Source organism: Oxalobacteraceae bacterium OTU3CAMAD1, assembly GCA_024123915.1.
GTDB lineage: Bacteria > Pseudomonadota > Gammaproteobacteria > Burkholderiales > Burkholderiaceae_D > Rugamonas.
The window spans coordinates 4,892,115-5,122,800 of the sequence record CP099650.1; the positions used below are offsets into that span (position 1 = coordinate 4,892,115).

Here is a 230,686-nt window from a genome sequence, read left to right on the forward strand (position 1 = left end):
CGCACGAGATCGTAGACCCGCGCCAGATGCTCGTAGCCCACGTCCTCGCAGCGCATCGCCGGGTTGATATGGTAGTGCGAGTTGATCACGCTGGCCGGCTCGCGCAGCATGAAGATATGGGTGGCGTCGCGCAGGTAGCTGGCGCCATCGAGCATGTCTCGGTAATCGTACTCGCAGGTGTCCTTGACGAAGACCGGGCCATCGTCCAGCAAGCGCTCGATGTGCTCGAACAGGGCCGGCGCGCTGTCGAGCCGGCGCGGCTCGGCGCCGGCCCGCCGGTGCATGAAGTGGCCGCACGCAGCCAGATCGCACAACGGCTCGTGCAGGATGGTAAAGTCGCCGCGCGCGGCCATCACGCGGACGAAAGCGGTCGATAGCGAGCGCGGTGGCGCCCACATCACAAACAGTCGGTGTGCAGTGGAGGTCATGGTCGAGGTCATGGTCAACTCTCCGGCGCTCAGGCCACCGCTTCGGTGATCCACTTCTGGCCGCCGTGGGCAAAACGGAACTGCTGCGCGGTGAAACGCGACTTGGCGTAGTCGTGCACGCGGTCGACCGTGTAGCTGCCTTTGAAGCAGATCATGTCAACCACGCCGCTGGCGTTGGCGGTCAGGTCCTCGGCGCTGTTGATGGCGGTCTGTGTGGCCGGATCGTACAGGCGACCGGCGTAGGTCTGGCGCGCGATGAACGGCGACAGGAAGCGCATCAACTCCCAGCCATCCTTGTCGACGGTGGCCTGGAATAGATGGCGCGCGGCGGTGCCCAGCAGGTCCAGCCCCGGGGACTCGTACAAGCCACGGCCCTTGGTGCCGTTCATGCGGTTCTCCAGCACGTTCTTGAGCAGCACGCCATTGCGGCCGGCGATCTGGTTGGCCATGGCGATGGCGCCGTGGGCGCTCAGCTCGACGTCGTTGATGGCCACCGGCAGGCCGTTCCTGAAGGTGATCGAGCAGCGCTCCGGCTGGTCCGGGGCGTCGGCGACGCGCACGCCCATGATCGGCGTCACCGAGTCGGTCGGGTTGGACAGCAGCTCGACCTCGCGGTTCTCGTGCGAGACGCCGCCCAGGTTGGCGTCGACCGAGTGGTGCGCCTTACCGAGCATCAGGGTCTGATCGGCGTCGGCGACGAAATCGCTCATCGCCACGCGGCTGCGGAAGCGCTCCGCCGTGGTCGGGTCTTCCCACGGCGAGAACGGCAGGATCTCGGGCGCGAACATCTTCAAGTAGTACGTAAAGCGGAATTCGTCGTTGCCGCCGTGGACCGCGCCGTGCGCCAGCACATTGCACTGCTGCTCGCGCAGCGCCGCGACCAAGCCCTTGACCGTCACCGCGCGGGCGATGCCGGTGGTGTTCCAATAGCCGCCGTCGTATTGGGCCTGCGCCCGCACCGCCTGCAGGAACACCTGCGCGATCTCCTCTTTCAGGTCGATCACCTTTGTGTCCTGCATCAGGTCGATATTGCCGGCGCAGTAGTCGTGCCCCTCCTCGCCCGGCTGCCCGATATCGACCGTGAACTGGTCGTAAGCCACGCCCTCTTCCTTCAGCCGCTGCGTGATGAACAAGCTAACCAGTCCGCCCGAAGCGCAGATACCGATCTTTTTACCTTTGAGTTCCGAGAATTTCACGATGATGTCCTAGAGGGTTGCGGTTGACGGCAAGGGCGCCGGAAAGATGAAGCGGGAATCTGGATACAGGGCTATTGCGACCACCACGTCGGCGCGCGGTCCCAGCGATGCCGGCGCAGCATGTCCAGGATGCGCGGGTCCAGCGGCACGGCGCCGGAACAGGCCAGGTTGGCGTCCACGTGGGCCACCGAGCGCATGCCGGGGATCACCGTGGCCACCGTATCGTTGGCGAGGATGAAGCGCAGCGCGATGCGCGCCATGTCGGCGTCGGCCGGCAGCGCGGTGCGCAGCGCCTCGACCCGCGCCACCGTCGGCGCCAGGTTCTCGGGGACGAAGTAGCTGGCGCGCCAGTCGCCCTCCGGCCAGGTGGTGGTCTCGCGCAGCATGCCGGTCAGCGAACCCTCGTCGAACGGCACGCGGGCGATGACGCCGATATCGAGTTCGCGGCACAGCGGGAACAGCTGGTCTTCCGGCGCCTGGTCGAAGATGTTGTAGATGACCTGCACCGAATCGATCAATCCCGTGCACAGGGTGTCGAGCACATTGGCCGGCTCCCAGCGATTGACGCTGATGCCGACGCCACCGATCATGCCTTGGCGTTTCAGGTCCTCGACCGCGCGCTGCCAGGATTCCTCGCCGGCCCAGGCGTCTTCCCAGACATGGAACTGCAGCAGGTCGATCGAGTCGGTGCCCAGGCACTCCAGGCTGCGGCCGACGTATTCATGGATGTGGGCCGCCGGGAAGATGTCCTCGATACGGTCGCCGCGCCGCGACGGCCACTCGCGGTTTTTCGGCGGCACCTTGGTGGCCACGTACAGCTTCTTTTCGGGATGGTCGCGCAGCGCGCTGCCCAACATGCGCTCACTTTCGCCACGCCCGTAGATCCAGGCCGTGTCGAAAAAATTGCAACCGTTGGCGATCGCGTGGTGCAGCGCCTCCATGCCGGCGCTGGCGCTCGATCCCGTCCATCCACCCTCGCCGCCGGCCACGCCCCACATGCCGTAGCCGACGTCGGAAACCTTCCAGGCCAGCCGGCCAAAACGACGATATCTCATAAGTTGATCCGCTTTCCGTTGAAAATTCCAGTGCGTTCAGTATGAAAGTTTTAGCAACAAAAACATAATATCAATATGTTCACATCCTATTCATTCCTGATATAGTTCAGTGATCTGAATTCAAGCGGGGATGCCATGGGCTTTACTTTTCGCCACGTTGAGGTGTTTTGGGCGGTGATGACGTCGGGTAGCACGACCGGCGCGGCCGAGATCCTGCACACCTCGCAGCCGACCATCAGCCGGGAATTGAACCGTTTCGAGAAGCTGTCGCAGCTGACGTTGTTCAAGCGCAGCGGCGGCAAATTGGTGCCGACCGAGCATGGTTTGATGCTGTTCGACGAGGTCCAGCGCAGCTATCTGGGGCTGGAGCGGATCGGCAACGCGATCGAGGCGCTGCGCCATTTCCGCCAGGGGCAGATCGCCGTGGCCTGCCTGCCGGCTTTTTCAAGCACGCTGCTGCCGCGCGCCAGCCAGCACTTTTGCAGCAAGTTCCCTGGGGTGAGTTTGAATGTGACGCCGCTCGAGAGCCCGGCCTTGCAGGAGTCGCTGACCAGCCAGCGCTATCACCTCGGGCTGACCGAGGAACCGGGTATTCCGCCGGGGACCAAGATGGAAGCGCTGCTGACAATGGATGTGGTGTGCGTGCTGCCGCCGCGCCATCGCCTGTGCGAGAAGCGCACGCTGACGCCGCAGGATTTTGCTGGCATCGACTTCGTGTATCTGGCGGCCGGCGACCCGTATCGGAAGATGGTCGACAACACCTTCCGCGAGCATGGTGTGGAGCGCAGGATGGTGGTCGAGACGCACAGCGCGGCGGCGGTGTGCGCCACGGTGAGTTTGGGCGTCGGCGTGGCGATCGTCAATCCGCTGACGGCGCTGGAGTATGCCAGGAGCGGGTTGCAGATCCGGCGCTTCTCGCATCCGGTGCCGTATTCGGTGAATCTGGTCACGCCGCTGTTCCGGCCCGATTCGGAGAGCGTCAACCGATTCATCGACGCGCTGCACCACAGCTGCCGGCAAATCAGCGTGGAGCTGGAGAAGATCACCGCAAGCTGACGCCTTGAACATACCTCGGAGACACGTAGGGCGGATTAGCGTAGCGTAATCGGCCATGCATGCGCCGCCGTCGACGCGTGCATTGGCCGATTACGGCGTGCCGCCTAATCCGCCCTACGTGTTTCCGAGATCGTCAAGCCTCCTGCAACTTCTTCATCCGGTACGACAACTGCGGGCGCGTGAGGCCCAACATCCGCGCGGCGGCCGACAGATTGCCGTCAGCGCGCTTGACCGCCGCCAGTATCAGCGTGCTTTCCAGCGCGTCCAGCGACCACGCCTGCGCCTTGCCGTCGGCCGCCTCGCCCAGCATCGACGGCAACACATCCAACAGCTCCGCGCTGACCGTCGCGGCGGGTGCCGCCGCAGCGCCCTGGCTGGTCAACCTGCCCGTCTGCGCCAGCGAAAAATACGACGCCTGCGACTCCTCACCGCTGGTGAACAGATGCGGCAAATCGATCGGACCATCTTCGTTGGCGTAGATCACCCCGCGCTCCACCAAATTCTGCAGCTCCCGTATATTCCCCGGGAAGTGATAGTTAAGCAGCGCGTCGACCGCGCGCGCCGTGAACCCCGTCAACCGGCGCTGGTGCTTCTGCCCATAATGCCGCATGAAGTAGCCCATTAAAAGCGGAATGTCGTCGCGGCGGTCGCGCAGCGGCGGCAAGTGGATCGGGAACACATTCAGACGGAAGAACAAATCCTCGCGGAAGCGCCCCTGCCGGATCTCCTCGCGCAGATCGACATTGGTGGCCGCCACCACCCGCACATCGACCTTCACGCTGCGCACACCTCCAACCCGCTCGACCTCTCCCTCCTGCAAAGCGCGCAGCAACTTGCCCTGCGCGACCAGGCTCAAAGTCGCGATCTCGTCGAGGAACAAGGTGCCCCCGCTGGCGCGCTCGAAGCGCCCGGGCCGCGACTGCGTCGCCCCGGTGAAGGCGCCGCGCTCGACGCCGAACAACTCCGATTCGATCAGCGTCTCCGGTATCGCCGCGCAGTTGACGGCGACGAAGGGCTGCTCCTTGCGCTTGCCGATCTGGTGCAGCATGTATGCGAACAGCTCCTTGCCGACGCCGGATTCACCGGTGAACAGCACCGTGGCCGCCGTCGGCGCCACCCGCTTGAGCATATGGCAGGCCGCGTTGAAGGCCGACGACACGCCCACCATCTCCTTGTCCGCGTAGGGCCGCTCGTCATCGCCCGCCAATATCGCGGCCTTCTGGTGCGCGAGCGGTTCGCTGTAGGCCGTGGTGCTGACGAAGGCCTCGGCGTTCAGGAAGCGCAAATCCTCTTCGACGTTGTCCCATTCGTCGGCCGGCTTGCCGATCAGGCGGCAGTGCTTGTGCCCCATCGACATGCACTCGATCTCGCGATAAATCGTCAAACGCCCGATCATCGCGCTGGTGTAGCCGATCGCATAGCCGGTCTGCATCCAGCACGCCGGCTCGGTGCCGATGCCGAAATCGGCGGTGTGCACCTCGTCCTCGCCGGAGTGGTGCCAAAGGAATTCACCGCGATAGGTCCCCAGTTCCACGTCGAATTCGAAGTGCAGCGCCTCGACCTTGACCGCGCCCTCGAGCGAATGCATGCGCGGGCCGGCCGAAAACAGCGCAGCCGGATCGGCGTCCGGCCAGCGTTCGCGCAGCAGCTGGGCGTCGCGCGCGCCGGCCGAATAACCGACCCGCGTGAGCAGGCCGCGCGTGCGTTCCGCACCTATGCTCTCCAGCAGTTCGCGCCGCAGCGAGCCGAGTGAGGTCATATGCACCAGCTGCATGCGCTGGCCGTTCAACCATATGCGGCCATCGCCCGGCGAAAAATGCAGGCTCTGGGTGATGTCGTCCAAGGTCGGCGCCGCGCCTTCGTTCAAATGGGCGCTGTCGCCCCGGTTCAGCATCTTGCCGGTGGCCTGCGATACCTCCGCCAGCGAAACGCGCTCACGCTTGCTCATGTCTCCGCTTTCGTCATTTTTTATCAAATCATACATCGGTAGTTCTCCTGGTTGATCATTTGATCAAGCGGCGGGGTCGCCACATTTTTGCTGCGACGCGCAACCGCGCGCTTCGAATTCGTCCCGCAAGCCCGGTGTATCGGTCATGGTGCGCCGCATTAAAGCAAAACCACACATCGCTGGCACGCAACTTGTAATAGCTAAGGAAAGAGCGGCAAGCGAACCTTATGCAACTAGCGTGCTAAGGGACGAAAGTGCCCCACCCAGTCAACCAAGGAGACAGACATGAGCGACATCCCCGGCGCCGGCGGCGCCTTCCTCAGCCCCGCCATCTGGCGCGACCGCATCTTCAACGGCGAATGGATCGCCTCCCAGGGCGGCACCCACGTATTCACCGAACCGGCCACCGGCGAGCAGCTGGGCCGCGTCGGCCTGGCCAACGCCGCCGACATCCTGGCCGCCGGCGTCCAGGCGCGCACCGCGCAAAAAGCCTGGGCCAAATCGGACTACAAGGAGCGCGCCGCCATCTTCCGCCGCGCCGCCGCGTTGATCGCGCAGCACCACGACGAGCTGTCGACCTGGATCGTGCGCGAAACGGGCGCCATCCGTCCCAAGGCGGATCTCGAACTGCGCGAAGCCATCGCCCACCTGCAGGAAGCGGCGGCCATGCTGACGCAACCCAAGGGCCAGTTGCTGGCCTCCGCCACCGGCACCATGAGCATCGCGCGCCGCGTGCCGCACGGCGTGGTCGGCGTGATCTCGCCGTTCAACTTCCCGCTGATCCTGTCGATCCGCTCGATCGCGCCGGCGCTCGCCACCGGCAATGCGGTGGTCCACAAGCCGGACCTGCAAACCCCGATCAGCGGCGGCGTGCTGATCGCCCGCATCTTCGAGGCGGCAGGCCTGCCCAAAGGCCTGCTGCACGTGCTGCCGGGCGGCGCCGACGCCGGCCAGGCGATGTGCAGCCACCCGGACATCGGCATGATCGCCTTCACCGGATCGACGGCGGCGGGCCACAGCGTCGGCGAGCTGGCCGGCCGCCACCTGAAGAAAATGTCGCTGGAACTGGGCGGCAAAAACTCGCTGATCATCCTTGACGACGCCGATCCGGACGTCGCCGCCTCCAACGTGGCCTGGGCCACCTTCCTGCACCAGGGGCAAATCTGCATGTGCGCCGGCCGCATCCTGCTCCAGCGGGGCATCGCCGACGCCGTGATCGAACGCCTGACCCACAAGGCGCGCCACCTGCCGGTCGGCGATCCGATGGGCGGCGACGTCGCGCTTGGACCGCTGATCAGCGCGCGCCAGGTCCAGCGCCTGCATGCCATCGTCGAGGACAGCGTCGCCGACGGCGCGACGCTGCTGGCCGGCGGCACCTTCGACCGCCAGTTCTACAAACCGACGGTGCTGACCGGCGCGCGCGCCGGCATGCGCTGCTTCGAGGAGGAGCTGTTCGGCCCTGTGGCGTCCATCACCGTGTTCGACACCGACGAGGAGGCCGTCGCACTGGCCTCCGCCACCACCGGCTGCCTGGCGCTGGGCGTGATCACGCCGAATCTGACTCGCGCGATGCGCATCGCCGACAGCGTGCCGTCCGGCCATGTGCACATCAACGACCAGACCGTGGTGGCCGAGGCGCACGCGCCGTTCGGCGGCGGCGGCACCTCGGGCAACGGCGGCCGCCACGGCGGCACCGTCGATTGGGACGAATTCACGCAACTGCAATGGCTCACGATCAAAACCGAAGCACCGCGCTACCCGTTCTAAAAATCCAATAATCACAAAGGAGACAGCATGAAGTTACGTAACAAGACCATCGTCGTCACCGGCGCCGCGTCGGGCATCGGCGCCGAAGTGGCGCGGCTGGCGCGCTTCGAGGGCGCCACCGTCATCGGCATGGACCGCAACGATCCAGGCCTCACGCTGGACGGCTTTGTGTCGGTGGACCTGGCCAGCACCGGCAGCATCGACGACGCCATCGCCAAACTGCCGCAGCGCGTGGACGCGTTGTGCAATATCGCCGGCGTGCCCGGCACCGCCAATCCGGCGCTGCTGGCCAAGGTCAATTACCTCGGCCTGCGCTACCTGACCTCCGGCCTGCTGCCGCGCATGCCGGCCGGCGCCTCCATCGTCAACGTCGCCTCCATCCTCGGCGCCGAGTGGCCGGCCCGCCTCGACCTGCACAAAGAGCTGGCGGCCACCGAAGGCTACGCGGCCGGCCAGGCATGGCTGGACAAGCATCCGGTGCCGGACGAGACCTGCTACCAGTATTTCAAGGAGGCGCTGATCGTCTGGACCTACGCCCAATCGCAGAAATGGTTCCTGGAGCACTCGGTGCGCATGAACAGCGTGGCGCCGGGACCGGTGTTCACGCCCATCCTCGGCGACTTCGTCTCCATGCTGGGCGAGGAGCGCGTGCAGCGCGACGCCCACCGCATGAAGCGTCCGGCCTACGCCGACGAAATAGCCTCCGTCGTCAGCTTCCTGTGCAGCGACGAATCGCGCTGGATCAGCGGCGTCAACATCCCCGTCGATGGAGGGCTGGCCTCGACCTTTATCTGACATCCAAAGCCAACGTACTAGAACCTGCAACTAGAACCACACATAAAACTAAAACCAGGAGACAGCAATGCATACCAAAAAAAGCCTGAGCCGGAGCATACTGGCCATGGCGGTGACGGCGGCCCTTCCCGCCGCCCACGCCTACGATTTCGAAACGTCCAATCCGGAACTGAAGATCAGCTGGAACAACACCTTCAAGTACAGCGGCGCCTATCGCCTCCAGGACGCCGATTCGCGCCTGCTGGCCGGCGGCTATCCGTCGGCGGGTCCCGGCGACTTCACCGGCTATAACCTCGACGACGGCAACCAGAACTTCCGCAACAAGGGCATCGTCTCGAGCCGGATCGACTGGCTGTCCGAATTCGACCTCGGCACCCGCACGCTGGGCATGCGCATCAGCGCCGCCGGCTGGTACGACGACGCCTATATGGGCACCAACGACAACGGCTCGTCCGCCAGCAACGCCGTCACCCTGAACGGCCAAAGCGGCAACCGCTTCGCCAAGGGCACCAAGGTGCTCCACGGCCGCAACGCCGAACTGCTGGACGCCTTCGTCTTCGCCAAGGGCACGCTGGGCGAGCTGCCCGGCACCATCCGCGTCGGCCGCCACACGCTGCAATACGGCGAGAGCCTGTTCTTCGGCGCCAACGGCATCGCCAATGCGCAAGGACCGGTCGACCTGGTCAAGCTGCTCAGCGTACCGGGCGCGCAGTTCAAGGAGATCCTGCGTCCCGTCAACCAGGTCTCGGGCCAGTTGCAGGTGGCGCCGACCGTTTCCATCGGCGGCTACTACCAGTTCGAATGGCGGCCGACCTTGATCCCGGGCGCCGGCAGCTACCTCAGTTCCTACGACGCCGCCGGCGCGGGCGCCACCGCCTTCCTGGTCGCGCCGACCAACAGCGGCGCGCCGGCCTTCATCACCCAGCCGGACATGAAGGCCAAGAACTCCGGCCAGGGCGGCGTGCAGCTCAAATGGGCGCCGTCGGACTCGGACGTCGAATACGGCTTCTACGCGGCCCGCTACCACGACAAGTCGCCCTACTTCTACCTGGGCTTCGCGCCGTCCTTCCCGCCCGGCGCGCCGTCCACCGTGCAAGCCGTCTACGCGGAGAACATCCGCACCTTCGGCGTCAGCGCCAGCACCGTGATGCTGGGCGTGAACGTCGCCGCCGAGGCCTCGATCCGCCGCAACACGCCGCTGGTCAGCGACCCGACGCCAAATTTCCTGTCGCGGAACGGGATCGGCACCATCGCCAACAACAGCGGCAATCCGGGTTACGCCGTCGGCAACACGGCGCACATCAACCTGTCGGCGATCTATGTCATGCCGACCAACCCGTTCTTCCAGGGCGCCTCGCTGCTCGGCGAAATCGCATGGAACCGGGCCACCAGCGTCGATTTCCAGGGTTCGCTCGATCCGAACACCACCCGCGACGCCACGGCCGCCCGCGTCATCTTCGAGCCGGCCTACTACCAGGTCATCGATGGACTGGACCTGACGATCCCGATCGGCATCGGATACAACATCGACGGCCGCTCGCGCGCCATCTTCAACTTCAACGGCGGCTCGGAGCACGGCGGCGACTTCAATATCGGCATCAACGCCACCTACCACCAGGACTGGAAGTTCGGCATCAGCTACGTCAAATTCCTCGGCGGGACCGGCACCTTCCTGAAGAACAACCCGGCCACCAACACGCCGATCCTGAGCTACGCCCAGTCATTGAAGGACCGCGACTACATCTCCTTCAACATCAAACGCTCTTTCTAAGGACATAACTAAAATGAAGACATCCCTGAAACTGGTCGCCGCCTCCCTGACCCTGGCCGCCGCGCTGCCGATGCACGCCGGCGCCGCCGTCACCGCCGACGAAGCGGCCAAACTGCAAACCACCCTGACGCCGCTGGGCGCCGAAAAAGCCGGCAACAAGGACGGCTCGATTCCCGCCTGGGAAGGCGCCTACGCCAAGGTGCCGGCGGGCTTCAAGCCGGGCGACTTCCGCGCCGATCCGTTCGCCGCCGAAAAGCCGGTGCTCGCCATCACAGGCAAGAACGTCGACCAATACGCGGCCAAGCTGTCCGCCGCCACGGTGGCGATGCTGAAAAAGTACCCGAACTACCGTCTCGACATCTACCCTACCCACCGCACCGGCGGCGCCCCTGCCTGGGTCTATGAAAACACCTACAAGAACGCCACCCGCGCCAAGTCGGTCGACGGCGGCTACGGCGCCGAAGGCGCTTACGGCGGCATCCCGTTCCCGATCCCCAAAACCGGCTACGAGGCGATCATGAACCACCGCCTGGCATGGACCGGCGAGGCGGCGATCATGCCGCTGCGGACCGTCATCGTCACCCCCGACGGCAAGCGCGCCACCGCCACCGAAGCCGAACAGACCTTCATGCGCCCGTACTACTTCAAGGACGGCAGCCTGGATAAATTCGACGGCCTGTATCAATTCGGCCGCCTGATCACGCGCGCACCGGCCTCCAAGGCGGGCGAAGGCATCCTGGTCCACGACGGCATCAACGAAGCCAAGCCGCGCGCCATCTGGCAGTACCTGGTGGGCCAGCGCCGCGTGCGCCGCGCGCCGTCGGTGTCGTACGACACGCCGGATTCGGTCACCTCCGGCATCGGCTTGTTCGATGAAGCGTTCATGCTGTTCGGGCCTATCGACCACCACGAGCTGAAACTGGTCGGCAAAAAAGAGATGTACATCCCGTACAACAACAACCGCGCAGGCAGCGCCAAGATCGCCGATCTGGTCGGCCAGCAGTTCCTCAATCCGGACCTGGTGCGCTGGGAGCTGCACCGCGTGTGGGAAGTCGAAGCGACGCTCATCCCCGGCAAACGCCACGTGGTGACCAAGCGCCGCTACTACCTCGACGAGGATACCTGGCAAATCATCCTGGTGGACGGCTACGACGCCCAAGGCCAGATCTGGCGCGGCAACTACACCCTGACCCTGATGGCGCCGGACATCCCTGCGGTGCTGGGCAACGTCATGTGGGGCACGTACAACGTGCAGACCGGCGCCTATCTGCTGAACGAGGCATCCAATGAAATGCCGACGCAGTACAAAGTCATTCCGCGCCTGCCGGCCAGCTACTTCGGCCCCGAAGAGTTGGCAAATCAAGGTTCGCGCTAAGCCTTAGACCACTGAAAGGTAAATGATGGTCAGATCGAATCCACTCTTCACACGCTTCCGCGCCGCGCCGCTGGCTGCGGCCATGACCTTGGCGTTGGCCGCGAGCGCTGTCCACGCCAACACCGGCGACAAGGTGGCGGTGCCGGCGGCCCTGGTCCAGCCGGCGCTGGTCACGCCCAAGGCGCTGCACGCGGCGATGCTGGCGGTCGGCGGCGCCGGCACGCGGCTGGTGGCGGCCGGCGAACGGGGCATCATCCTGTACTCCGACGACGCCGGCAAGTCCTGGCGCCAGGCGGCGGTGCCGGTCAGCGTCAGCCTCACGGCGCTGCAGTTCGTCGACAGCAAGAACGGGTGGGCGGTCGGCCATCAGGGCGTGGTGCTGCGCACCAGGGACGGTGGCGCCACATGGCAAAAACAGCTCGATGGCATCCAGGCCGCCGCGCTGGTGCTGAGCGACGCCACCGCCTCCTTCGGCCCGGAACGCGACAAGGCGGTGGCGGACGCCCAGCGCCTGGTCGACGACGGTCCGGACAAGCCTTTCCTCGATCTGTACTTCGATAGCCCCACCAGCGGCTATGTGCTGGGCGCCTACAACATGATGTTCCGCACCGTCGATGGCGGCGCCACCTGGCAACCGTGGCAAAGCCGCGTCGCCAATCCCAAGGGGCTGCACCTGTACGGCATGCGCGGCACCGCCAGCGCCATCTACCTGGCCGGGGAACAGGGCCTGCTGCTGCGCTCCACCGACAAGGGCGCCAGTTTCAGCGCCTTGCCGACGCCGTACAAGGGCAGCTATTTCGGGCTGCTCTCCGCGCGCGGCGGCGTGCTGCTGGCGTACGGCTTGCGCGGCAACGCGTTCCGCTCCACCGACCAGGGCATGACCTGGAGCCAGGTCACGACCGGGGTCCAGGCCTCGCTGGCGGCCGGCACGGTGATGGCCGACGGCACCGTGGTGCTGGTCAGCCAGGGCGGCGACCTGCTGGTCAGCCGCGACGACGGCCGCACCTTCGCCCCGCAAGCCGGCACCGCATTGCCGCTGGCAGCGGTCGCGCAGGCGGGCGACGGCACGCTGGTAGTGGCCGGATTACGCGGCGTGCGCCGAATCGCGGAGACACGTAGGGCGGATTAGCGCAGCGTAATCGGCCATGCATGAGCCGACAGGACGCACGCATGGCCGATTACGGCGTTCCGCCTAATCCGCCCTACGTGTATCCCGTGTCACTCCCCTCTTTCATACCAACATGGTTGGAGCATCATGAACACAGATAACGACTTGGAACAACAGCCGGTCATACGGCGGCTCGAGGACTTCGACACCGCCTCCGGCAATCTCGGCGAACGCGCGCTATTCAATTACCGCCCGCTGGTGATCTTCCTCTGCCTGCTGGCGACGATCGTGCTGGGCTTCCAGGCCACGCGCATCAAACTCAATGCCAGCTTCGAGAAGATGATCCCCAGCGCCCACCCCTACGTGGTGAACTACCTGGCCAACAAGAGCGATCTCAATGGCCTGGGCAACTCGGTGCGCATCGCGGTGGAAGCGAAGAACGGCACCATCTACGACCGCGCCTACCTCGACACCCTGCAACGCCTCAACGACGAGTTGTTCCTGTTGCCAGGCGTCGACCGGCCGTTCATGAAATCGCTGTGGACCCCGAGCACGCGCTGGGCCGCCGTGACCGAGGACGGCCTCGACGGCGGCACCGTCATCCCGGACGGCTACGACGGTTCCGCCGGCAGCCTTGAACAACTGCGCGCGAACGTCGCCCGCTCAGGCGAAATCGGCCAACTGGTGGCCTCCAACTTCAAATCCAGCATCGTCTTCGTGCCGCTGATGGACAAGGTGCCGCAAACCGGCGAGGCGCTGGACTACCGCGTGCTGTCCGAAAGCTTGGAGAAGATCCGCGCCAAGTATGAAAAGGAAGGCGTCAGCATCCACATCACCGGCTTCGCCAAGATCGTCGGCGACCTGATAGAGGGCCTGCAGCAGGTACTGCTGTTCTTCGTGCTGGCGATCGCCATCTGCGGCGGTGTACTGTACTGGTACACACGCTGCTGGCGCAGCACCACGCTGGTGGTGGTGTGCTCGCTGGTGGCGGTGCTGTGGCAATGCGGCCTGCTGGCCACCCTGCACTACGAGCTCGATCCCTACTCGATCCTGGTACCGTTCCTGGTATTCGCCATCGGCATGAGCCACGGCGCCCAGAAAATGAACGGCATCATGCAGGACGTCGGACGCGGCACCCACCGCGTGGTCGCCGCGCGCTACACCTTCCGCCGCCTGTTCGCCGCCGGCCTGACCGCGCTGCTGTGCGACGCCGTCGGCTTCCTGGTGCTGGTCAGCATCCAGATCAAGGTAATCCAGGATCTCGCCGTCATCGCCAGCATCGGCGTGGCGGTGCTGATCTTCACCAACCTGGTGCTGCTGCCGGTGCTGCTGTCGTATACCGGCGTCAGCGCCAAGGCGGCGCAACGCACCCTCCAGGCCGACAGTGGCGGCGACAAGAAGCAGCCATGGCTGTGGACCTTCCTCGACCGCTTCACCCAGCGCCGCTGGGCGACGGTCACCGTGGCCGCCAGCGTGCTGCTGGGCGGCCTGGGTTTCGCTTACAGCCTCAATCTCAAGGTCGGCGATCTCGATCCCGGCGCGCCCGAGCTGCGCGCGGACTCGCGCTACAACCGAGACAACGGCTACCTGGTCTCCAACTACGCCGCCAGCTCGGACATCTTCGTCGTCATGATCAAGACGCCGCCGGACCAGTGCACGCAATACGCCACCTTGTCCAAGGTGGACGAACTGGCGTGGCAACTGGAACAGCTGCCCGGCGTCGACTCGACCAATTCGATGGCAGCGCTGAGCAAGCTGGCCACCACCGGCTACAACGAGGGCAACTTCAAATGGTTCGACCTGATCCCCAACGCCGGCGCGCTGGGCGCGGTGCAAACCCGCGCGCCACGTGAACTGTTCAACCAAAGCTGCTCGCTGCTGTCGCTGTACGTCTACCTGAAGGACCACAAGGCCGAAACGCTCACCCGCGTGGTGGACGCGGTCGAAGCCTTCGCCGCCGCCAACAACACGCCGGACGTGCAGTTCCAGCTGGCGGCAGGCAGCGCGGGGATCGAGGCGGCCACCAACATCGTCGTCAAGAAGGCCATGCGCGACATGCTGTTCTGGGTGTATGGCGCGGTGATCCTGCTGTGCTACGCCACCTTCCGCTCATGGCGCGCGGTGCTGGTGGCGGTGCTGCCGCTGGTGCTCACGTCGATCCTGTGCGAGGTGTTGATGGTGGTGCTGGGCATGGGCGTCAAAGTGGCGACCTTGCCGGTGATCGCGCTGGGCGTCGGCATCGGCGTCGACTACGCGCTGTATGTGCTCAGCGTGATGTTGAGCCGCATGCGCGCCGGCGACAGCCTGTCGGCGGCCTATCTGCACGCGCTGCAGTTCACCGGCCGCGTGGTCATCCTGACCGGCGTGACCTTGGCGGTGGCGGTGGCGACCTGGCTGTTCTCGTCGATCAAATTCCAGGCCGATATGGGCATCCTGCTGGCCTTCATGTTCTTGTGGAATATGGTCGGCGCCCTGGTGCTGGTGCCCGCGCTGGCGCACTTCCTGATGCCGGGGAAGACAGCACGCCAGCCGTCGCCTCCGGGCGCCAAGGCCGATCCTGCGACACTGGCCACGCCCGCCCCCGAGTCGCTGCGCCAGACCGAGACGGGCGCAGTGGTCGGCCGCGAGGACCTGCACGACACCCACGCCTGGCTTGGCCTGCCGTACGCGCAACCGCCAATTGGACCGCTGCGCTGGAAGGCGCCCCGCCCCGCGCTGCCGTGGGGCGGCGTGCGCCAGGCGACCGTCTGCGGACCAGCGGCGATGCAGCCGGGTGGCGTCTCGCTGGAGCTGCCGCCGGACCGGTGGGGCTTGCCGGCCGGCGCCGAGGACTGCCTGTCGCTCAACATCTTCGCGCCGCGACGCGTCGCCGAGGCCTTGCCGGTGATGTTCTGGATACACGGGGGCGCCAACTCCTCCGGCACCGCCGCCACCTACACCACGCTGCGCAACCTGGCGGGGCAAGACCAGGTGATCGTCGTGTCGGCCAACTACCGCCTCGGCATCTTCGGCTGGTTCAGTCTCGAGGAGCTGGCGAGGGAGGACGACACGCCGGCCGACCGCTCCGGCAATTTCGGCACGCTGGACCTGATCGCGGCCCTGGAATGGGTACAGCGGAATATCGCGTCGTTCGGCGGCGATCCGGGCAACGTCACCATCTTCGGCGAATCGGCCGGCGGGTGGAATGTCTACTCGCTGCTCGCCAGTCCGCTGGCGGCGGGCCTGTTCCACAAGGCGATCGCCCAATCGCCGATCACGGCCAGCCATACGCTTGCGCACGCCCGCAACTACACCGACGACGCCGAGCCCGGCCACGCCGTCAGCTCGCGCGAGCTGCTGTGCGAATGGCTGCAACGGGATGGCCGGGCCGCCGACCGCGCCGCCGCCAAGGCGCTGATCGCGTCGATGACGGCGGACGACATCGAGGCGTTCGCGCGCGGCCTGACGCCGCAAGCGATGCTGGCGCCGATCAAACAGGGCGCCCTGAACTTCTACGACTCGCCCACCGTCATGCAGGACGGCTACGTGCTGCCGGCCGGGCCGCTGGCCGAAGTGTTCTCGGACCGCAGCCGCTATCACGCGGTGCCGCTCATCGTCGGCACCAACCGCGACGAGTACAAGACCTTCATGTCCAATAATCCCGATTATGTGCGCATGTTGTTCGGGAAGCTGCCTGTGATGCGCAACCGCGCCCGCTACCAGCGCCACGCGGCCTACATGTCCAACCTGTGGCAGTCCAAATGCGCGCTCGACCCGGCTAGCGCGATGATCGCCTCGGGCCACAAGGATGTCTGGGTCTATCGCTTCGATTGGGACGAGCAGCCGGCGATACCGCTGATCCAGCCGCAGATTTTGCTGGGCGCGGCGCACGTGCTGGAAATGGCGTTTGTGTTCCGCGATCTGGATGGCGAGTTCGATCCGTTCCGCTCCTTCACTCCGGCCAATCGGCCGGGACGCAAGGAGGTATCGGACGCGATGGCCGGGTACTGGACGCACTTCGCCCGCCATGGGGAGCCTGGCGGCGCCGCGCTGCCGGAATGGCGCCGCTGGAGTGCCAACACCTCGCAACCGCGCCTGATGGTGTTCGACACCAGCAAGGACGGCGGCACGCGCATGGTGGCGCATGACGGCAGCGTGGCCGCGCTGAAAACCTCACTGGCGCAGGACGCGTCGATGCAAAACGATCCGCGCGAGCGCAGCGAGCTCTATGGGCGCATGTTCGTGTGGTCGATCTTCGGCGGGCACGAGGCCCCGCCGGTGCTGGCGGCATTCGCGCGCAAGCACGGTTATACGGGGCAGGCGGAGATGTTAAAGCCGACGTACTGGCCTTAGCATAACCACTAAACCACGTAGGGCGGATTAGGCGGAACGCCGTAATCGGCCATCTAAAAGTCGCCGGCGGCGCATGCATTGGCCGATTACGCTTCGCTAATCAGCCCTACGTGGATCCGTTATGTGCATGTGACAACGATCCCAGCGGATTGCCCCGATGCTGCGACGCAATATTATTTTTGTAGTTATGTCATGTCCCGATTGAATAAGCACGCTTTCTTATGCTACTCTTTCAGCACAAATACCAGCACAGCCCCGTAAATCCGGGCATTGGTGGCGGTATGACGCAGACGCGAGGTTGTCTTGTGCAGCGCGACAAGCAGGCTGAAAAACCAGTGTTTCTTTGAAGCGAGGGTACATATGGCTGAGTCAAGTTCATTCGCACGCGATGGTCACTACATAGTCTGTACGCCGGTAAAATCCGAGGATGGCAAGTACCGGCCGCGTTTCCGTATTTATCGCGGCACCACGTCGGCCTGCGAGATGGTCCATGAACAGACCTATCCGTCGGAGGAATTCGGTTCGCCTCCGGACGCCAACCGCTACGCGGCCCAATTGGCCACCTACTGGCTCGATCAATGGCCGATCAAGGGTTCCTACATCCGCGCTACCGACGGACGGACGTTTTCGTACCTGGGAACATACAGCGTCGGCCATGGCGCCGACTGGAACGCGCGCGTCTATTGCGACGGCGATTTGAAGGGAACGCCGAGCGGCGTCTTCATCTACAACTTTTTCCGCCACGAGAACATCACGCACGCGGCGGAAAACATGATCGTCGAATCGATCAACCACGGTATCGGCATCAGGGACTGACGCCGATACCGCAGGTCTTCAGAACTTCGCGCGCACGCCGAACACCACGTTACGGCCCGGCAGCGGAGAGATATCCTTCAATACCGATGTCGATACGCGGATCTCTTCGTTGGTCAGGTTCTTCGCCAGCAGGAACCACGTCAAATCATACCCGCCGACCTTCTGCATGTACGACACATTGGCGTTGACCTGGTTGTAGCCCGGCGTATCGGTGTTCTCGAACGTCGCCAGACGATCCTGCGACTGCGCGTGCACCAGCGACAGGCCGGCGCGCCATTGCCCCATCTTGTAGCCAGTGCTCGCGCCGATCCGGTTGGCCGGCTGCAGCGGCAGGCTGCCGCCCCGATCCAGCTTGCCGCGCGTGGTATCGGCAAACACGCGGCCCGACCAGCCGGCGCCGTGCGGGTTGTACTCCAGTTCCGCCTCGGCGCCCTGGATGGTGGCATCTTCCTGGAGGAAAATGCGCTGACGCAGTTCGTCGCCCGGATTGCCCTCTTCGTCCACCAACTGACCGGTGATCTGGCCGTAAATGAAATCGCTCACCTTGTTGCGGTACACATTGGCCTTCCAGCGCACCAGGCCCGTGGTCTTCTGCAGCGACAGCTCGATATTGCGCGAGGTCTCCTTCTTGAAATCGGCGTTACCGATGTCGAAGGTGACGGTGGCGTCGTGCGGACCGGCCGAATACAGTTCCTCGGTGGCCGGTGCGCGCTGCGCATACGACAGCGTCGCGCCCAGGCCGTAGCCGGGCACGAACGGCCACATGCCGCCTACCGACGCCGACTTCAGATCGAACGAGCGATCGACGCCGGTGACCGGCTTGCGCTTGACGCGCTCCACGCGCGCGCCGGCGTTCACGCGCACCACGCCGACCTCGGTCTCCTCGACCAGGAAGGCGGCGGTCGACGTCGAATGCGTGACCGGCACGGTATCGGCGCCGCCTTCAGCGCTCAGCGCCGAAAAGTGCGTGTTCTCGGTCTGCACGCCGAAGGTGCCATGCCAGCCGGCGACCGGCTTGTGCGTCAATTCGGCGCGCGTTTCCAGCGAACGGTTCTTGAAGATCACCTCCGGCTGGTTCTCGTCGTTGAGCTCCGCGTGTTCGTAGTCGGTGTAGCCGGCCTTGAACTTGAACGATTCGAATCCCGGCAACGGCGCCTTCACCAGGCTGTCGAAGTCGTAGCGGGTCTGCTTCTGATCGATCTTCGAACCTTCGTCGCTCGGGATGCCATACAGGTTGGTCAGGTGCGACACCGACGCGCCGACGAAGCCCCAGCTGTCGATATACGACGAGCCGACGCCGGCGTTGCGCTGGCGCGTCTCCGAATGCGGCAGGCGGCCGGACGCCGAATCGGGATCGTTGAGCACGCGGTTGCCGGGGATTTTGTAATCGTCGGTGTTGCGCGCGTTGCCGTCCACGTGCCATGCCATCTTGCCGACCGAGCCGTCCAACGTGCCGGACGCGTTGCGGCCGTCGTCGACGGTGCTGCCGCGCACTTCCAGTTGACCGGTGAGCTTCGGTTCCAGCACGGTTGGAATACGTTCGTTGACGACGTTAACCAGGCCGCCGATGGCGCCCGAGCCGTACAACAGCGCCGCCGGGCCGCGCAGGATCTCGATCTGCTGCGCCACCGCGCCTTCGCCGGCCACCGCGTGGTCGTTCGACAGGCCGGAGACGTCGGAGACGGCCATGCCGTTCTCCAGCATCTTGACGCGCGCGCCTTCCAGGCCGCGAATGATGGGACGCGAGGCGCCGGCGCCGAAGGCCGATGCCGACACGCCCAGTTCCTGCGACAGCGTCTCGCCGAGCGAGCTGCCTACCTTGTCGCGCAACTCATCGCCGGACAGCACCTTGGCCGGGGTAAGAATCTGGTCGCTGTCGGAATCGCCGAAAGGCGTGGCGGTGACAATCACGCGCGGGACGGTGCCATCGGTGGACTTGGCGGCGGTGGACTGCGCGTGCGCCAGGGTGGACAGGGCGGACAGGATCGCGCTGGCCAGCAGCGTGCGTGGGATATTCATGGGTAAACCTCTAGCTAAAAAACATGACAGGTCGCACCGTGGATAGCCGAAGCCGGACCACGGTGACGCAAAATTCAGGACGGATTTCGGGTGTCAGGCCAGAGGGGGAGCGCGGGACTGGAAGACGCAAACGGTGCATTCGCAGGCCGCAAGGGTGGCGGGTGTGGCGATCACGCCGCCGCCGATGGCGACGACGGCGATCGTCATCGGCTGGGAAGTCAGCGTCGCCGCCACCTGGGCGACCGTGACGCATTCGGCGCAGACCTTGTGCACCGCGATGCGTTTGCGCTGTTCGGCCTGTTCCTCGCTGCTGAACCCCGCGTCCGACTGGGTTATGTCGACCCAGTGCGAATAGACGTGCGCCGCCCCGATCTGCTGCGTGAACAGCAGCAGAAACGCGAGAAACACATGAATGATCGGACGGCGATGCATCGGTCGGAGTTGGCCGGTGGGGTAACAAAGGCATTATTCTAACCGCAACGCACAAAAAAGGGGGCCGACAAAAGGGGCAGCCTACGAGCCAGGGGCATCAGTCCTACATGCAAGCCGCTTGCACGCCGACAGCCGGCGGGCTCAGCAGTAGTTACGATGCGCTACACCCATCTATAAGGACAAAACATGAAAAAGCTAACTACTCCGGCCAAATTCGCCCTCGCATTGATACTCACGGCAGCCGCCGTCAGCGGCTGCAAGAAGCAGGACGTCGATCCGGTCACGCCGGAAACGAAGATCGGCGCCACGCCGGACGCCGGCAACATCACTCCGCCAGTGCCGGGCAATGAACTGCCACCTCCGGCAGCGCCCGCACCGGCCCCGATGCCTATGCCGGCAGCCGATACCCCCGCATCGCGTTAAACCAGGCGGACGATGCCCTGGCCGCGACCGGAATTACGCGGCCTCGGCCTGTCCCAACACACCCGCCTCGTCCCGCTTCCGGCGCGACAAATTGCCACGCTGGTTCTCCGGCGCCGCGCTCAACACCTTATAAACGATATGTCGCGGCACGCCATGGCTCATGGCGTACTCTGCTGCGGGCTGCAAACCTTCCAGCGGAAGGAGTTCCAACGCTTCGTCCATGATGGCGGCGGTAGCGGTGGGTTTTCGGCGGTCTGATAAGGGCATTTTTCAATTCCACTAAAAATATTTAACAGAATTCAGTTTACTCCTGTCAACGTCATCCGTATGTTCGCCAGTTCACCCCGCCGCCTGCGCCGGGCCGATCCGTATGGCGATCGACTTGGCGGCCGGCACCATGCTCTCCAGCGCATGATGTTCCAAAGCCATCAACGGATTGCACTCGGGGAAATATCCGGCCACACACCCCGGCGGCACGTCGTACGCCACCAGCCGCAGCGCCGACACGCTACGCGCGATACCGTCGCCGGTCACGGCGCTGGCATCGACCAGAGCGCCCTCCTTCAGCCCCAGCCGCGCGATATCGGCCTCATTGATCAGCAGCACCCGCCGGCCGCCATGAATGCCGCGAAAACTATCGTTCTCGTTGTAGATCGTGGTGTTGAACTGGCTGTCGCTGCGCACGGTGAACAAGCGCAGCACGTCCCCCTGCGGCAGCAACTGGTCGGGATCGGCATCCAGCACCGTCGGCGCGATGAAATTGGCGCGCCCGTTCGGCGTCTTCCACTTGCGCTCGGCGGCGGGAACCGGCCGGGGAAATCCGCCCGGCGTCCACATGCGCGCGTTGAAATCGTGGAAGATCTCCGGATAGGTCTCGGCGATGGCGTCGCGGACGGAGGCATAGTCGGCCACCCAAGCATCCCAATCGACGGCGGGATTCGCCGGCAACGTCGCCTTCGCCAGCCCGGCGATGATCGCCGGCTCCGAGCGCAATAATTCGCCTGCAGGCTCCGCCCTGCCCTTGGAACCGTGCATGCGGCCGGTGCTGTCCTCCACCGACACCGCCTGCTCGCCGCCAGCCTGCCGGTCCACCTCCAGCCGTCCCAGGCAAGGCAGAATGTACGACACGGCCCCATGCACCAGATGACTGCGGTTCAGTTTGGTCGCCACTTGCACGGTCAGCCGCAGCCGCGACCAGGCCGCCTCCACGCGAGCGGTGTCGGGCACGGCCCGGACGAAATTGCCGCCCAGCCCGATAAACGCCCGCACCGAGCCGTCGAGCACGCCCTCGCAGGTCTCGACGGTGTTCAGCCCCTTGTCGCGCGGCGGCTCGAAGCCATACTGTTTCGCCAGCTGATCGAGCGGCGCCAGTTCCGGCTTTTCCGTGATGCCCACGGTGCGCTGGCCCTGCACATTGGAATGCCCGCGCACCGGACAGATGCCGGCGCCGGGCTTGCCGATATTGCCGCGCAATAGCAGCAGATTCGACAGCATCTCAACGTTCTGCACGCCCAGCCGATGCTGCGTCAGGCCCATGCCGAACACGCCGATCACCTTGCTCGCGCTGGCATACACCGCCGCCACCTCTTCCAGGTCGCGGCGGGCCAGACCGGAGTGGCGCTCGATCTCGCTCCAGCTTTCTTCGCGCGCGCGTTCGACCAGCGACTCCAGCCCGGCCGTATGCTCGGCGATAAACCCGGTATCGAGCACGCGCGGGGTGCCGAGCGCGACCGCCGCGTCGTCGGCCGCGATCAGCGCCTTGCACAAGCCCAGCATGGCCGCACTGTCGCCACCGGCCCGCACCTGCAGGTAGCGCGTGCTGATGGTGGTCTCGGCGCCGGTCAGCATCTCGGCCGGCGACTGCGGATTGGCGAAGTGCAGCAGACCGGTCTCGCGCAGCGGATTGAAAGTAATGATGGGAACGCCCCGGCGGCGCGCCTCCTGCAACTGATGCAACATCCTGGGGCTATTGGTGCCGACGTTCTGTCCGAAGAACAGGATGCAGTCGGTCTGCTCGAAATCCTCCAGCGACACGGTGCCGATCGGCACGCCGATGGTCTTGGGCAGCGCCACCGAGGTACTCTCGTGGCACATATTGGAGCTGTCCGGCAGGTTGTTGCAGCCATAGAGGCGCGCCAGCAGCTGGTACATATACGACGATTCCAGCGAGGCGCGGCCGGAGCAGTAGAACACGGTGCTTTTCGGCTCCAGCGCCTTCAGCTCGCGGCCGATCTCGGCGAAGGCGCTGTCCCAGTCGACCGGCACATAGCGGTCGCTGGCGGCGTCCCAGCGCAACGGCGTCGTCAAGCGCCCCACGGCTTCCAGTTGATGATCGCTCCAGCCCAATAGCTCGCCGACCGTGTGCTCCTCGAAGAAGCCGGTGTCGCAGCGCTTGCCCGTGACTTCCCAGGCGGTGGCCTTGGCGCCGCTCTCGCAAAACTCGAAGGGATGGGGATTGGCCGGCTTGGCCCACGCGCAGCTCACGCAGGCGACACCGTCGGTCTTGTTCAAGTGGATCAGCAGCTTGCTGCCCTCGAACGGCACATGCTCGGTCAGCAGTGCCGTGGCGACCTTCTTCACCGAACCCCATCCGCCGGCGGGATGTGGATAGGGTTCGGGTGTGGTGGATTTCATGGACCGTCCTTGATAAAAGTATCGGCCCATTCTAGGTCCCGGGGCGGCCGGCCTCTGTATGTCAACGCACGAAGCCGATGAGATCGAGGCGGCTGTCCCGGGTCAACTTAGAACATGTAGGTCAGACTGAACCGCAAAGTCCGTCCGAACAACGGCCTGGCCACACCACGGTTGCGCGAACCGTCCGGCGACAGCAAGTCGTTGAACAGCGGGTCGCCTTCCGTGAACGACAGCTGGTTGGTCAGGTTGGCCACGTGCAGGTGGGCGCTCAGACGCTCGGTGATCTGGTACTGCGCGCCCGCGTTAATGATGTGATACGACGGGAACAAGGTCACGTTGCTGTCGGACGCCTCGGAGAAGCGCGAGCCGTAGTGCTGGTACTGCGCGTAGACGCTGACCGGAATGTCGGTCAGCGGCTTGAGGTCGAACGAAGGCATGAAGTTGAACATCACCTTAGGCAGACGGCGCGGGCGACGTCCATCCTCGCTGACTTGCACGTAGTGATAACCGGTGATGACGCCCTGCGCGTCCTTGTCCTCCTGCGTGGTGGTGTAATTGGCGCCTTTGACCTTCGGATTCTGCATCACCATATTACCCTTCAATTCCAGGCCCTGGATGGCGGCCGGACGCCAGGACAACTCGACTTCCGCGCCGACGTTCTGGATGCCGCGCTGATAGAGCTGCGCCACGTCCGGGCAGGAATTGATCTGCGTGACGCCGCCGGCGCTGGTGCATTGCGACGACTGGATGTCCTTGTAGATGTTGACCGCGCTGCGCGGCGAGAACTTGTTGTAGAACGCGGCCACCGACGCGCCGAAGCCACGGGTCAGGTAGCGCAAGCCCATTTCGTACTGGCGGATATGCTCCACCGCGCTCACTTCCACCGTCCTGCCATTGACGACGGTGGCCGTCGCCGTGGTCAGGTTGTTGATGTCCTCAAGGCTGGGCAGGCGGAAGGAGTCGGACGCCAGGCCATACACGGCGAAGGCTTTGCTGAAGCTGTAGTTACCGCCCAGCGACCAGCCGAAGCCGTGATAGGTTTTGTTCAAGGTCTGTGGGGCACCCGGCAGGCTTATTTCATTGTCCGCCGTCGTATCCTGGGTCGAGCCGACAACCACATTGGCCGGCGTCATATCCGTGATGACGTTGCGGTCGCGCCGAACGCCGTCCGCCTTCAGGTTCTGCCAGCGCACGCCGGCATCGATCTTCAGCTTCTTGTCCATGGTTTCCCAGTGGTCGAGCAGATAGGCGGCGTTGCCGTCGCCCCGGATATCGCTGACAAAACCGCCCCATCCCGGCAGAATAGCCCCGCCCTGCGTCAGGCTCGGGCCGACCTGGTTGCCCTGCGCGTCCACCGCGATCAGATCGACCGGACGCGATTCATTCGCCACGTCGCTGACCAACAGCGCCTGCTGGAAGTTGGGCTTGTAGCTGTAGCGGCTCTTGTACACGCCAAAGGTCAGATCGTGCGTACCTTTGAGCTCGAAGGATTTTTGCGTCTTGAGGTCGAGCGAGGTGCTGGAGGCGTCGACGTCGGCGACGAACGGAATCATGAAGTTCAGGTTCGCCGACGCGGGAACCGCCGTGCCGTCGTTCAGATAGCGTCCCGCGACGCCGGTGGCTTTGGCATAGCGCCGGATGAAATCCTCGCGACTGATATTGGCGAAGGCGCCGCAGGCCTGGCTGCTCGGCACATTGAAGAACCCAATCAGCTTGGCGTTATTCAGGTTGCAGCCCAGCGCCGCGCCGTGCGCCGGCGAGATCACGTCGTTCTGATAGCGGGCGTTGAGGAAGTTGGTCGACGTGGCCGTGTCGTTACCGGTAAAGACGGCGTTGAAGCCGTTGCTGCCGGTGGTGTGCCGCAGCCCGGCCGACAGCTTCCAGCCGTCCTTCAACTCGTGCGAGCCGCTCAGCGTGAAGATCTTGAAGTTCGGATGGATGCCGTCGGCCTGGTCGATCGTGCGCGTGCCGTACTCGCCGATCATGTTGAACTTGCGGTTGTACGGCGAGGCCGTGGTGCCGTGCGCGAAGTCGATGCCCAGCGGCTCGATGGTGTCCTGGTTGATCTTGGTCGGATTGGCCGGCGTGCCGGCGTTGGCAAAACGCGGCACCGAAATCGGCAGGTTCTGATAGAACGCGGTACGGTCGTTGATCACCAGCGCGTCGCCGCGCAAGGTGGTCCTGCGGTCGTCGCTGGTGTAAACCAGATTGCCGCGTACCTGGCCGCCACGGTCGGCGGTGTAGCCGGTGTCGCGCACGCCGTCGCTGCGGCGATAGAAGCCACCGACGGCGCCGGTCAGGTTGGGGCTCAGCGGACCGGAGACAAAGGCGTCCTGGCGGATGAAGCCATAGTCGGCGTACTCGATCTTATAGCCGCCCGCGAGTTTGTCGCCGCCGGTGCGGGTGACGTGGTTGACGGTCGCGCCCAGGCCATTCGAGTACAGGATGCCGCCCGGCCCGCCCTTGACCAGCTCCACGCTCTCGGTCATCAGGTCGTCGCGGATGAAGACGTCGTTGTTCATGAACGGCGCTTCCGGCTCCTCGAAGGCCGGCAGGCCGTCGATCAGCTGCGGCGCGAAGCGGTAACCGCCGGTGACGGGCAAGCCGCGCACCGTGATGTTGTTACTGGCCTCGCCGGCGCTGCCGCCTTCCGTGTAAATGCCCGGGAAGTTGGCCAGCATCTCGGCGGTGCTCATTGGCGCCAGGCGCTGGATCTCCTCGGCCGTCAGCGTGTTGATCGAGAACGTCGCGTTTTTCTTCGTGGTCGATTTGGTCACGCCGGTGACGATCACCACCGCCGACGGATCGGCGCCGTTGGCGTCTGGGCCCTGCTGGCCGCTGACGGTGGTGGTGGTGATGGTCGTGGCGGTGGCTGTGCTGTTCTGCTGCGCGAACACCAGCGCGGGCGCCAGGCAGATCGCCAGCGCCGCCGAACGAGCGATGTAACGGTTGTAACGATTGATCGAGTAGGTCATTTCGCATCTCCTTTTATGATTATCAGCCGCGCTGCGACGGCCTGTGTAAGTTTTAGTTGTCCAACGTTGTCATGGCAGTTACAGGAACTTTATCGGTGGTCGCGCACCTCCTCCAGCCGTGGCATATCGGCGCCGCGCCGGGAACAGGTGATGGCGGCGGCCCGGCCGGCGAAGGCCAGCGCCGCTTTCAGCGCCGGCGCGTCCAGCTTCTTCAAAGCGGCGCGCGTCAGCAGGCCTTGCTCGCCCAGGTGCGACAGCAGCGCAGCCTGAAAGGTATCGCCGGCGCCGACGGTATCGACCACGTCGATCTTCAGGGCCGGCAGTTCCAGCGCCAGCGTCGGCGTCGCGGCCAGAACGCCCTCGCCGCCGCGCGTGACCACCACCAGCGCCACGCCGCCATCGAGCGCCATGTCGATGAAGGCGCGCGGCGACAGGCCCGGATACAGGTGGCCAATATCCTCGTCGCTGATCTTCAGCAGATCCGTATTTGGCAGCATCCACGCGATGGCGTTGGTCCAGACCTGGCGGTCCGGCTGTATCGTCAGCCGCACGTTGGGATCGAAGGCGATCAGGCTGCGGCCGTGCTGGCGCGTGACCAGGGCGCGCAAGGTCGACGCCACCGGTTCGACGGCCATGCAATAAGAGCCGACGTGGATCACCGCCGCATCCAGCGGCACGCGGCCGATGTCCGCGACGGTCACGGAACGCTCGGCGGTCTGGCTGCCATACAGGGTGTAAGCCGGCACGCCATTGGCGTCGACGTCGATGGTGACCAGCGCCGTCGCCGCCTCCGGCCTTGGCGCGCAGGAGGTGTCGACGCCTTCGCGCGCCAGCGTATCGGCCAGCTTGCGGCCGAACAGGTCCGCCGACAGCCCGCCGAAAAACATGGGCCTCCGGCCCAGCCGCGCCAACCCGATCGCCAGGTTGAAGGGCGACCCGCCCACCCGCGCCGACAACGCGAAACCGGTGTCGGTATCGCCGTCGGAAAACACATCAAACAAAGCCTCGCCACATACGATGATCATGCCGCCTCCGTTGCGCCGGCCACGCCGGCCACCATGTTGTTTACATTCCCTGGCTCGATGCGCAGGCCGCCTTGGTCGAAAACATGCACCCTGCCCGTTGTTGGGCTCACGCGCCACGCCGCGTTGGCCGCCGGCGGCTCCCCTTTAACCACCACCATCAAGGGTTTCGCCAGGCCGGCCACCGCCAGGTGCACATAGGATTCGGCGCCCAGTCTTTCGACCAGGATTACCTCTCCCTGTATCGCGCCCTGCGGATCGGCCACCAGATGTTCCGGCCGGATGCCGACGGTCACAGCACCCGTCTGCGCACCGGCCGGTGCCGGCCAGGCCAGCCCCGCGCCGCCGATCCGCAAACGTCCGTCCGCATCCAGGGAGCCGGCCACCAGATTCATTTTCGGACTGCCGATAAAGCCGGCGACGAACACATTGGCCGGATGGTCGTACAGGTGCATCGGCGCGCCGATCTGCTGCACGCCGGCGGGGCCCAGCACGACGATGCGGTCGGCCAGTGTCATCGCCTCCACTTGGTCGTGCGTCACGTAGACCATGGTCGCGGCCAGTTGCTTGTGCAGGCGGGCGATTTCCACCCGCATGTCGGCGCGCAGTGCGGCATCCAGATTGGACAACGGCTCGTCGAACAGAAACGCGCGCGGCTTGCGCACGATGGCGCGGCCGATGGCCACACGCTGCCGCTGGCCGCCGGACAGCTGCGGCGGACGGCGATCGAGCAGGTGCTCCATTTGCAGCATCTTCGCAACCGCGTGCACCGCGACCTTGATCTCCGCCTTGGGCACGCGCGCCAGGCGCAGGCCGAAGGCGATGTTCTCGAACACGCTCATATGCGCATACAAGGCATAGCTCTGGAAAACCATTGACAGCCCGCGCTTGGCCGGCGGCGTGTCGTTGACCGTCACGCCGTCGATGCGGATCTCGCCGGCGCTGATTTCCTCCAACCCCGCGATCATGCGCAGCAAGGTCGATTTGCCGCAGCCCGAAGGACCGACCAGCACCACGAATTCACCGTCCTCTATCGTGAAGTCGACGCCGCGCAGAATGTACTGCGACTCTTTACCGGGGTAGGTCTTGCCAACCCCTTGCAATGCGATTGTGGCCATCTCAGTTTCCTTTCACGGTGGCGCCCATCGCCCACACCTTGAGCGATACGACGCGGTCGCCGGGTGCCGCCAGCAACGCCAACCCGTCGGCGTCAACGCGGGTTGGATAAGTGCGGCTGGTGAGGCTCTTGCGCTCGTTGACATAGGCCTCAACCATCGAACGGTCCAGGAACACACGCATGCGCAGATTTTCCGATCCCAGCTCAAAAGCGCCGCCCTGCACGCCGTACGACTTGCCGATGGTGGTAAGAGTGCGGTCGATTTCCAGACGGCGCGCGGCGCCGTCGACGTACAAATCGGTCGCCTCCGCCCGGCCGGGAGCCACCCGCACACTCAGACCACGCTTGGCAGCCTGCGGCGAAGGGGCCAACTCAAGTTCGACTTCGAGTCCGTCGCCGCGCAGCGCCGCCAGCGCCTTGGCCGCGTCGTCCACGCCAACGTCGCGCAAGTCCACCAATTGCCGGCGGCGCAGGCTGGCCAACTCGCCGATAGGCGCCAACCGCAAATCGCCGTCCGCGCCCAGCGACAGCGCGATGGGCAGGCCGCCGTTGTGCGCCCAGCCGGCGTCCCACTCGTCTTGCAGCGCGCGTTCGCCCTGGGCGATGGAAAAGACGATCGAGCGGCCGGTCTTGGGATCGACAAACCCGCTCGGGCCGGAAAAGTGGCCCTGGCCGACATCGAACACGCGCGGCGCCTCGCTATCGGGCTTGAAGCGCGCCTCGCCGGCGTCGAACACGCCGATCCAATAATAGGCCTGGCCGCGCACGTCGTTCAGGAACACATGTCGCTCGCGGCCATCGGCGCCTTTACCGATCGGCAGCAACACCGGCAGCTCCCAGGTTTTCTCCATGTTGGGGAAAGGCTTGGCGTCGATCGAGAACAATGGACCGCGCGGTTTCCAGTTGATCAAGTCCGAAGATTCGTACACCAGCGCCGTGCCGCTGCGTCGCGGCAAAGCCGAGCCGACCAACTGGAACCAGCGCTGCCGGTCGCCGTCGCGGAACACGAAGGGATCGCGGAACTCGCCAAAAAGGCCCATGCCCTGCTTCTGCACCGTGACGGGCGCCGGATATTTTTTCCAGCATGCCAGGTCCGGGTCGCGCGCATCGCAAGGTATCGCCAGGCCGGTGCGCTGGTTGGGGCGCGCCTTATCGTTACCGGCGGTGAAGAACAACACGGGCGTGCCGTCGGCCGCGAGGGTGGCGCTGCCGGACCAGATGCCATCGGTCGCCAGGTCGTCATCTTCCGGCGCCAAAGCGATGGGCAACTCGCGCCAGTGGACCATGTCCGCGCTGGCCCAGTGCCCCCAATGAATCTGATGCCAGAACGGGCCGAATGGATTCTTTTGGAAGAACAGGTGGTACTGGCCTTGATAGTAAAACGGCGCGTGCGGCTCGTTCATCCAGCCGGCATCGGGCATGACGTGGTACTGTGGCCGGTGGCGGTCGCCGTCGAAGGTGCTCGCCGGGATGTTCATATCGGCGGAGGAGAGCTTCGGCGCCTTGCCCGCGCGCGGCGCCAGATCGGCGGCGACGATGCGTGCCACCGCAGCGGCGTCGGACGGGCCGGCGCCGATACGCACCTCGTCCATCAGGCCGAGGAAGGTATTCAGTTTGAAGACGCCGCCGATATGCTCCGGCTGCGAGTAGCGGCCTATCGTCAGCGGCAGCTCCGGCATGGCGAACCGTTCAGCCGAAGGCATCACCTTCTCGGCGACCAGTTCACCGTTCAAAAACAGGGCCATCCGCCGCGAGGCCGGGTCGTAGCTCGCCGCCACATGCGACCAGGTATCGCGCGGCAGCTTGCGATCGGCGACGCGCACATCGGCGACGGTTCCGCCCAAGCCCATCTTGATGCCCCAGGTGCCGAAGCGGTAGACGCCAAAGGAAAAACCCTGCCTGGCCTTGGCGTCGAACTGGCTGACGAAGGCGGAATAGTGCCCGCCATCGCCCCATTCGAAGGCGTGCGGCGCAACCCAGGCGCTCAGCGTGAAGCCGCCTTGCAATTGGACGCTGGTCAGCGAAGGCGCCGTCACATCGGTCGAATAGCCGTCGAACAGCAAGCAGCCTTGCTGGATGCAGGTGGCCGCCGGCCGCCACAACGGCGCCGAGTCGGGCTTGAAGCGCGCGCGGTTGAACACATAGTTCACCTGGTCGCGGCGTCCGGACACCTGCTCGACGGTCTGGTTGCCGCCCTGCTCGTCCAGCCCCCAACGGGCCAGCGGCGGCGTGTCGGCGGCCGCCACGGCCTGCGTAGCGGCCATCGAAGCCGCCAGCAGCAGGCCGGCGATGGCGTGGTGATGATTCATCTTGTCTCCTCCAGCTTTTTAATTTTTATGAGCGGCTGTCTATCGTTGTCATTTCCGTGCCAAGTAATCGTCGATCGCATACAGGCCGTTCTCCATGCGCAGCGGAATCGGATCGGAGATCTGGCCGACAAACTGGCCGTCGGCGCCGGTGTCCTCAAAAGCCATCAGGCAGTCGGCGCCGGTCACCGGATCGCGCAGGATTTTTCCCGCGTAGCGGCGGCACGGAATATCGCCATCGAGGAAGCCTGGCGCCGGCTGCCATGGTCCGAGCGGATTGTCCGCCACCAGGTAGTGCGTGCCGGAGACGCCGCCCTTGTGCTGCGCGCGCATCTCTTCGGTCCAATGGGCGGCGATGTTACAGAACACGCAGTACCAGCGGCCATCCCGCTCGAATATCTGCGGCACCTCCAGCTGGCCATAGTGGCCGCCCGCGTAGACGGGCTCCGTCGCCGTCCAGTTCACGAGATCCGGCGACACGGCGTGGCCGATCACGCCGCGCGCATACAGCGGACCGTCGTTGCGGCGCGCGGTGTAGAACATGTGATACTGGCCGTCGATTTTATCGGCCAGCACCCAGGGGTCGCGCAAGGCCCGGTCGTGCCAGCGCCCTTCCTCGTGTTCCTCATAAAAGCGCTCGTCCAGATCCAGCGCCAGGCCGCTGCCGACGCGCTCCCACGGGCCGTCCAGGCTATCCGACGTGGCATGACCGATGCGCTGGCGCATGCCGTTTTCAGCGCGGCAGGTGCCGGTGTAGAACAGGTGATAGCGCCCTTCGGCCTTGATCACGGAGCCGGTCCATGTGGTGAAATCGTCCCACGCCGGCGAAGCCGAAGGAGCGAAAGCGGTACCGAGCGAGGTCCAGTTGCGCAGGTCTTGCGACACCGCGTGGCCGACCGAGACGTTCCAGTGGCGCAGGTCCGGGTTGCCGATGGAGCGGTTGGCCTGCAGGAAGAAGAGGTGCTGCTCCCCCGCCTCCTCGAAGTGCCAGAAATCCCAGATGAATTTATCGTTCAGTTTAAGTGTCATGTATAGTCCAAAGTTATGCCGCGTTAGCCCAAGTTATCCTTTGATGCCGGTCCCGGCGACCGAGGCGACGAACTGTCGCTGGAACGCCAGGAACACCGCGAGCACGGGTAAAGTAATCACCGATGCGTAGGCCATGATCTGCCCCCACGAATTGGTGCGTCCGAAGAATTGCTGTATGCCCGGCTGGACCGGCCGGAACGCCTCGCCCTGTATCACCATGATCGGCCACAGATACTGGTTCCAGGCGGAGATGAACAGCACGATGGCGGCGGTGGCGATCACCGGGCCGCTGTTGGGCATGATGATCCTGGCGTACACGGTCCACGGACCGGCGCCGTCCATCTTCGCCGCCTCATCCAGCTCCGGCGGGATATCGCGGAAGAACTGGTAGAACAGGAAGACGCAGAACGCGTTCGCCAGGAACGGGATCACCTGTACATGCAGGCTGTTGAACCAGCCGTAGTGCATCACCAATTGGCCATGCTCGATGGCCGGCCAGGGCAGCTTGGCCACCAGCGACAGCAGCGGAATGGCGATCACCTCGAACGGCACGATCACCATCGCGACGACCAGCGCCAGCACCAGATTACGTCCGCGCCAGCGCATGCGCGCGATTGAAAACGCCAGCATGCTGTTGATGATGATGCCGCCGACGACCACCAGCGCGGCGATCAAGGTGGAGTTGAGCAGGAAGGATGGCAGGTCGCTCTTTTCGAACACCGACGTGTAGTTCCGCATCGACCATTCGGCCGACGGCAGGTAGGCGGACAATTTGTTCAGATCGGCGAAGATCGCGTTATCGTTCTTGAACGAGGATACGAACATGAACAGCAGCGGCGCGATGAACACAATGCCGATGGCGCTCATGCCGATGAACAGCGCGATATCGCGCAAGGTCCGGCTCATTTTCACGTTCATTTCCCATCCCCCTTCACCAGCATCCGCTGCAACGCCGACAGCGCCAGCACGATGACAAAGAACACCAGCGTGATCGTCGAGCCGTAGCCGACGTCCTGCTCCTTGAAGCCGCTGCGCACCGCGTGATACACCACCGTCGTCGTGGAATCGAGCGGACCGCCGGAGGTCATCACATCCACTTGAGTGAACAGGCCGAACGCCAGCAAGGTGGTCGACACCAGCACGAAGATGATGGTGTTGCGCAGGCCGGGCAAGGTCACGTGAACGAAGCGCTGCCACGCGTTGGCGCCCATCAGCGTGGCCGCCTCGTACAACTCGTGGGAGATCGACTGCAGGCCGGCAAGGAACACCAGCATCTGGAAACCGGCTCCCTGCCAGGCCGACATCAGCGCGATCGCCGGCAAGGCGTAGCGGCTGTCGCCCAGCCAGTCCGGTCCCGCGTCGGGGTCGTGCAGCAGGCCGCGCAACAGCTCATTGAGCATGCCCCGGTCGGTATTGAGCATGAACGCCCACACGATGGACGCCACCACCATCGACGTCACCACCGGCGCGAAGTACACGGTACGGAAAAACACCCTCCCGCGTATCTTCTGGTTGACCAGGATCGCCAGGCCCAACGCCGCTCCGCACTGCAGCGGCAGCACCAGCGCGGCGAACAGGAAGGTGTTGATCAGCGACCGGTAGAACAAGGGATCGGTGGCCGCCAGCACGATGCGCGATTCGCCGATATCGATCTGGAACGCGGGACGATAGCCTTCCAGCTCCGGCTTGTCCTTGCGGACCTGCCGCCACGTCGGGTAACGCACGCCCTCCTCGTCACGCACGGCGGCGCCCTGCGCATCGCGCACCGGATCGACGACGGCGACATTCAGCGCCAGCAGGCGCCGGTAATTGTCCAGGCCAATGTACTGGGTCGGCTCGGGCGACATCAGGCGGTGATTGGTCATGGTGGCGCCGGCTGCGAGCAGCATCGGCAGCACGACGAACAGCGCGAACAATAGCAATGCCGGCGAGGCGAAGGCCGCCACCGCGAACGGATTTTCCCGGCCAAGTTTGGTTTTCATAAGCCGCCCCCCGTTTTGCGCACGGCGAAACCGTAACCGTTGTTGCGCGAGATATTGTGTTCCATCGCCTCGACCGCCTCGTCGAACGCCTCGGTGGCGTCCTTGCCACTGCGGATATCGGCCATCGCCTTTTCGAACGCCGACGACATCGCCGGATACGCCGGACTGGCCGGCCGCGACACCGCATAGCGCTTGGCGAACTCGAAATAGATACGCCAGTCGCCGCCCGGACGATAATGCTCGGTGAGCGCCGCCCCCTCCGCGCTCACCGGCACAAGCCCGGTATCGCGCGACGCGGCGGCGATTTCCGCCGGCGAGATGAGATGCGCCAGGAAGGCCGCAGCGCCTTCGGGCTGGCGGCAGCTGCGCGTGATGCCCCACTGCCAGGAAGCCGCGCCGATCTTGGGACCATGGCCGAAGTCCGGCGGCGGCATCACCACCAGATCGTCGCCGAATTGTTCGCTGTACTTGCGCGCCTTCCACGAGCCGGTGTAATGGAACAGCGAGCGGCCTTGTTCGAAGGCCTTGTCGTCCGCCGGAATCCGCTCGACCAGTTTGTCCTTGAACAGGCGGCCGTAATAGCGGCCGACAGCGACCGCCGCATCGCTGTTCAGTACACCGTCGACGCGCACGTAGCCATCACGGTCTATCAGGTCGGTGCCGGCGCTTTGCAGCCAGGGTGAGAACGCATAGCTGTACCACTCGCCCTTGAAACGGCCGTTCAAATCCAGCGGGAAGCGATAGCGCCCGCTCTTCTTCACCTTCGCCAGCACGTCATGGAACTCGGCGGCGGTATAAGGTTGATCCATCGTCGCCACGCGCACACCCAGGGCGTCCAATCGGGAGCGGCGCGAAAACAGCGCCAGCGCCACGTCGAACTGGCCGACGCTATACAGCTGGCCCTTGTAGGTTCCGCGTCCGCCTTCCAGCAGCTTGTCCACCGCATCGGCCGGCAGCAGCCCGTCGAGCGCGCGCACATGTCCGGCCCAGGCGAAGTTCGGCACGGTCGGCTGGTCCATGGCGATGATGCACGGCAGTTGACCGACCAGCGAGGCGGCGGTGATCGACTCGGTGTACGAGCCTTGCGGAATCGACTCGACCACGACCTTCCACTGCTGCTGCGAACGGTTGAACCGATCCACGGCCGCCCTGCCCGACGCCATTTCGGCGTCGCCGGTATCGTGGCGCCATAGTTTGATCTGCACCGGCGCGGCCAGCACCGGTAGCGCGGTCGTGACCAGCAGCGCCGCCAACAATCCGCGCCTCATCGCTTGGCCTTCATCGCCCGCAGGGCCTTGACCGCGCTGGCCGATGGCGCGGCGACGGTGCCGCGCATGACCGGCACGCAGGGCACGCGGATGGTGGCGGCCGGCGACGACGCCTGCTCCAGCACATGGCGGCCGGACAGCTCGCCGATTTCGCGGTACGGCAGCGCGACCGTGGTCAAGCCAGGGTCCAGCGCCTCGGAGATCAATCGGAAATCGTCGAAGCCGACGATCGACACGTCGGCCGGCACGCGCAAGCCGCGCCGCTGCAAGATGAAGATGACGCGCATGGCCATCTTGTCGTTACCGCACAGGATGGCGGTGGGCCGATTGTCGCTGGCGAAGAGGCGGTCGACGGCGTCGGCAAGATGCGAGAACTCGTCCGCGTCGCCCGCCTCCGCGCCGTGGATCAGCCAATCGGGATTGGGCGTGACGCCATGCTCGCGCATCGCGCGCTCGAAACCGCGCAGACGCAATCCGGTCGCCACCATGCCCGGTATCAGTTGAAGGAAAGCGATCTCGCGGTGTCCTGCCTGCAGCACGATTTGCGCCGCAGCATAGCCACCGCCCTCGTCATCCGGCACCACCTGCGTGTAGCGGCCCTGCGCCTCGAAACAATTGGCCAGCGCCGTCGGCGTGCTGCCCAGCAGCGGCTCGACGATGACTTCGCGGTGAAACGGCGTGGCGAACAGGATCGCCTCGACCCGCCGCTCGCGCATGTCGGCCACCAGGCGGTTGGCGACATCGGCATGGCCGCCGGTCTCGCCGATCAGCATCACCTTGCCCATTTGCTCGCACACCAGCTGTATACCCTTGATGATCTCGGACGAATCCGGCGTCGTCGTCAGCTTTTCAGCGATGACGGCGACCAGCCCTGTCGGACGCCCGCGCAGCATGCGCGCGGCAGCCGAGGGCGTGAATTCGAGGCTGCGCATGGCCTGCTCGATACGGGTGCGGGTCTTCTCCGACACCTCGGTCCCGCCATTGAGTACGCGCGAGACGGTCTTGATGGACACACCGGCCTTCTCCGCCACATCGTGAATCGTTGCCACACAGTCTCCTTGAATATTTGCCGCAGCGCTGGAATCTTGCCGTCTTCCGCGAAATGTCCAACGTTGTCATTTGTTTTGCAAATGATATGGATTCCGGGGATTCCAGTCAACAAAAATATTGAGGGGCAGTTTCCTGTTTTTTGTTTTTTCTCTAACGTAATGGAATAAATGGCTGACGTGAGTTCGGATAAAATCCGCCCATCTCAATCAGGAGGTGACATGAATAACACTATTGCTTCTGTTCTAAAGTCGCCCTGGGCCAAGTGGGGATTCGTGCTTGGCTTTGCCCTTGGCGGATTTTTCGACGGCATCTTGTTGCATCAAGTGCTACAGTGGCACCACCTTCTCAGCCTGGTGGAAGGTATGGACGACCTGCGCCTTCAGATCTTGTGGGACGGTTATTTCCACGTCTTAATGTACGTGATCGCCGTTGTTGGACTGTGGGGTCTGTGGCGCTCCAGAAACTCTACGCATGGAGAATGGGGCAGCGCACTGATCGGTTCTGTACTACTCGGGTTTGGCGTCTGGAACTGGGTGGATATAGGGTTGGCGCACTGGATCATGGGTATCCACCGGGTGCGGCTCGACAGCGCCCCCTTGATGTGGGATCTCATCTGGCTTGCTGCTTTCGGCGTGCTTCCGATCCTCGCGGCATGGTGGGTGTACCGAACCAATGCCGCCCGCCTGCGAAACTCTGCAGTAGCGGTGATGCTGCTCACTGCGGGCGCCGGCGGCGCAGGCACCTGGGCCTTGCAGCCCGCGCCTGAAAACCAATTTACCACTGTTGTGTTCGGCTATGGCGCCGAGCCCCGCGATGTCTTCGCCGCCTTGAAGGCAACCGACGCCCGGCTGGTATGGACGGACCGGGAGATGGGCGTGGTGGTGGTGGCCGTCGCTCCGGAACATAAACACCAGTTTTACCGGCATGGTGCGGCCCTCGTTGGGGGCACCGTCGGCGCCGTTGGCTGCGTCAACTGGACCAGGGCTCAAGCAAATATCTGATAGCACCATGCACCAGCAGGCGCCGATCCAAGGGGCAACTCTCTATAAGGGCGACTCGGGCGGATAGGTGATGCGCAACCCCTCGACACTGGCGAACGGCGTTAGCTTGTGCGGACGCCGGCCGCGCGCATCGATGATGTCGTCGACGCGCACGCCGCGCACCAGCAAGGCATCCGCCACCAGGGAGCGATGGCAGCGCCACGGCACCGCCTCCGCGCACATCAGCGCGCACGGCTTGGCGCTCGCCAGTTCAATGACAGCATCGACGTTGGCCGCAAACTCATCGGTCTGCATATAGTCGGCGTAACCGCGAAACGAGAGGTTGCGCCAGCCCGCATTGGGCGAGTCGCCGCAAGGGCGGCGCAGGCCCCCAAGGCCGCTTAGGTAGCGATATTCGATGCCGGCTTCGGCAAGCGAGACTATCAGCTGCTCTTGGCCGAATTGCGGATTGTGGCGGGATTTGGGTATCGTCCGGATGTCGAGCAGGCAGGCAACCCCGTTCTGCCACAGCAGTCCGATAAAATCTTCGATGGCGCGGTTTGAATGGCCGATGGTGAAGACGAGTTCTGGTGTCATACGCATCTTTCGCGGTAAGCGTGGCCACAATTCTGGCATGGACGTACCGCGCGAAGCGCACCGTTCGGTTAGCCTACAGCTTCTTGCTCATGAAAATGCGGCTGATACCTTACTGCTCAGCGTCAAATTTCTGTTTAACAAGCGGTAAGAAGCGCTCGGCGACAAACCAGCGGGTGAACCCGCAAGTGCCACAGACAACGACGCGATATTTAGCGCCATGAAGGCTGCCCACCGGGAGCAGTTCACCTGTTGAACCCGGAACGACTTCTTTCGAAAAATGCTCTTTGCCGCCGCATTCCGTACAAGATCTCCCGATTGCCATTGTCTATTCCCTTTTTATTGGCTCACTAGCCATCACCGCCCTGCAGCGGCCCGATCACAGTGTAAGGTGCATGTTGTTCCAAAAGCAAGTGAGGTTTCTCGAGTAGAGTTTCGCCTACTTCCAGACGGCGGTTACGCCGATAGGCCAGCGCAGCAACGAAGATTAGCATTGCCCATCCAATCAACTTTCAGGAGACGGCAATGAGCAAAGACAATCACCAGCAATCCGTTGGCGGCCGAGGCGCCACGGACGGCCTGAGCGGCACCGAGCACTCGGGCACCGAGGGCGCCGATAGCGGCCAGGGCGTCAACAAAGGCGCCGGCAAAGGCCAGCATGGCCACGGCGGCCAGCACTCCGGCGGCATGGGCGGCGAACACGGCGGCGACCTGCATGACGTCGGTCTGGCGCAGAGCGGCATGACCGGCGGCAGCGGCGGCGGCGGCAATCCCACGAAAAAAGACGATAAAAAAAACCAGCCGACTCCCTAACGAAGGCGGCTGGCCTGGGACGAGCGCACAATCCTAAGGTTTGCTGCTCAACTCCGCCTTCGCGCTGCCGAGCCCCTCGCTGGTGGCGGTGACGACGATCTTGCCGCCCTGCCCCGCCCGCGTGCGCACGATCGCCAGCGCCAGGCCGTTGAACGCGGGCCGCTCCGGCGACTGGAACGACACATGGCTGGTCGCGTCGCCGTTGTCGGTGGCCACCAGCTCGGCCGGGCCGCTGACGGTGAACTTGACCTTGTTGTGCGAGCGCGGCACCGCCAGTCCGCCCTTGTCGGCGATCGTCAAGGTCACGAACGACAAATCCTTGCCGTCGGCATTCAAAGCGCTGCGGTCGGCGGACAACTGAAGCTTGGCCGCCGCGCCGGTGGTGCGCACCGTATCCTCCGCCCACTGCTTGCCCTGTTTGTACACCACTGCGCGCAAGGTGCCCGGCTTGTACACCACATCATCCCAACGCAGACGGTAGTCGCGTGGGCCGCGCTTTTTGCGTCCCAGCGACTCGCCGTTGAGGAACAACTCCGCCTCGTCGCCCGACGTGTACAGATGCACCGGCGTCACCTGCCCCACGCGCTCCGGCCAGTTCCAGTGCGGCAGCAGATGCGCCATCGGCAGCTCGGGCCGCCAGCGCGCCTGGTACAGATAGAAACGGTCCTTCTTGAAACCGGCCAGGTCGACAATCCCGAAATACGAGCTACGCGACGGCATCTTGATCTTGCGAAGCTCGGCCAACTCCTTGGCGGCCTGCTGCTGCTGCGCCGGATCGGTGAAGTTGAAGACATTGGTGGCGTCGTCGTTGTACGGCGTCGGCTCGCCCAGGTAGTCGAAACCGGTCCACACGAATTCGCCGGCGACGAAGGGGTTATTGTCGATGCCGGCAAATTCGACGTCCGGCGACCATGCCCAAGGCGGCGCCGTCAAGTCGTAGCTGCTGACCTGGAAGTTGAACGCGCCCTTGGTTTTGTCGTCGCTGACGGGGAAGAAGTACTCGCCGCGCGAACTGACGGTGGACGAGGTCTCGCTGCCGTACAGCGGCAGGTAAGGCGCGCTCTGATGCAGCCGGCCATACTCGGCCGGCTTGTAGTTGTAGCCGAACACGTCGATGGCGGTCTGGAAGCCGTCATAGCCGGAGTTGATCTTGTTGAAGCCGGCCGTGGTGGGACGCGAGCGGTCCTCGCTGCGCACGATGTCGGCCAGGTGGACGGCGACCTTCCAGCCTTCCGGCTGGCCCTGCTCCATGATCTCGTTGCCGATGCTCCAGGCGATCACGCTCGGATGGTTGCGGTCGCGCTGGACCATTGCGCGCAGGTCCTTTTCGTGCCAGGCGTCGTACAGGGTGGCGTAGTCGTTCTTGGTCTTGGGAATGCGCCAAGCGTCGAAGGCCTCGACGATGATCAGCATGCCCATGCGGTCGGCCAGCTCCAGCAGCTCGGGCGCCGGCGGATTGTGCGTGGTGCGGATGGCGTTGACGCCCATTTCCTGCAGAATTTCGAACTGGCGCTCGAGCGCGCGCACGTTCAGCGCCGCGCCCAGCGCGCCCAGGTCGTGGTGCTGGCTGACGCCTTGCAGCATCACGCGCTCGCCATTGAGCAGGAAGCCGCGCGCCGCGTCGAAGGCGATGGTGCGCACGCCGAACGGCGTCTCGACCACGTCGACCACCTGGTCCTTGGCGGTCACCGTTGTGACGGCGACATAGCGCTTGGGCGCGCGCAAGCTCCACAATTGCGGACGGGCCAGCTGCAGCGACTGCGTCAGGATCGCCTGCTTGCCGGCCGTGATCTTGGCGGCGGCCGACGCGGCGGTCTGCGCCAGCGCCGCGCCGGTGCGGCGGCCGGCCGCGTCCAGCGCGTAGACGGCGGTGCTGACCTTGGCCTCGGCGTCGGCGCCCTGGTTGTCCAGGGTCGCGCGGATCTCGACGGTGGCGGCATCGGCGCTCACCGTCGGCGTCAGCACGAAGATGCCGTTGTGGGCCACGTGCAGCGGCGTCGTCTTGACCAGCCAGACGTTGCGGTAAATCCCGCCGCCCGGATACCAGCGCGACGACTCCGGCGGATTGTCGATGCGCACCGCCAGCACGTTTTGCGCGCCCGGCTTCAGATACGGGGTCAGCTCCAGCCGGAACGACGAGTAGCCGTAGGGCCAGCCGCCGACCTTCTGCCCGTTGAGATACACGGTGGCGTGCGACATGGCGCCGTCGATATCGATGAACACCCGGCGTCCGGCGTCGCTGGCCGGCGCCGCGAAGTGCTTGCGGTACCACGCCACGCCCCACCATGGCAGCTTGCCGGTTTCGCCCTCGTACTCCTGCTTGAACGGGCCTTCGATGCCGAAGTCGTGCGGCAGATCGAGTTTGCGCCAGCGGCTGTCGTCGAACGCCGCGTCGCCGACGGCGCCCGGCGGCTCGCCCTTGATAAAGCGCCAGTCGGCATTGAAGGAGATCCGCTCGCGCACGGCGCGCTCGTCCGCGTGGGCGGGAGCGTTCAGGCTGAGGGCGACGGCGGCGAGCATCAACAGGTAGCGTAAATATCTCATGGGGTCCGTTTGAAAGAGTCGATGGATAAAAGCGTGGTGCCGGGCGGGGTAAAACTATTTGTTCAGCAGCGTCAGCGACAATTCCCAGTCCGCCCGCCAGGCATACAGAAAATCATGCGTGGCGAAGGCCTTCTTCAGGCGCGGAACTGGGACGCGATACACCTCGTTCAAGCCCAGCGCCAACGTCACGGGATTCCACAGGGTGTTGTGCTTGTTCTTCTTGCCCTTGCCGCCGCTGCCTTTGACGCGGGCGCCATCGTCGCCGAAGATGCCGATGCCGTCGTCGAGCGATTGCGCCAGATCGAGCCTGGCCAGGCCGTCGAAGGCGGCCAGGATCTCGTCGCGGCCGATGCCGTCCTGCGATTCCTTCACGCCTTCGGCCTTGACGGGTTGCGGTTGGGCTTCGCGCTTGAGCCGCGCGGCCAACTGCTCCAGATCCTTTTTCTGAAAGCGCAGCTCGTGCAGCGCACGCCGGAAACCGGGTGGCGGCAGCTTGGCGACGATCTTGTAGGCATCCTTGGTGATGGTGATGAGCACGTCCTCGCTGCCGGCGGCCAGGCGCGCGGTATCGCCCTCGAAGAAGATCGGCGCCGCGTAGCCGCCGTTGGCGTCGCCGAACAGCTCGGGATAGGCGGCGTCGTAATCGAGCCAGACATACGGCGTGACGCCGCGCTCGATCAGGCGCGCCAAGGTCCAGGGCGCATCGCCCACGCCCTGCTGCGCGAGCCACTCGCAGGCTTGTTCGGTGGTGGCGCGGAAAGGTAAGGTCGGGCTGGTGGACGTCATCGGGTTGGCCTGGCGCTATTTTTGGCTTAAAGGAAACGTTTTAATTATAGAGCAGCCAGAGAAACATTCATCGTTTTACTGCCGCAGCGCCGACCCGCGCCGTCGGCAGCGACTAAACAAACGCGATGCCAGAACGTCTACGAACAAGGCAAACCTTCGCCTGCACATTAACTACATAGCAACGCGCCAGCCGGCTTGTTCATCCAACCCTTCTCGATCACCGAACGCACCTTATGTACCAATCAGAAATACCTCGCACCCAACCGACCCCGATCGCACGCGCCCTGCAGGCTGGCCTGGCCGGCCTGTTCTTCTCCGGCGCCGCCGGCGCGGCCGAGACGCCGCCGGCCCCGCAGCCCGACAGCGCCCTGCCGACCGTCTACGTGACCGGCGCACAGGAAACGGGCACCGGCGCGGTGGCCGGCTACGCGGCCAGGCGCAGCGCCAGCGGCACCAAGACCGACACCCCGATCATCGAAACGCCGCAGTCGATCACCATCATCGGCGCCGAGCAGATCGAAACGCTCGGCGCCCGCACCATCGCCGAGGCGCTGGGCTACGCCGTGGGCGGCACCCTGCGCCCGGAGCGCACCGGCGACGAGATCACGCTGCGCGGCTTCCAGCTGCTGTCGACCTTCCGCGACGGCACCAATTACCAGGTCAACCGCTTCGACGGCCAGCAGGAGGTCTACGGCCTCGAACGCATCGAGGTGCTCAAGGGGGCCTCGTCGATCCTGTACGGCATGTCCTCGCCCGGCGGCGTGCTCAACACCGTGAGCAAACGGCCGACCGCCGAAACCCTGCGCGAACTCAACGCCGAAGCCGGCTCCTTCGACCGCAAGCAGGTCTCGGGCGACTTCGGCGGCAAGCTTACCGAGGACGGCGCGTGGACCTACCGTCTGACCGGGCTGCAGCGCGACAGCGGCGCTTTCATCGACTACATGCGCGACGACCGCACCTACCTGGCCCCGGCGCTCACATGGCGCCCCAACGCCGCCACCAGCGTGACCTTGCTGTCCGAATACCAGCGCGACCGCGGCAACTACGGCGCCGACGACCTGCCCGCCTCGGGCACCTTGCGCCAGAACGTGCACGGCACGATCCCGCGCGACCGCTTCACCGGCGAACCGGACTACGACCACTTCCGCATCAAGCGCTACTCGGCCGGCTACATCGTCGACCACGCGTTCACCGACAACCTCAAGCTGCGCCACAGCCTGCGCAAATACCATATGGACCAGGACTGGGCCTCGATCGGCACGGCCGCCGACTACGAGGCCGACCAGCGCACCATCAAGCGCTTCGCCGAAGACCGCGACGAGCACACCAATCGCCTGAACTCGGACACCTCGCTGCAATACGACTGGCGCGCCGCCGGCGTCGAGCACAAAACCCTGGTCGGCCTGGACTACACCGAAACCAGGCGCACCAGCGAGCGCTTCGACCGCGCCGTCGGCACCCTGGACCTGTATGCGCCAGTCTACGGCGGCGCGCTCGGCCCGGCCGTCTATTCGTATGGTTTCCGCACCCGCGACAAGCAGATGGGCCTGTACTTCCAGGACCAGATGAAGTTCGGCGGCAAATGGGTTCTGCTGCTGGGCGGGCGCCAGGATTGGGTGCGCCAGACCGAATGCGACTTCCGCGATCCGTCACTGTGCTCGGCCGACCATGAAAAGAGTGACGCCTTCACCGGCCGCGCCGGGCTGGTCTACCTGGCCGACAACGGCCTGGCGCCGTTCGTCGGCTTCAGCCAGTCGTTCGCGCCCACCAGCGGCACGGACCGCAACGGCAGCCGCTTCAAGCCGACCGAGGGTGAGCAGGTCGAGGCGGGCGTGCGCTACCAGCCCGCCGGCGGCGCGCTGATGCTGTCGGCGGCTACCTACCAGCTGACCCAGGGCAACGTGCTGAGCCAGGACCCGCTGGACCGCCGCTATGCGCGCCAGCAGGGCGAGGTGCGCTCGCGCGGTGTCGAGCTCGAGGCGCGCGGACGGATCGGGCGCAACGCCCAGGTGCTTGCCGCCTACACCTACACGGACGCGCGCGTGACCAAGGCCAGCCCGTTGTTCCCCGAGCAGGTCGGGGACCGCACCAACGGCGTGCCGTACAACCAGTTCTCGCTGTGGGGGGATTACAGCTTCGGCGATTTCGGCCTGCCCGGCCTGAAGATCGGCGCCGGCGCCCGCTACATGGGCGAGACCACCAGCACCTACACCGACGTGGTGGCGCCGGCCTACACCGTCATCGACGCCATGGCCAGCTACAGCACCGGCCCGTGGCGCCTGGCGCTCAATGTCGGCAACCTGGCCGACAAGCACTTCTACACCAGCTGTCCGTTCTCCTGCTTCTATGGTGAATCACGCAATGTGAAGGCGTCGCTCAGTTATCGCTGGTAAGGCGAAAGCGCGCGCCTAGCCGATGTCGACCAGCTCGCGGCAGCAGGCGATGGCCTGGTTGGCGTCGCGCAGCATGAAGTTGACCAGGGTGGCCGAGCAGCCGATCTCCTGGGCGATGTCGCGCTGGGTCAGGCCGCCCAGGCGCGACAGTTCGAACACATGGCGGGTGCGCGACGGCAGGCCGCACAGGATGCGGTCGATGGCGTCGATCACCTGCATGCCGTGCAGCTGATGGTCGGGGATGCTGCCGCCGGACACCTGCGGCAGTTCGCCGTCGTCCGGGTAGATGCGGTAGGACGACTCGACCGCCTGGCGGCGGCAATGGTCGAGCGCCATGTTGCGCACCACCTGGCAGCAATAGCAAAATGGCTTGAGGATGTCGCGCCCGCCCGTCATCTCGACCACCTTCAGGTAGGCGTCCTGGATGACCTCGTCGGCGGTGTGCGAGGTGCCGACGATTTTGTGGGCGATGCGGCGCAGTTGCGCCCGGTGCTGGATAAAAATGTCCCCAAGGACTGTTTGCTGCAATTCCACCGACATCAAAACCTCCGCATTGGTTAAATCAGCATGTTTATCGTTTGGCTAACTATTGAATGCGAATCATTATCATTTATTTTTAATAAAGTGTCTACATATTCCCGGCTGCGCCGCCGGGCGATGGTGGTGGGAATGCGACGCATTACTCATCTTGATGAGTAATCATCGCATCACATACCGGACATGCTTTTTCTGAATGTCTTTGCATTAACCTAGCCTGCCGAGTTGGTCTTCCCCACCCTGAAAGGTGCACTCCATGATTCCCGCAAAAGTTCCCGCCGTCGTCTTCACGCTGGCCCTGGCCAGTTGCGCGCAGGTCGGCGCCGTCGTCACCTCCCCCGGCAAGCAGATCGAATTACTCAACCGGGGCGCGGTGGCGATCCAGACCTCCGGCGGCGTGTTCGTCAGCTGGCGCCTGCTGGCCACGGACGCGGGCGGCGTGGCGTTCAACGTCTATCGCGGCAGCACCAAGCTCAATGGCACCCCGCTCACGCAGCTCAACTACACGGACGCGGGCGGCACCGCCGCCAGCGCGTACTCGGTGCGCGCGGTCGTCAACGGCACGGAGCAAACCGGCGCCGGCGCCGGCGCCACCTGGTCGGCGCCGTACAAGACGGTGCCGGTGCAGCGTCCGGCCGGCGGCACCTCGACCGACGGCGTGGCCTACACCTACGAGATCAACGATGGCACGCCGGCCGACCTCGACGGCGACGGCGCCTACGAGCTCATCGTCAAATGGCAGCCGACCAACGCCAAGGACAATTCGCAGTCCGGCTACACCGGCAACACCCTGGTCGACGCTTATAAACTCGACGGCACGCGCCTGTGGCGCATCGATCTGGGGCGCAACATCCGCGCCGGCGCCCACTACACGACGATGGTGGCCTACGACTTCGACGGCGACGGCAAGGCCGAGATCATGATGAAGACGGCCGACGCCACCGTCGACGGCACCGGCGCGACGATCGGCTCGGCGAGCGCCGACCACCGCAACAGTTCCGGCTACATCCTGACGGGGCCGGAGTTCCTGACCGTGTTCAACGGCCAGACCGGCAAGGCGATGAAGACCACCAACTACCTGCCGGCGCGCGGCACCGTCTCGAGCTGGGGCGACAACTACGGCAACCGGGTCGACCGCTTCCTCGGCGGCGTGGCCAACCTGGACGGCGCCCGCCCGAGCGCGGTGTTTTCGCGCGGCTACTACACGCGCGCCGTCATCGCCGCCTGGGACTGGCGCGACGGCGCGCTGACGAGCCGCTGGGTGTTCGACACCGACGTCGCCGGCAGCGCCGCGCGCGGCCAGGGCGCGCACTGGTTCAGCGTGGCCGACGTCAACAGCGACGGCAAGGACGACATCGTCTACGGGGCGGCCACCATCGACAGCTATGGGCAACTGCTGTATTCGACCGGCCTGTGCCACGGGGATGCTTTGCACGTCGGTAAATTCAACCCGAACCTGGCGGGCTTGCAGGTGTACATGGTGCACGAGACGCCAAGCTGCTACGGCGCCAGCGGCACCGGCATGCACAACGCGGCCACCGGCGCGCTGCTGTGGGGCACCAGCGGCGAAGGCGTGGACGTGGGGCGCGGCGTGTGCATGGACATCGATCCGGCCTATCCCGGCGAGGAGTGCTGGGGTAGTCGCGGCAGCTTGCGCAGCGCGACCGGGGTGCAGATCGGCACCAACCGGCCGAGCCAGATGAACTTCGCGGCGTGGTGGGATGGGGATTTGTTGCGGGAGGCGCTGGATGGGACGCAGATCAGCAAGTGGAATGCGTCGAGCAGCAGTTCGAGCGTGCTGGTGAACGCGGCCGATGCCGGCGGCGCGTCCAACAACAGCACCAAGGCGACGCCGGTGTTGAGCGCCGATTTGCTGGGGGATTGGCGCGAGGAGGTGGTGTGGAGGAATAGCGCGAATACGGCGCTGTTAATCTACAGCACCACGGCGCCGACGACCACGCGCTTGCCAACCTTGATGCACAATCCGCAATACCGGGCGCAGGTGGCGGCGCAGAACGCGGGGTATAACCAGCCGCCGCATCCGAGTTTCTATCTCGGCGCGGGAATGGGGACGTTTGTGCAGGAGCCGGTGCATACGCCGTGACCAGGCCAGCGCGTTTCCACGACGGCCTGCGGCTCGTGCGTGACAACGGTATCACGTAGGGCGGATTAGGCGGAACGCCATAATCGGCCATCTATGAGCCGCTGGCGACGCACACATGGCCGATTACGCTTCGCTAATCCGCCCTACGTGTTTCCGGAGTTTGCGTGGTTGCGGGCCTTGGGATTACCTACGGGACTTTCGCTCTACAGCGGCACGCTCAGCAGGCCGTCGCGCAGCAGGCTGGGCGTGAGGCCGGTCCAGCGCTTGAACGAGCGACGGAAATTGGTGGCGTCGTGGAAACCGAGGTATTGCGCCACCGCTTCGTTGTCGTAACCGCGCGCCTGGAAAAGGTGGATCGCCACGTGCGCGCGCACCTGGTCGAGCTCGGCCTGGAAATGGCTGCCGTGACGCGCCAGATGACGCTTCATCGTCGCCGCGCTGACGCCGAACGCGGCCGCGCTTAGCTCCAAAGTGGGGCCGAGCCGTATGTTGGCCAGCAAATGGTCGTACAGCGCCGACAGCAAACTGGGCGCCAGCGCCAGCTTGTCGGCGCCCGCCTCCGCCGCCGCGCTGTTGAGCGCCATCGACGCCGCCATCGCGTTGCCGCGCGGCCAGGGCCGGTCGAGCCACTCCGGATTGATCAGCATCGCGTCCAGATGGCAGTTGAAGCGCAGGTCGGCGCCCAGATGCACCTCGTGCTGCTCCACGTGCGCCGGCGCGCTGCGGTTCAGGCAGTAACGCCACGGCAGGCGCTCGCCGGCCAGCCAGCGGCACATCGCCGTCACCGCCGTCATGTGCATTTCCACCAGCGCCGGCAACTGGCTGGGCGCGCCGAAGCTATCGGTCCAGTACAGCACGGCCAAGCCGCCCTCCTCGCGCAGGCGCGGCGTCAACAATGGACACAAACGCATCGCGCCGGCGCACAGGATCTCCAGCGCCTGCCGCAAATTCTGCGCCTGCAGCAAGGCGTGGCTGAACGCACCGAAGTGACCCGGCAGCATTTGCTGGCCCAGCATGAAGCTGGTGTCGGGGCTGTCCAGTTCGCGCATCACGTTAGCCAGCAATTGCAGGTATTGCGCCGGGCTGAGCACGACGTCGGCGTCCGGCATCTCCCACCCGCGCAGGCCCGTTCCGCGCAAGGCCTTGTCGCCCTGCTCGTCGAGCTCGCGGCTGCGCGCATAGTCGAGGATCAATGCCGGCTGGTGCTGCGCCGGAATAAATTCATCGCCGATTTGCCGGTAGTCGATCACGCGGCCGCCGTCGCAGCCAGGACAGTGGAGCCTGCCGCCGCCACGGCCACCGGGGCCGCCGGTTGCGACACCGCCCGGCTCAGTTCGGCCAGCAGCACGTCCGGCGCCGCGTCCGCGTTGGAGCACGCGTGGCGCAGGCTAATGCCGACCCGGCCGCCTTTGGCGTGGTGGCGCATCTGGCCGACCATGCTCGCCAGATGCCGGGCCAACCAGCTGGCCTCTTCCACACTGGTGTCGGGCAACAGCAAGGCAAAGCGGTCGCCCGCATAGCGGCACAGCAAATCGTCGTTGCGCAGATTGAGCAGCAGCATGTGGCCGACGGCCTGCAGCACGCGGTCGCCCTCGGGCTGGCCGAATTCGCGGTTGATCAGGTGGAAGCCGTCGATGTCCAGCAGCACCAGCGCGCAGGGCTGGCCCGGCCGGCGCGACTGCTCGTGGCGGATCTGGCGCCGCAAATAGTCGGCGTTGGCCAGTTGGGTGACGCGGTCGAAGGCGCGGTGATCTCGGAACAACCGTTCGCGCTTTTGCAAATGCTCGTTGAGGCGGAACTGTTCGTGCCGCCAGTAATACATGCCGATGGTGACCACCAGCATGCCAACCGGCACCATGCTCTCCAGCCAGTGATCCCACCGCGCCGCCTTGCTAATGGTGAAAAATTCATCCATGCAATCGGCGAAGGAACCGATCATGATCAGCGCCAGGCCGCCGGCAAGCAAGCGGGTGACCAGGCCGCCGGGACGGCTGCTCAAGGTAAACAATACCCAGCTGCCGGCCATGACGGCGGTACCGCCTTCGCTGACGATGTCCGTCCATTTCCAGTACTCGAAAGATTTTGCCACACCGAGGGTGGCGTACAGGAACAGGCAGACCAGCAGGGCGAGGCCTGCCGCGATCAGGGTGGAACGGTGAAGTTGCAGCATGGGCGGGCTCATCATGACGGCGTCGGTAATGCGGCCGCAGCATAGTGGACATTTGTGACAACGTCGTGACATCGACTCTCGACGCGTGGCAACACGCATCGACGCAACGACAGGTGCAAACGGCTCACAGGTAGTGGGCAAGGCGCCCCAGCTCCGTGCGGGAACGCGTCTCTTTTGGCTGTCTCTTTCTGTCTCTTTTCGACTCCAGCCCGCTCTAGCGCGACGAGGAGACCGAAAGAGACTAAAACCGACAGAAAGAGACAAGCAAAAGAGACCGGTTCCCCGACGGACCCGCGTAGTGTTGCCCCTTCCTCGCCTGCCGCTGCGGCACAGGTAGCCTGTTTGCCGGGTCAATCCAGCTCATTTTCGGCCGAATCCTGCCTGCAAAGGCGCTTTCGGCCCTCCAACGCGGCAAGGTGTCATGCAATTGACACATTGACTACTTAGAATCCGCCCGTCCTCCACCTACTATGACGGCACAGAATGAAAACCACACAATACAAAACGTCCAAACAGCCCACGCAACAAGGTCATGGCTGCCGCCTCTCCGTGCTCAGCCTCGGCGTGCTGTCGATGTTGTCGATGCTGGCCGCGCAATCGCATGCCAGCGGACAAACCAGCCAGGCCAACGACGGCGCCGCCGCCAGCGTGGCCGCCAGTGCCAATAGCGTGGTGATCTCGGGCCAGCGCTCCAGCCTGCGCAACTCGATCGCCGCGCAGGAGCAGGCCGACAACATCGTCAGCGTCATCAGCAGCGACGACATCGGCGGCCTGCCGGACAAGAACGCCGCCGAAGCGCTGGCGCGCCTGCCGGGCCTGTCGGTGCAGCGCGACCAGGGCGAAGGCCGTTACGTGAGCGTGCGCGGCCTCGGCCCGGACCTGAATTCGGTCACCATCAACGGCGCGCTGGTGCCCTCGCCCGAGTCGGGCCGCCGCGCGGTGGCGCTGGACGTGCTGCCGGCGGGCCTGATCCAATCGCTTTCGGTCAGCAAGACCTTGACGCCGGACCAGGACGCCAACTCCCTCGGCGGCACCGTCGAAGTCAAAACGCTGTCGGCCTTCGACCTGCCGGGCAAGCTGCTGTCGGCCACCGTCGGCGCCAGCCGCGACCAAAATATCGGCAAGACCAGCCCGAACGGCAGCATCCTGTTCGCCGAACGCTTCATGAACGGCAAGCTCGGTGTGGCCGGCGGCATCAGCTACGAAAAGCGTGAATTCGGTTCCGACAACGTCGAAACCGGCGGCGCCTGGGAAGACGGAAAACTGACCGGGGTTGAACTGCGCGACTACCTGCCGACGCGCAAGCGCCGCGCCGCCGCGCTCAACCTCGACTACCACGGCGACAACCTGGGCAAGTCGCTTAGTAAATATTATGTGCGCAGCTTCATCAGCGACTTCAGCGACGACGAAGTGCGCGACCGCCTGACCATCAGCAACATCGCCGGCGACGGCCTCGGAGAGGGCCAGACCGCCAGCGCGCGTGGCGAGCGCCGCCTGCGCCAGCGCAAGTACACCCAGACCATCAGCTCGGTCGTGCTGGGCACCGAACAGAAATGGAACGGCTGGAAGCTTGATGTGGCCGGCGGTATCAGCCGCGCCACCGACGAGGCGCCGGAGTCGATCAACGACGCCCGCTTCCGTGGCAGCAAGGACTTCGCCGGCGTCGGCTTCACCGGCACCGACATCCCGCGCCTGACCGGCCCGGCCAGCCTCTACGACGCCGCCAACTACAAGCTGAACTCGATCGCGCTCAAACAGGGCGACGCGACCGACAAGGAACACCACGTTCGCTTCGACCTGAGCCACAAGTTCGAGCTGGGCGAAGGTAGTTCGACGCTCAAGTTCGGCGCCAAGGCCGGCCGCCGCGAAAAATCCAACGACACCGAGGCGTGGTCGTACAGCAGCAAGCAGATCGGCGGCGCCAGCACCGCGCTGGCCGACTACGTCACCGGCAACGACCTCGATTACAAGCTGGGCCGCATCGGCAAGGCCATCGACCCTGCCGCGATCCGCCGCCTGGTGGCCGGCCTGAGCCGCGCCGACGCCCGCCTGCTGGTGGACTCGACCATCGACGACTACCGCATGCACGAGGACATCGATGCAGCCTATGTGCAAAACAGCTTCGACATCGACGCCTGGCACCTGCTGGCCGGCGTGCGCGCCGAACACACCAAGTTCGACGCGGCCGGCTCGCGCGTCAACGAGGAAGAGGAAAGCTTCGATGCGGTCAACCGCCGGCGCTCGTACACCAACTGGCTGCCGTCGCTGCAGGCCCGTTACGACCTCGACGCGAAAACCAGCATCCGCGCGGCCTGGACCCATGCGGTGGTGCGCGCCAACTTCAGCCAGCTTGCGCCCGGCGTAAGCCTGGCCAGCGACACCGAGGCCACCATCGGCAACCCCGACCTGGCGCCGCTGAAGTCCACCAACCTCGACCTGGGCATCGAGCGCGTGCTGGGCGACGACGGCAGCATGTCGGCCTATGTGTTCCACAAGGACATCAAGAACTTCACCTACACGACCAACCTGGCCGGCAGCGGCCAGTGGGCCGACTACAGCTCGGCGGTATCCTACGCCAACGGCGACAAGGCCACCGTCAAGGGCATCGAACTGGCGTACAACCAGCCGCTGCGCATGTTCCCGGCACCGTTCAACCGCCTGATCGTCGGCGCCAACGGCAGCCTGACCCGCTCGGACGCCAACATTGCCCGCTACGACATCGACGCCGGCCGCACGCGCTCGCGCAGCATCGACATGCCGGGCCAGTCGGACCGCGTGCTGAACCTGATGCTGGGCTACGAGCAGGGTCCGCTGAGCACCCGTCTGGCGCTCAACTACAAATCGCCGTATCTGCTGGAAATGGGCGACGACATCCTCGACCCCGGCCAGGACCGCGTCGTCGACGCCCAGAAACAGGTCGACTTCTCGCTGTCGTACCAACTCAGCAAACAGGTACAGCTGAACTTCGAAGCGGCCAACCTGAACAACGAAAAATACTATGTTTATCTGGGCAGCAAAGCCCAAAACGCGCAATATGAACAATACGGCCGCACCTATAAAGTCAGCCTCAAAGTGAGCATGTTCTAATAATGAAAACTACGATCTTCAACGGTATTCTCTTCGGCGCGCTGGTTTCGTGCGGCGTGCTGGCTCAGACGGTCCACGCGGCGGAAACGGGAAAAGCGACACGTTCGGCCGCCCTGCCCGGCCTGGCCGCCAAAGCCAGCGAACTGGCCGCCCTGCCCGACGGCGGCTGGCTCGCCATCGACAAGCAGGCCCTGCGCCTGCTCGACGCCGGCGGCAAGGAGCGCGCCCACCTTGCCGTGCGCGCCAAGCAGCTCGACCTGCGTCCCCAACCACAAGGCGGCGGCGTGCTGGCCGTTGTGCTCGACGCCAACGCCGAGCATGTCCTTCCGGTTCTGGTCGATATGAAGGCCGGCACCTTGACCGCGCAACAGCCGTTCCCGGCGCCGCCATTCGGCATCGAGTCGTCGTGCCTGTACCGTGACGCCCAACAAATCGACCATCTGTTCATGATCGGTAAAGATGGCCAGGCCGAACAATGGCTGATGCACGGCGACCAGCGCCAGCTGGTGCGCAAGCTGGCCTTGCCGCCGCACGTCAAGCATTGCCGCGCCGACGACGCCACGCAGCAACTGCTGGTCACTGAGGAGAAAATGGGCGTGTGGGCCTACAACGCCGACGCTGAAGGCGGACCGAGCCGCAAGCTGGTCCAGCGCGGCGACACCTTCAAAAAAGGGCAAGTGCGGGTGATTGCCTGGCAAGCGGCGACGCTGCCGATGGCAAACGCCAAGGCCATCATCGAGCCGCGCGCGCAGACCGAACCGGTGGCGCGCCAGGGCGACGCGGCCGACGATCCGGCCATCTGGCGCAACCCGGCCGACCCGGCCGGCGCGCGCATCCTCGGCACCAACAAGAAGCAAGGCCTGCTGGTGTACGACCTGAACGGCAAGCAGTTGCAACTGCTGGAGGTCGGCCGCCTGAACAACGTCGACGTGCGCCAGGGCGTCACCGTCGGCGAACGCACGCTCGACGTGGCCGTCGCCACCCAGCGCGACGACAACAGCGTGATGCTGTTCGCCATCGACGCCGGCGGCACCGTCACACAGGCCGGCGCCTTTGCCACCGGACTGGAGGACATCTACGGCATGTGCCTGTACCGTCCGGCCGACGGCGGGCTGGAAGCGTTCATCAACGACAAGGACGGCAGCTTCCTGCAGTACCGCATCGAGGCCGGCGCCGACGGCAAGGGCATGTCGGGCAAGCTGCTGCGCCGCTTCAAGGTCGCCAGCCAGCCCGAGGGCTGCGTCGTCGACGACCGCAACGAGCGCCTGTTCCTGGGCGAGGAAAAGCGCGGCGTGTGGACCGTCTCGGCCCGTGGCGACGCCCCGGCCAAGCTGAGCATGATCATGCCGGTCGGCCCGCAACTGGTGGCCGACGTCGAAGGCATGGGCCTGTACCACGGCGACAAGGCCGACTACCTGGTCGTCTCCAGCCAGGGCGACAACAGCTACCTGGTGCTCGACGCCAAGGCGCCCTACCGCGTGCGCGGCAGCTTCCGGGTCGGCTACAACCTGGCCGCCGGCATCGACGGCACGTCGGAGACGGACGGGCTGGAAGTCAGCTCCGCCAACTTCGGCGGACCATATGCGAAAGGCATGCTGGTGATCCAGGACGGCTACAAGCGCCTGCCGGACAGCCCGCAAAACTTCAAATATGTCGCGTGGGACGACGTCGCCAAAGCCCTAAAACTGGACTAAACAAACGCAGAGCCTGGCCAAAAAAGCCAGGCTCCCATCTGGATCCACGTAGGGCGGATTAGCGAAGCGTAATCCGCCAAGCTCCATCGCCGGCCCATGCCAAAGTGAGAATGATCGAAGCCCCACCATAACAACATGATAATCTTCCCACCACGGTAGGAACCGGCTGCGCCGCAGCCGGCAGCCTCCCGCCCCCAGGAGAAAAGATGTCGGAGCACCGCCACCCAGCCAGTCCCGTCAACATAAAAGCCTACGCCCGCCTCGCCGGCCTGCTCTACCTGATCATCATCGTCATCGGCGTGCTCGGCGAATCGGTCATCCGGGGCAAGCTGGTCGTCTCCGGCGACCCCGACGCCACCGCCCGCAGCATCCTCGCCGCCGAATGGCTGTGGCGCCTCGGCGTCGGCGGCCAGGACCTGCTGCTGCTGTGCGCCGTCGGATTGACCTTGATCTGGTATGTGCTGCTGCGCCCCGTCAACCAGCACCTGGCGCTGGCGGTGGCCTTCTTCGGCCTGGTCTCGCTGGCGGTCGAAAGCGTCAGCGTGCTGCACCTGCACGCGGTGCTCACGCCCTTGTCCGACGCGGCGTACCTGAAAGCGATCGATCCCCAACAGCTGCACCTGCTCGCCTACCAATCGATCATCGCCCACGCCCACGCGTTCGGCCTGGCGCTGATCTTCTTCGGCGTCGAATGCCTGATCGTCGGCCACCTGATCCGCCAATCCGGCTACTTCCCCAAGGCCATCGGCTGGCTGATGCAACTGACCGGCGTCTGCTACCTGGTCAACAGCTTCGCGATGATCCTCTATCCGCCGCTGCAGGACATGCTGTTCCCCGCCATCTTGCTGCCGTGTTTCATCGGCGAGAGCGCGTTCTGCCTGTATCTGCTGATCAAGGGTGTCGATGTGCAGGCGTGGCGGCGCCGCGCGGGCGACGGCACGACCGCAGTGTAATTTCAAAACAATGGTTTTCAAGGACTCAGTTGGCTGCGGCGCAAAGAAAAAAACGCCATAAACCGTTGTTTTTCAAGGGCTTATGACGCTTTATGAAATACCGCTAAAATGTGGCTGGTGCTCCGAGCCGGAATCGAACCGGCACGCCTTGCGGCGGGAGATTTTAAGTCTCCAGTGTCTACCAATTTCACCATCGGAGCAGCACAGCCCAATATTATGCCATGAACATGACATAACTGCCATACCGGAAGCTGTGGCCGGCGCTGGCCGACCTGTTGCCGCGCCATCCGGATATCCATGTGGAGGTCAGCGTCGGCGATAGTTACGTGGAGCCGCACCATTTACGGCTGCAAGGTCACCTTGAAAATCTTCGTGCTGGTATTGTTCGGCACGCTGTCCTTGTCACCCGCGGCATCGCTGGTCGCCATCCACAGATGGCCATCGATGGTCGGCTCCACCGTACGCAAGCGGCCGTACGCACCGACAAAAAACTGGCGGACATTGATCAGACGATCAGCGCTGATCTCGCTGCGATACAACCGCTGCCCCGCCAGACAGGCAACGTACAGCGCGTTGCGGACGATGGCGATGCCGCTGCATGATCCTTCCGTATTGCGGTAGGTGTATTTGGGTGCCACATAGCCCGCCGTTGCGCATCCATTGCCGGCGCGCGACGTGACGCCTTCGCAGTTTGGCCAGCCATAGTTGCCCCCCTTCACGATCAGGTTTGTTTCGTCTTGGGAATCACCGAACTCCTGTTCCCACAAACGGCCGCTTGCGTCGAACGCCAGCCCCTGTGGATTGCGGTGGCCGTAGCTCCAGACATAGTTCCCGAACGGATTATCGGCCGGCACCGTGCCGTTGGGATTCAAGCGCAGCACTTTGCCAGCAAGATTGCTGGTGTCCTGAGCAAATTGACCGTTCTGAGCATCGCCCGTGGTCGCATACAGTTTGCCGTCCGGGCCGAAGCGGAGACGCCCGCCATTGTGATATTTGTTACGGCCAATACCCTTGAGTAAAACCTCAAGCGAGGCTGTATCGAGCGCACCGTTCACATAGCGCAGGCGCACGATACGGTTATCCGTGGGGCTGGTGTGGTAGATGTACAACCAGGGATCCTGAGCAGGGAATCCGGGCGGTATGGCAAGGCCAAGCAAGCCGCCTTCGCCATCGGTACCCTGGACATTGGGAATGACGCCCAATGTCTTCTTCACGCCTGACACCGGGTTCAAGGCGACAATATCGTGCGCGTCGCGACGGCTGTAAATGAGCGATCCGTCAGGCAGCGCTGCCAGGCCCCACGGAATGTCGGTCTCGGTCGTTACCTGCGCCGTCGAGCAGATCACGTCGGTGCAAGCGGTACCGGTGGTCAGCGCCAAGGTCACCGAGCGTGGTGAAACGTTGCCTTGCCCGTCACGCGCCGCGACGGTGTATTGGTACGTGGTAACGGGGGCCAATCCGGCATCGGTGTAACCCAGCGTGGCGCTCGTGCCGACCACGACGTTGTTGCGGTGGATGTTATAGCCGGTGACGGCGACATTGTCAGTGGATGCAGCCCAGTTCAGTGTCGCAGTCGTCCCGCTGACGGTACCCCGCAGTCCGGCGGGAACGGATGGCGCCTGAGTATCCGCCTGGCATTGCGGCACCGTCACCTGCAGCGAGGTGCTGGCCTGCGACACGTTGCCGGCAGCATCCCGGGCGTTGACGTACACGCCCCAGTTCGCCCCTGGCGTCAGCACTAGCTGGGCGGTGAGCGTACTGGCGTTCACCGTGCCGAGGGCTTGCCCGTCGCGATATATGTCGTAGTAGGCGATGCCGACATTGTCCGTCGACGCTTTCCAGGTCAGCGTGGCGGACCTGCAGGTTAAGGCGCTGATCGTCAAACCGCTGGGCGGCGTGGGTGGCTGGGTGTCCGTTGCCGGCGGCACCACGTTGCCAACTGACCATTGCTGGTGGGCGCTCCCTTCGCAGCGCCACATATCGATGCCGGTGCCGTTGGCGATGGCGCCGCCTTTGACCGTCAGGCAAAGCCCGGATTGTGCATTGATGATGGTTCGGTCGGGCCTGAGCGTCCACTTTTGATTGGCGCCGCCATGACATGGGTACGATTGCACGATGGTACCGGGCTGGGTGCTTGCACCGCGAACATCCAGGCAGCGGGCCCCATCGAAGGTGGTGAGTTCACCTGCGGCCGTGAACGCCCACTTCTGGTTGGCGCCGCCGTGGCAATCGAAGATGATGGCGGCCGTGCCGGGCTGCTGGCTGCCGTTGGCGACGTCCAGACAACGCTGCGAAGCGCCGCTGACCAGCGTTGCGGGGGTCGCCGCCTGCGCTGGCACCGCGCCGGCCGCACCCAGCCCGAGAATGGCATGCACTACCGTCCAGCGGCGTGCCGGAACTTTTTTGGTCGCGCGCCGGGTGGCCGCTGCGGCTTGCACTGATAAATCGAGGCGATGGGGGATCAGGTCGGTGCTCATGACATTCATCCTTATAGGTTCGCAGACTGCAGTGCCCGTGCGTCATTGGCGCTGGGGACAGGTAGAAGCCAACCCATAAGGTACCGCATGATCACCGCGCACTATTGCGTTGCTATAAAAATATTTCTTCCGTCATTGCCCCGCGTGCGGACTGGGCGATGCCGTCATAGTTAACCTCTATTAAAACAGTCACGATCGGATGTCGGGCTTGAGTGCGCGTGAATTAGCGTTCGTGCGAAACACGATCGGCTGCTCGATCAGAGTGGCGCTATCCAGCCCTGACGCGCCCTGGCTGACGAACCGGATCACTTTGTCGACCTCGCCGCGCTGGGGCGACTTGCCGCATACCGGATCGGTAGCTGCCGCGTCACCGGCCAGCATGAATGCCTGGCAGCGGCAACCGCCCAGGTCGCGCCCCTTTTCGTCGCAACTACGGCATGGCTCCTGCATCCAGTCATTGCCGCGATAAGCGTTGAAAGCGGTGCTGATGCGCCAGATATCATCTAATCCCATGTCGCGTACATTCGGCAAGTTGAGCCCAGGCAGATCGCGCGCATTGTGGCAAGGCAGCGCCACGCCGTCCGGCGCCACGCCCAGAAACACCGAACCCCAGCCATTCATGCACGCCTTGGGCCGGTCCTCGAAATAATCCGGCACCACGAACAGCAGCTTGCAAGCCTCGCCTATGCGCTCGCGGTACTGCGCCACCACGCGTTCGGCTTCGCGCACCTGCTCGAGCGTCGGCATCAGCTGGTTGCGATTTTTCATGGCCCAGCCGTAGTATTGGGTATTGGCCAGCTCCAGGTACTCGGCGCCGAGCGCCAGCGCCATCTCGATGATCTTGCCGACATGCGGCAGGTTATAGCGATGCAGCACGCAATTCATCACCATCGGGTAATCGTATTGCTTGATCAGCTTGGCCACTTTCAGCTTGAGGTCGAACGTCTTGGTGCTGCTCAGGAAATCGTTGAGTTCACGGGTGGAATCCTGGAACGACAACTGGATATGATCGAGCCCGGCGTTCTTGAGCGCGGCGATGCGGGTGTCATTCAAGCCGACACCCGAGGTGATCAGGTTGCTGTAAAAGCCCAGCCGGCGCGCTTCAGCGACCAGTTCTTCCAGGTCGTCGCGCAACAGCGGCTCGCCACCGGAAAATCCCAGCTGCACCGCCCCCAGCGCGCGTGCTTCGCGCATGACCCGCACCCATTCGCCAGTGGTCAATTCATTGCGCACCGCATCGTAGTTGAGCGGGTTATAACAGAACGCGCAATGCAGCGGGCATTGGTACGTCAATTCCGCCAAGAGCCAGAACGGCGGCGACACCGCCGCAGCGCCACTGCGAGCAATATCGGTTCGCAGCATCACTCGATCCACTTTTGTCGATGGGCGTGGGCCAGCAACCCCTCGATATCGGCGCGCAAGCCGGTGGTCTGGAATTTGTTTTCCAGGTCGCTCACAATTTGATCAACCGGCGTCTTGCCGTCGCAGCACTTTATGATTTCGCCGGCGCTGCCATTCAGCTTGACCATGCCTTCGGGGTACAGCAGCACGTAGGATTGCTGGACCTCCTCCCATTGCAGGCGAAAGCGCCGGTTCAGCGCCGGCGCGGCGGGAAATAATGGATCGTTCATGTCGGATAAGCCTTTTCGATGGCGTCCAGCATGGCCCACAGGATGTCCAGCTTGAACTTCAGGATGTCGAGTGCGCGCAGCTGCTGCGGCCGGGTCGTGAAATAGTCGAGCGTCACGGCCAGGCCATGTTCAACATCGCGCTGGGCCAACGGGATGCGGCTGCGGAAGTAATGCAGGCCGGCCGATTCCACCCACGGATAGTGGGTTGGCCAGCCGGCCAGCCGGTCTTTATGAATCTGCGGCGCGAACATCTCCGTCAGCGACGAGCACACTGCCTCTTGCCACGGCGAGCGGCGCGCAAAGTCGACATACGCGTCGCAGGCGAAACGCACCGCCGGCACCACATGCTGCAGCGACCACAATTCGGCGCGTGGAATGCCGGCCGCTTCGCCCAGTTGGGTCCAGGCTTCCATGCCGCCCTGGGCATCGCCCTGGTAATCGTCATAGCCGTCATGATCGAGAATGCGTGCGATCCACAAGCGGCGCGTAGCGCGATCGTCGCAATTGGACAGAATCGCCGCATCCTTTTTCGGGATGATGAACTGGTAATAGAAGCGGTTGGCGATCCAGCCGCGAATCTGTTCAGGCGAGCATTGCCCGGCATTCATGCGCAGGTTGAAAGGATGATGGATATGGTAGCTCTTGCCCATCGCCCGCAACTGCTGTTCGAATTCGGCGCGCGACCAAGGCTCCAACCGGGTGCCGCTATCGAGACGGTGCGTCATAGGGTAATGTCCATGCCGTCGAACGCCACCTCGATGCCGTGCGCGGCCAGTTCGGCGCGCTCGGCCGAATCTTCGCGCAGGATCGGATTGCTGTTGTTGATGTGAATGAGGATTTTGCGGCGCGCCGGCATGCGCGCCAGCACCTCGATCATGCCGCCGGCGCCGGACTGCGGCAAATGGCCCATCATTTGGGCCGTTTTTTTCGACAGGCCAAGCGTGATCATTTCGTCGTCGCTCCAGCAGGTGCCATCGACCAGCAGCACATCAGCCTGGCGCATCGCCACTTCCACCGTATCGGTCATTTGTCCCAACCCGGGCGCGTAGAACAGGCGCGCACCGCTGGCGCGGTCATGCAGCATCAGGCCGATATTGTCGCCCGGGTGCGGGTCTTCGCGGTGCGACGAATAGGGCGGCGCCTTGCTCGACAGAGGGATCGGCAAGAACGTCGTGTCGCGCAGGGGCGCAATCGAGAAAGGCTGGCCATCGATCGCCAGCGTGTGGGTCTCGACGCCGCAATAATGCCCAAGTACCCGCGTCAGCGGCAACGCTTGCGACAAGTCTGCCAGCACTTCCGCCGTAGCATACAAGGGCAAGGCAGCGCCGCGCTCGCGCAGCATCAACAAACCAGTCACGTGGTCGATCTGGGCATCCATCAACAGCACTGCCGCAATGCCGCTGTCGCGCACGGCGCGGGCGGGTTGCAAGGCCGGCGCGGCGCGGATTTGCGCCAGGATGTCAGGTGACGCATTCACCAATACCCAATCGATGCCGTCGTCGCTGACGGCAATCGAAGATTGCGTGCGGCTTACGGCCCGGATGGTGCCATTGCGGATGCCGTCACAGTTCAGGCAATTACAATTCCACTGCGGATAACCTCCCCCTGCGGCGGAACCAAGAATGCGGATTTTCAACAGCTGATCCAATCTTTCGACATAGTTATCGCAGATAAGCGGAGTGGCAGGTGTCGATAACGCCATCGTTCATCGGCACCTGCCAGCGTTAAACATCAACGGTTGAACACGTACATGGTGATCTCAAAACCCCAGCGAACATCGATTGCTTCAGGTGTTTCCCAGCGCATGATAAGCCTCCTAGTGAATGGGTGATGCAATGTTCCCGCAACGGCAGTCGTCCACGCGACGACGCCTTATTGTGACGTAATATTGTCGATCCTGCACAATCGCAGGCGCTGCCGTGCGGGGGGTATTTACACGGGCAGCGATCGCGCCAGCCTTTGCCGGGCTACTGCGTGGCAGCAAAGATCGCTTTCGTGACGGCGTGTATTTTCCTCCCGTGGCTGCGGATGAGAACAAGAGCAAAGACGAAGAGAAATAAACTTGGTGCGGCTGTCGATGCTACTCGCAGGGATCAGCGCCGACGCGATTCAATCAAAAAGCCCGGGAGGCAGCGGCGCCGCCAGTTCCGCCCCCTGATTGCGCGAATTGCCGACAGCCGTCGACACCTGGTACCACGCGAACTTGTCGGCGCCCAGCGCCACCGAGCGCGCCAGCTCGGCCGCCCGCTCGCCGGAGAGCTCCGGGTCCATCCAGGTGGCCGCGTCGCTCGCGGAGAAAACCACCGGCCGCCGGTCGTGCACGTCGATCATGCCGCCCTCCGCGTCATCGGTCACGATGGCGAAGCCCGAGGCGTTCCTGTCCTCGGAACGCGCATCCCACGCCGTCAGCGCGGCCATGTAGAGCATTTCGCCATCGGCCCGGTGAATATGCCAGGGCTGCTTGTTGGGCTTGTCGCCCGTCCATTCATACCATCCGTTGGCCGGCACGATGATGCGGCCGCCGCCCAGCAGCCGCCGCCAGTAGCTGCCCGCGATCTTGTCCAGCCGCGCGTTGGGCGTCGGCCGCACGGTCGCCGGGGAGCCGGCCGCCTTGTACATCCACCAACGGTCGTCGACGACCAGCGCACCGCCCTCCATGCGCAAAATTGGCCGCACCGTGCCTGGCGCCGCGTTGAAAAGCAGCTCCGCGCGGCTGCGGCGCAGGACCTCGCCGGCCCAACGGAAATCGTTGAGCACCCTGTCGATGTCGTTTTGGTCGAGGCGTCCGCACATAGGACTATCATAACCGATCCAAAATGCAATATACTGCATAAAAACACAGTATATTGCGGGGTGGCAAATTGAAGGTATGGGTTCAGCGTCGACTGGACGGCGGCGCGGCGCTGGATCGGCCGGTTCAGATCGAGCCGCTGCATGAGCCGCTGGAGCTGCTGGTGATGCGCATCACCGACCAGGGCCAGCGCAAGCCGACCAAGGTGGCGCGCCTGCTGGCACCCGACGGGCCGCCACGCATTATCGACGAGCTGGTGATGCCCAGGCTGGTCTGGTTCAAAGGCATGCAGTTCGTGCTGAGCGGCGCGCAGCAACTGCGCCATCGGCACGGGCTGAAAGGCTACGGGCAGTCATGGCTGTGCAAATTGGAACTGCCTGCGGTGGTTAACGCTTTCAGGGTGGTGCCGCTGTACCGGTACGGCGAGCAGATCGCGCGGCGCGAGCTGACCGACCGGCATATCAGAACGTTGAGCGGCGCGCTGCTGGTGACCAGCGTCGTGGAGCAGGCGCTTGGCCGGGCGACGGTGCGCGCGGAGGTCGGACCGGCGGCCTGCGCAACGGCTTGCGGACGCGGCGCCCTGCTGGACGCCAATCTCGAATGGATGTCGACGGACGGCTTTGAACTGTCCGGCTACGAACACGTACCGGCCCACGCGGAGCGGCCCGCCGTCACGCTGCAGCAGGGTTGGCTATGCAAGCCGGATTGGGATTTGCTGGCATTGCTCGATCCCGCCCGCTCCTACCGTGCGCGACGTGACGAACGATAAGTCGCATAACCGCGATCCATGCCGCCGCCCACTTGCTCCGGCAGGCTTCCTTTAATAGAAATGATTCTCATTTACTTCGTTTTGTGCTATGTTGAGAAGCTTACCCTTTTATCAACCACCAGCCCAACCGTGAATGCCTGATACCATTTTTACGCCCCGCCTCCCCGCCCTCTCTTTGCGTTCGTCCACCCTGGCCTTGGTTGGCCTGCTCGCGACCCAGCTGACGCCCTCCGCGTCCGCCCAGTCCGCCGAAGCCACGCCCCAAAATCTGCCGACTGTATTGGTCAACGGCCAGGCCCTGCCCGATTCCGGCGGCCAATTCGCCAAGAGCGCGCGCGCCGGCATGCTCGGCGAAAAAAGCCTGCTCGACACGCCGTTCAGCGTCAGCAGCTACACCAGCCAGCGCATGCTCGACCAGCAGGCGCTCACCCTGGCCGAGGTGCTCGGCGGCGATGCCTCCACCCGTTTCACCGGCCAGATCGGCGGCGTCACCGACTCCTTCTTCATCCGTGGCTTCCCCCTCAACGAGGGCAACCTGAGCGAGGTCGCCTTCGACGGCGTCTACGGCGTCTCGCCCAACTATCACCTGTTCACCGAATACCTGGAAAGCGTCGAAGTGCTCAAGGGTCCGGCCGCCCTGCTGTACGGCATGTCGCCCAACGGCGGCGTCGGCGGCGTCGTCAACGCCGTGCCCAAGCGTTCGCTGCCGCGCGACCTGAACCGCGTCAGCTTCGACTACGGCTCGTCCGCGCAACTGGGGGCGGCGGTCGACGTCAGCCGGCGCTTTGGCGAGGAGCGCCGCTTCGGCGTCCGTGTCAACGGCCTGCACCGGCGCGGCGACACGCCGCTCGACAACCAGCACGCGCGCGCCGCCGTGGCCGCCCTGGCGCTGGACTACCAGGGCAGCCGCGTGCGCGCCTCGCTCGATGTGATCGAGCAGTACCAGTCGATCGACGCGCCGACCCGGCCCTTCCTGCTGGCCGCGCGCCTGCCGGTGCCGGACGCTGCCGACGGGCGCCGCAACATCACGCAGGCGTGGGGCTGGTGGAAGTCCAACGACCTGGCCACGCTGGGCAAGCTGGAATACGATCTGAACGACAAGCTGACCGTCTTCGCCGATGTCGGCGGCACGCGCTCGGACGTCGAGCGCTATTCCGACCAGACCCCGACCATCGTCAACGGCGCCGGCGACACCACGTCCACGCCGATGAACTGGAAGTTCCGCGTGCGCCGCGGCAGCGCCGACACCGGCGTGCGCCTGCGCTGGCGCACCGGCGCGCTGCAACACGCGCTGGTCGCCATGGGCACCGTCTACCGCGACCGCTTCGGCAGCATCAGCAACGCCGGCCGCCCGATCGCGTCGAACATCTACCTGCCGTCGGCGGTGGCCGATCCCGGCATCGCGGCGCCGGCGGACGCACCCAAGCTGTCGGCCTCGACGTTGTCGAGCGCGGCCGTCGCCGACACCATCGACCTGCCCGACCAGCGCCTGCAACTGACACTGGGCCTGCGCCGCCAGCTGGTCGAATCGAACAACTACAGCGCCACCACCGGCGCCCGCACCACGCGCTACAAACAAGGCGCGCTCACGCCGCTGGCCGGCATCGTGTTCCAGCCGGTGCCGCGCGTCTCGCTCTACGGCAATTACATCGAGGGCTTGAGCAAGGGCGACATCGCGCCCAACATCGCCGACAACGCCGGCCAGGTGTTTGCGCCTTACAAGAGCAAGCAGTACGAGCTCGGCGCCAAGGCCGACCTGGGCGTGGCGCTGGCCACCGTGGCCGTGTTCCAGATCACCAAGCCGAGCGGACAGTTGTACGGCAGCACCTACCGCATGGACAGCGAGCAGCGCAACCGGGGCGTCGAGCTCAACCTGTCGGGCGCGCTCGGCCCGTCGCTGCGCCTGCTGGCCGGCGTGAGCCTGCTCGACGGCCGCCTGGTCAAGACCAACAGCGCCGCCACCGTGGGCATGCGTCCGGTCGGCGTGCCGCGCGTGATGGCCAACCTCGGCGGCGAATGGGCGCTGGCCTTCCTGCCCGGTCTGACGGCGACCGGCGCCGTCAGCCACACCGGCAAGCAGTATGTCGACCAGGCCAATCTGCAATCGGTGCCGGCCTGGACCAAAGTCGACCTCGGACTGCGCTACCACGCCGTCATCGCCGGCCGGGCCACCACCTTGCGCGCCGGCCTGATGAACGCTTTCGACCGCCACTACTGGGCCGGCGTGGCCTCGTACGGGACGATCTCGCAGTCGGCGCCGCGCAGCGGGCAGTTGTCGGCGGCGATAGACTTTTGAGGCCGACGGAGCAATAAAAAAGCGATGCTTATGTCGATTTACGGAACCGTCGTCCGTCTATACAGACAACCGACAACTGGAGATTGCCAAATGCTCACCCTCCCTCAAATCATCAACCGGACCGCTCAACGTTACATCGCGGTCCGCCTCCGCGTTTCCATCCCATTTGACGATGACATGGGTCCTGCTTTTGATGAACTTTTTTTAGCCTTCTCGCGAGCCGGCGTGGAGCCGAGCGGAATGGAGTTCATCAAATTCAACCTGATCGACATGCCCCGCCTCGAGATCGAAGTCGGCATGACCACCAACGCGGCCATACCACTGACAGGCCAGCTGGTTGAAGGCGAACTGCCCGCCGGTCGTTATGTCAGCCTTACCTACACAGGGTCTTACGCAGACCTCATGGATGTCACGGCAATGCTTATCGGCTGGGCCAAGGAGAAGGAGTTGAAGTGGGACAGCCACCAAACTCTTGACGGAGAGAAATTCGCTTGTCGCCTTGAGGTTCATGACAATAACCCGTCTATCGAGCCTGATCCAGCCAAACTCCAAACGACGCTGCTGTTCAAGCTGGCCGACTAAAAACCAGTCACTGAACAGTCAACGCTGCGGTAAGGGGATCACGCCGCCTTGGCCGACGGCAGCTCCCCCAATCCCGCCATGTGCTCCAATCCCTGCCGCAATGCCGGGAAGAGGCTGTTGTTGAAATTGTTCCAGCGCAGTTCCAGGATGGTTTCGGACGGGTCAATCCTGGTCCCGAGCACATCGACTATGACTTCCCCCGAATCGATGCCGTTGTCGACATAATGGAACGAAGCCCCGGTCATGTCCGTCACCGGGACGGGCCGCGTTTCCATGGTGCGCCAGTTGGTCACCTTCTGGCCACGCGCCCCGTGCAAGGCGTCCAGGGTGGCGGTGGCGCCGCGCCGCTCATACGGAGATTCGATGCGCGTGATGCCGGGATGGATATTGACGATCTTTTGCCGGAACGGCGCGCCGGGCCTCACCAGCTCGTCCAGGATGACCAGCAAGCCGTCCAGCACCACCAGCTCGGCACCTAGTGATTGCAGCTTGCCGAGCAAGCGCGCTTCGAAGTCGCTCTTGCCGGCCGGCCGCTGCGCCGCATCCAGCGGCAGCCGCCGGTACGTCGACGCGATGCCGCACAGCAGATCATTGACGGGCCGCCCGTCGATCGCCAGTTCGGGCGGATAAAACCACTGCTTGCCGGGCTGATACGAAAAGCCATAGTCCTTGATCATTTCCTGGTCGCGCGGCGACTCGGGGTCGTCGTCGAAAATGACGGCCTCAAGCGAGTAGGCATCGCCCAGCGCCGTCTGGTTCAATGCCTCGGCCAAGTACTCGAGCGGCGATTTCATATACCGCTGCCCGCCCTTGTACGAAACGTACTGGCCGGCCTCGTCGGCGGCCGCGTTGCGCAGCGACCAAATGTATACCAGTTTTGTCTTTGCCATCTGTGCTCACTCATCGGTTGAAATTGAAGAATCGGGACGTGCTGCCATCAAGACGCGGCGCGCGCCCGTCTGTTTAGATGTACCGGCTTAAACTTGACCTCACACCAACTGGGGGATGAGTTCCACTTTCAATAGGCGGCAACCGGCCACAGGCAGACGCTCCAGAGGTAGGCTTACGCACTAAAGCTATTAAAATCATCGAATGTGACTACTCGAATTAAGATTGTGACAGCAGGAATTACGCTTGCTCCTACTTTGAGCATTCTGAGGAAACTCGGCTATACCGTGACGCGAGAGAAATCAGATGAAAGGCAGTATCGAGCGCAAAATGAAACGTGTACATTTTTCGCTAAGGAGACCATATTTCGCTTATCCAGTGCATCAATTTGGAAATTCAGGCTCGGCGTCGGACCGGAAAGCTGACATTGCTCTCTCACTTTTTTTGTATTTCCAATTCGAAACTGTTACTCTTCCATCACTTAACACAGAGAGAAGCAAATGCCATTTACCCAATCAGTCAGGACAGAGTTGTGTGACGAAGCAGGATTGAGGTGTGCGGCTCCGCATTGCAGGGCTCCGACAGGCCGGCCAGATTCACAAAGTCTTACGATGCGCAACGGGGGTGACGCCGCGCATATTTGTGGAGAGAAGCTTGGCAGCCCTCGATATAATTGGCTTCAAACCGATGGTGAACGCGGTAATTCGCATAACGGTATTTGGCTCTGCCCATCATGTCATCGAATGATTGATCGATTCCCTAGTGTTTATTCGGTAGAGCTTTTATTTGATTGGAAGGCGCGAGCTCAGTCAGATCAGCAGGCGGAGTTTCTACAACCGCGTACTCCCCGGGGAACATACGACACTGAGGCAGAATTGCGTAAAGCGCGGATTTTCTTAGATAGTCATAGAGAAACGGTTGGAGCACTTATCTGGCTGTTGGCAGCTACCGCCAGGAATCCATCCCAAGGCCCGAATCCGACAGCTGAGGTGACAAATGACATCTCTTCGCTAGCGCGGAAGGTTGGACTACGACGTGGAGTGCACTACTGGGACAACACGAGCCCTGATTGGTGTTTCGCTCCGGAGCTTCACTACAAGCAACAGGAGCTAATGCGCTTAGTCGACATCATAAACCGATTGCCGGCATTCCAACTCTTCCCTCAGAACCGGTATATTGGACTTGGGAAGGTCAATGTCCCAGGTCAAGATCCACGCTATGCTGACAACCAAGCTCTCGCGATTGCTGCGTACTGCGAATTTTTCCGCTGGTTTGAAGCATCGCTAAGCCGAATTTCGATTGCTTAGTTTATCGGAGGATTCATGGGTAGGAGAACAGTTGTCCGGTTTGATATGCCATTCAGTGTGCGGCTCGCCTCGAAAATCGCTGTCCGATTGAAGAGAATACTTACAATGGACAGGAGTCACCAGAATTACCGATTCTCTCCCCTAACCATTGGGCACGCCCAAGTTGCAGTATTTGCCCTTTTACTGGACAGAAAAATATTACGACGACTATGTTAATTCGGATCCCTCCACATCGAAACCAAACAAGAGCCTATAAATAAGAGCCGTCGAGCAATCTGATCTTGCCCCACAAGGGATGCCGCGAATGTGGACGATTCATGCACGTTTCATAAGAGAAATCCGAAAATTTTGACAGTCATAATCTTGGCCCACAAGGCTGCGTCGATGTCAAATTCGTACTCGCAGCGGCAGTCGCTAATCCCGTCAACTCTAGGTAGCACTTCGTGGCTCGCTAAACCTCGTGGAGGTACGGGACAACTCTCAACTTTAGCTACAACGGCGATTCCGTCAACTTCACAGTTTGGGGCACTGTGCGAGCAACTCCGATGATTTGACTACAGCAGCTCAAAATACAGGTTTCACTGTCACTAAGTGCGCGCATAACGCGGCCTTACAATGATGCTACAGATAAGTAGACCACGAGCATGGCGCAAGATTAACTGCACGGAAAATTGGCGTAAGGTGATTAGAAGAAAATATGTTTATCTGGCTTAAAAACTTGAAACACAAATGGACGCGGCAAAAAAACGGCTCTGTATTCATACGGCCGACGCTGCAGGGTAAGCCAATCTGGAGCAAAGACATGGCCTTGTTGAGGGAACTTCAGCAACAGGAAGCGAAGAAGCATCAAGCAAAATAGGAAATTTTCGCGGACGAGAAAAAGGAAAAAAACATGCTGAACCAACTTCAACCGGATGTGTGCAGGCTGCTTGACCTGGTGCTTAAGATACGGACCTTCGATGCCACGTTGGCCCGAACCTCCCACTTCTTTGCCAAGCTCGCCGAACAGTTTGCGCCTCCTCGCCGCGCTTGCATCGCTCTATTGCTGAGTACCCTACTCTGGGCACCGATGGCGAATGCTGACGATATTGTCAGAATTACGCGCCAACCCGGCCCCGATTGCCAAGCCCCCTGTTCCCGCGTGGCCGTCGTTTTCTTTCATGGATTGAATGGCTCGGCGGAAACGTGGAAGAATCCCGACACGAAGAAAGAATGGCCTAGGCTGCTCGCCGAGGACCGCAACTTCGCCGGCCTGCTCGACGTATACACTGTCAGCTACGATAGTTTTCTTTTTGCAGGCAATCCCAGCTTTACACAGGTCCTGAAAGAAATGAGCCGTCAGCTTGATGACCTGCTGTTCCAAAAAAAATACTCCAAGATTGTCCTTGTGGGTCATAGCTTGGGCGGCAACTTTGCACGCGCCTATCTCCTCCATGTCAAGTCCGAGTACGGTCATATCCCCTTGTCCGCTTTTCGCCTGATGTACACGTTGGGCACCCCAATCAAAGGTTCGCAATTGGCCACCTTCGCGCGGTTTCTCACTCCAAACCCTCACCTACGTGTGCTGCTGCCTCTGCCGATCAACGACTTTCAGCAAAAGCTAGAGATGGATTGGACAAGCGCGTTGAATAAACAATTCCGGCACTTTTGCGACAAAATAGAAGTGCACTCAGCATATGAAAAAATCGCGACGCTGCCAGTCGGCATCATCGTCCCACGCGACAGCGCAAGTGCGGCTGGAGATTACACCAAAGGGTTCGATCTAGATCATGGTGGCTTGGCCAAGCCACCCGATACACAGGCACTAATCTATAAGTGGGTGGCCTCCGGATTACACGCGTGCGTCATAGGCGAATCTGCATGCACTGTGCGAAACGAATATCCAAACTGCGGTCGCGAACCGACCGCCTTCGATCCAAACCGCGGCCTGTACCTTTGGGATGAAGCGCTGCGAGCGTCCGTTCCGCCAAAACGCGAATTGCCCGAAGACCTCCAAGTGAGATGAACGGCTACAACTCGACCGCTGCCGTCCAAAAGCTCAGACAAGGCGTCATCGTCGTTACCACGAGCTAAAGCTTTATCGCAATTCCGTGTAGGGCATGCCCCAGAGGCAACTCGACGCGTAACTAACCTTCCAATCCTTGCGCCAGTCGTTCACCAATCTGTTCAGCAGAACGCCAAGATTCTAGGTACTGAATATCATTTCCTTGTTTGTGTGACGGCTTTTGGCTGCGGATGCTACCGGTCGCCAGTCGGACATCGTGTATCAGGTCAAGTATGACCAGTACAGTTCAGCCCCCCCACCCTAAACACCCCGCCGCCTGGCGCGTCTTGGAAGAGACATCAACACGACGCTCTTCCACGGAACCCATGTGATACCGATCCTGGCCCCCCTGTTTCAAGGGCCGTTGGCCGAACTGGCCGACGCCCTCTCGCTGGCCCCGGCCATGCCGGCGCACGCGCATGCCGCCACCGGCTTTACCGACGGTTCGCCCCTGCTCGACGACAGCCTTCGCCGCTTCGCCGCCCGCCTGCAATACCACGGCGACGACCTGCGGCCGGTCGCCTCGGCATGGGCCATGGCGTACACCGGCGCGCTGCTGCCACCGGTCTGCGCGGCGGCCACCTTGCTGGGGCACGTGTTTCCCGTCGACGCCGGCCAGACCGCCGTCAGCCTGGCGCCGGACGGCACGCCGACCGTCTTTCACATCACATCGGAAGGCGCGGCCATGCCGGCCGCCGACACCGCCGCCCGCTACACGCCGCTGGTCTGGCTGCACCTGCTGCCGCTGTTCGACGCCCTGAGCGCCCATACCCGCCTGCCTAAAAAGATCTTGTGGGCGAACATCGCCCGCCAGCTGCTGGCGATCTTCGAGACCGCCGGGCAACTGGCGCCGGGCATGCTGCGCTTGGATGCCGACCGCGACCGGCTGCTGCACGCGCCGGCTTGGGACGCGCCGGCGCGGCCCAATCCCCTGTTCGGGCGCGATCGCTCGGTGGTGCTGCGCCGCGATGGCGCGGCCGTCACCCATCGGCTGCACCGCCAGTGCTGCCTATACTACCTGCTGCCCGAGCCGGGCTACTGCGACGCCTGCCCGCTCGACCCTGCCCTGCGGGCGCCTCAACAAACCTGACCGGCCAGTGCGTCGGCGGGACTGGCGTCGCCAGCCAGGTCGCCCCCAGCCCCGGCGCCGGCCTGCGGCGGCTGGCGGCGGTCCTCGACGATGTGGCCGCCCGACATACGGATCACCCGGTCGGCCAGGTGGAAGTAGCGGTCGTCGTGCGAGATGGCGATTACCAGATGGCCCTTGGCGCGCAATTCCGGCAACAGCTCCGTGTAGAACAAATGGCGGAAGGTCGGGTCCTGGTCGGCCGCCCATTCGTCGAACACCAGCACCGGGCGTCCTTCAAGATAGGCGTGCACCAGCGCGAGCCGCTTGCGCTGACCGGTCGACAGGTCAAGCGTGCTGAACACGCCATCCTTCAAGCTGACCTTGTTGGCGATTTCCAGCCGCGCCATGTATTCCAGCGCCGCCTCCGCCACTAGGTGAGGGCGGCCGTCGATGCCGCCGGCGAGCACGTTGTCGAACAGGTAGAAATCGGCGAACACCGTGGTGAACAGCTGCCGGTAATCGTCGCGCCCCTCGTCCGTGACGACTTGCCCGTCCACCAGAATCTCCCCTTGCCCCGGCCTGTACAGGCCCAGCAGTATCTTGATCAGCGTGGTCTTGCCGGAGCCGTTGTCGCCGACAATAAAGACCAGCTCGCCACCCTGCAGGCGCAGATCGACCGGGCCCAGCGCGAAGCCCGGGTCCTCCGGGTTCTGCGGCGTGAACGCGTACCGCACGCCGCGCAGTTCAATGCTGGTCGACATGCCCACGCGGCGCGCGGGCTGGTCCAGATGCAGGTGCGGCTCGGGGTTGGTGAAGCGCTGCGACAGTTCGGCGATCCGCTGGAACCCCACCTTGGCGCGCCCCACCTCGGGCAACATGCCGATGATCTGGTCGATCGGCCCCTTCAGGAACAGCAGCACCAGCACGAAGCCGCTCAGCGCCACCGGTTCGACCGGCCGCACGGCCGCCCATCCCAGCAACAGGGCGATCAGCAGGAAGTACAGCGCCGAGCCATAGGCGGCAGCCAGCACGTAGGTGTTGATGGCCTTGCCATTGACGTCGCGGATGGCGTCGATGGTGCGCTCGATCTGCCCGTTCAGTATGCGCGCGCGCCGCTCGCGGTGCATGCGCAATTCCTTGGCGCCCTCGCTGATATCGCGGTAGGCCTTGTGCAGTTGCTCCTCGTGTTCGCGCGCCTTCCAGAAACCGGCCACGCCTTTGGATTGGGCGTACAACTGGATCGCCGAACCCAGCACCAACGCCGTCAGCAGCATCGCCAGCAGCGGCGGCGACAGATACGCCAGATACGCCAGGCAACCGAACACCGTCGCCACCGACACCATGGTGGTCGCCAGCACGAAGATGACGTCGCTGATCATGTCCACGTCCTGGGTCAGCACCGGCATCAGGCGGTGGGTCTTGAAGCGCTCGAGCGCGTCGATCGGCGCCGACAGGATTTTCCTGGCCAGCGACTTGCGCACTTCGGCCACCAGCCGCTGGCCGACATGGTTCATGGCGATGTGGGACGTGGCCCGTCCCGCCAGCGCGACCAGGCACAGCCCGCCGAAGAAGAGCGCGATGCTCCACGACATGCCGCCGGGAAGGTTGAGCACTTGGTTGATTGTCGCCAGCAAGGCCACCGACGCGATACTGGCCACCGCGCCGGTCAGCGCGGACAGCACTATCCAGGGCAGGAAGGGACGCAGCAGCGGCAGCAGATCGCGTATCCGGCCGCCTTCGTTGTTTGAATTTGTCATGCTTTACCTCGTGTCATCGTGGAATCATTGGATGCGGCACGCCCGTCAAGGGCGCAGTACCGACGTGCTCAGGTGCGGATCGCGCAGGATGTCGTCCTCGCGGAACGGGAAGGCGAGCCAGTCCTTGCGCGCATAACGCGCCACCGGCCCGCTGCCGGGGCCGCCGCGCACGGCCCGCTCGTCCTGCCCGTGGGCCAGCAAGGTGCGCGCCTCGACGCCGCGCTGGCCGAACCGGACGATCTGCAGGTAGCTGTTGGCGACCACGTTCGGCCCCAGCCCCAGCTCGCCGACGTCGGGACAGACGGTGGCGAAGTAGCCGACGTCGCCGCAGCCGCCGTAGATGGGCCAGCGCTTGCCGCCGCTGCGCACGGCGCGCCGCGTATCGGCGGCCTCGTCCAGCGCAACGCCCCGGGCCGTCAATGACATTGCGGCGGCGGCCAGCGCCTTGGCCGCGACGCCATCGGCGGGCCGGGGCGCGGCGGGCGTGCGCAACGGCGCGTCGGCCGAGAACGCCACGGTGAACAGGTCCTTGCCGGCGCCCTTCTCCAGCTCGCGCCAGAAGGTTTCCCACAACAGGGCGCCACGGTCGCCGACCTCGCCGGTGTTGCCCCAGACGCGCAACACGGCGCAGGCCCGGGCCACGTCGGCGGCGGCCGACGTGGCGTCGCCGCCACAGGCCTGGTCGAGCAGCGGTTGCTTGTACTGCTCGGCGGTGTAGACGCGCGCGCTCAGCACATCCCGCGCCGCCCATGTGCCCAGCTCGGCGGCGGAGCCGGCCCCGCGCCGCGCCAGGTCCAGCGCCAGCTCGTGTCCCAGACGGCCGCGAAAACTCAGCGCCGTTCGCTCGTCGCCCTGCAGCGCGGAATATCCCTCCAGCGGCTGATGGACGTTGGACAGCCAATGGCTGTCGTTCATGTTGGCCACATAATCTTCGCGCAGCAGGCTGGGCAGGCGCTGCGCCGGCATCGCCCCCGGCTGCGCCGAGGCGGCGTCGAGGCGCCACTCGCAGGCCGAGCGGGTGCCGTCGAGCACCGGCGTGCGGGGATCGAGCCCGGCGAACGCGGCCGCCAGCGGCGCGGCGCAATCGCGGCGCAGGTCGTCGGGCACGTTGGGCACGGCGCCGATATCGGCGTACCAGACACGGCCGTCACCCCGTCCCACGGCCAGCGTGTTCACCCACGGCATGGCCGCCTCGCGCCGCTGGATGGCCATGAAGTCGTCCAGCGAGGCGGCCCGGTCCCAGGCCAGGAAGTTTCGGAAGATGCGCCAGTTATCGCCGTTGACGTCGCGCACCGCCATCGCGCGCTGCGCCGACCAGGCCAGCGCCGGATGCAGGCCGCGCAGATCGACCACCGGGCCGAAGCGCGACGCATACAGGGTGCGTCCGACCTGGCGCGCGCCACCGTCGGCATCGCGCACGGCGACGGTGACATGGCGCTTGCTCAGCGGCGTCGACACGCCGTCGACCAGATAGCGCTCGGGATCGGCGGGATCGAGCGCCAGTTCGAACAGGCCGAAGCGCCGGGTGCGCGACACCGTATGGCTCCACGCCACGTTGTCGTTAAAGCCGATCATCACCAGCGGCACGCCGAGAAAGCCGGCGCCGGCCACGTTCAATTGTCCGGGGATGGTCAGGTGCATCTGGTAGAAGCGGTCCGGCCCGCCCCAGAACCAATGGGGATTGCCGAATAGCAGTGCGCCGTCGTCGCCCGTCGCCGCCCGCCCCCAGGCGATGGCGTTGCTGCCCAGTTCGGCTTGCGCGCCGAGGTTGTTGGCCAGCCGGGCCTGCAGCGCGGCCACGTCGGCGGCGTCGGCCACCCGTTCCGAGGCGGGCCTGGCGTTGACGATGTCCGTCATGAAGTGGCCGTAGCCGGCCATGACCTGCGCCGCGTACAGCCGCCGGTAAATGTCGGACGGCGCGATGTCGCGCACCCACGGCTCTTTCAGGCAGGCGCGGGCGGGGTGGCGCGACGGCCGGGCGCGCGCCTCGCGCAGCAGCCGGTTGTAGCCGTCGGCGTAGCCGGCCACCAGCGCGGTCAGCTCGGCCGGCTGCGCTTGGCGCATCGTGGCGACCATGTCCTCGTCGGCGAACGCCTTGAAAAAGAAATCCGCATCGATGTTCTTCGGCCGTCCCATGCTGGAGGCGCCGGGCAGGCGCCGCTCGGCGCCGAAGTACCAGGCGCGCTGCCCCGCGTACGTGACGAAGGCGTCGGCCAGGGTGCACAGCGCGTCCTGCGCCTGCACATAGCCCACGCCGAGGCCCAGCTCGCGCCAGTCGCCGGCGCGGATGTGGGCGACGCCGTCGGTGGTGCGGCGGATTTCGACCGCGCCCGGCGGCGCGGCGGCGCCGGCTTGGACCGGCGACGGCAACCAGAGCGACAGCGAAAACAACAACAGCGCGCACATCGGCGCGACGACGGCGCGGCGCGGCGGCGGCTGGATGGAACGTCGACGATGCATAGGCGTGATCCTTTGACGAGGGATTGGGGACGACCACGGGGGACGGCGAAGCGCCGCCTTCTGTTCCCAAGGCTCCATTCCCAAGACGCACCCGCGCCGCGCTTGTTTAAGCCGGCGCGACTAAACAGATGCGCGCGGACGCCGTCCTGAGGGGGTGGCCGGTACATGCCGGACCTGACGCTCTATAACCATTTACAACCAGTATCGTTTTCGTGGGGTTTTTCGAATGCACATTCACGACTTGATTGGGATCGGCTTCGGCCCGTCCAACATCGCGCTGGCCATCGCCCTCCAGGAGGAACGGCAAGCCGGGCGCCGCCACGTCGATGCGCTCTTCCTTGAAAAGCAGGCCAGCTTCGCCTGGCATCCCGGCATGCTGCTCGACCATGCGCACATGCAGATCTCCTATCTCAAGGACCTGGCCACGCTGCGCAACCCGCGCAGCCGCTACACCTTCGTCAACTATCTTCACGAGCACGGCCGCCTGCCGGACTTCATCAACCTGAAAACCTTCTTTCCCAGCCGACGCGAGTTCAGCGACTATCTCGGCTGGGCGGCGCGGCAGTTCAACGACCGCTGCGTCTACGGCGAGGAGGTGGTCGAAGTGCTGCCCGAACACCAGCAAGGCGCGGTCGTCGCGCTGCGCGTGCGCTCGCGCGACGCCCACGGCGGCATGCACGAGCGGCTGACGCGCCAGCTGGTGGTCGGCATCGGCGGCACGCCCAGGCTGCCCGAGTGCTTCGCCGACGTCGCCGGCGATCAGCGCGTGTTCCACTCGAGCCGCTACCTGACGGGCATCGCCGCCAACCGCCACGCCCGCACCATCGCGGTGATCGGCGCCGGCCAGAGCGCCGCCGAGATCTTCGTCGACCTGCACAACCGGCCCGAACCGGCGCAGATCGACATGATCATGCGCGCCCGCACCCTCCATCCGTCCGACGACAGCCCGTTCGTCAACGGCGTCTTCAACGCCGAGTTCACCGACTACATCTTCCGCCAGGACGACGCCACGCGCGCCGGCCTGCTGTCGGAATTCCATCGCACCAACTACGCCGCGCCCGACCTGGCGCTGATCGAGCAAATCTACAAGATCTTCTATGAAGAGCGCGTGGCGCGCGGCGACCGCCACCAGCTGCTGCGCCAGCACCAGATCGGCGCCGTGCGCGCCCGCGCCGACGGCATCGAGCTGGTGATGCGCGACGAGCAGCGCAACAGCGACCTGGTGCGGCGCTACGACGCCGTGGTCCTGGCCACAGGCTACGGGCGGGAGCACCACCGGCGCCTGCTCGCCGAGCTGGGCCCGCACCTGGGCGGCTTCGTCGTCGACCGCAACTACCGCCTGCAGGCCGGCGCGGCGTTCCGGCCGGCGATCTTCCTGCAGGGCGCCTGCGAGGACACGCACGGATTGAGCGACACGCTGCTGTCGGTGACCGCGCTGCGGGTGCAGGAAATCATCGACGCCCTGCCCGTGGAGACGGCGCCGGCGGCCGCCGACGCGCAGCCGCGCCGCGCCGCGCTGGCCGGCTGACGGTCGCCGCTTCGCCCATATCACACACGGAGAAACCATGGACCATCTCAACATCCACAGCAACCAGGCGCTGGAGCGCGAGCTGGCGCGCCGGCACGCGGCGCTGTCGCAGCCCTACCAGCTGACCCCGCACGCCATGCTCGAGAGGCAGGCACGCCAGGAATCGAGCGCGCGCAGCTATCCGCGCCGCCTGCCGCTGGTGCTCAACCGCGCAGCCGGCATTTACGTCGAGGACATCGAGGGCCGCGTCTTCATCGATTGCCTGGCCGGCGCCGGCACCCTGGCGCTCGGCCACAACCACCCGGCGGTGGTCGAGGCCATCATGGCCGTGCTGCGCGACGGCACCCCGCTGCACACCCTGGACCTGACGACGCCGGTCAAAGACCGTTTCGTGCAGGACCTGTTCGACGTGCTGCCGGCCGGCTTCGCGCGCGACGCCCGCATCCAGTTTTGCGGCCCGACCGGCGCCGACGCCATCGAGGCGGCCGTCAAACTGGTCAAGACAGCCACCGGCCGCGGCACCATGCTGGCCTTCCAGGGCGCCTACCATGGCATGACCCAGGGCACCTTGCAGCTGATGGGCAGCTTGGGGCCGAAGACGCCGGTCAACGATACGCTCACGGGCGTGCAATTCCTGCCTTTCCCGTATGACTACCGCTGCCCGTTCGGCCTGCGCGGCGAGCCCGGCGTGCGGGCCAACCTGGCCTACCTGCAAAGCGTGCTGCAGGACCCGGAAGGCGGCGTGCCGCTGCCGGCCGGCGCCATCGTCGAAGCGATCCAGGGCGAAGGCGGCGTCATCCCCGCGCCGGCCAATTGGCTGGCCGGGCTGCGCGCGCTGACGGCGGCGGCCGACGTGCCGCTGATCCTCGACGAGGTGCAGACCGGGTTCGGGCGCACCGGCCAGATGTTCGCCTTCGAGCACGCCGGCATCCTGCCCGACGCGATCGCCCTGTCGAAGGCCATCGGCGGCGGGCTGCCGCTGGCGGTGGTGGTCTACCGCGACAAGCTCGACGGCTGGAAGCCCGGCGCCCATGCCGGCACCTTCCGTGGCAACCAGTTGGCGATGGCGGCCGGCTCGGCCACGATCCGGCTGCTGCGCGCCGAAGGCCTGGCGGAGCTGGCCAACGTGCGCGGCGCGCGCCTGTCCAAGGCGCTGGACCAGCTGCGGCAACGCTATCCGCAGATCGGCGACGTGCGGGGCCGGGGCCTGATGCTGGGCGCCGAGATCGTCGACCCGGACGCCGCGCCCGACGCCCAGGGCAATCCGGCGGCGGCGCCGGCGCTGGCCCTGGCGATCCAGCAGGAATGCCTGCGACGGGGCTTGATCATCGAGCGCGGCGGCCGCCACGGCTGCGTGATGCGCTTCCTGCCGCCGCTGATCATCACCGACCGGGAAATCGACCGGGTGGCGGACATCTTCGGCGCCGCGCTGCATGCCGCCGTGGCCGCCGGCGTCGACGATGCCGATGATTCCGGGAATGCGGCGGGTAGCCGGAAAGTGCTTTCCATGATAGGATAACAACGCCCTCATCCCGCCAGATGCCGAGCGGGCGGCCCATGCGCGCATGGCCGCCGTTCGTTGCATATGCCCGGCTCGCCCCCCGAGCCCGGCCTGCGCCAGCCACATCGCCACCGTAGCGAGCCTGGGAAAGGCAGGGTTCCCCGGCCGCATCGCGTCCGGGGTGGCTGGTTCTGTGGCCGGGACGGATTGTGATCACGCATTATTACCGAGAACTGTTTAATTTTTGCCTGCGTAAAGTCAGGGACCCCGACCTGGCCGCCGACCTCGCGCAGGAAAGCTACGTGCGCGTGCTGACGATGGAGCAATCCGGGCAGGCGATCCTCGATCCCCGTGCACTGCTGCGGAAAGTGGCGGTCCACCTGAAGATCGACATGGACCGCCGCGCCGACATCCGGCGCCACGACGACATCGACACCCTGGCCGAACCGGACATGCCGGTGCAGCCGGCCCACCTGCAGCCGGAAGAAGTGTATTCGTCCTCGCAGGCTGCCGAGGCGTATCTGAAGGCCATCGAGCAACTGCCCGACCGCTGCCGCGAGGCGTTTTGCCTGTACGCCTTCGACGATCTGTCCAACAAGGAAATCGCGCGCCACATGGGCATCTCGCTCAGCATGGTCAACCAATATATCGGACGGGGCAAGCTGGCCTGCGCCGCCTGCCGCGCGGCGTTCGAAGGATGACCCTCCCGCCCTCCTCCACCGGCCAGTCCGGTCCGCTCAGCCCCGACGACATCGCCATGAACGAATCGGCCGCCCGGCTGCGCGCCAGCGATCCGGTCGACGTCGCCGCCATCGCCTGGCACGGCCGCCGCGAGCAAGGCCTTGACGCCGATGACGAGGTGCAGTTCCGCCTGTGGCTGGCGGCCGATCCGGCGCACCGGGCGGCGTTTTCCCGCCTGGACGAGGGCCTGCGCGCGCTGCGCGCCCTGCCGGCGGAACGCACCGCCCACCTGCGCGCCCGCCCGCAAGCGCAAAGCGGGCCGGCGGCTTCGACGGCCGCTGCAAGGCCTGCTGCGCCCCCTGCTGCAACACTTGCTGCAACCCCTGCTGCAACACCCGCTGCCCCGCCGCAGGCGCGGTCCGGCTTGGGCGCGCGGCTGGCCGCCGCGCTCACCGCGCGCCCGGCGGCGCTGGCGTTCTGCTGCGTGGCGGTGCTGGCCCTCGGCGTCGGGTGGCGGCAGTGGTGGCGGCAACCGACCTTCGAGCACGTCTACACCGCGCAGCGCGGCCAGCTGCGCGACGTCGTGCTGCCGGACGGCACCCGGCTCACGCTCGACTCCGGCACGCGCGTGGAGGTGACCTTGTACCGCGACCGCCGCCTGGTGCGCCTGCCCGAAGGCCAGGCGATGTTCGGCGTCGCCCGCGACGCCGCCCGGCCGTTCACCGTGCTGGCCGGTCCGGCCCGCGTGACGGTGCTGGGCACCCGCTTCGCCGTCCGCTGCCGGGACTGCGCAGGACACGCGGCCGTGGTCGAGATCGAGGTCGAGGAAGGCCGGGTCGGCGTGGCCCGTGCCGGCCTCGATGGCGATGCCGGCGCCGGCGCCGGCAAGACGGCCCAGCTGCACGCGGGCCAGTTCGTCCGGGTGTCCACCGCCGCCGGCCTGGGTGCGGTCGCCGCCGTCAACCCGGGCGGCATCGCGCCCTGGCGCAAAGGCCTGATCCGCTTCGTCAGCACGCCGCTGGCCGAGGCGGTGCGCGAATTCGAGCGCTACGGCGCCGTCAACCTGGTGGTCTCCGACCCCGAGGTGGCGTCGATGCCGATCGGCGGCAGCTACCGGGCAGCCAATCCGGCCGCCTTCGCGCAGGCCCTGCCCCATATCCTGCCGGTCAGGCTGGTCCGGCGCGCCGACGGCAAGACCGAGGTGGTGCGCGCAAAATAATCGGCCGCGCGGGGTGTACATTTTGGCGGGTCGTGCGTCTTAGTTAGTAATGAGATCAGTAATGAGATTGATTTTCATTCACTTTTTTTCATTCACACTAACCACTATCCTCCAGGAAACCCATGCCGCACGCGCTTCCCCGCCTCCACCTCGCCCCGATTTCCCTCGCCGTCGCCCTGGCGCTCGCCAGCCCGGCCTGGGTCCACGCCCAAACCACCGGCAACACCGGCACCGTGGCGTTTTCCATCGCCGCCCAGCCGCTGGGCGCCGCGCTCAACGAGTTCTCCGCCGCCACCGGCATCCCGGTCGCCTTCCCTCCCGCCCTGGTCGCCGGCAAGACGGCGCCGGCCGTGCTAGGCACGGTCACCACGCGCCAGGCGCTCGACCAGTTGCTCTCCGGCAGCGGGCTGGAGGCGCATCAGGAAGGCGCGACCATCATCATCCGCGCCGCCGCGCCGAGAACGGCCGAAAAAACCCTGCCGCTGGTGAGCGTGGCGGCCAGCGCCCTGCTGCCAAGCGACCTGCCGGAAGCGTACGCCGGCGGCCAGGTCGGCAGCGGCAGCCGGCTCGGCCTGCTGGGCAACCGCGAGGTGATCGACACGCCGTTCAGCGTCACCAGCTATACCGCCGAGCTGATCACCAACCAGCAAGCGGTCACCGTGGCCGACGTCATGGCCAACGACCCGTCGGTGCGTACCGTTTCCTATGGCTTGACCAATGCGGCAGGCGCCGGCGATTCCTTCATGATTCGCGGTTTTTACGTGCAAAACTCGATCTTGTTCGACGGCATGTACGGCGTGGCGCCGTCGCGCACGCTGCCGGTCGAAACCGCCGAGCGCGTGGAAGTGTTGAAGGGACCGAACGCGCTGCTCAACGGCATGGCCCCCTATGACGCCTCGGGCGGCGCCATCAACATGGTGCCCAAGCGCGCCGGCGACAAGCCGCTCACGCGCCTGACGGCCACCTACCTGTCGGACGGCGTCTTCGGCGGCCATGTGGACATCGGCCGGCGCTTCGGCGAGCAGCAGGAATGGGGCGTGCGCTTCAACGGCGTCTACCGCAACGGCAAGACCGCCACCGACGGCCAGAAGGTCGATCTGCAGGCCGCCACGGTGGCCGTCGACTACCGTGGCGCCAACCTGCGGGCCTCGCTCGACGCCGGGCACCAGACCATGAACAACGAGGCGCCGCAGGGCGCGGGTGGCCTGGGCTTCGCCGACGGCCTCGCCATTCCGGCGGCGCCCAACGCGCGCCGCCGGGCCGCGCAGGACTGGGAGTACTCCGACACCAAGAGCGACTACGCGCTGGCCAAGGTGGAATACGACTTCGCCCCCGACTGGACTGTGTACGGCGCGACCGGCTACAGCGACAACCACTTCGAATACCTGTCCACCGACATCTTCGTCACCGATGCCGCCGGCAACGCCCAGGCGACCGCGTACTACTGGCCCGATTACTACAAGCACCGCAGCGCCCAAGTCGGCTTGCGAGGCACGTTCAAAACCGGCGGACTGAAGCATCAGGCGAACCTGAACGCCAGTTACCTGAAGCGCACGCACGGCTTCACCGCCGATTATTACGGCATCAAGAACTTCGACACCAACATCTATCAACCGTCGTTCGTGAGCGCGCCGTCGCTGGCGGGCTTCCCTTCCACCGCGCCGAAGACGGACAAGGTCGAACTGCCGTCATACGCCATCGCCGATACGATCTCGTCGGCCGACGACCGCATCGCCGTCACGCTCGGCGCGCGTCGCCAGAACGTCAAGTACATCGCCTACGACACCCGCACCGGCGCCGGCAGCACCACCTACGACGAGGGCGCCACCACGCCAATGCTGGCAGTGCTGTTCAAGCCGCAGGCCAATCTGTCCCTTTACGGCAATTACATCGAAGGCCTGAGCCAGGGCGACACCGCGCCGGTGGGCACCACCAACGCCGGCGAGGTCTTCTCGCCCAAGGACACCAAGCAGTACGAGGTGGGCGCCAAGTATGACTTCGGCCGCTTCAGCGCCGCCGCCGCCATCTTCCAGATTACCCGTCCCAGCGGCCTGATCATCGGCAACGGCGATGGCACCGCCACCTACAAGGTCGACGGCGAGCAACGCAACCGGGGGCTGGAACTGACCTTCTTCGGCGAACCGATGCCGGGCGTGCGCGCGCTGGGCGGCGTGGTCTACACCGATGCCCGCCTGACCCACACCGACGGCGGCCGCTATGACGACAACTTCGCCCCGAACGTGGCGCGCCGCCAGCTCAACCTGGGCGGCGAGTACGACGTGCCGGGCGTGGCCGGGCTGACGCTGACGGCGCGCATGATCGCCACCAGCAAGCAGGTGATCGACCAGGACAATTCGCGCACCATTCCGGGCTGGACCCGCTGGGATGCCGGTGCCCGCTACGCCATGGTGGCATGGAGCCGTCCGCTGGTGCTGCGCGCCAACGTCAGCAATCTGTTGGGACGCGACTACTGGACCAGTGGTTCCGGCGCCTGGCTGAATTTGTCGCAGCCACGCACCGTCGCACTGTCGGCCACGATCGACTTCTAAGGCCATCCCGGCCGGGCGTTCGGACCGCGCACCAGCGCGGCCCGACCGCCATCAATCTCCCTACCCTTCCGCCAGGCCGCCCACGCACGAATCGAGGAACCCTGCGTCGTTCACCATGGTTTCATGATCGGCATCGACCGGCCAGTGGCGCAGCCTGCCGGTGCCCAGTTGTGCGGAAATGCGCGCGATATCCTCGGGGCGCCGTCCCGGCGTCCACCAGGCGTGCGTTGCCGCTTGCACGGCCGGATACGTATCGGCCGAACGCGCGACCGCCCGGTCCAGCGCCCGCCCGATCAGGCAGCGTCGCACCAGGTCTTCGGCAGCCAGCCCGGCAAAGGAACCGTTTGGCACGATACGCCCTTGCGCCATGTGCGACTGCACCCATGCCAGCAGCGCCTGCTCTCCCTCGAGCGGATCGCCGATATCGGCTGGCAACTGCGGAATGTCCGCCCCCTCCCCCTCGCCGCACACTTTACGCAACAGTCCTTCAAACTCGCCGCGCCAGGCTTCGCCTTCGCCATCGCCCAATTGGCTGAGCTCCGGCGTGTCCACCAGGCCCAGGAAGGCGACCCGCGTCCCTTGTTGCTCCAGGTGCGAGGCGACCAGCGCCGCCAACGGTCCGCCCAGCGACCATCCCAGCAGATGATAGGGTCCCTGCGGCTGCACAGCCTGGATAAAGCGCGCATAGTCGACGGCCATGGTCTCGAGCGAATGGTCGCGATGCACCGGGTCGATCAAGGTGCGGCAGGTAACGCCATACACCGACCGCACGCCCGCCAGCCGCTGCGCCAGCGACAGATAGCCCAGCACCGTGCCGATGCCCGAGTGGATGCAGAACAGCGGACCGGGTTCGGCAAGATGGCGGTTCAACGGCACCACGGGATTGGCGACGCTTTGCGCCAGCGCGTGCAGCGTCGGCTTGCCCAGCATATCCTTCAGCGTCAGCTGCAAGCCGGGGATGTCGCGCCGGCGCGCGGCGCTGACGACCCGCAGCGCCGATATCGAATGCCCACCGAGTTCGAAGAAGTTGTCGTGCCGGCCAATGCGCTCGACACACAGCACCTCGCTCCAGATCGCCGCCAGCGCATGCTCCACGATTCCCTGCGGCGCTTCGTAGGCGGCACCGGCGATCCATTCCGGCGCCGGCAAGGCCTTGCGGTCGACCTTGCCGTTGGCGTTCAACGGCAGGCTGTCGAGCACCACGATGGCGGCCGGCACCATATAATCTGGCAGTTGCCGGCCCAGGCTTGCGCGCAGTAGCGCCGGATCGGCGCTGTGGCCCGGCGCCGGCGCCACATAGCCCACCAGCCGCGTGCCGGCCGGCAACTCCTGCGCCACCACCACGGCTTCGCGCACTTCAGGCTGCGCCAGCAACTGCGCCTCGACCTCGCCCAGCTCGATGCGCAAGCCGCGCACCTTCACCTGGTGATCGATGCGGCCCAGGTATTCCAGCTGCCCCTCCCCGTTCCAGCGCACCAGGTCGCCGGTGCGATACAGCCGTCCGCCACCGCCGAATGGGTCGGCCACGAAGCGCTCGGCGCTCAGCGCCGGCCGGTGCAGGTAGCCCCGGCCCAGCAGCTCGCCGCCGATGTACAGTTCGCCGGCCACACCGCGCGGCACCAGGTTCAGGCCCGCGTCCAGCACGTGGGCCTGGGTGGCGGCGATGGGGCGGCCGATCGGCACCAAGGTCGCACCGTCTGCCCGGCAGGTCCATTGGGTGACGTGGATCGTCGTTTCCGTCGGGCCGTAAAGGTTTTGCAGGCTCACGCCGTGGAGCCGCCGCAGCGCCTCGCGTTGCGTCGCCGCCGGCATGGCTTCGCCGCCGCAGATCACGTAGCGCAGCCGCGTTTCGCGCTCGATGCCTTCGTGGGCCAGGAAGGCCTGCAGCATCGCCGGAACGAAGTTCATCGTGGTGACGGCGTGGCGGCGGATCAACGCCGTGATCCGCTCCGGATCGCGCTGGTCGCCAGGGTTGGCCACCACCAGGCGCACGCCGGTCGTCAATGGCCAGAAAATCTCCCAGACCGACACGTCGAAGCCGAACGGCGCCTTGTGCAGCACGGTGTCGTCGCGGGTCAGGCCGTAGGTCTCCTGCATCCAGCGCATGCAGCCGCTCAGCGAGCGATGGCGAACCGCCGCGCCCTTGGGCCTTCCGGTCGATCCCGACGTGTAGATCACGTAGGCCAGATTGTCGCCGTGCAGCCCCGGTTGCGGATCATGTTCCGGCTCGGCGCCGAGATCGAGCGCCTCCAGCTCCAAGACCTTGACCGCGTTCGCCGCCGGCAGCCGCCGTCCGACTTCGCGGTCCGTCAACAGCAGGCCGATGCCGCTGTCCCGTATCATGTAGTCCATGCGGTCGGGGGGATATTCCGGGTCCAGCGGCACGTAGGCGCCACCGGCCTTCAGAACCGCCAGCAATGCGACCACCATGCCGACCGAGCGTTCGACGGCGATGCCCACCTTGACTTCGGGCGCCACGCCAAGCGCGATCAGGCGGTGCGACAGACGGTTGGCGCGCGCGTTCAATTCGCGATAGGTCAGCACGTCGTCGCCGAACAGCAGCGCCTCCGCGTCCGGCTGGCGACGGGCCTGTAATTCGAACAGCCGCTGCACCGGTTCCACGTCCGGATACGAGCGCTCGTCGACGCTCCAGCGGCGCAACTGCGATCGCTCGTGCGCGTCCAGCAGTTCCACCTCGTCCAGCGCCTGGTGCGGTCGCTCCGCCAATGCGGCCAGCAGTGTCGCGTAGTGGGCAGCCATGCGGGCGATAGTGCCGGCCTCGAACAGTTCTGCCGCATAGGTGACGCCGATATGAATCCGGCCCTCGTTGTCCTCCACGCCGCTGATCACCAGTTCGAACTGCGCCCCTTGCCCACCCAGCGCGTACTCTTCCAGCGTCAGGCCGGGCAATTGCGCCAGTGCGCCGCCATCGTGCCGCTGGTGGTTGAACATCACCTGGAACAGCGGATTGGTGCCGAGGTGACGCTCCGGCTGCAACGCCTCGACCAGTTGTTCGAACGGCAGGTCCTGGTGCTCCTGCGCGCCAAGAGCCGCCTCCCTGGTCGCCGCCAGCAAATCGTCGAGACGCTGGCGCGCACCGATCACGCCACGCAGAACCTGCGTGTTGACGAAGAAGCCGACCACGGATTCGGTTTCCGCGCGATGGCGGTTGGCGATCGGCACACCAACACGAATATCCAGCTCTCCCGTATAGCGATACATCAGCGCCTGCATGCCCGTCAGCAGCAGCATGAAGACGGTGGCGTCGGCGGCGCGGGCACGGCTGCGCAAGCCGGCGGCCAGGCCGGCGGGCAACGCCAGGTCGTGCCGCGCGGTCGTGTATTGGCCGTCGGACCGGCGCGGGTGGTCGGTGGGCAGTTGCAGCATCGGCTGCTCGCCGCCCAGCTGCGCCAGCCAATAATCCAACTGGCGCTGCCGCTCGCCGGCTTCGAGCCAGTTGCGCTGCCACGCCGCGTAATCGGCGTACTGGATGGTCAACGGCGCCAGGTCAGGCACCCGGTCCTCGATGCGCGCCTGGTACTGCCGTACGAATTCGTCGATGATGATCTGCATCGACCAGCCGTCCGAAATAATGTGGTGCATGACGACCACCAATACGTGCCTATCGGCCGCCTCGCGAATCAGGCCAACCCGCAACAGCGGTCCTTGTTCCAGGTCGAACGGCGTGCGATGCAGCCGCGCCGCCTCGGCGTGGACGCGCTCTTCGCGCACCGACGCGGGCTGTCCATCCAGATCGATGTACTCCAGCAGCGCGCCCGTTTCCAGCACCCTCTGCTCGATGCCGCCATCCGGACGGGCGCGAAACACCGTTCGCAGCGACGCGTGACGCAGCACCAGCGCATCGAAGCTGGCGCCCAGCGCGACCCTATCGAGTTCGCCATGTAACCGCAGTGCGCCGGTGATATGGTAGGCGGAACTGTCACGATCCAGCTGCCACAGCATCCATTGCCGCGTTTGGGCGTACGAACAGACGCCCTGGTTGGCGGCGGCTGCGGCGATGGGCAGCCTGCCAAAGTCGATCCCTTGCGATTTCAACGCTTGCAGGAAGGCCGTCTGCTTTTCCTTTGAAAAGCCCGCAAAGCGGACGGCGATGTCATAGTCCTTGGTTCTCATTCAATGCTCCAGCTGTTCCATGATGGCTAACATACGTTCGATGTCGTCTTCGGCGCCACTTGCGTCCGGCGATGGTGACAGTAAGACCGCCGAGGCGGCGATCGTCGGGTTCTCGAACATGCTGCGCAACGGCACCCGCACACCGGAATACTGGTGCGCCTTCGCATGCACGCGGAGGACGGAGATCGAATGTCCGCCCAGTTCGAAGAAGTTATCGTGCCGGCCGACGCGCTCGACGCCGAGCACCTCGGCCCATATCGCGGCCAGCGCCTCCTCAACTTCACCTTGCGGCGGCTCGTAGGCCGCCACCGCCGCCGCTGCCGGCGCCGGCAGCGCCTTGCGATCGACCTTGCCGTTGGCATTCAGCGGCAAGCTTTCCAGCACCATGATCGTGGCCGGCACCATGTACTCCGGCAGCTGCTTGCCCAGCCGCTCGCGCAGCGCGGCCATCTCGATCACCGCGCCCGCCGCCGCCGACACATAGGCCACGAGGCGCGCGCCGCCGGGGCCTTCGGCCGCCACCACCACCGCTTCCCGCACTTCGGGCTGCGCCAGCAGTTGCGCCTCGACTTCGCCCAGCTCGATGCGCAGGCCGCGAATCTTCACCTGATGGTCGATGCGGCCCAGGTAGTCCAGGCTACCCATCGCGTTCCACTTCACCAGGTCACCGGTACGGTACAGCAGTTCGCCCTGCTCGCTTAAAGGGCTGGCGACGAAGCGCTCGGCGCTCAGCGCCGGTCGGTTCAGGTAACCGCGCGCCAGGCCGGCGCCGCCCAGATACAGCTCGCCGGCCACGCCTGCCGGCGCCAGATTCAACTCCTCGTCCAGCACATAGGTGCCGATGCCGGCGATCGGCCGCCCGATCGGCACCTGGCTGCGGCCGTCGGCACGGCAGGTCCAATGCGTGACGTCGATGGCCGCCTCGGTCGGGCCGTACAGGTTGTACAACGCCGCGCCGGGCAGGCGCGCGAACACGCCGTTCTGCGCCTCGGCCGGCAACGCCTCGCCGCTGCAAACGATGCGCCGCACGCTGCGGCATACCTCGATGCCCTCGTGGGCCAGGAAAGCCTGCAGCATCGACGGCACGAAGTGCAGCGTCGTCACGTTGAACGACCGGATCGCGTCGACCAGGCGCGCGGGATCCCGGTGATCCCCCGGACGGGCCAACGCCAGGCGCGCACCCGTCATCAAAGGCCAGAAGAACTCCCAGACCGAGACGTCGAAGCCGAACGGGGTTTTCTGCAGCACCGTGTCAGAGCCATCTAGCTGGTAGGCTTCCTGCATCCATGCCAGGCGGTTGTGCAGCGCGCCGTGACGGTTGGCCGCGCCCTTGGGGCGGCCCGTGGAACCGGAGGTGTAGATCACGTAGGCCAGGTTCTCGCTATGCAGCGCCACTTGCGGATCGTTCGAGGGTTCCGCGCCGAGATCGAGGCTCTCGATCTCCAGCACCGTGACGGCGGCGGCCGCCGGCAGTTTCGGCCCCACCTCGCCGTCCGTCAGCAGCAGGCCGATGCCGCTGTCTTCCATCATGTAGGCCATGCGGTCGGCGGGATAGTCGGGATCGATCGGCACGTAGGCGCCGCCGGCCTTCAGGATCGCCAGCAGTCCGACCACCATTCCCATCGAACGTTCGACGGCGATACCCACCTTGACTTCCGGCGCCACGCCCAGCGCGATCAACCGGTGTGCAAGGCGGTTGGCGCGAACGTTCAATTCCCCATACGTGAGTACCTGGTCGCCGAACAACAGCGCCTGCGCGTCGGGCCGGCGGCGCGCTTGTTCCTCAAACAGCCGATGCACCGGCGTCATGTCCGGATACGAGCGTTCGTCGACGCCCCAGCCACGCAGTTGAAGCAGCTCCTCCGCGTCCAGCAGCGCCACCTCGCCCAGCGCCTGCTGCGGCTTATCCGCCAGCGCGCCCAATAACGCGGTGTAGTGCGTCGCCATGCGCTTTATCGTGCGTGCATCGAACAACTCCGCCGCGTACGTAAAGCATACGTTCACCCCACCGGCGCTTTCCTCGATGCTGTCGACCATCAGTTCGAACTGGGCTCCCTGCCCTTCCAGCGCGTATTCTTCCAACGTGAGGCCCGGCAGCTGCGCCAGCCCACCGTCATCTTTCCTCTGATGATTGAACATGACCTGGAATAGCGGATTGGTATCGAGGCGGCGTTCCGGCTGCAAGGCCTCGACCAACTGCTCGAACGGCAGGTCCTGATGTTCCTGCGCGCCCAGCGCCGCAGTTCTAACCGCCGCGAGCAGCGCATCGGGACGCTGGCGTGGTCCGACGACGCCGCGCAGCACCTGCGTGTTGACAAAGAACCCGACCACGGCTTCGGTATCCGCGCGGTGACGGTTGGCGATTGGCACGCCAACACGGATGTCACGTTCGCCGGTGTAACGATGGAGCAGCGCCTGCAAGCCCGCCAGCAGCACCATGAACACGGTGGCGTCGGCGGTCCGCGCGCGGCCGCGCAAGCTGTCGGCCAAGCCGGCGGGCAGCGCGATGTTGTGACGCGCCGCCGTGTACTGGCCGTCGGTGCGGCGCGGATAATCGGTTGGCAGTTGAAGCACCGGCTGTTCCCGGCCCAGCTGCGACAGCCAATAATTCAACTGGCGCTGCCGCTCGCCGGCGTCGAGCCAGTTGCGCTGCCACACCGCGTAGTCGGCGTACTGGATAGGCAATGGCGCCATGTCCGGCAGCCGGCCCTGGACGCGCGCCCGATACTGCTGCGCGAACTCGTCGATGATAATCCGCATCGACCAACCATCCGAGATGATGTGGTGCATAACCACCACCAGCACATGGCTGTCCGCCGACTCGCGGATCAGCCCCACCCGCAGCAGCGGCCCGTGCTCGAGATCGAAGGGCGCCGCATGCAGCCGCGCCGCCTCGTGGCGCACCCGTTCATCACGCTCCGAAGCCGCGAGCCTGGACACATCGATGTAATCCAATGGCGCGCCGGCTTCAAGAATCTTCTGCTCCACCTGGCCATCGTCGCCGGCCCGGAACACCGTGCGCAGCGACTCGTGACGCGTTACCAGCGCGTCGAAGCCGGCGCTCAGTGCGGCACTGTCGATCTCCCCGAACAGGCGCAGCGCGGCGCCGATATGGTAGGCCGTGCTGGCCATGTCCATCTGCCACAGTATCCATTGCCGCCCCTGGGCATAGGATGCCGGCAGCGCGCCTGCGCGCCTGTCGCCGGACAGCCGGGGAATCGCCACCTGCGGCGCTTCGGCGGCACTACCGCCGACGAGACGGGCCACGCCGGCCAGCGTACGACCTTCGAACAAATGCCGTGGCAGCACCTGCAGGCCGCGCTTGCGCGCGCGCGCCACCAGCTTCAACGCCATGATCGAATCACCGCCAAGTTCGAAGAAGTCGTCAGCACGCCCGACTTGCGCCACGCCCAGAACCTCGCTCCAGACGGCGGCCAGCGTTTGTTCGGCCGCGCCCAGCGGCGCGTCATGGCGCCCGGGGTCGCGCTCGCCCGCATGCTCCTGCGGATCGGGCAAGGCCTTGCGATCGATCTTGCCGTTCGCCGTCAACGGCCAGGCATCAAGCGGCACGATCGCGGCGGGCACCATATATTCCGGCAGCGTACCCGCGAGCCGGGCATGCAAGTCCCCGCTATCGGGTCGCATGCCGTCCCGGCCGATGACGTAGGCGTGGAGGCGTGTCTGTCCTTCGTCGTCGGTGCGTGCGAGGACTTCCGCTTCCGCGACGCCGTCGATCGCCCGCAGCGCCTGCGCCACTTCCTGCGTCTCCACGCGATAGCCACGGATCTTCCCCTGGCCGTCCATCCTGCCGAGGAATTCCAGCGTGCCGTCGGCCAGTATCCGGACACGGTCACCGGTGCGGTACAGCCGCTCCCCGACGCTGGACGGATGCGCGATGAAGCGTTCGGCCGTCTGCGCGGGCCGGCCATGATAGCCGCGCGCCAGGTTCACGCCGCCCAGATACAGCTCACCGGCCACGCCGGCCGGCACCGGATGCAGATCGGCGTCCAGCACGCAGGCAAGGTTGCCGGCGAGCGGCCGACCCACCGGCAGCGTATCCGCCGCCCGCGACGCTTCGCCGCCTTCCTGGGTGAGGATGCCAACCGTCGTTTCGGTCGGTCCGTAATGATTCAGCACGCGGCAGCCCGGCTTCAGGCTAGCGACCCTGTCCAGCAAAGGCCAACGGGTCGCCTCGCCGCCCACCACCAGCCGGCTGGAAGGCAGGACATCGGCCGGCACGGCGGCATTGAGCAGCGCCTGGAGGTGGCTCGGCACGATCTTCAGCACATCCACCCGGTGCCGCCGCATGTACCCGGCGAAGGCGTCGGGATCCAGCACAAGCCCGGCGGACATCAAATGCAGCAGCCTGCCCGAGCAAAGCGCGCCAAACAGCACGGTATTCCCAAGGTCGGCAGCGACCGTCGACACCATCGCCATCGAACGCGCCTCGGCCGGCAGATCCATCCGATCGAGCACGGACGTCACATAGCCGGCCAGCGCGCCACGGCTGACAAGCACGCCCTTCGGCTGGCCGGTCGAGCCGGAGGTATAGAGCAGGTACGCGCCCTGGGCCGGCATCGGCGCCGGCACACCGGCCAAATCAACCTGCGCGGCCGGCGTTTGCGTGAGATCGATCCGCACCACCGGCAGCGCCGTGTCGCAAGGCAGCTGCGTCGCGCCGAGCACCAGTTGCGCGCCGCTGTCCCGCAGCACATAGGCCAGCCGTTCGGCAGGAAGGGCCGGGTCCAGCGGCACATAGGTGCCACCGGCCTTGAGGACCGCGAGCACCGCCGCGACAAACTCGCAGCCGCGTCCCGCATGAATGGCTACGCGATTCTCGGCTGCGATACCCGCGTCGCGAAGGCGTGCGGCCAGCGCCGCCGCCTGCGCGTCCAGCGCCCCGAAGCTCAGGCTCGCGTGTTCGTCCATGATTGCCGGGGCGTCCGGTTGGGCCGACACGGCCGCCGACCATAAGGTCAGCACGTCGGGCGCCGGCTGCGGCGGCACCGGCCCATGTAGCACGGGACCGACATCGCGCAGTTCGAATGTCCCCAGCGGTCGCGCACCCTGCTGCGCCAGTTCGTTCAGCAGTGCTGCGAATTGCCCGGCGATGCGCTCGACGGCAGCCGCGTCAACTAGCGACGTATCGTGCAGATAATCCAGGCGCAGTTCGCCGTCGATGCTCACCCGCAGTGTCAGCGGGTAGTGATTACCACTTGAGAAGTGCAGGCTGTCGAACACGAGTCGTGCCTGGTCCACACTGTTCAACGCCTTGTCGACCGGGTAGTTCTCGAACACGACGATGGTATCGAACAAGCTGGCGCCGGCGCTGCCGGCCAGCCGCTGGATCTCGTTCAGCGGCGTGTACTCATGCTCGCGCATTTCCGTGCCCTGCGCCTGCAACGCGCGCAGCCAGTCGTCGGCGCCAAGATCGGCGGGCACCGCCACGATCACCGGCAAGGTGTTGATGAACAGCCCGAGCATCCGCTCGGCGTCCGGCAAGTCCATCGGCCGGCCGGACGTCGTCGCACCGAAGCACACCGCGCGCTGGCCGGTATAGCGTTGCAGCAGCAGCGCCCAGGCGCCTTGCACCAGCGTGTTGAGCGTCACGTGTTTTGCGCGGGCCGATTCCGCAAGCCGGGCGGTCTCCCGGGCACCCAACACACGCGAGTACTCGCGGTAATCGGCCGTGCCGCTCGGTACGGGCAGCGCGGCGGCCAGCCTGGTGGGCCCCTCCAGGGCGGCCAACCGGCTTTGCCAATACGCCAGGCTTGCCGGCAGGTCGCGCCGCTGCAGCCAGCCAATGTAGTCGCGATAGCCGGCGCCGGAGGCGTCGGGCACACCGCCCGCGTAAACGGTCAATACCTCTCCCAGCAGCCGGGAGGTGCTCCAGCCATCGAGCAGCAAGTGGTGGACGGTCCAGATGAAGCGATGGCGGTCTTCGCCGATACGCACCAGTGCAACGCGCATCAAAGGCGGAGTGGCCAGATCGAAGCTTTGCTCCAATTCGGACTTGGCTAGTCCCTCCAGCGCGCCCTCGAGACCTTCGCGTCCGCGCCAGTCAAGCTCGCGCAGCGGCAGCTCCGCCTGGCGGGCCACCCATTGCAACGCCTGATCGTCGTGACTCAGCACGCCGGTGCGCAGCACGGCATAGCGCGCCAGCGCGGCCTGCCACGCGAAGCGGAAACGCCCGGCATCGAGCCCGCCGATATCGACCCGCATCTGCGTGACATAGGTGCTGCCTTCCGGATCGGACAGGCTGTGGAACAGCATCCCGGTCTGCATCGGCGACAGCGGATAGAGGTCGGCCACATCGCGCCACGGCAGCGGCAGTTGATCGATTTGCTCCTGTGCGAGCCGCGCAAGCGGAAAGTCCGAGGGCGTGACGGCAGGCTCGCCGCCGACGCATAGCCCGATCAGCGCGTCCAGCTCCTCCCTGAACCGCTGCGCCAGCCCTTCGATCGTGGCGCGCTGGTGGCGCGCCTTGCTGTAGCCGACCGTCAGGGCCAACTCGCCGCCGTACACCTGCCCTTCGATGGACAGCTCGTGGGTGCGCGGCGCCGCCGGGTCGAGCGCCGCGCCGCCATCCTCCTCCGCCGGCCGCCATATCGCCGCCTCGTCGAAGCTGCCGTCGAACTGTCCCAGATAATTAAAGATCACCTGCGGTCTTGGCAAGGCTCGCAGTAGCCGTTGCTGCTCGGTGGTGCCGAGATATTTCAGCACGCCGAAGCCGATGCCGCCATCCGGCACCGTACGCAAACCTTCCTTCACCCGACGCAGCGCGGCGCCGGGTTCGCCCATCGGATCGAGCAGCACCGGGAACAGGCTGGTAAACCAACCCACGGATCGTGACAGGTCGATATCGGCGGAGAGGTCCTCGCGCCCATGACCTTCGAGATCGATCAGCACCCGTTCCCGGCCAGTCCACTGGCACAGCGCGCGCCCCAGCGCCGTCAGCAGGATATCGCTGACGCGCGTGCGCGAGGCGGCCGGCGCTTGGCGGAGCAAAGCATCGGTGAGATCGCGATCGAAGCGCAGCGTCACTTCGGCTTGTTGGTCCATGCGGTTCGCACCCAGCCGATCGTCGCAAGGCAGTTCGGTTTGCCCGTCGGCCGTCGCTTGCCAATAGGCGGTTTGTTGGCCGAAGCTGTCGGCCTTCGACTGCAGCAGCGAGGCCCAATCCTTGTAGCTGCTGGTCTTCGCCGGCAGTACAATATCTTTACCCGCCCGGCTTTGTGCATACGCCAGTTGCAGGTCTTCCAGCAGGATGCGCCAGGATACGCCGTCCACCACCAGGTGATGGATCACCAATAGCAGGCGTGAGCCGCCATCTTTTAACTCGATGGCCAGCGCGCGCATCAACGATCCCCGCGATAAATCGAGACTGCGCTGGGCGACATCGCACAGCGCCGGAATGTCCCGTTCACTCCCGGCTTGCCGCACCCACAGCAGTTCCTGCAACTGGCTGCCCGGCACCGTGGCATAGGCCTGGTCCCACGCGCCTGTGTCGTTACGGTGGTAACGCAGTCGCAGGCTGTCGTGATGATCGACCAACGCCGCCAGTGCCGTCTTCATCGCCCCTAGGTCCAACGGCTCGCGGCACTCCAGCAGCACCGACTGGTTCCAATGATGGCGTGCTTGCACCGGCGTGTCGAAGAATTCCGCCTGGATCGGCAGCAACGGCAACCCGCCTTCGAGCTGGCTGACCGGCGCATCGACCGGCGAGTCGTCCTTTATGACGGCCGGGGCGAGCTGGATAATCGTCTGCCGCTCGAAGATGTGACGCGGCGCCAGTCGCCACCCGGCGCGGCGAACACCGGCGACGATCTGCAGGCTAAGGATCGAATCGCCACCGAGCTCGAAGAAATTGTCGCTCCGGCCCACGCGCTCGACGCCGAGCACCTCGGCCCAGATCGTGGCCAGCGCCTCCTCAACTTCACCTTGCGGCGGCTCGTAGGCCGCCACCGCCGCCGCTTCCGGCGCGGGCAGCGCCTTGCGATCGACCTTGCCGTTGGCGTTGAGCGGCAAGCTTTCCAGCACCATGATCGTGGCCGGCACCATGTACTCCGGCAGCTGCTTGCCCAGCCGCTCACGCAGCGTGGCGACCTCGATGACCGCGCCCGCCGCCGCCGACACATAGGCCACCAGGCGCGCGCCGCCGGGGCCTTCGGCCGCCACCACCACCGCTTCCCGCACTTCGGGCTGCGCCAGCAACTGCGCCTCGACCTCGCCCAGCTCGATGCGCAGGCCGCGAATCTTCACCTGATGGTCGATGCGGCCCAGGTAGTCCAGGCTACCCATCGCGTTCCACTTCACCAGGTCACCGGTACGGTACAGCAGTTCGCCCTCCTCGCTTAAAGGGTTGGCGACGAAGCGCTCGGCGCTCAGCGCCGGCCGGTTCAGGTAACCGCGCGCCAGGCCGGCGCCGCCCAGATACAGCTCACCGGCCACGCCTGCCGGCGCCAGATTCAACTCCTCGTCCAGCACATAGGTGCCGATGCCGGCGATCGGACGCCCGATCGGCACCTGGCTGCGGCCGTCGTCGCGGCACGTCCAATGCGTGACGTCGATGGCCGCCTCGGTCGGGCCGTAAAGGTTGTACAACGCCGCCCCGGGCAGACGAGCGAACACGCCGTTCTGCGCTTCGGCCGGCAACGCCTCGCCGCTGCAAATAATTCGCCGCACGCTGCGGCATACCTCGATGCCCTCGTGGGACAGGAACGCCTGCAGCATCGATGGCACGAAGTGCAGCGTGGTCACGTTGAACGACTGGATCGCGTCGACCAGGCGCGCGGGATCACGGTGATCCCCCGGACGGGCCAACGCCAGGCGTGCGCCCGTCATCAAAGGCCAGAAGAACTCCCATACCGAGACGTCGAAGCCGAACGGGGTTTTCTGCAGCACCGTGTCCGAACCGTCGAGTCGATAGGCTTCCTGCATCCATGCCAGGCGGTTGTGCAGCGCGCCATGGCGGTTGGCCGCGCCCTTGGGACGGCCCGTGGAACCGGAGGTGTAGATCACGTAGGCCAGGTTCTCGCCATGCAGCGCCACTTGCGGATCGTTCGAGGGACCCGCGCCGAGATCGAGGCTCTCGATCTCCAGCATCTTGACTCCGGCGACCATCGGCAGTTTCGGCCCCACCTCGCGGTCCGTCAGCAGCAGGCCGATGCCGCTGTCTTCCATCATGTAGGCCATGCGGTCGGCGGGATAGTCGGGATCGATCGGCACGTAGGCGCCGCCCGCCTTCAGGATCGCCAGCAGTCCGACCACCATTCCCAGCGAGCGTTCGACGGCGATACCCACCTTGACTTCCGGCGCCACGCCCAGCGCGATCAACCGGTGCGCAAGGCGGTTGGCGCGCACGTTCAATTCCCCATACGTGAGCACCTCGTCGCCGAACAACAGCGCCTGCGCATCGGGCTGGTGGCGCGCTTGCTCCTCGAACAGCTGGTGCACCGGCGTCATGTCGGGATACGAGCGATCGTCGACGCCCCAACCGCGCAGTTGACGCAACTCGTCCGCGTCCAGCAACGCCACCTCGCCCAGCACCTGCTGCGGCTTCTCCGCCAGCGCGCCCAATAGGGCGTTGTAGTGCGTCGCCATGCGCTCGATGGTGCGGGCATCGAACAACTCCGCCGCATAGCGGAAAGTCACGCTCATGTGGCCTGAAGTGTCCTCCGTGCTCTCCACCATCAGTTCGAATTGGGCCGCTTGCCCTCCCAGCGCATATTCCTCCAGCGTGAGGCCGGGCAGCTGTGCCAGCGGCCCGGCTTCCTGCCGCTGGTGATTAAACATCGCCTGGAACAGCGGATTGGTGCCAAGATGGCGTTCCGGCTGCAAGGCCTCGACCAACTGCTCGAACGGCAGGTCCTGGTGTTCCTGGGCGCCCAGCGCCGCCGCCCTGGTGTCCTCCAGCAGCGCGTCGAGGCGCTGGCGCGGACCGACCACGCCGCGCAGCACCTGGGTGTTGACGAAGAAGCCTACCAACGCCTCGGTCTCGACGCGGTGGCGATTGGCGATCGGCACACCCACGCGGATATCACGCTCGCCCGTATAACGATGAAGCAACCCCTGAAGGCCTGCCAGCAGCACCATGAAAACAGTGGCGTCGGCGGCTCGGGCACGGCCGCGCAGGCCGGACACCAGGCCGGCGGACAGTACGATCTCGTGCCGGGCCGCAGTGTAGCCGCCATCGGTGCGCCGTGGGTGGTCGGTCGGCAGCTGAAGCACCGGCTGCTCCCGGCCCAGCTGCGCCACCCAATAGCCCAACTGGCGTTCCCGTTCTCCGGCCTCAAGACAGTTGTGCTGCCAGAGCGCGTAATCGGCATACTGGATCGCCAACGGCGCAAGTTCCGGCAAGCGACCCTGGACGCGCGCCTGGTATTGACGGGCGAATTCGTCGATGATGATCTGCATCGACCAGCCATCCGAAATAATGTGGTGCATGACGACCACCAGCACATGGTTGTCCGCCGCCTCGCGCACCAGCCCTACCCGCAGCAACGGGCCCTGTTCCAGATCGAACGGCTGATCGCAGATGCGCTGTACCTCCCGCTGCACGCGCTGCGCACGTTCCTGCTCCGGCAAGCCGGCGACGTCCAGCGGCGTGACATCGACCGGCATGCCCGCGCGGATCTCGGTGGCCACGCGGCCATGCGCATCGGCGCGAAACACCGTACGCAGGGACTCGTGCCGCTCGACCAGTGACGCGAAAGTCGCGCGCACGGCCGCCACATCCAAAATACCGCGCAATCTTAGCGCCCCGCTGATGTGATAGGCGGTGCTGCCGGGGTCGAGCTGCCACAGGAACCACTGGCGGCGCTGGGCGGCCGACGGCATTTCCGGCCCGTCCGCGTGCGTCGGCCTCGCCAAAATGGGAAGTTGAGACAGGGCGACGCCTTCCGCCCGCATCTTCTTGTAAAAAATGCGCCGATTTTCAGCGGAAGTCGAATTAAATCGCTCCATCAAACGAACAGCAACCGCGCGCTCCATCATGCATCTCCCAATGAACTCAAAAATTCCTCCAGATCTTCCAACTTCTCATCGCTCGCCGACATCGTGTGCCGGTCGAGCGCCGCGGCGAACCGCTCGAGCGTCGGCGCCGTCATCAACAGGTTGATGGGCACGTCCTTGCGCAGCACGTTTTGTATCCTCGACATCACCTGCATCGCGCTCAACGAATGTCCGCCAAGCTCGAAGAAGTGGTCGTCCAGCCCAACGCGTTCGGCGCCAAGGATGTGCCGCCATACTTCGCCCAGCCATACCTGGGTCTCGGTGACAGGCGCCCGGTATGCTTTTCCGGCCTGGCCGAAATCCGCCGCCGGCAATGCCCGCCGGTCGACCTTGCCGTTCGCGTTGAGCGGGAATTCATCCAGCATCATCCAGACCGGCGGCACCATGTATTCGGGCAGGCGGCCCTCCAGGTAGCCGCGCAGGACCGCCGGCAGCTCGTCGCGTTGCGGGCCGCCCGCCGCCGGCACCACATAGGCGGCCAGGCGCTGGCTCCCGCCACCGTCGGCGCAGGGAACGACCACCGCATCCCGCACGGCGTCATGCTGTGCCAGCAGCGCTTCGATCTCGCCCAACTCGATACGGTGCCCGCGTATCTTCACCTGGCTGTCCGACCTGCCCAGGTATTCCAGCGTGCCGTCCACCTGGCTTCGCACGATATCGCCGGTGCGGTACATCCTGGCGCCGGGGATGCCGGAATAGACGTCGGCGACAAAGCGCTCGGCGGTCAGGTCCGGCCGCAGCAGATAGCCCTGTCCGACGCCGGTGCCGGCGACATACAACTCGCCCGGCACGCCGGCGGGAACCGGATCGAGGCCGGCGTCGAGGACGCACAGGTGCGTGTTTTCCACCGCACGGCCGATCGGGAAGATGCCGTCGGCCCAGGCGTCGCCCGCCTGCAGCTCCTCACCGCGGGGTTTGAGGTACAAGGCCACGTCGTCCGCGCACTCGGCCGGGCCATAGGCATTTACCAGCAACGACTGCGGGTAGCGCTCGCGCCATGCGCGCACCTGCGCCAGCTTGGCCGCCTCGCCGGTCACCATCGCCACGCGCAGCTTGGGCAGCGGCACGTCAGCGCCATCCGCCATGGCCTGCATCATCGACGGCACGCCCTCGAACACGGTGACGCCCCGCTCGCGCAACAAGTGCAGCAGCGCGAGCGGATCGCGGGTGACCTGGGTCGGAACGATCTCGATGCACGCCCCGCACAGCAGGCCGCACAGCAGTTGCCACACCGAGATGTCGAAGCTTTGCAGCGCGGTCTGCGCGATGACATCGTCGCAACCGAGGCCGAACAGATCGATCTTGCTTAGCTGGTTATTCAGCATGCCCCGGCTGGTGACCACAGCGCCCTTGGGTTCCCCGGTCGAACCGGAGGTGAAAATCACATACGCCGGCTGGTCCGGATGGTGGCCGACGGCCCCCAAAGGCCGCCCGCACTTGGCGACGCCCTCGATGTCGATGATCGTCGCCGCCGTCGGCGGCGCGGACGCGGCTTGCAGCACGGACGCCAGCTTTTCCTGGCAAGTCCGGTCCACGAGGAACAGGTCGGCCCGCGCGCAATCGACAATCCTGGCCAGTCTCTGTACCGGCAGGTTGACGTCCACCGCGAGATAGGCGGCACCGGCCTTGAAGCAGCCGAGGATCGCTTCCAGCAGGCCGACGCCGCGTTCGACGAATACCAGCACCGTCTGTCCCGGTCTTACGCCGGACTCGCGCAGCAGCAGCGCAACACGCTCGCTGGCCTCGTCCAATTCCCGATAGCTGCGCGTTCGGTCTTGATGGCGAACGGCTGTCCGCGCGCCGTGCAAGGCCACCTGTTCCGCGAACAGTCCGGCATAGCCGGTCTCGAATGGCCTTGGCACGTCGGGGCCGCGCCCCAGCGCCACCAGCGCGGACGACTGCGCGTCCGGCAATGTTCGAACCGCGTGGAAGGTGGCGTCGGGCGCCGCGACGAACTGGCCGATGACATGCCGGAAGCTGTCCATCAATTGCTCGGCGACCGCCGCTTCGACCAGGCGTTCGTCGTAGGTAATCTGCAGTTGCAGCTCTTCGGCCGGCGTGACCACCACGGTGACCGGGTAGTTGGTGTGCGTGCGCGAGCTCGCGTCCTCCACCGACCACTGTTTCGCGCGGTCCAGCACCGCCGCCTCGACCGGCGCGTTCTCGAAGACGAACAGGCTGTCGAAGAACGGCTGGTCGTGCGGCAGGCCGGTCATCTTGTGCACCTCGACCAGCGGTACGAAATCGCACTCCCTCGACGCCAGGTTCTGCGACAGCAAAGCGCGCAACCAGTCGAGCACCGTCGTTTGCGCCGCCGGTGACGGCAGCCGAACCCGCAGTGCGATCGTGTTGATGAACAGCCCGATGGTGCGGTGCAGCTCCGGCAGCTCGGCCGGACGGCCGGCCACGGTCACGCCGAACAACACGTCCGGCATGCCGGAATAACGCGACAACACCAGCGCCCAAGCACCCTGGATGAGCGTATTCGGCGTGATGCGGTGCTGCTTGCACATCGCATTGAGTTCTCGCGTGCGGGCTGCCGGCAGCGTGGTCCGCACATTCATCATGCTCGATCCGCCCTCCCCGGCCGCGCGTCGCCTGATCGGCAGCGGCGTAACCTGGTCGAATCCGGCCACTTCCTGTTGCCAGTAGCGGCGTGCCGCCTCGTAGTCGCGCGCCATCAGCCACTCGAAGAATGCGCGGTACGGCGTGGCGGCGACGCGGGGATGATCGATCCCCGTGGTGCGCCTGTCGTATTCGGCCAGCACCTCGCCCATCAGCAGGCCGGAGCACCACGCGTCCATCAGGATATGGTGGAAGCTGACGACCAGCAGGAACTCCTCGTCCGCCACACGCGCCAGGCGGACACGCATCAATGGCGCGGCCGTCATATCGAAACCGGTGGTGAGTTCGTCCTTCAGGGCGTCGTCGAGGGCCGCGTGGGCCATCGGCCGCGCCAGGTGGCGCAGGTCGAGATACTCCTTCGGCAGCACCGCATCGCGCCGGATGACCTGATACTGCGCGCCGCCGCCCTGCCAGGCGAAGCCCGCCCGCAGCGCGGCGTTCGCGGCGAACACCACATCCCAGCTGCGCCAGAATTGCTCGACGTCGATGCCGCTGACGATGTGGAAACGGTCCTGCATCAGGTACATGCCCGAACGCGGGTCCAGCAAAGTATGCAGCAGCATGCCCTGCTGCATAGGCGTGAGCGGCAGGATGTCCTCGATCGCTTCGGCCGGCACGCCCAAGGCGGCGATTTCGTCCGCCGTCAGTTGCAGCAGCGGCCCTTCCGGTCTGCTCGAAGGCGCCGCCTCGGACCGTGGCACGCCGCGTTCCAGTTGCGGCACCAGCCTGGCGATGGTCTGGTACTCGAACATCTGGCGCGCGGCGATCTTCCATCCGGCGCGGTAAGCGCGCGCCAGGATCTGCAGGCTGAGGATCGAGTCGCCGCCGATTTCAAAGAAGTTGTCGTCGCGGCCCACACGCTCGACGCCCAGCACCTCGGACCAGATGGTCGCCAGTGCCGTCTCGGCCTCGCCTTGCGGGGCGGCATAGCCGCGCTCATTGCCGAATTCCGCCGGCGGCAGGGCCTTGCGGTCTACTTTGCCGTTGGCGTTCAACGGCAGCGCATCGAGCACCACCAGCGCCGCCGGCACCATATAGCCGGGCAGCCGCTTGGACAGCTGCTCGCGCAACGCCACCGCGTCCAGCACGGCGCCCGACACATACGCGACCAGGCGCGCGCCGGCGGGTCCCTGCTGGGCCACGACCACCGCCTCCCGCACATCGGGCTGCGCCAGCAGTTCCGCCTCCACCTCTCCCAATTCGATGCGCAGGCCACGGATCTTTACCTGGTGATCGGTGCGCCCCAGGTATTCCAGCTGTCCCTCCCCGTTCCAGCGCGCCAGGTCGCCGGTGCGGTAAAGCCTTCCTCCCGCTTCGCCCACCGGATCGGCGACGAAACGTTCCGCGCTGAGAGCAGGCCGGCCAAGATAACCGCGCCCCAGCAGATCCCCGCCGATATACAGCTCGCCGACGACACCGGCCGGCACGGGATTCAGGGCCGCATCCAGCACGTAGGCCTGCGTCAGCGCTATCGGCCGGCCGATCGGCACGCGGCTACGGCCATCGTCCCGGCACGTCCATTGCGTGACATGGATCGTCGTTTCGGTCGGACCATACAGATTTTGCAGGCTGACGCCCCTCAGCCGCCGCAGCGCCTCGCGCTGGGTCGCCGACGGCATGGCCTCGCCGCCGCAGATCACATAGCGTAGCCGCGTCTCGCGCTCGATGCCCTCGTGGGCCAGGAAGGCCTGCAGCATCGGCGGCACGAAATTCATCGTGGTGACGGCGTGGCGGCGCACCAGCGCCGTGATCCGCTCCGGATCGCGATGGTCGCCGGGGTTGGCCACCACCAGGCGCACGCCGGTGGTCAACGGCCAGAAGATCTCCCACACCGAGACATCGAAGCCGAAGGGGGCCTTGTGCAACACGGTGTCGTCGCGGGTCAGGCCGTAGGTATCCTGCATCCAGCGCATGCACCCGGCCAGGGAGCGATGACGGACCGCCGCGCCCTTGGGACGGCCGGTTGACCCGGAGGTGTAGATCACATAGGCGAGGTTCTCGCCATGCAGCGCTATTTGCGGGTCGTGTTCCGGCTCCCCGCGCAGATCGAGCGTTTCCAGGTCGAGAACCTCGACGCCGGCGACCGGCGGGAGACGCTGCCCGACTTCGCCGTCCGTCAGCAGCAAGCCGATACCGCTGTCCCGCATCATGTAAGCCATGCGCTCGGCGGGGTATTCCGGGTCGAGCGGCAAGTAGGCGCCACCCGCCTTGAGAATCGCCAGCAATCCCACCACCATGCCAACCGAGCGTTCCACGGCAATGCCCACCTTGACTTCAGGCGCCACGCCAAGCGCGATCAGGCGGTGCGCCACACGATTGGCGCGCGCATTCAACTCCGCGTAGGTCAGGACATCCTCGCCGAACAGCAACGCCACCTGATCCGGCTGACGGTGGGCCTGCCGCTCGAATAGCTGGTGTACGGGGACCGTCTCCCCGTCGTCATGCGGGCCGGTTTCCCAGCTTGCCAGCTGCCGCCTGTCGGCGGCGTCCAGCAGCGGCACCTCGCCCACCGCCTGGTGCGGCTGGTCCACCAACGCTGTCAGCAGCGTCTCGTAATGCCGCACCATGCGCGCGATTGTCTCGGGACCGAACAACTCCTCCGCGTACACGAAGCTCAGATGCACGCGGCCGTCCTGGCCTTCAATGGTGTCCACGGTAAGCTCGAACTGGGCACGCTGCTTGCCAGCTTCGCCATACTCGAACGTCAACCCGGGCAGCGCGGCTAACGCCCTGTGGTCCTGTCGCTGATGATTGAACATCACCTGGAACAATGGATTGGTCCCCACGATTCGCTCCGGTTGCAACGCCTCGACCAGCTGTTCGAACGGCAGATCCTGATGCGCCTGGGCGCCCAGCGCCGCCTGCTTCGCCCGCAGCAGCATCTCGCCAAGGCTTGCCCTGCCGTCGACGACGTCGCGCAGCACCTGGGTGTTGACGAAGAAGCCGACCACGCCTTCCACTTCGACGCGATGGCGGTTGGCGACGGCCACACCCAGTCGGATATCGGCTTCGCCGGTGTAGCGGTACAACAGCGCGTTCATCCCCGCGAGCAGCGCCATGAACAGCGTCGCGCCATTGGACTGGGCCTGCATTTTCAGGCGCCGGACCAGGGCGGCGGGCAGTTCGACGTCATGGCGGGCGGCCGTGTAGCGTTGATCCGCATGCCGTGCGCGGTCCGTCGGCAGTTGCAGTACCGGATGCACGTCTCCAAGCTGTTCGCGCCAGTACGCCAGCTGGCGTTCGCGTTCGCCGTCCGCCAGCCAGCCTCTCTGCCAAACGGCATAGTCGGCATACTGGACCGGCAACGCCACCATCGTCGGCAGACGGCCTTGCACACGCGCGCAATACTGCTGCACGAACTCATCGATGATGACCTGCATCGACCAGCCATCCGAGACGATGTGGTGTACCACCACCACCAGCACGTGCTTGTCGGCGGCCTCGCGAAGCAACGCCACCCGGAGCAGCGGCCCCGCCGTCAGGTCGAAAGGCTCGTCGACGATGCGCTGCTGGTGCGGCCCGACTCCCTCTTCGGCGGCATCGATCAGCGCAACCTCGATCGGGACGGAAGCCCGAACATGTTGCTCGACCAGGCCATCGTCGTCGGCGAGGAATACCGTGCGCAGCGATTCATGACGCTCCATCAGCGCCGCGAAACTCGCCCTTAGTACCCCGACGTCCAGGCTACCCAACAGGCGCAGTGCCCCGCTGATATGGTAAGCGGTGTTGTCGCGATCAAACTGCCACATGAACCATTGCCGGACCTGCGCGTACGAGGCCGGCATGGGTCCGCTGCGGCCGTCCCGCGCCAGTGCCGGGATGGCGCTGGCCGGCGCCCGCTGGCTGCCGCTGGCCTTCGCGGCTTCGGACAGCCGCTGATGCTCCATGAATTGGCGTGGCGTCAACGAGATGCCCCGCGCATGCGCCCTGGCGATGACCTTCAAACTGAGGATCGAATCGCCACCGAGCTCGAAGAAATTGTCGCTCCGGCCCACGCGCTCGACGCCGAGCACTTCGGCCCATATCGCGGCCAGCGTCTCTTCGACATCGCCTTGCGGCGGCTCGTATGCCGCCACCGCCGCCGCTTCCGGCGCCGGCAGCGCCTTGCGATCGACCTTGCCGTTGGCGTTCAACGGCAAGCTTTCCAGCACGATGATCGTGGCCGGCACCATGTACTCCGGCAGCTGCTTGCCAAGCCGCTCGCGCAGCGCGGCCATCTCGATCACCGCGCCCGCCGCAGCCGACACATAGGCCACCAGGCGCGCGCCGCCGGGGCCTTCGGCCGCCACCACCACCGCTTCCCGCACTTCCGGCTGCGCCAGCAACTGCGCCTCGACCTCGTCCAGCTCGATGCGCAGGCCGCGAATCTTCACCTGATGGTCGATGCGGCCCAGGTAGTCCAGGCTACCCATCGCGTTCCACTTCACCAGGTCACCGGTACGGTACAGCAGTTCGCCCTGCTCACTTAAAGGGTTGGCGACAAAGCGCTCGGCGCTCAGCGCCGGTCGATTCAGGTAACCGCGCGCCAGGCCGGCGCCGCCCAGATACAGCTCGCCGGCAACGCCTGCCGGCGCCAGATTCAACTCCTCGTCCAGCACATAGGTGCCGATGCCGGTGATCGGTTGCCCGATCGGCACCTGGCTGCGGCCGTCGTCGCGGCACGTCCAATGCGTGACGTCGATGGCCGCCTCGGTCGGGCCGTACAGGTTGTACAACGCCGCGCCGGGCAGGCGCGCGAACACGCCGTTCTGCGCTTCGGCCGGCAGCGCCTCGCCGCTGCAAACGATGCGCCGCACGCTGCGGCATACCTCGATGCCCTCGTGGGCCAGGAACGCCTGCAGCATCGATGGCACGAAGTGCAGCGTCGTCACGTTGAACGACTGGATCGCGTCGACCAGGCGCGCGGGATCCCGGTGATCCCCCGGACGGGCCAGCGCCAGGCGCGCGCCCGTCATCAAAGGCCAGAAGAACTCCCAGACCGAGACGTCGAAGCCGAACGGGGTTTTCTGCAGCACCGTGTCAGAACCATCTAGCTGGTAGGCTTCCTGCATCCACGCCAGGCGGTTGTGCAGCGCGCCGTGGCGGTTGGCCGCGCCCTTGGGGCGGCCCGTGGAACCGGAGGTGTAGATCACGTAGGCCAGGTTCTCGCCATGCAGCGCCACTTGCGGATCGTGTGAGAGGCCTGCGCCGAGGTCGAGGCTTTCGATCTCCAGTACCGTGACACCGGCGATCGCTGGCAGTTTTGACCCGACCTCGCGGTCCGTCAGCAGCAGGCCGATGCCGCTGTCTTCCATCATGTAGGCCATGCGGTCGGCAGGATAGTCGGGATCGATCGGCACGTAGGCGCCGCCCGCCTTCAGGATCGCCAGCAGTCCGACCACCATTCCCGTCGAACGTTCGACGGCAATACCCACCTTGACTTCCGGCGCCACGCCCAGCGCGATCAACCGGTGTGCAAGGCGGTTGGCGCGCACGTTCAATTCCTCATACGTGAGCACCTCGTCGCCGAACAACAGCGCCTGCGCGTCGGGCTGGCGGCGCGCCTGCCGCTCGAACAGCCGATGCACCGGCGTCGTGTCCGGATACGAGCGTTCGTCGACGCCCCAGGCGCGCAGTTGAAGCAGCTCGTCCGCGTCCAGCAACGCCACCTCTCCCAGCGTCTGCTGCGGATGATCGGCCAGCGCTGCCAGAAGCGTGATGTAGTGCGCCGCCATGCGCTCGATCGTGCGGGCATCGAACAGCTCCGCCGCATATCGGAAGGTCGCGCTAACGTGACCTACGGCGTCCTCGTGGGTCTCCAGCGTCATTTCGAACTGCGCGGCCGGTGCGTCGAAGTCCAGGCGCTCCGCAGCCAAGCCTGGCCAGGACTGCAGAGCCTTGTCGTCGCTGCGAAGGTGGTTGAACATCACCTGGAATAGCGGCGTGCGCGTCAGGCTACGTGCCGGTTGTAGCAGTTCGACCAGTTGTTCGAACGGCGTGTCCTGGTTTGCCTGCGCACCCAGCGCGGCCTCGCGGCTCCGCGTCAGCAATTCGGCCAGCGTCGTCCTTCCGGACAGTTCGGCGCGCAGCACCTGCGTATTGACAAAGAAACCGACCACGCCGGCGATGTCGGCGTGGTGACGGTTGGCGATCGGCACGCCGATGCGGATATCGCGCATGCCCGAATGACGGAATAGCAATCCTTGAAACGCGGCCAGCAAGGCGGCGAACAAGGTGCCGCCTTGCGAACGGGCCGCCTGGCGCACCCGGTCTGCGCAGGCCGAATCGAGTGCCACGGTGTGCGACGCGGCGGTATAGCGGCCATTCGGCTTGCGCGGCATATCGGTCGCCAGTGCCAGCACCGGCGACGCGTCGCCCAGATAATCCTTCCACCAGCCGAGTTGGCGCTGTCCGTCCGCGCCTTGCAGCCATTGCCGCTGCCAAGCCGCGTAGTCGTCATACTGCACGGGCAGTTCGGCGAGCTTCGACGGGCGCCCTTCAACGCTCGCCCGGTAAAGTTCAGGCAGCTCCTCGAGGATGACTTGCGTCGATTGCGCATCGGACGCGATATGGTGCATCACCATGATCAGGCAATGCTCCCCGACGCCGAGCCGGATCAGCGCCGCCCGCAGCGGCGCCGCGCCGGCGAGATCGAACGGCTGCGCGCAGAGGCGACGCACCTCGGCCTGCATATGCTCTTCGCGCGCCGTGGCGTCGACGCCGGCCAGGTCGATGCAAGGAAGCGGCATCGGCGCGGCGGGCAGGATGACCTGCTCCGCACTGCCGTCGGCGCCTTCGCGGAAGACCGTGCGCAGCGACGGGTGACGCCCCATCAGCGCGGACAGGGCTTGCCGCAGTGCCGCGGCATCGAGCGGACCACGCAAGCGCAAACCACCGGCGAGGTTATAGGCCGCGCTGTCGGGATCGAGCTTCCACAAGTACCACAGCCTTTGCTGGGCGAAGGACAGCACTGCGGGCGCCCCGCTGTCCCGGCGCGGCATCGCCTGGCGCGAAGGAGTCGACCCGGCACCGCCGCGCAGGCGTTTGGCCAGCATGGCAAGTTGGTCGGCGCTCAAGTTGGCGCGGCGTGCGGAAAGATCATTAAGTTTGGACATCTATACCCCTCAGGCAGGTGCTGCAATGTGTTGCGCGGCCGGGTCGCCGGAGCCGGCGTTTTCCAGCTCCTCGATCAGCCGCTCCTCGACGAGCAGGGCCAGCGCCCGGATCGTCGGCGTTTGGAAGAAAGCGGCGGGATGAATCTCCACGCCGTAGCTTTGCCGGACATGCGCCAGCAGCTGGATCGCCAGCAGCGAGTCGCCGCCCAACTCGAACAGGTTGTCGTCGGCGCCGATAGCGGCGATCCCCAGGAATTCTTCCCACAGGCCGGCCAGGCCTTGTCCCAGTTCCCCGTCGGCCGCTATCCACGGCGTACGCAGCGCCGGACGGGGTTGCGAGTGCCGCCGCACCGGCGCGGCAGGCAACAGGCGGTCCGCAAGTTCTGTGGACCGGGCCTGCGCGAACTGCTCCTCAATCGCGATCGTCGACACCAGCACCTGCGGCACTTGGGTCAACGACGACAATCGCTCCAGCAGCACGCCGGCCTGCTCGGCGGCGATGCCGCTGCCCGGCTCCAGCCGATGGTGGGCCGCCATGCCGACGCCGCGCCAGGTATCCCAGTTAACCGATACAACAGGCAGGCCACCGACGCGCGCGGCCTGCGCGGCGACGGCGTCGAGATAGCAGTTGGCCGCGCAGTAATCCGCCTGCCCATAACCGCCCGTGATGGCCGTCAGCGAAGAGCACAGCATGATGAAGTCCGGTGACGTACCGGCCAGCGCGGCCAGCAAGCTGCTGGTGCCGTCCAGCTTTGGATGCAGGACTTTCGCGACGGCGGACCGCTCAAGACGGGCGATCATGCCGCCGCCCGCCACGCCGGCGGCGTGCACTACGCCGTTGATCGCGCCGAAACGCCGCGTGGCCTCGTCGATGGCCGCGCGCAGCCGCACCCTATCGGCCACGTCCACCTGGCGGTACCACACCTGGGCGCCCAGCGCTTCCAGTTCGGCGATGGTCGCGGTGTGGGCCGGCGACATGCCGCGCCCGATCAGCACCAGGCGCGCCTGCCAGCGTTCGGCCAGATAGCGTGCCAGCGCGAGGCCGACGCCACCCAAGCCGCCGGTGATCATGTACACGCCGTGGCGGCGCAGTTGCGTCGCTGCGGGCCGCATGCCGAGGGCCGCGGGCGGGGCCCGCTCGAACGTCCGGGTCCAGCGGTACGCGCCGCGATACGCCACGACCGGCGCGTCATCGCCGGCGTCGATCTCGGCGACGATCTGCGCCACGATCCGCTCCGGCAGGGCCGTACCGGCCGGCCGCACGAAATCGATCACCCGGCAATCGATATGCGGGTACTCCTGCGGAATGACCTTGCATGCCCCATGCAGGGTCGCTTTCGCCGCCAGCAGCGGTTCGTCGCCGGTTACGTCCTCCAGACCATCCGCCACCACGGTGATCCGCACCTTGTTCCCGTCGTCGGCTCCCAGCGCCTGTGCCAGCGCGATCAGGCTGAAAAAGCCGGATTCCGGCGTCCGGGCGTCATCCACGGGCGTCGACATGACGTCAAGATTCCATGCGTGGCAAATATCGGTCAACGGCCCGTGCTCGCCGTCGATCCGCCGCAGAACCCGGGCGTAGTCATCCCGTTCACCGGCGCGCACTGTGAACCGGTGTTGCTCCAGTTGCGCGAATTCAGTGCCCTGCTCCACCCGTAGCACTCGCCGTCCGCGCGTTTGCAAGGCCAGGCAAAGCTGCTCGGTGGCACCGCCGGCGTCGCCGATCAACAGCACCGTGCCGCCTTCATGGTCCCGTGCCGCCAGCGGCACGCGGCGCCACACCGGCGTATAAAACCATCTATCGATGCCCGGCTCCGAGTCGGTCGGCGTGGTCTGCGACCCGGATACCCGCGTGGCGGCCGGCTCAAGCCAGTAAGATTCGCGTTCAAATGGATAGGTGGGCAAAGGCACGCGGCGCGCACCGGACTGATGGAACATAGGCGATTCCCCGACCGCGGCACCGAGGCTCCACAACTGCGCCAGGCAGCGCGCCGGCTGGCCGGCATTGTGCTCGGCGCGGCGCACATGGCATTGTGAGGCCAGCACGGCATGACCACCCGCCGCCGGATGACGGCGCGCAAAAGCAGCCAGCGTGTCGCCGGGCCCGACTTCGAGCAGCACCCGGCCCGCTTTGGTCAGCAGCACCTCAAGACCATCGGCAAAACGCACGGCGCCGCGCACATGACCCACCCAGTAGGCCGGGCTGCGCGCCTCGTCGGCCGTGATCCAGCGGCCGCTGACATTGGAAACAAATGGAATGCGGGGCTCGCCCAGCGGCACCTGCGACAGCAACGCCGCGAATTCGGCCAGCATGGGCTCGACCTGCGCCGAGTGGAACGCGTGCGACACGTGCAGCCGTTGCACGGCGACGCCGCGCTGGCCCAGCACCCGCTCGGCCAGCGCGATCGCTTCGACGGCGCCGGAGAGGACGCACTTGTCGACCGCGTTGATGGCGGCCACGTCGCAACCCGCGTGGGGCTGCGCCAGCAACGCCGCTTCGGACAGGCCAACCGCCAGCATCGCCCCGGGCGCGGTGGCCTGCAGCAGGCGCCCCCGGGCGGCGACGATGCGCAACGCATCTTCCAAAGAGAAGACGCCGGCCAGGCACGCCGCGACGTATTCTCCGATACTGTGGCCCAGCATGGCGTCGGGGCGCACCCCTTGAGCGACCCACCATTGGGCCAGCGCGTATTCGATGACGAACAAGGCCGGCTGGGTGAGCGCGGTTCGCGCCAGCGCCCGATCCGCATCCGCCTGCGCCGACGGTTCCGGGAAGAGCAAGGTGCGCAGGTCCAGTTCCAGATCGGCTTGCAGCAGCATGCTGCAATGATCGACCGTCTCCCGGAATACGCCACCTGCTTCGTACAGCGCCCTTCCCATGTTCGCATGCTGGGAGCCTTGGCCGGGGAACATGAAAGCCACCGGCGGCGGCGACACCGCCACCTCGCCACGCAGCAGCAGGAGCGGATCTTTTTCCGCCAGTGCGCGCCGCGCCTCGGCGTGGTCGCGCACCATGGCGACGGCACGATGGCCGAAGTGCTTGCGGCCCACACTCAAGGTATGCGCGACGTCGGCCAACGCCGTTTCGGGATGGCCGGCCAGATGCGCCGCCAAGTCGCGGCAAGCCGCATCCAGCGCCTCCGCGCTGCGGGCGGACAGCATCAGTGCCACGCCGCCGTCGCCGGCCGGCGCCGGTGTTGGTGCCGATACCGGTAAGATCCTGGGCGGCTCCTGCAGCACCAGATGAACGTTGGTGCCGCCCATGCCGAACGAGCTGACGCCGGCCCGCCTCGGCGTGGCCTGCGCCGGCCAAGGCCGGGCCTCGGTATTGACGCGGAACGGGCTGGCGGCGAAGTCGATCCGCGGATTGGGCTGCGTGAAATTCAGGCTGGGAGGCAGCACGCCGTGCTTCAACGCCATGACCGTCTTGATCAAGCCTGTCACCCCGGCCGCCGCGTCCAGGTGGCCGACATTGGTTTTCACCGAGCCGAGCGCGCAGTATCCCACGCGCGTCGTGCTCGCGCGGAAGGCGTCGGTCAGCGCCGCAACCTCGATCGGATCGCCGAGTGTCGTGCCGGTGCCGTGTGCTTCCACATAGCCGATCGAGCCGGCGTCGACATCGGCCATCGCGTGCGCGGCGCGTATCACCGCCGTCTGGCCGGCTACGCTCGGCGCCGTGTATCCCACCTTGTCGGCGCCGTCGTTGTTCAATGCCGATCCTCTGATGACGGCATGGATGGTGTCGCGGTCGGCGATCGCATCGGCCAGGCGCTTGAGCACCACGATGCCGACACCGCTGCCGATCGCCGTGCCGCCGGCGCCGGCGTCGAAGGCGCGGCAATGGCCGTCCGGCGACAGGATGGCGCCAGGCTGGTGGCGGTAGCCGCGTCCCTGCAGCAGATTGAGCCAAACGCCACCGGCCAGCGCCATGTCGGCCTCGTAGTTGAGCAGACCGCGACAGGCCAGGTGCACAGCCGCCAGCGAGGTGGAACACGCCGTCTGCACCGCGACCGCTGGGCCCTTCAGGTCGAGCTTATACGCCACGCGCGACACCAGCGCATCGGGATCGCTGCCGTTCAGCACCCCGAGCAGCGATGCGATGTCGCTGTCCTCCAGGTTCAGCGACGGCAGCAGGTGGCGCATCATGTACAGGCTAGGTCCGCTGCCGGCATACACGCCCGTCAAACGCGCGGCGGCCTGGCCATCGGCACCCGCATAGCCGGCATGCTCGAGCGCCTGCCATGCGGTCTCCAGGAACTGGCGATGCTGCGGATCGATGCGCTCCGCCTCGCGCGGCGCGTATCCGAAGAAGCCGGCGTCGAAGCGCTCCATGCCGTCGAACAGAATCGCTTTCCTGACGTAGCCCGGGTCGGCCAGGGCCGAGGCGTCGACGCCGCGCTCGCGCAGCAGCGCTTCATCCAGTTCGGTGACGGCTTCCACTTGCGCGAGCACGTTGCGCCACAAGGCGTCGACATCGGCGGCGCCGGGGAAGCGGCCCGCCATGCCGACGATGGCGATGTCGACGCCGCTGTCCATCGCGTCCGCGTTTGCGTTTGCGTTTGCGTTTGCGTTTGAATGGTTCATGCGCCAGCCCTCCCGCCACGCGCGCGCGGCGCCAGGAACGCCTGCCGCTGGCGTGCCGCGCGCTCGGCGACGTGTTTCGTGCGTTCTTCCCCTCGTGCGCCTTCATCCCCTGGCGCGCCGCCGGCCACCATGAACGCCGCCAGCGAAGCCACCGTCGGATAGCGGAACAGGTCGACAACCTCCGGCGCGAAGGCGAAGCGCGGTGGCGCCAGCTGCCGGTGGAGTTTGAGCAGCAGCAGCGAGTGCCCGCCGAGCTCAAAGAAATTATCGAGCCGGCCGACGCGCTCGACGCAGAGCGCCTCGCTCCACAGGGTGGCCAGCGCCGCCTCGACGTCGCCTTGCGGCGCCTCGAAGGCCAGGGCGATGGGGCGTGCCGGCGCAGGCAGCGCGCGGCGGTCCACTTTGCCGTTCGGGTTGAGCGGCAGCGCCGCCAGCGGCACCAACACACCGGGCACCATGTAATCGGGCAGCAGGCCGGCCAGCCGCGCGCGCATCGCGCCGGCGTCGATCGCCTGTCCCGGCTGCGGCGACGCATACGCCACCAGCCTGTTTTCCCTGGCGATGACGATCGCTTCCCGCACTTCGGGTTGCGCCAACAGCACCGTCTCGATCTCGCCCGGCTCGACGCGGAAGCCGCGAATCTTGAGCTGATGATCGATGCGTCCCAGGTATTCCAGCTCGCCGTCGGCGTTCCAGCGCACCCGGTCGCCCGTACGATACAGGCGGCCGCCGGCGCCGTCGAACGGATCGGCGATGAAGCGCTCGGCGCTCAGCGACGCCCGCCCAAGATAGCCGCGCGCCAGAAGCGCGCCGCCGATGTGCAGCTCGCCCGCAACGCCGGCCGGCGCCGGCTGCAGGTCGGCGTCCAGCACGTGCAGGCTGCGGCCCGGCAGCGGTTGGCCGATCGGCATCCGCGCCGGCACGTCACGGCTCCCGTCGACATACGGGGCGCAGTCGAAGATCGACGCCACCACCACCGCCTCGGTCGGGCCGTAGGTGTTGAGCAGCTTGACATGCGCCAGGCCGGCCGCGATCCACACCGGCACCGCCTCGGCGGGCATGGCTTCGCCGCCGATATGCACTTCGCGCAGGCTGCCGTAATCGCGTTCGCCGGCCTGGGCGAAGGACTGGATCAGCGTGAACCAGTAGGCGGTCGGCAGGTCGGCGATGGTGATGCGCTGGTCCCGCACCGTCCGCAGGAACTCGTCATGACTCCACAGTACCGGGCCGCGCAGCACGATGGCCGCGCCCACGATCAGTGGCGGAAACAGCTGTTCGATGAAGCCGTCGAAATTGAGCGTGGCGAACTGCAGCATCCGGTCCTGCGGCGTCAAGCCCGAGAACACCGCCGATAGCTGCACGTGTTCGACCAGCGCGCGATGGGCGACCGCGACGCCCTTCGGCTTGCCGGTGGAGCCGGAGGTGTAGATCACATAGGCCAGGTTGTCGCCGTTCAGCGCCGCCGCCGGCGCATGCGCCGGTGCACCGGCGAGGTCAAGTTCCTCGAGCGCGATCACTCGCACGGACGCATGGGAAGACAGCGCCACGCCGGCACCGCGCCGCGTGAGCAGCAGCCGGGTGCCGCTGTCCTCGATCATGGCCGCCAGCCGTTCGACCGGGTAGTCGGGATCGAGCGGTACGAACACGCCGCCCGATTTCAGGATCGCCAGCAAGGCCACCACCATGTCGACGGAACGCGGCACCGCCAGGCCCACGCGCTGTTCCGCCACCACACCCAGGCCAATGAGACGATGGGCCAGGCGGTTGGCGCGCGCATCGAGTTCGGCGTAGGTCAGCGCCTCGTCGCCGAGGATGACGGCCGGCGCATCCGGTGTCTTCCCGACCTGCAGTTCGATGAGCCGGTGCAGCGGCACCGCATCCGGATACCGCTGCGGGTTCGCACCCCAAGCCGCCAGCTGTCGCGCTTCATCCCGGTCCAGCAGGTCGACGTCGCCGAGGCATTGCGCCGGCTGCGCGGCAAAGGCGCGCAGCAGCACCAGGTAGTGGCGCGCCAGGCGCTCCATCCGGGGCGCGTCGAACAGTTCGCACGCATAGCTGAACTGCGCGCTCACGCGGCCGTCCGGATGCTCGCGCGTGTCCAGTGCCAGCTCGAACTGCGCTTCATCCTCCGGCAGTGCCAGCGCCTCGGCGGCCAGGCCGGTGCGCGCCGCGAAACCGGCGTAGTCCTCCGGCAGATGATTGAACATCACCTGGAACAGCGGGTGATGGCCCAGGCTGCGCTCGGGTTGCAGGGCTTCCACCAGCCGCTCGAAAGGCAGTTCCTGGTTGGCTTGCGCCTCCAGCGTGGCCTCCCTGGTCAGCGCCAGCAGCCGCGCCAGCGGCCGGCGGCCATCGACATCGGCACGCAGGACCAGCGTGTTGACGAAGAAGCCGACCACCTCCTGCAGCTCCGGCCGTCCGCGATTGGCGACGGGCACGCCGACACGGATGTCGTGCTGGCCCGTGTGGCGGTGCAGCAGCGCCTGGAAGGCCGCCAGCAAGACCGTGAACAGCGTCGTGCCCTCGCCCTGCGCCAGTTGCCGCGCGCCGGCCGCCAGCCCGGCTGGCAAATCGAAACGGTGGTGCGCCACGCGGTGGCGCGCCACCGGCTGGCGCGGACGATCCGCCGGCAGCGCCAGCACCGGTTGCGTTTCTCCGTCCGCGACGCCAAGCCGTCCGCGCCAGTAGGCCAACTGCCGCAGCGTTGTCTCGTCGCCGGCGCGGCCTTTCTCCCAGGCGGCGTAGTCGGCGTATTGCAGTGCCGCCGGCGCTGGCGCCTCGTCGTCGCGCGCCCTGGCGGCGGCGTAGCGCGCAGCCAATTCCTCTACCAGGACACGCATGGAGGCGCCGTCGGAAATGATGTGATGCATGACCAACACCAGCACGTGCGTCTCCCGGCCGGTGCGGATCAACGCCGCGCGCGCCAGCGGGCCGCTCGTCAGATCGAAGGGCCGGGCGTTCAACGCGCGCATGGTTTCGGCCAGCCGTGTCCCGCCATCCTGGCCGGCGCCCGACAAGTCGATCAGTTGCAGCGCCAGCGCGCCATCCGAAGTGACAATTTGCTCCACGCCGCCGTCGGCGCCCGCCCGGAACACGGTGCGCAGCGATTCGTGGCGTCGCGCCACAGCGGCGACGGCGCGGCCCATCGCGTCAGCATCGAGCGCGCCGGTCAGGCGCAGCGCGCCCTGGACATGATAGGCGGTGCTCTGCGGCGCCAGCTGCCACAGGAACCATAAGCGCTGCTGCCCCGGCGACAGCGGCATAGGTTGCGCGCGGTGCGCGGCCGACAATACCGGAATTGGCGCCGGCGCGGGGGCGTCGGCCTGTCGGCACTGGCGCACGGCGGCGGCCAATTCACCTAGGCGGGCGTGGGTGAACACCTGGCGGGCGGGGAAATCGACCTTCCAGTGCCGGGCGATGCCCGCCGCCAGCCGAACGGCGGCCAGCGAATTGCCGCCGAGGGCGAAGAAATGCGCGTCATCGGCATAGTGGCGCGCCGCCTCATGCCCGAGTATTTCGCGCCACAGACGCGCAAGCTCGATGGTCGTGTCGTCGGCGGGCCCGGCATCGGCACCGGCTCCTGCTCCTGCTCCTGCTCCTGCTCCTGCTCCTGCTCCTGCGCCTGCTCCTGCTCCTGCTCCTGCTCCTGCTCCAACGATCGCACGGCCATGTTCAACCACCGCGTAGAAGTCGAGCGACCCGTCGATCCAACCCTGGCGGCACGCGCCGCGTTGCAGTTTTCCGCTCGAAGTCTTGGGCAAGCCACCGGGCTGCAGCAACACGACAACCTTCGGCGCCTCGCCGCATTGTTCGCTCACGGCGGCGCCCAGCGCATCGGCCAGCGCCTGCGGGGGTATCAGTTTTTGCAAGCCGCGCGACACTTCGGCGGCCACGCCGACACCCTCCTCGCCGTCGATCGTCACGGCGAAGGCGGCAACCCGCCCCTTGCGCACGGCCTCGACGCCGGCTTCGACGGCGCGCTCGATGTCTTGCGGGTAGATATTGTGGCCGCGCACGATGATCATGTCCTTCAGGCGCCCAGCCACGAACAGCTCACCGCCGGTGAAGAATCCGAGGTCGCCCGTGCGCAGCCAGCGTTCGCCATCGCGCTCGACGAAGGTCTTCGCCGTCTCGTCCGGGCGGTTCCAATAGCCTGCTGCCAGACTGGGGCCGGCGGCCCAGATCTCGCCGATCATGCCCGGCGCGGCCTCCGTGCCGCTGGCGGGATCGACGATGCGTGTCGCGTGCCGGGACGGCGTGCGCCCGCAACCGACCAGCGGCGCGCCATCGTCGGACGCCACGGCCTGGCTGCGCAGCAGCGCGGCGCCGTCGAAGCGGCCGACCGCCATCCCGGCGCCGCGCAGGCCGCCCGTGACGAACAGCGTGGCTTCGGCCAGTCCGTAGCACGGATAGACCGCGCCGGCGTCGAAGCCGGCCGGCGCGTACCGCTCGACGAAGGCCGCCATCGTATCGTGGCGCACCGGTTCGGCGCCGGTATAGGCGATGCGCCAGCACGACAGGTCGAGTCCTTCGCGCTGGCTTTCCTTGATCCGGTCCAGGCACAGGCGATAGGCGAAATCCGGGCCGCCGCTGATGGTGATGCGGTGCCGCGAGATCAGTTGCAGCCAGCGCAGTGGCCGCTCGACGAAATAGTCCGGCGCGCACAGCACGCACGGGATGCCGCTATAGAAAGGCTGCAGCAGGCCGCCGATCAGCCCCATGTCGTGAAACAGCGGCGACCACACGCCGAACTTGTCGTCGGCGCCGATCGACAGGCCTTCGCGGATCGCCTGTTCGTTGGCCATCAGGCCGCCGTGGGTCACCATGACGCCCTTGGGCGCCGAGGTCGAACCCGAGGTGTACTGCAGGAACGCGACGTCGTCGAGCGCCGGCTGGCGCTCCGTCCAGCGGTCCGCCAGCGCCGGGTCGACCCGGTCGACGACGACGATCTCCGCCGCGCCGAACCGCTGCGCCGCCTCCTCCACCAGCTCCAGCAACGCGCCGGCGGTCAGGATGCCGCGCGCCCGGGCATCGGTGGCGATGCCGGCCAGGCGCGCCAGGTGCTGCGGCCGCGTCGACTCGGGCGGGAACACGGGCACCGCGATCACGCCCGCGTAGAAGCATGCGAACATGCCGACGGCGTAGTGCTCGTCGTTGTCCAGCAGGATCAGCACCCGCTCGCCGGCGGCGAAGCGCTGCCGCAGGTCCGCCGCCAGCGCCCGCACCCGCAGGTCGAAGGCGGCGTAGGTCAACACGGTTTCGGAGGCTTCGCCGCCGCGCTCGGCGACCACCACCAGCGCCGGCTCGTCCGGCCGGCTTGCCGCCAGGTCCCGCAGGCAGCGCACAAAGTCGCGCGGCGCCTGGAAGGCCTGGCCGCTGGAGTTGGATCGTATCGTCATCGGATATCCTTGCTGTGTGAGGCGTTTTAAAATTTGTCGAGGTTGCCGTGCGATTCGGCCATCGCCACCACGACCTTGCGCGGGCCCTTGAACGGCGCGCGCGCGTGCGCGGCGAGCATGTTGTCGAGCATTAGGACGTCGCCCTGCTCCCAGGCGAACGACACGGTCTCCGCGTCCAGCACGGCACGCACCTCGTCGAGCAAGGCGTCGGGAATGGCCGAGCCGTCGGCGAAATAGGTATTGCGCGGCAGGTTCTCGACGCCGAACACTTCCTCCATCGTCTCGCGCACTTCGGGCTGCAGGTTGGAGACGTGGAACAAGTGCGCCTGGTTGAACCACACCGCTTCGCCGGTGACGGGATGGATCTCGGTGGCCTGGCACAGCTGCGTGGTGCGCAGGCCGCCGTCCGGCTTCCATTCCCAGCGGATCGCGGCCTCGCGGCAGTACGCCTCGACCTCGGCGCGGCTGTCGGTATTGAACACCTGCTGCCACGGCACATCGAGCTCGCCGAAATTGCGCACATACAGAATGCCGGGCGCGAAGCGCGCGCGGATCGCTTCCGGCATGCGCCGGTAGATCCTGCGGCTGTCGGCGATCGGGGTCGCGCCGCCTTCGATCGACGGCGTCACGCAGTGGAACCAGGCCTTCATGGGCCACATGCGCGTGTAGGCCTGCTCGTTGTGCAGCGGGATCGACTGGTGGGAGGGATATTCGGTCGCCGTGTAGACGCCGGCGCCCAGCGCCGTGCGCGGCGTGGAGCCGAATTCGTAGGACAGCAAGGGATGGCCGAAGCCGGCCGCGAAGGTGCGGAACTCCTCGACGCCGGAGACGTCGAAGCCGCGCAGCAGCACGCCGCCGACGTCGGCCACGGCGGCCTCGATTTGCGCGCGCAGCCCGGGCAAGGCCTGCAGCAGCGATTGACCCGCCGACGATGGCGTGATCAGGGCCGGCAGCACGCAATCGGCCGGGCGCAAACATTCAAATCGTGTCAATGCGTTCATGATGTCTCCTTGATTTCCAATTCACAGGCCGGCGCCCGCCGACGGCGGCTCATGCGGCGCGCGCCGGCGCGCCGGGCGCCGCGCAAAAGCGTTGGGCCAGATACCGCATCAGCGCGGCCAGCACCTCCGGCTCGCGCTGGCGCACGAAGAAGTGGCCGCCGTCGAACCAGTCGAGGGAAAAGGCGCCGGCCGCCTCCTGCCGCCAGGCCTCGATGCGCTGGCCGGCGATGTCGTCGTCGCTGCCCGCGAACACGTGCAGCGGAAACGGCAGCGCTGCCGGCGCGCCGTAGCGGAAGCTGGCGCAGGCGCGATAATCGGCGCGCAGCGTATCGAGCGTGAGCCGCATCAACTCCTCGCAGGCGTAGACCTCTTCCGGCGTGCCGCCCTGCTTGCGCATGTCGGCGATCAGCGAGGCGTCGTCGTCCTTGCCCTCGAAGCGTCTTGGATCGTGCTGCGACGGCGCCGGGCTGCCCGACGCGAACAGCGCCGACGGCGCAGGCCTGCCGAGCGCCAGTTGGCGCCGCGCGATGCCGTGGGCCAGCATGGCCCCCATGCTGTGGCCGAACAGGACGTAATCGCCCCGCATCGTCCCGGCGTGCTCGTCGCACAATTGCGCGACCAGTTGTTCATGGTTTTCGACGCAGGGTTCGTCGAGCCGGCCGCCCCGTCCCGGCAGCTCGACCGGGACCAGTTGCACCCAAGCCGGCAGCCAGCGGCGCCAGCGCAAATACATGGTGGCGCTGGCGCCCGCGCACGGCAGCACCAGCAGCTTGACGTGCGGCGCGGCCGGCATCACTGCGCGACGGTCCCGGCGCCGGAGGCCTGGCGCGCCTGCTCGTCCATCCAGGTGCGCAGCGACAGCGGGCGCATGTCGGTCCAGTGCTGCTCGACATAGGCCGAGACCAGCTGCTTGTCGCCGCGCACCTGGACGCCGTGTTCATCGGCGACGGCGGTCCAGCCGCCGGGGACGTTCTTCCAGTGCGGCCAGATCGAATACTGGCCTTCGTGGTTGATCAAAACGATGAAGGTCTCGCCTTCGCGATCGAAGCAGCTGGTGGTCATAAAATCTCCTTGCGTTGCGGGTAAATGGAAGGGAGCGTCGGCACTGCGCATGCATGGCCGCCCCTCCCTCCTAGACGGCACAGGGCGCCGCCTGTTTAGTCGTGGTGGCCCGGCGTCACTCGTGCAGCTCGCGGCAGCCGGCCAGTGCGTGCACCACATCGCGCATCATGAAGTTGACCAGCGTCGCCGACACGCCGACGATTTTGCCGACCTCGCGCTGGGTCTTGCCGTCGATGCGATGCAGTTCGAAGACCAGGCGCGTGCGCGGCAGCAGCGCCGCCAGCGCGTGGTCGACCTTCGCCAGCACGCGGCGCGCGTCGATGCCCGCGTCGGGCGGGCAGCCGCCATCGAGCTCGGGAAAGTCGTCGGCTGCGCCCATGACTATGTAGCCCGACTCCACCATGCGGCGCCGGCAATGGTCGCGCGCCACATTGCGCACCACCTGGCAGCAATAGCCGAAAGGATTCGGGATGTCGCGGGCGCAGACGCAGCCGGCCAGCTTGAGGTAGGCATCCTGGAGCACATCGTCGATGTGGTCGGGATGGCGCAATATTTTGGAGGCGACGGCGCGAAGATCGCGGCGGCGCGCGAGGTAAACCTCGATCAGCGCATGATTTGGCGTGGACAACAAGGGGTCTCTCCTGTCAGGTGAGGAGCGCGGCGGCGGCGAAGCGCGGGGAAAACGGCTGGCGTGCGGCGGGGGCAACCCATGCCCCGGATCAGCAACGCTCTATATAATGTGAATGCGAATCGTTCTCATTACATCAGATTTTTGGCCGACTGGGAACCAAACTTTGCGGTAGGTGTATGTAATCGTGTTTCATACGTCCCGGGTCGCGGGCAATATTATTTAATCCGAGGAAATACGTGGTGCGGAGCGCGGACTGGCAATCAAATGAGATGACAAATCTGTCATGCAAGGGTCATGTTCCTGTCAGTGCGCCCTCCTTAAACTTGTCCTGTCTTCACCTCAACCACCGAAAGGACACATCATGTTCAAGACACTGCGCACCCTCATCCTCTGCACCGCCATCGTCGGCGCCGGCCTGGCACAGGCGGCGCCCGGCGCACCGGCCAACTACGGCAGCGCGGCCAACACCGGCTTCGCCGACCGCGAAATCACCATCGAGCCAGGCACGAAATGGGTGAACGTCAACAATGGCGAAACCGTCGCTTTCAACCTCAACGGCAAAACCTTCACCTGGCACTTCGAAACGCTGCACGCGGAAGACCAGTTCGGACTGGAGAAGATCGCGCCGGAAGGTGTGGAAGTGGGGAACGTGACCGTCTACGTCGCCAGCAACCCTCTGTATCGCGGTTGATGCAATGGGCGCCATCGACATCGCTCGTGGCGCGGCCGCCATCGTCGCCATGGTGGTCGCCACCACCGGCGGGGGCCAGGCGCCGCAGGCCTTGGTCTATCTGTCGAACGTGGCGCCGTCCGCCGACGACAAATCCAACCTGGTCCCACGCGTGAACCTGGACTCCGTCAATATCGGGCTAAAGCCGGTGCAAGGCGGCGGCAAGGTGTCAGTGCCGCGCGGCTAGCGCTTGCCGTCTTATTTCGTTAACACCAGCGAGAAAAACAGGCGCGTCGGCCCGTTCGCCATCTTGAAGAAGATCTTGTTGCGGCCCTTCCTGAAGCGGACCGTGCGCTTGCCCTCGGTCATATTGTAATCGCGCCTGTGGGTGTTGGGAACGTCGTACAGCGCGGGCCAGAAGGACAGTTTGTTGATGTTGCCGCCCGCCCAAACCTGCACATCGTTCACCCAGATCTGGGCATCGTCGTCGCCGCCTATCCACAGCGTCAAGTCCCGCGCGCGGTCCAGCGTCAATTCGGTATAGCCGTAATACACCGCGTCCTCGTCCGGCTCCGGCGGCACCAAAGGATAGCTGGCGGCGTTCACATAGCGCCACGTCAACCGCCGGTTGCCCTTGCCGGCGTAGACCGCGTCCAGGATCACGCCCTGCTCCGGCGGATAGCGATGATTGGAAAACAGCCCGCTGCCATGCTTGCCTTCAAAGGGACCGATCAAATACCAGCTGTTGACATAGACGCGATCGGCGAATTCACCGCCCCGGCCCAGCACGCGGCCGGCGCCCTTGGTCATCGTGCGCGCGTCCACCGGCGGGATGGTGCCGGTTCCCGGATTGAAGATCGCCTGGCCGTCGCGCTGGTAGTTGCGCACGGCGCCCGTCGGCAACACCGCGTCGCGATTGATGAAGGCGGCCATCCGCTGCTCGATGGCGTCGGCGTGGGTGCCGGGCGATGAACCGGTCCGGCCGTCGGCACCCGGTTCATCGCCGGTGCCGGCACCGGTAAAAGCGCTCGCCGGCGCGTTGTCATCCGGGGCCTGGGCGGCCACACGCGAGTCGTTCTTTACGGCCACGCCATTGCGCTGCCGCGCGAGCTCCTGCTGCCGCTGCGCCAGCGCCGCGCGCGCCCTCGTTTCCAACTGCTGGATTTCCGCCGCCAATTGCCCGGGCCCGGCGCCCGGCGGCGCGGCGTCCGGCGGAGGCGGAAGCGTGGTAGGTAACGGCGGCGCGCCGTCCGGAGGAGGCGTGGCGCGGGACGACGGCGTGGCGTCCGGCAGCGCCGCGACGCTTTCGGCCGGCGGTAACTCCAGCCGCTCCCGCGCCTGTTCCACGGAAATCTTCTCGATTCTGGCCAACTCGGCCGCCTTAAGCTCCTTCTCTATCTCGGCGATGGAGGCCGACAGCTCCCTGGCTTCCGCCAGCAGTTGCTCGGGCGGTTTCGGCAGCGACGTGGCGCGGAAGTCCGGCTCGTCCTCGGCGCCCGCGCCATCGGACGGTGGCGCGCCGGGGCGGCTCTGGTCCAGTAAGTCCTTGATTTTCTCCATATCCATCACGCGCTTTTCGATGCTGGACTGTTTTGCCAGTTCGGCGCCGGCGCGATCACGCGCCAGCTCCACCTGGTAGGCGCCCAGGTAATAGAGCAAGACGATCAGCAGCGCGTGCGCCGCCAGCGAGACCAGCACGAAGGCATGCCGCCGCAGCCACGAAAGGGCCGGCGATTCCGCCTCATCGGTATGGCCGAATCTCATTGCGCGCCACGCGTGTGCATGGAGATGTTGGTGAGCCGCTCGAACTGGCACAGATCGAGCACGTGCACGATATCCTGATACTTCGCCAACTGGTCGCCGTCGATACGGATGCGGCGACCGGGGTCGCGAGCCGCTTCCGCCTTCAGGCGTCCGTGCAGGGTCTGGGTCGACACCGGCTCGCCATCGAGGAAGAACTTGCCGTCCTTGTCGACACCGATCGCCAGCGGCGCCGGACCCGCCTCGTCGCGCTCCAGGCTGATCTGCGAAGTCGGCAAGGTGACCGGCAGCTCCTTCTGCGGCTTGCGCTGCTCAGGCTGCTTAAACGACGTCGCCACCATGAAAAACATCAGCAGAAAGAAGATGCAGTCGATCAGCGCGATCAGGCCGATCTCCGGTTGCTCGTCCTCCCCCAGGTTAATGCGCATGGGACACCACGTGCAGGTTCTGCGGCGTGGCGTCGCCATGCAGGAACCATTCGTCGATCAGGCTATTGATTTTTCTTTCCAGCGCCAGGCCGAAGAACGCCTGCCGGTTCTTGAGGAAGTGGTGCATCCCCAGCGCCGGCAAGGCCACGCACAAGCCGGCGGCGGTATTGATCAATGCCTTCGAAATGCCGCCCGCCAGCAGCGCCGGGTTGCCCATGCCCTCGGAGAACGCGATCACATGGAAGGCGTCGATCATGCCGACCACGGTGCCGAGCAAGCCGACGATGGGCGCCACCGTGGCGACAATCGCCAGCGGGTAGGCCTTTTGCTGATGGTGCCGCAGTTCCATCGACGCGATGTCGCCGGCGCCGCTGTTGACGATGGCGTAGCCGTGCTGGCGGTGTGCCACCATGTAGGCAATCACGCGCGCCAGGGTGCTGCCCTCTTCGGCCAGCAGCTGTTGAAGCCTGGTGAAATCCTGCGCCGCCCACAGCGGCTTGACCCTTTCCACCAGCCCCTCGGGCACGATGGCGCGGGCGCGGAAATGCATCAGGCGCTCGATCGTGACGGCCAGGAACAGGATCGACAGGCCGAGCGTGACGACGATGGCAGCGCCGCCCTCGGCCGCCTGTTCGACGATATTGATATCGGCGGCATGGGCGATGTTATGAAGGGCGAGCGTGGCGACTAGCGCGAGGGGGAGATTTTTGTGCATGCCCGTAACAGAGCAAAGTCCGGGCCAGGCCCATATCGTCGTCTTTTCGCGCCTTTTTCGCAGCTTTTTCGCGCCTCTCCCGCGACTGCCAGAGCGACCGTTGCCCATTCCCGAACACCGACTGTCCGGAAATGAACACAGCGCCGGATGCAAACCCTCCCGGCGCTGCCGGCGACTACAACGAACCGCGCACGGGCACCGCGTCGGCCAGCAGCATGAAGCTGCGGTCAGTGTCGAGCAGGTTTGACAGCCGCTCCTCCATCATCGCGACGTAATCGCGCATGGCCGGCACGTCACTACGTTCGAGGAATCCCAACTCGCCCATCGCGTCGAACGCCGGCTGGGCATCCGGCATGGGCTTGACCCGATTGAGCACCGCGCGGCGCATCGAATGGGCAACCCTTGCGTCGCCGGCAACCACCTGCGCATGCGCGTCTATCCAGCTTTCCTGCAGCTCGACGCGATCGATACCCGGCTTGCACACGCCGTAGTACAACAGCCGATGCGGCGAGGTGCCGGCCACCGGCAGCGCCAGCGCGCTCTCCTCCAGCATTGTGAACACCGCCGTGCGGCCGTCCGCGAAATTCGGCTCGTCCGGCGCGATGACCTCCTGGTAATCGCGCGTTTTGGTGGCCGCCAGATGGTCTTGGACCGTGTCGGCCATGATATGGCTGACGGAATCGTAGCGCGACGGCGTCGCCAGCGGCCCGTAGGCGGCGTCGAAGACGTGTTGCTGGATATAGGCGCGAATCAGGCCGGACATCGCCTTCGAACCCATCACGAGGCGCGCGTGCGTGTCCTTCATGTAGCGGCAATACTCGGCGTGCGTCATGCGCGGCACGCGGGCGGCGCAGATATTTAGTTTGATCATGGCGTAGTCTCCATTCTTATTTTTGCACCGGCGCGATCGACACCGGCAGCAAGGTTCCCAAGCCGGCGGCCCTGGCGCGCTTCAGCAGCATTTCGGCGGTCACCACGTCCTGCAAGGCCGAGCCGACCGACTTGTAGACGGCAATGTCGTTGGCGCCTCGCGGCGGCAGGCGCCCGCCGATCAGATCGGACAATGAATGCAGCTTGCCGCCGAAGTCCACGCCTTCGCGCGCGGCGGCGAGCATGTCGCCCGTGTCGTGTGCGACTTCATCGACCATGTCGGCGACGATCAAGCCCGCCCTGCGTATGACGTCGGCATCGACCTCGCGCTGCTCGGGCAGCGTCGAGCCGATCGACACCACGGTGACGCCGGGCCGCAGCCACTCGCCGCGCAGCACCGGCGATTCATCGCGTGAGCGCGCGGCGCAGACGATGACGTCGGCCCCCTCGATGGCCTGTTGCGGCGTATCGGCGGCGACGATCTCGATGCCGAGCAGCCGCTGGAAATCGCTGGCGAACCGCTGGCGGCTGGCCGGCGTCGGGCTGAACACGGCGACCGATGCGATCTCGCGGACGGCGTGCAACGCGTTCAATTGCGAGCGCGCCTCGAAGCCGGAGCCGATCATCGCCACGCGCAGCGGCCGCCGGGGCGCCAGCGCGTCCACCGCGACGGCTGCGGTGGCGGCGGTGCGGATGGCGGTGATCTGGTTGCCGTCGATCAGGGCGGCCAGTTCCATCGTCTGCTGGTCGAACAGCGAAATCAGGTAGCTGGCGCGGCGCGCCCGCGTCGAGGCGGCGATCAGCTTGCAGCCCATGTGACCACCGGAGGAAATGGCGCTCAGGCCGCGCAGCCAGACGCCGTCGCCCCTGGCCATGGAGCGCGGCGGCACCATGGCGTCGTCGATCGGCGCGGCGTAGGCCGCGCGCAGCGCCTCGATCGCGTCTTTCCAGTTGTGCAGTTCACCGACGTCACGGTCGGTCAGGAACAGCGGCGGGCCACCGGCGGTGGCGATTGCGGTTGCGGTCATCGATCAAACTCCCTTCAGGCTTATGATCGATACAGGGTAACGACCGCCGCGCCGGCCGGGAAGCTCGCCGCCCGCATAGCAGCTTTCACAAATGCGGATACCGAAAAACCGCGCTACCGCTCCGCGAAAAGGGAGATGATGAGCCGCGTGATGGCGCGCGTCGCCAACGTGTGGGGGCGATGCTGGGTTGTACCCAGCACGATGTTACGCACCAGTTCCGGCTGCACGATGCGCGCGGCGTCGATGCCGGCCTGCCCGCCACCCTGCTCCATCACCGACGCGACGATGGCATAGCCGGCGCCGGCGGCGGCGAGCTCCCTTTGCAACTGGATGGTATCGGCCTCTATCGCCACCGCCAGCTGAATGCCATGTTCGCGCGCCAGCACGTCAAGCCGCCGGCGCAGCACATGCGGCTCGGCCGGCAGTATCAGGGGCAGGCCCTCGAGCGCGGCGAACGCGATCCGGCCCGACGCTATGACGGGATCGTCGGCCAAACCGATCAAGTCGAGGGCGACGGTGCGCAGGCATGGTTCACCGGGATCGGCGACCGGCCCCTCGCGCAGCAGCAACGCCAGGTCCAGCCGCCCGGTGCCAAGCCATTCCTCCATTTGGGCGCTCGAGCCTTCGGCCAGATGCAGGTGGACGCGTGGGAACTGCTCCTTAGCGCGGCGATACAGCCTGCCCGCGAATATGGACACGCTGCTCGGCAACAGGCCGACGCGCACTTCGCCCATCGGGATGCTGTTGGTCGTGAGGATATCGTCCGCCAGCCGGTCGGCCTCGGCGATCAAGGGAAGAATACGGGCGTGGATCACTTCACCGAATTCGGTCAGGACCACGCCGCGCCCGGTGCGGCGGAATAGCTTGCCGCCGCATTGCGTTTCGAGCTGGGCGATCTGGCGGCTGATGGCGGACTGCGGGCTGTTAAGCGCGTTGGCGACCCGGGTCAGGCTGCCCAATTCGGCGACTTTGGCGAACAGGCCCCAGCGGGGATCGAGAATCGGCAGCATGCGGCGGGTACCCGTGAATGATCAATTTTTATGGCGGAGACGGTCCACGTAGTGTCGCATTTTTCCGGTGCGACGTGGGACGTTTCGTGGCCCGTCCGACGCCGCCCGCGAGTTAGATGATGTCCACCTCCCGCGCCACCAGCACGAAGGCTTGCGACGGCTGGTGAAACGCCGGCTGCCCGCTCGCGCCCAAAAAGACCTTCTGCCAGGCGCGGAAGGCCGGCAGCGCGCCGCCGTCATCGAACCACAGGTTGACCACCGCGTCGTAGCTTGGCATATCTTTTGCGCCGAAGTAGGCCATCAAGCCCGTTTCGTCGGGGATGGCCAGGGTCAGCACGGCACGGCGCACAGCGGCGGCTTGTGGCGTCCCGCGCAGCGCGGCGTCGACTGCAAGGCGCAGCTCCCCGGCGAAGCGCTCGGGTGTGAGCGCATCCGGCTTGCGCAGGAAGTACATCATCTTCACCGGGGCGTCGGCGGGCGCCGGCACGTCGAGCTCCACGTCGCGCGCCAGCATCGCCAGCGCGGTCGGCATGTCGCTGAAATTGGCGCCGTCCGGCCCGACGACGTCGCGCACATAGGCGTCGGTGAATGAGCGCAGCATGCCCTCGACATCGTCGAAATACAGTTCGGTGACGGAGTCGCGGTGGAACAGCCCTTGATAGGCCGGATCGCCCTCGGCGCCATAGGCGCTGTCGCTGACATGGTTTTGCACATAGCGGCGGATGGACAAAGGCTTGGCCCGCGCCAGCGCGCCATGCACGTCGCGGATGTAGCTGAAATATTCGTGCTGCGTCATGCCGGGTTTGCGGCGGATCGCGGCCAGGGTCTTGATCATGTTCGCTCCTGTTGTAGGTGGTGTTCCGCTACCACGTGGCGCAGATGTACTTCGATTCCAGATACTCCATCAAACCGTCATGGCCGCCCTCGCGGCCGACGCCGCTCTGCTTCCAGCCGCCGAACGGCGCCGCCGGATCGGACACCACGCCACGGTTGATGCCCACCATCCCGGCCTCGATGCGCTCGGAGACCGCCAACGCCTTGGCCAGATCGCGCGTGTGCACGAACGACACCAGTCCGAATTCGGTATCGTTGGCCAATGCGATCGCCTCCTCGACGGTGTCGAACACGCACAGCGGTGCTACCGGCCCGAAGATCTCCTGCTTCAGGATGCGGGCGTCCGCGCGCACGTCCGTCAACAGGGTCGGTTCGTAAAAGTAACCCGGCCCGCCGCGCGCCTTGCCGCCGGTGAGCACCGTGGCGCCCTGCCGGACCGCCTCCTCGACCAGTTGCGCCACCTTGTCGAGCGTACTGCGGTTGATCAGCGGGCCAAGCTGCACGCTCTCGTCCAGCCCGGGCCCCAGCTTGACCGCCGCCATCGCCGCCGCGAAGCGCCGAGCGAACTCCGCCGCCACCGGCCGCTCGACGTAAAAGCGGTTGGCCGCCGTGCACGACTCGCCGCCGTTGCGCAGCTTGGCCACCATCGCCGACGCCACCGCCACCTCCAGATCGGCGTCGGCGAAGACGATGAACGGCGCGTTGCCGCCCAACTCCATCGAGCACTTGACCACCTTGTCGGCCGCCTGCGACAGCAGCACGCGACCGATCTCGGTCGAACCGGTGAACGACAGCTTGCGCACGCGCGGGTCGTGCAGCATCGCATTGACGATCTTGCCGGACTGGCGCGACGGCACCACGTTGATCACGCCGGCGGGCACGCCGGCCTCCTCGAACAGGCCTGCCATCGCCAGCGCCGTCAGCGGCGTCTCGGAGGCCGGCTTGAGCACCACCGTGCAGCCGGCCGCCAGCGCCGGGCCGATTTTGCGCGTGGCCATCGCCGCCGGGAAGTTCCACGGCGTGACGAAGACCGCCACGCCGATCGGCTGGCGCACCACCAGGATGCGGTTGGCGCCACCGGGCGCGGTCGACACCTCGCCGACGATGCGCACCGCCTCCTCCGCATACCAACGCAGGAACTCGGCGGCGTAGGCCACCTCGCCACGCGCCTCGGCCAGCGCCTTGCCGCTTTCCAGCACGATCAGGCGCGCGTATTCCTCCTGACGCGCCATCAACAGCTCGAACGCCTTGCGCAGGATCTCGCTGCGCCGGCGCGGGGCGGTGGCCGCCCACGCGCCGCCCGCCGCGTAAGCCGCCGCCACCGCCTCCAGCGCGTCGTCGATCGAGGCGCTCGCCACCGAGGCCAACACCTCCTCGGTGGCCGGGTCGAAGACCTCGAAGGTGGCGCCGTCCGACGCGTCGCGCCATTGGCCATTGATGTACAGGCCCTTGGGCGCCTTGTTCACTTCAGGATGTCGCATGGTTCTTCCTCTCTCAGGCGGGATGGCGGCCGACCATGAATTCGCTGTCGGCATCGGTGGTCGGCGTCACCCCCGAGGCGCGCAAGCCTTCGCGCAGCTGCCGCATGATGCGGTCCGGGCAACGCATCGCCGGCGCCCGCAGCGGACCGCCGTTGAAGCCCGCCAGCCAATCCTGGTACTTCCACTGCGTGCGATTGAGCACGCCCGTGCCGCCCGCGTAGCTGGCTGACGCCGCGCCGTTGGCCAGGCGCGCCGGATGCACCTTCCAGTACAGCTCCATGGCCGCCTCCCACTGCCCCTCGCGCGCCAGCTTGAACGCCTTCGGATAGTAGTCCTGCATCCACTGGGTGTTGCTGGTGCCGGAGAACTGCAGGTCCATCAGGTTCATCATCGGTATCGCGTCCCCCTCGATCGGGCAGCTGATGACCACTTCGTCGCGGAAGTGGTGCCACATCTCGCACAGGCCCGACACCAGCGGGAAGCCCTGCTCGGATTTGATGGCGACGATGTTCGGGATGTCGTCCAGCAGCCGGCGCACGAAGGCGACCGACATGCCGGCCGGATGCACGCGCTCGAAGCCCCACAACGGAATCGGGAACAGCATCACCGCCAGATCGGTGGCATCGCAGAACGCCTTGGTGTAGTCGTAGATCTGCTGCTCGTTCGCCGGCCAAAACTGCGGCGGGTACGACAGCAGCACGATGTCGGCGCCGGCCTTCTCGGCCAGCTTGACCGCCTCGATGTTCTCTTGCAGTGTCCCGAAGGCGGCGTGGAAGAACAGCCCCATGCCCTGCCCGGCCGTGTCGCGCGCCCAGGCCGTGAACTGGGCGTTCTCCTCCGGCGTGATCGCCACCTCTGAGCACAGCAGCGTGTAGCTGTAGCCGAACTTGACGGCCAGCTCGATGTCGTGGCGGATGCCGCGCTCATTGAGCCGCTTGAGATCGGCCGAATAACTGGGGATGGTGACCGCGCTGCAGCCGGTCAAATGTTCCCGCGCCCAAGCGCGCGCGTCCTGCTTCTTGTAATTTGCCATGTCCGATTCCGTTCGTAAGGTTGGTGTGCCAGAGACGAGATCGATGGTAGTTGGCCTGGAAGAAAGAAGAAACGGCCCGCGCGGGAAAGCAGCTATCGCATTTTTGTTATATCAGCCGCGATTGGTGATCCTGCCTAAAGGCAACCGCGCCCCACAGGATGGTGGATTTGGCTATATTTAGCCATGGGAAAAATCTACATCGGTATCTCCGGCTGGCGCTACAAGGGCTGGCGCGGCGTGTTTTATCCGGAAGGGCTGGCGCAGGCGCGCGAGCTCGACTTCGCCTCGCGCGCGCTGCCGACGATCGAGTTGAACGGCTCCTTCTACTCGCTGCAACGCCCTTCCAGCTATACCGCGTGGTACGAGGCAACGCCGGCGGGCTTCGTCTTCAGCCACAAGGGCAACCGCTACCTCACCCACATCCTGCGCCTGGGCGACGGCGTCGAAAAGGCGCTGGCCAACGTCATGGCCTCCGGCGTGTTCGAGTTGCGGGAAAAACTTGGGCCGTTCCTGTGGCAGCTGCCGCCCAACTTCCGCTTCGACGCCGAACGGCTGGAGCATTTTTTCAGCCTGCTGCCACGCGACCTGGAACAGGCGCAGCTCCTGGCGCGCCAGCACGAGCCGCGCATGAACGGCAAAGTCGCGCTGGAGATCGACGCCAACCACAAGCTGCGCCACGCGCTGGAGATCCGCCACGACAGCTTTATCGATCCCGCGTTCGTCGCGCTGCTGCGCAAATACAAGGTGGCGCTGGTGGTGGCCGACACCGCCGGAAAATTCCCGTACTACGAGGATGTGACGTCGGACTTCATGTATCTGCGCCTGCACGGCGCCGAGGAACTCTACGCCAGCGGCTACGACGACGAGTCCCTGGAACGCTGGGCCGCGCGCATTCGCGCCTGGAGCACGGGCGGCCAACCGGATGACGCCAAACTGATATCGGACAAGCCGCCGCCGGCGCGCGCGAAACGCGACGTCTACTGCTACTTCGACAACGACATCAAAGTGCGGGCGCCGTTCGACGCGCGCAGCCTGATCGAGAAATTGGGCCTTGGCGGCGGCCTGGCGTCATTTGGCTGAAGGCGGCAGGCGGTCGCGCGGCACCGGCGGCACGCGATACTTGGCCATGCCTGATTTTTGCGAACGGTAGATGCCGCAACGGCCGGAGAACAGATAGGCGACCACGCAGGCCATCGCGGCGAAGGGACCGATCTGCGGGCCAAAGAGCTCGATCGCCATGATGGTCGACGCCAGCGGCGTATTGGCGGCGCCAGCGAACACCGCGACAAAGCCCAGCGCCGCCAGCAGCGGGAAAGGCAGATGCAGCAAGGGCCCGAGCGCGTTGCCGAGCGTGGCCCCGATGAAGAACAGCGGCGTCACCTCGCCGCCTTTGAAGCCGCTGCCCAGCGACGCGACCGTAAAGGCGAACTTGCCGAGGAAATCCCACGGCGCCAGCGGGTGCTGGAACGCCTCGACGATCACCGGGATGCCAAGGCCGATGTAGCGCGTGCCAAGCAGCCATACGGCGATGGCGACGACCACGCCGCCGATCATCGGCCGCAGCGGCGCGTAAGGAATATGGCGCTTCATGAAGGCCGACGCCGCGTGCGTGGATTTGGCGAAGGCCATGCCGGCCAGGCCGAATACGATGCCCGCCACCAGCACGGCGGCGACGCTGGCGAAGCCGATCGCCACCACCGTGTTCATTGGATAGTGCGTGTGGTGCACGCCCCAGGCCATGCCCACCTGGTCGGCCGCGACGGCGGCGACGATGCAAGGGAAGATGGCGTCGTAACGCAGGCGGCCGACGGCCAGCACCTCCATGCCGAAGATGGCGCCGGCCAGCGGCGTACCGAAGACGGAGGCGAAACCGGCGCTGATGCCGGCCATGAGCACGATGCGGCGGTCCGCGTGACGCAGCCGCAGCGCATACGTCAGCTGGTCGGCCAGCGCGCCGCCCATCTGCACGGCCGTGCCCTCGCGGCCCACCGAGGCACCGAACAAATGTGAAACGACGGTGCCGATCAACACCAACGGCGCCATGCGCAGCGGGACCACTTTCTGGGGATCGTGGATTTCGTCGATCAGCAGGTTGTTACCGGCTTCCACGCTGGAGCCGGTTTTCAGGTAAAGCCAGCCGACGGCGAAGCCGGCCAGCGGCAGCAGCCAGATGATCCAGGCGTGCGCCTCGCGCCAGTGTGTCGCATAATCGAGCGCAAAGAGGAAGAATGCCGAGGCGGTGCCGCTCAACGCGGCGATCACGCCGGCGATACAGGTCCACTTGGCGACGTACGCCAGCAAAGCCGTTTGTTCGGGATAAAGAGAGGATTTCATGCAGCGAGCGGCAACTCCGGGGTCAGGTCCGCCAATTCTACACGAGCACATCGTTACCGCCGAGACACGTAGGGCGGATTAGGCGGAACGCCGTAATCCGCCATTTGTGAGCCGTCGACGAAGCATGCATGGCGGATTACGCTGCGCTAATCCGCCCTACGTGGAACGGTGGTGATGCGTGGTCTCCCGTTCAATGGTGATGCTTGGCGTCGCGCTTGACGTTCATCGCCTCCACCGGCTTGGACGGCGGCGCGCCCGGTGCGCGCGGCGCGGGCGGCACCTCCCCGGTCCATTCGTAAGCCACCGTGCCCTTCGGATGCTTGTACCAGCCAGGGTCCTTGTAATCGTTGCGCGCCAGGCCCTCGCGCACTTTGACCGTGGTGAACATCCCGCCCATCTCAAGCCCGCCGAACGGTCCCTCCCCGCTCATCATCGGTAACGTGTTTTCCGGCAGCGGCATTTGCATGTCGCCCATCGAACCGCCCTTGTCGCCCATGACCATATAGCCCGGCACCAGCTTGTTGATCTTCTCGGCCACCCCAGTATGATCGACCCCGATCATGGTCGGCACGTCGTGCCCCATCGCGTTCATCGTGTGGTGCGATTTGTGGCAGTGGAAGGCCCAGTCGCCGGGCGCGTCGGCGATGAACTCGATCGCCCGCATCTGGCCGACGGCGACATCGGTGGTCACCTCCGGCCAGCGCGCCGACGGCCGCACCCAGCCGCCGTCCGTGCCCGTCACCTCGAAGGTGTGGCCGTGCAGGTGGATCGGGTGGTTGGTCATCGTCAGGTTGCCGGCGCGGATGCGCACCCGGTCGTTCTTGCGTACCACCATGGGATCGATGCCGGGGAAGGCGCGGCTGTTGAACGTCCACAGATTAAAGTCGAGCATCGTGTTGATCTTCGGCGTGTAGCTGCCCGGCTCGATGTCGTAGGCGCTGAGCAGGAAGACGAAGTCGCGGTCGACCGCGTGCTGCTTCGGATCCTTCGGATGGGTGATCCAGAAGCCCATCATCCCCATCGCCATCTGCGCCATCTCGTCGGCGTGCGGATGGTACATAAAGGTGCCGGCGTGCCGCGCGACGAATTCGTAGACAAAGGTCTTACCCGGCTGGATGCCGGGCTGCGTCAGGCCGGTGACGCCGTCCATCCCGTTCGGCAGCAGCTGACCGTGCCAATGCACGCTGGTGTGTTCGGGCAGCTTGTTGGTGACGAAGATGCGCACGCGGTCGCCCTCCACCACCTCGATCGTCGGGCCGGGACTCTGTCCGTTGTAGCCCCACAGGTTGGCCGTCATGCCCGGCGCCAGTTCGCGCACCACCGGTTCCGCCACCAGGTGGAACTCCTTGACGCCGTCCTTCATCCGCCACGGCAAAGTCCAGCCATTGAGCGTGACGACGGGATTGTACGGGCGGCCGTTGGGCGGCACCAGCGGCGGCGCGGTGGCGGCCGACGATTGCACCGGCGCCTCGGGCAGCGAGGCCGCGCCGGCCTTGGTGACCATGCCGGCACCGATCAGGGCTGCGCCGCTGAGGAATGATCTGCGGGTGGTCATGGTGTTACTCCTTTAGTGGTTGGCAGATGGCCGCTTAAGCGACCACCCAGTGCGGCTTCGAGATTGGCTTGCGCGGTCCAGTAGTCCTTGAGCGCGCCGATATAGCCGTTGACGGCGGTCGATTGTTCGCGGGCGTCGGCCAGCAGTTCGAATACGCTCATCAGCATGCCGTTGTAGCGCAAAAGGGTTTCGTCGGCCAGCTTCTTGCGCAGCGGGACGACCTGGTCGCGGTAGTGGCGCGCCAGCTCGTACGATGCGCGGTAGTCGGCATAGCTTTCGCGCGCCTCGCTGCGGGCGTTGACGGCGGCCTGCGCCAGCAGATTGACCGATTGCATATAGGTCGCCTCGGCCCGCGCCACGCGCGTCGAGCCCCAGTCGAACAGCGGGATCTCCAGCGACAGCTCATAGCCGCGCCGGTTGATCGGCCCTTCGCTCTCGCCCACCACGCCCAGATCGAGCACGTTGATGAAGCGCGTGGTCTTGGTCAGGCCCAGCGTCGATGCCGTGTGCGCGGTATCGAGTTTGGCGGCCTGGATGTCCAGCCGCTCGTTGACGGCGATCTGCTCGATATCGCCCAACTCCTGCGGCGCGGCGGGCAGCTCGGGCAAATGGTCCGGCAGCTTGTACGCGGTCTGCGCGCCGCTCAGTCCCATCAAACGGGTCAGTTTTTCGCGCGCGGCGACGGCCGTCTTGCGCGCGGCGCTGACGTCGGCCACGGTTTGCGCGTGGTAGGCCTGTTCGCGCGCCACGTCCATGGCGCTCCAGTTGCCGGCCTTGCGCATACGGTCGGCCAGTTCGGCACTGGCCTGCGCCGATTCCTCCACCTGCACGGCATATTCGGCGCTCTGGTTGGCGGCCACCGCCTCCACCCATGCGCGGCGGGTGTCGGCGGCGACCTTCAGCGCCTCGTTCGAGACCAGCAATTTGGTCTGCTCGTAGCGGCGTCCTTCGATGCGGCCGGCCAGCGGCGCCGTGATCAGGCTAAGAAGATTGAAGGTCAGCGTGCGTTCGATGCTGAGCTCACCGCCGCCGTGGCTGCGCTTGAAATCGAACACGGGATTTTGCAGGCGGCCAGCCTGCACCAGGTCCGCTTCGGCGATGCCGAGCGACCAATAGCTCGCTTGCAGTCCCTGGTTATTCAGCAGCGCGACATGCACCGCTTCGTCGACAGCCAGCGGCTGCCCCAGTTTTTTGTCGATGACGGCGGCCAGCGCGCGCGCGTCGTCGTCGTTGCGCGGCAGGCGGCCGGCGACGCTGGCGCTCAGGCCAGTACGTTGTTCGCTGACGCCGGCGGCGGCGCCGAAGCCGCCGTCACCGGACAGGGACGCGCAGCCGCCGAGCAGCAGCGCCATGCTGGCGCCACCGGCGAGTTTATGCAGACAATTCATGTCCAACACCTCAGGTTAATTTAGAAATGGGATGCGTTGCGCAGCTCGCGGACGGAGCTGTCGCGGGGTCAGGCCAAATTGCCTTGAGGGGGACGTTCAGGGTGGGCCAGATCGACCGCGCGGGGGAATTCGGAGTGGAACGGAATGGCGGACGATACCGCCGCCAGCACCGGCACGGCGATCGTCTGCGCCATGAACGGCGCACCGGCGACGCAGCAGGCCGCGCCGCCGCATTTGATGCCGCCGTGATTGTGGCCGGCATGACTTGACTGGCCGGACGATGCTTGCTGATCTTGATCCTGCATGGCGGCCATCATCGCCGCATGATCGTGCGGACCGGCGGGCATGGCCATATGCCCTGTCGCCGACGCCGCGGGAGCGTCGGGCGCGCACAGCATCATCGAAGCGGACGCATATCCCTGATAAGGGAGCGCCAGCAGCATCAGCCATACGATGAAGGTTCGGAACAGGGTCATGCAACTATGGTATCACAAGCCGCCCGGGATGCTCACTGCGGCCCAGGGGCCGCTAAGGCTCCCTTAAGCCAGTCGCACCAGCGGGTTGGCGATGATATTGTCGATTTGCCGGATGGCCTCGTCGCAGGCGGCGGCGATGGCCTCGTCCTCGCTCTCACGGACGAATTGCATGGTCGCGCCCTCGAACACTTCGACGCCGTTGGCGTTGGCGCGTTCGATGTCGCAGCTGGCGGTCCATTTGCTGTCGCTGGTCGGCAAGGCCGTTGGGATGATTTCCCAGCCTTTGTAGTGAATTTTATCCATGACTGACTCCTTGTTTTCGGACAGACTATCATGAAGAGATACCGCTTATGCGCACGCCTGAGGATGTTTCAGCTAAAAAACATGCGCCTAGGGTAATCGTTATGATTTTTTATTATAATGAACGCATGAAGCCACTTATACAAGCCTTCCACGACAAAAACACGGGCACCGTCACCTATGTCGTGTACGAAAACGACGGCGCCGACTGCGCGATCATCGATTCCGTGCTCGATTTCGACCCGAAATCGGGCCGCACCTCCACCGCCTCGGCCGATCTGGTGGTCGATTTCGTCCGCGCGCACCGCCTCAACGCCGTCTGGCTGCTGGAGACCCACGCCCACGCGGACCACCTGTCGGCCGCGCCGTATCTGTCCCGGCAGCTGGGCGGACGCACCGGCATCGGCGCCGAGATCTCGGTGGTGCAGCAAGCCTTCGCGCGGGTTTTCCCGCAGCGGCCTGGCATCGAGCGCAGCTTCGACCATCTGTTCCAGCCCGACGAGGTATTCGCCATCGGCGCCTTGCAAGCGCGCGCGCTGCATGTGCCGGGCCACACGCCGGCGGACATGGCCTACCAGATCGGCGACGCCGTCTTCGTCGGCGACACCATGTTCATGCCAGACGTGGGCACGGCGCGCTGCGACTTCCCCGGCGGCTGCGCGGCCACCTTGTACCGGTCCGTGCGCAGGCTGCTCGACCTGCCGCCGCAAACGCGTTTATTCATGTGCCACGACTATCCACCCGCTGGCCGAGAGGCGCGCTGGGAGGTGACGGTGGCCGAGCAAAGCGAAAAGAACATCCACATCCGCGCGGGCGTGACCGAGGAACAGTTCGTGGAGATGCGCACCAAGCGCGATGCGACGCTGGACATGCCGGTGTTGATACTGCCGGCGATCCAGGTCAACATCAGCGCCGGGCAGCTGCCGGAAGCGGAAGAAAACGGCGTGCGGTACCTGAAGATACCGCTGAATTCCTTTTAATTCCGGGCACGACGTTAATCGTCGCGCTTTGGGGTGCGGCCGATGCTCTCGTCCATATTGGCCAGATACCACGTCAGCCCCGTCATCACCGCCACGTGGCGCTTCAGCTCCAGCGGATTGACCTTGTCCAGCGTGTCCGCCGGGGTGTGGTGGTAGCTGAAATAACTGCTGGCATCCACCAGCGGCATGAACACCGGCACGCCCGCGCGCTCCAGCGGCCCCGTATCTGCCGCCCCGGTCACATCACGGCGATCGAACATCGACGCGCCGATCGGCTCCAGCGATTTTTGCAGCGGCGCGAAGTACTTCACCACCGACGGCCGCACGCTGCCGATCACGCCGAACGGACGGCCACCGCCGCTGTCCGACTCGATGGCGGCGAAGTGCCGCTCGACCTTGTCCTTGTTGGCCTCGAAATAGCCCTTGCCGCCCATGGTGCCGTTTTCCTCGTTCATCCAGGCGATCACGCGGATCGTGCGGCGTGGCTTCAGGTTCAGCTTATTCAACGTGTCGATCACCGCCATCGCGGCGGCGACGCCGGTGCCGTCGTCATGGGCGCCGGTGGCCAGGTCCCACGAATCGAGGTGGCCCGAGACGATCACTACCTCGTCGGCCTTGTCGCTGCCCGGCAGGTCGGCGATGACGTTGAAACTGTCGGCGTCCGGCAGATTCTGCGGCGTGAGTGTCAGACGCATCTTGACCGGACCGCGCGCGGACAGGCGGGTCATCAGCATCGCGTCTTCGGCCGTCACGGCCGCCGCCGGAATGCGCGCGCCGTCCACCAGCCCGGTGACGCCGGTGTGCGGAATGCGGTAGTCGGCGCCGCCGACCGAGCGCACCAGCGCCGCCGCCGCGCCCATCTCCGCCGCCACCTTGGGACCGTTCACCCGGAAGTTCGAGCCGCGCCCATAGGCCGGACCGGCGTGTCCTCGCTCGGCCATCTCCTGGTCGAAGGCCACGTCGAACAGCACGATGCTGCCCTTGACCTGCGCCGCGCGCGCCTTCAACTCGTCGAAATCGCGCAACACGATCACCGGCGCGGTCAGGCCGGCCGCCGGCGTGGCGCCCGATCCGCCCAGCGCCGTCAGCACCACTTTCTGCGTGACGCCGGCTGGACGGCCGGTGTAATCGACCAGTTCCGCCGTCTCCACGCCGCGCACCCAATGCGGCACCTTGACCGGTTGCAGCGTGACCTTGGCGCCGATCTTGCGCATCGCCTCGGCCACCTGTTCGACGGCCGCCGCCGCGCCGGCGGAACCGGACAGGCGCGGGCCCACCAGATCGGTCAGGTCGGCCAGGCGCGCATAGGCCCAATCGTCCTTCATCGCGCTGTCGCGTATCCGGGCCAGGGTAGCGGGATCGTTGGCGGGAGCGGCGATCGCGCCGGCGCTCAGCATGCAGCCGGCAAGGATGGTCAGGGACAGTTTGAACGGAAAGGCGGATTTCATGCGGGTCCTGTATAAGAGTGAGTGAATTGCAAGAACGAGTCAGACGATAACCGATAGTAGCGCGCTTGTCATCCATATTGATTTGTCATCGGGGCTGCACTACCATGTACCCTCACACCTCCAGAAAGCGCCTATGCTCAAGGGTCGAATTTGCACGGTGCGCCACCTGGTCAGCACCGATCTGAACACCTTCATCGCGCTGGTCAACGACCTGCCCTCGCGCGGCGACCATTTCTCGCTCCATTTCAAATCGCCCGAGACGCTGCGCAAGGAGTTCATGCAGAACAGCTTCGTCACCGACGACAGCGAACTGTTTGTGATCGAGGACAGCCTGCACCACATTGTCGGCGTCATCACGCACTTTAAAAGCCGAACGCCGGTCACGCGGGAAATCGGCTACCGCCTGTTCGACGCCAAGCTGTCCGGGCGCGGTTATGTCACCGAGGCGTGCGGGCTGCTGGTCGATTACCTGTTCAACGTCCACCAGTACCACCGGCTGGAACTGCTCTCCACGCCGGAGAACGTGGCCTCGATCCGGGTCGCGCAAAAATGCGGCTTCACGGCCGAAGGCATGATGCGCCAGAGCTTCTTCATCAACGGCCAGTATCAAGATGTGCAGATATTCAGCCTTCTGCGGCCGGAGTGGGAAGCCCGGAGGGTATAAAGATTAGTCTTTAAATGTTACAAGCCATTACCAAAACCGCCCCTTTGTAAGCATGTGTATAACAAATGGTGATTTTTCCCCGGACATTTATAGTGAGATCACTGGCTAACGAATCATTCCGATCCGGAGCCGCAGCAAGGGGAATCACCATGTTGAGTAAAAAATTTATGGCTGTAGCGTTAGTGGCCGCAGCGACAGTATCATCGTCGGTCTACGCGAGCGACCGTGGGTTCAACACGGTGGCCGGCGCTGTGGTGGGAGCCGCGATCGGCAACAGCGCCGGTGGCCGTGATGGCGCCATCGTCGGCGGCCTGGTTGGCGCGGCGGTCGGCAACAGCATCAGCTCGGGCGACCGTCATCGCGGCTATCGCGACGATCGCGGCGGCCGTTACGTCGAAACCCGCGTGTATTCGCAGCCCGCGCCGGTCTACTACGAGCCAGCCCCGGTCTATTACGCGCCGCCACCGCGCTACTACTCGCCGCCTCCACGGGTGGTGTATGTGGAACCGGCCCGCCCGTACTACCGCGAATCGCGCCGTGACTATTACTACGGCGACCGCTACGACCGTGGCCATCGCCGCGACCGCTACGACCGTTAATTCGTAGCCAACATTGAAAGCCTGTCATCCGACAGGCTTTTTTTTCGCTGTTTTTCGTCTCCCCCTGCTAGCTAGCCGTGACGGCCGGCGCCGAGGGGAAATCATGACGACTACAGACGCAATCATCGCTTTGGAACTGGGACATTACCGCCTGCGCGAGCAGATCGGCGGTTCGGCCTACGGCATCATCTGGCGCGCCAGCGGCCCCGGTCCCGCCGGCGACGTGGCGATCAAGTTGATCAACCAGGAGCAGATGGCGCGCGCCCTGCCCGCCCAACGCGACCGCTGGGTGGACTGCGCGAACAACGAGATCGCGTTCCTGCAGTCGCTGGAGCCGTGGGACGAGCGCCATATCGTGCGCTTGCTCGACAGCGGCTGGCACGAAGGCTTGCCGGTGCTCGCGCTGGAGTTGATGACGACGGATCTGGGCCAGCACATGGCCGCCCTCAAGAGCGCCGAGGATACCGTGCCGCTGCCGATGGCACTCGGCTGGATCGCTCAAATCAATCAGGCGCTGGCCAAGGTGCACCAATATGGCTGGCGTTATCTGGACCTGAAACCGGCCAACGTGCTGCTGGACCGGCATCTGCACACCGTCAAGCTGGCCGATTTCGGCACCAATCGTCATCTCGGCAGCCTGCAAGCACACTCGTATGCCGGCACCGCCAATTGGCAGGCGCCGGAACAGTTTTTCCCCGCCGATGGCGGCGGCTATGCGACCGGTCCGCGCAGCGACTATTTTTCGCTGGGTGCGATGTTCTACTTCATGGTCACCGGCGGCCTGCCGCTGCGCTTCTGCGCCGATTGCGGCCAGGCCTACCGTGAACACCACACCGCCGGCGCGGACCTGCTGCGCCAGATGCACGGCGGCGCGATTCCCGGCGCCCTGCTACCGGAGGAAGAGGCGCGCTTCGCCCTCGCCATACCGGTTGAGGCGCGCGATCCGGCGCTGGAGCTGTTGCGCGCCCTGCTGCATGTCGATCCGGCCAGGCGTCCGCGCCATGCGATCCAGATCAGCCGCATGCTCAACGCGATCCAAGGTGTGAAGCCGGCGCGGGGCGCCTTCAATCCGGCCGATCCGATTCATGCCATGCGTCGCCCCAGCGTCAGCAACGGCTGGCTGCATATCCAGGGGACGTGATGGCGACGCCACTGCGTTTGCACAAGGCGCCGGCGCGCGGCCCCTCGGGCGCACGGCCGCCGCTGTCCTGGCTCCCGGCACGGCCTTGCGCGGAGATCATCGCCGCTGCCGCCGCATGGCTGGCACGCTTCGCCGCGCAAAACATCGGCCTCGCCGCCACCCTCGCCCTGCTGGCCGCCCTTTTCGGCCTGCAGGCGCTGGCCCTCGTGCGCGCACCCGCAAGCTGGCTGCCGGCCACCATCGGCCTCTCTCTGACACCCGGCGAGACCATCACGCTGGGCCAGCGGGAACTGGCCGCGCCACAGACCGATCGCAGCCACCTCTCGCTGCGCCGCGACCCGCAGGACGGCTGGATGCTGCGCAATATCAGCCCGTCCAAGCAGATCATCCTGCTGCGCGACGGCGGCGAGCAGCGGATGGGCAGCGTGGCCCTGCGCGCCCGGCAAAGCTTCCAGGTCGACGGGGCCGTCTTCAACGTCACCGCCTCGGGTGCGGACACCATCGTCTTCACCCGCGACGGCCATGAATGGCGCTACGACGGCGCCGTGTTATACCGCGACGGCCGCGCCCAATCGGGCTGCCCCGACGCGCGCCTGTCCGGGCAAGCGCTGTCGCTATGGAACCGCGCCATGCCGATGATGCTGACCATCGCCCGGCCACTGTCATTCGGCGGCAATCTGTATTGCGGCAACCGCCTCGGACTGGCGCAAACCACGCCGGGCGCCGCGCAACTGTCGCGCGCCAACGGCCGGCTGGAGCTCTCGGCCGGCAATCCGGATGGCGACCGCGCCTCGGTGCTGGTGGATAGCGACGGCGTCCAGACCGATTTGCGCCGTCAGGAGGCGTCGCTGGCCGGCGTGAACGCGATCATCGTCGGCCACACCCGTTTTCAGCTGACGCCAGCCGGCGACCAATTGAAGCTGACACCGAGCCGCCATGTCAGCCTGTTCAGCGTGCCGGACCTGAAACTGCCGGAGGCGATCAGTTGGCAGTGGCAACAGCGCTCGCTGTGGAATAGCGGCCATGCCACCGCCCTGTGGCTCGCTATCGCCGGCTGCCTGGCCTGCGTGGCCATCGGTGCGGCGTGCGCGATGTCCCCGCCAGCTCCGGGGCTGCGCCGCGCCGCCGCCGGCGCCAAGCTGCTGGGCGCGACGATCCTGCTGATCGCCGGCGTCGCCGCCCTGATTTCGCAACGTGCGGGGCTTCCGCCCAGCGCCGCCTTGTCGATGATGCTCGGCGCCTGCGCGCTGCTGCTTTGGCTGGCCTTCCCCGGCCGTCTCACGCTGTTGACAGCCACCGGCGTCGTGCTGCTTGCCGTCGGTCTGCTGGCCCAACTGGAACTGGGCCTCGGAGCGCCACAAACGTCGTGGTTGCGCTACTACCAGAAAAGCGCCGCCATGCTGGCGATAGGCGCCGGCCTTGGCGGCTTGCTGCGCCTGTGGGCGCAATACCAGGCCGCGCGCGCCGCGCATCTGCAGCAACGCACCATCGAATGGGTACTGGCGATATTCGCCGCCGTCGCGCTGGCGGCGCTGGCGGCGCAGGTATTGTGGGGCGACGAGACCGGCGTGTTCGACCTGCAGCCGGTGGAACTGGCCAAACTGGCCCTGACCGCGCTGACCGCCCACTGCCTGGCGCTGCGTTTCGGCTGGCATAGCGAAACACGGCATCCGGCCGACCACCGCGCCCGCTGGCTGCAACTGATCGCGCCGGCCCTGCTCTTCATCGCGCTGCTTGGCCTGTCGCTGGTGCAGATCGACGACTTCTCGCCGCTGATACTGCTGCTGGTGTGGAGCACCGCCATGGCCTTCGCCTACGCCCTGGCCGCCCGCCACCGCCTGCTTACGGCCACGTTGATCGCCGCATCGCTGCTCGCCGTGGGCGCCGTGGTCTACCTGCGCCTGGCCGGCACGGACGATTTGATACGCTGGGGCTTCTACGCCGACCGCTTCCTGGTCTGGCTCAATCCCGCAGAACATCCGCACACCGGCCAGCAGTTGCTGCTCGGCGCCCGCGCCATCGGCGAAGGCGGCTGGCTGGGGGCGGACCACTGGCTAGGCCTGCGCGCGCTGGGCCAATCGGCCGGCGGCGTGGTCCAAATCCCCGCCGTGCAGGACGACTTCGCGGCGACCTTTTTCATCAACCGCCACGGCCTGGCCGGCGCGCTGCTGCTGTGGGGCGCGCAGGCGGCCTTCCTGACCGGGATCGTGCTGACCGCGCTGCGCGCCCACCACGCCGGCGACACTGCGCGCAACTTCCGCCAGGCCTGGTCCGGCCGCTTCCGCTATTTCGCGCTGTGCGGCGGCGGCGCCTTCGTGCTCGGTCACTTCCTGCTGTCGTGGGGGACCAACCTGGCGATCTTCCCGATCATGGGGCAGCCGATGAGTTTTCTGTCGGCCGGCGGCAGCCATCTACTGTTTTTCCTTTGCCCCCTGCTAGCGTTTAGTGCCATCAGCGCGCAATCTTTAGAAGGAGACTGAATCATGCCGATCTATGTCCAACACGAAGTCCTGGGCCGTATTCCCGACGTTTTCAACGGCGAGGCGATCTGGCAGGCTCCCGGCCTGGCGCTTTTTTCTCGCCGTCCGCTGCTGCGCGACCTGCTGGAACGCAGCCCGCGCGAGCACAAGGGCCGCGCCGCCACCCGCTGCTTCTCCCACGTGACGCTGATGCTGCCGCAGGAGGATGTCGATGACGACTACCACCTCACGCGCGGCGCCCGCGCCCGCGACCTGGCGCAAACTTTGACGGCGTTGCATCAAAAGGACTTCGGCGATCTGCTGGGCGGCGATCAGGTGCGCTACGACGTCGTCGGCACCGAGGCGCTGTCGCCGGGCGAGATCGAGGTCAAGTTCGGCCACGCCGTGTATTTGCCGGCGGCCGACGAAAAAATCCTTTTCAACGTCAGCGTTTCGCGCGACAGCGCGATTTGGCATCCGGTCTGCCCGATCTATCCGAACCAGCGCCTGGCGCTGATCGGCGGCGAAGGCGGCGCCGCCAGCGTGATCGCCAGCGGCTGGCCGTTCGGCCCGGAAGGCGCGATCCTGATCATCAACGACGGACCCGACGCGGCGCCGGTGGTGCAGATGCGCCCCAAGGATGCCTTCGAATGCCGCTTCGATCCGCGCAGCGGCTACTACACCATCAAATCCCTGCGCGAGGCGCCGGACGGCAGCCCGCGTCTTATGCTCAAGATCGCGCGTGCCTCGGGCGCGCCCGTCGGCACGCAGTCCAGCGCAATAGAAGGCATCAGCATCAATCCCGCGCCTGTGCAGGCGCCCGCGCCGGCCGCCCACGCCACGCCGGCCAAACCGGCTGTGTGGCAAAGCCGCGCCGACGGCGCCCCGCTGGAGCTGACGGCCGTGCCGGTCAGCCACAAGCCGGCCAATAAGCCGGGGGAAAGCGACGCGACCTACGCGCCGGTCTCCCGGCAACGCGTCAACCTGGTGGCGCTGGCCCTGCCCCGTCTGAGCCGCTACCGCGACACCGGCGCCCAGACGCTGGAACTGCCTTTCGACCGCGCGCTGGCCTTGTCCGCCGACGCGGCGCCGGTCATCAGTTTCGTGGTCGACGCGGCCGACGAACTGTATGCCTGCACCGCCGAAGGCCGCCAGCGCATCAACGCGCCGTCCACGTTCTCGCCGGTCGACGGGCGCGCAATCCGGCTACTGCCGGCGGCGCCGGAAATGGCGGACCGCTACCGCGCCCTGCTCTGTCTCGCGCAGCCTGTCGGCGCGGCGGTCGCCGGCGGTGCGCGCTTCACCTTCGGGCGCAATTCGCCGATGCTGTCGGCGCTGCGCTTGCTCGATTCGCCGCGCTTCATCAAGCGCGCCGACGGCGTCAACGCGGCCAGCGCCGACCGCATCGGCCTGTCGCGCAACGCTTTCAGTTTTGAAGCGACATCGGATGGCTACAAAATCGGCCGGCTGACCGCCACCCAGGGCCTGTACCACCTGAACGAAAAAATGGAGTTCGTCGCCAGCATCGGCGACACGGGCACCGACGCGCCGTATCTGCTGCCGGCCGGTCATCATCTCGTCGCCGGCCATTACGTGCTGCGCTTCGACGCCTGAGGGGACCTCCGATGGAGACGGCAAAACTCTACGCGGTCTGCGCGTTCGCGACGGGATTGGTGATCACACTTTTCCTGGCCGCCTATCTGACCCCGAACCAATGGTGGCGCCGCGCCAACGCGCGCGCGCTGCTGATCATGGTCGTCGGCGCATGGGGTTTCGGGAGCCTGATCCTGTATGCGGTCCAGGGTACGCGGCCGGTTGCGGCGGGCACGCTCGAAGGCGCCGCGAACCGGTCGTCGCCTGAAATACGCGCGGCGGCATCCTCGCCAACGCCCCTCCCGCCTGAACTCATCACCGGCAGGCCCTACCAGGTACACCGCGACCTGAACGTACGCGCGGCCGCCGGGGTGCATGCGGCGCGCCTGACCACCGTGCCGGCCGGCGCCAGCGTCACGCCCACCGGCGCGCGCGAAGGCGACTGGTGGCAGGTCACAACCGGCGCCGCCGGCCGTGAACAAACGGGCTGGGTCAGCAGCTTGTGGCTGCGCCGGGGCGGCGAATGACGCATCCGCGCAGCGAGTCCTCGTTCCGGTCCGCGCACACTTCCGCGCACACTTCATCGCCCGCTTCCGCAGACGTGGCTTTTTCAGCTAAGCTGTGGCCTTTCGGACTCCGCGCCGCGCCGCCCGCCACGATGACAAGAATCACCGACATGCTGGACTTCGGCCCCGGGCTCGATATCGCAGCCCGCAGCAGCGCCAGCATCAGCAAACTGCAAGTGCCGGAAAACCAGGACAATCTGCTGGTCATCGATGCCAGCGGATGCGCGGTATTCCTGCGCGACCAAACCAGCCAATCGGCCACGCTCGCGAACTGGCCGCAAGGCCATGTGCGCCTCGCCGTTATGGACGGCATGGGTGGCCACGGCCACGGACGCGAGGCCGCCGAGGCGGTTGCCGACGGCCTGCTGCGCGTGCCCGCGTGCGGCACGGTGGAAGAACTGGGCGCGCACCTGGACCGCCTGCACGACGAACTTCAACAGCGCTTCCGCCAGCCCGGCGATACCGACAGCTTCCGCCGTCCCGGCACCACGCTCACGCTGCTGGAAATCCCGCCCGGCCAGGCGCCGATGCTGTACCACGCCGGCGATTCGCGGCTGTACGAAATCACCGCGCAAACCGTCCGGCCGCTGACGGTGGACCATGTGCCGGCCACCTGCTTCGCGATGCACGGGCTGCTGGGCGAAGAGGAATGGTGGCAGCAGGTGCACGGCGAGCACCGGCCGCAGATCTCGCAGGCCTACATCCTCGGCAACGCCTTCGCCAATCCGCAGGTGCTGGAGGACGGCCTGCTGCCGCTGGACGCGGCCAACCTGCCGCCGTTCCTGCGGCGCCTGTCCGACCGCCGCGCCGTAACGGTCCGCGCCGACGCCACCTATTTGCTGGCCACCGACGGCTTCTGGTCGTGCGGCCGTCCGCTGCCCTGGACCGCCCGCTGGCCGGCGCTGATGGTCCGGCCGGGCCACTCCGCCGGCGCCGCGCTCGACGCGTTATTCAACGATTACGCCGACCATCCGCCGGCCAATCTCCACATCGACAATGTGACCGCCATTGTGATGCGATTTGCGCAACCCGCGCCGCGCCCGGAGATCCGCAATCTTGACGAAACGGCACTGCCGGCCGCATCAATCCCGCCGTATTTTTGAGCGTTGACGAGGGGTAAGTGTTGCGTCTTGATCGCCGCATGTGCCTTAGGGCAAAAATATGCCGGTCAGGCGCGCGTTTAATTGCCAAGGACCGCGTAAACCGCATAAACTGACAGGTATTCCATCGGTCGGTATGCCATGAAAAAATGCAGTAATGCCCAGCATCCGCATTGCACCTATTGGGTCATGTCTGGAGAACAAGCTTGCGAAGGCGGTCACGCCCAAGCCGAGCCGTCCAGCTATGACCTGTTGAGCGCCGTGCGCAGCGCCCGCGCCGGTGGTCCGGCGACGACGCCGGCTGCCGCCGACACCAGCATCGCCGCGCCGCGTTTCGCCGCACCTTCCGCCGCATCATCCGCCATCATCAGCGCGCCATCGGGTTACGCCCGGCCGCTGCAACGCGCCCAATCCGAGCGCCCGCAACTGCATATCAGCGGCTTCGACCCGCGCGCGGCCGGCGGCCGTCAAACGCTGAAGATGGAACTGCGCGGCATGCCCGACGCCTGCGCGCCGCAATTGACGCTGCAACTGCAGTCGGACCTGATCCCCAACGGCGCGGCGCGCCAGCAGTTCGTGCGCGCCACCAATGGCGAATGGCGTCCGGTATTCGTCGAGTTTTCGTCGCGCGGCAAAGAGCACGGCCAATACCAAATCAGCATCGAGCTGCTTAGCCAGCACACCGGCATGGCGGCCCGCAAATGGGTGTGCACTTTCGTCATCCTGGTGCCGCGCCTCGACGCGACCCTGACCGAAATTCACCGCATCTTCCTGAGCACCCACAAGAACGTGCGCGTGATGGCGGACGACGCCTCCATCGCTCGCGTCAGCGCGCAAGGCGGCGACAGTCTCGATATCGACGTCACCGCCCGCAACGCCGGCATCGCGCACCTGGACCTGAACGCGCCGGCCGGCAAAGTGGACCTGGGCTTCACCACCATCGCCTGGGACGAAGACCTCATCGAGATCGACATCCCCGTCACCAACGCAGTACATCCGCACGCCAGCCGCGCGGCCAGCTTCGTCAACGCCGCGCCGGAGAGCGGCGCCCAGCGTCAGATTCGGCTGTTCGCGATGGAAGAATGCGTGCTGGGACGCTTTGAACTGGTCGATCCGGAATCCGACGTGATGCTGACCCATTACACCGCCGACGGCCAGGACACCAACGGCCTGACGCGGCGCCTGTCCGGCCGCCACGCGGTGATCCGCCGCTGCGGCCAGGGGTTTGAGATCGAAGACGTGTCCCGCTATGGCATCCTGCTCGACGGCGTCTGGCCAGGCAAGCACAAACCGACCACGCTGCGCCTCGGCATGCGCATTGAACTGAGCGCCAGCATCAAGGGCATAGTCGTGCTGTCGGTGTCGGCCATCATGCCGCACGGCGTGATCCTGCACCGCATCGACCAGGGCGCGAACGCCGAGTGCTTCTACGTGCTGATGCCGGAAACGCATCCCGGTTACCCCGTCAAATCGTTTGCCGCCGCGCCGCACGCGGCCGCGTTGCCGCTGCTGCTGCATCGCGATGGCGGCTTCTGGCACCTCGACCAGTTGACCGGCAAGGAGACCGCGCTGGCGCCGGGCGTATCGCTGGATAAACTGAGCCGCGTTCCGCGCCACAGCCGTTTCGCCAGCGATCCGTATCCGGAGCACTGGATCATCCGCACCGGCGCCGCCGACATGTACAACACCGTCGCTGCACGCGACATGCATACCGCCTAACGTATTTTCAGCGTCGCCTTCAACTGATCGAGCAGCGCCGCGACCTTCGGCGACATCGGGCGAGCCAACGGCCAGACCACGTGCAGCGGCAGGCCGTCGATCGCGCGCTCCGCCATCACCTCCACCACCGCGCCGGACGCCAGATGGTCGCGCACCAGCCACGTCGCCAGCTGCGCCACGCCCATATCCGCCAGTACCGCTGTCATCTGCGCCTCGCCGTCGCCCGCCATGATCCGGTGCTCCATGGTGCGGCGCTCTGTTTGTCCGCCGGCGGACGCGAACAGCCACGGACTCGCCGTGCCGTCGGCGCGTCCGTAGACGACGCAGTCGTGCAGCGCCAGGTCCGCGATGGAGTGCGGCGTGTCGCGCCGGGCCAGATAGGCCGGGGTGGCGCAGAAAATCAGGCGTTCGTCGCCCAGATGGACGTGTCCCAGCGATGCCGGCCAGTGCGCAGGCCCGCCAATGCGCACCGCTAAATCCAGCCCCTCCTCCTGCACGTCGACAAACCGGTCGGTGAAGGTGACCTGCGGTCGCAGGTTGGGATACTGCCCGCAAAAACGCAGCAACTCCGGCATGACGCGCATGCGGCCGAAGGTTGCCGGCAAGCCGATCACCAGACGGCCGGCCGGCTCGGCGTCCTGCGCCAGCGCGGCTTCGGTCTCGCCGAGCTCCATCAGCACGCGCCGGCAGGTCTCGTGGTATTTGCGGCCGGCGTCGGTCAGGGTCAGGCAGCGCGTGCTGCGTTCAAATAGCTTCACGCCGAGGCGCGTCTCCAGCCGCGCAAGGCTTTTGCTGACGGCGGAACTACTCAGTTGCAGCCGGGCGGCGGCCACGGTGAAGCTGCCGGCATCGGCGGCCTGCACGAAGTAAGCGATGTCCTTGAGGTGGTCGGAAGCGTGCATTTTTGCGGAATAAATTTCATGAATTGATTGAAATCTTATCGTAAATACGAAATCCCTTCGCGATTATCATTCCTTATCGCTTAAATGAAGGAGACTTCGCATGAAAAATACCGCATTAATCGTCGGCGCCAGCGGCGTGACGGGTAGCGCGCTGGCCGAACGGCTGCTGGGCAACGGCTGGTCGGTGCTTGGCCTGTCACGCGGCCGCACGCCACTGATGGCAGGCGTCGAACCGATACGCGCGGACCTGACCTCGCACGACGAGGTGACGCGGGCGCTGGCCGGGCGTGTCGTCACCCATGTGTTTTTTACCGCGTGGGCGCGCCAGGCCAACGAGAAGGAAAATATCCGTGTCAATGGCGCGATGGTGAGCAATGTGCTTGATGCTTTGCGTGACGCAGCGACGCTCAGGCACGCGGCGCTGGTGACGGGTTTGAAGCATTATCTGGGGCCTTTCGAGGCGTATGCGACCGGCGCGGTTCCCGAGACGCCGTTCCGGGAGGAGCAAGGACGCAAGCCGGTCGACAATTTCTACTATGAGCAGGAAGACCGTTTGTTTGCGGCGGCGGAGCGCGGCGGCTTTAGCTGGAGTGTCCATCGTCCGCATACGGTCATCGGTTACGCGGTGGGCAATGCAATGAATATGGGCTTGACCTTGGCCGTCTATGCGACGTTGTGCAAGGAGTCCGGGGCGCCGTTCGTGTTCCCGGGATCGCCGGCGCAATGGAACGGGTTGACGGATATGACCGACGCGCGGCTGCTGGCGGCGCATCTGGAATGGGCGGCGACCAGCACGGCGGGCGCCAACGAGGACTTCAATGTCGTCAATGGCGATGTGTTCAGGTGGAAGTGGCTGTGGCCCAAGCTGGCGGAGTACTTCGGCATCGAGGCGGGGCCGTTCGACGGGGATGTTCAGCCGTTGGAGGGACGGATGGATGACGCGCCGCGCGCGTGGACGGAGATCGCGGCCAGGCACGGGCTGGCGGAGGTTGATATCGGCAAGCTCGCGTCGTGGTGGCATACGGACGCGGACCTGGGCCGGCCGATGGAAGTCCTTGCGGATATGACCAAGAGCCGCAAGGCGGGATTTTTGACGTATCAAAGCACGCCGGACGCGTTTTTTGATTTGTTCGAGCGGTTGAAGGCGGAGCGTATCATTCCGGGCCGTGCATAACAGAGCCCGCGCACGGGCCCATACGCATGAATTACAGGTACTGCCCGCCCGCTGGCTTCTTGACCGGCAGCGGTATCCACTCGGTCTCGCCGGGCACCTTGTCGAAGCGCTGCGCCTCCCAATCCTCGCCGGCCTTCACAATGCGCTCCTTGCTCGACGAGACGAAATTCCACGACATGAAGCGCCGGCCATCCAGCGGCTCGCCGCCGATCACCACAAAGTGCGCTTCCGACGTCGCTTTCACCCGCTGCGTGCTGCCAGTATCGAGCAGCGCCATATTGTTCTTCTCCAGCGGCGTACCGTCGATCTCCACATCGCCGTCGATCGGATAGATCGCCGCTTCCTCCGGCAGTCCGCTCAGGGCCAGCTCCTGCCCCGCCTTCAACGTCACATCCAGATACAAGGTGCGGCTAAAGGTCTTGACCGGCGAGGTCCTGCCGAACGCGGTACCGATCAGCACCCGCACGCGCGCGCCGTCGACCGTCAGCTCCGGAATGTCGGCGGACGGCGTGTGGCAAAAGCCCGGCTCGTCCTCCTCGTGCGCCACCGGCAGCGCGGCCCACAGCTGCAGGCCGTGCGTGCGGTGCGGCTTGCCGACCAAATCCTTCGGCGTGCGCTCGGAGTGGACGATGCCGCGCCCCGCCGTCATCCAGTTGATCGCACCGGGTTCGATGCGCTGGAAGGTGCCGATGCTGTCGCGGTGATCCATCGCGCCCTCGAACAGATAAGTCACCGTCGCCAGCCCGATGTGCGGATGCGGACGCACGTCATGGTCGGCATCGACAGGCACATCGACGGGACCGAAATGGTCGAAGAAAATAAACGGGCCCACGGCCTGCTTGATGGCGGACGGCAGATAACGGCGCACGAGAAAGCCGCCGCCCAGATCCTTCTCATGGCCCTTCAACAGATTCGAGATTGTCATTGGCTTATCCCAGAACGGTGGTGACTTCCGTGGTCACGGACGTCATCAGTTTGTGGATCGGACATTTCTGCGCGGCGGCCAGCAACTCGGCGCGTTGGGTCTCGCTCAGATTACCCGTCAGGTGCAAGGTGGCGGCCAGGCGATAGACGCCCTGGCGCTCTTCACTGGCGTCGCGCTCCATGCTCACTTCCACATGTTCGAGCGGGATGTTCTTGCGCTTGGCGAACCAGACCACCGTAAGCGCCTTGCAGGCGCTCAGCGCCGCGTCGTACAGGTCGTGCGGCGACGGACCGGCGTCGTTGCCGCCCTCTTCCACCGAACCGTCGGTCGAGACGATGTGGTTGCGCACGTGGACGATGTGTCGCATCGGCAGCGATTGATCGCGCAGTACTTTGATAGTCATTCCGTGTTCCTTGTGGGCGGTAATCAGAACCCACAATTTACACCGTTTAGGAGAGTTTCGCCTCCCCTAAACGGGGAAGCGTCACACCACTTTCTTGACGAATTCCGTCTTCAGGCTCATGGCGCCGAAGCCTTCGATCTTGCAGTCGATATCGTGGTCGCTGTCGACCAGGCGGATGTTTTTGACCTTGGTGCCGACTTTGACGGTGCCGCCACCGCCCTTGAGCTTCAGATCCTTGATAACGGTGACGGTATCGCCATCCTGCAGAATGTTCCCGACCGAGTCGCGGTAGACGCGCGCGCCTTCGTCGGCGGCATCGGCGGCCGTCGCGCTCCACTCGTGCGCGCATTCCGGGCACACTAACTGGGCGCCATCTTCGTAGGTGAATTCGGAATTACATTTCGGGCATGGGGGCAAAGCGCTCATCGTTGGTCCTGGTGGTTGTACTGCAAAGAAGGCGGCAGTATACACCCCCATCCACTGCTAGACCAGTTTGCGGGCGACGCGGAAGCCGACGATATCATTGGCCAGCACCGCCGAGAAGCCGTTGCGCACCGAGGAGCGCAAGTAGCGCGGGTTGTACAGCCATGAGCCGCCGCGCAGTATCCGCCGTACGTTATCGCCGCCCTCCCCCCACGCGCTGCCATCGACCGGAGCGCCCACGTAGCTGTCGTGCACCACATCCTGGGTCCACTCCCACACGTTGCCGTGCATATCGAACAGGCCCCAGGGGTTGGGCGGGTAGGTGCCGGCCTTACTGGTCCCCTGGCGGAAGGCGCCGCGTGCACTGCCGTTGTAGGTGTAATTGCCGTCGTAGTTGGCCTGCTCGGTGGTGATGCTGTCGCCGAAGCTGAAGGCCGTCTTGGTGCCGGCGCGGCAGGCGTACTCCCATTCCGATTCGCTCGGCAAGCGGTAGGTCTGCCCGGTCTTTTCGGACAGCCAGCGCAGATACAGCTGCACGTCCATCCAACTGACGCCGATCACCGGATGGTCGTCGTCCTGGGCGAACCCGGGCGCGCGCCAGTCGGTATCGGACTGCGATTCCCAGCCGGTGGCGCGGACGAACTGGCGCCACTGGCCCACCGTCACCGGAAAGCGGCCCATCGCGATCGGCTGTTCGATGCCGACCCAGTGCTGCGGCGTCTCGCGGTCCAGCCAGTTTTTCTGAGCCCCGGCCTTGATCGCCACCGCGTGTTCGTGTTCGTGGGACCCCATCTGAAAACGTCCGGTGGGAATCAGCACCAGATCGGGACCGACACCGGTGCCGTCGATAAAGCGGTCGCGCAGCACACCGCTGGGATCGGCGACCGGGCTACCCGCCGTCGGCATCAGCGCGGCCAGTTCGGCGGCGTTGCGCTCGGCCAGTTGTTTGCGGTGGCGTTCCTGCTCCGAGCGATACGCCGCTTCGGCCTTCAGCTGCGCGGCCTTGCGTTGCAGTTCCTCGCGCTCGTCGCGGGCTTTCTTGGCGTCGGCGTCGCGGCGCGCCTGCAGTTGCTCGCGCAAGGTTTGCTTGCGCGCCAGCGCGGCGGCTTCCGCCTCCGCGCGCTGCTTGGCCTCCAGCGCGCGGCGTTGCTGGTCGAGCCGCACCTTCTCCAGCGCGGCCGCCTTGGCCTCGGCCTCGCGGCGCGCGGCCAGTTCCACCGCCTGCGCCTGACGCTTCTGTTCCGTCAGGCGGGCTTGCTCGGCCTGCGCCGCCAGCTCCTTCTTGCGCTGCCGCTCGCGCTCCAGCTGCTCCTGCTGGTCCTTCTCCTGTTGCGCGGCCTTCTGCGCCGCCTGCGCAGCCAGTTCCTCGTCGGTCGGCCCGGTGGCCCGCTGCAGCTGCGCCAGCAACTCGTTGACCGATGCCGGGCGCCGCTCCTGCTGATAGGCGAAGCCGGTTTGCAGCACCTGCCATTGGCGCTCATTCAAGCCATGCGGCGGTGATGGATGAAAGTCTGCCGGCCGCATGTCGTCGAACGGCATGCGGCCTTCCAGCAACTGGTAGATCATCACGGCCACCGCGTACACATCGAGCTTGGGCGCGGGCTGGCGTTGATGCGTGCCTGCTTCCGGAGCGCGATAGCCAACCGTCCCGGCGTTCGGCGTCTGCAGACCGAGGCTGCTGCCGGCGCTGCGCGCACGCGAGGCGATGCCGAAATCGAGCAGTTTGATTTCGTTGCGCAGGGTGAGGAAGACGTTTCCGGGCTTGATGTCGCGGTGAACCAGCTTGTGCTTCTCCCACGCGTATTGCAGCGCGTCGCCGACCGGCGAGAGCAGCTTGAAGACCGCCTCCAGCGGCAGCGGCCCTTGCGCGGCCAGGTAGGCATCCAGGTCCTGGCCTTCCAGGTATTCCATGATGATGAAATAGCTGGAGGTGGCCGGGTCCTGCGCCCATTCGTAGACGCGGACGATGTTCTCGTGCGCCAGCTTACGTGCCTGTGTCGCTTCCTCGATCAACAGCTTGGCGTGGGTGGCGCTTTGGGTCAGCTGCGGCGGCAGGATCTTCAGCGCGACCATCTCGCTGTGGCCCAGCTCCGCGTGCGTGGCCAGGTCGGTGGCCTGCCACACCTGCCCCATGCCGCCCATGCCGATCAGGCGCTCCAGCCGGTAGCGGCGGTTTTGCGGACCGATCTCCTGGCCCGACATCAGGCCCAGTTCCGTGCCCTGGCGCACCGGCATCGGGGCGGCCGTGACGCTGCCTCCCGGCGGCGCGTACTCCGCATCCAGGATGGCGTTCTTGCGACGGTCGAACTCTTGGAGGCTTAACAGACCGTCTTCATGTAAGGCCCGCAGTTCGCGGATCTTGTCTCTTGCCGTTTGCATCATTGACTGAAGTGTAACCGTTCCTGCTGTTTGGCGTTTTAGGTCAGTGGGACGCCGCATTGGGCGCAGAACTTGTCGTGGGGGTGGTCTATCCGCAAAGGGTGGCCGTTGACGCAGTAACCCACGCTTTTCGGCGTGGCCGGCAAAGGCACGCCGGCGCGCGCGACGCCGATGCCCAGTTGGCTCTGTGTCGTCAGCGCGCTGGCGCTCGCGGCGTTCTGCACGTTGAGCAGGTCGAGCTGATGGCGGCGATCCTTGTCCAGTTCCGCGTCGCGGTGCGCGCGCTCTTCGAGCACCCGTTCGTGGGCCTGCTGCTGCGCTTCGGCCGGCGTCATGCCATGTTCGGAAGCCACCACGTTGGCCAGCGCCTGTATCTGTTCGGCCGACATACCACCCTGGATCTGCATCTTCATGATCTGCGACAGCGCCTGCGCATTCGGCTCGGCGGCGGTGGCCACCTTGCCGGTGTCGCTCAAGCCGCCGATGGTTTCGATGCGCTTGATCTCATGCGATTGCTGCGCCAGCAGCACGTCGTACTCGCCCTTCCAACGCGCGAACTTCTCTTCGCGGTCGTGCTCCAGCTTTTTCAGCTCGCGCTGCCATTCGGCCTCCTGATCCTTTTGCTTGAGGATCTGGCGCTGCTCGTCGACCGCCAACTGGTCCAGCAATGCCTGTTTGCTGTTGGCCTGGTTCTGGCGCGCGTGGATGCCGTCCGCCTCGATCGTGCGCAGCAGCTTTTCGTACTGCGCGATGGAGTCGGCCTGTGCGCCGGCGCGCTTCAATTCCTCGATCTTCTGGTTGATCTCCGCCACCTGCACGGCGTTGGCGGCGTCCTTGACGGCGTCGCCGCGCAGCAGCTCGCGCTGGCGCGCCAGCGCAAGCTGGTCTTCCCATTCCTGCACCCGCTCGGCCTCCCGGCGGCGCGCCGCGCCGGCGAGGGTCATGCCCTGGATGCGCGCTTCGTGGGCTTCCGACTCCACTTGCAGTTCGCGCGCCTTCTCGTCTTTTTCGCGCTGGCGCAACGCCGCCAGCTCGTTGCGGCGGTGCGATTCGTCCTCGATCAGGAGCGCCTGGGCGATCTGGTTTTCAATCGCCTGCTGGCGCAGCTGGTGCGACAGGCGCTGCTGCGCCAACTGGCGCTGCTCGGCGGCGGTCTGCTGCAACACTTCCAGCTCGGTGCGCATTTTGATCTGCGCCAGCTGGCGCACATGCTCCCAGTCGGCCTGCTCGCCGGCGCGGTGCGACTTGCTCTTCGCCAGTTCGTGCTCCAGGTCGGCCAGGACGGTGCCGGCGCCTTTGTCCAGCGCCACCTTGCGGGTTTTCGATTCCATGACGCGGCTGTACAGCTCCACCTCGCGCGCGCGCAGCGACTGTATCCGCTCGCTTTCCTTCAACGTCAGCTCGGCCTTGTTGACGCTGGCATCCTGGCGCAGCTCGGCGCGGCGGAAGTCGGAGCGCATCTTCTGCTCCTCGCGCCAGATGGCCTGCCATTCCTCCTCGTCGTAGATCTGGTCGAGCTGTTTGACATGTTCGAGCTGCACGTGGCGCTCGTCGGCCACCAGCCACAAGGTGCCGATGCGCTCGCGGTTATGGTCGAATTTATCGTGGCGCAGCGCCGCCGTCTCGACCCGCTCCACCGCCAGGCCGTAGGCGGCCAGCCGCAGTTTGAGCGCGGCCTGCAGGCGCTCGTCCAGTTGCAGGCGCAGATCGGCGTTTTGCGCCATGTCGCGCATCGAGCGGCCGCCGACAAATTCGGCCGCCAGCTGGCGCACCGATGGCGACAGCAGTTCATGCAGGTGCAAGGTGCTGACGACGCCGGGCACGGTCATGAAGTGCTGCGCGAAGGCCGGCACGTTTTCGATGCGGATGGCGACGGTGAATCGCGCCGAAATTTTCAGGTGTTCGGCAGTTTGCAGGTCACTGAACGAAAACTCCACCGGCAACGGCGCGCTGCGGGTGATCAGTATCTCGGCGTTCTGGTTGCGCAGCAGGTGATTGAGCCGGGTGAAGAAGCCTTCGATCTCGTATTCGCCCTGCGGCACTTCGGTCGCCTTGTCGGCTTGCAGGATGTAGGCGCGCGAGGTGGCCGGCACGCGCAACGTCTTGGTGAAGATGCCGGACAAGGCGCTGACGCCGAAATACACCGCCAGCTCGTCGTCGCCGGGAATCCAGCGGTTGTCACGCAAAACCGGCTCGTTGCGCGGCGCGCCCAGGGTCAAACCGCAATGCTTGCAGTAGCCCGACTGGTCATCGTTTTTGTGCTCGCAACGCGGGCATTTAACGCCGCCAAAACCAAACATTTGGAACATGTCAGACTCCTTCTTCGATTCATCTTCCGTGCCACCCTGTCATCCGACGATTTTAGCAGGGCAAGCCGGTTTCATTCTTGCGCACGATTCAGCGCTAGCTTAAATCATGCCAATACGGTCTATACAGGCCAAAGTCGCGCCTTTTTGGCGCAAATCGGCCTTGAATCCGGGGGGCAGCCATTCCTCCCAGGCCTTGGGCAGCAGCACCCTGTCGCCCGCGCTGACTTGCCTTAGTATCAACTCCAGTTTCGGTTCGCGTCCCTCGACGGTGTCCACGCGGCCGGCATGCCATGCGCTCGAACAGCCGGTGGCGATGATGCGCCCGCGCGGCACGAATTCACGGCCGCGCGCCAGGCGGTCGGCCATCACCAGCGCCAGTTGGTACGAGCCGCCCTGGAAGCGCGGCTGGCCGAAGCGCACCACGCTGCGCCAGCGACCGAGCCCTTTGCCGTCGAAGTGGCGCGCCCCGGCCAGCGTCTGGCGGATGTCCTGCTGCGCGCTCAGGTCCAGCCCCGGCGCGGCGATGGTGTCTTCCTCGCTGTTGGCGGCGGCGGTGTGCGTGGCGTTGGCCGACACGTCGACGGCCGCCGGCCCGGCTTCGATCGGAAACACGCTGACCTCCACCCACGCCAGTTCATCGTTGACGCCTCCACTGTGCAGCGGGAACCAGGCGCGCACCGTCGACACGGCGGCCGACGGGTCGGCGTGTCCGGTCAAGGCGCCCAGGTGGGTCACTTGCATCGTGCCGACGGACGCGCTGCCGCCATCGGCACGGCCGGACAATTGACCGAGGTGCCATCTGTCGGACCAGCCGTGGGCGACGGTTTGCACACCCGCAGCGGGCTGGAACAGGCCGCGCACGGCGCGATCGGCCAACACAGCCGCCAGTTCCCAGTCGCGCTCCGCGTCGCCCGGCGCGATGTCCATGCTGAGGACGACCTGGTCGCGGCTGTCGAAACGCACCTCGGTATGCCGCGCCAGGCGGACCACTTCCTGCATACGTTCGGCGATCGCCGGAGCGCCGGGAACGCTGCATTTGACCTCGGCGCGGTTGGCGCGCGGACGGCGGCTGGCGGTGATGGTGAGGACACGGCCGTCCGCCAGGATGCTGCGGCATTCGGCGATGGTCGGCGTGGAGGTGATGGACAGGATGGTCATAGCGATGGCTCCACGCGCTCGACATATGGCGCACGGCGCAGCGACAAGCCGGTTTCCAGGTTGGCGCAGATGCGGTCCGCCTCGTCCAGCAATTGCGGCCATTGTTCATGGCCGGCCAGTTGTAGGCGCGCCAGCAGCGACCAGGCTTCATCCAGCGCGTCGCGGGCGATGAGCGTGTGGCGGCTGCGGCGGTTCTGGTCTGCTTCGGCCAGCGGCTGGTCGGGCGCGGCCCAGGCCAGGGCCGGCATGGTGGTGACGTTCAAGCTTGCCATGCCCAGACGCAGCAGCAACGCCTGATGCCGCTCGAAGAGGGGCAGGCCTTCCGGCAGTCGCAGCAACCGCAGTTCGCGGCTCACGGCGGGCAATTCCAGGAACAGCCGTCGTAAAGCTTGCGCATCGCTCTGAGGGGGCTTCAAATGGTGCTGCAGTGCGGCCGCCGACGCGGGAGGCAAGCCGGATGCCGGCAAGTCCAGCCTATGGAGCTCGACGGGCGCCGGCGCATCGAGGGTTGGCGCCGATGCGTTGGCGGCGGCGAGACGTTCGGCTTCCACCGCTTGCACGGCACGGGCCTTGAGTAGGTCGGCGAAATCGACTTGTTCACCCAGATCTACCGGCACGCAGTCGTCGACGGTCACGCCATAGCGCGTGTACATCAGTTGATTCAGTCCGGCGCGGAACGCATGCCATTCATCGAGCGAGGTGCAAGGCGGCAGATCCAGCGCGCCTTGCGCCAGCTCCGCCTGCAACGCCGCTTCCACGGACGCGCCAAAACCCGCCAGTTGCAGACGTCCCGATGTCTCGCTGTACAAATACAGGTCGAAGCGCTGTTGCGACACGCGCGGATTGGCCGCATCGATCACAAAGCGCAAGCGCAGGCCCCACTCGGGCGCGGCGGCGAACGGTATCAGGTCGACCGTGTAAGGGCCGGGATGGAAGCAGAACACCGATTCGCCCTGCTCGCACGACACCTTGCCCGACGCCGCGCGCCGCGCATGGCCTGCCGCATCGAAGACCACGACCGTGCTGTCGGCCGGCGCGACGTCGCCGTCGTCGAGCCGCAGCGCGATCAGGCTCACGCCCAGTCCACCGGTATCGGTGGATTGTTTGCGGCGGCGCGTAAAGAAACCCATAATCGGCTATGCGACCGGCTCGACGGCGAAACCGGCGCCGTACATTTGGAAATGCGGCGCCGGCGCGGTATCGAACGGCCAGGCGCGTTCGCACTCGCCGTCGGCGTCGAGCCGGCCTTGCAGCACGATGGCGCCGCCGCCGTCGATCACCCGCAACTGCGGCTGTTCGCTCAACAACCGGGCGGCAAACGGCGCTTGCGCCGACAGCGACAGGATCACCTGCCAGCCGCCATCCTGCGGCACAAAGTGCAGCGTCCAGTAATTGTCGTCGGTGACCAGCGCCTCCAGCGCAGCGGTGCTGGAGGCCGCGCGCAGCATGCCAGTGCTGCCGCTCCACTGCGCGTCGTTGGCCGCAGGGGCAGCCGCCGCGCGACGTTCCAGGGACAGTTGACGGAAGCGGCGCAGCGTCAGCGGCGACGCGGCCAGCGCCTGGCGCTCATTCGGCGTCAGCGCCCGGATGCCGTCGAGGGCCGCCAACAGTGTGGTGTCGGCCAGCATCAGCCGGTCGTCCGGCACGGCGCGGGCCAGCAGCGCGCGCTCGCGCAGCCGCGCGTCCAGCGCCTTGGCATCCTGCTCGTCTTGTGCTGAATTCAATTCGTTCTCCTTCATTTCGCCGCACTGGCGGCGTGCAGCTTGTCGATCGCTTCGTTGCGGCGCTTGCGCAGCGTCGGCATCGAAATCCGGTCCAGCGCCGCCAACTGCTGCAATGTCGGCAGCTCGCCGGTGGCCGGGTCCAGCCAGGCATCCGGATAGGTATCGTCGGCGGCGCCCAGCAGCTTGTGATACACGGCCAGGCGTATCGGCAGCGACTCGTCGTGCAGAACGCGCAGCATCCAGCTACCGGCTTGCTGCGCGGCCCGCGCCAATTCCATGTAGCGGGGGGGCAGGGAAAGCGCGCTGGCCGCTTCCTGCTCCGCCGCCAGGGCGGCCGGCTCCGGTATCGGCGGGGCGTTGCCGTCGTCGTCCAGGCTGGCGTCAACGCCCTGCTCCTCCGCCTCGAATCCCTCCGGGGCGGGAGCGGCCAGTATGCGATCGTCATCTGGCACGCCGCCTTGCACCTCCTGCCGCTCGGATTCGCCGGTCACGCGCCAATAGTCTTCCAGCCATGACGCGGCCTCGCCGGCTTCGCCCTGCCAGTCGTCCACACGGTCCATGTTCGAGGACAGCTCCTCATAATCGCCGATTTCGGCCAGCATCGCCGCGATTTTGTCCGGACTGTTTTTCAGGCTCGCGAAACGCTTGGAGCGGGTGTGCAGCGGCCCGGGAGACCCGCCGAAGCGTTCCAGCGATTCGCTCCAACGGATGATCCACTCCGCCCTGCAACCGCCTATTGACTTCATCTGCCGCACTTCGATAGGGCTGCCTTCCAGCGTCCGGCCCAATATCGCCCCAACTTGGGCCTCGTGCTCCTTCCAGGCGGCGAACAAGGCGGCGATCTCGCGATAAGCCGTATCCAGCATCCGGTACGTGTAGATTTTATTGGGCGAGCAATCACGCCCCGTGGTGACGATGTAGTTGTCGGCGTCGACCTTGTCGCGCAGTCCGGCGTACATGTCGTTGACCTTTTTGCGCATCATGCCGTCGGCCGCCGCGTCCAGCCAGAAAGCGCCGCTGCGCGCGTGTTCGACGGCCACCGCGGCCACGAAGGCTTGCCAGAAGCCGGGATGCGCCTGCAGTTCATACAACAAGCCGAGCGACAGCTCGTAGACGCTTTCGCCATAGCTGTTGCCCTCCGCCTCGCCGCGCGTCGACCGGGCACCCGCGTGCAGGGCCGCAGCCACCGCGTCGGTATAGCTGTCGAGCAGCTCCGCGTGCGGACTTGGTTCGAGCATCTGCTGCATCTCAATCCGCCGGAAAGCCTGCAACGAGCAGTGTCCCAACAGCTTGCGCACTTGTTCCCAGCCGTGCTCCTGGTACCGGGTTCCTGGCAACCGCATAAGGTCCTGTAAATGATGGAAAAACAAAAAATGGGCGCTATGGCTCACGCTTATAAATAATGCCACAGACGGACCGCTTTCATTATCCCGTTTACAAGCCTATTTCCCCTTCTGTTCACGCTTCTGCTCCCGCCGTTGCGTCGCCAGTGTGGACAGCACCGCCGCAACCACCGGCGCCGCGTGCGCGCCGCCGGTGACGTCGGAATGGCTGACGAAAGCCGCCATCGCCAGCCGGTGGGTCTGGCCGGGCAGGCTGCCCGGTTCCAGCCAGCCGGTGAACCAGACGGTGGCCGTGTCGTCGCCGGTGGGCGCGGTGCCGGTTTTTCCGTACAAGCCGGGACGCACGGAGGCCAGCGCGGCGCCGCCGAAGGCGCCGGCGCCGGTGCCGACATCGACCACGCCCTTCATGCCGGCCCTGATACGGTCCAGGCGGACGCCGACCGGCTTCATGGCCGGGGCCACGCTGTCCGAACCATCGAGCGACAGCAGCATGCGCGGCGCCACCACCTTGCCCTGCCCGACCGCCGCCGACGCCAGCGCCATTTGCAGCGGCGTCACCTGCATGCGCAGGCCGATCGCCATCTGCCGCAGCTCGTGGCGGGTGTGGATGGTGTCGATGTGGGCCGGCGTCGCCTGCAGCGCATCCCAGCCGCGCCAGTTGAAGTCCGCCGGCAGCAACCCGCCGTCGAGGCGCATGGATTGCTCGAAGCCGAGACGGTGCGCCGCCGCCACGATCGGCCGCACGCCATCGAGGGCGTCCGCGTCCAGCGCCTGCAGGTCTGGCGCGCCGCCGTCGGGCCGGCCGAACAGGCTATGGTCGCTCAGTTCGCCGGACCAGGCGAACCAGGTATTGAGGCTGTAGGTGAGCGCCTGCGCCAGTCCCAGGCGCCCCTCCTGTGCGCGCCGGTCGAGGCTTTGCTCGCGATAGTTGGTGATGTGCGCCAGCTTGGGATTGAGCGGATAGGTCGCGGCGTCGGTCTGGAAGCCGAAGCCGCGCTGCGATGCCAGGCGATTGATGGCAGGCAGCGCCATGCCGCCCAACAGCGCATCGATCTGCGGATCGGTTTTGGCTGCCATTTCGAGTCCCAGCGCGCTGACAACCTTGAAGGTGGACCCCGGACTTTGATGGGCGCCGCCATCGTGCTGCAACGCCGGCAGGCGCAGGGGGCTGCGCGCGGGGCTGGTGCGGTCGAAGTCACGCACCTCGGCCCAGTTGCCGCTGTTAAGTTCCCCCGCGCCGGCGCCGGCGGCGGCCAGCACGTCACCGGTTTCGGTATCGAGGATCACAAGCCCCGCATGACGGCCCTCCGGCGCGGCCTGGCCGCCGACGCAGCCCTTGCCATCCCAGCGCCCCTGGCGCATGCCGACGCAGTCGAGGATGCGCTGGCCCAGCGCCTGCAACGGCAGGTCGAGCGTGAGCCTGGCGTCGACCTGCGCGCCCGCCGACGGCAGCCGCGCAAGCATGCCTGCGACGCTGTTGGCATGCTCCGGGCCGACGCCCAGCAGCGGCGCCAGGCCGGCATCGATGGCCGGCTGCGTCGGCGCGCCGTCGGTCCACAGCGGCGTGCCGTTGCGGTCTTCCAGCCGCACCGGCGCCGGCGCGGGAGCGGCAGCGCGGGCGGGGTTGGCGCCGGCGTCCGTCAGCGCGAGCGCCTGCCAACTCACGCGGCCGCCGGCAACGCGCAGATGGCGGTACTTCTGGTCTTCCGGCGCGCTGAAGTCGAGCGGCCGCAGGCTTAGCGACACCTCGCGGGCACCGGCTTGCAGCGTCAGCGCCAGTTCCTGCACATCGCCCTTGCCGGCGCACGCGCGGCCGGTGCAGGCGGCTGACAGTTGGACGCTGGCGCCGGTGACACCGCCGCCTTCGACGCGGCCCGCCACCATCATCCGCAGCACTTCGCCGCCAGCCGCGGGACGCGGCAGCGCCAGCGTTAAGCGCATCACCGGATGCTCCCCGGGCGTCTCGCCCGCCTGCGGCCAGTGGGCCACACGCGTCCACGGCTGCCAGCTCTGCGGCAACGACGCGAACAAGCGCGAGGCGGCGACCGGCATCTGGCCGGTGGTGGCCACCATCACTGGCGCGCCGCCGGCGTTCGACGGCCCCGCCACGCTAGCGTTCCAGTCCAGCACCATGCCGGCGGGCGCCTTGACCCGCCACGCCAGCAGCCGGCGCTCGCTGTTATAGATGTCGATCTGCTCACGGACGTAGGCGCCATCGGCCTGATGGTACAGGCGCTTGAACAATTTGGTGGTGGCCGTATCGGCCTTGACTTGCTTCCAGTCCGCCAGCTCCGCCGCGCGCGCGGACGCGCCGGCGGCCAGCCATTGGGGCAGATCCCGCGGAGCCAGTTCGATGGTGCCGGCGGCGTTCAGGCGCACCAACCCATGCTCTTGCAATGCAAGGAACAGCGCCTCGTCTTCCAGCGCGCCGGGGGGCGACGCGGGAACCTGATACCGCCCCGCCGCCAGATACGCGCCGACCGCCTTGCCGCGCGCCGGGAACGCGGTGACCAGCGCGGAATCCGGCGCGGTGGAAGTATCACCCGCCGGACGGTATATCCGCACCAGCAGCTCGCCCGCTTGCGGGCACATGACGTTGGCCCGCCGTTCGATGCGCAGGGCCGATGCCGCGCCCCATAACAGCCATCCTTGCTGGCGCAGCGCGACCCGGCCGCTGGCGCCCTGCTCGACCTGGCCCAAACCGGCGTCGCTCAGCCACCGCACGTCGACCCGGCGGCTGTTCCATTTCAGTTGCAGCGGTTCGCTGAGGGGATCGGTGAAGTCGGCGCGCGCCGTGCCTTCGATCTGCACTTCCGGCATCGCGTCCGCTCCCGCCCCGCTGTCGGACACCAGCAGTACATTGCGCAGCGAGATCTGCACATCGGATTCCTGGTTGCGCGCGACCCAGCGTTTGACGTCGTCGAAGCGGTAGCCGATCCGCAGCGGCAGCAAACGCCCATCGTTCCCGCCCGGGCTGCGCAACTGGCTGCACAGGTCCACCCGCACCGTCGGCGCGGCTTGCATGCCCGCAGCCACCAGCAAGACACCGCCGGGATAAAGACTGGTGCTGATGCCAGGCTGCGACGGCACAGTGAACGCTACGCCGGGCATGGCGGATTGATAGGCGTTGGCGGCCCGTATGTTGTTGGCCGCCTCCGACGTACTGGCGGTGGTAGCCGCCAGATGGCGCGCGTGGCCGGCGATTACCGCGCCGCCACCGGCGGCGACGCAGACGGCGGCGGCCATGATCCAGAGAGCGCGGCGCGACCCGGCCTTGGGATGAATGGGAGCGGTATCAGCATCGAGACGGATCAGTTTTAGCGCCGGACGGCCCGGTTTGGACGAATCACCGCGTTCACCGGCGCGCAGGTTGGCCCGCCGGCGGCGCGCGCGGCGGCGCTCGGCCCAAGCTTGCAGAAAAGTGCTGATGAATGGCGGCATATTGCCCCTCGCGCTGGTGGACGGTGTCTCCCAGCCTTAGCGGAGGGCCGGAGAAAGCTAGCGGCCTCAACGGGTTTATCGCGCCTATTCGCAGTTCGCGCCGCGAAAAACGCGGCTCGTCGCAATCCCGTGGCGCCTTGACGGGGCCTGGCCTAAAGTGAGCACATCGAAACACACTTTTAACCACTGAATCAACCACCGAAAGGAAGCAAAATGAACGTCCTGAAAAACTTCGAAGCCGCATTCATCATCACCTTGGGCCTGGTATTCGCCGCCGACTACGCGCTGCAAGCCCCGGTACAAGAGCAGGTGTCGGCCCAGGAAATGCAAGTGGTCGTCGTCAGCGCCAAACGTCTGACCGAAGAGCAGAAAAAACAACTGTTCATCGACGAGAACAAAACCGCGCTGGCTACCGACGTCTCCACGTCGACCAAGATTTGAACGCGCGCCACCCCTTCGCCTGTACGCACATTCCAACCCACGCGTAACAGGCGAAGCCGGCCACCTCCCCCCCTCCGCAACGCCCCCCCACGCCCCTATCCGTACGCCAGCGTACAAATCACCCCCGCATGTTTGTGTCATATGTAAAAAGTTGCATCATTCGGCGCAACCGCGATACGCGCTTGATATAGTTCGTCCATGCGCCGCAATCGACGCACGCAATCGACGCAGCCCAGGAGAACATCATGATCAAACGCTCGCACACCATATTCGCCGCCGCCATGCTCGCGCTGAGCGCCGCCGCTTTCGCTCCCGCCACCGCGTCCGCGCAGGTCGGCCTGAGCATCGTCATCGGGGACGCCCCGCCGCCACCGCGCTTCGAGAGCGTGCCGGTCGCCCGGCGCGGTTATGTGTGGGCGCCCGGTTACTGGAACTGGGACGGTCACCGCCACGTATGGGCCGCCGGCCGCTGGGAAGCCGAGCGCCGTGGCGCCCAATACCGCCGCGCCGAATGGATACGCGACAACGACGGCTGGCGCCTCGATCAAGGCGGCTGGGTCACCGTGGACCCGCGTCCGATGCAGGTCGACTATGTCACCATCGCCCCGCCGCCGCCACGCTATGAAGTCGTGCCGCCGCCGCGCGCCGGGTATATCTGGGCGCCCGGTTATTGGGACTGGCGCGGCAACCGCCATATTTGGGTAGGCGGCAATTGGGTCGGCGCCCGCCCCGGTTACGTCTACACCCAGCCGCGCTGGATCGAACACGGCGGCCGCTGGGAGCGTCAGGACGGTCGCTGGGAGCGCGGTCCGAACGGCGACCGCGATCACGACGGCATCCCCAACCGCTACGACCGTCACGACGGCCGCGACTATCGCGACCACCATCGTGGCGACTACCGCAACGATTACCGCAGCAGCGGCCGTGGCGACCGCGATCGGGACGGCGTGCCGAACCGGTATGACCGCGACCGCGATGGCGACGGGGTACCGAACCGCTACGATCACCGTCCCGACAATCCGCGCCGCGACTGACCGCGGTGCCGATGAACGAGACAGGGTTTGAAGAGTTGGCCACGGCCGCCTACAAGGGCGAGCGCGTGGCCGCTCGTCGTTTGGCGGCGCGGATGCGGTTGACGGAGGCCGACGCGCTGCGTCAGGTGTTGACGGGTGTGGCGGGACTGGCGGGGTTGGCCCGTTTGCTGGATGAACGCGCGCAAGCGCGTTTGCGCGACGAAGCGCTGCGTGCCGCCAGGACGCAGGAGAAGCTGCAGTCGGAGGCTTTGCGCAAGGCGCGCATGGAGCCGCCGGGCGACGCCTGGCGCGGGTGGTTCGACGGTTCGGCGCATCCCAATCCGGGACAGATCGGTATTGGCGCGCTCCTTTGCGGACCTGCGGGCGAGCGTTTGGAGATCAGCCGGCGCGCGGGTTATGGCAATAGCGGTGAGGCGGAGTATCTGGCGTTGAGCGCGCTGCTGGAGGCGGCGGTGAGCTTGGGCGCGAAGGATTTGGTGGTGTATGGCGACAGCCGGGTGGTGGTCGATGACGTCAATCTGAGCACGCAGGCCGTTGCTGCGGGACGGGGCGCTAAGGGGTTGGAGGCGCATCGGGCGCGCGTGATGGATTTGCTGGCGCCGCTGGGGATGGTGAGCTTGCGGTGGGTGCCGCGTCACCGGAATGGGGACGCGGACCGGTTGTCGCAGTTGGCCATTGACGGGGCGCCATGATTGCATGCGCCGGCGGCGGCGCATGCATGGCCGATTACGCTGCGCTAATCCGCCCTACGTGGTTTAGACGACGCGCGGGGGCGGTGGTCTTGGTGGACTGGTACGGCCTGCCCGAGTCGTTGACCTTGAATACGCTGACTACTTGCGCCAGCGCCGCCGCTTGCTGCTGCATCGATTCAGCGGCGGCGGCGGCCTGCTCGACCAGCGCGGCATTCTGCTGCGTGACCGCGTCCATCGAGCCGATCGCCTGATTGACTTCGTTGATGCCGGCGCTTTGCTCGGAGCTGGCGGCGGTGATCTCGGAGATGATGTCGCTGACGCGGTGCACGCTGCTGACGATTTCCTCCATCGTCACGCCGGCGTTGGCCACCAGGCGGCTGCCCTGGTTGACCTTGTCGACCGAGTCGCCGATCAGCGCCTTGATTTCCTTGGCCGCCGACGCGGAGCGCTGCGCCAGGTTGCGCACTTCCGACGCCACCACGGCGAAGCCGCGTCCCTGCTCGCCGGCGCGCGCCGCTTCCACCGCCGCGTTCAGCGCCAGGATATTGGTCTGGAACGCGATGCCGTCGATGACGGAGATGATGTCGACGATGCGCTTGGACGACTCGTTGATCGAATCCATGGTGCCGACCACCTCGGCCACCACGGCGCCGCCCTTGACGGCCACCTGCGCGGCCGACGCGGCCAGCTGGTTGGCCTGGCGGGCGTTGTCGGCGTTGTGCTTGACGGTCGACGTCAACTCTTCCATCGACGATGCGGTTTCCTCCAGCGCGCCGGCCTGCTGCTCCGTGCGGCGCGACAGGTCCTGGTTGCCGGCGGCGATTTCGCTCGACGAGGTGGTGATATGGTCGGTGCCGCTGCGTACCTCGGTGACGATGCCGAGCAGGCTGGCGTTCATTTCCTTCAGCGCGGCCAGCAACTGGCCGGTTTCGTCCTTGGCGCTGGCGTCGATATGGCCGGTCAGGTCGCCGCTGGCGACGCGGCGCGCCACCACCACCGCTTCACGCAGCGGACGGGTGATACCGGTGGTCAGCAGCCATGCGCACACCACGCCGAAGGTCAGCACCAGCGCGGCCAGCACGTACAACAGATTGCGGCTGCTGGCGGCGATGGCGTCGATGTCGGCGGCGGTGGCGTCGATCTTCGCGCGCTGCATTTTCAGCAGATCGGCGACCAGCGATTGATAGGCGACGGTGCAGGGACGGAACACGGTTTCGAAAATCTTGTTGGCTTCCTCCAGCTCGCCGGCGGCTTTCAACTTGGTCAGCTTGTCGCGCGACGATAGATAGATCTTGCGCTGCTCGCCGATGCGGGCGAATACCTCCTTCTCGTCGGCGTCGACGATCAGCGCCTCGATCTTCTTCTGGTACTCGCCCGATTTGGCCGACGACGCCTTGGCCTCGTCCGCGAAATATGGGCCGAGCGTGGTGTCGGTGCTGCGCGCGATCGCGGTGGTGCGGCGGATAGCGCTATCAATATTGCTGGACCAGTCGCCGATCAGGCGCTCCTTGGCCAGTGGCACCTGCATCATGTCGGCGGTGGCCGAGGCCACGCCTTGCAGGCGCCAGACGCTGATGCCGGTGATGAGCATCGCGAACGCCAGGATGACGGTGAAGCCGAACGCCAGGCGTTTGCCGATGCTGATGTTTTCCAACATATTCATTCTTGTACCTCTCGATCAAAAACAATACAACGTTAAGTCAGCATCGGGGCATGCCGGCGCGGGGGCTGTCTGTTATGCGGCCATCGCTGTGTTTTCGATCAGGCCCATGTCCGCGCTGGACATCAGCTTGTCGATATCGACCAGGATCAGCATGCGCTCGTCGAGCGTGCCCAGGCCGACGATATGGTCGGTGTTGAGCGCCGAGCCGATTTCCGGCGCCGGCTTGATTTGTTCGGGCAGCAGCGTGGTCACGTCGGAGACGCGGTCCACCACCATGCCCACCACGCGGTGGCCGATGTTCAGGATGATGACGACGGTGAACTGGTCGTAGGTCGGCGTGCCGAGATTGAACTTGATGCGCATGTCGACGATCGGCACGATGATGCCGCGCAGGTTGACGACGCCCTTGACGAATTCCGGCGCATTGGCGATGCGCGTTGGCGTTTCGTAGCTGCGGATTTCGCTGACTTTTTGTATATCGATGCCGTACTCTTCTTGACCAAGAGTAAAGGCCAGGTACTCGCTGGCGGGGATGTTGGCGCGCAATTCGCTGACGTTGCTGGACATTGGAGTTCCTTCATTGCTAAATTTATTGCCCCAATGTTACCTCAAGTCAAGATTTATAGCAGTAAAAAAATGCGGCACAGCAACAAATAAGACGGTTGCATTTCCGAAATTAGGTTTCTTACAAGTGTTGTGACAACTTAGCAAGCAAACAATTTTTGTCCTGGACCCAGTTCGGCTGCACAACCATGGCGGCAGGCTGTATGATTAAAAAATCAATCGTCTGATACGTCATGGGAGAACGATGAATAGCTTGCTGAACAGCTGGCACCCCCGCCTGGTCGCTCTGGCCAGCGCCGCCCAGGGGTCTGATGGAGCGCACGATACCAACCACCTGCACCGCGTCTGGCGCAACGCCAACCTGCTGCTGGACGACTATCCCGAGGCCGATCCGCTGATCGTGCTGGCCGGCTGCTACCTGCACGATCTGGTCAACCTTCCCAAGAACGATCCGGAGCGCCACCTGGCCTCGCGCAAGGCGGCGCTGCTGGCGAGCCGCCAGTTGGCGGAACTCGACTTCCCGCCCAATAAGCTGGCCGCCGTCGCCCACACCATCGAAAGCCACAGTTTTTCGGCCGGCATCCGCCCCGAGACCATCGAGGCCAAGATCGTTCAGGACGCCGACCGCCTCGACGCCCTCGGCGCCGTCGGCCTGGCGCGGCTGTTCTACACGGCCGGCCGCATGGGCACCGCGCTGGCGCACGCCGACGATCCGATGGCGCTGCACCGCGAGCTCGATGAAAAAGCCTATGCGCTGGACCACATGGACACCAAGCTGGCCACCCTCCCCGGCAAAATGCAGACCGCCGCCGGCCGACGCCTGGCGCAAACGCGCCTGAACGAACTGACGGCCTTCCGCGACAACTTCATCGCCGAATGGGCCGCCAGTCCGGCGGCGCCCTGACCTCTCGTCATGACCCCGCATCATGCACCGGCTTCACGACCTTACTTCATGACCTTGCGCCCCGACTTCGCGTCGCCCCACGCCTATGACCTCCCCTGACTCCGCCGCGCCCGCAGTGGCGCCTGCCGCCGCGACGCCGGGCAATCTGAACTTCGTCCTGATATGCGTGTTCATCGACATGCTGGGCATCGGATTGATCGTGCCGGTGCTGCCGCTGCTGGTGGGCGAATTCACCGGCTCGCGCGACGACCAGTCCTACTGGTTCGGCATCCTCAGCGCCACCTTCGGGCTGATGCAGTTCATCTTCATGCCGATGCTGGGCGCCTTCAGCGACCGGGTCGGACGCCGCCCGGTGCTGCTGTATTCGATGGCCGGCATGTGCATCAACTTCCTGACCACGGCGTGGGCGCCCAACCTGGCTTGCTTGTTCATCGGCCGGGTCATCGGCGGCATGTCGTCGGCCAGCATGTCGGTGGCGTCGGCCTACGCCTCGGACATCTCGACCCCGGACAACCGCGCCAAGAGCTTCGGCAAGGTCGGCGCCGCGTTCGGCCTGGGGTTCATCTGCGGGCCGATGCTGGGCGGCCTGCTGGGCGGCGTCGACCTGCACCTGCCGTTCTACGTCGCCGCCGCGCTGTCGGCGGCCAATTTCGCCTACGGCTACTTCGCCGTGCCCGAATCGCTGCCGCCGTCGCGCCGCGCGCCGTTCAGCATCGCCAGGATCAATCCTTTCGCCGCGCTGGTCAAGCTGGCGCGCCGCCGGGACATCCGCGGCCTGATCGTCACCTTCGCGCTGGTCACCTGCGCGCAGATGATGCTGCAAACGACCTGGGTGCTATACACCACCTTCCGCTTCGACTGGACCCCGGGCCAGAACGGCGCGGCGCTGTTCTGCGTCGGCGTCACGGCCGCCGTAGTGCAGGCCGGCCTGCTGGGCGTGTTGATCAAACGCTTCGGCGAAATCCGCCTGTCGTTGCTGGGACTGACCTCGGGCTGCCTGACCTACCTGCTGTACGGTCTCGCCACCCACGGCTGGATGATGTATGTGCTCATCCTGTGTAACGTGCTGGCGTTCGCCGTCGGCCCGGCGCTGCAGGCCATCATCTCCAAACAGACCCCGCACGACGAACAGGGCGAGTTGATGGGTTCCCTGCAATCGATCAGCAGCATCGGCATCATCTTCATGCCGCTGATCGGCGCCGCCATCCTCGGCAAAGTCAGCCACCTGCAGCCCGGCGACTGGCGCATCGGCACCACCTTCTTCGCCTGCGCGGCGATGCAGGCAGCGGCCATCGTCGTGGCGCGGCGCTATTTCAGCAGCCATCACATGGAGACCAAATCATGACCAGGCGCCTGCTCACGGCCGCGTTGGCGGCGTTGTTCCCGGCGCTGTTGCCGCTCCACGCGGCCGCCGGCTGCTCGCGCGATATCGCCGTTCCGGTTTCGGCCAGCGGGTCGGGCGTGGTCGTCGAGGGACAGGAAATCAAAGGCATCTTCCCCGATCTGCTGCGCGACATGTCGCGCAAGACCGGTTGCAAATTCGTCTTCACGGTGGTGCCGCGCGCGCGCCTGGTGGCGCTGTACCGGGTCGGCCAGGCGGACATCCTGCTGCCCGCGACGCGCACGCCGGAGCGCGACAAGCTTGGCACCTTCGTGCCGATGGTGAATAACCGCCCCATGCTCATTTCACTCGCGGGCAACCGCGCGCCCATCGCCAGCGCCCGCGAGCTGCTGGCGCGGAGCGAGTTGCGGGTGGCGGTGGTGCGCGGCTTCGACTACGGCGAGGAATACTCCTCGCTGGTGAATGAACTGGGCAAGCAAGGCCGCTTGTTCAGCGAGGTCGATACCACGGCTGTGGCGCGCCTGCTGCACGCGGGCGCGGTCGACCTGACCATCCTGGGGCCGACACTGATCGCCGGCGCCATTCGCGGCGAACCGCGCGTGCAAGGCATGGCGGAGCGGCTGCGGGTCGAGGCGATCCCGGAACTGCCGTGGAAATACAGCGGCGCCTACGTCTCGCACGCGTTGAACAAGGACGACCAGCGCACCCTGCACGAGGCGCTGGAAAAGATGGCCAAATCGAGCCAGGTGATGGATACATACCTGCGCTACTTCAGCGCGGACCTTTTGAACGGCAACGTGCGTCCGCGCTAGCGCCCCGGCGGGGGCCGTGGCCCGCGCTTACTTCGCCTCCACCACCGGCAATTCGATCGCGCTGGCCTGCGCGCCGGCGTGGAACACCTTCAGGGTCGCCTTCTTGTAGTCACCCGCCTTGGCGTGGAAGATGTTGGGGACATAGGTTTGCGGATTGCGGTCGTACAGCGGGAACCAGCTCGATTGGATCTGCACCATCACCCGGTGGCCCGGCAGGAAGACGTGGTTCGCGTTCGGCAGCGCGAAGCGGTACTTCTCAATGGCGTTGGCGGTGATCGGCGACGGAGTTTCCAGGCTGTTGCGGTAGCGGCCACGGAAGATGTCCATCGCGATGCCCAGTTGGTAGCCGCCCAGCTCCGGCTGCGACGGCACCTCGTCCGGATACACGTCGATCAGCTTGACCACCCAGTCGGCGTCGGTGCCGGTGGTCGAGGCGAACAGGTTGACCATGGCCGCGCCGGCGATCCGCAGCGGCGCCTTGAGCGGTTCGGTGACGTAGCTGAGGACATCGGTGCGGTCGGAAACGCCGCGCTGGTCGCTGACCAGCCATGGACGCCACACGTTGGCATCGCCCATGCGCACCGGACGCGCGACAAACGGCACCGGCTTGGCCGGGTCGGAGACGTATTCGTCGTAGGCGCCGGCCTTGTCGCCCGCCGCGCCCTGCGGCGCCTCGAAGCCCAGCTTGAAATCCGGTTTCAGATAGATCGGCTTGAGCGGCGCCGCGCAGCCTTCGGCGCAGGCCAGCGGCCATTTCGGCAGGCGCTGCCAGCGATTGACGCCGGTCTGGTAGAACAGCACCGGCGGCGTGTCGGCCGCCGGCGCGCCGTCCTTCAGGTATTGATCCAGGAACGGCAGCATGACGTCGCGGCGGAATTCCAGCGCGGTGTCGCCGGTGAATTTGAGCGCGCCCAGGGTCGAACCCTCGTAATTGACGCCGCTGTGGCGCCACGGCCCGACCACCAGGAAGTTCTTGTTGTTGGCCTTGTCCTGCGGTTCGACCGCCGCGTAGGTGGCGTAGGCGCCGTAGATGTCCTCCTGGTCCCAGTAGCCGACCACCGTCATCGTCGGCACCTTGAGCGTGCGCTTGGCGAGGATCTTGTCCAGCGCCTGGTGCTGCCAGTAGCTGTCGTAGGCCGGGTGCTCGAACAGCTTGCGCGTGAAGTTCAGCTTATCGAGGCCGAACTGCTTCGCGTAATCGGCCGCCGAACCGGCGCGCAGCACGCCTTCGTAGTCGTCATAGACGCCGGTGGCCAGGGCCTTGCCGCTGCCCTTGGCGCTGGTCTGGCTGGCGATGTAACTCAGGTTGGGCATGCGGAAGGCGCCGTTGTGGAACCAGTCGTCGCCGCGCCAGCCGTCGACCATGGGGCTCATCGGCACGGCCACCTTCAACGCCGGGTGCGGGTCGGTCAGCGCCATCAGCACGGTGAAGCCTTCATACGACGAGCCGATCATGCCGACCTTGCCGTTGGTCTCCGGGATATTCTTGACCAGCCATTCGATGGTGTCCCAGGCGTCGGTCGCGTGGTCGGTGCGGGTGTCGTTGAGCGGGCCTTTGAGGGGGCGCGTCATGACGTAGTCGCCTTCGGAGCCGTACTTGCCGCGCACGTCCTGGAACACGCGGATATAGCCGGAGTCCACCATCACCTCGTCGCCCTGGCCGACGGTGGCCGTGATGCTGGGGCTGATGTTGCGCTGCGCGCGGCCGCTGGCGTTGTACGGGGTGCGGGTCAGGACGATGGGCGCGTGCTGCGCGCCCTTGGGGATGACGATGACGGTGTGGAGTTTGACGCCGTCGCGCATCGGCACCATGACGTCGCGCTTGATGTAGTCGGCGTCGGGGATGTCGGCTTCGAATTTGGCGGGGATATCGGGGGCCATGGGCGCGGTTTGCGCCACGGCGGCGGAAGCGAATAAGGTGGACAACAACGCGGACAATACGGCAACGACGGGACGACGCATGGAGACTCCAAAAAGGGATTGCCTTGCAAGATGGGCAATACTACCTTATGGATTGCGGATTCCGCAATGAAACAGCCTTAATGCGCCAGCTTCAGTGCATCAGCTTGAACAGCACGGCGGTCGCGCCGGTTTGCACGATCATGATTGTGACCATCCACTGGATCAGCTCCGACTTGAGTTGCGCGAGTCGGGTGTCCAAATAGCCCTTGGTCACCAAGTGAGTGTCGATCAGTTGAAACATGGCAGATGTCAACGTCTTCGCTTGCTCGTCGTTAAAGCCGCCCTCAATTAGCGTGTCCATGAACTCCACCAAATTGATGCTGTCGGCCATATTATTCCCCTTTTTAGTTTAGACCGGCGCCGCCGCAGTTTGGTTCCCGCCCGGACCTTGACAGACCGCCGCCGAACTGCAACCATACGCGCATGATTTTTTTCACCACACCTCACGCCAGCCTGAATTGGCGCCGCTCCTAGCGCGCGGCCACTGTCTACCCATAGTGATGTGATATTTTTATCAACGCCGCCCTCTTCTGGTGGCGTTTTTTATTCGTCGCGCCGGATGGGGCAACGTAAAGGAACCCCTGATGAGTCTGCCTGACCAGTCCCAAGTTATCGCCACGGCGCCAGCCGCCACCGTCGCCAAGGGTCCGACCGTGATCCTGACCGGCGACCGCCCGACCGGCCCCCTGCACCTGGGCCACTTCGTCGGCAGCCTGCGCAACCGCGTCGCCTACCAGCACGACTACAAGCAGTTCATCATGCTGGCCGACGCCCAGGCGCTGACCGACAATATGGACGACACCAACAAGGTGCACCGCAACGTGGTGGAAGTGGCGCTCGACTACCTGGCCGTCGGCATCGACCCGGCCAAGTCGACGATCCTGATCCAGTCGCAGATCCCGGAACTGGCCGAACTGACGTTCTACTACCTGAACATGGTCACCGTGGCCCGCCTGGAGCGCAACCCGACCGTCAAGACGGAGATCGCGCTGCGCGGCTTCGAGCGCGACATCCCGGCCGGCTTCCTCACCTACCCGGCCTCGCAGGCGGCCGACATCTCGGCGTTCAAGGCCTCGATCGTGCCGGTCGGCGAAGACCAGATCCCGATGATCGAGCAGACCAACGAGATCGTGCGCCGTTTCAACCGCATCGCCAACAAGGACATCCTGGTCGAGTGCAAGGCGCTGGTGCCGGAGATCGGCCGCCTGCCGGGCACCGACGGCAAGGCGAAGATGAGCAAATCGCTGGGCAACACCATCAACCTGGGCGCAACCGCCGCCGAGATCACCGCAGCCGTCAAAAAGGTCTACACCGATCCGCTGCACCTGCGCGTCGAAGATCCGGGCCACCTGGAGGGCAACGTCGCCTTCATCTACCTGGACGCCTTCGATCCCGAAAAGGACAAGCTGGCGGAAATGAAGGCGCACTACGTGCGCGGCGGCCTGGGTGACTCCATCGTCAAGAAGCGCCTGGAAGTGGTGCTGCAGGAGATGCTGGCGCCAATCCGCGCCCGCCGCGAGGAACTGGCCAAGGACCACGGCTACATCATGCAGATGCTGAAGGAAGGCACGATGCGCGCGCGCGAAGTGGCCGCGCAGACGGCAGATGAAGTCAAGGCCGCGCTCGGCCTGCGCTACTTCTGATCCCGGTGACGCCGGACGGCGCGTCCTTCGCGCCTTCCATGCTGCCGATGATGCTGCTTTGGCTGGCGTCCGTGTACGGCGTCGCCAGCGTGGTGTGCTTCATCGTCTACGCGGCCGACAAATCGGCAGCCGTCGAACATCGGCGGCGCATATCGGAACGCACCTTGCTGCTACTGGGGCTGGCCTGCGGCTGGCCGGGCGGCCTGCTGGCGCAGCGCCGGCTGCGCCATAAAACCGCCAAGACCTCGTTCCAGATCGCCTTCTGGTGCAGCGTCGCCGTCAACGTGGCCGCCGTCTGGTGGCTGTGCACTCTCTATTGACGAATAAACGAAGGAGCTAAGCGATGTGGCACGGCGTCTTATGCGGTTTGCTGGCCGGGGCGATGTGGGGCATGGTGTTCATCGTGCCGGCATTCCTGACGTCCTTCACGGCGCTGGAGATGGCCTGCGGGCGCTACATCGCCTACGGCGTCATCGCCGCCGGCCTGATGCTGCCACGCCTGCCCGCGCTGCTGCGCCGCCTCGATCGCGGCGACGTTGTCGCGATGATCAAGCACGCGCTGGCCGGTAACATCGTCTACTACATGCTGCTCGCGCTGGGCGTGCAGTTGGCCGGCGTATCGGCGACGTCCCTGATCATCGGCGTGCTGCCGATATCGGTCACGCTGATGGGGCAAAAGGATCACGGCTCGGTGCCGCTCAAGCAGCTGATGCTGCCGCTGCTGCTAGTGGCGGCGGGCATCGCCTGCATCAATATCGACGTGTTCACCCACGACCCGGGCCATGGCGCGCCGCTGGTGGACAAGCTGCTCGGCGTGCTGTGCGCGGTCGGCGCGCTGCTGTGCTGGACCTGGTATTCGGTCGACAACGCGCGCTACCTGAAGCGCAATCCGCATTTCAGCAGCGGCGAGTGGTCGGCGTTGTATGGCGTGTCGAGCGGCTTGATCGCGCTGGTGATCGCACTGCCGATGCTGGCCGTGTTCCATGCGGATGTCACCGGCGCCGGCGCGGTGGCCACTGGGCGGGACTGGACGCTGTTCTGGATCGTCAACGGCCTGCTCGCGCTGGGGGCGTCGGTGATCGGCAACCACCTGTGGAATGTCGCCAGCCGCAAGGTGCCGTTGACGTTATCGGGCCAGTTGATCCTGTTCGAGACCTTGTTCGCGCTGCTGTACGGGTTTATCTACAAGCAGCAGCTGCCGCGCGGGCTGGAGGTGGCGGCGATGGCGCTGCTGGCCGTGGGTGTCATGTGGTCGGTGCGCATCCACGCGCTGGACGATGCCGCCGGGGCGCATGCCGGTTAGGCTCGGGCGCTTTGCGGTTAAGCCGCTCTGGCGGCTCGTGGCGGATTACGGCGTGCCGCCTAATCCGCCCTACGTGTCTCCGTGGTGACGCCGCCATCTGTAAATGCATGCCCTGCCCTATCGCATCCCATGCGTTGTTCCACGTGGGGCGGATTAGCGCAGCGTAATCCGCCATACCACGCTCCGCCGGGAACCACCCCGAAGTCAGTCCAGCAAGCCGTTCTCGCTCAGCACATCCTGGATCAGCTCCAGCCGCAGCACCGGATTTTCCTGCAGCAGCAAGCGCTGCTTCTCTTCCAGATCGAGCCGCAGCAGCTCGCACCAGCGGTTGGCCACCCAGCCGGCTTCATCGAGCCGGTACGGCGGCGCCAGCGGCATCTTGGCGGTGGAGATCTGCTTCTTCTGCAACGAACGGATCAACGCGCCCAGCGCGTTGGCGACATCCTGCTGCTCCGTGGGCACCGGCACCACCATGTCCTCCGCGACGGCGTCGACTTCCGCCATCCACAAGCCATGCTTGAGCTGTTCGGCCGACTTGACCTGGAAACGCGTGGTGCCGATGCACGATATCTGCAACAGCCCCGGCAACGGAGCGGTCCAGTCGACGATGCGCGCCATCGTGCCGGCGTCGGACAGGGTTTCCTGCTTGTCCGGAACGCGGATTTCGGTGCCCTCCACCAGCGAGACCACGCCAAACTCCTCGCCACGGGCGATGCAGCGCTTGATCATATCGAGATAGCGCACTTCGAACACTTGCAAAGGCAAATGTCCATCCGGAAACAGGATTGTATTCAGCGGGAATAAGGGAATTGACGACATGCCATTATCATCTCATGAAACAGCCGGGGTCGGCAGACATGACTTGCGGGACGCGTGTAAGACGGAGGAAAACCACCGCTCCTTTCATCACAAAAGCAACGCGCGTTCTGGCCGCATACACGGTGGCCGACATTTGCCGCGCCGGTGGCCGGTGGCGGCCGCTGTCATGGCCGGTTACAACGGCGGATTATTCGAGCGCACACGTACCGGCATCGCTGTTGCGGGTCGGGGCTGGCGCCGCCCGTATCACTCGAGAGAAACAGCAAGCTCGGGGAACGAGAATAAGCGCACTCGGACAGAGGCGACTATGCGGCCGTTCGACATCGCTTGGCAGAACAGTCCAAGCAAAAGAAAAGCCGGTGCCGGGTTATCGAAGATAACCTGAAAACACCGGCTTCCAATGAATTACTTAATCAGATACTGATTCTTGTCTTTGCCTTCGAGCCATTTTGGCGCGCGGCCGCGGCCGGTCCAAGTCTGGCCGGTGGCATCGTCGCGGTATTTGGTCGGTACCGGCGCGCGGGTTTTGACCGGCTTGACCTTGGTCACAGCGCCCAGATCCGCCACGGTCAGGCCATACTCGCGCATGATGGCGGTGACTTGCTCTTTCGCCTTGGAGATTTCGTTTTTGCGCGCGGTTTCCGCCAGGTTTTCGAGTTCGGCGATCTTGGCTTTGTATTCTTGGTAAGTCGTCATCTTATTTCCTCTTATCGGCTGGTTAGTTTCTAAAAAACCACATGTGAGAATGTGTGAGAATTTTATAAAGCGCAATTTACCATAAGTTTGCCTTGATTCTCCAGACATATGCGTGAGAAATACCAATATAGCGATAAAAATGAATATTTTCCACAACGCCTCAATCGGAACGCGACGAATTTCGCACTCCCCGGCGGATAATCGGATCGAAAGTCCAGTAATAAAGAATAGCGACGGAACGCTCAGGACATTACCACCGCGCGGGTTCGGCCAAGCTAATTAGGCGTAAATGTGGCGGGAATAAACCGGGAAGGAAATGTCTGCCGAGCGCTTGCCCGCCGGATTAATTGGTCATGCGGCGATCAAGCACACAAGGGCCGTGGCTCGATGCCTTCGGCCACCACCTTGCGTATCAAATTGGCGAGCCGGCAGGTGGCCGGACCGGCCACCTCGGGATTGGCGACGATCAGCGACAATGACATTTTGCGGCGCTGCCCCACCCGCAGCGGCAGCGGTTTGAGCTGGCCTTGCTCCAGCTGTGCCTGGATTTTGTGCTCGGCCAGCCAGCCGAAGCCTATGCCGTTGCAGATCATCTCCATGCGGGTTTGCGGATTGGTCACGCTCCAGCGCTGATCCGTGTTAAGCCAGCCGTGATCGCGCGGATTCAAGGTGCCCGAATCGCGCACGACGATTTGCAGGTTGCGGGTCAGGTCGTCCATCTCGAGCTCGCGGCCGAGCGCGTGCAGAGGATGACAGGGATGGGCGACGGCGACAAAATCGATATCCATCAGCGCGTCGCCGAGGAAGCCGACCGGGATGCGGCTGGCGATGGCGATGTCGACGCGCTTTTCCACCAACGCGTCTTCGGAACCGGACAGGACTGTCTCTTCCAGATTGACGCGCGTGTGCCGCGCCCACGGCTCGAACTCGCGCAGCACCTGCACCAGCAGCTGGACCGGGAACAGGCTGTCGACGGCGATGCTGACCTGCGGCTCCCAGCCCTCGGCCAGGCTGCCGGCCAGTTGTTCGAGCTGGAAGGCGCCGCCGAGCAGCTCGCGCGCCTTGTTCAGCAGCGCCTTGCCGTTGGGCGTGAGGCGGGCGCGGCGGCCGTCGATTTCCAGCAGTTCGACGCCCAGTTGCTCCTGCAGCTTGGCCACCATGTAGCTGACCGACGACTGGCTGCGGTGCAAGGCCTCAGCCGCCTGCGCGTAGCCGCCGCATTCCACGATCGCTTGCAGCACCTGCCATTGTTCCAGCGTGCTCTTGGGGATTTTCATCGGTGTTCCGCGCCTGAAGTTCAGCGAGGAATCATACCACCGGTCCCCGCGCCCGGATCAGAAGCGCCGTTCCACCGTCACCCGGAACTGGGTCTCGCCGTCGGCCACCGACGCGCGGTTGAGCGTGCCGCGCGCGTCCGCATAAATGGTTTGCGTCGTGTAGTCCTGCGCCAGCAAATTCGACACGGCAAAGCGCAGACTGTTTTGCGGGTCCAGCTTCACCAGGGCGTAGACGTCGAGGTCGCGCCGCACCGAGTTGTAGGCGCTCTGCGTCTCGCTCAAGCGCGCCATGCCGCCATTTCGGAAGCTCAGGCTGCTGCCGGTGCTGAGCATGCCGTCCGGACTCTTGTAGTCCACGCCGAGCGTGGCGCTCAGCGGCACCTGCTGGTCCAGGCGGTTGTCGGGACCGGGCACGCTGTCCACCTCCGACCAGTTGCGGCTGATGCTGGCGCGCAGATCGAGCGCCGGCGCGTTGTCCATGACCACGCGCAGCGGGAACTTGACCTCCAGCTCGATGCCGCGCGTTTCGGCGCGGCCGTCGTTGATCATGGTCGAGACCCAGCGGTCGCCCTCCTGCACCAGGCCCTGGCGCATATAGTCCTCGATGCGGCGGATCGACGCGCTCGCGCTCAGCATGCCGCCGTCGCCCCAATAGTGCTCGAACGAGGCGTCGATGCCCAGCGCCACTTCCGGCTTCAGGCGCGGATTGCCGCGGCGGTCCGGGTCCAGGCGGCTGTTGTTGGCCGAGGTGAAGCGGCGCGGCACCAGGTTGGCCGTGGACGGCGCCTTGTAGGTGCGGGTCAGCGCCACGCGCACCTGATCCTTTTTGTTCGGCAGCTTGAACAGCGTCTGGAACAGCGGGCTAAGCACGCTGGAGCGCTGGCTGACGCGCTCGAGATTGGCGCCCTCGATCTCCGTTTGCAGCCCTTCCCAGCGCACGCCGGTGTAGATCGACCATTGCGGCGTGACGTTCCACTCGTCCTGGCCGTAGAAGGCAAGCCGGGTCGCCCTGGCGGAAAAATCCTCGTCGTTGTTGTCGGGCGGCAGACTGCCCGCGATCGGCAGCTCGCGCTGGATGCGGGTATCGTCGCGGTCGATGAAGCCGGCGTCCCAGCCCAGCGCCAGCGCGTGTTCGATCGGCGCCTCCTCGGATCCCTCGGCCTGGGTGCCGAAAGTCATCGGCCTGGAGTACTTGCCCTGCGTACTAAAACCAATTTCGCCGCTGTGCGACTCCACGGTGCGGTACAAATTGGGCGAGCCGTCGCGGTTGCCGCCCAACTGCAGCGACTTGCCGGTATTGCGGTTCTTGGAGACGCCGACCTTCATATCCAGCTTCGCGCCCTCGGCCATCTTGTGCACCCAGTTCAGATCGGTACGGCCGTAGCCGTTATGGCTGTTGAAGGTGTTGTCGATGCGGTCGTAATTCGGCCCCTCGTCGCCGGCCAGGTTCACCGTGGTGCGGCCGTGGCTGTTGCTCTCGAACTTGTTCAGGTTGAAGAAGGTCTGCGAGGTCAGCGTGTCGCCGCCGTCCAAGGTCCAGTTGATGCGCGGCGACAGGTTGAAGCCGTCCGAGCGGCCCTGGTCCTGCCACGTGCCGGAGCGGTCCACGTTGGGCATGCCGGCGGCATCGGTGCCGGTCTCGGTCGACGGCGTCATGCGGTTGTACATATAGCGCCAGGCGTTGGCGCCCAACGAATAGGACATGTTGTCGCCCTTGCCCGACATCTGGATGCTGGCGCTCGGCGAGCTGAACTTGCTGCCCTTGGCGCCGCTGACCTTCAGCACGTGCTGATCCACCTTGACGTTTTTTTTCAACACGATGTTGATGGTGCCGGCGATGGACTGGGTGCTGAACTCGGCGCTGGCGGCGCGCAGCACCTCGATGCGCTCGATCACGTCGGGCGCCAGGTTATCGATGGAAAAACCGGCCGGCGCGCGCTCGCCGTTGATCAGGATCTGGGTGTAGCCGGCGCCGAGGCCGCGCATGCGGATCTCGCCGCCCGGGCGCCCCGCCGCGCCGCCGACGGTGATGCCGGGCAGCCGCTTGAGCACGTCGTTGACCGAGGTGTCGCCATATTTCTGGATTTCCTCGCTGCCGACGACGATCTTGCTAGCGGTATCATCGCGGCGCGCGTCGTAGCTGGCGGCGCTGCCTTTGATGCGCACCGTCTGCATCGGCACGGCGGCGGGCCGGACCGGCGTCGATTTGCCGTCGGCTGCTGCGGCCGCGTCACCGCTGTCGGCGGCTGTGGACGCGATCTCGGCCCGGGCGCCGGCGGCGAAACACAAGCAAAGGACGGCCGCAGCGGTCTGCGTCAAACGGAGTTGGCGGGCAGGCATCATAAATGGCATAGGGAGACGAAGGGAGATCGCTCATTATGCCTTGATTTAAGCGAAAGTTTCCTTAATCCAAGATAACTTGAGACAGTTTTAGCGAAATTTCATAAACATATATAGTGAAAAAATGAATAGGCGCGAATCGGCAGGAATAAGCTGGTAGCGCCGGTCCGGGCGCTATAATGCTCGATCGCTATTTTGTATGGATTCCCATCGTGTCCGACCGTCTTGCCGTTCTGCCTCATTATCTGCTTCCCAAGGGAGCGTTGACCAATTTCGCCGGCCGCGTGGCCGGGGCCAAGGGCGGCGCCATGACCACCCGCCTGATACGCTGGTTCGTCGGCAAGTACAACGTCAATATGGATGAGGCGCTCAATCCGGACATCACCAGCTATTCCAGTTTCAACGAGTTTTTCACCCGCGCGCTGCGTCCGGACGCGCGCCCGCTCGCCAACGCCGACTTCATCTGTCCGATCGACGGCCGCATCAGCCAGTTCGGCGCGATCGACGATGACCAGATTTACCAGGCAAAGGGCCACAAATTCAGCACCACCGCGCTGGTCGGCGGCGACGCCACGCTGGCCGCCAAGTTCCAGCATGGCAGTTTCGCCAACTTGTACCTGAGTCCGCGCGACTACCACCGCATCCACATGCCCTGCGACGGCAAGCTCACGCGCATGATCTACATCCCGGGCGACCTATTCTCGGTGAGCCCGGCCGCCGCGCGCGGCATTCCGGGGCTGTTCGCCCGCAACGAGCGGGTGGTGTGCGTGTTCGACACCGCCAACGGCCCGTTCGTCATGACCCTGGTTGGCGCCACCATCGTTGGCAGCATGGCCACCGTCTGGCACGGCGTGGTCAACCCGCCGCGCGCGCCGCAGATTTGCGAGTGGACCTACGACGATCAGAACATCGTGCTGAAGAAAGGCGAGGAGCTGGGCCGGTTCCTGCTCGGGTCGACCGTGGTGATGTTGTTCCCTAAGGACACGATGAGCTTCAACCCCGCGTGGCAGCCGGCCGGTCCGGTCAAGCTCGGCGAGATGATGGCGAATTTGAAATAATTGAAGGCGTTAGCGTAACTGCTGGTCGAACGCCTCCTCCAGCATATCCAAAAACACCCGGGTCTTGGCCGGCATCAAGCGCCGGCCCGGGAACACGGCCCAACCCGTCACCTCGGGGAACGACCATTCCGGCAACACCCGCACCAACGACCCCGCCTTTAAAAATGGCGCCGCGATCGCCTCGGTCGAGACGCCGATGCCCACCCCGTTGCTGGCCATGCGCACGATCATCTCCGGCGAATTGCCCAACAACCTGACCGGCAGCTCGCGCTCCCAGCGCACCTTGGCGCGCAACAGCGTCCACCGGATCAAGCCGTTCACCCTCGGCGGCAAACTCAGCAAATCATGTTTGAACAAATCGTCCGGATGCTCGGGCAGCCCGCGCACGCTTGTATAGCGGGGCGAGGCGTACAGCGCCAGCGAACTGAAGGTGATGCGCCGCGCGGCCAGCGAGGCGTCGTCCGGCAGGTTGCCCATGCGGATGGCCAGGTCGAAATTCTCCGCCACCAGATCCACCCTGCGCGGCGATAAGTCGAGCTCCAGCGAGATGTCCGGATAGCGGCCCATGAACCGCGCCAGCATTTCGCTGATGGCCACGCTGGCGAAGTCAGCCGGCATGGACACCCGCAGCAAACCGCTCGGCGCGCCCTGCCGGTGCTGCGCAAGCGCTCCGGCCGCTTCGGTTTCATCGGCCACCTTGCGCGCGTGCTCCAGCAAGCTGGCGCCGAACTCGGTCAACACCAGCTTGCGCGTGGTGCGCTGAAGCAGCCGCTCGCCCAGATGCGCCTCCAACAGCGAAATCCGCCGCGACACGGTCGATTTCGGCAGCTGCACCCGCTCCGCCGCCAGGCTGAAGCTGCCGCACTCGACGATGCGGGCAAATAACAGCAGGTCGCCAGGGTCTATTTCCACACTGCACTCCTCGATTGTTCCATCAGTGGACTAATGTTATCCATTTTAACGGCTTCCGCATTGTTTTTGAAACGATTAAAGTAACTACATCGCAGCAACACAAACCAACAACCACATACAGGAGCAACACCATGAACATCTTGCAAATCAACTCCAGCGCCCGCAGCACCGGTTCCGAATCGACCCGCATGGCCGACAGCATCGTCGCCAAACTGCAAGCCGGCAATCCCGGCGCGACCGTGGTGCGCCGCGATCTGGCGGCCAACCCGCATCCGGTGCTGGACGAGCCAACCCTGCAAGCGCTGTTCACCCCGGCCGACCAGCGCAGCGCCGAACAAGCCGCCCGCGTGGCGCTGGACGACGCGCTGATCGCCCAGGTCCAAGCGGCCGACGCCATCGTCATCGGTTCGCCGATGTACAACTTCGGCGTGACCGTGCAGCTGAAATCTTGGTTCGACGCCATCGCCCGTGCCGGCGTGACGTTCAAGTACGGCCCGACCGGCCCGGTCGGCCTGCTGACCGGCAAAAAAGTCTACGTCGCCGTGGCGCGTGGCGGCCTGCACAAGGATGGTCCGAACGATGTCCAACTGGCGCACCTGAAGACTTTCCTGGGCTTTGTCGGCCTGACCGACGTCCAGTTCTTCTTCGCCGAAGGCATGGGTATGGGCCCGGACGCTGTCGCCAAGGCGCAAGCCCTGGCTGACGCCGACATCAACGCGGTACTGGTATAAATTCATCGATCGCGCCGGTTGGCGCGGTCCGCAAAGGAGAGAGTCATGAGCAACGTAATGAGCGATCGCGTACAACGAGAACGCACTGTGGAACGCCTCATCACCGGCCAGGCCGTTTCCGACGGCGCCGGCGTCAAGATCAACCGCGTCTTGACCCAGCCCCTGCAGCGCCGCCTCGATCCGTTCCTGATGCTGGACAACTTCGGCAGCGACCAGGCCAGCGACTACCTGGCAGGCTTCCCGAGCCACCCGCATCGCGGCTTCGAGACCGTCACCTACATGCTCGAAGGCCGCATGCGCCACAAGGACAGCAGCGGCAACGAAGGCCTGCTGACCAACGGCGGCGTGCAATGGATGACCGCCGGCCGTGGCGTGATCCACTCGGAAATGCCGGAGCAGGAGGAAGGCATGATGTCGGGATTCCAGCTGTGGCTGAACCTGCCGGCCAAGGACAAGATGCGCGACCCGTGGTATCGCGACTTCAACGGCGACGAGGTGCCCGTCTTCACCACGGAAAACGGTGCGAAGGTGAAAGTCATCGCCGGCGGCAGCCATGGCGTCGACGGCGCCGTGCAGCGCGAAGTGACCGAGCCGATCTATATTGATGTCGATCTGCCGGCCGGCGCCTCGTTCAGCCAGACGCTGCCGGAAGGCCACAACGCCTTCATCTTCGCGTATCGCGGTTCGGTGCGTGTGGGCGACAAGGATGTGGCGTCGGGCAAGATGGCGATCCTGGCCAACGCGGCGGGTGCCGACGGCGTGAACATCCATGCGACCGACGCCAGCCGTTTCATCCTGGTGGCCGGCAAGCCGCTGAACGAGCCGATCGCGCAATACGGCCCGTTCGTGATGAACACGCAGGCCGAGGTCTTCGCCGCCGTCGAGGACTTCCGCGCCGGCAAACTGGGTGAAGAAGGCCACGCGTAGGGCGGATTAGCGCAGCGTAATCGGCCAGGCATGCGTCGCGTTAACGCATGCATGGCCGATTACGGCGTACCGCCTAATCCGCCCTACGTTAAAATGCTGCCATGATGCCCACTATTCTTAAATGGTTACGCTATCTCAGCCACATCCTTGGCTTCGAGACGGCCGATTCCTTCCCGCCCGGCCACCCGTACGAACGCACGCGCTGGAACGGCGCCTATTTCGACATCGCCTCCGACGTCAAGCCCGACCAGATCGAAAGCCGCCTGTGCGAGGCCATCAGCAACACGCCGCTTGTGTTCGGCTACATCACCAATCCCACGCCGCGCATGCAACGCACCCTGCTGGCGATGCTGGAAGAACGCATGCGCAACAACCGTGGCCGCGCCAGCGAACTGGCCGTACTGCTGGTCAACGCATACGACAGCCCGCACATCACCGAAGTAATCCCCGGCCTGCGCGCGGCCATCGCCGGCACGCGCCAGGACGACATGGGCGAGCGCGCCCGCAGCGTCATGGCCTTCCTCGCATCGACGCAATCGCCGTTCGACGTGATCGAGATGAACTAGGCGGTGAGCACTTCCGGCGCAGCCTTCGGCCTGGCGAAATTGCCTGGAACGAAGCGGTCGCGCAATTTCATGAACGGCGTCTCCACTAGCAGGAACAGCAGCCAGCCGACCAGGACACTGGCCAGGCTCATGATGGCGATCGCCTGCCACGTGTCCGGCCCCCAGCCGTAACCGCGCAACGGCACGCGCAACAGCACGCACAGCTGCTTGTGCGTCAGGTAAATCGCATACGACCACAGCGCGATGCTCGCCGCGCCCGGCACGCGCCAGCGCTGCAGCAGCGATCCGGGGCTCAACGCCGCGATCAGCAACAAGGTGAAACCCACGCCCAGCATCGGATAGCCGACCACCGTCATCATATAGCCGTAGTGGTCCTCCAGGAACATCGACCAGGTCAACGCCAGCATGCCGGCGCCTGCGGCCAGCGCCCAATTGCCGCGCGACGTGATGACCTTCCAGGCGCCAGCGTGATAGTTTTTCACCAGCGCCAGCGCCACGCCAAACACCAGCTCGTCGAACCGGCACCACGAGGCGTAGTAAATATTGGTGTAGTAATAGAGGCCGCCGACACCCGCCTGCTCGTTCCACAAATAGCCACGCACCGCCATGCCGGCCAGCAGGCTGCCGATCACCGCCACCCACGCCCACAGCAAGGACTTGCGACAAGCGGCAATCAACAGCGCGACCGCCGGCAACAGCACGTAAAACTGCTCCTCCACACACAACGACCATGCATGCGAAAAGGCCGTGCCCGGCATCAGCTGGATATTTTGCGTAAAGGTGATGAACTTCCACAGCGGCGGCAGCACGCTCTCCCCGCGCCAATACGGCCACAAGGCGTATAGCGCCAGCACGAAGTAAAAATTCGGCAGCGTGCGTAGGAAGCGGCGCGCGTAAAAGCGCGGCAACGAAAACCGCTCAGGCCCGGTCTGCTGGCGCCGTATTCCCGACAAAATCTGGTTGCCGATCAAATAACCGCTCAGCGCAAAGAACAGGTCCACGCCGGCCCAGCCGATCTCGCTCATCCAGCCGAAGGTCGGCCGGAAGCTGACAAAGATCATGTAGTGATTCATGAACACCAGAACGATCGCAAGCGCGCGCAAGGTATCGAGGCCGGAATTGCGGCCGAAATCGCGGCCGTGGTCACGGCCATGGTGGTGTCCAGTAAGCTGAAGATTCATGTCCCGCATCTTACAGCGGCGCGCCGTTTTCCCAAAGTCAGGGCGAGATCACCATTACCAGCGTCTGATCGGCCAGGGTCAGCACGGCGGTGCAATCCTCGGCGATCGCGTAGTTCTGGCTGTGCGTAGAATAATAATTGGTCGCGCCCAGGCAAATGCAATCGATCGCCGCGCTGATGCGGGTGCTGATGGTGTACGCCGGCAGCACCAGATCCGGCGCGGTGACGAACTTGAGCACCACGTCCTGCCCGGTATTGTTCAGGAAGACGGTCTTCGACGGCTTGACGGTCTTGAGCGTGGGCACTTCGGTAAATTGAATGGTTGGCACTACAGCACCCTGAATAAACCGGTTGGCAAGCCGTCATTGCTACGGGTCAGATCGACATGGATTTTCTTGCCGTCATCGACGGGCAATACGCTCGGCGACAGTTGCCGGAGGTTGTAGCCGACGTAGCCCGCTCCCACCACCGCCTCATCCTCCGAGGGCGAGAGCCAGCTAAGCGACGCCAAGCCGCTGGCGACGATGGCTTGGCAACTGGCGGCGGACCCGTAGATGCCAATCTGATAACGCGACTCACCCGGCCTCGCCGCGTTGAACGCTTGATTGACGCCTTCGAAGTAGCGCGTGATCGGACCGGCGATATCCTCGGCGGTGGGATGGCAGTCGATCTCGAAGTAGATGGCCGAACCCGACGGCTGCGTAATGGCCGCCTGTGCCATCAGATACGCGGCGGCGCCGTCCGCCAAGCCCTGAGCGCGGCTGAACGAATGCAGATGAGCGCCGACAGTCTCCCAGACCACGCCAATCTGGATGCCGGCATCGGTCAGCGCCCTGGCCTCGGCCAGCGACAAGTTCTTGCCGGCGTGGTGGCTGTAGTAGCGAATCGCGAAATCGATTCCTTGTTGCTTAATTGGTATCGCATGCTGTGTCAGCTCGAACGGGGCTTTCACGCCGGTTAAAACAACCATGGGACCTCCATTGGGTGCAGGGTGATGTCTAAGTTCATATGCTTTGGGCTGGTTCAGCGATCTCGATGCTTACCTGATAACCCTGGTCCGGGACCCGGATGCGCAGGGGATTTTGCCGCCCCTCGACCGCGTAATAGTCGCTCAGCCTGTTGCGCAGACGCGCCAGTTGGACTGCGGCGGCCAGATCCATTCCAAGGCTGGAGCCCGACCTTGGACGGCTGGCCGGCGCGACCGTTCCGGCGTCTATTTGATACTTTTGGTTATCCGATTCGCGAATCAGGTGATCCAGCAGAGCGCAGCAACGATGCGACGTTGCAAAGGTGCGGCTGACCGCGATACGGCGCAGCTCGGCGCGAACATCGTTCGCATGGGGTGCCGCCAAGGCGCCGGCGTACCGACCGCGCGAAGACACAACAGTGAGAGCAGAATGTTTAATAGTTTCCCCAGCCTAATGTTAATATTCACTAAAGGTACAGATTTGAAGTAACTGTACCCATTAGCTACACAAATGGCCTTCTGGAAACCTTCAGATTGCTAACTCTTTGATTTCAAAGTTTTTATTCATGGGTGAAGAAGGTTAGTGTGAATCGTAAAAGCTTCCGTTTTGGTCAATGGCGCGTCGATCCGGCCACCAATACACTCAGTTTCGGTGTGCTCAGCCGGCAGCTGGAGCCTCGCGCGATGGATGTTTTGTTACATTTCTGCGCGCATCCACACGACGTCATCTCCGCCGACACACTGCTCGACGCCTGCTGGGGCGACACGCCGGCCAGCGACAACGCGGTTCACAAAATCATCACCCAGCTGCGCCGGGCGCTCGACGATTCGGTCGCCGAACCGCGCTATATCGAAACTATTCGTAAGCGTGGCTACCGCCTATTAGCCGAACTCAGCTACGACGACGACGTCAGCAACGGCAGTTGGTTGCACGCCTCCCCGTTCCGGGGGCTGGAAGCTTTCGAGGAACAACACGCGGCCATTTTCTTCGGCCGCAAGCTCAGCGTTGACCAGTTGGTGCAGGTGGTGGTGGCGCAGGTCCAGGCGGCTTGCTCGATGGTGCTGGTGCTCGGACCGTCGGGCGCCGGCAAGACATCCCTGGTCCAGGCCGGACTCATTCCCGCGCTCAAGGCGGGCGCCGCGCCGGCGGAGTCCGGGCTGGCGATCAGCGACCATGTGCAGCTCGATTGCGCCGACATGGGGCAGTCTGGCCTGCTGGAAACGCTCGCCAGCGTGTTGCTCGACGCGGAAATCGACGACCGCCTGCTGTTTGAAAACACCAGCGCCGCCACCCTCGCGCAATATATGGCGCAGGATTTGCCGGGTTTGATCGAACAGTTGCAAAAACGGCTGCCGACGATACGGCTGGCGGTATTCATCGACCGTTTCGAAGCGATCTTCCGCCTGCCACATATTAGTGAGCAGGAGCGAGCCGTCTTCATCAACGTGCTGGATCAGCTGGCGCGCTCCGGCTGCGTGCTGTTGGTTCTGGCTTGCCGCAACGATTTCTACCCGCATTTGACGGCCTACCCCGCGCTGATGAGCATGAAACTGCGCGGCGGCCACTTCGACCTGACACCGCCCGGCAGCGCCGATATCGCCCAGATCATCCGCCATCCGGCGCAGGTCGCGCAGTTGCGCTACACGGTCGACGGGCATGGCGAGAGTCTGGACGAACTGCTGATCAACGCCGCCAAGGCCGGACCGGACACATTACCGTTGTTGCAATACTGTCTACAAGAACTGTATCGCCAGCGCAGTCCCGATGGGGAGTTGAGCCATCAGGCCTACCGCGATATGGGCGGCCTGGAAGGCGCCATCGGTGCGCGCGCCGAGCAAGTAATTTCCGAATTAGGTGCATCCCAGATCGCCGCCCTGCCCCAGCTCTTGTCGCGGCTGGTACTCGTGGCCGAGGACGAATCGACCGTCACCTCCCGCCGCGTATTGTGGTCATCATTGAGCAGCGACGATGAGACCAAGTTAGTGCAAGCACTGGTCGACGCCCACCTTTTCGTCAGCGATCTGCACGGCGGAGCTCCCGCCTTCGGTATCGCCCACGAGGCCCTGCTGCGCCGCTGGCCGCGCGTGGTCGCCTGGGTCGACGAGCACCGCCAAGCGTTGCAAACGCGTAGCCGGATCAGCGCGCAAGCTAGGCGCTGGCAGGACAGCGGCCGCAAGCGCGACATGCTGCTGCCGTCCGGAACCCAGGCAAATCAGGCGCGTCAATTAATAAAAACAACCGGATTCAGCTTCACCCAACAAGAACAGGATTTCGTCCAAGCCTCGCTGGTGGGCGTCCGCCATGGCGAACGGCTGCGGCTAGGAATCACGTTTGCAATGGCGACGCTGGCAGTGTTGGCCGTTGGTCTCGGCCTAGCAGCGCGCTCGGCGCAAACCCAGGCAGAAACGCACAGGACCGAAGCCGAGGGGCTTATGGGTTATATGCTGGGCGAATTTGTTGAGAAACTGCGCCCGCTAGGAAAGCTGGACTTGCTCGACAGTGTCAGTGGTCGCGCTCTGTCGTATCTATCCGATTCATCGCGCGTCGGCGATAGCGAGGCGGCGCTGGCGCAGCGCGCAAAATCACTGCAGCTGATTTCCGAAGTGCGGATCGCGCGCTCCGATCCAGCCGGCGCGAAGACCGCCCTGTTAGCGGGACGTCAGATTCTGCAGCAACAGCTCCACGCGAAGCCCATAGACGCCGCCTTGCTAAAAAGTGCTGGAGAAAACGCCTTTTGGCTAGGACAGATTCATTATGAACAAAAAGAATGGCCGGAAGCGCGGCGATATTTCGACGAGTATTTGGCCTATGCAAACCGCCAATCGGAAGCGTATCCCGACGACGTCAGCGCCTGGATAGAGCAATCCTATGCGCATAACAGCTTGGGTACCCTGGCGTTGCAGCGTGGCGATACCCGAAGCGCGGCGAGCGAGTTTGCGTTGTCGGTCGCGCTCAAAACGCGCGCCTACGCCATCACGCCCGATGAAAAGCAACTAGCGGCAGACTTGGCAGATAGTCTTTCCTGGCAAGCCAGCGCCCAATTGCGATTAGGGCAACTTGTTCAATCAGAGTCCCTTTACCACCGTGCCCTGGCCATATTGGAACCGCTGCATAAAACCCATCCAGAAGATACATTGTGGATTGAACAACTGGCCGGCGTATGGTCGCGCCAGTCCGAGCTGAAACAAGCGCGCGGCGATCTAAGTGGCAGTTTTAAAGATGCACAAATCGCATTTTCGTTGTCACAAAAAATGGTCGAAAAAGACCCGGGCAATCTCGATTGGCGCCGCAAAATGCATGTTGCTGAACTGCGCGTCATTGACACGGACGACGAACAAAAGCCAGTCCAATTATTAAATCGGCTGGATAAGCTGCAGCAAGTTGTTGCCCAAATGAGCAATCTTGAGCCCAAATCCGTCAACCTGCAAATAATGATAGCGAAACTAAATCAAAGAAAAGCGGCGCTACTGATGCAACAAGCCCAGTTGATGCTCGCTTCGCAAAGCTTGCAGCCTGCCCTCAATACGCTAACACGACTCAGCTCAACATCTCCGACGGACATCACTATCCGGGATGCAAGGATTGACGCCCTGCTGCTCGCTGCCGATCTGCGCTCCCTGCAAAACGAATCAGATGGGACGGAACATTGCGAGAGCGTACGCGCAATACTGATTCGGTCTATCCCGGGAAGCTCGGACTTCCAACTACTCGCCCCTTGGGTTAAAGCTCATGCGTGCCTCAACCAAAACGATCAAGTAAAAACCGTCAAAAAGCAACTCGAGACGATGTCCTATCGCGACGTGAACTACCTGAAGTATTTATCCACCCACCCAGCAAAGAAAGCGACCTCATGACTACATTTCCAGCATCTACTTCGTTCGTCAACATTCTGGTGTTTGTCAAGCCTAGTGCGATCACCCCAGGTAGTTACGACGTTGTGACGGCGCCAGCTGTGCCAGTGATCACTGAAACAGACACGGTCGTCAACTACCAGATTTTCGACACGGATGGGTACGACATTATCTTTACGGGCATGTCCGTTATTCCGGAGAGCAACAATCAACTCAGCACCGCCAGCGTCAGCGTCAGCGGAAAATTGCTGACGTTCAGTGACGCAAACACAGAAAAGATGAACATGAATATCACTCTCAAATTCCAGGACCGGCTCAAGCCAGAGATCGTATTCAGTCACGATCCGCAGATTAGCAACCGTCCACCAGCCTAAACATTTTATTCCTGCCGGCGCAAGTAGAATAGCGTCGGCAGACCTTAGCTGGTATAAATACCGCATGACCCTTACCCAACAATTGCAGTTCAAGTCCGTTGAATACGGCGGCCAACACCCCGGCACGCGCCTGATCGTCACCGGCGCCGTCCACGGCAACGAGACCTGCGGCACCAAGGCCATCCAGCGCGTGATGAGGGAGCTCGACAGCGGCGCCCTCGTCATCCGCAACGGCGCCGTCAGCTTCGTCCCAATCGCCAACCCGCTGGCCTACGCCAAAGGCGAACGCTTCGGCGACCGCAATCTGAACCGCAATCTCTTCCCCAACGAACACCCGCAGGATTTCGAGGACCGCGTCGCCAACTGGCTGTGCCCCCTCCTCGCCCGCCACGACGTGCTGCTCGACCTGCACTCGTTCAAGGCCTCCGGCGAACCCTTCGTCATGGTCGGCCCGCGCAACAACGACGGCCCGCTCGAACCCTTCCAACACGAACAACAGGAACGCGCGATGGCGCGCCGGCTCGGCGTGCGCCGCTTCGTCGACGGCTGGCTGCGCAGCTACGGCGCCGGCGTGCAACGCCGCCTGCGCGGCGACAGCCAACTGGAAACCGTCCTGCGCTACGGCATGGGCACCACCGAATACATGCGCAGCACCGGCGGCTATGCACTGACGCTCGAATGCGGCGAACACACCGATCCGCAAGCGCCCGAAGTCGGCTACCGCGCCATCATGAATACGTTGGCCTTCCTCGGCCTGATCGACGCGCCCTCCCCACAGCCCATCGCGGACGAGGCGATGGAGGCGCTGAGCATGGTCGCCGTCTATGACAAGGTCAGCGCGGACGATACCTTCACCCGCGCCTGGTCGAGCTTCGATCCGGTCCGCAAGGACGAGCAGATCGGCACGCGCGCCGACGGCACGCCGGTGCTGGCCGAGTTCGACGGCCGCATCCTCTTCCCCGACAGCGCGGCCGGCGCCAACAGCGAGTGGTACTACCTCACCCGCGCCAACCCAACCTTCTGACGCCGGCGCGCGGTAAGACTCAGGTGGTGGTGAGCTTGAGGCCGATGATGCCGCCGACGATCATGGCGATGCACGCCAGTCGCACGGCGCTGGCCGGCTCGTTGAGCGCGACGATGCCGTAGATGACGGTGCCGACCGTGCCGATGCCGGTCCAGATCGCGTAGGCCGTGCCCAGCGGCAGCGTGCGCAGCGCCAGACCCAGCATGCCTATGCTGCCCAGCATCGCGGTCAAGGTCCACAAGGTCGGCATCAGCTTGGTGAAGCCGTGCGTGTATTTGAGTCCGACCGCCCAAGTGACTTCCAGCAGGCCGGCGATGATGAGGATGATCCAGGTCATTGCTACTCCAGTTCGGGTGAGCCGAAACTATAACAGTTGCAACAAAATTATGCCCACGCAGGTCTTGCCTCGGGGATAATCAGCGCTCAACTAAAAAAAGGAGCGACCATGCTTTTACTGGCCCAGATCGTCACCGCCGTCGTGGCACTGATACACATCTATATCGTCCTGCTGGAGACGGCGCTGTTCGAGTCGCGGGGACGCAAGGTCTTCGGCCTGAGCAAGGAAAAAGCCGACATCGTGCGGCCGGCCATGTCCAATCAAGGGTGCTACAACGGTTTTCTGGTCGCCGCGCTGGTGATCGGCTTCGTCCATCCGAACCCGGCAATCGCGTCGGCTTTCACGGTGTTCGGCCTGTGCTGCGTAGCGGTGGCCGGCGTGTGGGGCGGCCTGACGGTCAAGCGCAGCATCCTGCTGATCCAGACGCTGCCGGCGGTGATCGCTTTGGCGCTGCATTTCGCGGCCTGAGTCCGCCCCGCCCTCGGCAAAAGAAGCTCCCTCCAAATGCAGATTGTCATTTCATACACAACCATGAAACAATCGTTGGACACCTGCACCGGGAGACGCTTATGCAACAGACCAGTTGTACGCCGATCGAACCGGCGCTGGCGTTCGGCCCCTACCGGCTGGCGCCATCCCATCGCACCCTGATCAAAGACGGCCGGCCGGTTCCGCTGAACGGGCGGGCCTTTGACCTATTGTTGGCCTTGGTCGAGCGGGCCGGGGAAGTCGTCAGCAAGGAAGACCTGATCGCCCGCGTCTGGCCCAGCACGGTCGTCGAGGAAAACAATCTGCGCGTGCATATCGGCACTTTGCGCAAGGCGCTGTCCGGCGGCCAGGACGGCCTTCGGTATATCGAGAACGTCGTCGGCCGGGGCTACAGTTTCGTCGCGCCGGTCACCCGTTCCACCCACGCAGCCATGGCGCCGCGTAACCTGAAGCTTCCACGCGACATTGTCGGAGGCGACCCAACACTCAAACAATTGACGACGCTCTGCCACGAGCATCAGTGCGTCACCATCGTCGGTGCAGGCGGCATGGGCGAGACCGGAGTCGCACTGATGGTAGCTGATGCGCTGGCGCCGATCTTCGGCACGCGCATCTACTTTGCGGACATCGCCCCGGTCGCCGACGACCGAAAAACTCGCCGTCGCCGAGACCATAACGTGCGGCGGCGGCGATGACATCCTCTCATTACTGCCAGTCCATGCGGGCTTGAGAGACATCCGCCCCCCGCGTCATCTTCAGGCAGCCGCCGCTCTGACGATCGGCTTGCGGGCCAGTTGGTTCAACCGGCGCACCTGCAAGGTCGCGCCGATAACGAACAGCACGAACATCACGCCGGTGATGACCTGGAGCTCGGGCGCCTCGGCGTTGGGCAGGATCGGCGCGCCCATCGGCACGCGGGTCAAGGTCTCGGTCACGGCGGGAATCATGTGGAAGAAGAATGTCAGCGACAGCAGCACCGTCTGCAGCGCCGGTTTGGCGGCAACCTTCCACGCCACGGCCAGCACCAGCAAGGTGATCACGCCGAGCGCGTGCGGCTTGCCGAATCCGCCGTGCTGGAAGATGCCGAAGCCGGTCAGGCAGGTCAGGATCGTCGTGACCAGATAGGTCTTGCCGGCGCCGTTGCCGAGGTCGATGCGCTTGTCACGGACGAAGCCGACGATGCCGGCGCCGACGGCGACCAGGCTGATGAGTGTATGAATAACGCCGAGTGTGGTCAGGCCGAACATGGTGTACTCCTTCGTCGCGGGGATCGGGGGGTAGGACCATGTTAGGCGCGCGGCATCGGGCGGCGCGAGTAAAACAATATAAATTGGTGTGAACCGGAAGTCAGCTGCCCAGCGGCGGCTTGACGACCGACATGCTCGGCAACGCGATGGTCTGCACCACCACCGGCGTGGTTTCGGTCTGCGGCCGCGAGCCGCTGCCACGCAGCGCCAGCAGCCAGCCGATGCCGTCAAACCAGAACGGCGCGCCCAGCGACGAGGCAAAGGCGGTGACGATCCAACCCATCAACGCGAACGCCAGCGCGCCCAGGAAGGCGGCCACGCCCTTGCCGGCGACGTCGTCAAAGCGCGACGACGGCCAGCCGATCGGCAACTTTTCCACTATCTGCCATTCTTTTTTGGCGATGGCGGCCTGCTCCAGCGGCGTGGCGGCCGGCGCGCCGGCGACCGGCGGCGCCGGCGGCTTCACGCGGCCGCTGGCGACGCCGTCGGCGCCCTGCTGCGCCAGCTGGGCCGCGATTTGGTCGTCCCCCCAGAGGCGCTTGCTCAGTTCGATCGCGTCGATGTTCATCGAGGCGGCGTAGAACAGGCCGACGCAAAACAGCACCAGCTGCGAACGCCGCTTGTACCAGCCGGTGATGCGCTCCATCACCGTTTCGTACCAGATGCGCACGGCGTTTTCCAGCGCCGCCACATCGTCCGGCCCCTCCCCCATGATCGCCAGCAAGGTGCGGGTCAGGCCCTCGTTGCCGACGTGGGCCAGCAGCATCGCGGCCGTCTGCGTCTTGCCGTATTTGGACGTCAGCGTCGACACGAAGGCGCGCGCGAAGATGGTCGACGGAATGTACGACGGCATGCGGCCCCGCTGCGCCATGCCCTGGATCAGCGGATGCTCCATGACGGCGGCCGTCAGCGACCCGGCGCCTAGCTTGTCGAGGCCGAAGCCGGTGTCGATGCGCAGCAGCCGCTTGATCGATGGGATAATGCCGCGCAAACGGGGCTTGCCGGCGGGCTCGTGCAGCATCGTCAGCACGCCGTCGAGCAGCACCTTGGCGCGCGTCTGGAACAGCGAGGCGATCGCCTCGCGCGTCGCGCTGCACAACAGGCTGACGGCCAGGAAGGTGTACGACAAGCCGATGGCCACATCCAGATAATGACTCGACATACAGCCCCCCGTTAGAATTTGGTCAATGTTCCAGTAACATAAAGGATTTTTCGGCCGCAAGCCAGCCACAAGCACGAATTTCGCTTATATCGTAAGATACCGATATTGAAATCGGAAAAACACGATACATATATCGTCATAAGACGATTTCATTGTTGACCCAGGTAGACCTCAGATGGACATAGACGCGATACACAAAGCCCTTGCCAACCCGATGCGCCGCCAGATTCTGGCGTGGCTGAAGGACCCGGAGCAATACTTCCCGGAGCAGGCGCACCCGCACAAGTTCGGCGTGTGCGCGGGCCAGATTGACCATCGCGCCGCGCTGTCGCAATCGACCGTGTCGGCGCACTTGTCCATTCTGCTCAAGGCCGGCCTGATCACGTCGCACCGGGTCGGGCAATGGAACTACTTTAAACGCAATGAAGCAACCATCCAGGCCTTCATCGACCAAATGACACTATAGGAAATTCGACATGGCTAACCTCTTCGACCCGATCACCATTGGCGACCTCACGCTGAAAAACCGCATCATCATGGCGCCGTTGACGCGCGCCCGCGCCATCGGCGGGGCCCGCGTGCCGAACGCGCTGATGGCCAAGTACTACGAACAGCGCGCCAGCGCCGGCCTGATCCTGAGCGAGGCGACCTCGGTCACGCCGCAGGGCGTGGGCTACGCCGACACGCCGGGCTTGTGGTCCGACGAGCAGGTTGAAGGCTGGAAGGAAGTGACGGCGGCCGTACACAAGGCCGGCGGCTTGATCTTCGCGCAGCTGTGGCATGTGGGCCGCATCTCCGACCCGGAGCTGCTGAACGGCGACACGCCGGTGGCGCCAAGCGCGATCGCGGCCGAAGGCCACGTCAGCCTGCTGCGTCCGATGCGCGCCTACCCGGTGCCGCGCGCGCTGGAGACCGAAGAGTTGGCCGGCATCGTCGCCGCCTACAAGAAAGGCGCGGAAAACGCCAAGAAAGCCGGCTTCGACGGCGTGGAAGTGCACGGGGCCAACGGCTACCTGCTCGACCAGTTCCTGCAAGACAAAACCAACCAGCGCACCGACAACTACGGCGGCTCGATCGAAAACCGCGCGCGCCTGATGCTGGAAGTGACCGACGCCTGCATCGACGTATGGGGCGCCGACCGCGTCGGCATGCACCTGGCGCCGCGCCGCGATTCGCACGACATGGGCGACTCCGATCCGGCGGCCACGTTCGGCTACGTCGCGCGCGAGTTGGGCAAGCGCAAGATCGCCTTCATCTGCGCGCGTGAAGCGGTGGGCGAGGACAGCCTGGGGCCGTTGCTGAAGAAGGAATTCGGCGGCGTCTACATCGCCAACGAAAGCATGGACAAGCAGACCGCGCAGAAGTTGCTGGACGCCGGCACTGCCGACGCCATCGCCTTCGGCAAGGCCTTCATCTCGAATCCGGATTTGCCGCGCCGCCTGCAAACCGAAGCGCCGCTCAACGAGTGGAAGCCGGAGACGTTCTACGGCAAGGACGGCGTCGGCTACACCGACTACCCCGCGCTGGCCTAACCCCGGTGGGATTTGATCAACGCGGCTGAGTGTAATTGATTGGCACGTACTGGTAGCTCTTGCCATACGCGCGCACGTGGCCCAGTCCCGGGAACGACAGGTGCGCGGCGCCGATCAAATATCCACCTTTGGCGGCGGCCGCGAACGCTTCCTTGCGTTCGGCGATGGCGATCGTGCTGTCGGTGTCGAACTGGATGCCCACGCCCGGATCGTCAAACTGCACGCCCTGCACGTGCAGCAAGTCCCCCAGCAACACCAGCTTCTGCCCCTTGCTCTCAATCACGTAGGTGATGTGGCCCACCGTGTGCCCGCCGTTGAAGTACGACTTAATCCCCGGCACCAGCTCGGTGTTGGCGACGATGGGCTGGAACTTGCCGGCCTTGACGTACGGATTGATCGACAGCATCGGCCCCTGGAAACTGTCCTTGCCTTCCGGCGGCGCCTTGTCCAGGTTGGCCTGGCTCAAATAGTAATCCGCGTCGAGCTTGCCCGCGCGGACGATGGCGTTCGGGAACACGCGCTGCTCGTTGCTCGCCAGACCGCCGACGTGGTCGCTGTGCATGTGCGTGATGTAGATCTCGTCGACCTGCTCCGGTTTGTAGCCGGACGCCTTCAGGTTGCCCAGCAACTGCCCCAACGTCGGACCGAACAGGCTGGCGGCGCCCGCGTCGATCAGGACCAGCTTGCTGCCCGTGTTGATCAGGAAACCGTTGACCGAGGTTTGAATCGGGCTCTTCTCGAACACCTTGGCCAGCGCCGCGTCGGTCTTGGCGGGCGGCTGCTTGAGCAGCTTGTTGACCGGCAGGTCCAGGGTGCCGTCGTTCAGCACGGTCACTTCGAAGTCGCCCAAGGTGGTGCGATAAAAGCCCGGCGCCTGGAACTTGGCCATCGGCGCGGCGGCATGGGCAGCCGTTGCCGCGAAGGCGCCGGCGATGGCCACGACGATGGCGGCACGTTGGGTCAAGGTTGTCGAGATCATGGGAGCCCTTTTTTTTGAGAATTATCAGGAACGCTACAATACCTCAAATGCACTATTTTGTGCCGGCCCGTGGCAAATCCGCCCCGCCGCACCCAAAAAGCTATCGACAAAACACAGGCCTTCGCATATGATGAATAATAATCATTCTCATTTAAACGTAGCCGGTGTCCGTCGATCAGCTTACCTCCCATCCCGTCGAAACTCTTTACCATGATCACCACACGTGGCTGCGCGGGTGGCTCCAGCGCAGGCTGAACAACAGCAGCGAGGCCTCCGACCTGGCCCAGGATACCTTCGTCAACGTCATCACGACCGGCTACGCGGGCGACATCCGCGAACCGCGCCCCTTCCTCGCCACCATCGCCCGCCGCCTACTGGCGCACCGCCACCGCCGCCATGTGCTGGAGAACGCCTATCTGGAAGCGCTCGCCGCCCTGCCCGACGCCCACGTGCCCGCGCCCGAGCAGCGCCTGATGGCGATCGAGACGCTGCAGGACATCGACCGCGCGCTGGATGGCCTGCCGCGCGCCGTCAGGGAGGCTTTCTTGCTGGCGCAGCTCGAAGGCTTGACCTACGACCAGATCGCCGCGCGCATGCGGGTGTCGTCCAGCTCGGTCAAGCAATACCTGACGCGCGCCAACCGCCAGGTCTTCGAGGACGTCAGCGCGCGGCTGCGGGAGCTGGATGGCGCCGCAGCCTACCGCGCCCTCTCCCCGATGGCGACCGACCGGCGCAAGACGATGGCGCTGCTGCTGGGCATCGGCATGGCCGGCGCGGCCGGCGCGCTGGCTTTCCGTTCGGAACCTTGCCAACGGCTGGCCGCCGACATGCACACCGGCGTCGGCGAGCGCCGCGCGTGGACCTTGTCGGACGGCACACGCCTGATGCTCAACACCGCCAGCGCGGTCAACGTCGAGTTCGACGAAAAGCGGCGGTTGCTGAAGCTGGTCGCCGGCGAGATCATGATCGTGACCGGTCATGCCGAGGCCGGCGTCGAACGCCCCTTCCTAGTACAAACGGCCGACGGCCGCGTGCAAGCGCTGGGGACGGCCTTCACCGTGCGCCGGCATGCCGGCCAAACCGAAGTAAGCGTACAGAAAGGCGCCGTGCAAGCCACGCCCGCCGACGCGCCGGGCGCCGCACGGATGCTGCGCGCCGGTGAGCAAACGATGTTCTCGTCCACCCACATCGAAGCGCCAACGCCGGCCTCCACCGACAGCGCCGCCTGGACCCTGGGCGCCATCGTCGCGGACAACATGCGCCTGGCCGATTTCCTGGCCGAACTGGGCCGCCACCGCCACGGCGTGCTGCGCTGCGATCCGGCAGTGGCCGATCTGCGCTTTTCCGGAGTATTTCCGCTCACCGATACCGGCGCGATCCTGTCCATGCTGCCGAACTCCCTGCCCGTCCGCATCAGTTCGCGCACCGCGTATTGGGTCACCGTCGAAAGAAAATAAAACTTTTTCTGCCCGATTCGCTTTCTCGCGGCACCTATCAGGTAAGCACTCCACTTTCACTTACTTGAGGAACAACCATGCAGAACCAATTCAAGCGGCGGCCGATCGCCTGCGCAATCTCCCTGTTGATGTGCCTGGGCGGCGCCTTGCCACCGGCGCAGGCGCAAAGCGCGCCGACGCAGAACCAGGCGCAGCAGTTCAACATCGCCGCCGGCCCGCTGGGTCCCGCCCTGCGCCACTTCGCCATGACGGCGGGCATCCCGCTGACCTTCACCGCCGACCAGACCGGAGAAAAACACACCGCCGGCCTGCGCGGCGTCTTCATCCCACAAGACGGCTTTGCCGAGTTGCTGAAGGGCGCCGGGCTGGAAGCGGTACGCATGGACAACGGCGGCTACGTACTGCGCGCTGTCGGGCCACAGGCCGCCAGGGAAACCGCGCTGCCGACGGTAACCGTCACCTCGACCCGCCCCATGACCACCGAGGGCACCGGTTCCTACACGACGGCCGCGACCAACACCGCGACTAGGCTGGAACTGTCGCCGCGCGAAACGCCGCAATCTGTCAGCGTGCTGACCCGGCAGCAGATCGAAGACCAGGGCCTGGTCACGCTGGACGACGCGGTCCAGAGCATCACCGGACTGGTGATGCAAAAGGGCTACTACGCGGGCAACTCCGGCAGTTTCAGCGCGCGCGGCTTCCCGATCACCAATATGATGCTCGACGGCGTGCCCACCAGCATGGGCGCCAACGGCACCTTCAACGCCGACAACGCCGACCTGGTGATCTACGACCGGGTGGAGGTGGTACGCGGCGCCAACGGCTTGACCAGCGGCAGCGGCAATCCGTCTGCCGCCATCAATCTGGTGCGCAAGCGTCCAACCGCCGAACGCCAGGTATCGCTGACCGCCAGCGCGGGCCGCTGGAACGACTACCAGCTGCAACTCGACGCCGCCAACGCCCTCAACGAGGCCAAGTCCCTGCGTGGGCGCGCCGTGGTCAGCGTTCAGGACAAGGATATGTTCTACGACGTCGCGCACGACCGCACGGAACAGCTCTACGGCATCCTGGAGGCCGACCTCGCCCGCGATACCACATTGACCGTCGGCGCCCACTACCGCAAGCTGGAGCACACCGGCGGCTACCAGGATTTTCCAACCCGCGACGACGGTACGTCGCTGGACCTGCCACGCTCGGCGAATCTCGGCAACGCCTATGATTTCTGGGACCAGAGCGACAAGACCGTCTTCGCCGACGTCGACCACCGCTTCGGCAAGGGCTGGAAAGCCCGCGTCTCGGTCATCCGCAAGTGGCAGGATATCGACACCATGTTCTCCGGCTTCGGCGGCCGCGAGGGCCGGACCACGCAGAACACCCAGGCCTACAAGCTGGACAACCAACAGAGCAGTTTCGACGCGACGGTCGGTGGCCCCTTCTCGCTGCTGGGCCGCGCGCACGAAGTGTCCGTCGGTCTGAGCCAGCGCAAAGCTCAGAACGACAACTTCGGCGACTGGGGCGCGCGCGCCACGCCTTTGGCGGTGGACCCGTTCAACTGGAATCCCCATGCCGCCGCTCGTCCCAGCGCCAATTACCAGCGCTGGCGCACGCAAAGCACGGTGCGCGAAAGCGGCCTGTATGGGTCGGCGCGCTTCAGCATCACCGATCCGCTGTCGGTCATCGTCGGCGCGCGCTCGAGCTGGTACGAATTCACCAACGACCGCAACAACACCGGCTACAAAGTTGCGCGCGAAATCACACCATACGCGGGCCTGGTCTACGACCTGGACGCGCGCCACTCGCTGTACGCCAGCTGGACCGAGATCTTCCAGCCGCAAAGCGCGGTGGACGTCAACGGCGACCTGCTCAAGCCCGTCACCGGCACCAACTACGAGGGCGGCATCAAAGGCGAATACTTCGACGGCCTGCTCAACGCCAGCCTGGCCGTGTTCCAGGTCAGCCAGCAAAACCGCGCGATGACAGATCTCAGCGGCCCCTCGCCGTGCCCCGGCACCGCCTCCACCTACTGCTCGCGCGCGGCGGGCGAAGTGGAAAGCAAGGGCATCGAACTGGAGGTCAGCGGCGAACTGTCGCCTGGCTGGCAGGCCACGACGGGCTACACCTACGTCGCCGCCAAATTCGTCAGCGACGCCGACGCCGCCAACATCGGCAAATTGTTCGATGCGGATCTGCCGCGCCACCAGTTCAAAGTGTCGACCAGCTACCGCCTGCCGGGAGATTTGAACCGCTGGCGCGTCGGCGGCTCGCTGTCGGCGCAGAACGCGGTCTACTCGTCCGACAATCCGAACATCCGCCAGGGCGGCTACACGGTCGTGGGGCTGCACGCCGCCTACCAGTTCGACGACCATCTGAGCGTGCGCCTGAACGTGAACAACGCCTTCGACAAGTCGTACCACCAGATCGGCTGGACCGCCGGCGGCAACTCCTACGGCACGCCGCGCGGCGCCACCGTGACCTTGAACTACAAGCTGTAAAGCCGGAAGCGCTTGCCCCGTCGAGGTCGCCAATATAGAATGCGTGCGCGGTTTTTGACCAGGTCCATACCAGCCTGTCAAGAGTGACAAAAAGATAAAACAAGGACAGGGTGGAATGGATGAGCGATTTTGAACTGAAACCGGCGGCGCTGCCGACCTTCTCGCAGCGCCTGTCGTTGCGCGCGCTGAAGCTGGTCGGCTGGCGCGTGCTGTTCCGCCCCCTGCCCGGGCCGCGCGGCATCATGGTGATCTATCCGCACACGTCGAACTGGGACTTTCCGATCGGGTTGCTGTGCAAATGGGCGCTGAATCTTCCGCTGCGCTTTCTGGCCAAGGATTCGCTGTTCAAACCACCGTTCGGCAAATGGTTGCGCGCGATGGGCGGCGAGCCGGTCGAACGCGGCACGCCCAGCGGCACCATCAAAACCCAGGCTGCGCGCATGAACGCGGCCGACTTTTACTGGATGGGCATCACGCCCGAGGGCACGCGCGCCTATCGTCCCAACTGGAAAAGCGGTTTTTACCATCTGGCGCTGGAAGCCAAGGTGCCGCTGGTGCTGGTCTATTTCGACTACGCGACCAAGACGCTGGGCATGGTCGACCATGTTTTCCTGACCGGCGACCAGGAAACCGACATGGCCGCCATCCGCAAGGGCTTCGAAGGCCACAAGGGCCTGTATCCGCAAAACGCGGCGCCGATCGTGTTGTCCGAGCGCCGCGCCGAGCCGCGCGAATAGTTTTACACCGTCGCCGCCAGCATCACGCCGGTGGCGGCGATCGCCGCGCCGGATACCTTCACCGCCAGCGCGGGGCTGATGCGGCCCAGCGTCCGGCCGCTATAAACCAGTATAGTGGTCGCCAACAGCATCCCAAAGGCGCTGGCGGCAGCCGGCAGCTCGTGACCGTGCGCGTTGCCATGCAGGACCGCGAACACGCCCACCATCGTCACGCCAACCGCCGCCGGCAGGCGCGCGGCCACCGCGATCAACACGCCCATCGTCGCCACCGTCAGCGCGATGCCGGTTTCCAGGCCGGGGATCGTCACGCCGGCCACGCCGGTCAGCACGCCCACCAGCACCATGCCGATGAAGGTCGCCGGCAGCCATTTGGCGTTGGACTGGCGCACGCTCCAGATGCCGACGGCGAGCATCGCCAGCAGGTGATCGAGGCCGGTGAATGGGTGGGCGAAGCCTTCGAAGAAGCCGTGGATATGCGCGCCGCCGGCTTGAGGGTGGGCGACGGCGGCGGTGCTGGCCAGCGCCAGCGTGATGGCGAGAGCGGATTTTTTCGACATATGATCTCCTGTTTAAGTATGCGTTTCGAAGATACACGTAGGGCGGATTAGCGCAGCGTAATCCGCCATGGATGCGCCGTCGGCGGCTCAAAGATGGCGGATTACGGCGTTCCGCCTAATCCGCCCTACGTGTCTCTGTGGTTAGGCGGCGTGCGGGGTTTGTCCCAACAATCCCTGTTCGCGGATGAAATCGATGACGGCGGCCACGCCATCGCCACTACGCAAATTGGTGAAGATGAACGGACGCGTGCCGCGTTGCTGCTTGGCGTCGCGCGCCATCACATCCAGGTCCGCGCCCACATGCGGCGCCAGGTCGGTTTTGTTGATGATCAGCAGATCGGAGCGCGTGATGCCAGGACCGCCCTTGCGCGGAATTTTTTCGCCACCGGCGACGTCGATCACGTAAATCGTCAAATCCGACAACTCCGGGCTGAACGTGGCGGCCAGGTTGTCGCCACCCGATTCCACCAGTATCAGATCCAGATTCGGAAAGTCGGCCTGCATGCGCGCGATCGCCTCCAGATTGATCGAGGCATCCTCGCGGATCGCCGTGTGCGGGCAGCCGCCGGTCTCCACGCCCATCAGGCGCTCGGCCGGCAGCGCGTCCGCGCGCAGCAGGATCTCCATGTCTTCCTTGGTATAGATGTCGTTGGTGATGACGGCCATGTCGAACTGGTCGCGCATGCCCTTGCAGAGCATTTCGCACAAAGCGGTTTTGCCCGAGCCTACCGGACCACCGATGCCGACGCGTAAAGGATTGCAAGTATTCATATGTTTTATATTGTTTATCTGGTTATGATCTATAAAGACGGCTGTACTGGACCTCGTGCCGCATCGACAACAACGACAATCCCGGCGACCAGTTGCACATATCGTCGTCGGAAACGGTTTGCGCGTATCGCGCCGCCGCCTCGATATCCCCGCGCAGCGACAGCAGCATGCGCTGGCCGGCCACCTGCCCCAACGGAACGGATTTGACGCATACCAGCACCTGGTTCTCGGCCCACGCGAACAGCATCGCCAGCAGCGCAGCGTCGTGGGGAATTTCCAGCGCCGCCACCGCGCAGGCGAAGGCGGTCGGCAACGCCACTTCGGGCTCCCCTTGCAACCGCGCCAGCATCTCGGCGTCGACGATACCCAGTTCGGCCACTAGCTTGGTCAGCGAATAACCCATCTGGATGGTCTCGGCGCGGAATTCGGCACTGTCGCGCGAGGCGACGAAACGCTCGCTCCATTCGGCCACCGCCGCCCAGTCGCGGCGCGACCAGGCTTGCATCAGCCGCCAGCTCACCGGTGCTTCCCACCGCGCAACCACCTCGTGCAGGTGGCGCAGTATCCATGCGCGCGCCTGCTCGGCGTTGGTGACCATGCCGTTTTCCAGCGCGGCCTCCAGCCCCTGCGAATAGCTGTAGGCGCCGATCGGCAGGGCCGGGCTGGCGAACTGCAGCAAATTCAATAATGCGGATGCCTGCATCAGAATTGACTCACCGTTGGCTCATTTCGGATCGCTCGGACGGTGGATCTTCTGGCGCAGCGGGATCGGCGCAAGCGGATGATGGCCGCCGTCATCATGGTGCGCGTGACCGCCGCCATAGGCGCCCGATTCCGGCTCGAAGGCGGCCTGCTCTTCTTCGACCTTGGCGCCCAGGCCGGCCAGCATTTCCTTCAGCACCGCGTCGGCGCGGATGCGCAGGAAGCCGTCGCCGACCTGCGCCTGCGTATGGCGGTTACCGAGATGGAAGGCGCAGCGCAGCAAGGTGTGGGCGTCGGCGCAGGTGACCTTGTAGGTCGGCTCCGGCGCGGCCACCACCTTGACCACGCGCTTGTCTTCGCCGGTCAGAAGGTCGCCGTCGCGCAGCACGGTGCCGCGCACGGTGAAGACGGCGACGTCCTCGCCGGTGTCCAGCGTGGCGCGCAGGCGGCATTTCTCGCGCAGTTCGTAAGGCAGCACCAGCTGCGCAGCGATGTTTGCCGCCGCGTGGTCGGCCGGTGAAAGTTTGGTATGTAATGTCAGCATCGGGTCGATAAAAAACGTTAGAACAGGAAGTAACGCTGCGCCATCGGCAGCACGGAGGCCGCTTCGCAGACCAGCAGCTCGCCGTCGGCGCGCACTTCGTAGGTTTCGGGATCGACTTCCATCTTCGGCGTGGCGCCGTTGTGGATCATGTGGTGCTTGCGCAGCGCGCGCATATCCTTGGCGACGATGAGGGTTTTATTCAGCTTAAGCTTGTCGCCGATGCCGTCGTCGTACGCCGCCTGCGAGACGAAGGTGAACGACTTTTTCAGCCCGCCGCCGAAGGCGCCGAACATCATCCTGTAGTGCACCGGCTGCGGCGTCGGGATCGACGCGTTCGGGTCGCCCATCTGGGCGGCGGCGATCATGCCGCCCTTAAGGATCGTCGACGGCTTGACGCCGAAGAAGGCCGGCTTCCACAGCACCAGGTCGGCGATTTTCCCCACTTCCACCGAACCCACCGCGTGCGCGATGCCGTGCGTGATGGCCGGGTTGATGGTGTACTTGGCGACGTAGCGCTTGACGCGGAAGTTGTCGTTGCGCGAGGAATCCGGCGCCAGCGGTCCACGTTGCACCTTCATCTTATGCGCCGTCTGCCAGGTGCGCATAACGACTTCACCGACGCGGCCCATGGCCTGCGAGTCGGACGACATCATCGAGATGGCGCCGATGTCGTGCAGGATGTCCTCGGCGGCGATGGTCTCGCGGCGGATGCGCGACTCGGCGAAGGCCACGTCCTCGGCGATCGCCGCGTCCAGGTGGTGGCAGACCATCAGCATGTCGAGGTGTTCGTCGAGCGTGTTGACGGTGAACGGGCGGGTTGGATTGGTCGACGATGGCAGCACATTGCCCTCGCCGACGGCGGCGATGATGTCCGGCGCGTGGCCGCCGCCCGCCCCTTCGGTGTGGAAGGTGTGGATGGTGCGGTCCTTGAACGCGGCCAGCGTGTCCGCCAGATAACCGCCCTCGTTGAGGGTGTCGCTGTGAATCGCCACCTGGATGTCCATCTTGTCGGCCACGCTCAGGCAGTTGTCGATGGCGGCCGGCGTGCTGCCCCAGTCTTCGTGCAGTTTGAGGCCGATGGCGCCGGCGCGCACCTGCTCCTCCAGCGGCTCCGGCAGACTGACGTTGCCCTTGCCGAGGAAGCCCAGGTTCATCGGAAAGGCGTCGGCCGCGCCCAGCATCGAATGCAGGTGCCACGGTCCCGGCGTGCAGGTGGTGGCGGAAGTGCCGGCCGACGGCCCGGTGCCGCCGCCGATCATCGTCGTCACGCCGCTCATCAAAGCCTCCTCGATCTGCTGCGGGCAGATGAAATGGATGTGTGTGTCGACGCCGCCGGCGGTGACGATTTTGCCCTCGCCGGCGATGATCTCGGTGGCGCCGGCGATGATCATCGTCACGCCGGGCTGGATGTCCGGGTTGCCGGCCTTGCCGATGGCGGCGATCATGCCGTCCTTGATGCCGATGTCCGCCTTGACGATGCCCCAGTGGTCGATGATGATCGCGTTGGTGATGACGGTGTCCATCACCAACGGGTCGGAGCGCACGCGCTGCGACTGGCCCATGCCGTCGCGGATCACTTTGCCGCCGCCAAATTTGACTTCTTCGCCGTAGATGGCGTAATCGTGCTCGATTTCGATAAACAGTTCGGTGTCTGCCAGACGGACGCGGTCCCCTTTGGTGGGACCGAACATTTCCGAGTAGGCGCGGCGCGAGATTGTAGCCATGTTAGCCTTTTATTATTAGCTTTTCGGTGGGTTGGTATCCAGCTTGCCCATCACTTTTCCATTGAAGCCGTAGACCTTCTGGTCTCCGCCCAGCTTCACCAGCTCGACGGTGCGCTGCTGTCCCGGCTCGAAGCGCACGGCGGTGCCGGCGGCGATGTTCAGGCGCCGCCCGTAGGCCTTCCAGCGCTCGAACTTGAGCTCCGTGTTCACTTCGAAAAAGTGGAAGTGCGAGCCGACTTGCACCGGCCGGTCGCCCTGGTTGGTCACCACCACGCTCTCGGTTTCGCGGCCCTCATTGAGGCCGATCTCGCCCTCCGTGAGCAGATATTCACCGGGTATCATAGTGAGCTCCTTAAAAAAGGTGTCATGTGGTGGTTCGGGTTGGAACGCGGATTGGAACGTAAACAGGTATTCATGATGCGGTTCAGGGTATCGGGTTGTGCACGGTGACCAGCTTGCTGCCGTCGGGGAAAGTGGCTTCCACCTGGATGTCCGGGATCATCTCCGGTATCCCTTCCATGACCTGGTCGCGCGTCAGTATCTGGGTGCCGTCGGCCATCAACTGGGCTACCGACTTGCCGTCGCGCGCGCCCTCCATGATGGCGCAGGTGATCAACGCGATCGCCTCCGGATAATTCAATTTCAGGCCGCGCGCGAGGCGGCGCTCGGCCACGATGCCGGCGGTGAAGATCAGCAGCTTGTCTTTTTCTCTTGGAGTCAGATCCATGTTCGGGGTTCCAGTATCAGGTTTGCCAGATGCGCGGCGTGACGGCCTCGCGCTGCAGCAGATGCGGGCGCACGCGGCGCCAGACGATGAGCATGAGGCGGCGCGCGGTTTCGCTGTCGTCGCCCAGATGGCGCGCCACCAGCACGCCCTTGGTATGGGTGATGCCGAAGGCGTGGTCGCCGTCGGCGGCGATGTCGGCGCGGATGTGGGACAGCAGCTCGGTCAGCACGGCGGCCGGCAGCGGTTTGCCGGCGGCGATCAAGGTGGCGCAGACGGTGTGGCCGTTCAGCGCCAGCGGACTGCCGAGGCGACCGCCAACCATCGCGCCCTGCTCCCACCAGATCAACTTACCGTCGCGGCGGATGCTGCTGCGCTGCGTGACGGTGCCGGTGTTGAATACTTCGCCCGAGCCGCGACGGCCCATGCACAGGATCTCGCAGCCGATGAAGGTGGCGCCGGCCGCCAGTTCCACGTGCTGCTCGAGCACCACGTTAGCGGTATCAAAAAAGATGGTTTCCTGCGGCAGCCATTCGAGCGCGGCGCCTTCGTTCAGGTGCAGATGCACGGCCTGGCGTGAGACTTTGCCATTGGCCTTGTACCATTTGGCGGCGCCGGGGGTGGTGATGAAGGCGTGGGCGCGGTCGCCGACGCCGATGTCGATAGCCAGCTGGTCGCCGCCAACCACGCCGCCCGGCGGATGAACCACGATGGCGTGGCACACTTTGCCGTCTTCCGGGTACAGCGCCTTCTGCACGCGCAGCGGGCCGTAGTGGATGTTGTTGAACAGCCGTGTGGTGCCGGCGTCGTCCGCGAATCCGAGCGTGAGACTGGCCTGCCAGGCGGCGTGGGCGGCGCTGGCGGCGAGGTCGGACGGAACGGTGCAATCGGGCATAACTTGGCGGTTTTATAAATAATGTCTGTCATATGCAAGCGGTGTGCCAGCAGAAAGCGCGGCCCATGCTGCCCCACGCAACCTTAACGCACCAATTCGGTGCGATTGCACCACTACAGTGCGATTGGCAACTTGATCACGTAGAGCGGATTAGGCGGAACGCCGTAATCCGCCAATGCGTGCCCCGTCGAAACGCATGCATGGCCGATTACGCTTCGCTAATCCGCCCTACGTGGATCAACTATTGATCCAGCCGCAAGTATGCTTTGCCCGGCCAGGTCTTTTTGCGCGGCGCATCCGTCGCCATACTGAATGCATCCAAATTTAAACGGGAGCAAAACATGAAGGTATTCGTCACAGGCGCGGCGGGATTTATCGGCGGTTCGATCGCGGCGGGGCTGGTCAAGGCCGGCCATCAGGTTATCGGGCTGGTTCGCCAACCGGAGCAAATCGAGGAACTCAAGAAAATCGGCGTGACCGGCGTGGTCGGCACGCTCGACGACCGCGAACTACTGATCGCACAGGCGCGGTCGGCGGACGCCGTCGTCAACGCGGCCAGCAGCGACAACCGCACAGCGGTGGAAGCCATCATCGATGGCCTTTCCGGCTCGGGCAAGGTGTTCCTGCACACCAGCGGCTCGAGCATCGTCGGCGACGCCTCCGGTGGCCTGGGCACCGATAAGGTTTACTACGAGGACCAGCTGCCGGAACCGACGCCGGACAAAGCGGCCCGCGTCGCCATCGACAACCTGGTGCTGGCGGCCGCCGGCAGGGGTGTGCGTTCGACGGTGCTATGCAATACGCTGATCTACGGTCATGGCGCGCTGCCGCGCGACAGCGTGCAGTTGCCTCGATTGCTTAAGCAGGCGCGCAAGAGCGGCATCGTGCGCCATGTCGGGCCGGGCTTGAATGTCTGGTCCAACGTCCATATCGACGATGTGGTCGACCTGTATCTGCTGGCGTTGGAGAAGACCGAGGCCGGCGCGTTCTATTTCGTCGAAAGCGGCGAAGCGTCGTTCCGCGACATGACGGCGGCGATGGCGCGCGCGCTCGGCATGGGCGATGCGCAGGATTGGCCGCTGGAGCAGGCCAAGGAGGAATGGGGGTATGAGATGGCGTCTTACGGGCTGGGGTCCAACAGTCGCGTGCGGGGTAAGCGCGGTCGCGAGCAATTGGGGTGGAAGCCGCACCGGCTGCCGGTGCTGGAGTGGATTGCCACCGACATGCTGCGATAACCCGGCCAGCCTTTAGCGGTAAGCCCGAGTCACCACTTAGGGGTCGTACCCTTTGGGGTACGACCCCGCATGGGGGTGCGGGTTAACGGCCGCTGAAACCAACCCTAATCCAGGTTCGGATAAGGGCTCTTGCCACCTTCCTTGATGAACAAATCGATACGCGCCTCGAGCACCGGCAGCGGCACCGAACCCAATTGCAGCACCGTGTCGTGGAAAGCGCGGATATCGAACTTCGATCCCAGCGCCGCCTCGGCCTTCTTGCGCGCGTTGATGATGCTCATCTCGCCCAGATAATAAGACAGCGCCTGCCCCGGCCACGAAATATACCGGTCCACCTCCGTCTCGATCTCGTGCTCCGACAACGCGGTATTGGCCTTCAAATAATCCTGCGCCTGTTTACGCGTCCAGCCCTTGCTGTGGATGCCCGTGTCGACCACCAGCCGCGAAGCCCTCCAAGCCTGATAACTGAGCATGCCGAACACCTCATACGGCGTCTCGTACATCCCCATCTCGACACCCAGCCGCTCGCTATACAGCGCCCAGCCCTCGCCGTAAGCCGAGATATAAGCGTTGCGGAACGCCGGACGGCCCTTCTGCTCCATCGCCACCGGCATCTGGAACGCGTGGCCCGGCGCCGATTCGTGCAGGGTCAGCGCCGGCATGCTGTACAACGCGCGCGACGGCAGGTTGTAGGTGTTGACCAGATAAACACCAGGACCGCCGCGCCCCGACGTGTAGAACGGCGCCTGGTCGTCCGGCACCGGAATCACGGCGAAGCGGCGGCGTGGCAAATAGCCAAAGTACTGGCCAACCTTGGCGTCGAACTTCTTGGCCACCCAGGCGGAGCGCATCAGCAGCTCCTCGGGCGTCTTGGCGTAGAAGCGCGAGTCCGTACGCAGGAACTGCAGGAAGGCCGGCAGGTCGCCTTCGAAACCGGTCTGCTTGATCACGTCCAGCATCTCGGCGCGGATCTTGGCCATTTCGCTCACGCCGATCTGGTGGATCTGGTCGGCGCTCATCGTCGTGGTGGTGAATTCGACGATCTTCGACTGGTAGTAGGCCTTACCGTCCGGCAGATTCTCCGCCGCCAGGTCCTCGCGCGATGCGGGCACGTACTCCTCGCGCATGAACTTGAGCAGATTGCGGTACGACGGCAGCACGTAGGTCTCGATCGCCTTGACGCCCTCCGCCCGCAGTTCTTCCTGCCGGGCCGCCGGGATGGTCGCGGGCATGGCCTTGAACGGCATGTAGAACACTGTGTCCTGCGGCGTCTTGGCCTCGGTCACCGAGGTGATGGAGCCATCGCGGCCGATCAGCGTGACCTTCGGCGGCGTGAAGCCGCGCGCCATCCCGGCGCGCATGTTCACGATCTGGTCGTTGAAGTAGCGCGGCACGTCCGACAGCTGCTTGATGTACTCCTGGTATTCCTTTTCCTTGGTCAGCACGTTGCGCGCGGCGCCCGCCATGTTGGACCAGAAGGCCGTGTCGGCGTTGAGCGGCTTTTCATATTCGCGGAACTTCTGGGCGTCGATCAGGGCGCCGATCTGCGCCTTGTAGACCTGGTAGTTGATCAATTCCTCTGCCGACAGCTTGTCCTGCTTGATGCCGTCGAGCTTTTTCATCACGTCCTGCCAGTAGGCCAGGCGCTTTTGCTGGGTGGCCGGGTCGATGCGGGGCAGCGTCGTCGATCCGCCCTTCTCGTCGTCCTCGCCCTCCTCCATCTTCTGGCTCAGGCGCCAGGTCCACTCCTGGGTGTAGATGGTTTTGAATTGCGCATCGGCCGGTCCGGCCTTGGCCGCCGGCGCGGTGGCCGCTGTGGCAGGGGTGGCAGCAAATGCCGCGTTCAGCGATAAGACCATGCATGCGCCAGCGATGACGGCGCCGAACTTCTTTTCCATAGAACTCCAGTGGTGGAAGGGTTGATTACATGTCCAACAAATTGCGTCGTTCGCGCAGCAGCGCGGTGAAGGCCTCGCCGTTGAGCGGAGGACTGAAATAATATCCTTGCATCTCGTCGCATCCGCGCTCGGTCAGGAAGCGCACCTGCTCGCGCGTCTCCACACCCTCGGCGATCACCCGCATGTTCAGGTTATGCGCCAGCGAGATCACCGACAGCGCGATCGCCGCGTCGTTGGCGCTGGTGGTGACGTCGTCGACGAACGATTTGTCGATCTTGAGCACGTCGATGGGGAAGCGTTTGAGGTAACTGAGGCTGGAATAGCCGGTGCCGAAGTCGTCGAGCGAGATGCTCACGCCGATGTCCTTGAGTTTGCGCAGCGCCGCCACCGCCTTGTTCGGATCGCCCATCACCGTGCCCTCGGTGATCTCCAGGCCCAGGCAGGCGGGCGCGATGCCGTATTTGCGCAAGGTGCCCTCCACATATGGCACGGTGGCGTCATTGGCGAACTGCCCGGCGGCCAGATTGACCGCCACCTTGATGTCGCCCAGGCCCTGGTCCTGCCACACCTTGATCTGCGCGCACACGCTTTCGAGCACCCACTCGCCGATCGAATTGACCAGGCCATACTCCTCGGCCAGCGGGATGAAGCGGTTCGGCGGCACCCGGCCCAGCACAGCATTGTTCCAGCGCAGCAGCGCCTCGGCGCCGACCATCACGCCGCTTTTCAGGCACATTTGCGGCTGGTAGTGGACCTCGAACTCGTTGCGGGCGATGGCGCCGCGCAGCTGGCCCTGGATCGCCAGCTTGTCGCGGATCTCCGCATCCATGCGCTCGGTGAAGAAGGCGTAGTTGTCGCGGCCGATCTCCTTGGCCCGGAACAGCGCCGTGTCGGCGTTGCGCACCAGTTCATCGAAGCTGTCGCCGTCGGTCAGGCTGACGGCGATGCCGATGCTGGAGGTGACGGTGATTTGCTGGCCCTCGATCACCAGCTCCCTGCGCAGGCCGGCCAGGATCTTCTGCGCCATCGGCATCGTCGCGCTCAATTGCGCGTCGTCGGCGACGATGATCTGGAACTCGTCGCCGCCCTGGCGGGTGACGGTGTCACCCTCGCGCACGCAATCGGTCAGGAAGCGCGAGATCACCTGCAGCGCCTTGTCGCCGACATCGTGGCCGTAGGAGTCGTTGATGCTCTTGAAGCGATCCATGTCCAGGCACATGACGGCCACGCAGCCGCCCTCGCGGCGCGCCGTGCCCAGGGTCTGATCGAAGCGCTGGCGCGCCAGCAGGCGATTGGGCAGCCCGGTGAGCGCGTCGTGGTTGGACAGGAAATCGATCAGTTGCTGCTCGGCCTTGCGTTCGGTGATATCCATGAACACGGCCACGTGGTTGACCACCTGGCCGGTGTCGTCGCGCACCACGGAGGCGCTCAGCAGGCCGGGATAGACGTCGCCGTTCTTGCGGCGGGCCATGATCTCGCCCGACCACAGGCCGGTGCTCATCACCGACTGCAGCATCTGGTCGAAGGCGGCGGCGTCCTGCTCGCCGGCGTGCAACATGACGACGTTCTTGCCGATCACCTCCTGCGCCTCGTAGCCGGAGATCTGCGTGAAGGCGGGATTGGTGGCGACGATGCGCGCCTCGCGGTCGGTGACGACGATGGCGTCCTGCGTGGCCTCGAACACCTGGCTGGCCAGGCGCAGGAACTCCTCGTTGGCGCGGCGCTGCTCGATCTCCTTGGCCAGTTCCTCGGTGCGCTCGGCAACGCGCTGCTCGAGCAGCGACCGTTCGACCGCCAGCGCGTGCTGCGCGCGGCTCAGGCGCACGTGGGCGTCGGTGCGGGCCAGGATCTCCTCCGCCTGGAACGGCTTGGCGATGAAATCGACCGCGCCGAGCGCGAAGCCGCGCACCTTGTCGTCGGTGTCGTGCTGCGCCGACAGGAAGATCACCGGCACGTTGCACAGCTCCGGCGACGCCTTCAGGCGGCGGCACACCTCGAAACCGTCGATGCCGGGCATGCGGATGTCGAGCAGGATCAGCTCCGGCGGACGCGACTGGGCGGTCCACAGCGCCAGCTCGCCGTTGGGTGCCTGGCGCACGTAGTAGCCGGCCTCCGTCAGCAGGTCGCTCAGCAGCTTGAGCGAGGCCGGCGTGTCCTCCACGATCAGCACTTCGCCCTTGGTGTGTTGTTCCGATAAATCCCGGTGCATGTAAAACTCTCTCGCCTTGTTTCGCCGCCGCTGTCCGCCAAAAGGATACCGGCGATGTCGTCACGTCACGCATCGCCCCGCTTACTTGCCTCTATTACTTGCCTCTATTACTTGCCTTATTACTTGCCTCTAATGCCCACCTCTACACCATTACCATTAACATGTACTATTAATATTACTAATATATACACTAACTACTATCATATACCTGTCGGGCCTATGCCTCCAGTTCGCTACCCGCTTGGTCCAGCAACGCGCATAGCTGCGGGTACTGGTGCAGCCGCACCATATGCTCGATGCGCTCGACCACGCCGCCCAGCTGCGCCGGCAAGGGCCGCAGCAGCAGCGCCACGCGGCCCAGGTTGAGCTCCTGCAGCGCCACCTTGAGCTGGCGGCGCAGCGCCGGGTCGAGCCGGGCCAAGTCGGCGCCCGACAGCGGCGCATTGGCGTCGGCGCCCTCGTCGGCGACCACCACGCGGCGCCCGCGCTGCGGCGCCTCCAGCGCCGGCGTGTCCTCGTCCGCCTCGGCGTCGGCCACCGGCACCTTGATCGTGAACTGGAACGTGGCGCCGTCGCCGCGCACCGACTGCACCGACAGCACGCCGCCCATCAGCTGGACGAACTCGCGCGAGATGGCCAGTCCCAGGCCGGTGCCCTCCTTGGCGCCAGGCCCCTCGGCCTGGACGAAGGGCTCGAAAATGCGGGTCTGGTCGATCGGCGAGATGCCCGGGCCGTCGTCGATGACCGCGAACGCCAGCTCGCACTCGCCGGCCCCGTCGACCTTGCGCATGGCGCCGCGCACCCGCAACGTGACCTTGCCCTGGCCGGTGAACTTGACCGCGTTAGACATCAGGTTGAGCAGCACCTGACGCAGCTTGGTGCCGTCCACGCGCGCCCCGGCCGGCACGCCGGCGCTGTCGAGTTCCAGCTCGACGCCGGTCTGGCCGGCGCGCATGCTGACCATGTCCATCACTTCCTGCAGGATCTCGTCGATGCTCATGATCTCCGTCTGCAGCACCGCGCGCCCGGCCTCGATCTTGGACAGCTCCAGGATATCGTTGATCAGGGTAAGCAGATGCTCGCCCGAGCGGTGGATGATCGCCAGGTTGCGTTTTTCCTCCGGCAGCATGTTCTTCGAATCGGCCATCAGGCGCGAAAAGCCGATCACGGAATTGAGCGGCGTGCGCAACTCGTGGCTCATATTGGCCAGGAAGATGCTCTTGGCCTGGTTGGCCGCCTGCGCCTGGCGCACCGCCACCGACAGCGCGTTGGTGCGCTCGGCCACCAGCTCCTCCAAGTGGATGCGGTGGCGGCGCAGCTCCTGCTCGGCCACCTTGTGCCCGGTGATGTCGTAATTGACGCCCACCACGCGCGCGGGATGGCCGTCGGCGTCGCGGAAGATCATCGCCTCGCCTTTCATGTAGTGCAGCGAACCGTCCGGCCAGACCACGCGGAATTCGGCGTCGAAGTCGCCACGCCCGCTCAGGGCGCGGTCCAGCAGCGCGCGCACCGGGATGGCGTCGTCCGGATGCATGCGCGCTATCCACTGGTCCACGGAGCCGGCCGCGCCGGCGGGTGTGGCGTGGTCCATGCCGTACAGGCGGTGCATCTGCTCGTCCCACACCAATTCGTCGCTGACGATGTTCCAGTCCCAGATGCCGATGGCCGCCGCGCTGCTGGCGATCTGCAGCCGCTCCTCGCTGGCGTGCATGGCCACGTAGCGGCTGTCCATCAGGCGCACCATGTCGCGGATCGAGGAATTGAGGGTTTTCAGCTCGCCGAAAAACCAGTCGCGCGGCGGCAAGGCGCCCGGATTCTGGCCCGCCTTGACGTTGGCGGCGTAGCGTTCGATGGTGGTGATGGGTTTGAAAATCAACTGCGACAGCAGCAGATAGAGGCTGAAGACGAGAGTCACGTCGAGCACGAAGATCATGCCGATAATGGTGTAGAGCCGCTTGCGCAGCTGCTCGAGCAGCAGCACCGGCGAGGCGTACACGGTGATGGCGCCGATGTTGCGGCCGGCGGCGACGATGGGGCGCCGCTCCGACAGCAGCTCCGGGTTGTCCGGCTCGCGCGCCACCTCCACCAGATGTCCGGCGTTGTCGCGGGTGAGGATGAAGGGACGGCTGCCGGCGGCCGGCACCACCGCGCTGGCGTACAGGTCGCGGTTGCTCAAACCGCTGCGCATGATGGTGGTGATCTGGGTCTCGTCGAAGTTCCATGCCGGCAGGGCCACGGCGGACGCCAGCTCGTCGGCGCTGTTGGACAGCGTCTGGCGCAACTGCTCCCAGCGATGAGCCCTCTCCACCTGGTAGAAATACAGCGCGAAGGTGGTCAATACCAAAGTCACCACGGCTGTCAGCGTGACGCTGACGAACATGGCGATGGAGATTCTGCCTGCGCGGCGGGCAAGTCGGTACAGCATCGGCAACCAGTCGATAGTTAGGCTATGGGGCTCCGATGGCAAGGCCGAGAACCCAGGAGTTAAATCATAGTTTCAAAACGACCGGAAGTCCATGCGTATTATTACCCACAGGCATTAAATGTATAAATAATATTCATAATGGTTATTTGCACAACGCTTTCAGCCGCCCTTTCCGGCGGCCAGCAAATGGTCGGACGCCATCGCGGTGCTGAGGAACAGTTTACCGTTCAGGTCGCGCAGCAGTTCGCTGTGGCGCAGGCGGTCCATCACCGGCCCCTTGACCTCGGCCAGGTGCATGCCGATGCCGCGCCGCTTGAGGCTTTGATTGAGCTCCGACAGCGCGAACAGCGCCGTGGTGTCGATCGAACTGACCGCAGTCATCACCAGCACCAGATGGCGCGCGCTCGGATGGGTCGCCAGCTCGCACTCGATACGCTCGGAGACCGCCTCCACGTTGCCGAAGAACAGATTGGCGTCGATGCGCAGCACCAGCAGTTCCGGCCTGGTTTCGGCGGGGTAGCGTTCGATATTGCGGAAATGCTCGCTGCCGGCGATGCGCCCCAACACCGCGATGTGGGGCCGGCTGGCGCGCCAGATCAGGGTGCCCATCGACAGCGCCACGCCGACGATCACGCCCGCCTCCACGCCCATGGCCAGCACGCCCAGGCAGGTCGCGCCCCAGGCCAGGGCGTCGCTGCGGTCGTACTGCCAGGCGGTGCGCAGGATGCCCAGTTCCAGCATGCCCAGCACGGCGACGATGATGGTCGCGGCCAGCGTGGGCAGCGGCAGCCGCGCCAGCCAGCCGGTCGGCGCCAGCAGCGCGCAGGCCAGCAGCGCCGCCGTGATCAGGCTCGCCAGCGGCGTGTTGGCGCCGGCGGCGAAGTTGACGGCGGAGCGCGACAGGCTGCCCGTCACCGGGAAGCCGCCCGACAGCGCGCTGGCGACGTTGGCCGCGCCCAGGCCGACCAGTTCATGGTTGCTGACCAGTTTCTCGTTGCGCTTGAGGGCCAGCGACTGCGCCGCCGACATCGACATCAGGAACACGATAAAGCCGATCAGCAGCCCCGGTTGCAGCAACTGCGGCCAGTGGGCGCTGGAGGTGGCCAGGTTCAGGCGCGGCAGCCCTGGCGGCACGGAGCCAGTGGTGCGCACGCCCATTTCGGCGAGGCCGGTGGTGGCCATCAACAGGATACCGCCCAGGACCACGAGCATCGGCGCCAGCTTGGCCGCGATATCGGCAACGGTCGGCGACAGGCCGCAGCGGCGCAGCAGGCCGGCCAGATAAAACTTCGACAGCACCAGCAGCACCAATGAGCCAACGCCCAGCACCGCGCTCGGGATGTGGAGGTGTGGCAGCGGAGCGCCAAGCAGCGTATGGATTTGATCGAAGGCGATGACGATCGCCGAGCCGACGGTGAAGCCGCTCATCACGGGGCGGGAAAAGAAATTGGCCAGGAAGCCCATGCGCAGCAAGCCGCACAACAGCAGCACGGCGCCGGACACCATCGCCAGCTGGGCGGCGAGCACCGTCGCCAGCGCGGAGCCGGCCGGCGCCAGCGGCCCGATGGCGGCCGCCGTCATCAGCGACACGATGGCCATCGGCCCGACCGATTGCGTCATGCTGCTGCCGAACAGCGCATAGACGACCGGCGGCAGGATGCTGGCGTAGATGCCAACCACCGGCGGCACTCCGGCCACCAGCGCATAGGCCATCCCCTGCGGAATCATCATCATTGCGACCACCAGGCCGGCGCTGATATCGCCAGGCAGCAGCGCGCGCCGGTAGTGCTTCAACCAATGCAGCATCGTCGTTCCGGGAAACTGAAAACCGCCAGCGTACGCGATCGGACACAGCCGGTCCAGAGCCAAACTCGTTTTTTACATTACGTAATGCGAAAAACGCATAAGGAATACAGCTCGGGCGTTATGGGCGGCCTTACTTCGCGAGATAACGCACCGTTGCCATGATTCTCACGTTGTGTGTCGCGTTGATCGATGGCGTGTGCAATACGCGCATATCCATCAAGTAGACGTCACCTGCTTCGCCCGACATTTCTACGATGGAGATATGAGGACCCAGCTCGGTGACATCTCCACCAGCGCGCAAAATCTCGCAAGCTTTACCGCGTAAATTGTTTCGGCGATTGAAGAGATGTGAACCGGCCAATGCCAGCGTGCCGCCGCCATGGCTTTTTACCTGGTCGATCAGGATAAAAGCCTGGATGCCCGGGACGAGTTCAGAGACCGACGAGGCGACATCGGTATGCCAATTCAGGCCGGCAAGCGACCAAGCGCCTTGGCTCGTCCCGAATTAACGAGGAAATCTTTACCGTTTCCTGAAATGACGTAAGAGTCTTGTTCACGGCCGACAGACGCTTGCCCGACGACCACAAGTTCAATCGCTTTAACTCAGCCAAAACGTCGTCTCGTACTTTATTTAGCTGTTTCTTGGGTATCGCTCCCCGGAGGAAGAGATACCCTTGCTCGTTAAATGACAACAGTTGTTGTGGTGTCATATCACCCCCCGTCAACGTCAAGTCCCCGGTAGAGACTCCCGAACCGCCTCCAGGATCTCCAGCGACATCTCCTCGTCGTCGATCGCCCTGGCCAGCACGATCGCTCCGACCATCGCCGCATATGTGGCCAGCGCCTGCCTGCGCTTCGCCGCATCATCCTCACCCGGCACCAACTCCTCCAGCACCGCGATCTGCCCCTTTGCCCCTTCGGTCAGCGCTTGGCGCACCTTCGGCCCGAGACGCGCGATATCCGGCCCCAGGGACGTAATGGAACACCCCAGTTCAGGCCCGTCGCGATGACGCGCCGACAAATAACTATCCCCGATGCTCGCCATCGCCGTCGCCGGCGAATTGGGCGCCGCAGCCGCCCTCTCGCGCCAGCGCCCGACCGACTTCTTGAACGCATGCGCCGTGGCTTCGGCCAGCAAATCCTCCTTCGAGGCGAAGTGGCCGTAAAACCCGCCATGCGTCAAGCCGGCGCTTTTCATCAAATCGACCACGCCGATGCCGTCGTAGCCTTTCTGGCGGAACAACCGCGCCGCCGTCTCGACGATGCGCTCGCGGTTGAGCGCCACCTGCTCCCTGCTGACTTTCATGTGCGACTCCCAATGCTGAACCAATCGCCACCATCATACATGATGAGCGTAATGTAAGACGCCAATTCAGGGTTGTTGTCGCAGCCCCGCCCCAATCAGCCTCAGCTGCGTCAAAATGACGCAGCATTTGCATCTCGACGCAGCTCGGAGTACAGTGACACGGCTCTCTAAGCATCTAAATCTCAAATCTGTACCGGCGGGAACACATGCCGGGTAGGCACGAAAGGCAATTCACATGAACGCGCCGGAAAACTTAGAACAACGGGTAACTAACCGTGTTCCAAAAACCGTGGCACTAAAACTTCAAGAGGCGGCGGACTTAACAGGAGCAACAATGAATCAGTTTATGGTTCAAGCTGCCCTTGAAAAAGCCGAAAAGATTATTGATCGGGAGAAGACTATCCAATTCTCGAAAAATGACGCTGCCATGATAATTAATATGCTCGATAACCCCTCAAAACCAAATGCCACGCTTGTCAGGGCATTTGAGAGATACAAACAAAGGGAAATTGAAAATGGCAATCAGAGTGGTTCCTCTGGAGACAGTGCATGAAGTAAAGCAGTTTGACTGTGGCAATAATGACCTGAATGTCTTTTTGCGCGCAACCGCAGCACAGCATCAGCGCAAGTTCATAGCGAAGACTTATGTTCTGATCGACGATGACACCCCGGCGATAGTGATGGGCTTCTACACGTTAGCGGTGCGGAAGATGGTTTCAAAAGACGATTTGCCGCCAGATATAGCGAAGAGACTACCACGTGAAGTTCCGGGCTTCTCTTTGGCCCGCCTTGCGGTGCAAGAAGAGCTGAAAGGGCGAGGACACGGCGAATATCTTCTGGCCCATGCACTGCAGCGTATCGCATGCGTAGCAGAAGAAATCGGTGGATACGCAGCCTTCGTTGACGCCAAAGATGATAAGACGGCGGCCTTCTATAAAAAATACGGGTTCATTCCCTTGCCTGACAACCCGTTGATTTTATTTATGCCATTCGGCAACATGCCTCCGTAGCCTCTGTGTTATCCAGCCAACTCGATATGATTGCGCCCAGCGCGTTTCGCCCGCTGCAACGCCGCGTCAAGCCGGTCCAGAACGGTATCGACACCCTCCTCCGCCCCTGCCTGTGCGATGGCCAGGCTGACATTGACGCTGTCGCAGCCCGGCAAATCCGCCTCCGCGATCGCCAAACGCAGTTTTTCCGCCAGCAGCATCACGTCGGCGGCCGTCGTATGCGTGGCGACGATCAAAAACTCCTGCCCGCGCATCCGCGCCAACATGTCGGAGGTACGCAAACGGCGCATCACCGTCTCCGCCACAAGCCGCAAAGCCGCGTCACCCAGCGGATGGCCGTACGGATCGTTCGTCGACCGGAAGCTGCTCACCTCGAACGACATCACCGCCAGCGGCAGGCCGTAACGGCGCGCGCGCCGCAGTTCGTTGTCCAGCATCGTCTCGCCGGCGCGGCGGTTGGCGGCGCCCGTCAAATGGTCGACGGTGCTCAGTTGCGAGAGCTGGCCCGAAAGCTCGTCGTTCCGATGCTTTAATTCGCTCATGCCCAGCCCGAGGCTGACAAACTGCGCAAGGCTCGAGAACGCAGCAAACTGCTCGCGCGAGAACGCGATGTGACGGTCGAACATCAGGCAAATCGCCCCCATGGCCGATCCGGTCTCCGGATTGCCCGCCTCGGAGCGCAGCGGCAGCGCCAGCACCATGCGCACGTAACGGTCGTGCAAGCGCATGGCCAATTCCGGATCGCCGGTCTTCTCGGGCGCGTCCAGCAGCACCATGCGCCCTGCGGACACCGCCATCAATGGCGGAAACACGTCCCGTAGCGCCGATTGCAGCAGATGGTCGGTCCGTCCCATCAAAGTGGCCAGATTAAGATCGTCGGGCGACGCCTGCGCGACCAGCCGCAGATCGCCGTGCTGCTTCATATGCAGCAGCGACGCGTGATACACGCCCGGAAAACCGCACAACGCATGACACACCTTGGCCGCCATCCTGTCGATATTGTCGATGGCGCCGATGGCGTGCTGCACGCCGCGCTGCAAGCCCACCAGATCGCGCAGCTCGCGCTCCCTGTCGAACAGGCGCTGCTGCGTGGCGGCGCCGGGATCGTCGGATATCGACAACGCACGGCGGACGGCATGCCGCAAATCGTCATCGAGCACGGGGCAAATCAGATAGTCGAAGGAGCCGAAAGCCATCAGCTCCGGCAGCCACGCGCACTGCTCATAGCCGCACAACACCAGCAGCGGCGCGCCGGCGCGGTCGATGATCAACTGTCCGATCGCGGCCAGCCCGCCGGGACGCGCATAGCCGTTCAAATCGAGCACCAGCAAATCGGTGGCCTGGCGCGCCAACTCGGCGGCCATATCGTCGATGCTATCGACGATTGCGAGCCGGGAGAACATCTCCCCACAGATCGCCTGGAAATGCGCGCGCCGGTCGCGGCTGGAATTGAAATACGCGCCGACGCTGCCGGACCGGCCTGGATTCTCGGTCATTTTTGTTGCCCCTAGGTATTTCTATTTTTATGCGGAACCGCTTGCTTCCAGTGTGCCACAAAACCGGGCGCTTGCACGGTCGGCCATCTGCGCGCATGTGTGAAAAAGCGCACCGTCATCCTGGCGCCATGCGCGAATACTGTTCCTTCGATGCACAAGGAGGGAATTATGGCAAACAACGAAAACCGGGCCGATTCGGGCACCGCAAGTCAACAGCGCGAAATCCAGCAGCAACAAGACCAAGCCGACCAGCAGAAGGAATCCGGCAGCCAGTCCGGCCAGCGCCAGGGGCCAGTGCAGACCACCGAACATGAGTATCCGGGCACGATGCCATCGCAGCACCTGGAAAAGCCGGGGCTGGAGGCGCAGATGCAGCTCAAGCCCGAATTCCTGGCGCCCGACTACGCCGGCAGCGGCAAACTGGCCGGCATGGTGGCCTTGATCACCGGCGGCGACTCCGGCATCGGCCGCGCCGTCGCGGTGCTGTATGCGCGCGAAGGCGCGGACGTCGCCATCGTCTATCTGGAAGAAGACCAGGACGCGATCGACACCAAACGCTATGTCGAGGCGGAGGGCCAGAGCTGCCTGCTGCTGCGCGGCGACGTGCGCGATGCCGCCTTCTGCCGCGACGCCGCCGAGCAGACGCACGAGCGCTTCGGCCGGCTCGATATCCTGGTCAACAACGCCGCCTTCCAGGAACACGCGGAAAAGCTGACCGACCTGACCGAAGAGCGTTTCGACATGACGATGAAGACCAACGTCTATGGCTACTTCCACATGGCCAAGGCGGCGCTGCCCTTCCTCAAACGCGGCGCCTCCATCATCAACACCGGATCGGTGGTCGGGCTGCAAGGCTCCAAGCATCTGCTGGACTATTCCACCACCAAGGGCGCGATCCACGCGTTCACGATGTCGCTCGCTTCCAACCTGCTGGACCAGGGTATCCGCGTGAACGCGGTGGCGCCGGGACCGGTGTGGACCCCGCTTAACCCGGCCGACCAGTCGCCAGATAAAATCGCCGAGTTCGGGCAGGCCACCGACATGCGCCGCGCCGCGCAACCGCAGGAGCTGTCACCGGCCTACGTGTTCCTGGCCGCGCCGTCGTGCTCCAGCTACATCAGCGGTATCGTGTTGCCGATCACCGGCTCCGTGGGGTCCTGAGCCATGGCCGCCCGCGCGTTGTGGAAAGGCGCCATCAGCTTCGGGCTGGTGCACATTCCGGTCGAGTTGTATTCAGCGGTGCAAACGCACGAGCTGGATTTGACGATGCTCGATCGCCGCGACTTTTCGCCCGTGGGCTATAAGCGCTATAACAAAAAGACCGGCAAGGATGTGACTTGGGACGATATCGTCAAAGGTTACGAGTACGAAGAAGACGAATATGTCGTCCTGTCGGACGAGGACCTGAAGCGGGCCAACGTCGAGGCCACGGGCACGATCGACATCCAGGCCTTCGTCGACGCCGCCGACGTGCCGCTGACGTATTACGAGCAGCCCTATTATCTGGCGCCGTCCAAGGGCGGCGCCAAGGTCTACGCGCTGCTGCGCGAAACGCTGCGCAAGGCCGGCAAGATCGGCATCGCCACGGTGGTAATCCGCACCAAGCAGCATCTGTGCGCGCTGGTGTGTATCGACGAAAAAATCGTGTTGAATACCTTGCGGTATGAGGCGGAGATCCGCAGCGCCGAGGAACTGAAGCTGCCGCCGGCGACCGCCAAGGCGGCCGGCATCAGCGATAAGGAATTGCAGATGGCGCTGTCGCTGGTCGAAGGCATGAGCGAGGAGTGGAAGCCGGAGCAGTATCGCGACACGTACAAGGACGACGTGCTGGCGTTGGTGAAGAAAAAGGTCAAGGCCGGTCAGACCAAGACCATCACTGCCGCCGAGCCGGAAGACAAACCCGCCAAGCCGTCGAATGTGGTCGATCTGGTGGCGCTGCTGCAGGACAGCCTGGGCAAGCGGCCCGGCAAGCCTGGAGCGAAAGCGGCCGCCAAACCTGCGGCGCGCAAGAGCGCAGCAAAAGCCGACAGCGACGAGGAGGAGGAAGAAGCACCTGCTCCACGCCGCAAAACCAGCACCGCCAAAAAGACGCCAACCGCTGCGGCAAGGGCCAAGAGCACCGCGAAGTCATCGACGTCGCGCAAGGCGGCGTGACCGTAGCCACGCAACATCACAAAACCACGGAGACACGTAGGGCGGATTAGGCGGAACGCCGTAATCCGCCAATGCGCGCGCCGTCGAAACGCACGCATTGGCCGATTACGCTTCGCTAATCCGCCCTACGTGGAACCGTGGTAAATCGGAACCGGTGGTAACTCAATTCCCCGTTCCCGGTTTAAACTCCAGCATCTTCATCGCCGGTGCCAGCCCTTTGGCAGCCTTCGCATATCCATCCCAAGGCGAGTTACCGACATCCAGCCGCGTATGCACCGTGCCCACGGTCCAATGATCTCCGCCCGTCAGCTTATCCAACTCCTCCCAAGTCACCGGCACCGAAATCCCCAACCCGGGCCGCGCCCTCGCCGACCACGCGCACGCCGTCGTCGCTCCCCTCCCATTGCGCAAGTAATCGATAAAGATCTTCCCGATACGATTACTAGGCCCGCTCTTGAGCACAAACCGCTCCGGAATGTTCTGCGCCATATGCGCCACGATCGCCTGCGAAAACGCCTTGACGTCATCCCAGCCATATCCCGGCTTGATCGGCACCACCACGTGCAAGCCCTTGCCGCCGCTGGTCTTCAAAAACGCCGGCAACCCCAGATGATCGAGGAAGGCCCGCATCAACTGCGCCGCCTCCCGCACCTGCTTCCACGTCACGTCCTTGCCGGGATCGAGATCGAACACCATCCGGTTCGGCTTCTCGTAGCTGGTGGCGCCGGCGTTCTGCGTATGCAGCTCCACCACGTTCCACTGCGCGGCCGACAGCAAACCCTGCTCCGTCGACACCTCCAGCATCGGCGGATGGTCCGGGTCCAGCTCCTGCTTGAGACTCTTCACACCTGGCAGCTTGTTGGTCTCGGCATGCTTTTGGAAGAACAGCTCCCCGCCGACGCCGGCCGGCGCGCGCACCAGCGATACCGGCCGGCCTTTCAAATGCGGCAGCATCAGCGCGCCCACCAGCGCGTAGTAGCGCACCAGCGTAATCTTGGTGGCGCCGCTTTGTTTGTCGATCACGCGATCGGGATTTGTCACTTTCAGTGAAGCCGGCAGTTTGCCATGCACGGCGGTCGAGGTTTCCATGTCGGTGTTCTCCTTGTCCTTCACGTGGGAAGGCAGCTCGCGCGTGATGGCGCTGGCCTTCTTATCCTTGCGCAGCCCTTTGAATACGGAATGGCGGATCGAGCCTGAGCGCGTCCACTCGCCGAAGGCCACTTCCGCCACCAGGGTTGGCTTGAGCCAGTGCGCCCGCTTGTCGATCTCCTTGTTCGGCACAAACGGGCTTTTATCGGCCGTCAGCTCATCCATTTTGGATTTCAGCTCCTTCAGCGAAGCGCCGTTAAAGCCGCTGCCGACATTGCCGGCGTATTGCAGCTTGCCGTCCTTGTCGTAGGTCCCCAGCAGCAGCGAACCGAAGCCGCTGCGCGAGCCCTGCGGGTCGGTGTAGCCGCCGATGACGAATTCCTGCCGCTGGCCGCATTTGAGTTTGATCCAGCTGCCGCCTCGGCGCGACGTATAGGCCGAATCGCGCCGTTTGCCGATGATGCCCTCCAGCCCCATGCTGCAAGCGGCGGCGATCATGTCCTGCGGAGAGGCGTTCAGCGCGGCGCTATAGCGCACGGTATCGGTGGCCTTCTTCGCCATCACTTTTTCGAGGATGGCGCGGCGCTCTTCCAGCGGCATCTCGCGGAGATCGCGGCCGTCGTGGAACGGAATGTCGAAGATGAAGTAGACCATCTCGCCGGGGTGATTCTCGTCGAAGGCGTTTTGCAACAGACCGAAGTCGGGACGGCCTTCTTCGTCATGCACGACGATCTCGCCATCGTACCAGCCCGATGGCAGCTTCATTTTTGCAATGGCCTCGCGCAGCGGACGCATTTTATGCGTCCAGTCGTTACCGTTGCGTGTGATCAGGCGGATGTCCGTGCCATCAACCCGCGTCAGAATGCGGTAGCCGTCGAACTTGATCTCGAATAGCCAATCTTCCGGCGACGACGGCGGCGCGTCGACCAGGGTGGCCAGTTGCGGCGTCAGCGTCTCGGGCAACTCGGCCTTGGGAGCGGCGACCTTGGGCGCGGCCTTGGATGCGGCCTTTGGCGCGGCTTTCCCGGCGCTCTTCGCCACTTTCGCCGGCACTGCGGCGGCGCTCCCCGGCAGCGGCAAAGCTTTCACGCTGTCGGGCATCTCGTCGATCACGCTGAACTCCTCGGCCGGCCGCGCATATTCGTCCTTCTCTTTAATCAGCAGCCAGGGTTCCTGTTTTTCGCCCTTGCCCTTCATCCGCACGAGCACCCACTTGCCGTGCATCTTATGCCCGGTCAGCTCGAATTTCAGATTGCCGGCGGCCAGCGCCTTGCGCGGATCGTCCAGCGGCTTCCAGTAACCCTTGTCCCAAATGATGACCTTCCCCGCCCCGTACTGCTTGGGCGGTATCGTCCCCTCGAAATCGTTGTACGAGATCGGGTGGTCTTCCACGTGCACGGCCATGCGCTTGTCGTGCGTGTCGTAGCTCGGGCCCTTGGGCACGGCCCAACTCATCATTACGCCGTCGAGTTCCAGCCGGAAGTCGTAATGCAGCCGGCTGGCCCAATGCTTTTGAATGACGAACGTCAGCGTCTCGCCGCCCTCCTGGCCTCCTTCGGCCGGCTCGGGGGTGATCGCGAAGTTACGCTTGGCTTTATAGGTTTTCAGGGATTCGCTCATAACGCCAGCGTAGCCCCAGGCGGCCGCGCATTCTGTGCGTTGGCGAACATGTAAGCGATTGTAAAGCCCGTCAACGAGGGCGATCCGGGCCGCGTTTTCTGCTCAGTGACACGGGAATTGTCCCGGCCCTAAATCAAAACCTGAATGAGGATTTCATCATGAACAAACTTATCGCTACCCTGATCGCCGGCCTGTTTGCAACCGCAGCTTTTGCACAAGCTCCTGCCACCACCACGACCACCACCACCGCAACGCCGGCAGCAGCTGCTAAAGCGGAAGCCAAGGAAACCAAGGCCGCCGTCAAAGCCGAAGCGAAAGAAACCAAAGCTGAAATCAAGGCCGACGCAAAAACCGCCAAGGTAGAAGCCGACGCGAAGAAAGACGTCGCCGTCGCCCACGCCGAAGCCAAAGCCGACAAGGCCGACGCACACGCCAAGGCCACCAAGACCAAAGCCAAAGCACATGCCAAGGCCGCCAAGACCGAAGCAACCGACGGCGTAGCCGCACCAGTCGTTACCAAGTAAGTCTTTGTTCTGTAGGACGTAAAAAAAGCGGACCCGATTCGATTCGGGTCCGCTTTTTCCATGGGCGATCAGCTTATTGCTGAGCGACCGCTGGTGCCGTTGGCGCGCCGGCTGTACCGCCGGCGCTGTCCCAGCCACCACCCAGTGCGCGGATCAGCGCCACGGTGGTTACCGCGCGCGTGCCGCGCAGCTGCACGGCGGTGCGTTCCACCGCCGCCAGGTTGCGCTGCGCGTCCAGCAAATCGAGGTAGCTCGAACGACCGGCCGTGTACAGCTTCTGCGCCAGATCGGCGGAGCGGCGTGCCGACACCAGCGCCGCTTCCATCTGCGCCGTCTGACCGGCGAGGATACGCAGGCCGGCCAGGTTGTCTTCCACCTCGGCGAAGGCCACCAGCACGCTCTGACGATACGTACCGACCGACTCCTCCAGCGCCGCTTCGCTGCGGAGGATGTTGTTCTTGTTGCGGCCACCGTCAATGATAGGCATCGACATCAGCGCGCCAAGCACCCACGAACGGCTGCTCCACTTGAACACTTCGGCCACGGTGTCGGCCGACGAGCCGCCACCGCTCGCGCTCAACGTCAGCGCCGGGAACATGGCCGATCGGGCCACGCCGATGCGGGCGTTGGACGCCTCCATCGTGCGCTGCGCGGCGGCGATGTCCGGACGGCGTTCCAGCAGCGACGACGGCATGCCTGCCGGGATCACCGGCAGCAGCGCCGTGTCCAGCAAAGGCGAAACGCCGGCCGTGTAGCTGGCCGCCGGTTTGCCCAGCAAAACCGCCAGCGCATGCTCGGTCGTCACGCGCTGACGCTGCAGGCCGATGAACTCCGAGCGCGTCGTCGCCAGTTCGGTCTTGGCGCGCGCCAGATCGAATTCGCCGATGTCGCCCAGGTCGAAACGGCGCTGGTTGACCTTGACGTCCTCCTCACGCGTTTGCACCGTGCGGTTCAGCGTTTCCAGTTCGGCGTCGGTGGCGCGCAGACGGAAGTAAGTCTGCGCCACATCCGCTTGCACCGACAGCAGCACAGAGCGGTAGGTCGCCTCGATCGAGGCGGCATCGCTGCGGGCGGCGCTGACGTTGGACGATACGCGGCCGAACAGGTCGACCTCGTAGCTGGCCGTCAGGTTCGCGCTAAACAGTTTGCCCGGCGCGACGTCCGTGCCTTGCGGCAGGCCGAGCGACGTCGCCGACTGGCGCTGACGCTGGGCGCCGGCGTTGACGCCGACCTGCGGAATGCGGTCCGCTTCGGCCACGCCGGCGATGGCGCGGGCCTGCTTGACGCGGGCCGCCGCCACCGACAGGTTGGCGTTGGCACGCGTCGCCTCGGCGATCAGCTCATTGAGGGCTGGATCGTTGAAGGCCAGCCACCACTCGCCGCGCGGCTGCGCCTCGGCGGCCTGCGCCTGTTTCCAGGTGCTGCCGTCGGCGGCGGTTCTCACCGCCACCGAGACATCGGCGGCGGTCGGCGCTTGCGATTCCTTGAAGGCGGTGGGCACTTCCACCGCCGGCTGTTTGAATTCCGGCGCGGCGCATGCCGTCATCAGCAACGCTGCCAGTACCGGCGCCACACCTTTGGCGATCATTTGCAGCTTGTTCATATTAGTGGGTCCCTTCCAGTTTTGCCACCGCGCCGTCGCCGGCGACGGCAGGTTTTTTCTCCATGCGGATGGCCAGGTTACGCAACAGGACGTAGAACACGGGCGTCAGGAACAGGCCGAAGAAGGTCACGCCCAGCATGCCGGCGAACACCGCCACACCCATCGCATGACGCATTTCCGAACCGGCGCCGCTCGAGAACACCAGTGGCAGCACGCCCATGATGAATGCGATCGACGTCATCAGAATCGGGCGCAGACGCAGGCGGCAAGCTTCCAGCGCCGCTTCGACCACGGTGCGGCCCTGGTGTTCCAGTTCACGGGCGAATTCCACAATCAGGATCGCGTTCTTGGACGCCAACCCGACCAGCACGAACAACGCGATCTGCGTGAAGACGTTGTTGTCGCCAGCGGTCAGCTTCACGCCGATCAGCGCGCACAGAATCGACATCGGCACGATCAGGATCACGGCCAGCGGCAGGGTCCAGCTTTCGTATTGGGCGGCAAGCACCAGGAACACCAGCAGTACACACAGCGGGAACACATAAATCATCGTGTTACCGGACAGGATGTCCTGGTACACCAGTTCCGTCCATTCGTAGCCGATGCCCTTAGGCAGAACCTCTTCGACGATCTTGGTCATTTCAGCCTGCGCCTCACCCGACGACACGCCGGGAGCCGGTGCACCGTTGATTTCGGCGGCGACGAAGGCGTTGTAGCGTTGTACGCGGTCCGGGCCATAGGTGTCCTTGACGCGCATCAGCGACGACAGCGGAATCATCTCGCCTTTATCGTTACGTACCTTCAGCTGGGCGATATCCTCGGCGTGCGAACGGAACTGCTGGTCGGCCTGGACGCGCACCTGGTAGGTACGGCCGAACTGATTGAAGTCGTTCACATA

General features: G+C 65.1%; 168 protein-coding genes, 1 tRNA gene and 3 pseudogenes (2 of these 172 only partly in view). 70 read left to right on the forward strand and 102 right to left on the reverse strand.

Going from position 1 to position 230,686, the window contains the following annotated elements; genetic code table 11:
• The 3 genes from NHH88_20840 to NHH88_20850 all read right to left on the reverse strand — a co-directional run.
• Nucleotides 1-440, reverse strand: partial view of a hypothetical protein gene (locus NHH88_20840; protein USX12136.1) — the 5' portion only. Its footprint begins 319 nt before the window's first position; the window shows 440 of its 759 coding nt (coding positions 1-440); it begins with the start codon at nucleotides 438-440; its stop codon lies beyond the left edge, outside the window.
• Nucleotides 441-457: 17 nt separating this feature from the next.
• Entirely contained in the window at nucleotides 458-1,624 is a 1,167-nt protein-coding gene (locus NHH88_20845) for an argininosuccinate synthase (GenBank protein ID USX12137.1), read from the reverse strand.
• Nucleotides 1,625-1,695: 71 nt separating this feature from the next.
• Entirely contained in the window at nucleotides 1,696-2,679 is a 984-nt protein-coding gene (locus NHH88_20850) for an aldo/keto reductase (GenBank protein ID USX12138.1), read from the reverse strand.
• A 135-nt stretch (nucleotides 2,680-2,814) separates the two neighbouring features.
• Here NHH88_20850 and NHH88_20855 point away from each other — a divergent pair, with 135 nt between their 5' ends.
• Nucleotides 2,815-3,735 carry a LysR family transcriptional regulator gene (locus NHH88_20855; GenBank protein USX12139.1) on the forward strand — a complete coding sequence of 307 codons (921 nt, stop codon included), beginning with the start codon at nucleotides 2,815-2,817 and terminating at the stop codon, nucleotides 3,733-3,735.
• A 133-nt stretch (nucleotides 3,736-3,868) separates the two neighbouring features.
• On the opposite strand, the gene NHH88_20860 is transcribed toward NHH88_20855, so the two are convergent.
• On the reverse strand, nucleotides 3,869-5,683 hold the full coding sequence (locus NHH88_20860; protein USX12140.1) for a sigma-54-dependent Fis family transcriptional regulator: 1,815 nt from the start codon (nucleotides 5,681-5,683) through the stop codon (nucleotides 3,869-3,871).
• A gap of 285 nt (nucleotides 5,684-5,968) precedes the next feature.
• Here NHH88_20860 and NHH88_20865 point away from each other — a divergent pair, with 285 nt between their 5' ends.
• The 8 genes and pseudogenes from NHH88_20865 to NHH88_20900 all read left to right on the forward strand — a co-directional run bounded on the left by NHH88_20865 (nucleotide 5,969) and on the right by NHH88_20900 (nucleotide 17,647).
• Nucleotides 5,969-7,450 carry a benzaldehyde dehydrogenase gene (locus NHH88_20865; protein USX12141.1) on the forward strand — a complete coding sequence of 494 codons (1,482 nt, stop codon included), beginning with the start codon at nucleotides 5,969-5,971 and terminating at the stop codon, nucleotides 7,448-7,450.
• Between the two features lie 27 nt (nucleotides 7,451-7,477).
• Nucleotides 7,478-8,245: a coniferyl-alcohol dehydrogenase gene (locus NHH88_20870; GenBank protein ID USX12142.1), complete on the forward strand. Its 768-nt coding sequence runs from the start codon at nucleotides 7,478-7,480 to the stop codon at nucleotides 8,243-8,245.
• A gap of 67 nt (nucleotides 8,246-8,312) precedes the next feature.
• Entirely contained in the window at nucleotides 8,313-10,016 is a 1,704-nt protein-coding gene (locus NHH88_20875) for a DUF1302 domain-containing protein (protein ID USX12143.1), read from the forward strand.
• Between the two features lie 13 nt (nucleotides 10,017-10,029).
• Complete coding sequence (locus NHH88_20880) at nucleotides 10,030-11,391, forward strand: DUF1329 domain-containing protein (GenBank protein USX12144.1); 1,362 nt, start codon at nucleotides 10,030-10,032, stop codon at nucleotides 11,389-11,391.
• Between the two features lie 22 nt (nucleotides 11,392-11,413).
• Nucleotides 11,414-12,520, forward strand: a complete 1,107-nt coding sequence (locus tag NHH88_20885) for a YCF48-related protein (protein ID USX12145.1) — start codon at nucleotides 11,414-11,416, stop codon at nucleotides 12,518-12,520.
• 126 nt (nucleotides 12,521-12,646) lie between these two features.
• Nucleotides 12,647-15,007: pseudogene (locus NHH88_20890) on the forward strand (MMPL family transporter).
• On the forward strand, nucleotides 15,005-16,831 hold the full coding sequence (locus NHH88_20895; GenBank protein ID USX17393.1) for a carboxylesterase family protein: 1,827 nt from the start codon (nucleotides 15,005-15,007) through the stop codon (nucleotides 16,829-16,831). Before NHH88_20890 ends, NHH88_20895 begins: the two are co-directional and overlap by 3 nt.
• Before the next feature lie 360 nt (nucleotides 16,832-17,191).
• Nucleotides 17,192-17,647 carry a hypothetical protein gene (locus NHH88_20900; GenBank protein USX12146.1) on the forward strand — a complete coding sequence of 152 codons (456 nt, stop codon included), beginning with the start codon at nucleotides 17,192-17,194 and terminating at the stop codon, nucleotides 17,645-17,647.
• An 18-nt stretch (nucleotides 17,648-17,665) separates the two neighbouring features.
• On the opposite strand, the gene NHH88_20905 is transcribed toward NHH88_20900, so the two are convergent.
• Complete coding sequence (locus NHH88_20905; GenBank protein ID USX12147.1) at nucleotides 17,666-19,666, reverse strand: TonB-dependent receptor; 2,001 nt, start codon at nucleotides 19,664-19,666, stop codon at nucleotides 17,666-17,668.
• 93 nt (nucleotides 19,667-19,759) lie between these two features.
• On the reverse strand, nucleotides 19,760-20,074 hold the full coding sequence (locus NHH88_20910) for a hypothetical protein (GenBank protein ID USX12148.1): 315 nt from the start codon (nucleotides 20,072-20,074) through the stop codon (nucleotides 19,760-19,762).
• 210 nt (nucleotides 20,075-20,284) lie between these two features.
• Here NHH88_20910 and NHH88_20915 point away from each other — a divergent pair, with 210 nt between their 5' ends.
• Nucleotides 20,285-20,521 (forward strand): hypothetical protein, encoded by a 237-nt coding sequence (locus NHH88_20915; protein ID USX12149.1) that lies wholly within the window; start codon nucleotides 20,285-20,287, stop codon nucleotides 20,519-20,521.
• Between the two features lie 33 nt (nucleotides 20,522-20,554).
• Here the strand turns inward: NHH88_20915 and NHH88_20920 are convergent, their stop codons facing one another.
• From NHH88_20920 to NHH88_20970, 11 genes are all read right to left on the reverse strand, one after another.
• Nucleotides 20,555-20,788, reverse strand: a complete 234-nt coding sequence (locus NHH88_20920) for a hypothetical protein (GenBank protein ID USX12150.1) — start codon at nucleotides 20,786-20,788, stop codon at nucleotides 20,555-20,557.
• 72 nt (nucleotides 20,789-20,860) lie between these two features.
• Entirely contained in the window at nucleotides 20,861-23,155 is a 2,295-nt protein-coding gene (locus tag NHH88_20925) for an FdhF/YdeP family oxidoreductase (protein USX12151.1), read from the reverse strand.
• A gap of 107 nt (nucleotides 23,156-23,262) precedes the next feature.
• Nucleotides 23,263-26,130 (reverse strand): TonB-dependent receptor, encoded by a 2,868-nt coding sequence (locus tag NHH88_20930; GenBank protein USX12152.1) that lies wholly within the window; start codon nucleotides 26,128-26,130, stop codon nucleotides 23,263-23,265.
• A gap of 89 nt (nucleotides 26,131-26,219) precedes the next feature.
• On the reverse strand, nucleotides 26,220-27,155 hold the full coding sequence (locus tag NHH88_20935; GenBank protein ID USX12153.1) for a carbohydrate kinase: 936 nt from the start codon (nucleotides 27,153-27,155) through the stop codon (nucleotides 26,220-26,222).
• Nucleotides 27,152-28,270, reverse strand: a complete 1,119-nt coding sequence (gene ugpC / locus NHH88_20940) for a sn-glycerol-3-phosphate ABC transporter ATP-binding protein UgpC (protein USX12154.1) — start codon at nucleotides 28,268-28,270, stop codon at nucleotides 27,152-27,154. Before ugpC ends, NHH88_20935 begins: the two co-directional genes overlap by 4 nt.
• A gap of 1 nt (nucleotide 28,271) precedes the next feature.
• Nucleotides 28,272-30,578, reverse strand: a complete 2,307-nt coding sequence (locus NHH88_20945; protein ID USX12155.1) for a GH32 C-terminal domain-containing protein — start codon at nucleotides 30,576-30,578, stop codon at nucleotides 28,272-28,274.
• Between the two features lie 48 nt (nucleotides 30,579-30,626).
• The gene (locus tag NHH88_20950) at nucleotides 30,627-31,604 is read right to left on the reverse strand and encodes a family 43 glycosylhydrolase (protein USX12156.1); all 978 of its coding nucleotides are present in this window, start codon (nucleotides 31,602-31,604) and stop codon (nucleotides 30,627-30,629) included.
• Nucleotides 31,605-31,637: 33 nt separating this feature from the next.
• Nucleotides 31,638-32,522 carry a carbohydrate ABC transporter permease gene (locus tag NHH88_20955; protein ID USX12157.1) on the reverse strand — a complete coding sequence of 295 codons (885 nt, stop codon included), beginning with the start codon at nucleotides 32,520-32,522 and terminating at the stop codon, nucleotides 31,638-31,640.
• Nucleotides 32,519-33,586, reverse strand: a complete 1,068-nt coding sequence (locus NHH88_20960) for a sugar ABC transporter permease (protein ID USX12158.1) — start codon at nucleotides 33,584-33,586, stop codon at nucleotides 32,519-32,521. Before NHH88_20960 ends, NHH88_20955 begins: the two co-directional genes overlap by 4 nt.
• Nucleotides 33,583-34,854 carry an extracellular solute-binding protein gene (locus NHH88_20965; GenBank protein ID USX12159.1) on the reverse strand — a complete coding sequence of 424 codons (1,272 nt, stop codon included), beginning with the start codon at nucleotides 34,852-34,854 and terminating at the stop codon, nucleotides 33,583-33,585. Before NHH88_20965 ends, NHH88_20960 begins: the two co-directional genes overlap by 4 nt.
• Complete coding sequence (locus NHH88_20970; protein USX12160.1) at nucleotides 34,851-35,903, reverse strand: LacI family DNA-binding transcriptional regulator; 1,053 nt, start codon at nucleotides 35,901-35,903, stop codon at nucleotides 34,851-34,853. The genes NHH88_20965 and NHH88_20970 overlap by 4 nt, the downstream gene beginning before the upstream one ends.
• A gap of 219 nt (nucleotides 35,904-36,122) precedes the next feature.
• Between NHH88_20970 and NHH88_20975 the strand changes: the two genes are divergently transcribed.
• A complete protein-coding gene (locus tag NHH88_20975; GenBank protein ID USX12161.1) occupies nucleotides 36,123-36,905 on the forward strand; it encodes a DUF2243 domain-containing protein in 783 nt (260 codons plus the stop codon).
• A 42-nt stretch (nucleotides 36,906-36,947) separates the two neighbouring features.
• Here the strand turns inward: NHH88_20975 and NHH88_20980 are convergent, their stop codons facing one another.
• Entirely contained in the window at nucleotides 36,948-37,481 is a 534-nt protein-coding gene (locus tag NHH88_20980; GenBank protein USX12162.1) for a DUF488 domain-containing protein, read from the reverse strand.
• Nucleotides 37,482-38,003: 522 nt separating this feature from the next.
• On the opposite strand from NHH88_20980, the gene NHH88_20985 reads away from it, so the two are divergent.
• Entirely contained in the window at nucleotides 38,004-38,291 is a 288-nt protein-coding gene (locus tag NHH88_20985) for a hypothetical protein (GenBank protein ID USX12163.1), read from the forward strand.
• A 33-nt stretch (nucleotides 38,292-38,324) separates the two neighbouring features.
• Here NHH88_20985 and NHH88_20990 read toward each other — a convergent pair whose 3' ends face one another.
• Together NHH88_20990 and NHH88_20995 are read right to left on the reverse strand one after the other, a co-directional pair.
• Complete coding sequence (locus NHH88_20990) at nucleotides 38,325-40,835, reverse strand: DUF4982 domain-containing protein (GenBank protein USX12164.1); 2,511 nt, start codon at nucleotides 40,833-40,835, stop codon at nucleotides 38,325-38,327.
• A 54-nt stretch (nucleotides 40,836-40,889) separates the two neighbouring features.
• Nucleotides 40,890-41,621, reverse strand: a complete 732-nt coding sequence (locus NHH88_20995) for a hypothetical protein (GenBank protein USX12165.1) — start codon at nucleotides 41,619-41,621, stop codon at nucleotides 40,890-40,892.
• A 233-nt stretch (nucleotides 41,622-41,854) separates the two neighbouring features.
• Between NHH88_20995 and NHH88_21000 the strand changes: the two genes are divergently transcribed.
• Nucleotides 41,855-44,014, forward strand: coding sequence for a TonB-dependent siderophore receptor (locus NHH88_21000; GenBank protein USX12166.1), 2,160 nt, complete (start codon nucleotides 41,855-41,857; stop codon nucleotides 44,012-44,014).
• 15 nt (nucleotides 44,015-44,029) lie between these two features.
• Here the strand turns inward: NHH88_21000 and NHH88_21005 are convergent, their stop codons facing one another.
• Nucleotides 44,030-44,554, reverse strand: a complete 525-nt coding sequence (locus NHH88_21005; protein USX12167.1) for a sigma-70 family RNA polymerase sigma factor — start codon at nucleotides 44,552-44,554, stop codon at nucleotides 44,030-44,032.
• Nucleotides 44,555-44,807: 253 nt separating this feature from the next.
• On the opposite strand from NHH88_21005, the gene NHH88_21010 reads away from it, so the two are divergent.
• Nucleotides 44,808-46,655 (forward strand): rhamnogalacturonan lyase, encoded by a 1,848-nt coding sequence (locus tag NHH88_21010; GenBank protein ID USX12168.1) that lies wholly within the window; start codon nucleotides 44,808-44,810, stop codon nucleotides 46,653-46,655.
• A 203-nt stretch (nucleotides 46,656-46,858) separates the two neighbouring features.
• On the opposite strand, the gene NHH88_21015 is transcribed toward NHH88_21010, so the two are convergent.
• Nucleotides 46,859-47,905, reverse strand: a complete 1,047-nt coding sequence (locus NHH88_21015; GenBank protein USX12169.1) for an AraC family transcriptional regulator — start codon at nucleotides 47,903-47,905, stop codon at nucleotides 46,859-46,861.
• The gene (locus tag NHH88_21020) at nucleotides 47,902-48,825 is read right to left on the reverse strand and encodes a diguanylate cyclase (protein ID USX12170.1); all 924 of its coding nucleotides are present in this window, start codon (nucleotides 48,823-48,825) and stop codon (nucleotides 47,902-47,904) included. The genes NHH88_21015 and NHH88_21020 overlap by 4 nt, the downstream gene beginning before the upstream one ends.
• A gap of 483 nt (nucleotides 48,826-49,308) precedes the next feature.
• Here NHH88_21020 and NHH88_21025 point away from each other — a divergent pair, with 483 nt between their 5' ends.
• The 3 genes from NHH88_21025 (at nucleotide 49,309) to NHH88_21035 (ending at nucleotide 54,559) form a co-directional block, all read left to right on the forward strand.
• The gene (locus NHH88_21025) at nucleotides 49,309-51,912 is read left to right on the forward strand and encodes a TonB-dependent receptor (GenBank protein USX12171.1); all 2,604 of its coding nucleotides are present in this window, start codon (nucleotides 49,309-49,311) and stop codon (nucleotides 51,910-51,912) included.
• 2 nt (nucleotides 51,913-51,914) lie between these two features.
• On the forward strand, nucleotides 51,915-53,606 hold the full coding sequence (locus NHH88_21030; protein USX12172.1) for a phytase: 1,692 nt from the start codon (nucleotides 51,915-51,917) through the stop codon (nucleotides 53,604-53,606).
• Between the two features lie 206 nt (nucleotides 53,607-53,812).
• Complete coding sequence (locus NHH88_21035) at nucleotides 53,813-54,559, forward strand: DUF4386 domain-containing protein (GenBank protein USX12173.1); 747 nt, start codon at nucleotides 53,813-53,815, stop codon at nucleotides 54,557-54,559.
• 115 nt (nucleotides 54,560-54,674) lie between these two features.
• Here the strand turns inward: NHH88_21035 and NHH88_21040 are convergent.
• From NHH88_21040 to NHH88_21070, 7 genes are all read right to left on the reverse strand, one after another.
• A tRNA-Leu gene (locus tag NHH88_21040) sits at nucleotides 54,675-54,759 on the reverse strand.
• A gap of 141 nt (nucleotides 54,760-54,900) precedes the next feature.
• Nucleotides 54,901-57,036 (reverse strand): PQQ-dependent sugar dehydrogenase, encoded by a 2,136-nt coding sequence (locus NHH88_21045; GenBank protein ID USX12174.1) that lies wholly within the window; start codon nucleotides 57,034-57,036, stop codon nucleotides 54,901-54,903.
• A 189-nt stretch (nucleotides 57,037-57,225) separates the two neighbouring features.
• Complete coding sequence (pqqE, locus tag NHH88_21050) at nucleotides 57,226-58,398, reverse strand: pyrroloquinoline quinone biosynthesis protein PqqE (protein USX12175.1); 1,173 nt, start codon at nucleotides 58,396-58,398, stop codon at nucleotides 57,226-57,228.
• Complete coding sequence (pqqD, locus tag NHH88_21055; protein USX12176.1) at nucleotides 58,398-58,667, reverse strand: pyrroloquinoline quinone biosynthesis peptide chaperone PqqD; 270 nt, start codon at nucleotides 58,665-58,667, stop codon at nucleotides 58,398-58,400. Before pqqD ends, pqqE begins: the two co-directional genes overlap by 1 nt.
• On the reverse strand, nucleotides 58,664-59,392 hold the full coding sequence (pqqC, locus tag NHH88_21060; protein USX12177.1) for a pyrroloquinoline-quinone synthase PqqC: 729 nt from the start codon (nucleotides 59,390-59,392) through the stop codon (nucleotides 58,664-58,666). Before pqqC ends, pqqD begins: the two co-directional genes overlap by 4 nt.
• Nucleotides 59,389-60,306, reverse strand: coding sequence for a pyrroloquinoline quinone biosynthesis protein PqqB (gene pqqB / locus NHH88_21065; GenBank protein USX17394.1), 918 nt, complete (start codon nucleotides 60,304-60,306; stop codon nucleotides 59,389-59,391). The genes pqqC and pqqB overlap by 4 nt, the downstream gene beginning before the upstream one ends.
• A gap of 470 nt (nucleotides 60,307-60,776) precedes the next feature.
• Nucleotides 60,777-61,499 carry an SOS response-associated peptidase gene (locus tag NHH88_21070; protein ID USX12178.1) on the reverse strand — a complete coding sequence of 241 codons (723 nt, stop codon included), beginning with the start codon at nucleotides 61,497-61,499 and terminating at the stop codon, nucleotides 60,777-60,779.
• 29 nt (nucleotides 61,500-61,528) lie between these two features.
• Between NHH88_21070 and NHH88_21075 the strand changes: the two genes are divergently transcribed.
• From NHH88_21075 to NHH88_21085, 3 genes are all read left to right on the forward strand, one after another.
• On the forward strand, nucleotides 61,529-62,227 hold the full coding sequence (locus NHH88_21075) for a hypothetical protein (GenBank protein ID USX12179.1): 699 nt from the start codon (nucleotides 61,529-61,531) through the stop codon (nucleotides 62,225-62,227).
• A gap of 133 nt (nucleotides 62,228-62,360) precedes the next feature.
• Nucleotides 62,361-64,523, forward strand: coding sequence for a TonB-dependent siderophore receptor (locus NHH88_21080; protein ID USX12180.1), 2,163 nt, complete (start codon nucleotides 62,361-62,363; stop codon nucleotides 64,521-64,523).
• A 90-nt stretch (nucleotides 64,524-64,613) separates the two neighbouring features.
• Nucleotides 64,614-65,105, forward strand: coding sequence for a GyrI-like domain-containing protein (locus NHH88_21085; GenBank protein USX12181.1), 492 nt, complete (start codon nucleotides 64,614-64,616; stop codon nucleotides 65,103-65,105).
• Between the two features lie 38 nt (nucleotides 65,106-65,143).
• On the opposite strand, the gene NHH88_21090 is transcribed toward NHH88_21085, so the two are convergent.
• Entirely contained in the window at nucleotides 65,144-65,995 is an 852-nt protein-coding gene (locus NHH88_21090) for a N(5)-hydroxyornithine transformylase PvdF (GenBank protein USX12182.1), read from the reverse strand.
• Between the two features lie 2,197 nt (nucleotides 65,996-68,192).
• On the opposite strand from NHH88_21090, the gene NHH88_21095 reads away from it, so the two are divergent.
• Nucleotides 68,193-69,305 carry an alpha/beta fold hydrolase gene (locus NHH88_21095; protein USX12183.1) on the forward strand — a complete coding sequence of 371 codons (1,113 nt, stop codon included), beginning with the start codon at nucleotides 68,193-68,195 and terminating at the stop codon, nucleotides 69,303-69,305.
• A 367-nt stretch (nucleotides 69,306-69,672) separates the two neighbouring features.
• On the forward strand, nucleotides 69,673-70,434 hold the full coding sequence (gene fhuF, locus NHH88_21100; protein ID USX12184.1) for a siderophore-iron reductase FhuF: 762 nt from the start codon (nucleotides 69,673-69,675) through the stop codon (nucleotides 70,432-70,434).
• Here the strand turns inward: fhuF and NHH88_21105 are convergent.
• Nucleotides 70,422-72,170 carry a cyclic peptide export ABC transporter gene (locus NHH88_21105; GenBank protein USX12185.1) on the reverse strand — a complete coding sequence of 583 codons (1,749 nt, stop codon included), beginning with the start codon at nucleotides 72,168-72,170 and terminating at the stop codon, nucleotides 70,422-70,424. The genes fhuF and NHH88_21105 overlap by 13 nt on opposite strands.
• 45 nt (nucleotides 72,171-72,215) lie before the next feature.
• Nucleotides 72,216-74,630, reverse strand: coding sequence for a penicillin acylase family protein (locus tag NHH88_21110; GenBank protein USX12186.1), 2,415 nt, complete (start codon nucleotides 74,628-74,630; stop codon nucleotides 72,216-72,218).
• A gap of 226 nt (nucleotides 74,631-74,856) precedes the next feature.
• Here NHH88_21110 and NHH88_21115 point away from each other — a divergent pair, with 226 nt between their 5' ends.
• The 5 genes from NHH88_21115 to NHH88_21135 all read left to right on the forward strand — a co-directional run bounded on the left by NHH88_21115 (nucleotide 74,857) and on the right by NHH88_21135 (nucleotide 82,108).
• Nucleotides 74,857-76,158, forward strand: a complete 1,302-nt coding sequence (locus tag NHH88_21115) for a lysine N(6)-hydroxylase/L-ornithine N(5)-oxygenase family protein (GenBank protein ID USX12187.1) — start codon at nucleotides 74,857-74,859, stop codon at nucleotides 76,156-76,158.
• A gap of 37 nt (nucleotides 76,159-76,195) precedes the next feature.
• Nucleotides 76,196-77,677: a diaminobutyrate--2-oxoglutarate transaminase gene (locus tag NHH88_21120; protein ID USX12188.1), complete on the forward strand. Its 1,482-nt coding sequence runs from the start codon at nucleotides 76,196-76,198 to the stop codon at nucleotides 77,675-77,677.
• 191 nt (nucleotides 77,678-77,868) lie between these two features.
• Complete coding sequence (locus NHH88_21125; protein ID USX12189.1) at nucleotides 77,869-78,360, forward strand: RNA polymerase sigma factor; 492 nt, start codon at nucleotides 77,869-77,871, stop codon at nucleotides 78,358-78,360.
• Nucleotides 78,357-79,559 carry a FecR domain-containing protein gene (locus NHH88_21130; GenBank protein ID USX12190.1) on the forward strand — a complete coding sequence of 401 codons (1,203 nt, stop codon included), beginning with the start codon at nucleotides 78,357-78,359 and terminating at the stop codon, nucleotides 79,557-79,559. Before NHH88_21125 ends, NHH88_21130 begins: the two co-directional genes overlap by 4 nt.
• A gap of 122 nt (nucleotides 79,560-79,681) precedes the next feature.
• The gene (locus NHH88_21135; GenBank protein ID USX12191.1) at nucleotides 79,682-82,108 is read left to right on the forward strand and encodes a TonB-dependent receptor; all 2,427 of its coding nucleotides are present in this window, start codon (nucleotides 79,682-79,684) and stop codon (nucleotides 82,106-82,108) included.
• A 60-nt stretch (nucleotides 82,109-82,168) separates the two neighbouring features.
• On the opposite strand, the gene NHH88_21140 is transcribed toward NHH88_21135, so the two are convergent.
• The 9 genes from NHH88_21140 to NHH88_21180 all read right to left on the reverse strand — a co-directional run bounded on the left by NHH88_21140 (nucleotide 82,169) and on the right by NHH88_21180 (nucleotide 119,648).
• Entirely contained in the window at nucleotides 82,169-86,242 is a 4,074-nt protein-coding gene (locus NHH88_21140) for an amino acid adenylation domain-containing protein (GenBank protein ID USX12192.1), read from the reverse strand.
• On the reverse strand, nucleotides 86,243-97,081 hold the full coding sequence (locus NHH88_21145) for an amino acid adenylation domain-containing protein (GenBank protein USX12193.1): 10,839 nt from the start codon (nucleotides 97,079-97,081) through the stop codon (nucleotides 86,243-86,245).
• Between the two features lie 152 nt (nucleotides 97,082-97,233).
• Complete coding sequence (locus tag NHH88_21150) at nucleotides 97,234-106,974, reverse strand: amino acid adenylation domain-containing protein (GenBank protein USX12194.1); 9,741 nt, start codon at nucleotides 106,972-106,974, stop codon at nucleotides 97,234-97,236.
• Between the two features lie 9 nt (nucleotides 106,975-106,983).
• Nucleotides 106,984-111,507 carry an SDR family NAD(P)-dependent oxidoreductase gene (locus NHH88_21155; GenBank protein USX12195.1) on the reverse strand — a complete coding sequence of 1,508 codons (4,524 nt, stop codon included), beginning with the start codon at nucleotides 111,505-111,507 and terminating at the stop codon, nucleotides 106,984-106,986.
• A gap of 44 nt (nucleotides 111,508-111,551) precedes the next feature.
• On the reverse strand, nucleotides 111,552-116,954 hold the full coding sequence (locus NHH88_21160) for an amino acid adenylation domain-containing protein (GenBank protein ID USX12196.1): 5,403 nt from the start codon (nucleotides 116,952-116,954) through the stop codon (nucleotides 111,552-111,554).
• A 26-nt stretch (nucleotides 116,955-116,980) separates the two neighbouring features.
• Nucleotides 116,981-117,955, reverse strand: a complete 975-nt coding sequence (locus tag NHH88_21165) for a TauD/TfdA family dioxygenase (protein USX12197.1) — start codon at nucleotides 117,953-117,955, stop codon at nucleotides 116,981-116,983.
• A gap of 49 nt (nucleotides 117,956-118,004) precedes the next feature.
• Nucleotides 118,005-118,748, reverse strand: a complete 744-nt coding sequence (locus NHH88_21170; GenBank protein ID USX12198.1) for an alpha/beta fold hydrolase — start codon at nucleotides 118,746-118,748, stop codon at nucleotides 118,005-118,007.
• Entirely contained in the window at nucleotides 118,748-119,017 is a 270-nt protein-coding gene (locus NHH88_21175; protein USX12199.1) for an MbtH family NRPS accessory protein, read from the reverse strand. The genes NHH88_21170 and NHH88_21175 overlap by 1 nt, the downstream gene beginning before the upstream one ends.
• Nucleotides 119,018-119,132: 115 nt before the next feature.
• The gene (locus tag NHH88_21180) at nucleotides 119,133-119,648 is read right to left on the reverse strand and encodes a sigma-70 family RNA polymerase sigma factor (GenBank protein USX12200.1); all 516 of its coding nucleotides are present in this window, start codon (nucleotides 119,646-119,648) and stop codon (nucleotides 119,133-119,135) included.
• 361 nt (nucleotides 119,649-120,009) lie between these two features.
• On the opposite strand from NHH88_21180, the gene NHH88_21185 reads away from it, so the two are divergent.
• Nucleotides 120,010-120,339, forward strand: a complete 330-nt coding sequence (locus NHH88_21185) for a CzcE family metal-binding protein (protein ID USX12201.1) — start codon at nucleotides 120,010-120,012, stop codon at nucleotides 120,337-120,339.
• Between the two features lie 4 nt (nucleotides 120,340-120,343).
• On the forward strand, nucleotides 120,344-120,565 hold the full coding sequence (locus tag NHH88_21190) for a hypothetical protein (GenBank protein USX17522.1): 222 nt from the start codon (nucleotides 120,344-120,346) through the stop codon (nucleotides 120,563-120,565).
• An 11-nt stretch (nucleotides 120,566-120,576) separates the two neighbouring features.
• Here the strand turns inward: NHH88_21190 and NHH88_21195 are convergent, their stop codons facing one another.
• The 9 genes from NHH88_21195 to NHH88_21235 all read right to left on the reverse strand — a co-directional run bounded on the left by NHH88_21195 (nucleotide 120,577) and on the right by NHH88_21235 (nucleotide 129,478).
• Nucleotides 120,577-122,082 carry a hypothetical protein gene (locus NHH88_21195; protein USX12202.1) on the reverse strand — a complete coding sequence of 502 codons (1,506 nt, stop codon included), beginning with the start codon at nucleotides 122,080-122,082 and terminating at the stop codon, nucleotides 120,577-120,579.
• Nucleotides 122,079-122,507: a biopolymer transporter ExbD gene (locus NHH88_21200; GenBank protein USX12203.1), complete on the reverse strand. Its 429-nt coding sequence runs from the start codon at nucleotides 122,505-122,507 to the stop codon at nucleotides 122,079-122,081. Before NHH88_21200 ends, NHH88_21195 begins: the two co-directional genes overlap by 4 nt.
• Nucleotides 122,497-123,222, reverse strand: coding sequence for a MotA/TolQ/ExbB proton channel family protein (locus tag NHH88_21205; GenBank protein USX12204.1), 726 nt, complete (start codon nucleotides 123,220-123,222; stop codon nucleotides 122,497-122,499). The genes NHH88_21200 and NHH88_21205 overlap by 11 nt, the downstream gene beginning before the upstream one ends.
• 175 nt (nucleotides 123,223-123,397) lie before the next feature.
• On the reverse strand, nucleotides 123,398-124,093 hold the full coding sequence (locus tag NHH88_21210) for an EthD domain-containing protein (GenBank protein ID USX12205.1): 696 nt from the start codon (nucleotides 124,091-124,093) through the stop codon (nucleotides 123,398-123,400).
• Between the two features lie 16 nt (nucleotides 124,094-124,109).
• Nucleotides 124,110-125,120 (reverse strand): ornithine cyclodeaminase family protein, encoded by a 1,011-nt coding sequence (locus NHH88_21215; GenBank protein ID USX12206.1) that lies wholly within the window; start codon nucleotides 125,118-125,120, stop codon nucleotides 124,110-124,112.
• Nucleotides 125,121-125,233: 113 nt separating this feature from the next.
• Nucleotides 125,234-126,130, reverse strand: coding sequence for a LysR family transcriptional regulator (locus tag NHH88_21220; protein ID USX12207.1), 897 nt, complete (start codon nucleotides 126,128-126,130; stop codon nucleotides 125,234-125,236).
• A gap of 112 nt (nucleotides 126,131-126,242) precedes the next feature.
• A complete protein-coding gene (locus NHH88_21225; GenBank protein ID USX12208.1) occupies nucleotides 126,243-126,965 on the reverse strand; it encodes an EthD domain-containing protein in 723 nt (240 codons plus the stop codon).
• A gap of 28 nt (nucleotides 126,966-126,993) precedes the next feature.
• Nucleotides 126,994-128,445, reverse strand: a complete 1,452-nt coding sequence (locus NHH88_21230; GenBank protein USX12209.1) for an NAD-dependent succinate-semialdehyde dehydrogenase — start codon at nucleotides 128,443-128,445, stop codon at nucleotides 126,994-126,996.
• Nucleotides 128,446-128,458: 13 nt separating this feature from the next.
• Entirely contained in the window at nucleotides 128,459-129,478 is a 1,020-nt protein-coding gene (locus NHH88_21235) for a dihydrodipicolinate synthase family protein (protein ID USX12210.1), read from the reverse strand.
• Nucleotides 129,479-129,661: 183 nt separating this feature from the next.
• Between NHH88_21235 and NHH88_21240 the strand changes: the two genes are divergently transcribed.
• Nucleotides 129,662-130,558, forward strand: a complete 897-nt coding sequence (locus NHH88_21240; protein USX12211.1) for a DUF72 domain-containing protein — start codon at nucleotides 129,662-129,664, stop codon at nucleotides 130,556-130,558.
• Here the strand turns inward: NHH88_21240 and NHH88_21245 are convergent.
• The 5 genes from NHH88_21245 to NHH88_21265 form a co-directional block, all read right to left on the reverse strand.
• A complete protein-coding gene (locus NHH88_21245) occupies nucleotides 130,547-131,812 on the reverse strand; it encodes a voltage-gated chloride channel family protein (GenBank protein ID USX12212.1) in 1,266 nt (421 codons plus the stop codon). The two genes, NHH88_21240 and NHH88_21245, sit on opposite strands and share 12 nt — an antisense overlap.
• Nucleotides 131,813-132,002: 190 nt before the next feature.
• A complete protein-coding gene (locus tag NHH88_21250) occupies nucleotides 132,003-133,367 on the reverse strand; it encodes a copper oxidase (protein USX12213.1) in 1,365 nt (454 codons plus the stop codon).
• Nucleotides 133,364-134,755: a TolC family protein gene (locus tag NHH88_21255; GenBank protein USX12214.1), complete on the reverse strand. Its 1,392-nt coding sequence runs from the start codon at nucleotides 134,753-134,755 to the stop codon at nucleotides 133,364-133,366. Before NHH88_21255 ends, NHH88_21250 begins: the two co-directional genes overlap by 4 nt.
• A gap of 68 nt (nucleotides 134,756-134,823) precedes the next feature.
• The gene (locus NHH88_21260; GenBank protein ID USX12215.1) at nucleotides 134,824-135,231 is read right to left on the reverse strand and encodes a hypothetical protein; all 408 of its coding nucleotides are present in this window, start codon (nucleotides 135,229-135,231) and stop codon (nucleotides 134,824-134,826) included.
• 63 nt (nucleotides 135,232-135,294) lie between these two features.
• Nucleotides 135,295-135,534, reverse strand: coding sequence for a hypothetical protein (locus tag NHH88_21265; GenBank protein USX12216.1), 240 nt, complete (start codon nucleotides 135,532-135,534; stop codon nucleotides 135,295-135,297).
• Between the two features lie 125 nt (nucleotides 135,535-135,659).
• On the opposite strand from NHH88_21265, the gene NHH88_21270 reads away from it, so the two are divergent.
• The gene (locus tag NHH88_21270) at nucleotides 135,660-136,511 is read left to right on the forward strand and encodes an MBL fold metallo-hydrolase (GenBank protein USX12217.1); all 852 of its coding nucleotides are present in this window, start codon (nucleotides 135,660-135,662) and stop codon (nucleotides 136,509-136,511) included.
• Between the two features lie 14 nt (nucleotides 136,512-136,525).
• On the opposite strand, the gene NHH88_21275 is transcribed toward NHH88_21270, so the two are convergent.
• On the reverse strand, nucleotides 136,526-137,959 hold the full coding sequence (locus tag NHH88_21275) for a M20/M25/M40 family metallo-hydrolase (protein ID USX12218.1): 1,434 nt from the start codon (nucleotides 137,957-137,959) through the stop codon (nucleotides 136,526-136,528).
• 133 nt (nucleotides 137,960-138,092) lie between these two features.
• Here NHH88_21275 and NHH88_21280 point away from each other — a divergent pair, with 133 nt between their 5' ends.
• From NHH88_21280 to NHH88_21315, 8 genes are all read left to right on the forward strand, one after another.
• A complete protein-coding gene (locus NHH88_21280) occupies nucleotides 138,093-138,623 on the forward strand; it encodes a GNAT family N-acetyltransferase (protein ID USX12219.1) in 531 nt (176 codons plus the stop codon).
• A 167-nt stretch (nucleotides 138,624-138,790) separates the two neighbouring features.
• On the forward strand, nucleotides 138,791-139,222 hold the full coding sequence (locus tag NHH88_21285) for a glycine zipper 2TM domain-containing protein (GenBank protein ID USX12220.1): 432 nt from the start codon (nucleotides 138,791-138,793) through the stop codon (nucleotides 139,220-139,222).
• 103 nt (nucleotides 139,223-139,325) lie between these two features.
• A complete protein-coding gene (locus tag NHH88_21290) occupies nucleotides 139,326-140,363 on the forward strand; it encodes a serine/threonine protein kinase (protein USX12221.1) in 1,038 nt (345 codons plus the stop codon).
• Complete coding sequence (locus tag NHH88_21295) at nucleotides 140,363-142,843, forward strand: FtsW/RodA/SpoVE family cell cycle protein (GenBank protein ID USX12222.1); 2,481 nt, start codon at nucleotides 140,363-140,365, stop codon at nucleotides 142,841-142,843. The genes NHH88_21290 and NHH88_21295 overlap by 1 nt, the downstream gene beginning before the upstream one ends.
• A gap of 3 nt (nucleotides 142,844-142,846) precedes the next feature.
• Complete coding sequence (locus NHH88_21300) at nucleotides 142,847-144,436, forward strand: hypothetical protein (protein ID USX12223.1); 1,590 nt, start codon at nucleotides 142,847-142,849, stop codon at nucleotides 144,434-144,436.
• Nucleotides 144,437-144,495: 59 nt separating this feature from the next.
• Nucleotides 144,496-144,942 carry an SH3 domain-containing protein gene (locus NHH88_21305; GenBank protein ID USX12224.1) on the forward strand — a complete coding sequence of 149 codons (447 nt, stop codon included), beginning with the start codon at nucleotides 144,496-144,498 and terminating at the stop codon, nucleotides 144,940-144,942.
• Nucleotides 144,943-145,073: 131 nt separating this feature from the next.
• Nucleotides 145,074-146,084, forward strand: coding sequence for a protein phosphatase (locus NHH88_21310; protein ID USX12225.1), 1,011 nt, complete (start codon nucleotides 145,074-145,076; stop codon nucleotides 146,082-146,084).
• Between the two features lie 186 nt (nucleotides 146,085-146,270).
• Nucleotides 146,271-147,800, forward strand: coding sequence for an FHA domain-containing protein (locus NHH88_21315; protein ID USX12226.1), 1,530 nt, complete (start codon nucleotides 146,271-146,273; stop codon nucleotides 147,798-147,800).
• Here NHH88_21315 and NHH88_21320 read toward each other — a convergent pair.
• A complete protein-coding gene (locus NHH88_21320; protein USX12227.1) occupies nucleotides 147,797-148,702 on the reverse strand; it encodes a LysR family transcriptional regulator in 906 nt (301 codons plus the stop codon). The two genes, NHH88_21315 and NHH88_21320, sit on opposite strands and share 4 nt — an antisense overlap.
• 100 nt (nucleotides 148,703-148,802) lie before the next feature.
• On the opposite strand from NHH88_21320, the gene NHH88_21325 reads away from it, so the two are divergent.
• On the forward strand, nucleotides 148,803-149,876 hold the full coding sequence (locus tag NHH88_21325; protein ID USX12228.1) for an SDR family oxidoreductase: 1,074 nt from the start codon (nucleotides 148,803-148,805) through the stop codon (nucleotides 149,874-149,876).
• A 31-nt stretch (nucleotides 149,877-149,907) separates the two neighbouring features.
• Here the strand turns inward: NHH88_21325 and NHH88_21330 are convergent, their stop codons facing one another.
• The 10 genes from NHH88_21330 to NHH88_21375 form a co-directional block, all read right to left on the reverse strand.
• Complete coding sequence (locus NHH88_21330; GenBank protein ID USX12229.1) at nucleotides 149,908-150,801, reverse strand: pirin family protein; 894 nt, start codon at nucleotides 150,799-150,801, stop codon at nucleotides 149,908-149,910.
• A 4-nt stretch (nucleotides 150,802-150,805) separates the two neighbouring features.
• Nucleotides 150,806-151,204, reverse strand: a complete 399-nt coding sequence (locus NHH88_21335; protein USX12230.1) for an OsmC family protein — start codon at nucleotides 151,202-151,204, stop codon at nucleotides 150,806-150,808.
• 81 nt (nucleotides 151,205-151,285) lie between these two features.
• On the reverse strand, nucleotides 151,286-151,630 hold the full coding sequence (locus tag NHH88_21340; GenBank protein ID USX12231.1) for a zinc ribbon domain-containing protein YjdM: 345 nt from the start codon (nucleotides 151,628-151,630) through the stop codon (nucleotides 151,286-151,288).
• Between the two features lie 57 nt (nucleotides 151,631-151,687).
• Nucleotides 151,688-154,009: an SUMF1/EgtB/PvdO family nonheme iron enzyme gene (locus NHH88_21345; protein USX12232.1), complete on the reverse strand. Its 2,322-nt coding sequence runs from the start codon at nucleotides 154,007-154,009 to the stop codon at nucleotides 151,688-151,690.
• A 35-nt stretch (nucleotides 154,010-154,044) separates the two neighbouring features.
• Nucleotides 154,045-156,315 carry a hypothetical protein gene (locus NHH88_21350; GenBank protein ID USX12233.1) on the reverse strand — a complete coding sequence of 757 codons (2,271 nt, stop codon included), beginning with the start codon at nucleotides 156,313-156,315 and terminating at the stop codon, nucleotides 154,045-154,047.
• 99 nt (nucleotides 156,316-156,414) lie between these two features.
• Nucleotides 156,415-157,473 (reverse strand): hypothetical protein, encoded by a 1,059-nt coding sequence (locus tag NHH88_21355; GenBank protein ID USX12234.1) that lies wholly within the window; start codon nucleotides 157,471-157,473, stop codon nucleotides 156,415-156,417.
• A complete protein-coding gene (locus NHH88_21360) occupies nucleotides 157,470-158,603 on the reverse strand; it encodes a hypothetical protein (protein USX12235.1) in 1,134 nt (377 codons plus the stop codon). Before NHH88_21360 ends, NHH88_21355 begins: the two co-directional genes overlap by 4 nt.
• A gap of 6 nt (nucleotides 158,604-158,609) precedes the next feature.
• A complete protein-coding gene (locus NHH88_21365; protein USX12236.1) occupies nucleotides 158,610-159,212 on the reverse strand; it encodes a hypothetical protein in 603 nt (200 codons plus the stop codon).
• A complete protein-coding gene (locus NHH88_21370) occupies nucleotides 159,209-160,540 on the reverse strand; it encodes a hypothetical protein (GenBank protein USX12237.1) in 1,332 nt (443 codons plus the stop codon). Before NHH88_21370 ends, NHH88_21365 begins: the two co-directional genes overlap by 4 nt.
• Before the next feature lie 99 nt (nucleotides 160,541-160,639).
• On the reverse strand, nucleotides 160,640-163,981 hold the full coding sequence (locus NHH88_21375) for a penicillin-binding transpeptidase domain-containing protein (protein ID USX12238.1): 3,342 nt from the start codon (nucleotides 163,979-163,981) through the stop codon (nucleotides 160,640-160,642).
• A 213-nt stretch (nucleotides 163,982-164,194) separates the two neighbouring features.
• On the opposite strand from NHH88_21375, the gene NHH88_21380 reads away from it, so the two are divergent.
• From NHH88_21380 to NHH88_21395, 4 genes and pseudogenes are all read left to right on the forward strand, one after another.
• The gene (locus tag NHH88_21380; GenBank protein ID USX12239.1) at nucleotides 164,195-164,422 is read left to right on the forward strand and encodes a hypothetical protein; all 228 of its coding nucleotides are present in this window, start codon (nucleotides 164,195-164,197) and stop codon (nucleotides 164,420-164,422) included.
• 281 nt (nucleotides 164,423-164,703) lie between these two features.
• Nucleotides 164,704-164,861, forward strand: a pseudogene (locus NHH88_21385) (hypothetical protein).
• Between the two features lie 163 nt (nucleotides 164,862-165,024).
• A pseudogene (locus NHH88_21390) lies at nucleotides 165,025-165,456 on the forward strand (hypothetical protein).
• A gap of 11 nt (nucleotides 165,457-165,467) precedes the next feature.
• Complete coding sequence (locus NHH88_21395) at nucleotides 165,468-166,148, forward strand: ribonuclease HI family protein (GenBank protein ID USX12240.1); 681 nt, start codon at nucleotides 165,468-165,470, stop codon at nucleotides 166,146-166,148.
• A 34-nt stretch (nucleotides 166,149-166,182) separates the two neighbouring features.
• Here the strand turns inward: NHH88_21395 and NHH88_21400 are convergent, their stop codons facing one another.
• Nucleotides 166,183-167,811 (reverse strand): methyl-accepting chemotaxis protein, encoded by a 1,629-nt coding sequence (locus NHH88_21400; GenBank protein ID USX12241.1) that lies wholly within the window; start codon nucleotides 167,809-167,811, stop codon nucleotides 166,183-166,185.
• A gap of 72 nt (nucleotides 167,812-167,883) precedes the next feature.
• Nucleotides 167,884-168,378, reverse strand: coding sequence for a chemotaxis protein CheW (locus NHH88_21405; protein USX12242.1), 495 nt, complete (start codon nucleotides 168,376-168,378; stop codon nucleotides 167,884-167,886).
• 241 nt (nucleotides 168,379-168,619) lie between these two features.
• On the opposite strand from NHH88_21405, the gene NHH88_21410 reads away from it, so the two are divergent.
• From NHH88_21410 to NHH88_21420, 3 genes are all read left to right on the forward strand, one after another.
• Entirely contained in the window at nucleotides 168,620-169,279 is a 660-nt protein-coding gene (locus NHH88_21410) for an HD domain-containing protein (protein USX12243.1), read from the forward strand.
• An 85-nt stretch (nucleotides 169,280-169,364) separates the two neighbouring features.
• The gene (locus NHH88_21415) at nucleotides 169,365-170,624 is read left to right on the forward strand and encodes an MFS transporter (protein USX12244.1); all 1,260 of its coding nucleotides are present in this window, start codon (nucleotides 169,365-169,367) and stop codon (nucleotides 170,622-170,624) included.
• Nucleotides 170,621-171,433 (forward strand): transporter substrate-binding domain-containing protein, encoded by an 813-nt coding sequence (locus NHH88_21420; protein USX12245.1) that lies wholly within the window; start codon nucleotides 170,621-170,623, stop codon nucleotides 171,431-171,433. Before NHH88_21415 ends, NHH88_21420 begins: the two co-directional genes overlap by 4 nt.
• Before the next feature lie 27 nt (nucleotides 171,434-171,460).
• On the opposite strand, the gene NHH88_21425 is transcribed toward NHH88_21420, so the two are convergent.
• Both NHH88_21425 and NHH88_21430 read right to left on the reverse strand, forming a co-directional pair.
• The gene (locus NHH88_21425; GenBank protein ID USX12246.1) at nucleotides 171,461-173,395 is read right to left on the reverse strand and encodes a CocE/NonD family hydrolase; all 1,935 of its coding nucleotides are present in this window, start codon (nucleotides 173,393-173,395) and stop codon (nucleotides 171,461-171,463) included.
• 91 nt (nucleotides 173,396-173,486) lie between these two features.
• Nucleotides 173,487-173,726 carry a hypothetical protein gene (locus NHH88_21430; protein USX12247.1) on the reverse strand — a complete coding sequence of 80 codons (240 nt, stop codon included), beginning with the start codon at nucleotides 173,724-173,726 and terminating at the stop codon, nucleotides 173,487-173,489.
• Between the two features lie 253 nt (nucleotides 173,727-173,979).
• On the opposite strand from NHH88_21430, the gene trpS reads away from it, so the two are divergent.
• From trpS to NHH88_21445, 3 genes are read left to right on the forward strand one after another with little or no spacing between them, the layout of a single operon-like run.
• A complete protein-coding gene (trpS, locus tag NHH88_21435) occupies nucleotides 173,980-175,038 on the forward strand; it encodes a tryptophan--tRNA ligase (protein ID USX12248.1) in 1,059 nt (352 codons plus the stop codon).
• 38 nt (nucleotides 175,039-175,076) lie between these two features.
• Nucleotides 175,077-175,358 (forward strand): DUF1294 domain-containing protein, encoded by a 282-nt coding sequence (locus NHH88_21440; GenBank protein USX12249.1) that lies wholly within the window; start codon nucleotides 175,077-175,079, stop codon nucleotides 175,356-175,358.
• Between the two features lie 23 nt (nucleotides 175,359-175,381).
• Nucleotides 175,382-176,341, forward strand: coding sequence for a DMT family transporter (locus NHH88_21445; GenBank protein USX12250.1), 960 nt, complete (start codon nucleotides 175,382-175,384; stop codon nucleotides 176,339-176,341).
• 204 nt (nucleotides 176,342-176,545) lie between these two features.
• On the opposite strand, the gene NHH88_21450 is transcribed toward NHH88_21445, so the two are convergent.
• From NHH88_21450 to NHH88_21465, 4 genes are all read right to left on the reverse strand, one after another.
• Nucleotides 176,546-177,160 carry an LON peptidase substrate-binding domain-containing protein gene (locus NHH88_21450; protein ID USX12251.1) on the reverse strand — a complete coding sequence of 205 codons (615 nt, stop codon included), beginning with the start codon at nucleotides 177,158-177,160 and terminating at the stop codon, nucleotides 176,546-176,548.
• Between the two features lie 405 nt (nucleotides 177,161-177,565).
• Nucleotides 177,566-177,856 carry an H-NS histone family protein gene (locus NHH88_21455; GenBank protein USX12252.1) on the reverse strand — a complete coding sequence of 97 codons (291 nt, stop codon included), beginning with the start codon at nucleotides 177,854-177,856 and terminating at the stop codon, nucleotides 177,566-177,568.
• A 362-nt stretch (nucleotides 177,857-178,218) separates the two neighbouring features.
• A complete protein-coding gene (locus NHH88_21460) occupies nucleotides 178,219-179,133 on the reverse strand; it encodes a LysR family transcriptional regulator (GenBank protein ID USX12253.1) in 915 nt (304 codons plus the stop codon).
• Between the two features lie 57 nt (nucleotides 179,134-179,190).
• Entirely contained in the window at nucleotides 179,191-181,452 is a 2,262-nt protein-coding gene (locus tag NHH88_21465) for a TonB-dependent receptor (protein USX12254.1), read from the reverse strand.
• Nucleotides 181,453-181,685: 233 nt separating this feature from the next.
• On the opposite strand from NHH88_21465, the gene asd reads away from it, so the two are divergent.
• On the forward strand, nucleotides 181,686-182,531 hold the full coding sequence (gene asd, locus NHH88_21470; protein USX12255.1) for an archaetidylserine decarboxylase: 846 nt from the start codon (nucleotides 181,686-181,688) through the stop codon (nucleotides 182,529-182,531).
• A 9-nt stretch (nucleotides 182,532-182,540) separates the two neighbouring features.
• Here the strand turns inward: asd and NHH88_21475 are convergent, their stop codons facing one another.
• Complete coding sequence (locus tag NHH88_21475) at nucleotides 182,541-183,443, reverse strand: LysR family transcriptional regulator (protein USX12256.1); 903 nt, start codon at nucleotides 183,441-183,443, stop codon at nucleotides 182,541-182,543.
• A gap of 131 nt (nucleotides 183,444-183,574) precedes the next feature.
• Here NHH88_21475 and NHH88_21480 point away from each other — a divergent pair, with 131 nt between their 5' ends.
• From NHH88_21480 to NHH88_21490, 3 genes are all read left to right on the forward strand, one after another.
• Nucleotides 183,575-184,174 (forward strand): NAD(P)H-dependent oxidoreductase, encoded by a 600-nt coding sequence (locus NHH88_21480; protein ID USX12257.1) that lies wholly within the window; start codon nucleotides 183,575-183,577, stop codon nucleotides 184,172-184,174.
• A 45-nt stretch (nucleotides 184,175-184,219) separates the two neighbouring features.
• On the forward strand, nucleotides 184,220-185,101 hold the full coding sequence (locus NHH88_21485; GenBank protein USX12258.1) for a pirin family protein: 882 nt from the start codon (nucleotides 184,220-184,222) through the stop codon (nucleotides 185,099-185,101).
• A 101-nt stretch (nucleotides 185,102-185,202) separates the two neighbouring features.
• Entirely contained in the window at nucleotides 185,203-185,667 is a 465-nt protein-coding gene (locus NHH88_21490) for a hypothetical protein (protein ID USX12259.1), read from the forward strand.
• Here the strand turns inward: NHH88_21490 and NHH88_21495 are convergent.
• Genes NHH88_21495 through NHH88_21510 form a run of 4 tightly spaced genes read right to left on the reverse strand, consistent with a single transcriptional unit; the run spans nucleotide 185,664 to nucleotide 188,199 of the window.
• Entirely contained in the window at nucleotides 185,664-186,848 is a 1,185-nt protein-coding gene (locus NHH88_21495; protein USX12260.1) for an acyltransferase, read from the reverse strand. The two genes, NHH88_21490 and NHH88_21495, sit on opposite strands and share 4 nt — an antisense overlap.
• A gap of 37 nt (nucleotides 186,849-186,885) precedes the next feature.
• Entirely contained in the window at nucleotides 186,886-187,176 is a 291-nt protein-coding gene (locus NHH88_21500) for a hypothetical protein (GenBank protein USX12261.1), read from the reverse strand.
• A complete protein-coding gene (locus NHH88_21505; protein ID USX12262.1) occupies nucleotides 187,176-187,817 on the reverse strand; it encodes a DUF1906 domain-containing protein in 642 nt (213 codons plus the stop codon). Before NHH88_21505 ends, NHH88_21500 begins: the two co-directional genes overlap by 1 nt.
• 34 nt (nucleotides 187,818-187,851) lie before the next feature.
• Entirely contained in the window at nucleotides 187,852-188,199 is a 348-nt protein-coding gene (locus NHH88_21510) for a hypothetical protein (protein ID USX12263.1), read from the reverse strand.
• Nucleotides 188,200-188,399: 200 nt separating this feature from the next.
• On the opposite strand from NHH88_21510, the gene NHH88_21515 reads away from it, so the two are divergent.
• From NHH88_21515 to NHH88_21525, 3 genes are all read left to right on the forward strand, one after another.
• A complete protein-coding gene (locus NHH88_21515; GenBank protein ID USX12264.1) occupies nucleotides 188,400-191,669 on the forward strand; it encodes a winged helix-turn-helix domain-containing protein in 3,270 nt (1,089 codons plus the stop codon).
• Entirely contained in the window at nucleotides 191,666-192,040 is a 375-nt protein-coding gene (locus NHH88_21520) for a hypothetical protein (protein ID USX12265.1), read from the forward strand. The genes NHH88_21515 and NHH88_21520 overlap by 4 nt, the downstream gene beginning before the upstream one ends.
• Nucleotides 192,041-192,104: 64 nt before the next feature.
• Entirely contained in the window at nucleotides 192,105-193,064 is a 960-nt protein-coding gene (locus NHH88_21525) for a succinylglutamate desuccinylase/aspartoacylase family protein (protein ID USX12266.1), read from the forward strand.
• A gap of 19 nt (nucleotides 193,065-193,083) precedes the next feature.
• Here NHH88_21525 and sugE read toward each other — a convergent pair whose 3' ends face one another.
• A complete protein-coding gene (gene sugE, locus NHH88_21530) occupies nucleotides 193,084-193,401 on the reverse strand; it encodes a quaternary ammonium compound efflux SMR transporter SugE (protein USX12267.1) in 318 nt (105 codons plus the stop codon).
• 108 nt (nucleotides 193,402-193,509) lie between these two features.
• Between sugE and NHH88_21535 the strand changes: the two genes are divergently transcribed.
• The gene (locus NHH88_21535; GenBank protein ID USX12268.1) at nucleotides 193,510-193,869 is read left to right on the forward strand and encodes a DUF1304 domain-containing protein; all 360 of its coding nucleotides are present in this window, start codon (nucleotides 193,510-193,512) and stop codon (nucleotides 193,867-193,869) included.
• Nucleotides 193,870-193,970: 101 nt separating this feature from the next.
• Entirely contained in the window at nucleotides 193,971-194,585 is a 615-nt protein-coding gene (locus NHH88_21540) for a transcriptional regulator (protein USX12269.1), read from the forward strand.
• A 60-nt stretch (nucleotides 194,586-194,645) separates the two neighbouring features.
• On the opposite strand, the gene NHH88_21545 is transcribed toward NHH88_21540, so the two are convergent.
• The gene (locus NHH88_21545) at nucleotides 194,646-195,137 is read right to left on the reverse strand and encodes a hypothetical protein (GenBank protein ID USX12270.1); all 492 of its coding nucleotides are present in this window, start codon (nucleotides 195,135-195,137) and stop codon (nucleotides 194,646-194,648) included.
• 100 nt (nucleotides 195,138-195,237) lie between these two features.
• On the reverse strand, nucleotides 195,238-196,299 hold the full coding sequence (locus tag NHH88_21550) for a hypothetical protein (protein ID USX12271.1): 1,062 nt from the start codon (nucleotides 196,297-196,299) through the stop codon (nucleotides 195,238-195,240).
• Nucleotides 196,300-196,474: 175 nt separating this feature from the next.
• Between NHH88_21550 and NHH88_21555 the strand changes: the two genes are divergently transcribed.
• The gene (locus NHH88_21555) at nucleotides 196,475-196,765 is read left to right on the forward strand and encodes an ArsR family transcriptional regulator (protein ID USX12272.1); all 291 of its coding nucleotides are present in this window, start codon (nucleotides 196,475-196,477) and stop codon (nucleotides 196,763-196,765) included.
• Nucleotides 196,766-196,775: 10 nt separating this feature from the next.
• Entirely contained in the window at nucleotides 196,776-197,831 is a 1,056-nt protein-coding gene (locus NHH88_21560; protein ID USX12273.1) for an alkene reductase, read from the forward strand.
• 16 nt (nucleotides 197,832-197,847) lie between these two features.
• Here the strand turns inward: NHH88_21560 and NHH88_21565 are convergent, their stop codons facing one another.
• Nucleotides 197,848-198,810 (reverse strand): MBL fold metallo-hydrolase, encoded by a 963-nt coding sequence (locus NHH88_21565; protein ID USX12274.1) that lies wholly within the window; start codon nucleotides 198,808-198,810, stop codon nucleotides 197,848-197,850.
• 164 nt (nucleotides 198,811-198,974) lie between these two features.
• Here NHH88_21565 and NHH88_21570 point away from each other — a divergent pair, with 164 nt between their 5' ends.
• The 3 genes from NHH88_21570 (at nucleotide 198,975) to NHH88_21580 (ending at nucleotide 203,496) form a co-directional block, all read left to right on the forward strand.
• Nucleotides 198,975-200,267, forward strand: a complete 1,293-nt coding sequence (locus NHH88_21570; GenBank protein USX12275.1) for a sigma-70 family RNA polymerase sigma factor — start codon at nucleotides 198,975-198,977, stop codon at nucleotides 200,265-200,267.
• A 77-nt stretch (nucleotides 200,268-200,344) separates the two neighbouring features.
• Nucleotides 200,345-202,759 (forward strand): TonB-dependent receptor, encoded by a 2,415-nt coding sequence (locus tag NHH88_21575; protein USX12276.1) that lies wholly within the window; start codon nucleotides 200,345-200,347, stop codon nucleotides 202,757-202,759.
• A 119-nt stretch (nucleotides 202,760-202,878) separates the two neighbouring features.
• Nucleotides 202,879-203,496 (forward strand): 1-acyl-sn-glycerol-3-phosphate acyltransferase, encoded by a 618-nt coding sequence (locus tag NHH88_21580; GenBank protein ID USX12277.1) that lies wholly within the window; start codon nucleotides 202,879-202,881, stop codon nucleotides 203,494-203,496.
• A gap of 2 nt (nucleotides 203,497-203,498) precedes the next feature.
• On the opposite strand, the gene NHH88_21585 is transcribed toward NHH88_21580, so the two are convergent.
• The 8 genes from NHH88_21585 to NHH88_21620 form a co-directional block, all read right to left on the reverse strand.
• Nucleotides 203,499-204,053, reverse strand: a complete 555-nt coding sequence (locus NHH88_21585; protein ID USX12278.1) for a HupE/UreJ family protein — start codon at nucleotides 204,051-204,053, stop codon at nucleotides 203,499-203,501.
• Between the two features lie 141 nt (nucleotides 204,054-204,194).
• Entirely contained in the window at nucleotides 204,195-204,824 is a 630-nt protein-coding gene (ureG, locus tag NHH88_21590) for an urease accessory protein UreG (protein USX12279.1), read from the reverse strand.
• 22 nt (nucleotides 204,825-204,846) lie between these two features.
• Nucleotides 204,847-205,527, reverse strand: coding sequence for an urease accessory protein UreF (locus NHH88_21595; protein USX12280.1), 681 nt, complete (start codon nucleotides 205,525-205,527; stop codon nucleotides 204,847-204,849).
• 21 nt (nucleotides 205,528-205,548) lie between these two features.
• Nucleotides 205,549-206,070, reverse strand: coding sequence for an urease accessory protein UreE (ureE, locus tag NHH88_21600; GenBank protein USX12281.1), 522 nt, complete (start codon nucleotides 206,068-206,070; stop codon nucleotides 205,549-205,551).
• Between the two features lie 17 nt (nucleotides 206,071-206,087).
• On the reverse strand, nucleotides 206,088-207,794 hold the full coding sequence (gene ureC, locus NHH88_21605; protein ID USX12282.1) for an urease subunit alpha: 1,707 nt from the start codon (nucleotides 207,792-207,794) through the stop codon (nucleotides 206,088-206,090).
• A gap of 15 nt (nucleotides 207,795-207,809) precedes the next feature.
• Nucleotides 207,810-208,136 carry an urease subunit beta gene (locus NHH88_21610; GenBank protein USX12283.1) on the reverse strand — a complete coding sequence of 109 codons (327 nt, stop codon included), beginning with the start codon at nucleotides 208,134-208,136 and terminating at the stop codon, nucleotides 207,810-207,812.
• A gap of 82 nt (nucleotides 208,137-208,218) precedes the next feature.
• On the reverse strand, nucleotides 208,219-208,521 hold the full coding sequence (locus NHH88_21615) for an urease subunit gamma (protein USX12284.1): 303 nt from the start codon (nucleotides 208,519-208,521) through the stop codon (nucleotides 208,219-208,221).
• A 16-nt stretch (nucleotides 208,522-208,537) separates the two neighbouring features.
• Nucleotides 208,538-209,413, reverse strand: a complete 876-nt coding sequence (locus NHH88_21620; protein USX12285.1) for an urease accessory protein UreD — start codon at nucleotides 209,411-209,413, stop codon at nucleotides 208,538-208,540.
• Nucleotides 209,414-209,754: 341 nt separating this feature from the next.
• Between NHH88_21620 and NHH88_21625 the strand changes: the two genes are divergently transcribed.
• Nucleotides 209,755-210,648: an NAD-dependent epimerase/dehydratase family protein gene (locus NHH88_21625; GenBank protein USX12286.1), complete on the forward strand. Its 894-nt coding sequence runs from the start codon at nucleotides 209,755-209,757 to the stop codon at nucleotides 210,646-210,648.
• Nucleotides 210,649-210,752: 104 nt separating this feature from the next.
• Here NHH88_21625 and NHH88_21630 read toward each other — a convergent pair whose 3' ends face one another.
• The 5 genes from NHH88_21630 to NHH88_21650 all read right to left on the reverse strand — a co-directional run bounded on the left by NHH88_21630 (nucleotide 210,753) and on the right by NHH88_21650 (nucleotide 220,292).
• Nucleotides 210,753-212,546: a DUF885 family protein gene (locus NHH88_21630; GenBank protein ID USX12287.1), complete on the reverse strand. Its 1,794-nt coding sequence runs from the start codon at nucleotides 212,544-212,546 to the stop codon at nucleotides 210,753-210,755.
• A 25-nt stretch (nucleotides 212,547-212,571) separates the two neighbouring features.
• The gene (locus NHH88_21635) at nucleotides 212,572-214,755 is read right to left on the reverse strand and encodes an EAL domain-containing protein (protein USX12288.1); all 2,184 of its coding nucleotides are present in this window, start codon (nucleotides 214,753-214,755) and stop codon (nucleotides 212,572-212,574) included.
• Between the two features lie 217 nt (nucleotides 214,756-214,972).
• Nucleotides 214,973-217,180, reverse strand: coding sequence for an ATP-binding protein (locus tag NHH88_21640; GenBank protein ID USX12289.1), 2,208 nt, complete (start codon nucleotides 217,178-217,180; stop codon nucleotides 214,973-214,975).
• A gap of 159 nt (nucleotides 217,181-217,339) precedes the next feature.
• Nucleotides 217,340-218,986: a sulfate permease gene (gene sulP, locus NHH88_21645; protein USX12290.1), complete on the reverse strand. Its 1,647-nt coding sequence runs from the start codon at nucleotides 218,984-218,986 to the stop codon at nucleotides 217,340-217,342.
• Nucleotides 218,987-219,713: 727 nt separating this feature from the next.
• Nucleotides 219,714-220,292 carry a TetR/AcrR family transcriptional regulator gene (locus NHH88_21650; GenBank protein ID USX12291.1) on the reverse strand — a complete coding sequence of 193 codons (579 nt, stop codon included), beginning with the start codon at nucleotides 220,290-220,292 and terminating at the stop codon, nucleotides 219,714-219,716.
• 235 nt (nucleotides 220,293-220,527) lie between these two features.
• Here NHH88_21650 and NHH88_21655 point away from each other — a divergent pair, with 235 nt between their 5' ends.
• Nucleotides 220,528-220,845 carry a DUF1778 domain-containing protein gene (locus NHH88_21655; GenBank protein ID USX12292.1) on the forward strand — a complete coding sequence of 106 codons (318 nt, stop codon included), beginning with the start codon at nucleotides 220,528-220,530 and terminating at the stop codon, nucleotides 220,843-220,845.
• Nucleotides 220,808-221,302, forward strand: coding sequence for a GNAT family N-acetyltransferase (locus NHH88_21660; GenBank protein USX12293.1), 495 nt, complete (start codon nucleotides 220,808-220,810; stop codon nucleotides 221,300-221,302). Before NHH88_21655 ends, NHH88_21660 begins: the two co-directional genes overlap by 38 nt.
• Before the next feature lie 8 nt (nucleotides 221,303-221,310).
• Here the strand turns inward: NHH88_21660 and NHH88_21665 are convergent, their stop codons facing one another.
• Nucleotides 221,311-222,798 carry a GGDEF domain-containing protein gene (locus tag NHH88_21665; protein USX12294.1) on the reverse strand — a complete coding sequence of 496 codons (1,488 nt, stop codon included), beginning with the start codon at nucleotides 222,796-222,798 and terminating at the stop codon, nucleotides 221,311-221,313.
• 168 nt (nucleotides 222,799-222,966) lie between these two features.
• Between NHH88_21665 and NHH88_21670 the strand changes: the two genes are divergently transcribed.
• Both NHH88_21670 and NHH88_21675 read left to right on the forward strand, forming a co-directional pair.
• Nucleotides 222,967-223,959: an SDR family oxidoreductase gene (locus tag NHH88_21670; protein USX12295.1), complete on the forward strand. Its 993-nt coding sequence runs from the start codon at nucleotides 222,967-222,969 to the stop codon at nucleotides 223,957-223,959.
• A gap of 3 nt (nucleotides 223,960-223,962) precedes the next feature.
• On the forward strand, nucleotides 223,963-224,952 hold the full coding sequence (locus NHH88_21675) for a Ku protein (GenBank protein ID USX12296.1): 990 nt from the start codon (nucleotides 223,963-223,965) through the stop codon (nucleotides 224,950-224,952).
• A 162-nt stretch (nucleotides 224,953-225,114) separates the two neighbouring features.
• Here NHH88_21675 and ligD read toward each other — a convergent pair whose 3' ends face one another.
• Nucleotides 225,115-227,661 (reverse strand): DNA ligase D, encoded by a 2,547-nt coding sequence (gene ligD, locus NHH88_21680; GenBank protein ID USX12297.1) that lies wholly within the window; start codon nucleotides 227,659-227,661, stop codon nucleotides 225,115-225,117.
• Nucleotides 227,662-227,819: 158 nt separating this feature from the next.
• On the opposite strand from ligD, the gene NHH88_21685 reads away from it, so the two are divergent.
• Nucleotides 227,820-228,185 carry a hypothetical protein gene (locus NHH88_21685; protein USX12298.1) on the forward strand — a complete coding sequence of 122 codons (366 nt, stop codon included), beginning with the start codon at nucleotides 227,820-227,822 and terminating at the stop codon, nucleotides 228,183-228,185.
• 73 nt (nucleotides 228,186-228,258) lie between these two features.
• Here NHH88_21685 and NHH88_21690 read toward each other — a convergent pair whose 3' ends face one another.
• Together NHH88_21690 and NHH88_21695 are read right to left on the reverse strand one after the other, a co-directional pair.
• Nucleotides 228,259-229,788 (reverse strand): efflux transporter outer membrane subunit, encoded by a 1,530-nt coding sequence (locus NHH88_21690; GenBank protein USX12299.1) that lies wholly within the window; start codon nucleotides 229,786-229,788, stop codon nucleotides 228,259-228,261.
• A 1-nt stretch (nucleotide 229,789) separates the two neighbouring features.
• Nucleotides 229,790-230,686 carry the final stretch of an efflux RND transporter permease subunit gene (locus tag NHH88_21695; GenBank protein ID USX12300.1) on the reverse strand. It continues 2,289 nt past the right edge of the window, so only the last 897 of its 3,186 coding nucleotides appear in the window; its start codon lies off the right edge, out of view; it ends in the stop codon at nucleotides 229,790-229,792.

Coding starts and splice junctions, on each gene's coding strand:
- NHH88_21670 (USX12295.1), top strand. CDS start 222,967: ATGGCAAACAACGAAAACCGGGCCGATTCGGGCACCGCAAGTCAACAG.
- NHH88_21090 (USX12182.1), bottom strand. CDS start 65,995: ATGGCAAAGACAAAACTGGTATACATTTGGTCGCTGCGCAACGCGGCC.
- NHH88_21280 (USX12219.1), top strand. CDS start 138,093: ATGCTCAAGGGTCGAATTTGCACGGTGCGCCACCTGGTCAGCACCGAT.
- NHH88_20885 (USX12145.1), top strand. CDS start 11,414: ATGATGGTCAGATCGAATCCACTCTTCACACGCTTCCGCGCCGCGCCG.
- NHH88_20860 (USX12140.1), bottom strand. CDS start 5,683: ATGAGCAAGCGTGAGCGCGTTTCGCTGGCGGAGGTATCGCAGGCCACC.
- NHH88_21635 (USX12288.1), bottom strand. CDS start 214,755: ATGCACCGGGATTTATCGGAACAACACACCAAGGGCGAAGTGCTGATC.
- NHH88_21195 (USX12202.1), bottom strand. CDS start 122,082: ATGAGATTCGGCCATACCGATGAGGCGGAATCGCCGGCCCTTTCGTGG.
- NHH88_21410 (USX12243.1), top strand. CDS start 168,620: ATGAATAGCTTGCTGAACAGCTGGCACCCCCGCCTGGTCGCTCTGGCC.
- NHH88_21110 (USX12186.1), bottom strand. CDS start 74,630: ATGCATCGTCGACGTTCCATCCAGCCGCCGCCGCGCCGCGCCGTCGTC.
- NHH88_20935 (USX12153.1), bottom strand. CDS start 27,155: ATGATCATCGTATGTGGCGAGGCTTTGTTTGATGTGTTTTCCGACGGC.
- NHH88_21105 (USX12185.1), bottom strand. CDS start 72,170: ATGACAAATTCAAACAACGAAGGCGGCCGGATACGCGATCTGCTGCCG.
- NHH88_21560 (USX12273.1), top strand. CDS start 196,776: ATGGCTAACCTCTTCGACCCGATCACCATTGGCGACCTCACGCTGAAA.
- NHH88_21425 (USX12246.1), bottom strand. CDS start 173,395: ATGCGTCGTCCCGTCGTTGCCGTATTGTCCGCGTTGTTGTCCACCTTA.
- NHH88_21135 (USX12191.1), top strand. CDS start 79,682: ATGCCGCACGCGCTTCCCCGCCTCCACCTCGCCCCGATTTCCCTCGCC.
- NHH88_21080 (USX12180.1), top strand. CDS start 62,361: ATGCCTGATACCATTTTTACGCCCCGCCTCCCCGCCCTCTCTTTGCGT.
- NHH88_21450 (USX12251.1), bottom strand. CDS start 177,160: ATGTCGTCAATTCCCTTATTCCCGCTGAATACAATCCTGTTTCCGGAT.
- NHH88_20985 (USX12163.1), top strand. CDS start 38,004: ATGAGCAAAGACAATCACCAGCAATCCGTTGGCGGCCGAGGCGCCACG.
- NHH88_20915 (USX12149.1), top strand. CDS start 20,285: ATGAAAAAGCTAACTACTCCGGCCAAATTCGCCCTCGCATTGATACTC.
- ugpC (USX12154.1), bottom strand. CDS start 28,270: ATGGCCACAATCGCATTGCAAGGGGTTGGCAAGACCTACCCCGGTAAA.
- NHH88_21355 (USX12234.1), bottom strand. CDS start 157,473: ATGACCATCCTGTCCATCACCTCCACGCCGACCATCGCCGAATGCCGC.
- NHH88_21295 (USX12222.1), top strand. CDS start 140,363: ATGGCGACGCCACTGCGTTTGCACAAGGCGCCGGCGCGCGGCCCCTCG.
- NHH88_21580 (USX12277.1), top strand. CDS start 202,879: ATGAGCGATTTTGAACTGAAACCGGCGGCGCTGCCGACCTTCTCGCAG.
- NHH88_21630 (USX12287.1), bottom strand. CDS start 212,546: ATGGAAAAGAAGTTCGGCGCCGTCATCGCTGGCGCATGCATGGTCTTA.
- NHH88_21275 (USX12218.1), bottom strand. CDS start 137,959: ATGAAATCCGCCTTTCCGTTCAAACTGTCCCTGACCATCCTTGCCGGC.
- NHH88_21415 (USX12244.1), top strand. CDS start 169,365: ATGACCTCCCCTGACTCCGCCGCGCCCGCAGTGGCGCCTGCCGCCGCG.
- NHH88_21035 (USX12173.1), top strand. CDS start 53,813: ATGTCGGAGCACCGCCACCCAGCCAGTCCCGTCAACATAAAAGCCTAC.
- NHH88_21365 (USX12236.1), bottom strand. CDS start 159,212: ATGAAGGAGAACGAATTGAATTCAGCACAAGACGAGCAGGATGCCAAG.
- NHH88_20995 (USX12165.1), bottom strand. CDS start 41,621: ATGACGTCCACCAGCCCGACCTTACCTTTCCGCGCCACCACCGAACAA.
- NHH88_21525 (USX12266.1), top strand. CDS start 192,105: ATGACCCTTACCCAACAATTGCAGTTCAAGTCCGTTGAATACGGCGGC.
- NHH88_21130 (USX12190.1), top strand. CDS start 78,357: ATGACCCTCCCGCCCTCCTCCACCGGCCAGTCCGGTCCGCTCAGCCCC.
- NHH88_21030 (USX12172.1), top strand. CDS start 51,915: ATGAAAACTACGATCTTCAACGGTATTCTCTTCGGCGCGCTGGTTTCG.
- ureC (USX12282.1), bottom strand. CDS start 207,794: ATGGCTACAATCTCGCGCCGCGCCTACTCGGAAATGTTCGGTCCCACC.
- NHH88_21095 (USX12183.1), top strand. CDS start 68,193: ATGCTGAACCAACTTCAACCGGATGTGTGCAGGCTGCTTGACCTGGTG.
- NHH88_21330 (USX12229.1), bottom strand. CDS start 150,801: ATGACAATCTCGAATCTGTTGAAGGGCCATGAGAAGGATCTGGGCGGC.
- NHH88_20930 (USX12152.1), bottom strand. CDS start 26,130: ATGACCTACTCGATCAATCGTTACAACCGTTACATCGCTCGTTCGGCG.
- NHH88_21665 (USX12294.1), bottom strand. CDS start 222,798: ATGACCGAGAATCCAGGCCGGTCCGGCAGCGTCGGCGCGTATTTCAAT.
- NHH88_21185 (USX12201.1), top strand. CDS start 120,010: ATGTTCAAGACACTGCGCACCCTCATCCTCTGCACCGCCATCGTCGGC.
- NHH88_21255 (USX12214.1), bottom strand. CDS start 134,755: ATGAATTGTCTGCATAAACTCGCCGGTGGCGCCAGCATGGCGCTGCTG.
- NHH88_21215 (USX12206.1), bottom strand. CDS start 125,120: ATGACCGCAACCGCAATCGCCACCGCCGGTGGCCCGCCGCTGTTCCTG.
- NHH88_21270 (USX12217.1), top strand. CDS start 135,660: ATGAAGCCACTTATACAAGCCTTCCACGACAAAAACACGGGCACCGTC.
- NHH88_21175 (USX12199.1), bottom strand. CDS start 119,017: ATGACCACCAGCTGCTTCGATCGCGAAGGCGAGACCTTCATCGTTTTG.
- NHH88_21290 (USX12221.1), top strand. CDS start 139,326: ATGACGACTACAGACGCAATCATCGCTTTGGAACTGGGACATTACCGC.
- NHH88_20965 (USX12159.1), bottom strand. CDS start 34,854: ATGAGGCGCGGATTGTTGGCGGCGCTGCTGGTCACGACCGCGCTACCG.
- NHH88_21460 (USX12253.1), bottom strand. CDS start 179,133: ATGAAAATCCCCAAGAGCACGCTGGAACAATGGCAGGTGCTGCAAGCG.
- NHH88_21445 (USX12250.1), top strand. CDS start 175,382: ATGTGGCACGGCGTCTTATGCGGTTTGCTGGCCGGGGCGATGTGGGGC.
- NHH88_20855 (USX12139.1), top strand. CDS start 2,815: ATGGGCTTTACTTTTCGCCACGTTGAGGTGTTTTGGGCGGTGATGACG.
- NHH88_21140 (USX12192.1), bottom strand. CDS start 86,242: ATGAGAACCAAGGACTATGACATCGCCGTCCGCTTTGCGGGCTTTTCA.
- NHH88_21490 (USX12259.1), top strand. CDS start 185,203: ATGATGCCCACTATTCTTAAATGGTTACGCTATCTCAGCCACATCCTT.
- NHH88_20960 (USX12158.1), bottom strand. CDS start 33,586: ATGAAAACCAAACTTGGCCGGGAAAATCCGTTCGCGGTGGCGGCCTTC.
- NHH88_21440 (USX12249.1), top strand. CDS start 175,077: ATGCTGCCGATGATGCTGCTTTGGCTGGCGTCCGTGTACGGCGTCGCC.
- NHH88_21120 (USX12188.1), top strand. CDS start 76,196: ATGGACCATCTCAACATCCACAGCAACCAGGCGCTGGAGCGCGAGCTG.
- NHH88_21020 (USX12170.1), bottom strand. CDS start 48,825: ATGCTGCAACTTCACCGTTCCACCCTGATCGCGGCAGGCCTCGCCCTG.
- NHH88_21000 (USX12166.1), top strand. CDS start 41,855: ATGTACCAATCAGAAATACCTCGCACCCAACCGACCCCGATCGCACGC.
- NHH88_21640 (USX12289.1), bottom strand. CDS start 217,180: ATGCTGTACCGACTTGCCCGCCGCGCAGGCAGAATCTCCATCGCCATG.
- pqqE (USX12175.1), bottom strand. CDS start 58,398: ATGCTGCGAACCGATATTGCTCGCAGTGGCGCTGCGGCGGTGTCGCCG.
- NHH88_20875 (USX12143.1), top strand. CDS start 8,313: ATGCATACCAAAAAAAGCCTGAGCCGGAGCATACTGGCCATGGCGGTG.
- NHH88_20925 (USX12151.1), bottom strand. CDS start 23,155: ATGAAATCCACCACACCCGAACCCTATCCACATCCCGCCGGCGGATGG.
- NHH88_21265 (USX12216.1), bottom strand. CDS start 135,534: ATGGATAAAATTCACTACAAAGGCTGGGAAATCATCCCAACGGCCTTG.
- NHH88_21575 (USX12276.1), top strand. CDS start 200,345: ATGCAGAACCAATTCAAGCGGCGGCCGATCGCCTGCGCAATCTCCCTG.
- NHH88_21145 (USX12193.1), bottom strand. CDS start 97,081: ATGCCGTCGGCCGCCCAGCGCCGCCAGTGGTTCCTGTGGCAGCTCGAC.
- sulP (USX12290.1), bottom strand. CDS start 218,986: ATGCTGCATTGGTTGAAGCACTACCGGCGCGCGCTGCTGCCTGGCGAT.
- sugE (USX12267.1), bottom strand. CDS start 193,401: ATGACCTGGATCATCCTCATCATCGCCGGCCTGCTGGAAGTCACTTGG.
- NHH88_21595 (USX12280.1), bottom strand. CDS start 205,527: ATGCAGGCATCCGCATTATTGAATTTGCTGCAGTTCGCCAGCCCGGCC.
- NHH88_21545 (USX12270.1), bottom strand. CDS start 195,137: ATGTTCGGCCTGACCACACTCGGCGTTATTCATACACTCATCAGCCTG.
- ureE (USX12281.1), bottom strand. CDS start 206,070: ATGCTGACATTACATACCAAACTTTCACCGGCCGACCACGCGGCGGCA.
- NHH88_20850 (USX12138.1), bottom strand. CDS start 2,679: ATGAGATATCGTCGTTTTGGCCGGCTGGCCTGGAAGGTTTCCGACGTC.
- NHH88_21220 (USX12207.1), bottom strand. CDS start 126,130: ATGCTGCCGATTCTCGATCCCCGCTGGGGCCTGTTCGCCAAAGTCGCC.
- NHH88_21495 (USX12260.1), bottom strand. CDS start 186,848: ATGAATCTTCAGCTTACTGGACACCACCATGGCCGTGACCACGGCCGC.
- NHH88_21245 (USX12212.1), bottom strand. CDS start 131,812: ATGAAATCCTCTCTTTATCCCGAACAAACGGCTTTGCTGGCGTACGTC.
- NHH88_21430 (USX12247.1), bottom strand. CDS start 173,726: ATGGCCGACAGCATCAATTTGGTGGAGTTCATGGACACGCTAATTGAG.
- NHH88_21250 (USX12213.1), bottom strand. CDS start 133,367: ATGACCACCCGCAGATCATTCCTCAGCGGCGCAGCCCTGATCGGTGCC.
- NHH88_21260 (USX12215.1), bottom strand. CDS start 135,231: ATGACCCTGTTCCGAACCTTCATCGTATGGCTGATGCTGCTGGCGCTC.
- NHH88_21115 (USX12187.1), top strand. CDS start 74,857: ATGCACATTCACGACTTGATTGGGATCGGCTTCGGCCCGTCCAACATC.
- trpS (USX12248.1), top strand. CDS start 173,980: ATGAGTCTGCCTGACCAGTCCCAAGTTATCGCCACGGCGCCAGCCGCC.
- NHH88_21170 (USX12198.1), bottom strand. CDS start 118,748: ATGCCGGCCGCGCCGCACGTCAAGCTGCTGGTGCTGCCGTGCGCGGGC.
- NHH88_21320 (USX12227.1), bottom strand. CDS start 148,702: ATGCACGCTTCCGACCACCTCAAGGACATCGCTTACTTCGTGCAGGCC.
- pqqD (USX12176.1), bottom strand. CDS start 58,667: ATGAACGATCCATTATTTCCCGCCGCGCCGGCGCTGAACCGGCGCTTT.
- NHH88_21555 (USX12272.1), top strand. CDS start 196,475: ATGGACATAGACGCGATACACAAAGCCCTTGCCAACCCGATGCGCCGC.
- NHH88_21395 (USX12240.1), top strand. CDS start 165,468: ATGAACGAGACAGGGTTTGAAGAGTTGGCCACGGCCGCCTACAAGGGC.
- NHH88_21225 (USX12208.1), bottom strand. CDS start 126,965: ATGATCAAGACCCTGGCCGCGATCCGCCGCAAACCCGGCATGACGCAG.
- pqqC (USX12177.1), bottom strand. CDS start 59,392: ATGACGCACCGTCTCGATAGCGGCACCCGGTTGGAGCCTTGGTCGCGC.
- NHH88_21400 (USX12241.1), bottom strand. CDS start 167,811: ATGAATATGTTGGAAAACATCAGCATCGGCAAACGCCTGGCGTTCGGC.
- NHH88_21375 (USX12238.1), bottom strand. CDS start 163,981: ATGCCGCCATTCATCAGCACTTTTCTGCAAGCTTGGGCCGAGCGCCGC.
- NHH88_21380 (USX12239.1), top strand. CDS start 164,195: ATGAACGTCCTGAAAAACTTCGAAGCCGCATTCATCATCACCTTGGGC.
- NHH88_20870 (USX12142.1), top strand. CDS start 7,478: ATGAAGTTACGTAACAAGACCATCGTCGTCACCGGCGCCGCGTCGGGC.
- NHH88_21155 (USX12195.1), bottom strand. CDS start 111,507: ATGGACAGCGGCGTCGACATCGCCATCGTCGGCATGGCGGGCCGCTTC.
- NHH88_21485 (USX12258.1), top strand. CDS start 184,220: ATGAGCAACGTAATGAGCGATCGCGTACAACGAGAACGCACTGTGGAA.
- NHH88_21615 (USX12284.1), bottom strand. CDS start 208,521: ATGGATCTGACTCCAAGAGAAAAAGACAAGCTGCTGATCTTCACCGCC.
- NHH88_20990 (USX12164.1), bottom strand. CDS start 40,835: ATGAGATATTTACGCTACCTGTTGATGCTCGCCGCCGTCGCCCTCAGC.
- NHH88_21685 (USX12298.1), top strand. CDS start 227,820: ATGAACAAACTTATCGCTACCCTGATCGCCGGCCTGTTTGCAACCGCA.
- NHH88_21340 (USX12231.1), bottom strand. CDS start 151,630: ATGAGCGCTTTGCCCCCATGCCCGAAATGTAATTCCGAATTCACCTAC.
- NHH88_21505 (USX12262.1), bottom strand. CDS start 187,817: ATGGTTGTTTTAACCGGCGTGAAAGCCCCGTTCGAGCTGACACAGCAT.
- NHH88_21660 (USX12293.1), top strand. CDS start 220,808: ATGGCAATCAGAGTGGTTCCTCTGGAGACAGTGCATGAAGTAAAGCAG.
- NHH88_21240 (USX12211.1), top strand. CDS start 129,662: ATGGGAAAAATCTACATCGGTATCTCCGGCTGGCGCTACAAGGGCTGG.
- NHH88_21235 (USX12210.1), bottom strand. CDS start 129,478: ATGGCAAATTACAAGAAGCAGGACGCGCGCGCTTGGGCGCGGGAACAT.
- ligD (USX12297.1), bottom strand. CDS start 227,661: ATGAGCGAATCCCTGAAAACCTATAAAGCCAAGCGTAACTTCGCGATC.
- NHH88_21420 (USX12245.1), top strand. CDS start 170,621: ATGACCAGGCGCCTGCTCACGGCCGCGTTGGCGGCGTTGTTCCCGGCG.
- NHH88_21565 (USX12274.1), bottom strand. CDS start 198,810: ATGATCTCGACAACCTTGACCCAACGTGCCGCCATCGTCGTGGCCATC.
- NHH88_21655 (USX12292.1), top strand. CDS start 220,528: ATGAACGCGCCGGAAAACTTAGAACAACGGGTAACTAACCGTGTTCCA.
- NHH88_21300 (USX12223.1), top strand. CDS start 142,847: ATGCCGATCTATGTCCAACACGAAGTCCTGGGCCGTATTCCCGACGTT.
- NHH88_21360 (USX12235.1), bottom strand. CDS start 158,603: ATGGGTTTCTTTACGCGCCGCCGCAAACAATCCACCGATACCGGTGGA.
- NHH88_21345 (USX12232.1), bottom strand. CDS start 154,009: ATGATGCAAACGGCAAGAGACAAGATCCGCGAACTGCGGGCCTTACAT.
- NHH88_20975 (USX12161.1), top strand. CDS start 36,123: ATGAATAACACTATTGCTTCTGTTCTAAAGTCGCCCTGGGCCAAGTGG.
- NHH88_21230 (USX12209.1), bottom strand. CDS start 128,445: ATGCGACATCCTGAAGTGAACAAGGCGCCCAAGGGCCTGTACATCAAT.
- NHH88_21370 (USX12237.1), bottom strand. CDS start 160,540: ATGCGGTTGCCAGGAACCCGGTACCAGGAGCACGGCTGGGAACAAGTG.
- NHH88_20905 (USX12147.1), bottom strand. CDS start 19,666: ATGAATATCCCACGCACGCTGCTGGCCAGCGCGATCCTGTCCGCCCTG.
- NHH88_21480 (USX12257.1), top strand. CDS start 183,575: ATGAACATCTTGCAAATCAACTCCAGCGCCCGCAGCACCGGTTCCGAA.
- NHH88_21070 (USX12178.1), bottom strand. CDS start 61,499: ATGCAGTATATTGCATTTTGGATCGGTTATGATAGTCCTATGTGCGGA.
- NHH88_21005 (USX12167.1), bottom strand. CDS start 44,554: ATGTCGGTGGAATTGCAGCAAACAGTCCTTGGGGACATTTTTATCCAG.
- NHH88_21610 (USX12283.1), bottom strand. CDS start 208,136: ATGATACCCGGTGAATATCTGCTCACGGAGGGCGAGATCGGCCTCAAT.
- NHH88_21200 (USX12203.1), bottom strand. CDS start 122,507: ATGCGCATTAACCTGGGGGAGGACGAGCAACCGGAGATCGGCCTGATC.
- NHH88_21675 (USX12296.1), top strand. CDS start 223,963: ATGGCCGCCCGCGCGTTGTGGAAAGGCGCCATCAGCTTCGGGCTGGTG.
- NHH88_21455 (USX12252.1), bottom strand. CDS start 177,856: ATGACGACTTACCAAGAATACAAAGCCAAGATCGCCGAACTCGAAAAC.
- NHH88_21205 (USX12204.1), bottom strand. CDS start 123,222: ATGCACAAAAATCTCCCCCTCGCGCTAGTCGCCACGCTCGCCCTTCAT.
- NHH88_21160 (USX12196.1), bottom strand. CDS start 116,954: ATGACGATACGATCCAACTCCAGCGGCCAGGCCTTCCAGGCGCCGCGC.
- NHH88_21315 (USX12226.1), top strand. CDS start 146,271: ATGTCTGGAGAACAAGCTTGCGAAGGCGGTCACGCCCAAGCCGAGCCG.
- NHH88_21010 (USX12168.1), top strand. CDS start 44,808: ATGATTCCCGCAAAAGTTCCCGCCGTCGTCTTCACGCTGGCCCTGGCC.
- NHH88_21650 (USX12291.1), bottom strand. CDS start 220,292: ATGAAAGTCAGCAGGGAGCAGGTGGCGCTCAACCGCGAGCGCATCGTC.
- NHH88_21585 (USX12278.1), bottom strand. CDS start 204,053: ATGTCGAAAAAATCCGCTCTCGCCATCACGCTGGCGCTGGCCAGCACC.
- NHH88_21325 (USX12228.1), top strand. CDS start 148,803: ATGAAAAATACCGCATTAATCGTCGGCGCCAGCGGCGTGACGGGTAGC.
- NHH88_21540 (USX12269.1), top strand. CDS start 193,971: ATGCAACAGACCAGTTGTACGCCGATCGAACCGGCGCTGGCGTTCGGC.
- NHH88_21285 (USX12220.1), top strand. CDS start 138,791: ATGGCTGTAGCGTTAGTGGCCGCAGCGACAGTATCATCGTCGGTCTAC.
- NHH88_20945 (USX12155.1), bottom strand. CDS start 30,578: ATGAATCATCACCACGCCATCGCCGGCCTGCTGCTGGCGGCTTCGATG.
- NHH88_21620 (USX12285.1), bottom strand. CDS start 209,413: ATGCCCGATTGCACCGTTCCGTCCGACCTCGCCGCCAGCGCCGCCCAC.
- NHH88_21690 (USX12299.1), bottom strand. CDS start 229,788: ATGAACAAGCTGCAAATGATCGCCAAAGGTGTGGCGCCGGTACTGGCA.
- NHH88_21335 (USX12230.1), bottom strand. CDS start 151,204: ATGACTATCAAAGTACTGCGCGATCAATCGCTGCCGATGCGACACATC.
- NHH88_21210 (USX12205.1), bottom strand. CDS start 124,093: ATGATCAAACTAAATATCTGCGCCGCCCGCGTGCCGCGCATGACGCAC.
- NHH88_21025 (USX12171.1), top strand. CDS start 49,309: ATGAAAACCACACAATACAAAACGTCCAAACAGCCCACGCAACAAGGT.
- NHH88_21310 (USX12225.1), top strand. CDS start 145,074: ATGACAAGAATCACCGACATGCTGGACTTCGGCCCCGGGCTCGATATC.
- NHH88_21625 (USX12286.1), top strand. CDS start 209,755: ATGAAGGTATTCGTCACAGGCGCGGCGGGATTTATCGGCGGTTCGATC.
- NHH88_21405 (USX12242.1), bottom strand. CDS start 168,378: ATGTCCAGCAACGTCAGCGAATTGCGCGCCAACATCCCCGCCAGCGAG.
- NHH88_20880 (USX12144.1), top strand. CDS start 10,030: ATGAAGACATCCCTGAAACTGGTCGCCGCCTCCCTGACCCTGGCCGCC.
- NHH88_20865 (USX12141.1), top strand. CDS start 5,969: ATGAGCGACATCCCCGGCGCCGGCGGCGCCTTCCTCAGCCCCGCCATC.
- ureG (USX12279.1), bottom strand. CDS start 204,824: ATGAATACTTGCAATCCTTTACGCGTCGGCATCGGTGGTCCGGTAGGC.
- NHH88_21520 (USX12265.1), top strand. CDS start 191,666: ATGACTACATTTCCAGCATCTACTTCGTTCGTCAACATTCTGGTGTTT.
- NHH88_21045 (USX12174.1), bottom strand. CDS start 57,036: ATGAGCACCGACCTGATCCCCCATCGCCTCGATTTATCAGTGCAAGCC.
- NHH88_21350 (USX12233.1), bottom strand. CDS start 156,315: ATGTTCCAAATGTTTGGTTTTGGCGGCGTTAAATGCCCGCGTTGCGAG.
- NHH88_21085 (USX12181.1), top strand. CDS start 64,614: ATGCTCACCCTCCCTCAAATCATCAACCGGACCGCTCAACGTTACATC.
- NHH88_21535 (USX12268.1), top strand. CDS start 193,510: ATGCTTTTACTGGCCCAGATCGTCACCGCCGTCGTGGCACTGATACAC.
- NHH88_20980 (USX12162.1), bottom strand. CDS start 37,481: ATGACACCAGAACTCGTCTTCACCATCGGCCATTCAAACCGCGCCATC.
- NHH88_20920 (USX12150.1), bottom strand. CDS start 20,788: ATGCCCTTATCAGACCGCCGAAAACCCACCGCTACCGCCGCCATCATG.
- NHH88_21550 (USX12271.1), bottom strand. CDS start 196,299: ATGTCGAGTCATTATCTGGATGTGGCCATCGGCTTGTCGTACACCTTC.
- NHH88_20895 (USX17393.1), top strand. CDS start 15,005: ATGCCGGGGAAGACAGCACGCCAGCCGTCGCCTCCGGGCGCCAAGGCC.
- NHH88_21190 (USX17522.1), top strand. CDS start 120,344: ATGGGCGCCATCGACATCGCTCGTGGCGCGGCCGCCATCGTCGCCATG.
- NHH88_21150 (USX12194.1), bottom strand. CDS start 106,974: ATGTCCAAACTTAATGATCTTTCCGCACGCCGCGCCAACTTGAGCGCC.
- NHH88_20955 (USX12157.1), bottom strand. CDS start 32,522: ATGAACGTGAAAATGAGCCGGACCTTGCGCGATATCGCGCTGTTCATC.
- NHH88_20950 (USX12156.1), bottom strand. CDS start 31,604: ATGACACTTAAACTGAACGATAAATTCATCTGGGATTTCTGGCACTTC.
- NHH88_21165 (USX12197.1), bottom strand. CDS start 117,955: ATGAACGCATTGACACGATTTGAATGTTTGCGCCCGGCCGATTGCGTG.
- NHH88_20900 (USX12146.1), top strand. CDS start 17,192: ATGGCTGAGTCAAGTTCATTCGCACGCGATGGTCACTACATAGTCTGT.